Source organism: Collinsella aerofaciens (assembly GCF_040910265.1).
Classification (GTDB): domain Bacteria; phylum Actinomycetota; class Coriobacteriia; order Coriobacteriales; family Coriobacteriaceae; genus Collinsella; species Collinsella aerofaciens_BK.
Genome location: NZ_JBDGAW010000001.1, coordinates 115344 through 346029 on the forward strand (window position 1 = coordinate 115344; position 230686 = coordinate 346029).

Genomic DNA, 230686 nt, shown 5'->3' on the forward strand with positions numbered 1-230686 from the left:
TGGTCCCGGCGCTCGAGCGCCCGTGGAAGACGGCGCTTTCCCGTACCTGCACGGGGCGCGTGCTCACGGTGGGGCCGGGGCTTAAGACCGGCATGCCCGTGCATTACGACGACCCGGCCGAGATCGGCCCCGACCGCATCGCCGATGCCGTGGCAGCCCGTGCCGTCTACGGCTCGCCGTGCATCGTCATCGACCTGGGCACCACGACCAATATCGAGGTCATCGATGCGCGCGGTACCTTTGTGGGCGGCGTCATCGCACCGGGCCTGGCGCTCGGCGCTCGCTCGCTTTCGGCGGCAGCAGCGCGCCTACCCCAGGTTGAGCCCTCGGCGCCGACACACGTCATCGGCCGCAACACGCGCGAGGCCATGCGCTCGGGCGTGGTTTTGGGCGAGGTGGCCCGCATCGACGGCATGCTCGACATGGTGCTTGCCGAGATGCGCACGACCAAGGCCGCGGGAGAGAGCGATGTGCCCATCGTCATTACCGGCGACGACGCCGAGGCGCTTGCGGCCCTTGTCGGCCATAGCCTGACGGTCGACGATGCGCTGACGTTGCGGGGTCTCGCCGAGCTCTACCACATCAACCAAAAGCCCCGCCGCGCGTAGCGATGGGGGCGATGGGACAAAACGTCTCCACCTTCCACCTGCTACAATGGGTCAAACTATTGCGATTTCGGAGGTGTCTGCCATGTCGGACGATCTTCATCAAACCGCGTCGGGCAAGCGCCGCGACGTTATTAGCTGGGATGAGTTCTTTATGAGCGTGGCCATCGCCGCGCAGCGCCGCAGTAAGGACCCCAACACGCAGGTGGGCGCGTGCATCGCCAGCACCAACCACCGCATCCTTTCGGTGGGCTACAACGGCACGCCCTCGGCACTCAACGATGACTTTTTCCCGTGGGGAACGAGCGACGACCCGTTGCAGGATAAGCACAACTACGTGGTGCATGCCGAGGCCAACGCCGTGCTCAACTACCGCGGCTCGCTCAAAGACCTTGAGGGTTCCACGGTCTACGTTACGCTGTTTCCGTGCCACGACTGCGCCAAGATCCTGGCACAGGTGGGTGTGGGCGAGGTCGTCTACCTGGACAATAAGTATGCCGACACCGATGACGGCCGTATCAGCCGCCGCATTCTCGACTCCTGCGGCATCAGCTACCGCCAGGTCATCGTCGATGTTCAGATTGGTACCGGGGGACAAGCTCAGCAGTAATACGCGTTGTCGCCATCTGACGACGAACGCAGCTCAAAGAGCCCCGTCCCAAATTGACTGCTCGTGAAAGTCGTGTCCGCGCGCATGGCTGGCGCCTAAGCGGGTACATGGCTGTAGTAACATAGCCCCTGTCCGCGGGCGTGCCCGCGTTATTGTGAGAAAGGAGCCCCTGTGGCTGTTAACGAAGAGCTGCTTAAGAAGGTTCTTGAGGAGATCCGCCCCAACCTGCAGGCCGATGGCGGCGATATGGAGTATGTGGGCGTCGACGACGAGGGCGTCGTCAAGCTGGAGCTGCAGGGCGCCTGCGCCGGCTGCCCCATGAGCTCGCTGACCCTGTCCATGGGTATCGAGCGCATCCTGAAGGAGCATGTGCCCGGTGTTACCCGCGTTGAGCAGGTCAATGTCTCCGGCGAGGCCGAGGACCTGTATGACGAGTATGCGCCGTTCTAAGATGCGAAAGTTGCGGACGGTGCGCTCCGCATAGACGTTACGCCCAAATATGCGGCTGCGAGCGTAAGGCCCGCGGCCGCATTTGTATGTAGGGAGCAGGGGGATCGACATGCTCAACGACCTCTACCATATGCTTGATCCTGTCGCGATTTCGGCGGGCCCCATCACCATCTACTGGTACGGTCTGGCCTATGTGGTCGGCGCTCTGCTCACGGCGGTCGTTATGTACCGCACGCAGCGCCGTTGGGGCTTCGATATTACAATCGACGATCTGACGAGTGTCGTGGTCGGCGTGGTCTTTGGCCTCATTATCGGTGCACGTCTGTTCTACGTCGTCTTTTACGGCGACGGCTACTACTGGGCCCATCCGCTCGAGATCTTTGCCACCAACGAGGGCGGTATGAGTTTCCACGGTGGTCTGGTGGGTGGCATTATCGGCGGCATCATCGTGTGCCGCATGTACAAGCTCGATGCATGGACCTTGGCCGACCTTGCCGTGATCGGTGCTCCGCTGGCGCTGTGCCTGGGCCGCTGCGCCAACTTTGTCAACGGTGAGCTGTGGGGCAAGCCGACCGACCTACCCTGGGGCGTGGTCTTTGGCGGCACCGCGGGCGACATGCCGCGCCATCCCTCCCAGCTCTACGAGGCATTTCTCGAGGGTATCGTGCTCTTTTGCATCCTGCAGGTACTCAGCCGCAAAAAACCGCTGCTGCCCCAGGGCACGTTTATGGGCGTGTTTGTGATGGGCTACGGCATCGTTCGCTTCCTCGTCGAGTTCGTGCGCGTGCCCGATGCCCAGCTGGGCTATCTGCTGGGCGGCGTCATCACCATGGGTCAGCTGCTGAGTCTGCCGCTTGTGATCGCCGGCCTAGCGCTCATCATCTTCGCCCGACACCGCAATCAGCCCCAGCGCGTCTACCTGGACGCCTAACCAAGACCACCACAAAGGGGACAGGCACCTTTGTGGTGGTCTTGCCGAGTTTGATAGGTTTCTAGAAAGGCTTTCGGACTGTGAAGGATTCCGACCTCTCCACAACGGCTGCGCGCGACGCTGCCCGCATCGTCTGGTTTAAGCGCTACCCCGCCAAGCAGACACTCATCGCATTTTTGCTCGCGCTGTTGGCGACCACGGCGTTTTCCATCGATCCCGCCCCGGTGTCGAGCAACGCAGTCTTGGCGATTGACCCCAAGGCTTCGGGCATGCTGTACGTGTGCTACGAGGTGCTCCTCTCGTTTGCCGGCCATACCGACGCGGTCATGCTGCTTGCGCTTGCCTGCCTGCTCACGCTGCCGTTTCGCTACGTATTCTTTGGCCGCGGCGACGCCTGGCGTCCCTCGGTGATCCTTCCGTCGCTGTTCTTTGCCGTCTGCATGGTGTTTGGCCGCAGCTACGACCTCACCGATTCGGCCGAGATCGTGCTCGGCGACAAGGCGCGCATCATCTGCGCCTGGATAGGCGGTGCGGGCTGGATGCTCTTGGCGGTCGTTGCCTTCTACCTTGCCTTTGAGTGTCTAGATTGGCTGAGCTCTCGGCGTATTCCGTTTTCCGAAGCGCACTTTGGCCGCGTATGGCGTATGGCTCACGCCGTGCTCTCGGTCCATCCCTTTGCCGGGCCCTTCCTGGTGCTTATGGTCGCCTGGGCGCCCACGCTCATCGCTTCGCTGCCCGGCCTTTTTATGGGAGATACGGGTGCGCAGATTCGCCAGTGGTTCAACTACCCCAACGGTACGAGTGACTACCTGCGCCTGCTCAATCCCAACGTGTTGCTCAACGGGCATCATCCGGTCGTGCACACGGCTATCATCGGTTCGTGCGTCCAACTGGGGCTTTCACTGTTCAACAGCGCCAACGCAGGTCTTGTCATCTACACCTGCGCTCAGTTCGTCATTACGGCCGCCTGCATGGCCTATTCCATCTCGTCGTTGCGCAAGCTGGGCGTGAGCCTGCCGGTCCGCGGCGTGATCTTGCTGTTCTTTGTGTTTATGCCCATGTTCTCCAACTACGCGGCCCTGCTTACCAAAGATGTGCTGTTTGCCGATGCGTTTTTGGTTTTGCTGGTGCAGACCGTCAAGCTTGTGGCCTGTGGCCTGCCTCGTCGCGATGCGAATGTCGAGCGTGTGGGCGAGCCCGAGCCCGCGCTTTTTGCGCGTCACGACTGGCTGTTGCTTGCCCTGGGCGCCATGGGGTCGACGTTTTTGCGTAACGGCGGCCTGGTGTTTGTGCTGGCGGCATGCGTGATCGCGGCGGCGTTTTGCGCTTGGGACGTGCATGCGGCTCGCCGTGCGGCCAAGCAGACGGGTGCTGAGTCCTCGTTTCGCGTGCCACGCTTTTGCTGGGTTGGCATCCTGGCGGTGCTTGCGCTCTGTCTTGTCTCCAACATGTACTTCACCAAGGTCTTTATGCCGGCGCACGACATTACGCCCAGCTCCAAGCGCGAGGTGCTCTCGATTCCGTTCCAGCAGACGGCGCGCTTCGTCCAAAAGCACGACGGCCTTAACTCAGGTGTCAATCCTACGGTTAAAGAGGACGGCACCATCGTGGAAGCTCCCTGCGACGGTTTGGTGACCGAAGAGGAGCGTGCCGTGATCGATCGCGTACTCAAGTACGAAAACCTGGGCCGCCGGTACAACCCCGACAAGTCCGATGCCGTCAAGAACTGCTTTAACGAATATGCCTCGCAGGAGGATATCGACGCCTATTTTGAGGTTTGGGCCCAGATGTTCAAAAAGGATCCCGAGTGCTATATCTCGGCGCTTATCAATAACTACTATGGCTACTTTTATCCGAGCGCCCGCGACGCATGGGTCTACAGCACGGCGCGCAGTGCCGAGATCATGGCTCGTCCCGACAATCTCAAGTACTTCGATTTCCATCCGGTCGATAGCAAGGTCGTGCGGTGGTGTGGCCATCTGATTAACCTGTATCGCGTGGCGGTACAGCGCATCCCGTTTATCTCACTTACCATGAGCAGTGCAACCTACGTGTGGATCATGATTGCCGTGGTGGTCTACCTGTTGCGGCGTCATTCGTGGAGGGCGCTTGCCATTTGGGTGCCGCTTTTGGGCGTACTCGCCGTGTGTCTGATCGGTCCTTGCAACGGCTCCACCTACATGCGCTACCTGTACCCGGTCATCGTCTGCATGCCCTTTGCCATCGGCGCCACCATAGCCCGCAGTGACCTTCTGTGGAACTAGCCAAACTGGTGCAAAGGGGACAGGTTGCTTTGCGTAGAAGGGTTGCGTCATCACGACGCCTTCATTTTGGGGTTTATCTCGCAGGCCAGTAGGTATATCATAACGACGTTTGTTTATATTGCCCGAGCATCTGCGCTGGGCTTTAGGTCGAAACCGATAGGAGACACGTATGTCCGGACACTCTAAGTGGGCCACAACCAAGCATCGTAAGGGCGCGCAGGACGCCAAGCGTTCCGCCCTCTTCTCCAAGCTGAGCCGCAACATCACCGTTGCTGCCCGTCTCGGCGGTGACCCGCTGCCCGAGAACAACGCCAGCCTCGCCGCTGCCGTTGCTAAGGCCAAGGCTCAGTCCATGCCCAAGGACAAGATCAAGTCCGCTATCGACAAGGCCTTCGGTTCGGGTGCCGACGCCGCCGTCTACGAGAACATCGTGTACGAGGGCTACGGTCCCGCCGGTGTCGCCGTCTACGTTGACTGCCTGACCGATAACCGCAACCGCACCGCCGCTGATGTCCGTTCCGCCTTCTCCCACGCTGGTGGTAACCTGGGCACCTCGGGCTCCGTTGCCTTCCAGTTTGAGCGCAAGGGCCAGATCGTCGTCGCCAAGGAGATCCTGGACGAGAACGCCAAGAAGGAGACCATGATCGCCAACGGTGCTGCCGGTGACGAGGATGAGTTCATGATGGCTATCGCCGAGGCCGGTGGCGAGGACTACGAGGACGCCGGCGAGGAGTGGATTGTCTGGACTGCTGCTAACGACGTCATGGCTGTCTCCAAGGCACTCGAGGAGCAGGGCATCCAGGTCAAGGGCTCCGAGACCACCATGGTCCCGACCACCCCGACCGAGGTCTCTGGTACCGACGCCAAGAAGGTCCAGCGCCTCATCGACCGTCTCGAGGAGCTCGACGACGTCCAGGATGTTTACAGCACCATGGATATGACTGACGAGGTCATCGCTGCCCTCGAGGAGGAGTAGCGCCTGCACGGGTTAAGCCGTGCATATCTGGGCATAATGAAGCGAGCATGCAAGCCTCGTGGAATAAAAGAGCCGGATCCGCGTGCGTATGGCACCGGACCCGGCTCTTTTATAATGATGCGAATCGTTTTGCATTCTGTGGACCGAAACCTGAAGGGAGCGCGCGTGCGCGTACTCAAACGAGCCCTAGCGATCGTGTATCTTGCCGCCGCCATCGTGGCGCTGGGTACGCTTGTCTGCCAGTTCTGGGGACCGTATACGTATCGCATTATGTTGCTGTTGCGTGACACCATGCCTCGCGTCGTCGTTACGGTGTGTACTGCTATCGTGGCACTTGGCGTGCTCATCGGTTTTTTCCGCCTGATGTTCGCGCGTCGCGAGCCGTCCTGCGTGCATCCGGCGGGGGAGCGCAATATCGAGGTCACGCTCGCAGCGCTTTCCTCGTGCGCCCGTGCCGCGGCGGAGTGCGATGATCGCGTGATGGTTGAGCATATCGAGGCACGCGTTCAAGGCTCCGACGAGTCGCGCGTTCGTTTTAAGGTCGAGGCCATCGCGCTCGATGACAAGGACGTTGCCGCTCTTGCCACCTCGATGCAGCAGCGCATCGAGAAGGCCTGCGACACCATGCTCGGCACGCCGGGCACGACCGCGCGCGTCCGTTTTTTGCCGTCCAAGACTACCGTCCAGACCGTGGAGGTTTCCGGTGAGTGATACCAACCAAGACAAGACCGCCCGCACGCCGCGCCTGACGATCGACCAGAACGCTACGCCGGCAGGCGAGACCACCGACACCAAGCCCGAGGCCGGCGAGCAGCGCGACAGCGCCGCCAACGACTTTGACGAGGCCATGGGTCTCATCAAAGGTACGGGCGCTGCTATCTGGAGTTACGCCGTGCGCCACCCCAATACTACGCTCGGCGCCTTGGCAGGCTTTATCCTCGCCGTGCTGGTACTTACGTTGGGCCTGTGGGACACGCTCGTCATCGCATTCTTTGTGCTGATCGGTGCCGTGATCGGCCAGATTCGCGATGGCGAGAACGGTATCGTCAACTTCTTCGGCCGTCTGTTTAGCGGCCGCTAATATGTATTCGACTGTCGCATCTGCGGCAGGCATAAGGAGGAACCATGGCTTTTAACACGAAGGTCGATGTGGCCGATACCGAGCTCGAGGCGAATGAGGCCGTCGCCGCCGAGGCGGAGGACGTAACGCTCGAGGACGAGGCGCTCGTCGAGGCCGAGTCCGATGCGGATGAGGACAACGAGGAGATGGACGAGGAGGCGGACGAGTCCGAGGACTCGCTGACCTATTCCAACGGTGTGATCGAGAAAATCGTTGCCATGGCCACCCGCGAGGTGCCGCATGTTCTGGGCATGAAGGGTAACCTTATGCACTTTGTGCAGGAACAGTTTGGTGCCGAGAACCTGACCAAGGGCGTGACGGTCGAGGTCACCGACGACAACCGCGTGGTCGTCAACATCTCGGTCATCATCGAGTACGGCGCCTATGCGCCTGCGATCTTTGACGACGTTAAGGCGCGCGTCACCGAGCGTCTGGCCGCGATGACCGGCCTTGAGGTGGCAGGCGTCAACCTGCGCATCGAGGATGTCATCACCCCCGAGGAGTACGAGCACCGCACCAGCCAGCACGAGTAACCTACTAAAAAGGGACAGGTTTGTTTTGGTAGGTTTTACCTGCGAAAACGCCAAACGGTCGACCGCGCAAGCAAAAGTGCGGTCGGCCGTTTTCCATATAGCCTCGATCTAGGCATACCGCTCGTCTAACTAAGGGTTGCAATCTTCGCGTTCCGCGTTACCCTAATGGACGCATTGTTTCCAAATTGTTAACGAGGGGTTGCCGTAATGGCCGACGAACACGAGACCGAAAGCAAGGCATGGGCGATTGAAGCCGCTGCGGCAGAGGCGGCGTCGCGTGCCGCCGAGGAGGTGCATCGTCCTCCGGTGGTGCCGATGGAGCGCGTTGTCGGTCGCGAGGATATCGAACGTGGCGAGCGTGCCGGTCGTAAGCGCAGCCAAGAGCCAGGCTTTCCGCGCTTTTTTGCCGAGCTCAATTTGGGCCTGATCCTCACGGCGTTCGCCATCGTGGCCTTTAAAACCCCCAATCACTTTGCCTTCGGCGGCACCTCGGGTGTGTCGGTCATTCTTTCCACGCTGTTCCCGACTCTGCCCGTCGGCGTCTTTATGTGGATTATCAACGCGGTCCTGGTCATCCTGGGCTTTATCTTTTTGGAGCGCAAGGCAATCCTTTGGAGCGTCTTTGCCTCGTTTGCGCTTTCGGCCTACGTCTCGCTGTTTGAGCTCTTCATCCCGACGGATGTTTCGATGACGGGCGATATGTGGCTCGACCTGTGTTTTGCCGTCATCTTGCCGGCGCTGGGCAGTGCCATTGTCTTTGACATTGGCGCCTCGACGGGCGGCACCGACATTCTTGCCATGATCCTCAAGCGTCGTACGACGCTCGAGATCGGCCGCGCCCTGTTGCTGGTCGATATCGGCATCGTAACCATCGCGGCTTTTCTGTATGGCCCGCGTGTCGGTCTGTACTGTGTTCTCGGTCTGTTTGCCAAGACGCTCGTGGTCGATAAGGCCATCGAGAGCATTCACCTTCGTAAGGTCTGTACGATTATTTGCGCCGAACCGCGCAAAGTCGAGGAGTTTATCGTCAAGCATCTCAACCGCACGGCAACGATCAGCCGTGGCTACGGCGCCTTCTCGGGCAAGTGCGTCACGGTGATTATGAGCGTGCTGAGCCGTCGCGAGGCAGTGCAACTGCGTCGCTATACCCGCGATATCGATCCGGATGCCTTTATCACGATCGTTGACAGCTCCGAGATCGTGGGCAAGGGCTTCCGCGGCACGAACTAGCGCGGATATACCCTTCGAATCATTGAATAAAGCCGCCTACGTTGCAAATCGGTCATCTTGGGGTATTTGTCCCCACATTGGGCGATAATGTTGCCAAAGACATCGTTTGCGATCCAGGTGATTCGCTCTAGATACGAAGGGATGATTTCGATGTTCTGTTCGCAGTGTGGCGCCCCCATGGGCGATAACGACAAGTTCTGCGGCGTGTGCGGTGCCCCTAATACCGAGGCCCCCCATGCCTCTGCCGGTTCTGTCCCGCAGGGCCAGCCCCAGCCGCAACCCCAACCGCAGCCGTTCGTTGCGCCCCAGCCGGCTATGAACGTGCCCAAGGGCTGCATGGCGCAGGCCTTCAATGACATGATTAAGGTTCCTGGCGCCCTGGTTCGCGTATGTCAGATTGCCTTTTTGCCGGCGCTGATCTGCGTCGTGTCGGTGCTGGTGCTGTTTATCCCCGTTATCGGTGGCATCGCGGCGGCCATTGGCTTTTTGCTCGCTTACGTGGCAAGCGTGTGCGGCGCTGGCTTTGCTATCGAGTGGGGTCGCGACCTGTCGCTCAAGGACGATAACGGCATGGAACGTCCGCTGCTGCGCTCGACCTCCTTTGGACTGGGCATCTTCTCGTCTGTCATTACGAACGTGCTCGGGTTCGTGGCCATTATTCCAGTGATTGGCGTGGTGTTCTCGGTGCTTGAGAGCGCTGTGATCGGTGCCGTTGGTTCGTACTATTACTTCGGTTCGAGCGGCCTCGAGGGCGCACTCATCGGGTCGATGGGTCTGCTTGTCTTTGCCATGATCGTATCGGCGGTGTTGGGCATTTTCTTTAAGATGTTTGGTGATGCCGCCGTGATGCACTTTGCCGTCGTGGGGCGCGTGGAAAGCGCGTTTTCGCTCGAGAAGGTCTGGAAGTCCTATAAGGCCAACCTGGGCAAGCTGTTCTGTGCCTCGATTCTTCCCGAGTTCTTGACGGGCATTGTTTCCAATATCATCACCTGGATTTTCACCGCCATCTTTGGTTTTGTTGCCGCGCTGGGCATTAGCAGCTATGGCTACTACGGCTACTATTCTCGTCCTTCGGGTCTTGAGGCAATCATCGAGGGTGGCGGCATTACGCTCATCCTGTTCCTGATGATCATCGCCTTTGTCACCGTGTTCCTGAATGTGTTTGGCACGATGCTCAAATATCGTGCCGTTGGCTACTGGGCCGCGCGCCATGCCAGCGAGTGGGCCGATGAGGATACTGACGATGTCCTGACGTTTGTGCTCCCGGGTGAGAAGAAGCCTACTCCTGCGGGGTTCAATCCCACGGCCGCCACTGGGGCTGCACCTGCCCCGGCACCCGCGCCTACCCCTGCTCCTGCACCTGCTCCGGCACCTGCCCCTGCACCCGCACCTGCCCCTGCGCCCGAGGCGACGCCTGCGGAACCCGATTGGAATGCCGTTGCCACGCCGGCGGATGAGCCGGGCGATAATCCTGCTGCCGAAAACAATCAAACCGAATAGTCGGTCGAGGCGCCCTGGGCAACTGAGCCCGGGGCGCCTTTTTCTACTGCGGAAGCAAGAAAATGCCTGGGAAAACGGTTGCAGCAAAAATTCTCGGAAATTGGTCAATGTTGCGCAACAACGTCGCGGCTATTGTTGAGAACATAGTCGTGTAAGGTTTGAAGGCGTGCAACGCCTTAGGAAAAGGAGAAGCTTATGTTCTGTCCCACTTGTGGTTCTCCCATTTCGGATGATGCCAAATTCTGCCCCGTCTGCGGTTCTGCCGTCGGTGCCGCTTCCGCTGCTCCTGCTCCGCAGCCTGCACCTCAGTCCCAGTCTGCTCCGCAGCCCACGCAGATTCAGCCCGCTCCGGTTCAGGCAGTTCAGCCCCAGCCTCAGCAGCAGTACACCGGGCAGCAGCAGTACGCCGGCCAGCAGCAGTATGCTCAGCAGCCCGCACCTGCCCCGATGGGCTATGCTCCGATTAAGACCGACCGTGGCGTGATCGGCTGGCTCCTGCTTTCCATCGTGACCTGCGGCATCTATTCGTATTACTTCCTCTATTGCCTCGCCCGCGACATCAATGTCATGTGCCAGGACGACGGCGATTCCACGCCGGGTCTGGCGGCATTCATCCTGCTGTCGTTTGTGACCTGCGGCTTCTACGCACTCTACTGGTACTACAAGATCGGTAACCGCCTGCAGGCTAATGCTCCTCGCTATGGCCTGATGTTCCAGGAGAACGGTACCACCGTTCTTATGTGGCAGATTGTCGGCGCGCTGCTGTGCGGTCTTGGCCCCATCTTTGCCATGAACATTATCTTCAAGAACACCAATGCCATGGCAACGGCTTACAACACCCGTCTTGGCGCGCGTGCCTAACGATAAGAGCGGCGTGAACGGCTCCCAGGGACATAAGGGCGCGGCGGAGCTCATTCGCCGCGCCCTTTCTTGCATCGGCGCACTCTTTGTCGCCTGGCTCGCACTCTACCTGCTCGATATCGGCTGCGTGTTTCGTCTGATGACGGGTATTCCCTGTCCGGGATGTGGCGTGACGAGGGCCTGGCTGGCGGCGCTGCGCCTCGATTTTGCGGCGGCCTTCGCTTATCATCCGCTGTTTTGGGTGGTGCCGATTGCGTTCGTGCTCGCGTTCGTGCGCGAGGAGGTGGCATCGAGCAAGCTAAAGCGCGGCATCGGCATCGCGGTTATTGTTCTGTGCGTGCTGGTCGTCGCCGTATGGATCGTGCGCCTCATCAATCCGGCAGATGCCGGTCTACTCTTTGGCGGCCATGCGCCCGCCGGAGTCCCCGACGATATCATCCACCTCGAAACCCCACGCTGGCTCACCATCCTCCGCTCTTACCTGTCGTAACGGAGGACGCGCTAGAAAAGCAGTCGACACATAAGCGGGGGCGAACGTTGAGATAACGTTCGCCCCCGCTTTGCTCTAGCCAGGTTATTTCGGGTGGGCGTGACGGCTACTCGTCGCGCTTCTCCTCATGGCGAGCAGCGGCGCGGGCATCGTGAATGCCCTTGATGGCGGCATGGCGGGCGGTGCGGGCGTCGTGCATGGCGTCGCGGGCCTCGGCGGCCGTTGCCTTGGCAGAGCGCAGCTTGGCTGCCAGGTCGGGATTGGTCTCGGCAACCGCGGCGATCGTGGGGCCGTCGAGCTCTTCTTGCGTGGGCTCGGCCAAAAAGTCGATGGCATACTGAGCGGCTACCATGGAGCCCTTGGCGAGCACGCTCTCGTCGATCTTGTAGAAGCAGGAGTGCTGGGCATAGGTGGCACCGATCTGGGGATTGCGCGCGCCGACAAAGGCGAGCACACCTGGTACGCGACGCAGGTACTCCGAGAAGTCCTCGCCCGAAAGCGTGCCGCGGTAATGGCCTTCGCCCGCGGGGCCCAAGCACTTGAGCACAGCTTGGCGGCAGCGCTCGCTCGAGGCGGCATCGTTTTCGACCTTGTAGTTGGCGATGGTGTAGTCGGTGAGCTTGGCCTCGGCGCCCAGAGCAGCCGCGGTGTGCTCCACGATGCGGCGCATAAGCTCGGGCATCTCCTCATGCGTCTTGTCGCCATAGGTGCGTACCGTGCCGGCGAGGTACGCCGTGCCGGCGATAACGTTGCGCGCGGTGCCGCCATGCAGCTCGCCGACGGTGATGACGGCGGGTTCGTAGGGGCTAATCTCGCGCGAGACGATGGTCTGCAGTGCGTTGACGATTTCGGCGGCAACCATAACGGCGTCGTGGCCGCGCTGGGGCATGGCGCCATGGCACGAGGTGCCGCGGACGTCGATGCGGAACCAGTCGGTGTTTGCCATGCGCGGACCGGGCTCGCAGCTCACGGTGCCGGCATCGACCTCGCTCCAGATGTGCGCGGCATAGGCGCCGTCGACGCCATCGAGCACACCCGTGCCGATCATGAGCTTGGCGCCCTGGCCGTTTTCCTCGCTGGGCTGGAATACGATGCGAATCTCGCCGTGGATGTCATCGGTCATGTGGCGCAGAATCTGCAGCGTGCCGAGCATCATGGCGATATGGCAGTCGTGACCGCAGGCGTGCATGCAGCCCTCGTTGACGCTGGCGAACTCCTCGCCGGTCTGCTCGGTGACAGGCAGGGCGTCGATATCGGCGCGCAGCAGGATACGGCGGCGCGGCGTGCCGTCCTCGCGGTAGGCATCCGGCGCGGTACCGCGAAGCGTCGCCACCAGGCCCGTCTTGAGCGGACGCTCGTAGGGGATATTCATGGCGTCGAGCTGGTTGGCGATGTCGGAAGTCGTGCGCTCCTCGGCAAGGCTCAGCTCCGGGTGCTTATGGAAGTGCCGGCGCTGCTTGATGATGTAGGGTTCAAACTCGGCGGCGATATCCTGGATGGCCGCGGTGACGTCGTCTGCCGCGCGAACCTCGGTTGCCGCCATAATCTGCTGTGCCTTGGTCTTCGTCATGGTCGATTTGCTCCTTGTTGGCTCGATCGCAAAATCGTACAGGCTCTCTCCAGTATGCCACCTGCCGCTAGGGCTGGTAAAGTTGCCGTTTGCCGCTTGGGGTTTTGTAACAAGAGTGGGGGAGTACACTCGGGGGTGTTGAATTTCCTGCCAGAGATGGGGATGCCCATGCAACATATCGATCGGATTATCCGCTCCAAGAACGTTTTTACCGCCCAAGACGGCATCGATGCCGCCCGCGAGTTGGCGATCGCCATCGCGGGTGATCGCATCGTCGCAGTCGGCGCGCCCGATGACGTGATTGCCGCCGCCCCTGCCGCCACGCCGGTGGTCGATTACGGCGAGCAGTTTGTCTGCCCCGGTTTCCATGATGCGCACCTGCACTTCTTCCATACCTCGGTCGGTTCCTCGCCGTACATGCTCATGGATATGGGCACGTCAGAGGCGGCGCTGGTGCAGCATGCGCTCGAGTTTTCCCAAGGCTTGCCCGATGACGCCTGGGTCGTGACCCAGGGTTGGCGCGATTACCGTTGGGATCCGCCCGAGCACCCTACCAAGGCCTCCCTCGACGCCGCCTTCCCCGGTCGCCCCTGTGTTATGTATTCGGGCGATGGGCATACGCTGTGGCTCAACAGCCGCGCACTCGAAGCCCTCGGCGTGACGCGTGACAGCGAGCCTCCGGCGGGTGGCAGTTACGACAAAGATGCAAATGGCGAGCTTACGGGTATCGCCCACGAGGCAGCTGCTATGCAGCTGCTGCCGCGCTGCCTGGAGTGGCTGGGCGAGGACCGCATCGCGAGCGCTTACGCCGACCAGATGAAGCGTATGGCCGAACAAGGCATCACCTCAATCTGCGATATGTCGCTCATGCCCATGCCGGGCTGCGACTTTATTCGCGACGATGTTTACGACAAGCTGCAGGCCGCCGGCAAGCTGGGCATCCGCGCCCATCTGTTTCCCACGCTGCTGGATGACCAATCGCGCTTGGAGGAACTCCAGGCCCGCTACGCGAACAACGCGCTGCTCTCGGCGCCAGGCTTTAAACAGTTCTTCGACGGTGTGTCGAGCGAGCATACCGCATACCTCACTGAGCCCTATACTAACCCGCGCTTCCCGGGTGACCAGGGTCGCCTGACGGTTCCTGTCGAGCGCATGCGCAAGTTGGTTCTGGCGGCAGCCGAGCGTGACCATACCGTGCGCATCCACGTTATCGGCGACGGTGCCATCCATGCTGCGCTCGATATCTTTGAGGAGGCGGCAGAGCTCTACGGCTTGCCCCAGCACGGCCACAATACGCTCGAGCATCTGGAGAATCTGCTGCCTCAGGACATCGATCGTCTGCGCAAGCTCAACGTCATTGCCTCGAGCCAGCCTTGCCACATCACGCTCGACCCGGGTGGCCCGGAGCGTGACCTGGGCTTGGAGCGCAGCCGCATCATGTGGCCGTTTGCGACCTATAAGCAGCGCGGCATCCGCCAAGCATTCGGTACCGATAGTCCCATCACAGCCGTCACCAGCATGAACGTGCTCTATACGGCTATTACGCGCCAAGACCCCCGCAGCCACTGGCCCGAGGGCGGCTGGCTCCCCAGCGAGCGCATCGATGCGGCAACGGCCCTGCGCAACTACACCCTGGGCAGCGCCTACGCGGCAGGCGACGAGCGAAACCTCGGCAGCCTGGAACCCGGCAAATACGCCGACCTGGTAGTCCTGGATCAAAACCCGCTCACCATCGACCCCCAAGAGCTCCAGGCCACCCAAGTTCAAGCAACCTACCTAGCCGGCAACCTGATCTACGAGCGTTAACCCCATATCCCACCCCTCAGTTGCGGTGAAATAGTCCCTAAAAGGGGCCTTCAAGCCCAAAAACAGGAACTATTCCACCGCAACTTAAAGGGGCACGTTTCAGCAACGTGCCCCTTTCTTATTCGCACCATCTGCATCGCCATTTTGCTGCACAGACTTTTCTGAATGCCGGGCCCGAATTGGTCAACCTGGCTCCCGGGGCGGACCGGAGGGCATGAAGTTTGTCGCGAGTTCCGCACGCAAAGGAAAGCACTTAATGTGCTTTCCGTCTTGCGCAGGACTGTAGAGCAGCAAACTTCATGCCCTCCGGTCCGCCCCGGGAGCCACTGTTAAGTTATCCCCCGGCATTCAGAAAATCTAAGTGCCAAAAAATAAGATTTTTTGACTCTGTGTTGTATAACCCGCCATTCGTGGGTACCATTCAACGCGTACGCAAACGAAGTAGGGAAACCCGCACGGCTCAACCGTGCGGCCCAAAAAGGAGGAAACAAGCATGTCGTCTTTGAAGCCGCTTGCAGATCGCGTCCTGGTCAAGCCCGACGAGGCCGAGCAGAAGACCGCTTCTGGTCTGTACATCGCCAGCAACGCTCAGGAGAAGCCGCAGCGCGGCACCATCGTTGCCGTTGGCGCCGGTAAGGTCAACGACAAGGGCGAGCGCATCCCCATGGACGTTCAGGTCGGCGACGTTGTCATCTACGGTAAGTTTGGTGGCAACGAGGTCAAGGTCGACGGCGAGAAGTATCTGCTGATGCGCGCCGACGACATCTACGCCGTCGTCGAGGCCTAGTCTCGTCGGAATCTCTGATTCGTCTTTGAACGCGTCCGCCGTATAAGACTCGGAATCGGCGACGCGAGTCACATTTCTTTTGGAGGATTACCTACCATGGCAAAGAACATTACGTTCAACACCGATGCCCGCGCCAAGCTCGCCAAGGGCGTCAACACTCTGGCCGACGCCGTTACCGTCACCATGGGCCCCAAGGGCCGTTACGTCGCTCTGCAGCGCACGTTCGGTGCCCCGACCATCACCAACGACGGCGTTTCCGTCGCTAAGGAGATCGAGCTCGAGGACAACATCGAGAACATGGGCGCTCAGCTGGTGAAGGAGGTCGCCACCAAGACCAACGACACCGTGGGTGACGGCACCACCACCGCAACCCTGCTCGCCCAGGCTATCGTCAACGACGGTCTGCGTAACGTCGCCGCCGGCGCCAACCCGCTGGCCATCCGTCGCGGCATCGACAAGGCTGTAAACGCCGCCGTCGCCGAGATGAAGAAGCAGGCCAAGCCGGTCGAGACCAAGGAGCAGATCGCTTCCGTCGGTACCATCTCCGCCGGTGACCCCGAGGTCGGCGAGAAGATCGCCGAGGCCATGGAGGTCGTGGGTAAGGACGGCGTCATCACCGTCGAGGATTCCCAGACGTTCGACATTACCATCGACACCGTCGAGGGCATGCAGTTCGACAAGGGCTATGTCTCCGCTTACTTCGTCACGGACAACGACCGCATGGAGGCCGTGATGAAGGATCCGTACATCCTCATCACCGACCAGAAGATCTCCAGCGTTCAGGACATCATGCCTGTTCTCGAGGCTGTCCAGCGCGCCGGCCGTGGCCTGCTCATCATCGCTGAGGACATCGACGGCGAGGCTCTGCCGACCCTGGTCCTCAACAAGATCCGTGGCGCTCTCAACGTCTGCGCCGTCAAGGCCCCGGGCTATGGCGATCGCCGCAAGCGCATCCTCGAGGACATCGCCGTCCTCACCGGTGGCCAGGCCGCTCTGGACGAGCTGGGCGTGAAGGTCGCTGACATCACCGCCGATATGCTCGGTACCGCTAAGTCCGTCACCATCTCCAAGGACAACACCGTCGTCGTCGGCGGCGCTGGCTCCAAGGAGGCCATCGACGCCCGCATCGCTCAGATCAAGGGCGAGATGGAGAACACCACCTCTGACTTCGACCGCGAGAAGCTCCAGGAGCGCCTGGCCAAGCTCTCCGGTGGCGTTGCCGTCATCAAGGTCGGCGCTGCTACCGAGTCCGAGCTCAAGGAGATCAAGCACCGCGTCGAGGACGCCCTGCAGGCTACCCGCGCTGCTGTCGAGGAGGGCATTGTCGCTGGCGGCGGCGTCGCCTTCATGGACGCTGCTCCTGCGCTCGACGCTGTTGAGATCGACGACCCCGAGGAGAAGATTGGCGTCGATATCGTCAAGAAGGCTCTGACCGCTCCGGTCGCTACCATCGCCAAGAACGCTGGCTTTGAGGGCGCTGTCGTGGTCGACAAGGTTGCCGAGCTGCCCGCCGGCCAGGGTCTCAACTCTGCCAACGGCGAGTGGGGCGACATGATTGAGATGGGCGTCCTCGACCCCGTCAAGGTCAGCCGCGTCACCCTGCAGAACGCTGCTTCTGTCGCCAGCCTGATTCTCATCACCGAGGCCACCGTCTCCGATGTGCCCAAGAACACTCAGCTTGAGGACGCTATCGCTGCTGCCACCGCTGGTCAGCAGGGCGGCGGTATGTACTAAGGCCGACAAGGTCTAGAACTCCCACCGGGGATCCGGGGGCGTGACGGGGGTTTCTCTCCGGAACGTCCTCGGACATGCAAAGAGGCTCCGCATCGCGCTTCGCGCTGCGGAGCCTCTTTGCGTCCTGAATGTTCCGGAGAGAAACCCCCGTCACGCCCCCGGATCCCCTACGTTTACGGCCTTGAGGTCGGCGTGGGCGGAGATCGTGGCTGATGGGGATACGTGTCCCGGTCGCTGTTTCGCGGCTTTGCCGCGAAAGGCGCGTTACTTTGGGATGGGTGGGGAATGTGGCTGTTGCGGCAACTGGTCCCCACCATAAATTACCCTTGGCATACTTGCGCGAAAACCTGCCCGTGCTACACTTGCAATTGCTGTTTCAGGGCGGGGTGAAATTCCCCACTGGCGGTAATTCGGGCGGTGTCAAAGGGACGCCGTGGCGCAGGTGAGGTGCCTGCGGCCGAGCCGATGAGTCCGCGACCCGTGTGTGCGTTGGTTCGCATGCCGGCTGAACTGGTGAGATCCCAGTACCAACGGTTAGAGTCCGGATGAAAGAGGCAGGTGATCTTATGTCTGAACAGTCGCAGCATATCCATTTTGAGAACACGAATAGGTGGAGCACCAAACAGCTCGTTACTATGGCGTTGATGTGCGCCTTGGGTGCCCTGTTTATGTACGTGCAGCTGCCCATTCTTCCCTCGGCGCCGTTTTTGACGTATGACCCGTCGCTGGTGCCGGCGATGGTGTGTGGATTTGCGTACGGCCCTGGTGCCGGCACCGCTGTTGCCGCTATGGCAATCGTTATCCATGCGCTTACCACGGGCGATTGGGTCGGTGCGCTTATGAACCTGGTGGCTACGCTGGGCTATATTCTGCCTGCGGCTATCGTCTACCAGAAGATGCATACCTATAAGGGTGCCGTGATTGGCCTGGTGCTCGGCGTCATTGCTGCTACGGCGCTTTCTATGGTTGCGAACCTGACCATCGGCGTTTGGTTCTGGTATGGCTCGGTCGATGTGATCGCCCCGCTCATGCTTCCCGCCGTCTTGCCGTTTAACCTCATCAAGACCGTGCTTAACTCGGTGTTGACGCTGGCGGTGTATAAGGCGGTCTCCAACCTCATCACGCCTAAAAAGGACCAGGTCAAAGGCCGCTCATGATTGAGTGTCGGGGCGTTTCCTTTAGCTATGACGGTGCCGTACCGGCACTCGACGGCGTCGATCTGAACATCGAGGACGGGGAGTTTTTCTGCATCCTCGGTGGCAATGGGTCGGGCAAGTCGACGTTTGCCAAGCATTTGAACGCGCTGCTGCAGCCCGATACGGGAACGGTGTGCGTCAACGGCATGGACGCGTCCGATCCCGAGCTGGTCTACGACATCCGTTTGACTGCGGGCATGGTGTTCCAGAATCCCGACGACCAGCTTGTGGCGACGCTTGTCGAGGACGATGTTGCGTTTGGTCCCGAGAACTTAGGGGTCGAATCGGCCCAGATTGCGCAGCGCGTGCGCGAGGCGCTGAAGGCCGTGGGTCTGGTGGGCTTTGAGCGCCACGAGACCCACGCTCTCTCGGGCGGACAAAAGCAGCGCGTTGCGCTTGCCGGCGTGCTCGCCATGGAGCCGCGCGTGCTCATCTTGGATGAGGCCTCCTCGATGCTCGATCCGCGCGGGCGCAAGGGCCTTATGAAGGCCTGTCACGCGCTGCACGAACGCGGCATGACCATCGTGATGATTACGCACTATATGGAGGAGGCCGCTGAGGCCGATCGCGTTGCTGTCTTCCAAGCGGGCCGCGTTGCCATGCTCGGTACGCCCGAGGAGATCTTGACGCGGGCGGACGAACTCGCGCGGCTGAACCTGGATATGCCGGCATCGTGCTGTCTTGGCAGGGCGCTTCGCGCGAAGGGCTTGCCCATTTGCACACGGGTGCGCGAGGCGGATATGGTCGCCGATATAGCGCAGGCTTATACCAAGCGGAGTAGGACAGGCATCGCCGGGCGGCCTTTCGCATCCGATTCTCGTATTCCCGACAACGTCTTCTCTGCAATCGATGGCGCAGACGCGTCGGAGCCCGTTATCGAGATTTCGCATCTCTCGCATAGCTATTCGCTGAGCGCCCGCGAGCGTCGCCGTTGGCACAAGCGCTCAGCCGTCGAGGGCGCATCGAACAAACAGGCTCTCTGGGGCAACGACCCCAGCAGTCCGTGGGCACTGCGTGATGTATCGCTGACGGTGCGTCGTGGCGAGTTCTTGGGTCTTGCGGGCCATACCGGTTCGGGTAAGTCGACGCTGGTTCAGCATCTCAACGGATTAATCCGCCCGCAGGAGGGTTCCGTTTACGCGTTGGGGCTCGACCTGGCAAACAAGAAAGATGCCGCCGCGGTTAAGGCAAAGGTCGGCGTGGTGTTTCAGTATCCAGAGCGTCAGCTGTTTGCCGAGACCGTGGCACAGGACGTGGCATTTGGTCCGCATAACCTTGGCTTGTCGCAGGCCGAGGTTGCCCGCCGCGTTGAGTCATCGCTCGCGCGCGTGGGCCTCGACCTGGCCACGGTGGGCGATAAGAGCCCCTTTGAGCTCTCGGGCGGGCAGCAGCGGCGCGTGGCGTTTGCCGGCGTGCTTGCCATGGAGCCCGAGGTCCTGGTACTCGATGAGCCCATGGCGGGGCTCGATCCGGCGGCGCGCAGTGATTTCCTGGAGCTCATCGATCGACTTCACCATGGGGGCCTGACCGTCGTCATGGTCTCACACAGTATGGATGACCTTGCCAATTGCTGCGACCGTATTGTCGTGATGAACGAGGGCACGGTGTTTGCCGAGGGCACGCCCGCTCAGGTATTTGCGCATGCCGATGAGCTCAAGTCGATCGGCTTGGGTGTTCCCGCTGCCCAGCGCATGGCGCTGGCGCTTGCGAAGGCAGGCGTGCCGCTGCGCTTTGACGGCCTCTATACGGTTGAGTCGCTGGCAGACGAGTTGGTGGACCTGCTGATCGTTCGCTCGGACGGTCCTTCTAACGTCGCGGACATTGCTAAATCCAAGACGATCGCGCGAGAGGAGGGCTGCTAATGGAGGCGTTTTCGTTTGGCAGCTACTATCCCGGCGATAGTGCAATTCACCGCCTGGACCCGCGAACTAAGTTGCTCTTGGGCTTTGTGTTTCTGATCACGACGCTCACGGTCAGTAGCTTCCGCGGACTGGTCCCGGTCGCAATCTTCGTTGTCCTGATCTATACCGTGTCTCGGGTGCCGGCTCGTCGCGTCCTGTCATCGATGGCGCCGCTGCTGGCGATCGTCGCGGTGGTCGCGGTGCTCAACCTGTTTTCCGACCAGAGCGGGCGCATTCTGTGGCAGCTCGGCTTTTTGCAGATAAGCGAGGGCTCGATGCATTCCGCCGCCTTTATGGCGTGCCGCCTGACCTTGATGATGGCCGGTATGAGCGCTATCACGCTCACCACACCGACGCTCGACCTCACCGCGGGCTTTGAGCGCCTGCTCGCGCCGTTTGCGCGTGTGGGACTTCCTGCGCACGAGCTCAGCATGATCATGGGTATCGCGCTGCGCTTTATGCCGCAGTTTGCCACCGAGATGAAGCAGACGGCCGATGCGCAGGCGAGCCGCGGTGCGCGCGTGACGGGAGGCCCGCTCGGCGGCGTGCGTATGCTCGGCAGTGTGGCGATTCCGCTGTTCACGGGCGTGTTCCGTCATGCCGAAACGCTGTCTGCCGCCATGGATGCCCGTTGCTATCATGGCGAGCAGGGCCGCACGCGTCTGCATGCGCTTGCATTTGGCCGCGGCGATGCGTTGGCGGCGGTGGTGATGGCGTTACTGCTCATCTGCGTCATCGTCATCAATCTTCAACTTGTTTAGGCGCGATTCGAGCGCAGGAAAGGGGTCCCTATGACCGACAACGATCGCACGGCGCAGCTCGAGCGCGCCTGTTCGTATCTTAGGCGTATTCCGGCGTGGTATCTCGCCACGATCGACGTGACGGACGGACATCAGCCGCGCGTGAGGCCGTTCTCGTTTGCCATGGTCGATGATGGCAAGCTGTGGTTTTGTACCTCGCGCGATAAGGACGTGTGGGCCGAGCTTAGCGTGAACCCCAAGTTTGAGGTTTCGGGTTGGAAACCGGGGGAGTGTTGGATTGTACTGACCGGCGAGGCCGCGCTCGAGGACGACGCGGTCGTGAGCGACCGGGTGCGCCAGGCCGGCTTTAAGCACATGGTGGGCATCGGCGAGCAACACGATAGCGCCAACGACGGCCGCCTTGCGTTTTTCTCGGTGCGCAACATCGCTGCCCGCTTCTGTGATATCGACGGCAGCGAGGAACAGCTCGAGCTCTAACTCGCACAAATGGACCGGTGACAGGAGGAAACGTGGACGGATTGGATACGGTACTGGAGTATCTGACGTCGGTGCCGGCGTGGTATTTGGCGACGAGTGTGGACGGGCAGCCGCATGTGCGTCCGTTTTCGTTTGCGCAGATTCAGGACGGTAAGCTGTGGTTTGTGACGGCGCGCACCAAAGACGTGTGGCAGGAGCTGCTGCAAAATCAGCGCTTTGAGGCAACGAGCTGGTGGCCGGGCCATGGCTGGCTCATCTTACGCGGGCGTGCCGGCTTGGATGACCAGGCGGCGGGCAATATGCGTGAGGCCGGATGGAAGCATCTGGAGCGCCTGGGCGAGCATTACGAGGGACCGAACGACCCCACGCTTGTCTTCTTTAGTGTGGAGGACCCCGAGGCCTTTATCTGCAATCACGACGAATGGGTACCTGTCGAGCTCTAGACGTGTATCCCGGCAAATCTCGACAATTCAAACTCTCGCATGTAGCGGGCCCCACATTGCAGCGTCACCGCAGGGTGCGCCAGGCAATGTGGGGCCCGCATTTATTTGTCAATTCCTTCGAGCGAATGTGTCGGGAATGTTTCAATGCATGAATATGCAAAAGATTTGCGTATATATGCATCTTTTGGTGCTAAAGTTTCAACCCACTTCATAACGACGGCTGCGGGATGCGCATCGGTGCATAACTGCAGACAAGGAGTCTGATATGTCTTTAAAGGTTGGAATTGTCGGTGCGGCTGGATATGCCGGCGCCGAGCTCATTCGCCTCGTCCTCGGTCATCCCGAGTTTGAACTTGTTGCCATTACGTCCAACGCCGATGCTGGCCAGCCGCTGTCTGCGGTCTACCCGAGCTTCGCCGGCGTAAGCGACCTTGTCTTCACGACGCACGACGCTTCCGAGCTCAAATCTTGCGATGCCGTCTTTTTGGCCGTGCCGCACACGGCTGCCATGGCGCAAGTGCCCGCCCTGCTTGCCGTGGGCGTGTCCTGCTTTGATCTTTCGGCCGATTACCGTCTGAGCGACCCGGCCGTATTCGAGGCTTGGTATGCCGCCGAGCACACGAGCCCCGAGCTGCTTAAGACCCGCGCCTTTGGTCTGCCCGAGCTGTTCTGCCAGGATTTGGAGACCGCTGCATCCGACCACGCCGACGGTAAGGCCGTACTGGTCGCCTGCGCCGGCTGCTATCCCACCGCAACGAGCCTTGCCGCCGCGCCCGCCGTGCGCGCCGGCTGGATTGCCCAGAGCGGCCCTGTGATCGTTGACGCCATCAGCGGTGTGACGGGCGCCGGTAAGTCCTGCAACGCCCGTACGCATTTTTGCAGCGCCGACGAGAACTTGGAGGCTTACGGCGTGGGCAAGCATCGCCATACGCCCGAGATCGAGCAGATTCTGGGCCTAGGCGGCCGCATCGTCTTTACTCCGCACCTGGCGCCGCTCAAGCGCGGCCTGCTTTCCACGGTGACGATGCCGCTTGCACCGCAGGTTATCGACACCTTGACCCTCGAGGACGTCGTTAAGTACTACCAGCAGTTCTACGCCGGTCGCACCTTCGTGCGCGTGCTCGATGCCGGCCAGCAGCCCAAGACGGCTTCGGTCGTTGGTACCAACGCCGCCCAGATCGGCCTCGCGCTCAACAAGCGCGCAGGCGTGCTGGTGGCGACGGGTGCCATCGACAATCTGTGCAAGGGTGCAGCAGGCCAGGCGGTCCAGTGCGCCAACATCGTCTTTGGTTTTGACGAGCGACGAGGCTTGCCCACAGTGGCGTGCCCGGTGTAGCACATTCGATTGTTAACGATTTGGTAGTCGGGCATCGAGTGGGGCGCCACTCTTAAGCTGGTCTAGTGATTGCGGCTAGTGTGGCGTGCCATCCGATGCCCGTTTTTTGTTTGACATAAGGAGTCATAAAGACGATGAATACCGAGCTGTTTGACATTAAGATTCGCGCCGTAGAGGGCGGCGTTACGGCGGCTGCCGGCTTTAAGGCAGCAGGCATCCATGCCGGATTCCGCAAGAATCCCGAGCGCCTGGATTATGCTCTCGTCGTGCCCGATAAACCCTGCCCCGGTGCCGGCGTGTTTACCACCAACCGCTTTTGCGCGGCGCCCGTGCAGGTGAGCCGCGCCAACCTGGGCGGCGCCGACAAGGGCTACGGCATCATTGCCGGAGTTTCGGTCAACTCTGGCAATGCCAACGCCGCCACGGGTGAGACCGGCCTTGCCTGCGCGCGCGAGACGTGCAACATTGCCTCGCAAGTCATCGGCTGCGAGCCCCAGCAGATTTTGGTTGCCTCCACGGGCGTCATTGGCCAGATTCTGCCGATTGATACGTTCGAGGCTGCCGTTCCTGCCGCCTACGAGGCACTCTCTGCCCACGGTGGCGCCGATGCGGCCCGCGCCATCATGACGACCGACACGCACTCCAAGGAATATGCCGTGTCCTACGTCAGTGATGCCGAGGGCCATGCGGGCAATGTCTATACGGTGGGCGGCATGTGCAAGGGCTCGGGCATGATCATGCCTAACATGGCCACCATGATCGCGGTCATTACGACCGATGCCCCCGTCGAGCCTGCGGCGCTCCACGCCCTGCTGCTTTCGACTGTCAAACAGACCTTCAACAAGGTGACGGTCGACTCCGACACTTCGACGAACGACACCTGCATCATGCTTGCCTCTGGCGCCGCAGCGGATGCCGAGCCCATTGTCGAGGGCACCGATGCCTTCGACGAGCTGGCCTTTGCCGTGCATGAGGTATGCGAGAGCCTGGCGCGCAACATCGCCGCCGATGGCGAGGGCGCTTCCAAGCTTGTTACGGTCAACGTTACCGGCGCCGCGAACGACGAGGAGGCCGATATTGCCGCCCGCGCCGTCGCCAACTCGCCGCTCGTCAAGACCTGCATTGCCGGCCACGATTGCAACTGGGGTCGCGTTGCCATGGCGCTCGGCAAGTGCGGCGTGGAGTTTAACCAGGAAGACGTTTCCATCGACATGATGGGCATGCCCGTCTGCCGCGACGGTCTGACTGTTCCTTTCGATGAGGACGAGGCCCTGCGACGCTTTGAGGCGCCCGAGATCGTGATTTCGGCCGACCTGGGCGCGGGTGACGCGGCCACCACCGTCTGGACCTGCGACCTTACGCACGAGTACATTTCCATTAACGGCGACTACCGTTCCTAGACTCTGGACGTGCCGCACATCCCGCTGTGATTGCGGTCAACGAGGTGCGGCGCGATAGCTACAAGAAAGACGAGGCAGACTATGAAATTCGCACGCGATTGTCGCTCGAGCGAATCCAACGAAGCTACCGCGCAGCTGCTGTTCGAGGCGCTGCCGTGGATTAAGAACCTGACCGGTAAGACGGTCGTTATCAAGTACGGCGGCGCCGCCATGGTCGATGAGCAGCTACGTCGCGACGTGATGAGCGATATCGTCCTGCTCAAGATTATCGGCATGCGTCCTGTTATCGTGCACGGTGGCGGCAAGGCCATCAACGAGGCACTCAGTCACTACGACATCCCCGTCGAGTTTAAGAACGGGCAGCGCGTGACCACGCCGGCGACCATGGATATCGTGCGCGAAGTGCTGGGCGGTAAGGTCAACCAGGAGCTGGTTGCGGCGCTCAACCACCACGGCAACTTGGCCGTGGGCGTGTCCGGCAGCGATGCCGGTACGCTTATCGCCGAGCCGCTCGACCCCGAGCTCGGTCGCGTGGGTAAAGTCACGCACGTCAACACCGACTACATCGAGCGCTTGCTCGACAGCGAGTACATTCCCGTTATCGCCACGGTTGCGGCGGGGGAGGACGGCGGCTTCTTCAACATCAACGCCGATACCGCCGCCGGCGCCGTCGCCGCAGCGCTCCATGCGCACAAGGCGATCTTCTTGACCGACGTCGACGGCCTGTACAAGGACTTTAGCGATAAGGATTCGCTTATCTCCAACCTGACGCTCGACGAGGTCAACGAGATGCTCTACGGCGGCGAGGTCGATAAGGGCATGATTCCCAAGCTGCGCGCTGCCGTCGATGCCCTTACCGCTGGCGTCTTCCGCGCCCACATCATCAACGGCACCACGCCGCACTCGCTGTTGCTGGAGCTGCTGACCGATGCCGGCGTCGGTACCGTGATCCATTCCACCGAGACGGCCTACGAGTTCGATACGCACCCGCACCCGCTTTCGACTTTTGCGGCGCGCCTGGCCGAGAACCTCGACGAGGTCGAAAAGCTCCAGACCGTTTAGCCGGTCCGCGGTCATTGCAGTTCTTCACCCATAGCTCGCGCCGTTTGGCGCTCAACGAAAGGCATCCCATGTCACTTGCAGCTCAGCAATCGCTCGAATCCCATTACGTCATGCATACCTTTGGCCGCTCTCCGGTCGAGTTTGTCGAGGGTCACGGCATGAAGCTCATCGGTGACGATGGCCGTGAGTATCTCGATTTTCTTGCAGGTATTGGCGTATGCAGCCTAGGCCACGGCAATGCGGCAGTGCTGTCGGCGCTCGAGACGCAGACCAAAAAGCTCTTGCATGTCTCCAACTATTTCTACATCGAGCAGCGTGGCCAGGTCGCGGCGCTACTGTCCAAGCTCGCTAACGACGATGTGGATGGCGCGTGCGTGCTTGCCGACGCGATTGCCGCCGGCGACGAGACTACGGCGGCGGCGCTTGGCGTTCCGGCTGCGGGCGAGCAGGTGTGGGAGACGTTCTTTGCCAACTCCGGTGCCGAGGCCAACGAGGGCTCGATGAAGCTCGCGCGCCTGTACGCCAAGCGTGCCGGCAACGGTGGCAACACCATCGTGTGCATGCGCGGCGGTTTCCACGGTCGTACGCTCGAGACCATTGCGGCGACCATGCAGGATTGGCTGCAGGACAGTTTTCGTCCGCTGCCGGGCGGCTTTGTGGCCTGCACGCCCAACGATGTCGATGAACTGCGCGCAATCTTTAAGCAGCTCGGAAGCGAGATTTGCGCCGTGATGCTCGAGCCGATCCAGGGCGAGAGCGGCGTGCATCCCATGACCGAGGAGTTTATGGCGGCTGCGCGCGACTTGGCGCACGAGGTGGGCGCCGTTCTTATCGCCGACGAGGTCCAGTGTGGCATCTTCCGCTCCGGCAAGCCGTTTGCATTCCAGACCTATGGCGTGGAGCCTGACATCATGAGTCTTGCCAAGGGCATCGCCGACGGCGTCCCCATGGGCGCCGTGGTGGCAAAGAAGGAGATCGCCGACGTGTTTAAGCCCGGCGATCATGGTTCGACCTTCGGCGGTAGCTGCTTGGCCATCGCGGCATGTGCCGCGACACTCTCCGCGCTTGTGCGCGGCGATTATGCCGAGCATGCCGCCAAGGTTGGCGCCTATATGGAGGCAGAGCTCGCCAAGCTGCCGCACGTTACCGAGGTGCGTGGACGTGGCCTGATGCTCGGCTGCGATCTGGATGACGCTGCGGGCGATGCGCATGACATTGTTGCCCGGGCGCTGGAGGCCGGTGCCGTGATTAACGCGACCGGAGCTCATACACTGCGTTTCCTGCCGCCGCTTGTCTGCGAGGAAGCCGACGTGGACAGCCTGATCGAGATTTTGTCGGACGTTTTGGCCTAACACAACGCAATAGCTCAATTTGGACCGGGTTCCGGACTGCGGACGTGCCTTATGCGGCACGATTCAGCGGTCTGGACCCCGTTTTGTCTTAGATTTGCTAAGGCGGGGGAGACCTGCTGGTCAAAAAACATCAAATATGAGTACTGTTACCGATTTGGTAGCAGCAATTTTGGACTAATAAGGCTAGATAGCAAGACGAAATGGCGATGAATACACGATTTTAATCCAACTGTTAGTCCTTATAATGGACACATGTTGCGTAACTTAGGCAAATACTATCTTATTATATGTTGCAAACAAAGTAGCAGTACTCATTTTTGCCATTTTTTGGCCACGGCCTTTGTGGCAGACGTGCTGGCGGGTTCGAATCCCTCTGCACGGGGCCCAAAAAGGAAAGGCCCCCATCGCTGGGAGCCTTTTCAATCAAGTGGTGGGCGATGAGGGATTCGAACCCCCAGCCTTGTGCGTGTAAAGCACCTGCGCTAACCGTTGCGCCAATCGCCCGCAGGGATTGAGTATAGCGGAAACCCCGTGCTGTTCACCGCTAATCCATAACGAAACTTACGCGGCGACTTCGGCGCCCTTGTCCTCGTCGATAAAGAAGCGCTTGTACCAGATGAGGAACGTCAGCGTGGTATAGATCTTGCGCTGGTTGAGCGCGCGACCCTCAAAGTGATCGTCAAGCAGTTTCATGAGCGCATCGGTTTCAAAGAAATCAGCAGCCCACGGTGCGGTGAAGTATTCCTTTACGTAGTCGTAGTACTTTTGCTCGCGAAGCCAGAACTTGACCGGTACGGGGAAGCCCACCTTCTTGCGCGTTGCCCACTCGTCGGGCAGCGTGCGGTTGGCGGCGTGACGCAGGACGAGCTTGCAGCCTTCTTCGTTAACACGGTAGTTGGCGGGAATGTGCTCGGCAAACTCCATGACCTTCTTGTCCAGGAACGGGACGCGAAGCTCCAGAGAATGCGCCATGCACATCTTGTCTGCCTTGAGCAGGATGTCGCCCGGCAGCCACATGTTCATATCCAGATACTGTTTCTTGGAAAGCTCGCAGCAGTTGGGAACCTGCTTGTAGTACTCGGCGCACATCTCGGCGGCGTTCTTGCCGGTGTCATAAGCGGGCTTGAGCACCTCGTCGACCTCGGAGGGATCGAACACCTTTGCCTGACCCACATACCAACGCTCGGGAACCTCGGCGCATTTCGTCAGGAAGTTGTGGCCCTTAAAGTAGGGGAGATGCTGAACGAGCGAGCCCAGGGCGCGACGTACGCCGAGCGGCACGCGCTTCTTAAAGGAGCGCATCTCGGGGGTGTCCTCGTACCACTCATAGCCGGCAAACAGCTCGTCGGCACCCTCGCCCGAAAGGACGACGGTGACCTCCTCGGAAGCCATCTGCGCCAGATAGTACAACGGCACGCTGGACAGGTTCGATTGCGGTTCGTCCATGTGATACTGGATATCGGGCAGCGCATCGAAGAACTCGTCGGCGGTAATCATCTTGCGCACATTCTTGATGCCCAGCTTGTCGGAAAGCTCGGCAGCGTAGTTGGTCTCGTTGAAGTTCTTGTAATCGAAGCCGACAGAATACGTGGTGTCGGGCATAAGGCAGGCGGCAATGTAGCTGGAGTCCACGCCGCCAGAAAGAAACGAGCCCACCTTAACATCGGCGATTCGGTGCGCAGCGACGCTTTCGTGCACGACCTTGTCGCACTCGTCCACGTACTCCTCGAAGGTCTTGGAGTTGTCGTCGGTGAAGTCACAGCTCCAGTAACGCTTGATGTCCATGGTGTTGGTCGTCAGGTCATACGTAAAGCAATGCGCCGGGGCAAGCTTGAACACGCCCTTAAAGAAGGTCTCCTCCGTGGCGGGGAATTGCAGCGTCAAGTAGGGGCGTAGCGCGTCGTGGTTGACAGCCTTCTCAAACTTGGGATGGTCCAGGAAGCTCTTGATCTCGGAGCCAAACAGCAGTGAGCCATCGGATGCCTGGTAGTAATAAAACGGCTTGATACCAAAGATGTCGCGAGCGCCGAAGAGTTTGTTCTTGTTCTGGTCGTGAATCACGAACGCGTACATGCCGCGTAGGCGGTTGACCAGGTCCTCGCCCCACTCCTCGTAACCGTGTACCAGGACCTCGGTATCGGCGTTGCAGTGGAAGGCGTAGCCGGCTGCCTCCAGCTCGGCGCGAAGCTCCTGGAAGTTGTAGATCTCTCCGTTGAAGACAATCGTGACCTTGCCGTCGTCGCTCGACATGGGCTGAGCTCCAGCTTCGGAAAGATCGAGAATCGAAAGACGACGGAAGCCAAGGGCAACGTTGTCGACGATATGCTGGCCGCCCATATCGGGACCACGGTGGATGATGCGATTCATCATGGCCGTGAGAACCAGCTCACTCTGTTCATCTGTACCGGTAAAACCGACAAAACCGCACATGCAAGATCCTTTCTGCTGACGGCTCAGGTGTACTGCCGCAAGGATCGCGGCAGCTGATGTCAAATAATCTTTACTATCATGCCAATCTTTTGTTTCGTGATAGGGCATAAGCGCCGAGCGAACCGAAAAAACCACGGCGTGACTCGTCCGGGCTTCCGGTAGCGGTTCCAAGATTTAGCAATCTGTGCCCGATACAAGATTGGGCGGCATATTACGATGGCTGCTAGTATTGAAAGGGTTTTGTTGAATCGGTTTGGTCTCGAGGCAATTGAGGCTGGGCTTAGCGAGAGAGGTCTTTGTATGTCGAGTCCGACACAAGAGAAGCTAACTCTGATGCGCTATATAGAGTTGCTCGAGGAAGATGACCTTGTTGTTTCCAGACCGAGCGCTTCGTGCGACCAGCGCATTGAGTTTGCAACTGATGACTCGCGCCAGGTGCGTCCGGGCACGTTGTTTGTCTGCAAGGGCCGTACGTTTAAGCGCGAGTACCTGCTTTCGGCAATCTCCGATGGCGCCGTGGCCTACGTTTCCGAGGTTGATTACGATGTTGATCTTCCCGCGGTGATTGTGAGTGATATTCGTCGCACGCTCGCCGTGGTGGCAGATGCCTTTTATGGGCACCCGTCGGGTAAGGTGAAGGTCTGCGCCTTTACAGGCACCAAGGGCAAGTCGACCTGTAGCTTTTATCTGCGCGGCATTCTCGCCAACGAGGCCAAGATTACGGGCTGTCATCGACCCGCTCTTAATACGGGCATTGAGTTCGACGACGGCATCGAGACGGGCCCTTCCAAACTGACGACCCCCGAATCCTTCATGCTGCAGTCTCGCATCGCGCATGCTGCGGAGGCGGGTGCCCCGTGGCTGGTTATGGAGGCATCGAGCCAGGGCCTCAAATACGAGCGCACGGGCAAGATCGCCTTTGAAGTCGGCGCCTTTACCAATATCGGCGAGGATCACATTTCGCCGATTGAGCATCCGACGCTCGAGGATTACTTTGCCAGCAAGCTCAAAATTTTCTCGCAGAGCCGTTTTGCCGTGGTCAATCTCGATATGGATAAAGTCGATCGTGTGCTCGAGGCGGCATCTCGTTGCGAACGTACGGTGACGTTCTCCCTGACCGACGAGCGTGCCGACGTGCTTGCGCTGGCGATTCGCAATGGTGACTGCGGCGTGGTGGCAACGGTGCGCACGCCCCGCTTTACGCGCGACATGGTGATTCCCACGCCGGTTAAATTCAATGTGTCCAACGCGCTTGCCGCTATTGCCTGCGCCGAGGCCCTGGGCATTTCCGAAGAGGGTATCGTCCATGGCTTTGAGGGCGTCTTCGTTCCCGGCCGTATGGAGCTCTATCCGTCCGTATCGGGCAAAATCTTGGGCGTCGTCGATTTTGCACATAACGGCATGAGCCTCGAGACACTTCTGCGCGACTTGCGCGAGAACTATCCCGAGCGCGAGCTGGCGGTTGTATTTGGCGCTACGGGCGGTAAGGGTGTCGATCGACGCACCACGATGGGCATCGCCGCTGGCAAGTATGCCGACCGAATCGTGATTACCGAGGATGACCCCGGCCCCGAGGATGTCGAGGATATTTGCGCCGAGATCGCGCGCAACGTTCAAGCGCAGGGAAATGATAACTGGCAAATCGTGACTGATCGCGTTGCCGCTATCGAGACTGCCGTGCGCGAGACCGTCCGTCCTGCCGTGGTCATCGTGACCGGTAAGGGCGAGGAAGAGTGTATGCTGCGCAAGAACGGACCCGAGCCTTGTGAGCGCGACGGTTCGATTCTCAAGCGCACCCTTGCGGCGTACGATGCCTAAGACCAGAAGCCCCTTCTACGTAAATGGAGTGACCATGTCCCACAATACCCTGCCGACCGTCGCTGAGCTTTCGGGCGAGATGCGCGAGCGTCTTGCCAAGGTTAAGTACGTCTTTACCGACCTGGACGCCACGATGCTCGCACCCGGCTCGTGCGTGCTGCGCGATAACGACGGCAATCCCTCGACCAAGCTCGTCGAGGCGGTTGTCGCGCTCGCTCGTGCCGGCATCCAGGTGGTCCCCACCTCGGGTCGCAATCGCACCATGATCCACGAAGACGCCCGCGTGCTCGGCCTCAACTCCTACATCGGCGAGATGGGCGGCCTGGTCATGTACGACCTCAAAGCTAACGATTGGGAGTATCTGACCGGCGACATGCCTTACGACCCCGCCTGCGGCCTCACACCGCATCAGGTGATCGAGCAGACCGGCGTGTGCGAGAAGATCCTTGCCCGCTGGCCGCATAAGATCGAGTACCACAACGACATGTCGACTGGCTACAAGTACCGCGAGGTCACCGTCGGCATGCGCGGCGATGTGCCCGACGACGAGGTCCAGGCCATTCTTGACGAGGCTGGCTGCGGTCTGGTCTGGGCCTGCAACGGCCATCTGACGCATCTGTCCAAGCCGACGACGCTCGAGCTCGAACGCGTCGAGGATGGCCGCGCGTTTAACATCAATCCCGCCGGTCTCAACAAGGGCGTTGCCATCGCACGTTTCTGCGAGCACCTGGGTATCGAGCGCGAGGAGACGCTGGCGCTCGGCGATTCCGAGTCCGACTTCTACATGGCTGACCACGTGGGCACGTTCTGCCTGGTCGAGAACGGTTTGACCAGCGCCGGCGCGCCCGAGTTCCTGGATACCTGCGATAACGCCTACGTCACGCGCGGCAAGATTGTCGACGGCTGGGCGGCAACGGCAGAGCTGCTCGTCGCGGCTCGTTCGTAGCGCGGCCCTATAGTTCTGAGCCATATCTTTTCGAGAGAGAATCTGGTGAGGTAATGTCCGATATCGAGAATCTGGCTGGCGACACACGTCCCATTGGCGTGTTCGATTCTGGTCTGGGCGGTCTGACGGTTGCACGCGCCATCGCAACGGCGTTGCCGCACGAGTCCGTCTACTACTTTGGCGACACCAAGCGCTGCCCCTACGGCACCCGCACCGAGGACGAGGTGCGCTCGTTTGCACTGCAGGCGGGCCGTTGGCTGTCGAAGCACGACGTCAAGATCATGGTCATCGCCTGCAATACAGCGACCGCTGCGGCCTTGCGTTTGGCCCAGCAGGTGCTCGACGTCCCCGTCATCGGCGTGATCGCACCGGGCGCACGCGCGGCAATCAACAGCACCCGCACGCGCCGGGTGGGCGTGCTCGCCACCAACCTCACCATTCGCTCAGGCGCTTACACGCGTGCCATCCAGGACCTGGATGCCGGCGTCGACGTATACGGCTGCCCTGCCTCGAGCTTTGTCGAGGTCGTTGAGCACGAGCTCGCCTCGGGCGCACATCTGCAAGAGCAGTGGCTCGAGAACGAGGACATCTTTGATACGCCTGCCGTACGCGCGCTGGTCGGCGCCACGGTTGAACCGCTGCGCGACCACGGCATCGATACCGTGGTACTCGGCTGCACGCATTTTCCGCTGCTCGTGGGGCCTATTCGCCATGCGCTGGGTCCCGGAGTGCGCGTGGTGAGCTCCGCCGAGGAGACCACGCGCGAGCTGACCGATATTCTCACGCGCCGCGAGCAGCTGGCGGGCGACGCGGCCGAGCCGCAGCATCGTTTTGCAACGACGGCCGATAACATTGCTGAGTTTGCGGTGGCGGGCAGTTTTATCTTTGGCCAGCCGCTCAAAAGCATTGAGCATATCGATATCGACGAACTGAAATAGATATAAGGTCACCGACCAAAGGCTCACGTTCACCTTTTGCCGAAAGGATATTTCTATGGAGTACATGCAGGTCAATCGCGCCAACGACCGCGCCGCCGATGAGCTGCGCCCCATCAAGCTTACTCGCGGTGTCATGAAGCACGCCCACGGTTCGTGCCTGGCCGAGTTTGGCGATACGCGCGTGCTGTGCGCTGCCACCATCGAGGAGGGCGTGCCGGGCTGGCGCAAGGGCGCCAAGGCCGGTTGGGTAACGGCGGAGTATGCCATGCTGCCGGCATCGACCGGCAAGCGCTGCAAGCGCGAGCACGCCAACCGCAAGGGTCGCTCCATGGAGATTGAGCGTCTGATCGGCCGCAGCCTACGCACCGTCGTCAACATGAAGGCGCTCGGCGAGTACACCGTCACCGTCGACTGCGACGTGATTCAGGCAGACGGCGGCACGCGAACGGCGAGCATTACCGGCGCCTGGGTGGCACTGCACGACGCCCTTGCCATGTGGGTCGAGGCGGGTAAGCTCGAGCGCATCCCGCTCACGGGCCAGGTCGCCGCGATTTCCATGGGCGTTGTCGATGGCAACACCCTGCTCGACCTGGATTATTCCGAGGACAGTCACGCCGAGGTCGACATGAATCTCGTCGCTACCGACACCGGCGAGATGATCGAGCTCCAGGGCACTGGCGAGCAGGCGCCCTTCGACCGCAAGCGCCTCAATTCCCTGCTCGATTTGGGCGACAAGGGCATTGCCGAGCTCATCGAGCTCCAGCGCCAAGCTCTCGCCTAGCCTGCCAAAAAGGGATGTTTATTTTGGCAGGTTTTATCTGCGGAAACGCCGATAGATAAGGTTGATGCCACATGAAAGGGGAGACGTCGACGGACCGGTCCCTTTTACGTGACTTTGCTATACGGACAAGGAGACCACTCATGGCACTTGAGAAGATCGACATCGACACCCTCGACCCGGCGGCGACCATCGTCGTGGCAACGGGCAACGCCCATAAGCTCACCGAGATCGAGGCCATTTTGGGCAAGGTTATGCCCGAGGTTCGCTTTGTGGCGCTCGGTCAGCTGGGCGATTTTGAGGACCCCGAGGAAAACGGTACGACATTTTTGGAGAACGCCATCATCAAGGCGCAGGCTGCCGTCGAAGAGACGGGGCTCATGGCCATTGCCGACGATTCGGGCCTGGTCGTTGACGCGCTGGATGGTGAGCCCGGTGTGTATAGCGCGCGCTACGCGGGCGTTCACGGCGACGATGCCGCCAACAATGCCAAACTGCTCGTTAACCTGGAAGGCGTGGCCGACGAGGACCGCACTGCGCGCTTTATGAGCGTCGTCGCGCTCATCGACACGGACGGTTTGGTCACCTATGGTGAGGGCGCCTGCGAGGGTGTTATCGCACACGAGGGTCGCGGCGATCACGGCTTTGGCTACGACCCGCTGTTCCTGCCGGTCGACACGCCGGGCAAGACCATGGCCGAGCTGACGGCGGACGAGAAGAACGCCATCAGCCATCGATTCCATGCGCTCGAGCACCTATCCGCCAAACTGACGGGCGAGGAGTAGGCCGTGCGTGCAGTAGTGCAGCGCGTGCTCAACGCCGGCGTGACGGTCGACGACGAGTGCGTGGGCAAAATTGGGCGCGGCTATCTGGTACTGCTGGGCGTGGGTCACGGCGACACGCGCGCCGAGGCCGATAAGCTGTGGGGCAAGCTCCGGGGCTTGCGCATTAACGAGGACGAGAACGGCAAGACCAACCTGGCACTTGCCGATGTCGACGGCGAGGTTCTCGTGGTGTCGCAGTTCACGCTGTTCGCCGATTGCCGTCACGGCCGCCGCCCATCGTTTACGGATGCTGGCGCCCCCGATGTCGCCAACGAGCTCTACGAGTACTTCCTGACGCTTGTGCGCGAGGACGTCGAGCACGTAGCGCATGGCATCTTCGGCGCCGACATGAAGGTCGACCTCGTCAACGACGGTCCATTCACCATCGTCCTGGACACCGATGCTCTGTAAGTAGCTAATTAGCTACTTGCGTATGGCCACAACAGGGTGCTATAGTATTAGAGTTTTGTCTATCTTAGGGGTATTATCCCCTTTTTGAATTGCACCTTCTGGAGGCCCTGTTCATGGAAGAGATGGAAGTCAATCACGTCGACGACATCCACGAGAAGCTGACCGATATGGTGGGCGATCGCGTTAAGGTGAAGGCCAACATGGGCCGCACCCGCGTCGTCGAGCGCATGGGCACCATCAAGAGCGTCCATCCGGCAGTCTTTATCGTCGAGGTCGACGAGCGCCGTGGCCGCAAGTCGCGTCAGTCCTACCAGTATATTGATGTTCTCACCGGCCAGGTCGAGCTGTTCGACCCCGAGAGCGGCGAGCACATTTTTACCCCGCTCGGCAATCAGCTCGAGGAGCACTAGCGGTGACCGATTGGTCCCTGACCCTTTCCGCGCCGGCAAAGATCAACCTCTATCTGGGGGTTCATACCGAGCGTGACGACCGCGGCTACCATAAGGTCGATTCCCTGATGGCAGCCGTCGGTCTTGTCGATACCGTGACGGTTACGCCGGCACAGGCGCTGACCGTCCAGACGATTCCGACATCCGACTTTCCCATGCAAAAGAATACGGCGTATCGTGCTGCGCTCGCTATGGCCGAGCATTATGGTCGTGAAGCCAACGTCTGCATCACGATCGAGAAGCGCATCCCGTTGTGTGCCGGCCTGGGCGGTCCTTCGACGGATGCCGCGGCGGTCATTGTCGCCTTGGCAGAGCTGTGGGGTATCGACCGTGCCGATCCCGCGCTGGACAACATCGCGCGCGGCATTGGCGCCGACGTTCCCTTCTTTTTGCATGCCAGCCCTGCATTTTGCGTGGGTGGGGGAGACGTGCTGGCAACCGAGTACCCCGCACTTCCCGCGACACCCGTCGTGCTGGTCAAGCCGCGCGAGGCAAGCGTTTCAACAATTGAAGCCTATCGACGTTTTGACGAGACCCCAGCGCCTGCGGACAAGCCCGGAGCGATCGCGTCTGCCCTTCGCTCGGGAGACGCAGAGGCGGCCTACGCGCTCGTCCACAACAACCTGGGAGTCATTTCCGCGCAGATGGAGCCGCGGATTCAAACGGTGCTCGACTGGCTTCGTTCACAGGACGGTATCATTGCCGCAAACGTGTGCGGTTCGGGTGCCTGCTCGTTTGCCATTTGCGATACTGCCGCCACGGCAGTTAATCTTGCGGCAGTCGCTCAACAAAACGGCTGGTGGGCTTATGCAACGGAGCTCATTTCCGACACGGTTCGCATTGAAGCGCCAAAGAAGTAAAAATTTCTCTGGCACACGACGGAAATCTTTGTTACTATAGTCGAGCTAACGGGTTGTGGCTCAGTTTGGTAGAGCACTGCGTTCGGGACGCAGGGGTCGCTGGTTCAAATCCAGTCAACCCGACCAGAGCATGAGGAGGGACCGCTTCTTGCGGTCCCTTTTTTTAGCTATTGTTGTGATACCGCGATACCCGCGGTATACTCATTCGAGCTTGTCTCGCTGTATTGTGGAGGTCTACATGTTTGGACTGAGGGCTCCTGAGCTCATCATTATTCTCGTTGTTGTCCTGATTATCTTTGGGCCTAAGAACCTGCCGAAGCTCGGTAAGTCCCTCGGCTCTACCGTCAAGAATATCCGCGAGGGTATGGAGGGCGACGATAAGGGCGAAACCAAGCAGGCCGAGGACGTTGTGGTCGAGGAGTCCAAGGAGGACAAGGAGATCGCAGAGCTCGAGGCCAAGCTCGCTGCTGCCAAGCAAAAGAAGGCAGAGGACAGCGACGCGGACGCAGAGTAGTCCCATCCCTTTGGGGTGAGCACCTGACCGGCTTGCCCGCAGGCTAGCCGGTCTTTTTCGTTTTTGTTGACAGTTGATCGTTACATCATAGTTGGGGAGATATCCGTATGGACGCAAGCCAGATCGTACTGACCGCTGAGGGCCGCCAGAAGCTCGTCGAGGAGCTCGCTTGGCGTGAGGGCGATTACGCCAAGGAGATCGTCGAGGACATCAAGGAAGCTCGCGCGTTCGGCGACCTTTCGGAGAACTCCGAGTACGATGCCGCCAAGGACAAGCAGGCCCAGAACGCCGCTCGTATCGCCGAGATCCAGGCCATCCTTGCCAACGCTCAGATCGCTGCCAGCACGGGCGACCTGACCGTCTCCATCGGCTCGACTGTTACCCTGGTCGACCCCAACGGTGAGCTCATCGAGGTCACGCTTGTCGGTACCACCGAGACCAACTCGCTCGAGCACAAGATCTCCAACGAGTCTCCGGTCGGCCACGCCATCATTGGTCATGGCGAGGGCGACTCCGTCGAGGTTGTTACGCCTTCCGGCAAGACTCGCGTCTACACCATCGCCAAGATTGCACGCTAGACCACGGTCCCGCGTAAAGGTATGTTTTCGCTCCCTGGGACCGAATCCTGGGGAGCGTTTTAGTTTGAGGAGCTAACTATGGCAGAAAACCAGAACGCCGCCGATCAGGCATCGACGCTCAACGACGAGCGCGCCACCCGCCTGGCCAAGCGTGCCTCCCTGTTCGAGGCGGGCCAGAACCCGTATCCCGAGCACTCCGAGATTGAGGACTACGTCGCCGATATCGAGGCTAAGTACGCCGAGCTTGCCGATGGCGAGGACACCGAGGACGTCGTGAAGATCGGCGGCCGTGTGGTTGCCAAGCGCGGTCAGGGCAAGATCATGTTCATCGTCGTGCGCGACGCGACCGGCGAGATCCAGCTGTTCTGCCGCATCAACGATATGGACGAGGCCGCCTGGAACACGCTCAAGGCGCTCGACCTGGGCGATATCCTGGGCGTGACCGGCGTAGTCGTGCGCACCAAGCGTGGCCAGCTTTCCGTTGCCCCCAAGAGCGCGACGCTGCTGTCCAAGGCCGTTCGCCCGCTGCCCGAGAAGTTCCACGGTCTCTCCGACAAGGAGACCCGCTATCGCCAGCGCTATGTCGACCTGATCGCCAACGACGACGTTCGCGAGACCTTCCGTAAGCGTTCGCAGATTCTCTCCACGTTCCGCCGCTTTATGGAGTCCGATGGCTACATGGAGGTCGAGACCCCCATTCTGCAGACTATCCAGGGCGGCGCTACGGCTAAGCCGTTCATCACGCACTTCAACGCGCTCGACCAGGAGTGTTACCTGCGCATTGCTACCGAGCTGCACCTCAAGCGCTGCATCGTCGGTGGCTTTGAGCGCGTGTTCGAGATCGGCCGTATCTTCCGTAACGAGGGCATGGACCTTACTCACAACCCCGAGTTCACCACGATGGAGGCCTACCGCGCCTTCTCCGATCTCGAGGGCATGAAGGCGCTCGCTCAGGGCGTCATTAAGGCCGCTAACAAGGCTATCGGCAACCCCGAGGTTATTGAGTATCAGGGCCAGACCATCGACCTTTCTGGTGAGTGGGCCAGCCGTCCCATGACCGACATCGTCTCCGACGTGCTCGGCAAGCAGGTCACCATCGACACGCCGGTTGAGGAGCTCGCTGCCGCCGCACGCGAGAAGGGCCTGGAGATCAAGCCCGAGTGGACCGCCGGCAAGATCATCGCCGAGATCTACGATGAGCTGGGCGAGGACACCATCGTCAACCCCACCTTCGTGTGCGATTACCCCATCGAGGTTAGCCCGCTTGCCAAGCGCTTTGAGGATGACCCGCGCCTGACCCATCGCTTTGAGCTGGTCATCGCCGGCCACGAGTACGCGAACGCGTTCTCCGAGCTCAACGACCCGGTCGACCAGGCCGAGCGCTTCGCTGCCCAGATGGCCGAGAAGGCCGGCGGCGACGACGAGGCCATGGAGTACGACGAGGATTACGTGCGCGCCCTCGAGTACGGTATGCCTCCCGCGGGCGGCATTGGCATCGGTATCGACCGCGTGGTCATGCTGCTCACCAACCAGGCTTCCATCCGCGACGTGCTGCTGTTCCCGCACATGAAGCCCGAGAAGGGTTTCCAGTCCGGTGCCGCTGCTGCCAAGGCTGCCGAGGCCGGCAACACCGCGAGCCCCTTCGTCAAGCCCCTCAAGCCCACGGTCGATTATTCCAAGATTGCCGTCGAGCCGCTGTTTGAGGAGTTCGTCGACTTCGATACCTTCTCTAAGAGCGACTTCCGCGCCGTGAAGGTCAAGGCATGCGAGGCCGTCAAGAAGTCCAAGAAGCTGCTGAACTTTACGCTCGATGACGGTACCGGCACTGACCGTACCATTCTCTCCGGCATCCATGAATACTATGAGCCCGAGGACCTGGTCGGCAAGACCCTGCTCGCCATCACCAACCTGCCTCCGCGCAAGATGATGGGTATCCCCAGCTGCGGCATGCTCATCAGCGCCATCCATGAGGAGGAGGGCGAGGAGCGCCTCAACCTGATTCAGCTCGACGCTTCCATCCCTGCCGGCGCAAAGATGTACTAACTAGTTACGCGGTTCTACGAACCGCGTAACGGCTCGACGCTGCGCGGGCCGCATTTGGACAATCTGACGTTCAACTTCAAGGGCGCGACCAGAAGGTCAGCGCCCTTTCGTTTCACGTCACCTTGTCACAAATGCGACCCGCTCGCTGGCGTTGCCAATACATCGACGTTGTCGGAGTAGTCATTGGGGACGTTCTTAAACGACTAGTCGTTGGGGACGCTCTTAAACGTCTGCTCAACGGCTATTGCGCACATGGTTCGCATGACAGCCGTCTCTTTTATGTTTCCTTTAGCCGTTGCTGCCTAGGATGGGGTTAGTCGGTAGGAAGGGAGCACCGGGATGGACGATGCGAGCGAGCGTGCTATCGAAGAGGACATGCTCGATCAGTTCAATTACTTTGATGATGAGGACGAGGAGCTGATCGACCGTCGCGAGCCAGCGCCGCTTGATTCCTTTGATCTGGTCGATGAAGAGCCCGACGAGGACGAGGGCGAATCGGCGGAGCCCTCACAGCCTTCGCGCCTTGACTCGCTGCTTTCGAGAGCCCCCATGCACCACGGTGTCCGTGCCGGCGCGCTCCATATGAAAACTGACTGGCACCAGATCGTGACGGCAGGCGATGAACTTGCCGTCGATGCGCCGCTCACCGATAAATCATCCATCATCTGCCGCACCGGTATGCTTATGCTCGCGAGCGGAACGGGTGCCTGGCGCGTGCGCGATACCATGAATCGTGTTGCTGACGTGCTCGGCGTCACCATCCATGTCGACCTGAGTCTCCTATCGTTTGAGTGCACCTGCATCGAAGATGGCCACTGCTTTAATGAGGTCGTCAGCTTGCCCACAACGGGCGTCAATACCCATCGCATTTGGATGATGGAGAGTTTCCTCAAGGAAATCGAGACCTATGGTCGTCGCTTCACGGTGCACGAGTATCACGAGATGCTCAAGACCGTTGAGAGTTCAAAACCTGATTACGCGCCTTGGCAACAGGGCCTTGCGGCGGCCTGCGCCTGTGGCGCCTTTGTCTTTTTACTTGGTGGCGGTCCTATTGAGATGGCATGCGCGTTCGTAGGCGCGGGTGTCGGCAACTTTGCCCGCTCCCATATTCTTAAGCAGGGCCTTGGTCAGTTCAGCGCGCTGACGACCGGCGTTGCGCTCGCTTGCGTTTCGTATCTGCTGGCATTGCTCGGCCTTGGCCAGGTCATACCGGGGGCAATGTCGCACCAAGAAGGCTATATCGGCGCCATGCTCTTTGTGATTCCCGGCTTTCCGCTCATTACGGCAGGCCTCGACATCGCTAAGCTCGACATGCGAAGCGGTATCGAGCGCCTTTCGTATGCCGTATCGATTATTGTGATGGCGACCCTCGTGGGTTGGATGGTTGCCGAGTGCGTGGGACTGGCGCCGGATGACTTCGCCCCGCTCGGCCTCTCACCGTTGGCTCTTACGCTCTTGCGCATACTGATGAGCTTTATCGGCGTATTTGGCTTCTCGGTTATGTTCAACAGCCCAGTAAAGATGGCAGCGGCGGCAGGGCTCATCGGCGCCGTGTCCAATACCTTGCGTCTTGCGCTCGTCGATGCGCCGACGATGCTTCCCTTCCTGGGGCTGAGTGCGGGCATGCCTCCCGAGGCGGCTGCGTTTATCGGTGCGCTGGTATCGGGGCTGCTCGCGAGCTTAGCTGAAATCAAACTCACCTATCCACGTATCGCCCTCACGGTGCCATCGATTGTCATTATGGTGCCGGGTTTGTATCTGTATCGCTCGATGTATTACATGTGCACCTTCGACACGGTCAATATGCTCGGCTGGTTTGTGCGTGCAGTGCTCATCGTGGCGTTTTTGCCCGTTGGCCTGGGTGTGGCACGTACGCTCACCGACCCTCGCTGGCGCCATACCAGCTAATTGGTGCAAGGGGGACATGTTACTTTGCACCAAATGAGTTGCGGTGAAATAGGGACTGAATTGCTGCTTAAAGGGTCAAAACAGTCCGTATTCCACCGCAACTTAGGGGGTCGGGGGATTATTGGTGCCCTGCATCTTCATAAACTCAACGCTTACGAAGCGCGGGGTTTTCGTGCTAGGCTGGTTCCACCACATAAGTAGTCGCAGACGCACGTATCACGGGCGGGCGAGATGAAGTCCCAACAGCTCCATCTTGCCCGCCCGTTTTTGTTGCGTGATGCCGCGGCGTAACACGGAAAGGACCATGCCCTTTATGCCTATCAACAAACGAGAGAGCCTGCTGTTCACCTTTATCATGTGCTTTTGCATGGTGCTCTGGATGAGCATCTACAACGTTGCCCTGCAGCACGGGGCCATCAACGGCGAGGTCGTTGCCGCTGCGTGGCTCGGCTTCCCCGTTGCCTACATTTTTGCCATGTGCTGCGACTGGTTCGTCGCCAGCCCGCTCGCCAAGGGTTTCGCCTTTAAGTACTTGGTCGCGCCGGGCAAGAGCTCGCCGCTCGCCATGACGCTCGCCGTTAGCTCCTGCATGGTCGTTCCCATGGTCATCATCATGTCGCTGTACGGTGCCTGCGAGGGTCTGACGCACATGCCCGGCGGCATCCTTGCGAACCTGTATTCCGTGCCCGCGATCTGGATGATCAACATCCCGCATAATTTTGTGATGGCGCTGCCGTGGAACCTTTTGGTAGCCGGTCCGATTTCCCACTTCGTCTTCCGTCGCGCCTTCCCTGTGGGGACGGTTTTCGAGGAGGAGCATGCCGAGCTCTTGGAGCAGGCTATGGCTCCTGAGTGCGAGTAGCTCGCTTAGGGATCTGCTGAGCGCGGGCGACTTGCTTGGTTGGAGCCCTAAGCGTGGATAGCTCTCTCGGCGACATCGCGGGCGTGAGCGGTGCGCATGACCGGAGGCCCCGTGCTGCTCCGTTGCCCGACGTGTTAGCGCGCAGAACAATCTGTTGGTGCATTCGGCGGCTGCTGAAGCGTTTCGGCAGCCGCTTTTTATACGGAGTTTAAATACAACAGTCTGTTGTATTACGTAGAGTGGTATATCTCTAGCAGAAAAAATGCGAGAGACGGAGCATTATGGCGTTGCTAGTAGGACTGGACGTAGGGTCGACGACGACCAAAGTTTACGCGATGCACGAGGATATGACCGAGGCGTGGTGGGGATATCGCCGCCACGGGGCGTGTCAGACAGCGAGCGTGCGCGCCATGCTCGGCGAGCTCGCCGAGCGCTTTCCCCATGAGTCGCTGCGCGTTGCGGTGACCGGCTCGGGTGCGCGCGATATCGCGACCGCGCTGGGCGCCTCGTACGTTCAGGAGGTGGTCGCCAACGCGCTCGCGATCAGCAGGTTCTATCCGCAGACGCGCTGCGCCATCGAGCTGGGCGGCCAAGACGCCAAGATGATCTTCTTCCGCACCAACGATAAGGGAGACATCGAGGTTGCCGACATGCGCATGAACGGCTCGTGCGCAGGCGGTACCGGTGCATTTATCGACGAGATGGCAAAGCTCATGGGGGTCGGCACCGAATCGGGCGAGTTCGAGCAGCTCGCAAGCCGGGGAACGACCGTCCACGAGGTCTCGGGCCGCTGCGGCGTGTACGCAAAGACCGATATCCAGCCGCTGCTCAACGAGGGCATTCCTACCACCGACCTGGCGCTTTCGGCGCTTCACGCGGTCGCCCGCCAAACGATCGGCGGTCTGGCCCAGGGTATCGACATCGAGCCGCCGGTAATCTTCGAGGGCGGTACGCTCGCCTACAACCCCACGCTGGTCCGCGTGTTCCGGGAGCAACTGAATCTATCGGACGATCAGGTTATCGTCCCGCGCGATCCGCAGATCATGGTCGCGCGCGGTGCCGCCCTGTCGCTGACCGACATGTTCGCATCGTCCCAACCGATCGACCTTCCCGACGCTTTTGTCCGGCTGGATAAGCTCGAGACGGTCGCGCCCGCAAGCGGGGAGGGACGTCTTGCCCAGCCCTTTTTTGCCACACCTGCCGAGCAGGCGGATTTTACGGCACGCCATGGCAAAGAGACGCCGGCAAAGGGTCCGGATGCGTATGCGCCCGGAGAGACGGTGCGTGTGGCGCTCGGTATCGATTCGGGGAGCACGACGACCAAGTTCGCCCTGGTCGATGAGGCGGGTGAGCTTGTCGATTCGTTCTACGCGTCTAATAACGGCAGACCGCTCGACGTCGCCCAACAGGGTCTTGTCAGCTTGAAGAACCGCTGGGAGACAGCGGGAGTCACGCTTGCGATCGATGCCGTGGGCACCACGGGATACGGCGAGGAGCTTTTCGCGCGCGCGTTCCACGCCGACTACCATACGGTCGAGACGGTCGCGCACGCCCGCGCCGCGTGCGCATGCGTTCCCGATGCGACCTTCGTGCTCGACATCGGCGGACAGGATATGAAGGCCATCTGGCTCAACCACGGCGTGCTGACCGATATCGTCGTCAACGAGGCGTGCTCTGCGGGCTGCGGCTCGTTCCTCGAGGGTTTTGCCAAAAACCTCGGAATAGCCGTTGAGGATATCGCGACCGAGGCATTTTCGTCCAAAGCCCCCGCCGTTCTCGGCAGCCGCTGCACGGTGTTCATGAACAGCAGCGTCGTTTCCGAGCAGCGGCGCGGTAAGGGTCCGGGCGACATCATGGCTGGTCTCTGCCGTTCGATTATCGAGAACGTGTTCACCAAGGTCATTCGCGTTTCAAATCTCAACCGTCTGGGCGACAAAGTCGTCGTCCAGGGCGGCACGTTCCGAAACGACGCGGTGCTGCGCGCATTCGAGCAGTATCTGAGCAAACCCGTCACGCGTGCGCCCCACCCGGGGCTGATGGGCGCTATCGGTATCGCCCTGCTCGCGCGCGAGGAATGCCGCAAGGGCGACGCCGGCACGTCGTTTATCGGGCTCGATGCCGTGGAGCGCTTCGAGCATCGCGAGTTCGGCGGCGTTACCTGCCGTCGGTGCAACAACCGCTGCCAGCGCGCGGTCGTGGCATTTGGCGACGGCTCGCTTTACGTCACGGGCAATCGCTGCCCGCGCGGCGGCGCCATCTCATGGGATGAGCTCGTGCGCGAGGTTCCCGCGGCGGAGGAGCTGCGTCCGCAGGGTGCTTGCGAGGCACAGGCACCCGGCACGGGGCGCGACCGAACCGCGGCTGCCCCCAATCTCTTTGTCGACCGCGAGAAGCTGCTGTTCGAGTCATGCCCCACGGTTCCCGTCTGCGGGGGGCGCGATGTCACGATCGGCATTCCCCGTGTGCTCGAGTTCTGGGACACCATGCCGTTCTGGTCGACGTTCTTCAGCACGCTCGGCTTTAAGGTGCGCGTCTCGGGACGCAGCACCAAGGCGATGTACGAGCGCGGTCTGGCGCACGTCACATCCGACACCGTGTGCTTCCCGGCCAAGCTCGTCCACGGGCACATCTGCAATCTCGTCGACGCCGGCGTCGACCGCATCTTCATGCCCATCATCACGACGGTGCCCACCGAAAACACCGCCTCTACCAGCGAGTGGATGTGCGCCGTCGTAAAGGGATACCCCTACGTGATGCGCAATTCCGATAACCCGGAGGAGCGTTTCGGCGTTCCGTTCGATACGCCGCTGTTCCACTGGTACGACGAGGGCGACCGAAACCGCCAGCTCAAGGCGTGGTGCAAGGAGACCTTCGATATCGATGCCGACCTGGTTGCCAAGGCGACCGAGCAGGCGGACCGCGCGCAGCAGACGTTTGAGAACCAGCTGCAGCTGCGCGGCAGGCAGGTGCTCGAGAACGTGCGCGAGGACGGCGGCTACGCGGTGGTGATCGCTTCGCGCCCGTACCACAACGACCCGCTGGTCAACCACGGGCTGCCCAAGCTCTTCTCTGAGCGCGGCATCCCCGTGCTGACGCCCGATGCGGTGCCGGGGGTCTGCAACGTCGATCTTTCCAACAGCCGCATCGACATCGTGAACAACTACCATGCGCGCATGCTGTCGTGCGCGGTCATCGTCGCATCGACGCCCGAGCTCGAGCTCGTGCAGATGGGCAGCTTCGGCTGCGGCCACGATGCGTATCTCACCGACGAGATCGCGCGCATGATGGGCGAGATGGGCTCCAAGGTTCCGATGATGATCAAGCTCGATGAGAGCGACGTCGCCGGTCCCATGGGCATTCGCGTGCGTTCGTTTATCGAGTCGGTCAACCGTCGTCGCGCGGAGGAGCGTGCCGAGGGCGCCCGGGTGCACGCGGTCCATCCGCTCGACGACCCGTATAAGGTCAAGTACACCAAGCGCGACCGGCACGACAAGATCGCGCTGGTCCCCAACACCTCCCATGCGTTCTGCAGGCTCATGACCGCGGCGATGCGCAATCAGGGCGTGCGCGCCGAGGCCCTTGATATCGGGCGCGAGGATGCCATCCGCCTGGGCAAACGCTATGTGCACAACGACATCTGCTTCCCCGCGCAAATCGTGATCGGCGAGGCGCTCGCGGCACTCGAGAGCGGTAAGTACGACCCGCACGACGTCGCCGTGGTGACTGGCAAGTATATCGGCGACTGCCGCCTGACGCACTACATGCCCCTGCTGCGCCGCGCGCTCGACGACGCGGGATACGACTATGTCCCGGTGCTCACCAACGACGACGTCGATGCCCACAATGCGCATCCGGGCTTCAAGCTCGGCCTTGGCCCGAGCATCCAGATCGCCTACGGTCTTCCCATGATCGATACCCTCGAGGCCATGCTTAGGCGCATCCGTCCCTACGAGCTCGAGAAGGGCGCGGCGGACGCTGCGTTCGACCGCGCGCTCGATGAGGTTATCGAGGGCATGGAGCGCTCCGGGCTGAGAGGCCAGGCGACGGGCTTCAAACGCGCGCTTGCGATCATGGACGCCGTTCCGTACGACCGCTCGAACCCGCATCCGACCGTTCTCATCGTGGGCGAGTACCTGCTCAATTTCCATCTCGGCGCCAACCACGAGATCGAGCGCTACCTCGAGGACAACGGGCTCGAGGTCATCGAGGCGCGCATGACCGACGTGATCCGCAAGACCTATTTCTACAAGCATGCGCAGTCGCGCGAGTTCCACGTCGACCTGTCGCTGCCCGAAAAGGCCTGGTACGCCACGGCGGACAACCTGTTCGAGCTCGCGCACGACCGTTGCGACCGCCTGGGCGCGGCGAGCCCGCTCTACGAGCCGCCGACGCGCATGCCCGAGCTCGTGCGCGCGAGCGATAAGATCCTGCACCATACGTTCGATGCGGGCGAGGGCGTGCTGATTCCGGCGGAGATCCTCGAGCACGCCAAGCGCGGCTGCCGCAACTTCGTGATCCTGCAGCCGTTCGGGTGTCTGCCCAACCATGTCGTGGGGCGCGGGCTCATCCATGCGCTCAAGGAGCAGTATCCCACGGCGCAGTTCCTGCCGCTCGACTACGATCCCGACGTGAGCTTCGCCAACGTGGAGAACCGTCTTCAGATGCTCATCATGAACGCCAAGGCGCAGGGGTGCGGTGAGGCGCATGGCGAGACCGCGTAAGGACGCCGATGCGCCCGATGCACGCACCCGTATCATCGAGGCGTTTTGGGAGCTCATCGAGAACAACAGCATCTTCGAGCTGTCGGTTGGCGAGGTGACCCGCGCCGCCCGGTGCAATCGCGGAACGTTTTACTACTATTTTCACGATTTCGATGAACTCGTCGCCATCGCCATAGCCCAGCTGCTGCAGGATAACGAGCTCATCACCGATGCCCTCTGGCATTTTTCGAGCGAGGGCGACCTTTCGGCGTTCGACCGGCGCGACGTCCGCTGCCTGCTGCGGCGCATCGTCATCACCATGAGAGCGGGTGCCGCCGAGCAGGTCGTGCAGGGCATCCATACGATCATCATCGACCGCGTGAGAGAGATCGTCCACCCCGACGGAGAAGAGCTCAAGGCGGATTCGAGCTTTGCGGTGGGCTTTCTGGTCTCGGGCATCATGGACTTTGTGATGGCGGTCGGCTTTGCCCGGGAGGGCGGCGAGGAGATAGACCTCGAGCAGCTGGGGGACAGCGCGTGCGCGTACCTGAGGGCGGTCGCCATGCAGACGGTGGAAACGGTCGCGCAAGTCGAGGGTGTCGATACATCCGAGCTGCTCGAACGCGTCTCCAAGGAGGCCGATGCCTATCGCACATCGCGTGCGACGAGTCCCGACGTGGTGAAAGACGCCTAGGGTTTCTCTTGCGGGGCGCCTGTCGCGCATCGCGCGGTGAGTCCCGCGATGCGGTCATAACCTGCATTCATGTGAGCCGGGTTTATAGATATTCCTCCAGCTGTTAACATAGACAACCTGTGGGTAAAGAGACAAAAGCGCCGCCGACGGGCGGGCGTTTTGATTTCGATGAACTCATGTAAGGAAACGAGCATGTTAGATAGATTTACCGATCGAGCGCGCAAGGTCATGTCGATGGCCAAACAGGAGGCGCTCGATCTTCATTCAAATAAGGTGGGCACCGAGCACCTGCTGCTCGCGCTTGCCAAGGAGGACGAGGGCATTGCCGCCGAGGCACTGCGTTCGCTCGACATCTCCTACGATGACATCATGGATACTCTCAAAGAGGTCCAGACCACGGTTCCCGAGCCCAGTGAGGAGACCGAGGCGGCCAAGCTCGCCTTTACGCCGCTCGTCATTAGCGTGATGGAGCGTTCATTCCGCGTGGCGCGTGAGAACAACCAGACCTACGTGTCGACCGAGCACTTGCTGATCGGCATCGTCGAAGAGGGCAACGGCATGGCCATGGACATCCTCATGCGCCTAGGTGTGTCGTCCGCCTCCATCAAAAAGGCTATCGAGAAACTCACCGCCAAGGACCAGGACAAGAAGCGTCCGCTCGCCGGCGCCGGTGCTGGTCGTCCCGGTGCGGGCCTGCCGTTCTTTAGCGGCTCGGATGCCTCTCAGCAAAAGGGGAGTGGCACCGATACGCTTAAGCAGTTCGCGACCAACCTCACACAGAAGGCGCGCGACGGCGAGCTCGACCCTGTAATCGGTCGCGAAAAGGAAGTCCAGCGTATGATGGAAATTCTTTCGCGCCGCACCAAGAACAACCCGCTCATTCTGGGCGACCCCGGCGTGGGCAAGACGGCCATTGTCGAGGGCCTAGCTCAGCAGATTGCAGCCGGCAACGTGCCCGAGAACCTCATGAACCAGAATATCTGGACGCTCGACCTGCCGGGCCTCGTGGCGGGTGCCAAGTATCGCGGCGAGTTTGAGGAGCGCCTCAAGAACGTGATCCAGGAGGCCACCGAAGCCGATGACGTCATCCTGTTTATCGACGAGATGCACACCATCATCGGTGCCGGTTCTGCCGAGGGTTCCATCGACGCGAGCTCTATGCTCAAGCCCGTGCTTGCGCGCGGTGCCTTCCAGATTATCGGCGCCACCACGGCCGAGGAATTCCGCAAGTACCTCACCAAGGATCCGGCCTTTGAGCGTCGTTTCCAGACCATCGATGTCGAGGAGCCGAGCGTTGAGGACACGGTCAAGATCCTGACCGCACTCAAGCCGCGCTACGAGGAGCACCACCATGTGCGCTATACGCAGGGTGCTATCGAGGCCGCCGCGAACCTTTCCAACCGCTACATCCAGGATCGCTTCCTGCCCGATAAGGCTATCGACCTCATTGACGAGGCCGGTGCCCGCGCTCGCATCGCCGCGAATCGCGCGCCCGAGCCGGTGCGTGAGGCCGAGCATCGCGTGGAGGAGCTCAAGGCCGCCGCGCAGGAGGCCACCGAGAGCGACGATATGAACAAGGCCGCCGAGATCACCGAGCAGCAGAAAGCTGCCGAGATTGAGCTCGCCGAGGCCAAGGCCGCCTGGACGGCCGAGCTCGACGCCAGCCCGCTCACCATCGACGTGAGCCAGATCGCCGATATCGTGTCCGTGACTTCGGGCGTGCCGGTGTCCTCGCTTACCGAGAGCGAGAGCCGTCGCCTGCTGCAAGCCGAAAGCGTGCTCAAGACGCGCATTATCGGTCAGGATGAGGCTGTCGAGGCCGTTGCCAAGGCCGTGCGCCGCAGCCGCTCGCCGCTCAAGGATCCGCGTCGCCCCGGCGGCAGCTTTATCTTCCTTGGTCCCACCGGCACGGGCAAGACCGAGCTCGCCAAGACGCTCGCCGAGTACCTCTTTGGCAGCAAGGATGCACTCATCAGCTTCGACATGTCCGAGTTCGGTAGCGAGTTCGAGGTCTCCAAGCTCATCGGTAGCCCTCCGGGTTACGTCGGTCACGACGAGGGCGGCCAGCTCACCAAGGCCGTTCGTCGCCACCCGTACTCGGTCGTGCTGTTCGACGAGATCGAGAAGGCGCACCCCGATATCTTCAACATCTTGCTGCAGGTGCTGGAGGAGGGCCGCCTGACCGATAGCCAGGGCAAGACGGTCGACTTCCGCAACACCGTGATCATCATGACGTCCAACGTGGGCGCTCGCGAGATTGCGCAGGATGCGAGCGTTGGCTTTGGCACCACCGGCGAGCAAGGTCTCACGTCGAGTGAGATCCGTGGTCGCGCGATGGGCGAGCTCAAGCGCCTGTTCCGCCCCGAGCTGCTCAACCGTATCGACGACATCGTGGTGTTCCAGAAGCTCTCGGGCGAGAATCTCACCAAGATCGCGCACCTGCTGGTGGGCGACCTGCGTCAGCGTTTGATTGCCAACGGCATGAACATCAAGCTCACCGATGCGGCCTATGACAAGATCGTGGCCGAGGGCACCGACCTCACCAACGGTGCGCGTCCGCTGCGCCGTGCTATTCAAAAGCTTATCGAGGACCCGCTGTCCGAGGAGCTTCTGGCCGGCGAGTGGGGCGAGGGCGATACCGTCCTGTGCGACGTGGCCGATGGCAAGTTTGTCTTTAGCCACGGCACGGGCGAGATCCCGGCCCCGCGTCCGGCGGGCACGCTCGGCGGCGATACCGCCCCGGCGGCACCGCACACCGGCAACGCCGTGCCCGTGAGCGGCGGCGTGACCTCGGGCCCCGGCGGCATGATGCAAGCCGGTTCCGGCGCGCTGTAGGGCGTGGCGACAATTTGATACGCGCAATCGAGGCGCTCTGGCAAGGGCGCCTCGATTTGTAGAGCTGCGAAGTTGTGACCGTTACGCTATGCGGTCAACCGTTAGCCGATGATGCGAGGGCGCTCGGCGTTTTCGACTGGTTTATGCACGTAAAGTCTGGGAATATACAAGGCGCATGTCTTATTGTCTAACCAGTTGCGCCAAGGAGGCACCATGGACTACAAGATTACTGGCTACGAGCCCGCCCAGCTGTTCCATTTCTTTGAGGAGATCAGCGCGATCCCCCGTGGGTCTGGCAACGAGAAGGGCATCAGCGATTTCCTGGTTGCGTTTGCCAAGGAGCGCGGCCTCGACGTGTATCAGGACGAGGTCTACAACGTCATCATTCGCAAGCCCGCATCTGCCGGCGCCGAGAATGCCCCGACCGTGATGCTGCAGGGCCACATCGACATGGTGTGCGACAAGCTGGGCTCCGTTGAGCATGACTTTACGACCGATGGTATCGACCTGGTCGTCAAGGATGGCGTCCTCACCGCTAACGGTACCACGCTGGGCGCCGACAACGGTATCGCCGTCGCTCTGATGCTCACCGTGCTCAACGACGATTCGATTGCTCATCCGGCCCTCGAGTGCGTATTCACCACCGACGAGGAGACTGGCCTGGTCGGCGCCGAGACGCTCGACAAATCCCAGATCAGCGCCCGCACCATGATCAACCTCGATTCCGAGGAGGAGGGCGTGGCCACCGTCAGCTGCGCCGGCGGCGTCGTTGTTACCTACACCTGCCCCATCGTGCGCGAGCACAAGACCGGCAGCACCCTTACGCTCGAGATCTCTGGCCTGCTGGGTGGCCACTCCGGCGCCGACATCAACCTGGAGCGCGGCAACGGCAACCTCATCATGGCCCGCATCATCGACCGCCTGATGGTTGCCGGCGAGCCCGCCATCGTTAGCTTTAACGGCGGCACCAAGGACAACGCCATCAACCGTGAGTGCAAGGCCGAGCTGGTTTACGCCGACCACGCTGCCGCCGAGGCCGCGGCCGAGATCGCAAAGGGCATCATCGCCGACGTCACTGCCGAGCTCGAGGTCTTCGACCCCGGCTTTACCTGCACCGTCGAGATTGCCGACGACGCCGAGGTCGAGGCCATGGACCAGAAGTCCGCACTTGCCCTCATTCGCGCTCTGCGTCTTGCCCCCAATGGTGTAATCCGCCGCAACGTCGCCACCGACGGCTCCGTCGAGGTTTCCTCCAACATCGGCGTGGTTGCCACCTCTGACGACCAGGTCAAGATCATGCTGTCCCCGCGCTCCTCGATCACCTCGCTGCAGAACGAGTTCAAGGACCGCCTGCAGACGCTGGCCGATGTCCTGGGCTTCGACGCCAAGTTTGAGTTCGAGTATCCCGGCTGGAGCTATGCCGAGCATTCGCCGGTCCGCGACATCTTTGTCGAGAGCTATCGTGAGCTCTTTGGCTCCGAGCTGCGCATCGAGTCCATCCATGCCGGCCTTGAGTGCGGCCTGTTTGCCGAGGCCCTGCACGGCCTGGACGCCATCGCCGTGGGCCCGACGCTCTCCGATGTCCACACCCCGGACGAGAGCATGGAGCTCGCTTCTGCCGAGCGCTTCTACGAGCTGCTCATCGACGTCCTCAAGCGCCTTGCTGCATAAAGGCTGCGCTAGCAGCAGTCCGGGCTACGTGCCGGTGGATTGCAAATGACATTATGAGAGGGGGCATCCGAGCTTTTGCGACGGGTGCCCCTCTCTTCTTTTAAGAAATGGGAAATTGTGGCCACCTAGCCCATATCCGCCCTGATGAGGTCGAGGGTTCGCTGGCAGTTTTCGCGGACGGGGCCGAGCATATGCTCTCGCAGGTCCGCCATGCCGGGCAGGTCGGCGTATTCATCCATGACCTCTTCCATGCAAATGGGCACCTCGTAGGCGAGGTCCATCATGGTCGTAAAGCAAAACTTCTCGGATAGCCCGGCATCGGTGAGTGCCGCCTCCAGCGCGGGGTCGCCCATACCGTGGTATCGGCGGATAGCGCCTGGACCGATGCGCCCCACACGATTTTCGCCGCCAACGCTCATGGCGAGGCGCGCTCGGCGGCGCATACGCTCATATGCCAAACCCGACGCGACATCGTACATTCGAGCCATCATGACTGCGCCGTCGTTTCCAAGGAGCAGGGAATAGTTTTTCGCATGCGCATCCGGTGCGCCGATAATGGCGTTGAAGAACAGTATCTGCGTAAACAGATATAGGTTAAGTTGATGGTGGCTCGTATTTGCGAGGAGCTCTTGAATGTCGCGGGTGGTCGGGCCGCCGTCTGCCGTGTACTTTTGAGCGGGCATCACTCCAAGAGCCTGACAGAGGTCTTCTTGGTGTAGACGCATGATTGTTCCGTCTTTGACTTTCACACGGTCATAGCGCTCAACAATGAGGGCGGGTTCGTCCTCAAATAAGCGATACTCAACGTTCGCCGTTGCGATACCCGCGCGCTGGGCGCTTTTCATGCAGACAAACTCATTAAGAGCCTCAAGTTTAAATCCGATGACGCCATTTTTGAAAATATGCGTCGTGGGCAAGGAGCCCACGCATTCGCACCAGCGACCGTCTATGAGTGCGAGAGCGAACTTGCCCTGATTGCCTCCAAGTGACCAACTTTCATCTAGGCCCATCCACGATGCCTCGCGGTCATCTCTGATCGACTTGAGGCGCAAGGCAATCTCGTGGTCGTCTATAGGGCGGTATTCGCCAGTGCGATGCAAGACGGCGTCGATATCTTCTTCGGCGCAAAACTGCACTCCGCCCGGACAGTCGAGTCCGATATGGCTGAGCAGCGCAACGGGATTATTGGGCCTGGCGTCGAATTCGGCGGCAATCGCTTTTCGTTGGTCCTCGCTGTCGGGCAGAAGGCCAAACAAGTACGGATTCATGACCTGTTGGCCGTATGTGCGATTTGATACGGGAATGTTGGTCGATAGGGCTGGCCCGTCATAATCTTGATCGTAGGCAAAACTGACCAGGCCGCTCTCATCTTGCATGAGCGTTCCTGCGGGTACACCGCAAATAATAGTCCGAAGCGTTTTTCTGGCCATTGGCTATCTTCCTTCGGGCTTGGTTTGGGCAGATGCGCTTGCGGCAATCGAGACTCCGAGATTGGACATGGCGAAATCGGCGAAGGCCTTGTCGTAGAACTCGGACGTAAAGAGGGTATCTGGAAGAGCTGGAATGGCTGCGCCGCGTCGGTTGCGATGGTGAAGACGTTGAGCGTGATGGCACCTGGGGGTGCTACAAGGTTGCAAATCGGCATGCGGGGCGTCGGTTGGCTGCTCATGTTTCGTGTCGTCGATATTCCCTTGAGCAACTAGAGCAAGTCCGAGAGCACCGAAAACCGCCAGCAGCTTGTCGAGTCGAATGCCGGTGGCGTCGCCCAGCTCGAGCGATGCGAGCAGGCGCTCCGAAACACCGGCCTTTTTAGCGAGGGTCGCACGGGTGAGACCCTGCGCCTCGCGTGCCTGGCGCACGTAGATGCCAGCTTGGCGCGGTGTGGTGATGGGAAGGGTGTCCACGGCGATCTCCAAACATGCAGACTTTTGCATATCAGTATGACATGCAAAAGTCTGCATGAAAAGGCCTCATGCAAAACTCTGCATGAGACCTTGCCCGGACGTTTAGTTTTGAAGGGTGTTTTACAGCGCCAAAAACCCCAAGTGTTCCAGCAGAATCTTGAGGCCGATAAGGATGAGCACGACGCCACCCACGATGGTGGCGGGTTTTTCGTAGCGCGCGCCAAAGGTGTGGCCGATCGCTACGCCGGCGACGGAGAAGATAAACGTTGTGACGCCGATAAGCGATACAGCGGGCACGATGTCAACCGAGAGCGCGGCAAATGAGATGCCCACGGCTAGGGCGTCGATTGAGGTGGCAATGGCGAGGATCAGGTACTCGCCCAGGTCAATCTTTTCGGCATCCTTGCCGTCGCCTTCATCCTCGTCCTCGGTAAAGGCCTCCCACAGCATTTTGCCGCCGATAAAGGCCAAAAGGATAAAGGCGATCCAGTGGTCGATGGGGCCGATGATGCCCATAAACTGGCTGCCAAGCGCCCATCCGATTACGGGCATGCCGGCCTGAAAGCCGCCAAAGAACAGGCCGAGCACTACGGCGACCTTAAGGTTGATCTTTTTCATGCCGAGACCCTTGCAGATGGAAACGGCAAAGGCGTCCATCGAAAGGCCAACGGCGAGCAGCACGAGCTCGGCGAGTCCCATAGTCTGGCTCCCTCTCTGCGGGCGAACCCGCGTGTACTTCTGGCGGGGGAGCAACAAAAAAGACCCGTGGCGTACGCGTTGCGCGCACAGCCACGAGTCTCGTTCATTAAGGCAAGCCAGGCCGCATCGGCCAGTGTGTTGACTTACCGCGCCGCCGGAGGCGAATCCGGTCACGCGACTACTCCCTCATTCATGTGAATCCCGATGCTACCACATAAGCAGCCCATTTGGGTTGGGCCCTCAGCGGTGTTCGCTCATTCTGTAAGCATCGTATTTCGCAAGCGCCGTGGGGACAAACCGTGAGAAACTATTTAGCGTTTATGGAGCGTATACGATGGGAGCGATGCCTTGGATAAGAACGAGCTGCAAAAGCGTATGGAACAGGCCATCCGCCTGACGGCACCTGGTCAGCCGATCCGCACCGCCCTCGACATGATCATCGCCGGTCACCTGGGCGCCCTTATCTGCGTCGGCGACACCGAAAACGTGCTCGCTGCCGGTAACGACGGCTTCCCGCTCAACATTTCGTTCACCTCGAACCGTCTGTTCGAGCTCTCCAAGATGGACGGTGCCATCGTCATCGACGGCGACCTCACCCAGATCCTGCGCGCCAATTTCCACCTCAATCCCGATCCCTCGCTTGCCACGAGCGAGACGGGCATGCGTCACCGCACCGCCGCTCGCATGTCGGTGCTCACCGATGCCATCGTGATCTCGGTCTCGGCCCGTCGTGCCGTCGTTAACGTGTACGTTCACGGCAAGAGCTACGAGATCCAGCCCGTCACCACCATCATGAGCTCGGTCAACCAGCTCGTCGCCACGCTCCAGACCACCCGTCAGTCGCTCGACCGCTCCCTGCTGCGCCTGACGGCCCTCGAGCTCGACGACTACGTTACGCTCGCCGACATTACCGGTATTTTCTCGAGCTTCGAGATCATGCAGCAGGCAAAGACCGAGCTTAAGGATTGCATCGTCAAGCTGGGCAACCAGGGCAAGCTCGTGCAGATGCAGCTCGAGCAGCTCGCCGGTTCCAGCATGGATACCGAATACGACCTGATGATCCGCGACTACGCGAGCGATTCCTCCGAGGCTAATGCCGAGAAGATTCGTGCAGAGCTCGCTCGCATGACGCCTAAGGACCTGTCCGACCCGCAGCACGTGGCGGCAGTTCTGGGTTACGACGACCTGGACGAGGACTCCGTCATGACGCCGCTGGGCCTGCGCACGCTTTCGCGCGTGTCCGTCGTGCGCGACGGCGTGGCCGAGAAGATCGTCGACGAGTACGGCTCGCTGCAGGAGCTCATGGACGACATTAACGAGGATCCGGAGCGCCTGGGCGACTTTGGCGTCAACAACCCTGCCATTCTTGCGGACTCGCTGTACCGCATGAAGGGCACCAAACAGGGGAACGCATAATGGCGCCCGTATGCGCCGTGGTCGTTGCCGGTGGCAGCGGCCAGCGCTTTGGAAATCCCGGCGGCAAGCAGCTCGTTAACGTGGCGGGCCGTCCGCTCATGAGCTGGTCCATCCGCGCGTTCGATCGTAGCGATAAGGTCGGCCACATCGTCGTGGTTTGTCCTGCCGAGCGCCGTGCCGAGATGCGCCGCCTGGCCATCGACCCGTTTGACTATGACACGCCCATCAGCTTTGCCGATGCCGGCGATACCCGTCAGGATTCCACTCGTGCCGGCGTGCATGCGGTTCCGGCGGGCTTTGAATACGTTGCCATCCACGATGGCGCTCGTCCGCTCATTACGACCGAGGCCATCGGCCACGCTATCGACGTGCTCATGGGCGACCGCTCGCTCGACGGTGTCGTGTGCGGTCAGCCCGCGATCGACACGCTCAAGATCGTCGACGGCGATAATATCGTCGAGACGCCGCCGCGCGAGCTCTATTGGGCCGCGCAGACGCCGCAGATCTTTAGCGTCGACGCCATGAAGCGTGCTCACGCCGCTGCTATCGCCGAGGGTTTTATCGGTACCGACGATTCATCGCTGGTCGAGCGCATGGGCGGGCGCGTCCGCTGTGTCCAGAGCCCGCGCGATAACCTTAAGGTGACGGTGCCCGAGGACCTGCGTCCCGTAACCGCGATTCTGCTCGGTCGCATGGCCGAGGGAGAGGACCTTCCCCATGTTCAGTAACCTGCGCATTGGCCACGGCTACGACGTCCACCGTTTGGTGGAGGGGCGTCGATGTATCATCGGCGGGGTCGACATTCCCTACGAGCGCGGCCTGCTGGGCCACTCGGATGCCGATGTGCTCGTGCACGCCTTGGCCGACGCCATTCTGGGCGCCTGCCGCGGGGGAGACATCGGCAAGCTATTCCCCGACACCGATCCTGCCTACGAGGGTGCTGATTCGATGGTGCTGCTCGCTCGCGTGATGGACTATGCGCGCGAGCTGGGCTTTGAGTTTGTCGATGCCGATTGCACCATTGCCTGTCAGCAACCCAAGATCACCCCGCACCGCGATGCCATGCGCGCCAACCTTGCCCATGCCCTGGGCGTTGACGTCGAAAATGTAGGCGTCGCCGCCACTACGACCGAAAAGCTCGGTTGGGAAGGCCAGGGCGAGGGAATCGGCGCCTGGGCCGTCTGCCTGCTACAGAAAACCGTTAAGGAGTAACGAATGCGTATCTACAACAGCGCTACCCATAAAAAGGAAGAGTTCCAGCCCATCGAGTCCGGCAAGGTCCGCATGTACGTGTGCGGCCCCACGGTCTACGACAACATCCACATCGGCAATGCCCGCACGTTCATCAGCTTTGACGTGATTCGTCGCTGGCTCATCGCGAGCGGCTACGAGGTCACGTTCGCCCAGAACCTCACCGATGTCGATGACAAGATCATCAAGCGCGCCAACGAGCAGGGCCGTACGGCTGCCGAGGTCGCGACGGAGTTCTCCGACAAGTTCATCGGCGTCATGCGCGCCGCCAACGTGCTCGATCCCGATGTGCGCCCCCGCGCCACCAAGGAGATCGGCCCCATGATCGCCATGATCAAGACGCTTATCGAGCAGGGCCACGCTTACGCAGCCGATAACGGCGATGTGTACTTTGCCGTGCGCAGCGATCCCAACTATGGTCAGGTCTCGGGCCGCAACATCGACGACCTTATGGTTGGTGCGCGCATCGAGGAGAACGAGGACAAGAACGACCCGCTCGACTTTGCCCTGTGGAAGGCCGCCAAGCCCGGCGAGCCCAGCTGGCCGAGCCCCTGGGGCGAGGGCCGTCCCGGTTGGCACACCGAGTGCGCCGCCATGGTGCATCGCTACCTGGGCACTCCGATCGACATCCACGGCGGCGGCTCCGACCTTGCCTTCCCGCATCACGAGAACGAGTGCGCCCAGGCCACCTGCGCCTGGCACCAGGGCTTCTCCAACACCTGGATGCACACGGGCATGCTGCTGGTAGACGGCGAGAAGATGTCCAAGTCGCTCGGCAACTTCTTTACGCTGGCCGAGGTCCTCGAGCAGCACTCCGCTGCCGCCCTGCGCCTGCTGATGCTGCAGACGAGCTATCGCTCGCCGCTCGACTTTTCTTGGGAGCGCCTGGAGGGTGCCGAGAACTCGCTCACGCGTATCGCCGGTACGGTCGAGAACCTGCGCTGGGCCGCGAACCATGCGACGGCCGATGCCGATGTGGCTGCCGCCGAGGCATTTGCCGCCAAGGCCGCTGAGACTCGTGCTGCCTTTAAGGAGTGCATGGACGACGACTTTAACACCGCTGGTGCCATGGGTGCCGTCTTTGGCTTTGTGACCGAGTGCAACCAGTACTTGGAGCAGGCGGGCGATGCTGCCGACAAGGCCGCCGCGCTTGCTGCCGCCGATACGCTGGTCGAGCTGCTCGACACGTTTGGCGTTGAGCTCCCCGTGCCCAAGGTCGAGCTGCCGCTGGGTCTGCTAGGCGTTGCCGCCGGCCTGGTCGCCTACACGGGCGACGACGTGGACGAGGCTGCTGCCAAGATTCTCGAGGCCCGCGCCGAAGCCCGCGCCGCCAAGAACTGGGATCTGGCCGACGCCATCCGCGACCAGCTCAAGGACCTGGGGCTGACGATCGAGGATACTGCCGCGGGCACTCGTATCAAATCTCTCTAATCCCCGCGGGTTTCCCAAGCACCCGACCTTGCCGTTCAAACCGTCGCTCGCGTACTCAAGTACGCGTCGCTCCTCTTTCACGGTAATCTCGGGCACTTGGAAAACCCGTACCGACCGCCCGAGCCACGGCACCTTGCCTTTCAATCGTCGGGCATGACCTCAAGGTCTATGCCCTCCTCTTTCAAGGCAATCTGCCGCACCTCGGGCGGTCGGTCTATTTGTTTCGTTTGATAGTTGTATTTAGGAGGTCGCTTTATGGCCGACAATCGCAAGCGTGCGCCTCGTGGCGGCAAGCAGGCTGCTTCTGGCTCGCGTTCGATTCGCCGCAATGACCGCGCTGCCGCTCCCAAGGGCCAGCACGATCGCACCCAGGCCGCGCGTCCGCAGCGCGATCGCAACCGCGATGCTGTCCAGGCTCCCAAGGGCGAGTTTATCGAAGGCCGCCGTGCTGCCGCCGAGGCGCTGCGTACCGGCTTTCCCGTCAAGTGCGCGCTCATCGCTGAGGGCGGGGAGCGCGATGCCGCCTTGTCGCACCTGGTCGACGACCTCAACGCCGCAGGTGTCCGCATTAAGTATGTGCAGCGCGCGCAGCTCGACGCGCTGTCGAGCCATGGCGCTCACCAGGGCATTGCGCTCGAGGTTGGTAACTTCCCCTATGCTGATATCGCCGATATTCTCGACCGCGCGGGTGACGGACCGGCACTCGTCGTCGTGCTCGACCATGTGACCGACGATGGCAACTTTGGTGCGATCGTGCGCTCCGCCGAAGTCGTGGGCGCGGCGGGTGTCATCATTGCCAACAAGCGCGCCGCCGGTGTGACTGTCGGCAGCTACAAGACTTCTGCCGGCGCCGTCATGCATCTGCCCATCGCGCAGGTTCCCAATATCGCCCGTGCGCTCGATGACCTCAAGGCCGCTGGCTTTTGGGTGGGCGGTGCCTCCGAGCACGCCGAGGGCAGTTGCTGGGATGCTCCCTTCGAGGGCCGCGTGGCGCTTGTCATGGGTTCCGAGGGCGACGGCATCTCGCGCCTGGTGCTCGAGAAATGCGACTTTTTGACCAAGCTTCCCCAGCGCGGCATGACCGAGAGCCTCAATGTTGCCCAGGCGACCACGGCGCTGTGCTTTGAGTGGCTGCGTCGCAACGCCGGCGAGCTCATGGGGGAGGAGTAGCACATGTCCAAGAAGAACCGCGCCAAGTCCAAGGCCAAGCGCTTTGGCGAAGGCTCGGCCAAGCCGATTGTTTCGGCCGCGACCTATGGCGTGGGCGGCAATGCGTTTGCGCAGGCCATCGCCGATCCGGTCTCGACGGTGCACTCCAATAAGCCCGAGCTGCTGGTGGTCGACGGTTACAACGTGATTCACTGCACGCCGCGCTACGAAAAGCTCATCTACGACCATTCCGACGATCCATATTCCAGCGACGTCCACGATATGGCGCGCACCGCGCTCATCAACGACGTCGCCGCCTTTGCCCAGGGCCGCTACGAGGCCGTGATCGTGTTCGACGGCGCGGGAAACATCTCCAGCGAGCGCCCTAATCTGCCTGCCCGCGGCGTGCGCATCGAGTTCTCGCCGACGGGCGTATCGGCCGATACCGTGGTGCAGAAGCTCTGCATCGAGGCGCGCGAGGAAGGCCGCGCGTGCTCCGTGGTGTCGAGCGACGGCACGATCCAGGCCGTCGTCATGGGCAAGGGTGTTACGCGCATCTCGAGCCGCATGTTGGTGGACGAGATCAAACAGATCGATAACGACGTGCACGAGGCAGAGGAAGCTCCGCAGATCAAGATGACTCTGGGCAGTCGCCTGAGCCCCGATGCCCTGGCCAAGCTCAAGGCCCTGCGCGGGAGGTAGGTAGACCTTCAATGGGGGCTACTTTCTCGATTGACCAACCAACTGGTTTGTAATCAGTGGGTTGCAGGTCGGCCTCGTCAAAACGAATAGTTTTTGGTTCTGGCGAACAGATAAAACTATTCGTTCTGACGAAGGGTTTTGAGATGTGATCGGTCAAAGGGCCTGTTGCGCCCCGTCCGCAATTCCATTATTCTTAACAGGCTTCGCGCGAAAGCGCCGAGTGTGCCAGTGTGGCGCAACGGTAGCGCAACTGATTTGTAATCAGTGGGTTGCAGGTTCGATTCCTGTCACTGGCTCCATGAGAGTTTCGGGCTCTGTTCCTTGTGGGACAGGGCCCGTTTCTATTTATGTTGATAAGTCAGTAGGTTTGGTGCTAACCAAGCTTCAGGTTTGTCTCAATCTGTAACACGAAGAGGCTGAAAACCCTCCTTATAGTTACAGATTGAGACAATGCCAAGGGATGGCCGATAGCATCTCGATCTGTAACACGAAGAAGCTGAAAACCGTTCATACTGTTACAGAATGAGACGTAAGCTGGGGTCTCTGCGTAATATCTCGATTTGTAACAGATAGGGGAGAAAATATTCTCTAGATGTTACAGATTGAGATAAAGGCCGGACCGGTCCCAGTCATCCTGGCTGAGCGAGGATTTCCGGACAAACGAGGGTGGAAAATCTCCCGCCTAGTTAATGAGCGTGGATAATCTGCCACTTTGGACTCGATGGCACGCCAAAAGTGGGAGATTATCCACGCTCGATTTTGCCTGGGAAGAGCAATCTTCTGTCTGGGAAGCCCGATCTCAACCTATATATAGGTGCAAATGAGTCGTTATCGAAGTAATATTCTGCAGGCTCACTCCACTACGCAAAAGTGTTCCCTCGGGAAATGTCACCGCTATATGCAAATTCACCTTCCTTCATATCCAAACTCAGCAAAACCGCAGGTCAAAGGTATATAGATACGCCCGGCACCGTGTATCTAGAGGTTTTCGTTGACAGCCCCCAAGGTGGCATCGTATTATCTTCTTCGTTCGCGGGGGCGGCGGTCCAAAAGACCAAAGGACCTGCGGATACTTGAACGATTGGGAGTTTGCCCGAGTGGTTAATGGGGACGGGCTGTAAACCCGTTGGCTCTGCCTACATAGGTTCGAATCCTATAGCTCCCACCCGTCAAGTGCCTGTATAGCTCAGTCGGTAGAGCACTTCGTTGGTAACGAAGAGGTCACCAGTTCAAGTCTGGTTGCAGGCTCCATCCGGCGGTGTAGCTCAGTTGGTTAGAGCACACGGTTCATACCCGTGGCGTCACTGGTTCGAATCCAGTCACCGCTACCATAGGTAACACGGTGGCTTCTCAATAGTATGTTGAGAGGCCACTATGGTATAAAGGCAAAGTCCCGTCCGGGGACGACCTGTTAAGAGGAGGGCTTTATGGCCAAAGAGAAGTTTGAGCGCACTAAGCCGCATGTTAACATCGGCACCATTGGTCACGTCGACCACGGCAAGACCACGCTGACCGCTGCCATCACCAAGGTTCTCTCCGAGACCGAGGGCTGCAAGGCTGACTTCACTGCGTTCGAGAACATCGACAAGGCTCCCGAGGAGCGCGAGCGCGGCATTACGATCTCCGTCTCCCACGTCGAGTACGAGACTGCTGCCCGTCACTACGCTCACGTTGACTGCCCGGGCCACGCTGACTACGTCAAGAACATGATCTCCGGTGCTGCTCAGATGGACGGCGCTATCCTGGTCATCGCCGCTACCGACGGCCCCATGGCTCAGACCCGCGAGCACATCCTGCTCGCCCGTCAGGTCGGCGTTCCCTACATCGTCGTCTTCCTGAACAAGTGCGACATGGTCGACGATGACGAGCTCATCGACCTCGTCGAGATGGAGACCCGTGAGCTCCTCTCCGAGTACGATTTCCCCGGCGACGACATCCCCGTCATCCGTGGTTCCGCTCTGGGCGCTCTCGAGGGCGACGCCAAGTGGATGGACGCCATCCGCGAGCTCATGAAGGCTGTCGACGAGTACATCCCGACGCCTGCTCGTAACAACGACCTCCCCTTCCTGATGGCCGTTGAGGACGTTATGACCATCTCCGGCCGTGGTACCGTTGCTACCGGCCGTGTCGAGCGCGGTGAGCTCAAACTCAACGAGCCCGTCGAGATCGTCGGCATCAAGGATACCCAGAACACCGTCGTTACCGGTATCGAGATGTTCCGTAAGTCCATGGACTTCTGCGAGGCTGGCGACAACGTCGGTCTGCTGCTCCGCGGCATCAAGCGCGAGGACATCGAGCGCGGCCAGGTTCTCTGCAAGCCCGGTTCGGTTACCCCGCACACCAAGTTCACCGGCGAGATCTACGTTCTGACCAAGGAGGAGGGCGGCCGTCACACCCCGTTCTTCGATGGTTATCGTCCTCAGTTCTACTTCCGTACCACCGACGTTACCGGTACGGTCAAGCTCCCCGAGGGCACCGAGATGGCTATGCCTGGTGACCACATCACCATCGAGGGCGACCTCATCCACCCGATTGCCATGGAGGAGGGGCTGCGCTTCGCTATCCGCGAGGGCGGCCACACCGTCGGTTCGGGCATCGTCTCCACGATCATTGAGTAAATTAGCTCTTTGATATAGCTGACTTAGAGAACCCGGCACTTATATTGGTGCCGGGTTCTTTTCTGCAATGGATATTGAGCCGTTGCTGGTGTCGAGAGGATCGATAATGGTCCTGGGTGCACCGTCGATTAGATCTCGTTGGCTCCATTGATGTGTTCCAAATATGAATGGGTTCACCGAGAACCAATTGATTCGAGGTTTTCGTTGACAGCACTTACGTAGAGCTGATAAAGTATCAACTCGTGCCCGTACGGGGCGGAAATGAAAGGTTCAGGATACATGCGTACTCTAGTTACTCTTGCGTGCACTGAGTGCAAGCGCCGCAACTATACGACCACCAAGAACAAGTCGACCATGCCTGATCGTATGGAGATCAAGAAGTATTGCCCCTGGTGCCGTCACCACACGCTGCACAAAGAGACTCGCTAGTCTCTAGTCACATACGCCAGTAGTTCAATTGGTAGAGCATCGGTCTCCAAAACCGAGTGTTGAGGGTTCGAGTCCTTCCTGGCGTGCCAGTCATTATTCCGTAAGCTCCCAATTGGGGGCTTACGGTTTACTCATGTATAAGCGCATTGCGCGGAGGTAACCCAAATGGCCAACAAGAAGAACAAGAAGAAGGCTCAGCAGCAGGCGCCTGCCAACAACGCTGCCGCCAACTCCAAGGTTGAGGCCAAGAAGGCCGTTGCCAAGAAGAACGAGAAGGCTGCGAAGTCCAAGAAGAACGAGAAGCCTGGTTTCTTCGCCCGCACCAAGAAGTATTTCGCTTCGGTCAAGTCCGAGATGAAGCGTGTCACGTGGCCCGATAAGAAGGAGCTCGTGAACTACTCGGTCGTCGTTTGCGCTTCTCTGATCGTCGTCGGCGTCGTCATCGCTCTGCTCGATGCTGGCTTTGGCGAGGCTCTTGCTCTGTTCTCTGGATTGAGGGGCTAAACCATGTCTAAGCGTTGGTACGTCGTTCACACTTACTCTGGATACGAGAACCGCGTTAAGTCCGATCTCGAGCATCGCATCGAGACTATGGGCATGCAGGACCGTATCTTTGATATCGAGATTCCTATGGAGCGTGTCACCGAGATTAAAGAGGGTGGCAAGCGTGAGACCAAGGATTCCAAGATCTTCCCGGGTTATGTCCTGGTCCGCATGGAGATGGATGACGATGCTTGGACGTGTGTTCGTAACACGCCTGGCGTCACCGGTTTCCTGGGCGGCAACGGCAAGCCCGCTCCGCTTTCCCGCGACGAGTACAACAAGATGACTCGTCGTCCCGGTAAGGGCGATTCGCCCAAGCGCACCTCGGTTGATATTCAGGTCGGCACGTCCGTCCGTGTCACCGATGGTCCGCTTACCGACTTTGATGGCAAGGTCTCCGAGGTTAACACCGAGGCTGGCAAGCTTAAGGTCACGCTGATGATCTTTGGCCGCGAGACGCCGGTCGAGCTCGACTTTAACCAGGTCGCTGTCATCGCTTAAGTTTTCGTCCGTTCGCGCGAGCGTGCTTCTTCTGTGACTGCTCATCTCAGGAGTGCTTCTAACACGTGCGTGCTTACGATATAGCAAGTACTTCACACTCGTGATTCGAAAGGAATGACCATGGCTGAGAAGAAGGTTGCCAACGTCATTAAGCTCCAGATTCCTGCTGGTGCCGCTAACCCCGCTCCTCCCGTCGGCCCCGCCCTGGGCGCTGCTGGCGTGAACATCATGCAGTTCTGCCAGGCCTTTAACGCCGAGACGCAGGACAAGAAGGGCGACATCATCCCCGTTGAGATCTCTGTCTACGAGGATAAGTCCTTCTCCTTCATCACCAAGACCCCGCCGGCGGCTCACCTCATCAAGAAGGAGCTGAACCTCAAGTCTGGTTCCGCTAAGCCCCAGGCCGACAAGGTTGGTCAGCTCTCCCAGGAGCAGCTCACCAAGATCGCCGAGATCAAGATGCCGGACCTCAATGCCAACGACATTGACGCCGCCAAGAAGATCATCGCCGGTACCGCCCGTTCCATGGGCGTCACCATCGCTGAGTAACGATTTCTTTAGGTAATGACGGGTGCTCCGACCGGAGCGCCCGTTATATGTGTGCAATAGGGCACACGATACGATGTGGGAGGGCATAAGCCCGTTTAACCACAGGAGGTAATGCACATGGCTAAGCATGGTAAGAGCTATAACGCCGCTGCCGAGAAGATCGACCGCGCCACGCTCTACACCCCCCTTCAGGCTGCCAAGCTCATCAAGGAGCTCGACACCGCCAAGTTCGACGAGACCGTCGAGGCCCACTTCCGTCTGGGCATCGATACTCGTAAGGCTGACCAGAACATCCGAGGTTCCATCTCTCTGCCCCACGGCACCGGCAAGACCGTTCGTGTTGCCGTCTTCGCCGAGGGCGAGAAGGCTCGCGAGGCCGAGGCTGCCGGCGCCGACATCATCGGTTCCGACGAGCTCGTCGCCCAGATCCAGAAGGGCGAGATCAACTTCGACGCCGCTATCGCTACGCCGAACATGATGGCCAAGGTTGGCCGCATCGGTAAGATCCTTGGTCCCCGTGGCCTCATGCCGAACCCCAAGCTCGGCACCGTGACCATGGACGTCGCCAAGATGGTCTCCGAGCTCAAGGCCGGCCGCGTTGAGTATCGCGCCGATCGCTACGGCATCTGCCACGTGCCCCTGGGCAAGAAGTCCTTCTCTGAGCAGCAGCTCGTCGAGAACTACGCTGCCCTGTACACCGAGATTCTGCGCGTCAAGCCCTCTTCCGCTAAGGGCAAGTACGTCAAGTCCATCTCCGTGTCTTCCACCATGGGCCCTGGCGTCAAGGTCGATCCCGCTGTCCAGCGCGACTTCCTGGCTGAGTAACTTTTAGTTACTGCCTGAGCAAAGCAAGCATTGCTAAAGAAACCCGGTTCTGCCTCGTGCAGGACCGGGTTTCTTGCTATCTCGGGCCAAAACCACCACAAAGGGAACAGGCACCTTTGTGGTGGTTTTGGCACTTTGGCGTCAATGTTATGGCATCGCAGCGAGCCGGTTCCAAGTGCCCCAGGTCGCCCCGAAAGAGGAGCGACGCGTACTTTGGTACGCGAGCGACGGCTTGAGGGGCGAGATGGGGCGCTTGGGGCCGGCGCAGCGTCAAGCCTTAAAAGTGGTTACCAGGGTGTTCTGGCGGTTGAGGATTCGATTGCCTCGTGGCGCTTGAGCTCGCGGCGCATGGTTTGCGAATTGAGCCAGGCTGCCTGCCATCCACGGATGGGGTAGCGCGCCTCGTCCAGCTCAAACTGCGTATAGCCGCAGGCGTTGATGATCGTTGTCCCGCACGTGTGTTGCCGCTCGCGCTGAAAATCTGGACCATAGCTTTGATGCACATGTCCGTGCACCATGTAGTCGGGGCTCCAGGACTCAAGCGCTGTGTTAAAGCAGTCGAATCCCCGATGCGGCAGATCATCCAAGTCGCCCATGCCGGCGGCGGGCGCGTGAGTGAGCAGGATGTCGCAGCCGCCGACCATCCTCACTTTGCGGGAGAGCTTGCGCATGCGCTTGGTCATCTCGCGCTCGGTGTACATGTTGGCACCATCTCGATAGCGCATGGAGCCGCCAAGCCCCGCAATGCGGACGCCGCGATACACGTACACGGTGTCTTCGACGCAGATGCATCCACCCGGTGCATGACGTGCATAGCGGTCATCGTGGTTGCCGCGCACGTAGATGAGCGGCTTGTTGATGACGGTGACCAAAAACTCAAGATAGTCCGGGTCCAGATCGCCGGCGGACAAAATCAGGTCAACACCCTCAAAGCGTTCCTTGTGAAAACATTCCCAAAGGCATCGTTCTTCTGTATCGGCTACGGCAAGGATTTTCATAGGGCACGGACCTTCGGCTCATCGCTGGGCTGCGGAATGGTGCCCACCACGTTGTCGGCCAGCCAGTTCATCTCGACGATTTGCGTGCTCGGCAATGGGGGAAAACCCTCGATCTGCACCACGCCGTCTTGGCTATGGAGTTCGCCGCCAAATGGATTGATGGAGCCCTCGACGATGCCATTGCGGAGCAGCTGAACAAGCTTGCGCGTCTGATAAGGCAGGCCCGGAGCGTAGCGAATGTCGATAACGCCCGAGCTCATACCATACCAGTAGTTGACGGCGCGAACCTGGCTATCGTCACTGGTCTCATCCCAGGTGCCATGCAGCAGGCTTCGCACGATAAGCTCGTAGTATCGACCCCAGTTCCATACCGGCATGGCGATGCCGACGACCTTGCCATCGACCAGGCGGTGGAGTCCGTAGGCCGTGGGGTCTTCGAGCGACTTTGACATGTCGGCGCCGGTCATGACGCTCACGCCTTCGCGGCACATGGCCTCGGCAAGGCCGCCGGCGGGCACATCGCCCCAGGTAAGGATTACCTGCGCGCGAGGGTCGAGCAACGAGGCGCCGATGGCAAAGGCGTTGATCTCGCTAAGCGCGCCCGACGCAAAGACCGACGCGTGGTAACCGATGCGGTGGTTGTCCGCCATGCTGGCAGCAAGGGCGCCCAGGAGGAACTTGGCCTCGTACATCTTTCCAAAGTACGAGCGGACGCTTTGATGGGGCAGGCCGATGGAGCAATTGAGGAACCGCACCTGGGGATACTCGACGGCAGCCCTGAGCGTGTATTCCATGAGGCGGTGCGAGGTCGAGAAGATTACCTTGTCTCCGTGCTTGACGGCCGTCTCTACCGCAGCGTAGAACGCGTCCGGATCGTGGCGGTCCTCAAACGCCTCGGTGCGCACGATGCCTCCAAAGTGCTCATCGAGATATTGACGCCCTTGGTCGTGCAGGCTGTCCCAGCTCGACGTGGCGCAGGGGAATTCGTGGATAAAGGCGATACGCAGGGGGTTGGCCACCGAGTAGACGGTCTTGCCCATAAAGAAGTTGAGCACGCCGGAGGTGGACTTGGCGGGCGCCTCTTCTTCGTTGGGCTGCGGCGCCTCGACAAGATCGACCTTCTCCTCATCGCTTTTGCCGGCAATGACCAGCTCGCGCCAAATCTTGCACAGGCGGTTTACGACGATGTCCGTCGGCGTGTCCAGCAGGCGGTCCTGGTTGTACACGTTGAGATAGACGAGCATGGCGTCGGCGGGCGTAATGTCCAGGTGGTCGCCGCCGGCGCGAAGGTAGGCGCGTTTAAAGAGCAAGAAGGTGTGGCGCAGGTAGTCGACCTTTTTCTGAGGCCACTTTTCGGTCAGGTTTTGACCGAGCATCTTGGCGAGCGTCTCGTAGCTGCCTTCGCGCGAGAACTCAACCTCATACAGGGGGCAGACGTACCAAAACGCACAGAACTCGCCGTAGAGGCGGCTCTCGACCGAATCCCACTTGCCGGGGTAGAGGCGGGTGACCTTGGCGGAAACCGTCGGAGCGTCCAGGAATTTAAGGACGCTGACGCGCTTATTGCCCTCTTGGACGTAAAACCGATGCATGAACTCGGTGACGATGATGGGGTCGCGATAGCCCTCGGTCACCTGGATGTCGTAGAGGTTGGACCACTTGCGGGCGAACTCGGTATTAAACGGCAGCAGCGGCATAAAGTTGCACGAAAAGGCGGACTGACGGCCTTTGGTGACCGTGCCGACGACCATCTCGAGCGGAATGTCCCTTAGGCCGATGTTCTCGCGTTGCCCACAGGGTAGCTGGGCAACCAAGCTGTCGAGGTCTGTGAGGTACGGATGCTCGCTTTGGCTGATGGCGCGACGGCGTCCCTGCTCGCCGCGCTTGCGTGCTTGACGATAGGCCTCTTCCATGGTGTCTGCTCCCTTAGTCGTTTAAACAACGATATGAACCATGGTACCACGAAGCAAAACCACCACAAAGGTGCCTGTCCCCATTGTGGTGGTTTTAGGCAATGATGGGGGCGATGGCTCGGATGCAGGCGTCGGCTGCCGTGAAGGTGGTGCTGTCGTCGCTGACGATAAAGATGATCTTGCCCTTGATGCCAAAGTCGCCGATCTCGCTAAAGAGCACATAGGGCTCCTTGTCAAAGCCCGAGATGGGCGAGACAGCCGTTTTGGTGGCGCTCGTGAGTTCGTCTGCTAGCGCGTCCAGCGAGGCCCACTTGGACGTGTCCTTGACCGCGACGGGTACGGCGACGCGCCCAAAGGGCATCAGATGCACGAGCGTGTTCTTGGAGATGTTGGAGTTGGGCACAATGATGGTCTGCCCGCAGGCGTCCTCGATGGTCGTGTGGCGCCAGGTGATGTCTTGGACCACGCCCGACACGCTGCCGACCTCGATATTGTCGCCGGGCTTGATGATGCCCATGAAGGTCACCTGCATACCGCCGATAAGGTTCGACAGCGTGTCCTGAAAGCCGAGCGAGATGGCGATGCCGCCGACGCCAAGAGCGGCGACGAGGGCGTTTGCATTAATGCCAAAACAGTTGTCGAGGATAAAGCTGCCGCCGATCATCCAGATGACGGCGCGTGTGATGTTGATGAAGATGCTCGATGCTGGGAGCGGGTTATCATCGCGGTTAAGCAGGTGGTGCAGGGTCTTGGACGCGATTTTGGCGGCAACGGCGGTGCCGATGGCCAAGATACCGGCCCAGATGATGTTGTGGACCCATCGTTGTGCAAAGAAATGAAGAATTGGCTCAAACAATTCCATGTAGGGAAACCTCCTCATGATCATCCAACCATGATACCCACCAAGAAGCCCGTCCGATCAAATTCGGACGGGCTTCTGTGCTCGATATAAGGCTTACGCGGCGGGGCTGCAAGGCCCGGCGGTGTAGCTTAGCGTCGATGCTTCCAGATAATGCCGAGAATGATGACGATGATGCCGCCGATAAGGCACGTGCCAACTACTGCCAGCGTGCGGTCTCCCGTTGCGGCGAGCTTGCCGGTCGTCTTCTTGGTGATGACCTTCGTGGTCGTCGTGTCCGTCTTAGGCGAGGGCTTAGGCGTCGGGGCCGGTGTGGGCGTGGGGTCCACGGTGGCGGAGACAAAGCTCATGGTGCCCGCGAGCGAGGCCATCTTACTCTCCCAACCACTTTGACCGATCAGCGCCCTCAGCGCCGCTTCGCACGTACCCCATTCGGTGTGCTTGGTGGCGTTTGCGAAGGTGGGGAAGTCGGTCGTATTGGTGATGATGTAGTTGTTGGTGGCGACGGTATAGGTCTTGGCGGGGTCGAGCGCGGTGCCGTCCTTGGTGAGCGTGGCGCTCACGATGCGTTTACCTTCGGACTGCGTCCAGTCGATCGTCACGTTGATGCCGCCGAAGGAAAGGACGCTGCCGGAATCGTCGCGCCACTTGTACATATCCTGGGCTTCTTGCTCGGTGTGGCCGGCTGCCACATAGGCTTGCTGCAGCTCGTAGCTGTCGTTGCAGTCGTCGCTGATCTGCAGCGAGTGCTCGAGCGCTGCGAGGAAGTCCGCGCCGGTCATGGTCCAGGTCTCCACGGTGTTGCCGTAGGGCGAGATGGCGATGACGTTGCCGGCGGTCACGTTTCCCGCCGTGATGCCGCCGCGGATGCCGCCTGCGTTTTCGATGGCAAGGTCCGCGCCCGTCAGGTCAAGATAAGAGCCGCAGATTACGTGGCCGATGGTCTGTGCCTTGGTGGTGTCACCTGTCTTGTTGGGGCGGAAATCGGTGGTGCGTACCATCTCCCAGCCGTGCGTGCCAGATGCGTCCTCGCCGTAGAAATAGTCGGCGGTGGATGTGCCGAGCACCTTGCCCGATTCGTTTTCAAAGGCCTCGTCGAGTGGCTCGATCTTCTTGTCGCGAACCTCATCGAGAGTGCTCTGGTAGAGGGAACCCTTGTCGGGGTCGGCCAACAGGTCGTTGACGTCCTTGGCAGTATAGAGTTTCTCGTCGCTTTCGCCTGCGTATGCCGCCACCGTGTCGTCGTCGGTGCTTTCGGTACCCTTGGTGTCGTACTCGTAGGGGATGGAAAGCAGTCCCACCTCGGCAAAGGCGCTACCGGCCTCGACGACGCGGACCGGCTTGCCGTCGGCACCCGTCACGTTTTCGTCCAGGTTGATGTGCTCGTGTCCTGCGATAAGGGCGTCGACGCCGTCGAGCTGCGCGGCAAAGGTCTTGGCATTGAGCGTGTGCGCGATGCAGACGACCACGTTGCAGCCTTCGTTCTCGCGCAGTCGCTTCGCCTCGGCATTGATGGCGCCGGCGGCATTCGAAAAGCTAGTGCCCGCGACCAGGTCTGCACGCAGCGAGGAGCCCAGCGAGTCGTCCATGGCTCCTACGATGCCGACCTTAATCTGGTAATCAAACGTGGAGTGGTCCTCATCGTCCTTCCAGGTGCGGTCGAGCGGCTTGGTGAAGCTCGAGCTCCATACGCCGTTGGCGGACGTTGCATTCGCGCAGAGCATGGCGAAGGGCGAGCTGGTCGTGCTATAGCCGGTCATGGTGCGAAGCTTGTCCGCGCCATAGCTCCAGTCGTGGTTGCCAGGCGTGGTTGCGTCATAGCCGTCTGCATAGAAGGTGTCCATAAGCTCGGCGATGCTCTTGCCCTCGCTCATCGTGGCGAAGGACTGCCCGTGGAAGGTGTCGCCCGCATCGAGCAGAAAATCAGGGGCGTTGCTCTGGGCGCTATAGAGAACCGCCAGTCCGTCAAAGCCGACGGTGCCGGTGCCCTTGCTTGCGTTGTAGCTGTACTTGTAGCTGCCGTGGATATCGTTGGTGTGCATGACGGTTACATCGCCGTTGATGACCCCGGGCAGACTGCCCGCGAAAGCGAAGCTGGGAGCGCCAGCGAGTGCGCCGGCAAGCAGCGCGGTGGTCAGTGCAAGGCGGGGGAGGAATCTTTTCATAGCGGCTTCCTTAGTTCTTAACCAGAATGCCTGGTTGAATATCGCCAATATCGACATGATATGTGAAAACCGCCGCAAAGGTGCTTGCCCCTTTGCGGCGGTCTTGACGTTTGCGCAGATAAAACCTGCCAAAATAAACCTGTCCCTTTTTGGTAGGTTTAGCTCAGCAGCATGCGGTCGTTGGCGAGCTCGCCGCCCGAGACCTCCTCGAACTTCTGCAGCAGGTTGGCCACGGTGAGCGACTTCTTCTCGTCGCCGGCCACGTCGTAGATCACGTGACCCTCGTGCATCATGATCAGGCGGTTGCCCAGACGGATAGCATCGTTCATGTTATGCGTGACCATGAGCGTGGTCAGATGATTCTCGTCGACGATCTCCTCGGTGAGGTTGAGTACCTTCGAGGCCGTCTTGGGGTCGAGTGCGGCGGTGTGCTCGTCGAGCAGCAGCAGGCGCGGCTTGGTGAGCGTGGCCATGAGCAGGGTGAGCGCCTGGCGCTGGCCGCCCGAAAGCAGACCGACCTTGGCGTTGAGGCGCGTGTCCAGACCAAGGTCCAGGCGCTTGAGCAGCTCGACGTACTCGTCCTTCTCGGCCTTGGTGACGCCCCACGAAAGGCCGCGACGCTGACCGCGGCGCTTGGCGAGTGCCAGGTTCTCGGCAATCTGCATGTCGGCAGCGGTGCCGCGCATGGGGTCCTGGAACACGCGGCCCAGGTACTTGGCGCGCTGCGACTCGCTCAGACGCGAGATGTCGTTGCCGTCGAGCTCAATAACGCCCGAATCGAGCGGGTACACGCCGGCAATCATGTTGAGCAGCGTGGACTTGCCGGCTCCGTTGCCGCCGATCACGGTCACAAAGTCACCGTCGTTGAGGGTAAGGTCGACGCCGGTGAGGGCGCGCTTCTCGGTGACAGTGCCCTTGTTAAAGGTCTTCTTGACGTGCGAGAGCTTAAGCATCTGCCTCATCCCCCTTCGTGTAGGAGCTGCGGAGCTTATAGCGCTCCCAAACCACGGGCACGCACAGGGCCACGGCGACGATCACGGCGGAGAGCAGCTTCATGTCGTTGGCATCCATGCCCAGCTGCAGCACGATGGCGCGGATGAGGAAGTAGACCACGGAGCCAAAGACGGCGGAGGCCAGGCGGACGCCAAACTGCGTGAGGCCACCGGGCAGCAGACGTCCGAGCACCTCGCCGATGACGATGGCGGCAAGGCCGATGACGATGGCGCCGGTGCCCATGCCAATATCGGCATACTTCTGGCTCTGGCAGATGAGCGCGCCGGCAAGGCCGATGAGGGCGTTGGAGAGCACGAGGGCGATCATCTTGGTGGTGTTGGTGTTAACGCCCAGGGCGCGGATCATGTACTCGTTGTTGCCGGTGGCACGCAGCGCGGAGCCAATCTCGGTGCCAAAGAACCAGTACAGGATGGCGACGATAGCCACGGCGAGCAGGATGCCCAAGATGATGGCAACGGTGGACTGCGGCAGACCGGTCATGTTGCTGACGGACGAGAAGATGGTGCCCTTGGCAAGGATGGGCGTGTTGGACTTGCCCATGATGCGCAGGTTGATGGACCACAGGCTGATCTGCGTAAGAATTCCGGCGAGGATCGCGGGAATCTCGAAGACGGTGGTCAGAATACCCGTGACGGCGCCTGCGATGGCACCGGCGCACATGCCGGCCAAAACGGCGAGCAGCGGGTCGACGTTGTTGTTGACAATGAGCACGGCGCAGACGCAGCCGCCGAGGGCAAAGCTGCCGTCACAGGTCATATCGGGGATGTCGAGCAGGCGGAACGTGATAAACACGCCAAGCACCATAATGCCCCAGAGGACGCCCTGCGAAACGGCGCCCTGCAATGCAATGAGCATGCTTCATACCTCCTAGGATAGGGTGGACACGTGATTTTCCATAATAGCGGTAACGATGCATAAAAGAGCTGCGGACAGACGTTTTGTTTTACCTGAAACAAGCAGGGCGGACGCCGATCTTTGACGTCCGCCCCTGTGGCTCATATATTGAATAACACGGCTGTAGCGCGAGCACGGGCTCCAGACGCATCGCCGTGCATGCCGCTACTCGTCCAGAGCGGAGAGGTCGATGCCCAGAGCCTCGGCCATCTCGTCGTTCTTGACGACGACCAGGTCCTTGCTCGAGAGGTGCTTGATCGCCATGTCCTCGGGCTTAGCCTCGCCCTTCAGGATCTTGACGGCCATCTCGCCCGCGGCATAGCCCAGGTCCTCGTAGTTGATGGAGAGGGTGAACAGGCCGCCGGCCATGCACATGCCCTCCTCGCCGGTCACGAAGGGAAGCTTGTTCTCCTTGCAGATCTGACCGACCTGCGAGGCGCCCGCGGCGATGGTGTTGTCGGTGGGGGAGTAGAGCGCGTCGACCTTGCCCACGGCAGACTCGACGACGGACTGGATCTCGTTGGAGCTCGAGACGGTGAAGTCGGTGTACTCCAGGCCCAGCTTGTCGAGCTCCTTCTTGGCGGCCTTGATCTGGACGTCGGAGTTGGACTCGGCGGTGCAGTAGAGCAGGCCGACCTTCTTAACGTCGGGCAGGACCTTCTGCATCATCTCGAGCTGCTCGGCGACCGGGGTGAGGTCGGAAGCGCCGGTGACGTTGGTGCCGGGCTTGTCGTTGTCCTGGACCAGGCCGGAAGCGGCGTAGTCGGTGATGGCGCAGCCCACGATGGGGATATCGGCCGTAGCGCCGGCGGCGGCCTGTGCGGCGGGCGTGGCGATGGCATAGATCAGGTCGACGCCGTCGCCTACGAACTTGTCGGCAATGGACTTACACGTGGACTGGTCGTTCTGGGCGTTCTTCTGGTCGATCTTGACCTTGAGGCCGCTCTTCTTGATGGCCTTGACAAAGCCGTCGTTGGCGGCATCGAGTGCGGAGTGCTCGGTGAGCTGCAAAACGCCGATGGTGTAGTCGGAACCGGCGGCAGCGGAGCCGGAGCCAGAATTGCCGCCGCATCCGGCGAGCGGAGCGAGCGCGAGCAGGCCAGCGGAGACCAGAAGGCTCCTGCGGCTGATGGTGATGTCCTTCATATCATTACCCCCAGTATAAAAATGGCTGGAAACACTGCACTGAGAAAAAGTGCAAGTGGGTCTATAGTAGCGCCGATGTCCATTTTTACAACAGCCTGGTGAGTTTTTTAATACTGAACCGGACGGACGGAGAGGGATTCGGCGGGCAGCGGCAAGACTTACGCCGCAGGAGCGGGGCTGTCTTCTTCGTCCAGGGCGGCGAAGAGTTTCTTGCCGTCGAGCAGGCGCGTGCTGACGTTTCTCATGCGGGCTATCTCGACGGTGCGCAGGGTGTCGTCGGTGCCTCGGGCGTCATAGACCGTTCCCAGTAGATACGAGATCCCATCGCGCTGCCTGATGGCGAAGGGTCGGACCGTCATCCGTACCGCTTCGGTTTCGCCACGAGTCGTGACGTTCGAGATGTCAAAGCTGACGGTCGTTCCATGATCGATGGCCTGCTCGACGAGCTCGCAGGTGTCGATACGTTTGACGGGCGTGTGTTTGGCCTTGGTTGATTTACTGTCTGCGCTTGGTGCGGGTTCGGGCATATCGAGGTAGCCGCGAACGTCGGCGCTCGCCATGGCGACCAGGTGCTGCGCCATGCTCTTTCGAATGGCGATGGGCGTGGAGCGGTTGCGCATGACCATGCCATGGAGCCGTATGATCTCCTCGTCGGTGAGCGGGCGGGTCAGGAGTCGATAGCCCACGCCGCGTTTGTAGTCAATTTCGTATCCGGCATGACGAAGCGCAGATATCGAGGTGTAGATACTGCGCCGAGCTGCCGAAATAGGCATGCGGGCGGGGTCGTCGGGATGGGCGAGGCGCTCGACCAACTCGTCGGATAGCAAGGCTTTGTCTTCGCCGGTGTTCTCGCTTAAGAGCTGCAGGATGCGTACGGCGCGATAGGCTGCCATCGAGGCGGCGCCCCTCGTCGTGGTCTCGTAAGTTTCAACAGCGGTTTCGGTCATGGCGCCCACGTCCTTTCCGTTTTGGGTGGCGACGGTATGGAGCCTAGGACGCGGGGCTTTCCCAGGGGCGCAGGACGCCCTGGGCGGTCGGTAGCCGTCGGCAAGCGGCGGGTCGAGTTTTCAACAGACCTGTTCAACTGGCCAAAACCTTGCCAAAAGCTTGACGGGTGCTGTTGAAAAAGCGCCTCTCGGCTTGCCGAGAGGCGCTGGCGTGATGCGCTGGAACGCGTTTGGTGGCGCTGTGGCGATTAGAAGTCGGCGTTGCCCACGGTGCGCGGGTGCGGCAGGACGTCGCGGATGTTGCCCACGCCCGTCAGATACATGACCAGACGCTCGAAGCCCAGGCCGTAGCCGGCATGCTTGCAGGAGCCGTAGCGGCGCAGGTCCAGATAGTACTTGTACTGCTCGGGGGCCATGCCCAGGTCCTTAATGCGGGCCTCGAGCAGGTCCAGGCGCTCCTCGCGCTGGGAGCCGCCGATGATCTCGCCAATGCCCGGCACCAGGCAGTCGGCGGCGGCGACGGTCTTGCCGTCGTCGTTCATGCGCATGTAGAAGGCCTTGATCTCGGCCGGGTAGTCGGTCACGAAGGTCGGGCGCTTAAAGTGCTCCTCGGTCAGGAAGCGCTCGTGCTCGGTCTGCAGGTCGATACCCCAGCTGACGGGATAGTCAAACTTGTGGCCGGCGGCGACAGCCTGCTCCAAGATCTCAACGGCCTCGGTATAGGTGATGCGGGCAAAGTCGGAGTTTGCCACGTGGTTCAGGCGCTCGATGAGACCCTTGTCCACAAACTTGTTGAGCATGTTGAGCTCGTCGGGGCAGGTTGCCATAACGTCCTTGAGGACGTACTTGAGCATGGCCTCGGCGTTATCCATGTAGTCGTTGAGGTCGGCGAAGGCCATCTCGGGCTCGATCATCCAAAACTCGGCGGCATGGCGCGTGGTGTTGGAGTTCTCGGCGCGGAAGGTGGGGCCAAAGGTGTACACGTCGCCAAAGGCCATGGCGAAGTTCTCGGCGTTGAGCTGGCCGGATACGGTAAGGCTCGCGTGCTTGCCAAAGAAGTCCTGGCTCCAATCGACCTCGCCGGCCTCGGTGAGGGGCGGGTTTTGGGGGTCGAGCGTGGTTACGCGGAACATCTCGCCGGCACCCTCGCAGTCACTCGTGGTGATGATGGGGGTGTTGACGTAGACAAAGCCCTGCTCCTGGAAGAAGCGGTGGATGGCGGCAGCCGCGACAGAACGGATGCGGAACACGGCACGGAACAGGTTGGTGCGCGGGCGCAGGTGCTGCTGAGTGCGCAGGAACTCGACGGTGGCGCGCTTTTTCTGCAGCGGGTAGTCCGGGGCGCTGACGCCCTCGACCACGATTTCGGTCGCGGTGAGTTCGAAGGGCTGGGGAGCATCGGGGGTCAGTTTGACGGTGCCGGTGCAGATGAGGGCGGCCGAGACGTTTTGGTGGGCGATCTCGTCGTAGTTGTCGAGCGCCTCGCGGTTCATGACGACCTGCAGGTCGCGGAAGCAGCTGCCGTCGTTGAGCGTAACGAAGCCAAAGTTCTTCATGTCGCGGACGGACTTGACCCAGCCGGCAACGGTGACGGTTTGGCCACCGAGCGACTCGGCATCGGCATAGAGCTGCGCGATTTTGGTGCGGTTCACGTATCCTCCCATAACGGTTGAATGATAGTTATCCATACAGTTCGATATTCTAGCAGCTCGGCTCATTTGGGCTATACAGATAAGGCATTGGCGGGATGGTTTTTCAAACGAAAAGCGCCCGCGGCCAAATGGTCGCGGGCGCTTGACGAGGTGCCTTTTGGCTGTATGGCGCGGGGCCTGGCTACTTGGTCTTGGCTACCAGCAGCGGGTCGCCCAGCTTGACGAGCGGGTTGCCGCCGATAAGCGTTCCAGATTCGCCGACATGGTCGATGCTCTTAAGACGATCGAGCTCGGAGACGATGACGGTCACGATGTCCTCGTGACCAGCGGCCTTGATGGCCTCGCGGTCGAAGCTGATGAGCGGCTGGCCTGCCTTGACCACATCGCCCATCTCGACAAAGCGGGCAAAACCCTTGCCGTTCATTTCCACGGTGCCCAGGCCAACATGGATGAACACGCGAAGACCGTCCTCGGTGATCATGCCGATGGAGTGGTTGGTGACAGTGGTGGCGCCGATACGGCCGTTGGCGGGGGCGTAAATGGTGCCGGTAATGGGCTCGATGCCGTAGCCCTGGCCGAGCATGCCCGAGGCGATGGTCTCGTCGGGAACCTCACTCAGATTGACAAGCACGCCGTTGACGGGAGCGTAGATGACGCCTTCGCGGGTGGCGAAGCTTGCTGCGGGCGGAACGGACGCCTCGCCCGACGAAGTGAACGTGGACTTGAGCGAATCGAGCAGACCCATAGATGCCTCCAACGTATCAGGCGCGCATGTTGCACGCGTGTGGTTTGCCGGAAACGTTTCGTACGTGTTTCCCAGCACGGTCAGCGCCCCTATTTTACGCTGCCTAACGATACCTCTGAACAGCGATTTTGTGATATATCAGTTGAAGGCCAACTTATTGCGGGGGTGTTTCTGCGCCGCGGGCTCAAGTGGGGTACGCTAAGGTGCGAAAAACGAGTGCGCACGAATCGCACGGAGGGAGCACCTATGATTATTGAGAACCATGCGCTGTGGGGCGAGGAGCCGACCGAGGATTATCCGGCGACGTTTACGTATCTGGGTGCCGAGCCGCTGCCCGACAAGCCCAATGGCCGCCGCCCCGCGGTGATCATCTGCGGCGGAGGTGGGTTTACGCATATCGCTCCGCACGAGCAGGACCCGGTGGCGTTTGCATTTTTGGACCGCGGCTACCAGGCCTTTGTGCTCAACTATGTGACGAGCGCCACGGGCGACGTGAGCTTTCCACACCCGCAGGCGGACCTCGCCAAGATGGTCGCTACCGTGCGCGCCAACGCCGACGAGTGGCATGTCGATCCCAAGCGCGTGTGCATCGTGGGCTTCTCGGCGGGCGGCATGATTTGCGCCTCGTTGGCAACGCAGTGGAAGACCGGTCCCTTCGCGGGCCTTGCCGGGGCTCGTCCGGAGGATATTCGTCCCGACGCCGTGGTGCTGGGCTATCCGTTGCTCGACCTTGCCTATGTGCGCGATATGCAGACGCGCGACCCGCGCATTGACCTGCGCGTGCCCAAGACGGGTGGCAAGACGGGGCGCGATTTGCTCAACGACTATCTGTCGATGGTGACGGGCGGCGAGGCGACCGATGAGCACCTGACCGACATTTGCCCTACCACGCACGTTTCGCGCCAGATGCCCCCGACCTTTGTGTGGGGCGTTTCGGACGACAAGACGGCGCCGATCGCGCAGGTCTACCCGTTTGCACAGCGCATGGCCGAGGAGGGTGTCGCATGCGAGATGCACGTCTTTGACCAGGGTGGCCACGGCCTTTCGCTCGGCAACGCCAATACCGCGGTCGACAACGAGGACAAGCAGGTTTCCGTCCGTCCCTGGATCCGCCTGGCCTTCCGCTTCCTGGAACGCCATATGTAAAAGTAGACTACTTGCCCGTTTCAAAAAGTCTGCTTAGAGGAGGAGCCATGCTTGAGGGTACGTATGTGGTTTTGGCCCAGACGCCGGTGGGGAGCAAGCGCGGCGAGGTGACGTTTTCACATGGGGTGAACGGCGCGCTCAGGGCAGTACTAAACGTCAGGGGTCTCAATATCGCTCTCTCGGGTGCCCGCGCTGAGTGCGATTTCTTTGAGCTCTCGGGTACTATCTCCCACGTCTTGATGGGCAAGGCGCCCTTTACATGCACGGGGTCGGTTGAGGGTGATCGACTCACTGCTACCGCGCGGTCGGGTTCCATTTCGATCTCGCTGAGCGGTATGCGCAAAGAGCTTTCGGGGCGCACCGCATAAAGTTTGCGCAGGTAAACATCGGTATTTGACTTTATATAATAGTTCAGAGCGCTATCATTTGTCGTTACGAGTTGGTTAGCCCCGGTAAACGGTTAACCGCGTCTAACGAAAGGATGAGCGCGTGAAGCTCGATACACTCGAGATTGGAAAGGACGCCGTTGTCGCATCGGTGGCATCGGACGATCAGGCACTCCGACAGCATATTTTGGACATGGGCCTAACGCCGGGCACCGAAGTCACCATGATGAAGTACGCTCCTATGGGCGACCCGCTCGAGATTCGCCTGCGTGGCTACGAGTTGACGCTGCGCAAGGACGATGCTGCTCGCATCGAGCTCGTGGGTGTTCACGACACAGACACGGGTCCGCGCACTAACGCCGCAATCGGCACGACGGAGCACCCGGCACTTGGCGAGGGGACGTATTCGCCCCGTGCGGCAAAAACGGCCGTGCCCGAGGGTGCGCCGCTGCATTTCGCCCTCGCCGGCAACCAAAACTGCGGTAAGACCACGCTGTTCAACCAGCTTACGGGCTCCAACCAACATGTCGGTAACTTTCCCGGCGTGACGGTCGACCGCAAGGACGGCACCATCCGTAACCATCCCGAGGCGGGCGTTACCGACCTGCCCGGCATCTATTCGCTGTCTCCGTACACGGGCGAAGAGATCGTCAGTCGCCAATTTATCCTGGACGAAAACCCCGACGCCATCATCGACATCATCGACGCTACTAATATCGAACGCAACCTGTACCTGACGCTGCAGCTTATGGAGCTCGACCGCCCCATGGTCATCGCGCTCAACATGATGGACGAGGTGACGGCCAACGGCGGCGCCGTGGACGTCAACCTGCTCGAGAGCCTGTTGGGCGTGCCTGTTGTCCCCATTAGCGCTGCCCGCAACGAGGGTATCGGCGAGCTCGTGGATCATGCCTTGCACGTGGCACGGTTCCGCGAGCGCCCCGGTCGCCTGGACTTCTGTGCGCCCGATGGTTCGGACGGCGGTGCACTGCATCGCTGCATCCACGGCATTGCCAACCTGATCGAGGACCATGCCGTGACGGCGCACATTCCGGTGCGTTTTGCGGCGACCAAGCTGGTTGAAGGCGACGAGCTGGTGACCGAGGCGCTTCACTTGGATCGCAATGAGCTCGACGCTATCGAGCACATCATTACCCAGATGGAGGGCGAAGCCGGCACCGACCGCCTGTCCGCGCTGGCCGATATGCGCTTTAGCTTTATCGGCGACGTGTGCGGGCGCTGCGTCGTCAAGCCGCATGAGAGCCGCGAGCACGTGCGCTCCGTCAAGATCGACCGCATCCTGACGGGTCGCTACACAGCCATTCCGGCGTTTCTGGTGATCATGGGCCTCGTCTTTTGGCTGACGTTTGGCGTGATCGGCGCGGCGTTGCAGGGACTCATGGAGGACGGCATCGCTGCCATCATCGCCTCGGCCGATGCGGGCCTCAAGGCGTTCGGCACCAACGACGTAGTGCGCTCGCTGGCTGTCGACGGCGTGCTTACGGGCGTGGGCAGCGTGCTGACCTTCCTGCCGATTATCGTCGTGCTCTTTTTGTTCCTTTCCATTCTGGAAGACTCCGGATACATGGCACGCGTGGCCTTTGTCATGGATAAGGTACTGCGTCGCTTTGGCCTTTCGGGCCGCAGCTTCGTCCCCATGCTCGTCGGTTTTGGCTGCACCGTGCCGGCTATCATGTCGACCCGTACGCTCCCATCCGAGCACGACCGCAAGATGACGGTCATGCTCACGCCGTTTATGAGTTGCTCGGCCAAGCTGCCGGTTTACGGCTTGCTGTGCGGAGCATTTTTCCCGCAGGCGACGGTCCCCGCCATGGTCTCGCTCTATCTGATCGGTATCGTGGTCGGCTGCATCGCGGCTTTGGTGCTCAACCGCACGGCATTTAAGGGCGACCCGGTTCCGTTTATCATGGAGCTTCCCAATTACCGCCTGCCGAGCGTCAAGACGACGGTGATGCTGGCATGGGATAAGGCCAAGGACTTCATCACCAAGGCCTTTACCATTATCTTTGCCGCTACGGTGGTCATCTGGTTCCTGCAGACGTTCGATATCCGCTTTAACGTGGTCGCCGACCAGTCGCAAAGCCTGCTTGCCGGTCTGGGTAGCATCATCGCGCCGGTTTTGGCCCCGCTCGGTTTTGGCGACTGGCGCGCCTCGACGGCACTCGTCACAGGACTTATTGCCAAGGAGAGCGTCATCTCGACGCTCACGGTGCTTTTGGGCGCGACCTCGCCCGCGGCACTGTCGACCATGTTTTCGCCGTTCACTGCCTATGTGTTCCTGGTCTTTACGCTGCTGTACCCGCCCTGTGTGGCAGCCATCGGCGCCGTCAAGAGCGAGCTGGGCGCGCGCTACGCCGTTGCCGTGTTCGCGTTTCAAGTGACGGTCGCCTGGATCGTGGCGTTTGTCGTGCATTCGGCGGGCATATTGCTGGGGTTGGCTTAGTTTTTTATTGACGGCGCAGCCTCTGTGTATCGAATTGTTTTCGGCCCCGCATCTGTTGCTGACGGATGCGGGGCCGTTGCTATATAATCGCCTCCGCTCAAAATGATTGGAGACGTTATATATGAGTCAGGCAAGGCAAGACGGCATCACGCTCAGGCAGTGGCTCCCGCTCGTCGGGCTCACCTGCTGTGCATTCGTGTTCAACACGTCGGAGTTTATGCCCATCGGCCTGCTGACCGATATCGCCGCGTCGTTTTCGCTCACCGAGGCCCAGGCCGGCATCATGATTTCGGTCTACGCCTGGGGCGTCATGCTGCTGTCGTTGCCGCTCATGGTGTTCGCCTCGCGCTTTGAGTTCAAGCGAATGCTGCTGGGCGTGCTGGCAGTGTTCTCGCTGGGCCAGTTTCTGTCCGCCTTGGCTCCGACCTATCCCATTTTGGTCTGCGCACGCCTGGTGGTCGCCTGCGCGCACGCCGTGTTCTGGTCGGTCGCTTCGATTATGGCCTCGCGTCTGGTCGACACACGCCATGGGGCGCTCGCCATCAGCATGATCGCTACGGGCTCGTCCATCGCGCAAATCTTCGGTCTGCCGCTCGGCCGCGCCATCGGCCTGGCCGTGGGCTGGCGTATGACGTTCGCCGTGGTTGGCGCTTTCTCCGCCGCCGCGGTGGTGTACCAGGCCACGGTGTTCCCCACCATGCCAGCGGGCGAGCGCTTTACGCTCAAGCAGCTGCCCGAGCTGCTCAAGAACCCGTTCCTCATCGCGCTCTATGCGGTCACGGTGTTCATGGCGACCGGCTATTATGCGGGCTATAGCTACATTGAGCCTTTCCTGGCTCAGGTCGCCCATGTCGACGCAAGCGCTATCACCATGACGCTGACGGCGTTCGGCTGTTCTGGCCTGCTTGGCAGCTGGCTGTTTGGCCGCCTGTTCGACGGGCACCGTTTCCCGTTCCTCGCGATTACGCTCTCCGGCGTGCCGGTTGCCTTGCTGCTTATGGGTCCTGCCGCGTCGTCGCTTGCCGCGGTTCTTGGCGTCTGCGCACTGTGGGGCTGCTGCGCCACAGCCTTTAACGTGGCGTTCCAGGCCGAGCTCATCAAGTACACGCCGGCGGATTCGTCGGCTGTCGCTATGTCGATCTTCTCGGGCTTGTTCAACCTCGGCATCGGCACCGGCACCGCGATCGGCGGTGCCGTGGTCTCGGGTCCCGGTATTGCTTGGATCGGTTACGCAGGCGGCGCGATCGCCGTCGTGGGCGTCATCCTCGCCATCACGGTGATGTTCCCGGCCATCCGCCGCGCCAAGGCCGTCGCCTAGCCACATCCCTCCATCAGTTGCGGTGGAATAGTTCCTGTTTAAGGCCTCTGAAGGCTCAAATAGGAACTATTCCACCGCAACTTATTTTGGGGGAGGGGGTGCGCGGCGGGCATACAATGGATGTCGTTGTGTGAGGGTCGACCGGGAGGTTGCTATGTGGGCATACGAGACGACGTTCTATCAGATCTATCCGCTGGGCTTTTGCGGTGCCCCGCGCGAAAACGCCGCGCCCGTTGCCGAGGATGAGCTCGCCCAAGCCGCCGCAGCAGCCAATCCCGATGCCCCCATCATGAAGATCGCCCAATGGGCCGACTACCTGCAGGAACTTGGCGTTGGCGCTGTGCTTATTAACCCGCCGCTCGAGTCCGACAGCCATGGCTACGACACGCGTAGCCTGCGTCATATCGACCGTCGCCTGGGTGGGGACGCCGACTTTGCCGCCGTGTGCGAGACGCTGCACGCTCATGGCATCCGCGTGGTGCTCGATGCCGTCTTCAACCATGTCGGTCGCGGTTTTTGGGCCTTCCGCGATGTTCAGGAGCGCAAGTGGGACTCGCCCTACAAGGACTGGTTTCACATTAGCTTTGACGGCGACTCCTGCTATGGCGACGGCTTTTGGTACGAGGGCTGGGAAGGCCATTTTGAGCTTGTGAAGCTCAACTTGCAAAACCCCGCCGTGGTCGATTACCTGCTTGAGTCCGTGCGTCGCTGGGCCGAGGGCTTTGGCATCGACGGCCTGCGCTTGGACGTCGCCTATATGCTCGATCGCGATTTTATGCGCCGCCTGCATACTTTTACCCGTGAGCTCAAGCCCGACTTTGTGCTGATTGGTGAGACGCTCCACGGCGACTACAACCAGATCGTCAATGACGAGATGCTTGACTCCTGCACCAACTACGAGTGCTACAAGGGCCTGTACTCCAGCTTTAACTCGGTCAACATGTTCGAGATCGCCCACTCGCTACATCGCCAGTTTGGCGGTGACCCGTGGTGCATTTATCGCGGCAAGCATCTGCTGTCGTTTGTCGACAACCACGATGTGCCGCGCCTGGCGAGCATCCTTACCGACAAGTCCTGTCTGCGCCCCGCTTATGGCATGCTCTTTGGCATGCCGGGCATTCCGTGCGTCTACTATGGCAGCGAGTGGGGGATTCCTGGCGAAAAGGGCGGCCCCGATGGTGACTGGGCGCTGCGACCTGCGCTCGATGAGCCTGCGCCCAACGAGCTGACGGCCTTCATCAAGCAGCTCGCGCACCTGCGCTCGGCAGACGACGCGGCGGCCCGTGCCCTCAACTATGGTGCCTATCGCAACGTGGTGATCCAGAACAAGCAGCTGCTGTTCGAGCGCGCCTACGACGATGCGACGGTGCTCGTGGCGGTCAATGCCGTGAACGAGCCCTATACCTTTGGAGCCGGCGAACTCAACGGCTCCTTCGTCGACCTGCTTGCCGACGATGCACCCACGGTCGAGCTGCCGGGCTCCCTTGAACTTGCGCCCTATGAGGTGCGTTATCTGCTGAGAGCCTAGCCCATGCCTGTGTCTGACGAGGGCTATCAACATATTGAGCATGGGTTTGAGCCCGTGTTCGACCGGCGCTCGCGCGTTTTGGTGCTGGGGTCGTTTCCCTCGGTGCTCTCGCGCGCCAACACCTTCTATTACGGTAATCCCCAGAACCGCTTTTGGCGCGTGATGGCCGCGTGCCTCGGTGTGCCCGTGCCGCCCAACGAGGGAGACGCTTTGGCGAGCGGCGAGCCCGCGACGCTCGACGCCTCGGTTGCTGCCAAGCGGGCTATGCTGCTCAACGGCGGTGTGGCCCTGTGGGACGTGATCGAGAGCTGTGACATCAAGGGCTCAAGCGACGCGAGCATTCGCAACGTTGTGCCGGCGCGCATCGAGCTCATCACGAGCAACGCGTCCATTGAGCAAGTGATATGCAACGGCGGTACGGCGGGGCGCCTCTACAAGCGCTATCTGCAGGAGCGGACGGGCCTGCCCGCTGTCGTATTGCCGTCAACAAGTCCCGCCAACGCGGCATGGCGCCTGGAGCGCCTTGTTGAGCGCTGGGGTAGCGCCACGACCTGGGCCCTCTGACTTCCTCCCATGGGGATGGGCTCGTTTCGCGAGATTTTTCCTTTCCCGGGGCAGGTCCGAGGTTCGGTTTTATTGCGGTGAGAACGGGGGGGGTGCGAGGCGCGCCCCCGGCCTTTTTGTGCGTAATGGTTTCCGGCTGATAGTTGCGTACGCTGCCAACGTCAAATTGCCCTATCGGACGGTTGAAGATGCCATTTTCTACGAACCAAGGCTACACAGAGTTTTGCAATTGTATATCGAGATTAAGCAATGGCGGAATTAGTTAAATTGCAATTCACCTTCGGGACTCGATTTGCTCTATGTTGCAAGCTGTCTTGTCAGATTTGTCTCTCGGGATATGCCGAGAGCCGTCCGATAGTCAGCTGGCGTCAGCCCCGTGTCTTCTTTGAACTTGCGATAGAAGAATGACATGTTGTCGTATCCGACCTGCTTTCCTATTGCCGTCACGGCAAGGTCGGTATTTGCGAGCAGCGCCTTGGCAATGGAGATTCTTTGCCTCTGTAGTAACTTGTTGAAGCTGTCTCCCGTTTCGCGCTTGAGCATGCGTGAGAGGCTGTCGGGCGCCATGCCAAAATGTTCTGCGGCTCCTTTAAGGGTGCAGCATGAATATTCTTTTTCTATATATGTGAGTACTTCGAGTGCGGGATTTTGCCCGTGTGACGCGTTGGTGATGTCGCTTTCGTAGACGTTGGCAAGCTCGGCCACGATGGTTCCAAAAAGAGCTTGAAGCATGTTCTTGCTGTACCGGCTCGGCTCCATCCACTCACAGAGAAATTCCTTCATAAAAAGCGATAGCCGCCGGCTTTGATCGGAATGGAATAGAACGTAGCCGTCATGTGCGCGGCCCTTTGAAATGGAATTGGCAAAAAACGATCCCACGATACTTCCGCATTCGAGCTGAGAGAAGAAGCTCGGAGTTATGCCGCCCTTAGTGAGCTTGATAACGATCAAGATGTCGTTTTCGCCCAAGGGAAGCGTCGTGTGCACGGTGTCCGAGTCCACAATGAGCATTTGCCCCCGTTTGAGTTTGAAAGTTGAACCGTTAACGATTTCGGTCGCAGAGCCGTCATACATATAGGCAAGTTCAATTTCATTTTGGCGATGCAGGGGATATTCCCTAAAACGCGAGTGACGCTTGATGTAGAAGCCTGCAACTACTTGCTGGGGCGCAACTGCAGCGGAACGGGGGATGCCATCGGCCTCCGCAACCGATGGGTACGGCGTTACTTGGTTGGGGTCTATGCCCCGCTTATAGAGCTCCTCGTGTGCGCTGAGTTGCCTCAGCTGGGCATCCATCTGCTCGGGCGTCATCGCCGACCTTTCTCCAAACGGCATTCGATGATATTTATCATAGTGTCGGAAATGGATATATCAATCAGTTGATGTGGTTATACCGTTTATCCGAATGTAGCTACCGTTTGCCGATGAACTGGCAAAACTGAAGGTGGTTACTAAGCTCATTTTAATCAAACATAGCGGATTAACTGCGAAAACTATTAACAGTCTGATTTGGTCAATCTTCAACATATTTTGGTTATGTTGCATCAGTTTCTGAGCTGTTAGTTTTAAGCCAATGTCCAAGGGGGACATGAGGCCTCATAACAGCGTGGAGTTCTTGCGCCCGGACCGGTCATAGGGCGCCGTGCAAACCACCTGCGATATTCCGAAGGGAGCATTCATGGCTAAAAAAGACTATCCGGCGATTGCGTCGTCAGTTGTCGAGCTTGTAGGCGGCAAAGACAACATTTCTTCTGTCAAGCACTGCATTACCCGCCTGCGCTTTGTGCTTAAGGACCAGGACAAGGCCAAGACTGACGATATCAAGGCCGTTTCGGGCGTCGTGGACGTTGTTATTGGCAACGGTCAGTATCAGGTTGTTATCGGCCCCGATGTTGAGGATGCCTTTGACGAGGTCATCAAGCTGCTCGGCGCCGGCTTTGATGGCGGCGCAGTTGCCGCCGAGTCCGAGGACGAGGGCAAAAAAGGCAGCATCGTTGAACGCGCTGCCGACCTGGTTTCGAGCATCTTCATGCCTTGCCTGGGCGGCATGGCGGGTGTCGGTTTGCTGCGCGCTCTGCTGGTCGTCTTTACCAACACTGGTCTCATGAGCGCGGACTCCGGTGCGTATCAGATCCTGTACGCGGCTTCCGATGCCTTTATGTATTTCCTGCCGCTCGCGCTTGCCATCACGGCGGCCGATCGCTTCAAGACCAATAAGTTTACGGCGTTTGCCGTAGTCGGTGCGCTCTTGTATCCCGCGATTACCAAGGCCTATTCGGACGGCGCGGCGCTCGACTTCTTCGGTCTGCCGGTCAACCTTATGAACTATGGTCAGTCCGTGCTGCCGGCGCTCCTCACCGTCTGGGTGCTCTCCAAGCTTGAGCATGTGGTGAGTAAGTTCATGCCTAAGTCACTGCGTTTTATGCTTGTGCCCACCATCTGCGTCGCCGTCATGGTCCCTGTCGAGCTTATCGCGATCGGCCCGGTCTCCATGGTCATCGGTAACGTCTTTGCCGATGCCTTCATGGTTGTCTACAACCTGGCGCCGCAGGTCGCTGCCTTTATCTACGGCTGCCTGTATCCCTGTCTGATCATCTTTGGTGCCCACTGGGCGCTCGTTCCCATCGCCATGAACAACTATGCCGTGCTCGGCTATGACTGGCTCATGCCGCTCGGTTTTGGCTGCACGTACGCTATTGCTGGCGCCACCCTGGGCGTCATGCTCAAGACCAAATTCAAGCCCCTCAAGGAGCTCGCTGGCACCAATGCCGTCGTTGCCGTCTTTGCCGGCATTACCGAGCCCGCCATCTACGGTGTTCTTCTCAAGTACAAGCGTCCGTTTGTGTGCGCCTGTCTCTCTGCCGGCGTTGGCGGCGTGATCATCTCCATCGCTGGATTCCAACGTCTGGCCCAGGTTGGTCTCAACCTCTTTACCATCCCGGCCCTGGCTATGTTCCCTGGCGGCTGGAGTGTCCCGGTCTGCGTCGTGTTGAGCTTTGTCCTCTCCGTTGCGCTCACGTACTTCTTTGGCTTTAACGACAAGATGCTGTCCGAAGCCGATAAGAAGGCCCAGCAGGCCGAACTTGATGCGGCGTAGCCGACGCGCCCCAAACGATCGGTAGGTAGGCGGCGCGGGCCGCGGTGCAGGGGCGCCGCGGCCGGTCGCCTCTTTCTGTTTTCCAATCAACCGAAAGGATGATCCATGCCATTCGATTCGCTCTACCCGCGCACCACGGTAACCCGCCGTATCCAGGTACTCGACGGTACGTGGGATTTTGCCTTTGATCGCGAAAAGGTGGGCGAGGAACTGGACTGGCCTGCTAAGGGCCTTGTTGATGCTGTCGACATGCCGGTTCCGGCGAGCTTTGCCGATATCTTCACCGATAAGGAGAGCCGCGAGTTCTGCGGTGACGTGTGGTATGCACGTCGCATTTTTGTTCCGGGCGAGTGGCGCGACGGCAATGTCGATATACGCTTTGACGCCGCCACGCATCGAGCGACGGTCTACCTCAATGGCACGGAGCTGGCGGAGCACGAGGGCGGGTTTACGCCGTTTTGCGCCCATGCCAACGATGCCGTGCACTGGAACGACTGGAACCTGCTCGTTGTCAAGGTTAACAACGAGTTGAGTCATGAATCGCTGCCCCTCGGCCGCGTCAAAGAGCTGCGTGACGGCACGCGCATCAACCAGCCTTACTTTGATTTCTTCAACTATTCCGGTCTTCAGCGCAGCGTGCGCATGGTCTATACCCCGGCTGAGCGCATCGAGGACATGACCGTGGTGACCGAGTCGGTTATCGATGGTACGGCATACGTGCACTACGAGGTCACTACCAATGGGTCGCACGAGGTTGAGCTGACGGTCGCCGATGAAGACGGGAACGTGGTCGCACAAAAGCGCGGCACTTCCGGCGGCATCGAGATTGAAGATGCGCATCTTTGGAATCTGCGCGCTGCCTACCTCTACACCTTTACGGTGCGAATTGTGGACGGCGACAAAGTTGTCGACGAATACTATGAGCAGATTGGCTTGCGTACGGTTTCGATCGATGGCCGCGATTTTCTGCTTAATGGACATCCCGTCTATCTCAAGGGCTTTGGTCGCCACGAGGATAGCCCGATTCACGGCAGAGGGTTTGACCCCGTGGTTGCCCGCCGCGACTTTGAGCTCATGAAGTGGATGGGCTGCAATTCCTTCCGCACGAGCCATTACCCGTATGCGGAGGAAGAGCTTCAAGAGGCGGATCGCGAGGGCTTCCTGGTGATCGATGAGGTCGCGGCCGTAGGCTTTTTGGTTTCGACGCAGAATTTCGACGACGCCACCAAGACTTCGGTTTCTAAGACGCTCTTTGATCTTCCTGGCATCGAGAAGACGCTTGAGGTCCATAAACAGGCAGTGCGCGAGCTTATCGAGCGCGATAAAAACCATGCGTGCGTTTGCGCTTGGAGTCTTTTCAACGAGCCAGATTTCTCGACCGAGGGGAGCCTTCCGTACGCGACGGAGATTTTCGACCTTGCTCGCAAGCTTGACCCGCAGAAGCGTCCTCGTTCCTACACCAATGTCACGCGTTGTCGTGCCGGTATCGACAAGTGCACGCATTTGGCCGACTTTATGATGCTCAACCGTTATGACGGCTGGTACGTGTCTCCCGGCCCCGAGATCGAGGATGCACGCGAGATTCTGATCGAGGAGATGCATAAGTGGGAGAAGCTTGAGCCCAACAAGCCGTTCTTCTTTACCGAGTACGGATGCGACACCATGGCCGGCGTTCACAAGCTGCCGAGCGTGATGTGGAGCGAGGAGTATCAAGTCGAGTATTTCAAGATGCAGCACGAGATCTTTGACATGTTTGACTGGGTAGTGGGCGAACAACCCTGGAATCTGTGCGACTTCCAGACGGTCGAGGGCAAGATGCGTGTCGACGGCAACAAAAAGGGTGCGTTCACCCGTGACCGTCAGCCCAAGGCCGTGGCGTTTTTGCTGCGTGAGCGTTGGTGCAACAAGGCAGATTACGTGGACGGCTTTGATCCGCGCGCGATGCGATAGGAGAGAGCATGGCAAAGCTATCCGATTGGAAAAACCAGACAGAAGAGCTCCGGCGCATGGGCGTGAAGCTACCCCAATGCGATACTGACACAATCAAGGCTACGGGTTGGGAGCAGCCCAGGTGGATCCATTTTGGCGCCGGCAACCTCTACCGAGCCTTTCATGCCGCAATAGCCCAGGAGCTTGCCGACCAAGGCAAGCTCGACCGCGGCGTCGTGGTGGCAGAGACCTTTAGCCCCTCTACGCTCGTTGAAGTCTTTGCGCCTTACGGGTATGACGGCCTGCAGGTAATCATGAATGCCGACGGGACTCTTGACGAGCGCGTGATCGCTGTCAATGCGGGCGGCGTATTTGCAAACCCTCAGTGTCCTGAGGACTTGGCTCGCGCCGAGCGCTACTTTGAGAGCCCCGAGCTTGAGATGGCAACGTTTACCATCACCGAGAAGGGTTATGGGCTGCGCGATGCGCGCGGCGAATTGTTGCCCTATGTTGCCGCCGAGCTCGAGGCCGGTCCGGAGGGCGCTGCGAGCACGATGGGTATTGTCTGCCGTCTGCTTTGGGCGCGCTACCGCGCCGGTGCAGCGCCGATTGCTATGGTTTCGACCGACAATTTCTCGCAAAACGGGCGGCGGTTTAAGGAGGCAGTGCTCACGGTTGCGCGTGGTTGGTTCGATTGCGGCCATGTCGACCAAGGCTTTATCGATTACCTCGACGATGAGGCGCGTGTGAGTTTTCCCTGGTCCATGATCGACCGCATCACGCCCAACCCGTCACCCGAGACGGCTGCGGCGCTTGCCGAGCAGGGTTGGGAGGACTTGTCGCTCATGCCCACGGACGGTCCTGCGTTTGCGGGCTTTGCCAACACCGAGGCGGCGCACTACCTGGTTATCGAGGACTCCTTCCCCAACGGGTGCCCTGAACTCGAGGCGGCGGGCGTCATCATATGCGATCGCGAGACAGCTGAGCGGGCCGATACCATGAAGGTTACGGCCTGTCTCAACCCGTTACATACATGCCTCGCGGTCTTCGGATGCCTCATGGGCTATGACCGCATCTGGAAGGAGATGGAGGACTCGCGTCTGGTCGCGCTTGTAAAACATCTAGGCTACGACGAGGACTTGCCCGTAGTGGTCGATCCGGGCGTGATTGACCCACGTGCCTTTATCGATGAGCTCGTGGGACAACGTCTTCCTAATCGCAGCCTTCCTGATGCGCCGCAGCGCATTGCAACGGATACATCCCAGAAGGTCGGCATTCGCTTTGGACACACCATCTGCTCCTATCGAGACCGGGGTTTCGATGTCGCAAACCTTACCTATATTCCATTGGCAATCGCCGGATGGTTGCGCTATCTCCTGGGCGTCGACGATGCGGGTAACGATTTTGAGCTGAGCCCCGATCCTTTGCTGCCCGAGCTTACCGAATGCGTCAGCTCACTCACTCTGGGCGTGTGCGATGCGTCGGCCATTCATGATGCCATATCGCCCATCCTTTCCAACGCCGAGATTTTTGGGCTTGATCTTTACGAGGTGGGCTTGGGCCGCAAAGTTGAGCATTTTTTGGCAGAGATGCTCGCTGGCCCGGGCGCTGTTGCCGCAACCATAGATATATATTGCAAGTAAGGAGGCAGAACTATGGAACTCACGTTTCGCTGGTACGGTCCCAAAGAAGAGAAAATCACATTGGAGCAAGTGCGCCAGATTCCGGGTGTGCGCGGCATCGTCGGTACGCTGTTCGACATCCCCGCGGGTGAGGTTTGGCCTCGTGGGCGCATTCACGCGCTTCGCAAGATGATTGAACACAACGGCCTGACGCTTAAAGTGATCGAATCCGTCAACATTCATGACGACATCAAGATCGGCTTGCCCACGCGCGATCGATACATCGAGAACTACAAGGAAACGATTCGCAACCTCGCTGCCGAGGGCGTCAAGGTCATCTGCTATAACTTCATGCCGGTGTTTGACTGGGTCAAGAGTGACTTGGACTACCGCTTGCCCGACGGGTCGTCAACGCTGGCCTTTATCAAGAAGAATATCCCCGATGACCCGCAGGAGATTATCGACACGGTTGCTCACGGTTCCGGCGATTTTACGCTGCCCGGCTGGGAGCCCGAGCGCTTGGCACAGGTAAAGGGTCTGTTTGAGGCCTATCGAGATATCGATGAGGATAAGCTACGCGAGAACCTCGTCTACTTCCTCGAGGCTATTATGCCCACCTGCGAGGAATGCGACGTCAAGATGGCTATTCATCCTGATGACCCGCCCTACTCCATGTTTGGCCTTCCGCGAATCATCAAGAACCGTGAGGACCTCGACTGGCTCTGTCGCACTGTCGATACGCCCCATAACGGCATCACGCTCTGCTGCGGTTCGATTGCCGAGGAGCCTGGAAACGATGTCTATTCCATTCTTTCCGAGTTTACGCAGCGCGGGCGTATTCACTTTGTGCATATGCGCAATATCAAGTACATCGCGCCCGAGAACTCCGCTAACAAGGATTTCTACGAGGCGCCTCACCCGAGTGAATGCGGCTCGCTCGACATGTATCGCATGATGAAAGCTCTCCATGACAACGGTTTTGAGGGCTACATTCGCCCCGACCACGGTCGCATGATCTGGGGTGAAACGGGACGTCCAGGCTACGGTCTCTATGATCGCGCCTTAGGCATTGCCTACATTAACGGCATGTGGGAAGCGCTTGAGAAGGCTGGTTTTGTCGACAAAGGACAGATATAGTCCACCGCATTTGATTGCTTATGGGTACGGAGCTTTGCTCTGTACCCGTTTTTGAAAAGGTATAGATCATGCTTTTAAATGATGACTTTTTACTCGCTACGCCATTGGCCCGCAAGCTCTATCACGACCATGCCGAGCACATGCCCATTATCGATTACCATTGCCATTTGGATCCCCAGCAGATTTGCGAGGACAAGCGTTTCGATGACCTCACTCGGCTTTGGATTTGCGATGAGGGGGCGGGTGACCACTACAAGTGGCGTCTCATGCGTGCAAATGGCGTGCCGGAGCGTCTGATCACGGGGGATGGAGAGCCGTATGACAAGTTTCTTGCCTACGTTCATACTATGGAACGCGCATACGGTAATCCACTCTACGAGTGGAGCCATTTGGAACTGAGACGAGCATTTGGGATCGATCTCACAATTTGCGGAAAGAATGCCGCCGAGATTTGGGAGCGCGCAAACGCGAGAATCGCAGAACCCGATTTTTCAGCTCGGGGCCTGATGCGCTTATTTGACGTGCACTGTGTTTGCACTACGGATGATCCCGTGAGTGACCTTTCCTGGCATCGGAAGATGCGCCAGTCTGCAGGTGCTGCTATGGTGCTTCCGACGTTTAGGCCCGACGGCCTGATGGGAATCGATAAGCCAACGTTTTCCGAGTATCTTGAGCAACTATCCAGTGCCGCGGGACTGGAGGTTGCAACTTGGGATGCGATCAAGGAGGCCGCTTCGGGGCGTGTCGGATACTTCCATGCCCAGGGTTGTCGTCTGGCCGATCACGGCATGAACTCCTTTAGGTTTGCTTGGGCGGACGATAGCGGGCTCCAGAGAATCGTTGACAACGCATTGTGCGGAAAGACGTTGTCGCATGAAGACGTTGATGCGTACCAGACGGCGTTGACGCTTCATCTGATGGGGGAGTATGAACGTCGTGGATGGGCGCTCCAATTGCATATGAATTGCCTGCGTAACGCAAACTCTGCCGGATATATGTCCGTAGGCGCGGATGCGGGATTTGACTCATGCGGTGATCAGGCGGGGTTTGTTTCCGAGCTTGCAAGCTTGCTCGATGCGGCTAATGGGGAAGGAGCACTTCCAAAAACCATTCTCTATTCGCTGGACGAGAGCCAATGGATGGGCCTGGCGACGCTGATGCAGTCCTTCCAGGGAGGGTGTCGCCAAAAGTTGCAGTTGGGGTGCGCATGGTGGTTCCACGATGCGTTCGATGGCATCAGGAAGCAACTGAGCGTGTTTGCGCAGGAGAGCCTGCTTGGCAATTTCACTGGCATGTTGACTGACTCGCGTAGCTTTTTGAGCTATCCACGACACGAGTATTTTCGTCGCGTGCTCTGTGGCCTGCTTGCCGAGTGGGCGGAGCAGGGTCGCGTTCCGGATGACGAGGAGTGCCTGGGCAAGTTGGTGGAGGATATCTCTTACAACAATGCGCGCAGCTATTTTGGCTTTGACCTGAATCGCTAGGGGCCATATTGTTGCCTGGCGTGATTTGCTCGGCCTGGCTAAAGTCGCCATCGGCAAAGAGGGCGGACTTAACCATCCGGGTACCGCCGCAGGCAGTATTGTTCTTGTCGCAGAGGTGCTCCTCGATGTTTCCCGAGGAGGATTAACGACTCGCTAACCGCAGTGCCTTGTGGCTAAGCGCCAAAGCCAGGCGGGGATTGCCTGTTTGGCGGTGATGATGCCGTCCGGGTCAAAATTCGAGACGCCGCCACCGCCAAGCAGTTGTGCGTGCTCAACCGAGCAGCCCATGCGCACGGCGCCCACCAGCTTATCCATCGCTTCGGAAAATGGTCGGCGCAAGATGCCCATGCGTGGTGAATGGCGAAGCTTTGCGATGCCGCTGCCGGTGCAGGCGATAACGCCGCCGCACCACGTTAGCCTGCGGAGTTCGCAAGCTTGGCGTAGACGCTCGATGAGCATGCGTGCTCCTTCGCTGCGCTCACAGGCGGCCCGGACGACAACATAGACGCGCGTCCCCGTATCGCCAAAGCGATCGAGCGCTTTGGCGATGTCTGCCATTGCCTCGTCATCGGTCATATCCTCAACGGCGAGCACGATGCCATCGGCAGCATCGGCGCTATTTGCCTTCAAGTCGACTGGATGGGGGAGTACAGTGCCGGAAAGCTGTGCATAGGCCGCGATGGCATCCTGCAGGTCCCAGAGCAAAAACTCAAGATCGGCACTCTCGGGAATACTGACAAACGCGATGTTATGCAGTGTTTTTGGTACATTGCCGCGTGCGGTCGTCTCCATGCCGCCTCCTTTCCGGTTCATTTCCGTTTAGGTTACACCGTCCGGCGGCGCCTCGCCGCGCTATCCTAGTGCAACCCTTACGAAAGGAACGCCATGCGCCTGCCCATGAATACCTCGCTTGCCACGCTCAAGCCCTCCGGCATCCGCCGAATCAACGCGCTCGCCACCCAGCACCCAGGGTGCATCGCGCTTGCGCTTGGCGAGCCTGATTTTCCCACGCCCGACGTGATTAGCGCCGAGGTGATCGCCTCGCTGAGCCGCGGCGACACGCACTACCCGCCCAACAACGGTCGTCCCGCCCTGCGCGAGGCGTTATCTGTCTATATGGGGGACGCGAGCCTTACGTTTTCGGCCGACGAGGTCATCCTGACCGACGGTGCGACCGAGGCTCTGTCGGCAACATTCATGGCTATGCTCAACCCCGGCGACGAGGTCATTATCCCCACGCCGGCCTTTGGCCTGTACGAGAGCATCGTCGTGGCCAACCACGCCAAAGCGGTCTTTTTGGACACGGAGCCTGCGCAATTTCAGATTGACGAGGATGCGCTTCGCGCCTGTGTGACCCCGGCGACCAAAGCCATCGTTATCTGCTCGCCCAACAATCCCACGGGCTGCATTCTCAACGCGGCATCGCTCGACGCCGTGGCGCGCGTAGCGGAGCAGTCGGGCATCTACGTAGTCTGCGACGACGTATACAACCGCCTCGTCTACGTGGATGGCTACGAGCGCTTTGCCCAGCGCCACCCGGAGCTGCGTGAGCAGACGGTAGTCATCGAGAGCTTCTCCAAGCCATGGGCTATGACCGGTTGGCGCCTGGGTTGGCTCGCAGCAGCGGCACCCGTCATCGCCGAGATCGCCAAGGCTCACCAATACCTAGTATCGAGCGCCGTCTCCTTCGAAATGGACGCCGCAGCCCGAGCCCTCACCGTCGACCCCACCCCCATGCTCAAAGTCTACCGAGCCCGCCGCGAACGCGTACTCGCAGCCTTAAACGCCATGGGCCTCGACGTAGTAGAGCCCGCAGGAGCCTTCTACGCTTTCCCGAGCATCAAACGGTTCGGCCTAACAAGCGAAGACTTCTGCATCAAAGCCATCAAAGAAGCCAACATAGCCCTAGTCCCAGGCAACTGCTTCGGAATCGAAGGTCACATCCGCCTAAGCTACTGCGTCTCCGACCAAGATCTAGACGAAGGCCTAAATCGCCTGTCCAACTTCGTCGCAACGTTGTAGTCCAAAGGGACGCAACCCATCAGCCCACCGACATAAGGGTTATGTGTGGGGCGCGCCGCTCAACGGACGCGAGGATTCGCAGCAAAGTTACCGTAGCTCCGGCCCCTCGGACCGGAGCGTATGCAGGGTTTGTGTACGAATCCTCGCGCCCGTTGACCGACGCCGGGGTCCCCGCCATAATACTTTAGGTTCACGCACGAATCCGCTGCCAGAGACAGCCGGTGCAAACGGGCATCGCCCGCGAGCTTAATGGGATATCCCGCCAGCCGAGGTGGTCGAGTAGATATGTCTTCTCGCCCCCGTCGCTCATGCAGCGCGGGGGCTTTCTTTTTGGACATGCCCCCGTCACGTCCTTGTGGCGGACCGTGCCCGGAAAGAATTCGAGGAGGTGTAATTCATGCCCCAGCAGTACAAAATCGACAAGGTTGCAGAGATCGAGTCCCGTATCGCCGAGAACGCCGGTCTGTTCGTCGTCAACTACAACGGTCTGACGGTTAAGCAGGCTCAGGAGCTGCGTCATCAGCTTCGCGAGTGCGGCGCCGAGATGAAGGTCTACAAGAACAACCTGGTCAAGATCGCTCTCAAGAACCAGGAGCAGCCCGAGATCGACGAGATCCTCGCCGGCCCCGTCGCTTATGTGTTCTACGAGACCGAGCCGGTCGAGGCCGCTAAGGCCCTTAAGGACTTCTCCGCTAAGTCCAAGGGCGTCCTTGAGATCAAGGGCGGTATCTCCGACGGCAAGGCCGTTTCCGCTGATGACGTTAAGGCTATCGCCGAGCTGCCCACCAAGGATCAGCTTCTCGGCCAGATCGCCGGTCTCATCTCCGGTTTCGCTCGCGACATCGCTGTCTGCGTCAACGGCGTTTCCTCTGGTCTCGCTCGTTCGATCCAGCAGGTCTCCGAGCAGAAGGCAGCCTAGTTGCTGTTTTCACCCGCGGCGGCAACGCCGCACCCCTGGCGCATTCGCGCCGTGTTTTAACTGATCTCCGTGCATCCGCACGGAAACCGAAAGGACTTAGAAATGGCTAAGCTTACCACCGATGAGATCATCGATGCTCTTAAGGAAATGACCCTTCTCGAGGCTTCCGAGCTCGTTAAGGCTATCGAGGACACCTTCGGCGTTTCCGCCGCTGCTCCTGCCGCTGTTGTCGCCGCTCCCGCTGCTGGCGCTGCTGAGGCCGAGGAGAAGACCGAGTTTGACGTCGTGCTCGAGGGCTTCGGCGACAACAAGATCCAGGTCATCAAGGCCGTCCGTGAGCTCACCAACCTTGGCCTGAAGGAGGCCAAGGAGGTCGTCGAGGGCGCTCCCAAGGCTGTTCTCGAGGGTGCCAAGAAGGAGGACGCCGAGGCTGCCAAGGAGAAGCTCGAGGCTGCTGGCGCTGCTGTCACCCTCAAGTAATCAGGCTTTCTCGCCAGATTTCTTTGCAGACGGGGTTCGCATTGCGAGCCCCGTCTTTTTTGTTTTTCGGTTCCTCGACATCGGTTGCTCAAACTGCCATGTTCTGTGATTTGCGTCGTATCGGGTGCCCTGCCGTTGGGCAATAAAATTGCACCATTCGAGCAATAATTTGCGTTGACCTGCTGAAGAATTGTCCCTGCCTTGTAGCGACATATAGTTCCAGCGGTAAGATGCTTGAGTATCGCAATTTGGTCTGCGGCTGTGTGCCGCACGCATGGGGCGCTTTTGCGCCTGCGAAAGGATCTTTGAATAACATGAAGGCAATCATCCCCGCCGCCGGTCTTGGCACACGTTTTCTGCCTGGCACCAAGTGCACGCCCAAAGAGATGCTGCCGGTGCTCGACAAGCCGGTCATCCAGTATGTCGTCGAGGAGGCACTCGACCCCGAGGAGGTCGACGATGCCATCATCGTTACTTCTCCCGGCAAGCCCGAGCTGCTGAACTACTTCCAGCCCGATCGCTCGCTCGAGAACCTGCTGCGCGAGCGCGGCAAGAACGCCTATGCCGATGCCGTCGCCCACGCTGGCGGTATGCCGGTCGACTTCCGTTATCAGTACGAGCCCAAGGGCCTCGGCCATGCTATTCGCTCTGCTGCCGACGCCGTGGCAGGGGAGAACTTCCTGGTTCTTCTGGGCGACTACGTTGTGCCTAACCGCGACATCTGCGACAAGATGCTCGCCGTTTCCAAGGAGCACGGTGGCGCTTCGGTTATCGCCGTCGCTGCTTGCTCGCCCGAGGAAGTCAGCCGCTACGGTGTTATCGCCGGCGAGCGCGTCGGTTCGCTCGAGGGCGCCGAGGACGTTGCCGATGCCGAGCCGGGCGCTGTCTGGCGTATCGGCGGTCTGGTTGAGAAGCCCGCTCCCGAGGCTGCTCCGTCCAACCTGTACATCGTCGGTCGCTACCTGCTGAGCCCGCTGGTCATGGACTTGCTGGCAGATCAGCAGGCCGGCAAGGGCGGCGAGATCCAGCTCACCGACGCCATGGCCCGTTCGCTCGACCGCGAGGCCATGTACGCCGTCGTCATCGACCCGCTGTCGGGCTACGACACCGGCACTCCCTCTGGCTGGATGGCCACCAACGCCCTCATGGCTGCAAGCGACCCCCGCTTTGCCGATGCCTTCTGGGACGCCATCGACGAGCGCGGTGGATTGATGCGCAAGTAAGCCTTCGGGCATCGATATTTACGGGCGCGGACCTCGGTTCGCGCCCGTTTTTTATAAGAGCTGCGATTGCCGGCCCCTGTTCACAGAAAATATATGAACAGATGTTCGATACACATACATCTACCTGCGTGTTTTCTGTCGAAAAACTTTGCTACTCCAAAAACTCAATCGCGTCAAGGCTTTTCTTGCTCAACGGTCGGTACCTGATAAACTATTAGGTTGCGATAACTGGCGAAGCTATGCCTCGCCAACCCACCGAGCATTTCCGTGAAGGAGGAAAAACCTGGTGACCTACGCATACACTGCCACTGAGCGCAAGCGCGTCAGCTTCGGGAAAATCCCGGAGGCCATGGAGCTTCCCAACCTTATCTCTGTTCAAAGGGAATCCTTTGAGCGTTTTAAGGACGAGGGTCTTCGTGAGGCGTTCAAGGAATCCAGCCCCATCCAGAGCCAGAACCATGTTCTCGAGGTTACCTTCGGCGAGCATCAGTTCGGCGACCCCGCGCACACCGTCGAGGAGTGCCGCGAGAAGGACATGACCTATCAGGCCCCGCTTCTGACCGACGTCCGTCTCACCAACAAGGAGACCGGCGAGATCAAGGAGCAGCTCGTCTTCATGGGCGACTTCCCCATGATGACCGATCAGGGCACCTTCATCATCAACGGTACCGAGCGTATCGTCGTCTCGCAGCTCGTCCGTTCCCCGGGCGTGTACTACAGCTCCGAGATGGATTCGGGCAAGCAGATCTACAAGGCCCAGATCATCCCGTCCCGCGGTGCCTGGCTTGAGTTTGAGGTCGACAAGCGCGACCAGCTCATGGTCTCCATCGACCGTAAGCGCAAGCAGAGCGCCACGATGTTCCTGCGCGCCCTTGGCATCGCCGTCACCAACGACGACATCATCGAGCTGCTCGGCAACTCCGATGTGATCAAGCGCACCCTGGAGCGCGACACCGCCCTCACTCGCGAGGACGCCCTCATCGAGATCTACCGTCGTCTGCGCCCGGGCGAGCCTCCCACCGTGGACGCTTCCCGCAGCCTGCTCGAGGGCCTGCTCTTTAACCCGCAGCGCTACGACCTGGCCCGCGTTGGTCGTTACAAGGTCAACAAGAAGCTCAACCTCACCACCGAGGAAGAGGTCACGGTGCTCACCGACGAGGATATCGTCGCGACGCTGCGCTACCTGCTGTCCCTCGCTGCCGGCGAGCAGGGCTTCAAGGTCGACGACATCGACCACTTCGGCAACCGCCGCATCCGTACCGTCGGCGAGCTCGTCGCCAACCAGTTCCGTATCGGCATGAGCCGTATGGAGCGCGTCGTCCGTGAGCGCATGAGCTCCCAGGACATCGACGAGATCACCCCGCAGTCGCTCATCAACATCCGCCCGATCGTGGCCTCCATCAAGGAGTTCTTCGGTTCCTCGCAGCTCTCGCAGTTCATGGACCAGGCGAACCCCCTGACCGGTCTGACCCACAAGCGCCGTCTGTCCGCACTCGGCCCTGGTGGTCTTGCCGGCCACAAGTCCGGCTCCAGCCGCCGCACCAACGTGCCGACGGCCGTCCGCGACGTTCACAACTCGCACTACAGCCGCATGTGCCCGATCGAGACCCCCGAAGGCCCCAACATCGGCCTGATCGGCTCGCTCGCCCTCTACGCCCGCGTCAACGAGTATGGCTTCATCGAGGCCCCGTTCCGTCGCGTCGAGAACGGCGTTGCCACCGACCAGATCGACTGGATGACCGCTGACGAGGAAGAGAAGCACGTCATCGCGCCGGCCAACACGCCGCTCGATCCCAAGACCAACGAGTTCATCACGACCGATGCCGAGGGCAAGATCGTCCGCCCGCACACCGTGATCGCCCGTACCCGCGACTTCGACGGCTCCTTCGGCGCTCCCGCCGACGTGCCCGTCGAGGACGTCGACTACATGGACGTCTCGCCGCGTCAGATGCTCTCCGTCGCAGCCACGCTGATCCCGTTCCTTGAGCACGACGACGCCAAGCGTACGCTGATGGGTGCTAACATGCAGCGTCAGGCCGTGCCGCTGGTTCACCCCGCCGCTCCCTATGTCGGTACCGGCATGGAGCGTCGCGCCGCCCTGGACTCCGGCGAGGTCACCCTGGCCAAGAACGCCGGCGAGGTCATCTTTGCCGACGCCGCCAAGATCATCGTCAAGCATGCCGGCGGCATGGACGAGTATCACCTGGCCAAGTACCAGCGCTCCAACCAGTCCACCTGCATCAACCACCGTCCGCTCGTGCGCGTCGGTGACACCGTTGAGCAGGGCGAGCCCCTGGCTGACGGTCCTTCGACCGATCATGGCGAGCTCGCACTGGGTCAGAACCTCACCGTGGCCTACATGCCGTGGGAAGGCTTTAACTACGAGGACGGTATCGTCGTGTCCGAGCGCCTGGTGGCCGAGGACCTGCTGACGACCATCAACATCACCCGTCACGAGATCGACGCCCGCGACACCAAGCTCGGCCCCGAGGAGATCACCCGCGAGATCCCGAACCTCTCCGAGGACATGCTTGCCAACCTCGACGAGGACGGCATCATCCGTATCGGCGCCGAGGTCGGCCCTGGCGACATCCTGGTCGGTAAGGTCACGCCTAAGGGCGAGAGCGCTCTGACCGCCGAGGAGCGCCTACTGCGCGCCATCTTCGGTGCCAAGGCCCACGACGTCCGCGACACCTCCCTTAAGATGCCTCACGGCGCTTACGGCCGCGTTATCGACGTCGTCCGCTTTAGCCGCGAGAACGGCGACGACCTGGCCCCCGGCGTCAACGAGCAGGTGCGCGTCTACGTCGCCCAGCGTCGTAAGATCCAGCAGGGCGATAAGATCGCCGGCCGCCACGGCAACAAGGGTGTTATCTGTAACGTTCTGCCGGTCGAGGACATGCCCTACATGGCTGACGGTACCCCGATCGACGTTATCCTCAACCCGCTGGGCGTTCCTTCGCGTATGAACGTCGGCCAGCTGCTCGAGTGCCACCTTGGTTGGGCTGCTGCCTGCGGTTGGGATACCGAGCAGGCCGACTCCGACAAGTACGTCCCCGGTCCGTTCTTCACCGCCACGCCCGTCTTCGACGGCGCCAAGGAGGACGAGATCGCCGAGGTCATTCGTCGTGCCAACAAGAACATGCTCAACAAGGCCACCGCTGCCTTTGGCGATCACATGCGCCCCGAATTCGTCACCCAGCTTGACGAGCGCGGCAAGACCCGTCTGTTCGACGGCCGTACCGGCGAGGAGTTCCGCGAGCCCATTACCGTGGGTACGTCCTACATCCTCAAGCTCGGCCACATGGTCGACGACAAGATCCACGCCCGTTCGACTGGCCCTTACAGCCTGGTTACCCAGCAGCCTCTGGGCGGCAAGGCCCAGTTCGGCGGCCAGCGCTTCGGCGAGATGGAAGTTTGGGCACTGTACGCTTACGGTGCTTCCAACGTCCTGCAGGAGATCCTGACCGTCAAGTCCGACGATACCGTGGGCCGCGTCAAGACCTACGAGTCCATCGTCAAGGGCGAGAACGTTCCTGTCCCGGGTATCCCCGAGTCCTTCAAGGTTCTCGTCAAGGAGATCCGCTCCCTCGCGCTGGACATCGAGCCCATGCACGATGCCGACGAGGACGCCTCCGCCCCTGTGACCGCCGAGGAGACCTCTGCTCTCGACGACCTGGCTGCGCTCGCCGGCGTTGACACCGACGTCGAGGCCGAGGATGCCGAGACCGCCGAGGCACCCGAGGCTGTCGCCGCCACGACCACTGATAAGGAGTAGTTGACTGTGGCAGATTTCGAAGCTACTGATTTTGACTCGGTAAAGATCTCCCTTGCCTCCGCCGACCAGATCCGTTCCTGGTCGCACGGTGAGGTCAAGAAGCCGGAGACCATCAATTACCGTACCCTCAAGCCCGAGAAGGACGGCCTGTTCTGCGAGAAGATCTTCGGTCCCGCCAAGGACTGGGAGTGCTCCTGCGGCAAGTACAAGGGCATCCGCTTTAAGGGCATCGTCTGCGAGCGCTGCGGCGTCGAGGTCACCTCGGCCAAGGTGCGTCGCGACCGCATGGGCCACATCGAGCTCGCCGCTCCCGTGTCCCACATCTGGTACTTCAAGAGCCCCACGAGCTTCCCGATGAGCCGTATGCTCGACATCAAGTCCAAGGACCTCGAGAAGGTTCTGTACTTTGCCAGCTACATCATCACCGAGGTTGACTACGAGGCTCGCGAGGCCGACGCTGACGACCTGCGCGAGGAGCTCGCCGCCGATCTGGAAGAGATCGATGCCGAGTGCGCCCGCCAGATCGAGTCCCTCAAGGAGCAGGGCGACCCCGAGAACTTTGACGAGTTCTCCGACGAGGAGCCGCTGACCCCCGAGGAGATCGCCTCTGGCATCGTCGACATCGAGGAAGAGTGCAAGGACGAGAAGCAGCTCCGCACGGACGCCTTCAACGCCTTCATGAAGCTCACCGAGCGCGACCTCATCTCCGATGAGCCGCTGTTCCGCGAGATGACCCGTTACTACTCCATGTACTTCAAGGGTGGTATGGGTGCCGAGGCCGTCCGCGACCTGCTCGCTGCCATCGACCTTCCTTCCGAGGCCGAGAAGCTCAAGGCCATCATTGCCGACGAGGATTCCCAGAAGCAGAAGCGCGAGAAGGCCGTCAAGCGTCTCGAGGTCGTTGACGCCTTCCTGAAGGGTGGCAACAGCCCCGCGAACATGATCCTGGACGTCATCCCGGTCATTCCGCCCGATCTGCGCCCGATGGTCCAGCTCGACGGCGGTCGCTTTGCCGCGTCCGACCTCAACGACCTGTATCGTCGCGTGATCAACCGTAACAACCGACTCAAGCGCCTGCTCGACCTGGACGCCCCTGCGATCATCGTGAACAACGAGAAGCGCATGCTCCAGGAGTCCGTGGACGCCCTGTTCGACAACGGCCGTCGTGGTCGCCCGGTCTCTGGCCGTGGCGGTCGCCCGCTCAAGTCGCTCGCCGAGGCCCTCAAGGGCAAGCAGGGTCGTTTCCGTCAGAACCTGCTGGGTAAGCGTGTCGACTACTCCGGCCGTTCGGTAATCGTTACCGACCCCAAGCTGCTGCTGCACCAGTGCGGTCTGCCCAAGACCATGGCGCTGGAGCTCTTCAAGCCCTTCGTCATGAAGCGCCTGGTCGAGCTCGGCAAGGTCGAGAACATCAAGGGCGCCAAGCGCGCTATCGACCGCGGTGCCACCTTTGTGTGGGACATCCTCGAAGAGGTCATCGACGGCCGCGTCGTGCTGCTCAACCGCGCACCGACCCTGCACCGTCTGTCCATCCAGGCCTTTGAGCCGGTGCTGGTCGAGGGCAAGGCTATCCACCTGCACCCGCTGGTCTGCTCGCCTTTCAACGCCGACTTCGACGGCGACCAGATGTCTGTCCACGTGCCGCTGTCCAGCCAGGCTCAGGCCGAGGCTCGCGTGCTCATGCTCTCTGCGAACAACCTGCGCTCGCCGGCATCCGGCAAGCCGGTCAACATCCCTTCGCAGGACATGATCATCGGTGTGTACTACCTGACCCAGGTCCGCGACGGTCTGCCGGGCGAGAACCACGTGTTCGCAAGCTTCGACGATGCGCTGCACGCCTATGACTGCCGCTCCGAGGTCGACATGCAGGCCAAGATTCAGGTCCGTGTGTCCGCTGCCGACGCCAATGTCATCAACGAGGACGGCACCCGTATCTTCCGCGTCAAGAACGGCAAGAACGAGTTTGTCGACTACGACGTCACCGGCAACAAGACCGCGCGCTTCGAGACCTCCATTGGCCGCATCATCTTCAACCGCCAGTGCCTGCCCGAAGACTACGAGTTCATGAACTACAAGATGGTCAAGGGCGACGTGGCCAAGCTGGTTGCGGACTGCTGCGATCGCTATCCCGAGGCCAAGGTCGGCCCGATCCTCGACGCCATCAAGTACTCCGGCTTCCACTACGCTACCCGCGCCGGCCTCACCATCTCGGTGTGGGACGCTCTCATCCCTGCCGAGAAGCAGGAGCTGCTCGATCGCGCCCAGGCCAACGTCGACCAGATCAACGAGTACTTCGAGGAGGGCTTCATCAACGAGACGGAGCGCCACATCGAAGTCGTTAACGAGTGGACCGCTTGTACCGACAAGGTCGCAGCGCTCATGCTCGACTTGTTCGACGAGGAGAACCCGCTCTACATGATGGCCGACTCCGGCGCCCGTGGTTCTAAGACCCAGCTGCGTCAGCTCGGCGGCATGCGTGGCCTGATGGCAGACATGTCCGGCGAGACGATCGACCTTCCCATTAAGGCGAACTTCCGCGAGGGCCTGCTGCCGCTCGAGTACTTCATTTCGACCTACGGCGCCCGTAAGGGCCTGGTCGATACCGCATCCCACACCTCGGACTCTGGTTACCTGACCCGTCGTCTGGTCGACGTGGCCCAGGACGTCATCGTCCGCGAGGAGGACTGCGGTACGCACGAGGGCGTCACCTACAACCTCATCATCCCCGGCACCACCGACCTCAACACCGACCTCGTCGGCCGTTGCTTCATCGAGGACGTCGTGGCTCCCGATGGCACCGTGCTCTTTGAGCAGGACGGCTACATCGAGAAGGTCGCTGACATCCAGAAGATGGTCGATGCCGGCCTTAAGAAGGTCAAGCTTCGCGCACTGCTCACCTGCCGCTCCAAGTACGGCGTGTGCCAGAAGTGCTACGGCTGGGATCTTTCCACCCGTCGTCCGGTCGCCATCGGTACTGCCGTCGGCATTATTGCCGCCCAGTCCATCGGCGAGCCCGGTACGCAGCTTACGATGCGTACCATTCACTCCGGCGGCGTCGCTGGCGTCGACGATATTACGCAGGGTCTGCCTACGGTCAGCCGTATGTTCGATATCGTCGGCAACGTCAACGAGAAGATTCTGGGTCGCGAGGCCGAGCTGGCTCCGTACTCCGGCCACCTCTCGATTAAGCCCGAGAAGTCCGAGTACGTGCTGACGCTCACCGACTCCGAGGATCACACCCGTGTCCTCGACGAGCGTCGCGTCCCCGCTTCGGTGCGCTTCATGCCCGAGATCGAGGACGGCTGCGAAGTTCGCGCCGGCGACCAGATCACCAAGGGCTTCGTCAACTTCCGCAACCTGCGCAAGCTGACCGACATCGAGTCGACGATGCACACCTTCGTCGAGAGCGTCAAGGACGTCTACACCAGCCAGGGCGTCGACCTGAACGACAAGCACATCGAGGTGCTCGCACGTCAGATGCTGCGTCGCGTTCAGATCTCCAACCCCGGCGACTCCAAGTACCTGCTTGGTCAGTACGTCGACCGCTACGAGTTCGCTGACGAGGTCGAGCGCGTTGCCCGTCTGGGCGGTCAGGCTCCCGTGGCCGAGCCCGTCATCCTGGGTACGCTCAAGGTCGCGTCCAACATCGACTCCTGGCTGTCGAGCGCTTCGTTCATCCGCACTGCCGGCGTCCTTACCGAGGCTGCCATCGAGGGCAAGGTCGACCACCTGCTCGACCTTAAGTCCAACGTCATCGTCGGTAAGAAGATCCCGGCTGGTACCGGCCTTAAGCCGTATGCCAACGCCAAGCTGACGTATCGCACGGCCGACGGCTACGTGGACATCGACGGCCCGGCTTCGCCCAACGCCAAGTCGCTGCCTGAGTGGGCCCCTGTGGAGCTCAAGGACCTGGACGAGCAGCTCCCGCAGCAGCTCGACTGGGCCGGCTACGACGAGTTCGGTGGTGCTGACGGTTCGTTCACCCGCAACGGCCATACCATCTCCGCCGAGAAGGCTCGCCTGTACCTGTTCGACGACCTGGGCGTGTCGCAGCGTTGGACCAACAAGTTCAGCGAGGTCGGCATCGAGACGGTCGGCGACCTGGTCGGCAAGTCCGAGGAGGATCTGCTGCGCATCGATGGTATCGGTGCCAAGGCGATCGAGGAGCTCCGTGACGGCCTGGAGGCCCACGACCTGCTCTACATCCTCGAGAACAACGACGACGTTGCCGACGAGGAAGACCTCTCGCAACTGCTGCAGATGGTCTTTAGCCCCGACGGTCCGGACGATATCCTGCTGGGTACCTCCGCTCCGACGCATCACGCCGACGCCGACGAGGAGCTCCTGGGCGCCCCGATCGACGACAAGAAGGCTCCCGCCAACGGTGCCATCAACGAGGACATGGCTTCCCTCGACGAGCTGCTCAACCAGCTCGTAGACACCGACGACGCCGAAGAGGCCAAGGACAACGACGAGGAGTAATTCCTAGTACGTTAACCGCCCTTTTAAAGACCCGTTTCCCAACAGGGAAACGGGTCTTTTTTAGTGAGGAACGTTGCCCCGACGAGCACGTTGGATTTCCGGCCCGGGCGGCACGGGGGTTAAGTTTGTCGCGAGTTCCGCACGAGCCGGAGGCCACTTAATGTGGCCTCCGTGCGAGCCAGGACTGTAGAGCAGCAAACTTAACCCCCGTGCCGCCCGGGCCGGAAATCCGCCCTCGCGCACAGGAGGGGATTCCTTATTGCCAATAAGGGACAGGTTTATTTTGGTCGGTTTTTTCATGCTTGAATTTGAAACATTTCGTTTGGCCAAAGCGTATCTATGGTGAGGACCTCATCAAGAACCATCAACGTCACCGGGAGGTGATTATGGAAGAACAAGCTTTTAGACAGGCGGTCGAAGATCACCGAGATGTCGTGTTTCGGATCGCATTGACGTATCTGCGCGATCGCGCCGACGCCGACGACGTTGCTCAGGACGTCTTTCTTAAGTTGCTCAAAAGCGATGGGAATTTTGAAAGTCGGGAGCATCTTCGCCGATGGCTTATCCGGGTCACGATCAACGAGTGCAAATCGCTCTTTCGAAAGCCATGGAGGCGCGTGGAGGATCTCGAGTGCCTGACCGATTCGCTCTCGACGGCGCAGGATGAGACCAAGGATGTCCTGCTCGATGTCATGCGACTTCCGGAACGATTCCGTATCCCCATCGTGCTCTATTACTATCTGGGCTTTTCGACCTCAGAGATTGCCGAGTTATTGCATGTGCCGGCCGCGACCGTCCGAACGCGTTTAGCTCGCGGTAGATCGAAGCTCAAGTTCATCCTAGAGGAGGGCGACCGTGAAATCCAACCAAATCAAGCAGGCCTTCGAGTCCATCCAAGCCGATAGCGATCTTGCCGACCGTGTTATTGATGCTGCTGCGGGTGAGCCGCTTCATCGAAAGGGCCACGCGAAGCCTCTCTATGTTGCCGTAATCGGATGCCTTGCCGGAGTGCTGGCGACCGGAGGGGTCGCCTATGCCGTCGTCAATTCCAGTTATTTTGCCTCTGCCTGGGGAAACCATGGCAACGGAGAGTCCATTACCTGGACTCAAGGTGGCTCGTCGGGGACTAAATATACCTACACCAGAGAGTTTGGTGATGGTATCGCGCCCCAAAGCTTGGAGGGTTCAGTACAGAAGGTCAATCTGTCCGTCGAGGGCAACGGCTATACACTCGACATTCATGATATGGCTATCGATAAAAACGGTTGCGGTGCCGTAACGTTTACGTTGTCCAATCCAAATGGTGTTAACTACTACAAGCCGGCAGCAGAGACTGGCGAACTTGTTCTCTATGGTGAAGAAGAACAAGGCATCGGCACGCCCAGCATGAACTTCGGCGAGGAATGGGCTGACACACGCTGCACAATTGACAAGGACACATCAAGCGACACGGTCATTAACGGCACAATGTACTTTGCATCTTGGAATCGCGATCGAGATTTGCGACACGCGGTCACCTGGAATATCCAGTGGACTGAGGGCGAAGGCGAGGATGCGAAGCCGTTCGAGGCATCAACGCCCGAATTTAGCGTCGGAGCGTACGTCGATACAAAGGAGCTCCGCTCCGACGACTCGCCTCTCGAGATCAGTCCGTTTTCCATCCAGACGCATATCGATGATCTGGGCTATGAAGCGGTTGATCATAAACTGACCGTAACCTACAAGGATGGATCGGAGCAGATTATCGAAGATGACGACGCAGGGGCGTACAACTTCTATGTTTCGATGGCACGCAATAGCGGAGAGAACATTTGGGTGCCAACGAAGTTGATTGATGTCGATCAAGTGGTCTCGGTAACCCTCGAGGGCGCGAGGTACACATCAACGGGGGAGACCGAAACGAAAGTACCCTTTACCATCGTCTATTCGTAAGGTCTAGGCCGCTTCCCAAGAGGGGAAGCGGCCTTTTTAGCGTTAAATGGGCGGTTATTTTGAGCGATATTCGTCTAAATTTCGGAAGTATGCGGCAAAATCTTGATGGGTCGACCACACCGCATATGCTCAAGCGTTCTACCTGCGGGTTTGTTATCGCAAAACTCCGGTGTGCTCGGTAAGTTCAAAATTTGCCGCATACTTCCGAAAACGTCGCCGATTTTCCTATGACAGGTGAGAGCAGATCACCGCTGGAACGCGACGTTTTCCCAGATAAACTGACCAAAAAAGCCTGTCCCCTTTTTGGCAGGTAACGTTGCCCCGACGAGCACGTCGGATCCCCGGCCCGGGCGGCCCAGGTTTTAAGTTTGTCGCGAGTTCCGCACGCAAAGGAAAGCACTTAATGTGCTTTCCGTCTTGCGCAGGACTGTAGAGCAGCAAACTTAAAACCTGGGCCGCCCGGGCCGGGAATCCGCCCTTGCGCACAGGAGGGGATTCCTTTTGTGTAGGGTTTGCGGAAATGTTGCTATTTTAGGATACGCCCGGCGGCGTGGTCTGTTGACGGCACAGCTAACGCCACGTATCCTATCGAACTGCGTGTTTCGTAGGGGGATGCTGACCCCTCGATTCAAGCCGTTGCACTTTACAGAAAGCTGGAATCATTCGAGAAGGAGTACGCTTTGCCTACTATTAACCAGCTGGTTCGCCAGGGCCGTCGTTCCGTGCCCAAGAAGTCCAAGAACGCTGCTCTGCAGCACAACTCCCAGAAGCGCGGCGTGTGCACCCGCGTCTTCACCACGAGCCCCAAGAAGCCGAACTCGGCTCTTCGTAAGGTTGCCCGTGTTCGCCTTGTCAACGGCATCGAAGTTACTGCTTACATCCCGGGTGAGGGCCACAACCTGCAGGAGCACTCCATCGTGCTCGTCCGCGGCGGTCGTGTCCGTGACCTCCCTGGTGTCCGTTATCACGTCATCCGTGGCGCCTACGACGCTGCTCCGGTCCAGAACCGTATGCAGGCCCGTTCCAAGTACGGTGCTAAGCGCCCCAAGGCCAAATAAGCCAGATAACGTTTTGATACTTTCGCCGTGTGCCGCCTAAGCGCCGCACGGTAGACACTTAAGGAGATTTCACATGCCGCGTCGTGCAGCAGCTAATCGTCGTGAGGTTCAGCCTGACGCCGTTTACAACAACCGCCTGGTGACTCAGCTCATCAACAAGGTCCTTCTTGACGGCAAGAAGGCCACCGCTGAGCGCATCGTTTACACCGCTTTCGAGATCGTTGCCGAGAAGTCCGAGGGTGGCGACGCTCTCGCTACCTTCAAGAAGGCTATGGACAACGTCAAGCCCACGCTCGAGGTTAAGCCCAAGCGTGTCGGTGGCGCTACCTATCAGGTCCCGATGGAGGTCAACTCCCGTCGTTCCACCGCTCTGGGTATCCGCTGGATCGTCAACTTCTCCCGCGCTCGCAAGGAGAAGACCATGGCCGAGCGTCTCGCCAACGAGATCCTCGACGCTTCCAACGGCCTGGGCGCTTCCGTCAAGAAGCGTGAGGACGTCTTCAAGATGGCCGAGGCCAACCGCGCGTTCTCTCACTATCGTTGGTAAGTTAAGGTAAGGAACTAACATGGCTAAGCCTAAGTACAAGCTTTCCGATACCCGTAACATCGGCATCATGGCCCACATCGATGCCGGTAAGACCACCACGACCGAGCGTATTCTTTACTACACCGGTAAGACCCACAAGATCGGTGAGGTCCATGAGGGCGCTGCCACCATGGACTGGATGGTTCAGGAGCAGGAGCGCGGCGTAACCATTACCTCCGCTGCTACCACCTGCTTCTGGAACAAGGACGGTAAGGACTACCGCATCCAGATCATCGACACCCCGGGCCACGTTGACTTCACCGCCGAGGTCGAGCGCTGCCTGCGCGTCCTCGATGGCGCTGTCGCCGTCTTCGACGCCGTTGCCGGTGTTCAGCCCCAGTCTGAGACCGTTTGGCGTCAGGCTTCCACCTTCAACGTCCCCCGCATCGCTTTCATCAACAAGTATGACCGCGTGGGCGCTGACTTCTTCAACGCTATCGAGACCATGAAGGATCGTCTCGACGCTAACGCCGTGGCCGCTCAGGTCCCGATGGGCGCCGAGGACAACTTCTGGGGCGTCATCGACCTGGTCACCATGACTGCATGGGACTTCAAGGCCGACGAGAAGGGCATGACCTACCCCGAGCCGATGGACGAGATCCCGGCTGAGTTTGCCGACATCGCTGCCACCAAGCGCGAGGAGCTCCTTGACGCTGCTGCCAGCTTTGACGACGAGCTCATGGAGAAGATCCTCATGGAGGAGGACTTCACCGTCGAGGAGCTCAAGGCTGCTCTGCGCAAGGGCGTTCTGGCCAACGAGCTCAACCTCGTCTTCGTGGGTTCCGCCTACAAGAACAAGGGCGTCCAGGAGCTGCTCGACGCTGTCGTCGACTACCTGCCCAGCCCGCTCGACGTTGAGGCCGTTACCGGTACCGATCCGGACACCGGCGAGGAGATCCAGCGTCATCCTTCCTTCGACGAGCCCTTCTCCGGCCTGGTCTTCAAGATCATGACCGACCCGTTCGTCGGTAAGCTCACCTACGTCCGCGTTTACTCCGGCCGTGCCGAGTCCGGCTCCTACGTTGTTAACGCTTCCAACGGTCAGCGCGAGCGTCTCGGCCGCATCCTCGAGATGAACGCCGCCGAGCGTATCGACCGTGACGACGCTGCCGCTGGCGACATCGTCGCTTGCGTCGGCTTCAAGAACTCCACCACCGGTGACACCCTGTGCGCCGAGGGCAAGGAGATCGTCCTCGAGAAGATCGAGTTCGCTAAGCCCGTTATCGACGTTGCCATCGAGCCCAAGACCAAGGCCGAGCAGGACAAGATGTCCCTGGCTCTGACCAAGCTCGCCGAGGAGGACCCGACCTTCCAGGTGTCCACCAACCACGAGACCGGCCAGACCATCATCGCCGGCATGGGCGAGCTGCACCTCGAGATCATCGTCGACCGTCTGCTCCGTGAGTTCAAGGTTGACGCTAACGTTGGTAAGCCCCAGGTTGCCTACCGCGAGACCGCTGGTCACGACGTCGAGAAGGCTGAGGGCAAGTTCGTCCGTCAGTCCGGCGGTCGCGGTCAGTACGGCCACGCCGTCATCAAGCTCGAGAAGATGGAGGAGGGCTTCGGCTACGAGTTCGTCAACGCTATCGTCGGCGGCGTCGTGCCCAAGGAGTATATCCCGTCCATCGACAAGGGCATCCAGGAGGCCCTGAACACCGGTGTTATCGCCGGCTTCCCGGTCCTCGACGTTAAGGTCACCCTGTTCGACGGTTCTTACCACGAGGTCGACTCCTCCGAGGCCGCCTTCAAGATCGCCGGTTCCATGGCTATCAAGGACGCCCTCAAGAAGTCCGATCCGCAGCTGCTCGAGCCGATCATGGCTGTCGAGGTCGAGACCCCCGAGCAGTACATGGGCGACGTTATGGGCAACCTCTCCGGTCGCCGCGGCAAGATCGAGGGCATGGAGGATCGCAAGAACAGCAAGCTCATCCGTGCCAAGGTGCCGCTGGGCGAGATGTTCGGTTACGCTACCGACCTTCGCTCCCAGACCCAGGGCCGTGCATCCTACACGATGCAGTTCGACTCTTATGAGCCCGCGCCCAAGTCCATCGTGGACGAGGTCATGAGCAAGAACGCCTAAGTTCGAGCTCCCTGTTACGTAATCCGCGAGAACATCTCTCGCACTCTTTGGAGGTTTAAGTTGGCTACCCAGAAGATCCGCATTCGCCTCAAGGGCTATGATCACGAGGTCGTCGATCAGTCCGCGAAGCTCATCGTCGAGACCGCTCAGAAGACCGGCGCTCGCGTTTCCGGTCCTGTCCCCCTGCCCACCGAGCGCAACCTGTACACGGTTATCCGCTCGCCGCACGTGAACAAGGACTCCCGTGAGCAGTTCGAGATGCGCACCCACAAGCGCCTCATCGACATCCTCGACCCCACCTCGGGCACCGTTGATTCGCTCATGCGTCTCGACCTCCCCGCTGGCGTCGACATCGACATCAAGCTCTAAGCGATATCGCTCATAGCTTAAAGAGCCCCGCTGCCATTACGGTAGCGGGGCTCTTTTGTTTTGAATGATGGGTCTTGGACCGCTGGGCAAGGCTGTCGAGCGTGTGGCTGTGGCGCTTATTCGCTTACGGGACGCAGCGATGCCTCCTCAAAATGGAAGGATTGCAAGCCGTCTTTCGTTTCGATGCACGCGCGACCAAAGGTATCGACGGTTTTAAAGATGCCTTGCGCCAGCTCGACTCCGGCGGGGGAGCGGGCGATAACGTGCTCTCCAATCCAGTTGAGGTGGGCGATGTATTCCTCGCGTACGGGTGTAAGCGGGCCGGCATCATCTGCCAGAGTACTGAGCTGCTCGGCCCAGGCGTCTACAGCGTCCATGACCGTGTGATGGCCCTCGTCGAGAAGCGTATCGACCGAGGGAACGCTCTCGTTGAGGTCCGAGAGGCCAATCGCCGCCAGGCCACCATCGGGAACCTCTTGGGGCGTGTAGTTCACGTTGACGCCAATGCCGCAGACGGCGAAAGGCTTGCCCTCGTTGTCGCGTGCTGCCTCGACTAGAATGCCGCCGAGCTTGCGCCCACGCGCGACGAGATCGTTGGGCCATTTGAGGCCAATTTCGTTAGCGAGACCTTGCTTTTCGAGCGCTTCGAGCACCGCTAGGCCGCTGACGGCAGCAAGACCAGAGTACTTTGCAGGATCAACGCATGGACGCAGGACAATCGAAAGCAATAGGTTGCCGGCGGTTGAATCCCACTTGTGGCCTCGCCGGCCGCGTCCTGCCGTTTGGGCTCGGGCGGCAAGTCCTGTGCCGTGCGGCGCACCCTGTTTTCCTGCTTCGAGCAGGTCATCGTTGGTCGATCCGGTTACATCGACCACCGTCAAATGAGCATCCATAACGGCTGCTACCTCCTTCACAGATAAGACAATCACGCCATGGTGTCGAGCGATAGACACAATGTGAAGCCTTTGTCGCATTTGGACAATTTAATGTTAACACGTCAACAAAGCAAAGAATGCGCTATCCTCTCTTGGTCGATGTAAACACGTCAACAACTCAAAGGAGGTTAGTGATGGGTTTCACGATACTGGGAACGGGCTCGGCGCTTCCTGAGCGTAGCGTTTCCAATGACGAGCTGTCCGAGTTCCTGGACACCTCGGATGAGTGGATTTTTACCCGCACGGGTATTAAGAGCCGCCATGTCTGCACAAACGAGTCACTCGATGACCTTGCCGTTGCAGCAAGCGAGCGAGCGCTCCAGGCATCCGGAATCGATGCGGGCCAGCTGGATCTTATCGTCTGCTCGACGACGACGGGCGACCATCTCGTTCCCGCCGAAGCGTGCGCCGTTGCCGAGCGCCTGGGCGTAACGTGTCCTGCCTTCGACGTCTCTGCGGCCTGTGCGGGCTTTGTATTTGCGCTCGATGTCTCCGAGGGCTATATCGCCCGCGGTCGCGCCAGGCACGTACTTGTCGTTGCCGCCGAGCAGATGACGCGTGCGCTCGACTGGACCGACCGCGACCGTGCGACGTGCGTGCTCTTTGGTGATGGCGCGGGCGCTGCGGTCATAGAGGTCGGGGGAGAGAATCCCCTTGCCGTTGAGCTTTCGACCGCGCCCGATGTCGAGACGTTGCGTGTACCGGGGTTAGCCGGCACCTCGCCGTTCAAGGCTTCCGCGGACCGCGAGAGCGTGCTTTCCATGAACGGCCGTCGCGTGTTCAAGTTTGGCGTCAATGCGATCTGCGACACGGTCAACAAGCTCGCAAGCGACGCTCGCATTGCGGTTGAGGACATCGACCATTTTGTATTCCATCAGGCCAACGAGCGAATCTTGAGCCAAGCGGTCAAGCGTTTGGGTGTGCCAGACGACCGCGTAGTTCGCACGTTGCGTGAGACCGGCAACATTTCGAGCGCCTGCATTCCCCTTGCGCTTGACCGGTTGGCACGCGCCGGCGCACTGAACACGGGCGACACCATCGCCTTGGTTGGATTTGGCGCCGGTCTAGATATAGGTGGCTACCTGCTTCGCTGGAAGTAGTTGCACATAGGACATAAAACGCCCCCAGGGCACAACCAAAGGAGAAACACCATGGCAGATCAGAAGACCTTCGAGCGCGTTTGCGACGTTATCCGCGAGACCGCCGGCCTTGACGATGTCGAGATGAAGCCCGAGTCCACGCTCGAGGAGATTGGCCTCGACAGCTTGGGTACCGTCGAGATCCTCGTCGCTGTCGAGGACGAGTTTGGCATTCAGCTGGATACCGAGGAGAACCCCAAGACGGTCGGCGAGTTTGTCGATACGGTCGAGGCGGCATTGGAGAAGTAGTAATGCTCAAGACTCCTCTCTGCGACCTGCTCGGCATCGAAAAGCCCGTGTTCCAGGGCGGCATGGCCTGGATTGCCGATGCCTCGCTGGCATCGGCCGTGTCCGAGGCGGGCGGCTTAGGCATTATCGCGGCCATGAATGCCGACGCAAACTGGCTGCGTGATCAGATTCACGAGCTGCGCGCCAAGACGGACAAGCCCTTTGGCGTCAACGTTATGCTCATGAGCCCGTTTGTCGACGAGGTCGCACAAGTGGTGATTGATGAGCAGGTGCCCGTTGTGGTGACCGGCGCCGGCAATCCCACCAAGTACATGAAGGCCTGGAACGATGCAGGCATCAAGGTCATACCCGTCGTGGCTTCGGTGACGCTGGCGCGTCTCGTGGCGCGTCGCGGAGCAACTGCCGTGGTTGCCGAGGGCACCGAATCGGGCGGCCATATTGGAGAGACCTCGACGATGGCGCTGGTGCCGCAGGTTGTCGATGCGGTCGATATTCCCGTGGTTGCGGCTGGCGGCATCGCCGATGGTCGCGGTGTGGCGGCCGCCTTTATGCTCGGCGCTGCCGGCGTCCAGGTGGGAACACGCTTTCTGGTCGCAAACGAGTGCACCGTATCCGAACAGTACAAAGAGCTGGTGCTCAAGGCGGGCGACACGTCGACGCGTGCGACCGGTCGCTCGACGGGACATCCGGTTCGCGCCCTCAAGAGCCCCTTTACCAACGCGTATGCCAAGAATGAGGCGGCGGGCGCAAGCCCCGAGGAGCTCGGGGCCATGGGCACGGGCGCGCTTCGTAAAGCCGCAAAGGACGGTAATTACGAAGAGGGTTCGTATTTGTGCGGACAGATTGCCGGCATGGTCAACGAACGCCAGAGCGCACGCGAAATCGTCGACGATCTGGTCGATGGCGCCGAGCATGTCCTGAAGGGTGCGTCCGCATGGGTAGCGTAGCGTTTCTGTTTGCCGGTCAGGGTGCCCAGCATCCCGCGATGGGCGTCGACCTCATCGAAGCATCACCGGCGGCTGCCGAGGTGTTCGCCATTGCCGATGAGGTACGCCCGGGGACCAGCGAGCAGTGCCGGAGCGCCTCGAAAGAGGAGCTCTCGCAGACCGAGAACACGCAGCCTTGCGTGTTCGTGCACGACTTGGCTGCCGCCGTCGCCCTGCGCGAGCGCGGCGTGGTGCCTGCCGCCTGTGCGGGATTCTCGCTGGGCGAGGTCGCCGCGCTCACCTTTGCGGGGGCATTCGATACGCGAGCGGGCTTTGAGCTCGTGTGTGAGCGCGCGGCGCTTATGGCCACGGCGGCCGAGCGTCACCCTGGCGGCATGCGCGCCGTCATCAAGCTCGATGCAGCGCAAGTTGAGGGCCTGGCAAAACAGGCCGGCGAGGACTGCTGGCCGGTCAACTACAACAGTTCCCAGCAGACGGTTGTGGCCGGAGCGCCCGATGCGTTGCAGACCCTCGACGTCCTGGTAAAAGAGGCTGGCGGTCGTGCCATGAAGGTCGCGGTGTCGGGTGCATTCCATAGCCCCTATATGGCCGAGGCGACCTGTGGCCTTGCTGCATATATCGAGGCCGGTCACGCGCCGTCCCCGTTGCTCATTCCTGTTATGGCAAATATGACGGCGGCACCTTATCCGGCCGACCCGCAGGCGGCATCGGAGGTGCTGGCCAACCAGGTGAGTCATGCCGTGCGCTGGGTCGACACGCTGCATGCTCTGCAGGATCAAGGCATCGATACGTTTATTGAGGTCGGCCCCGGCAAAACGCTGTCGGGCCTGGTCAAGCGTACGCTGAGCGACGTTCGCGTGTATTCGTGCGAAACGGCCGAGCAGGTCGCAGCTATTGCCGACGAGCTCGCATAGTCCACAGGGCTGTAACCCGAAAGGAATGACATGGGCAACTTGAACAACGGCGCGCTCGAGCGCAACGACTCACGTCGCGTGGCACTGGTCACGGGCGGCTCGCGGGGTATCGGCCGCGCCTGCGCTGTCGGTCTGGCGGAGGACGGCTTTAATATCGCCGTCGTCTATGCCGGTGGCGGCGATGCGGCGCGCGAGACGTGCGAAGCCTGCGAGGCCGCTGGTGCCACAGCTCGCGCGTATCAATGCGATGTGGCCGACCCCGCTGCCGTCAACGCATGCATGGAGACGGTCCTCAACGACTTTGGCTCCATTTGGGCGCTCGTCAACAACGCCGGCATCACGCGCGACGGCCTGCTCATGCGTATGGGTGACGATGCCTTCGACCGCGTGCTCGATGTCAATCTCAAGGGCACGTTCAATACGACGCGCGCGCTCACCAAGACCTTTATGCGCCAGCGCGGCGGTTGCGTCATCAACATGAGCTCGGTTGTGGGCCTGATGGGCAATGCCGGGCAGGTCAACTACGCTGCCTCCAAGGCGGGCGTGATCGGCCTGACCAAGGCGGTGGCGCGCGAGCTTGCGCCCCGCGGCGTTCGAGTGAACGCGGTTGCCCCCGGGTTTGTCGAGACGGATATGACGGCAAAGCTCTCGGAAAAGGTTCGCGCGGCAACCGAGGAGCAGATTCCCCTGAGGCGCATGGCGCGCCCCGAGGAAGTAGCCGGCGTGGTGCGCTTTTTGGCGAGTGATGCGGCTGCCTACATTACGGGCGAGGTCGTGCGCGTCGACGGCGGAATGGCGATGTAGAAACCAGGGCCGAACAACGGCTTGGATGAGGAGACCATGATGGAACAGAGAGCTGCAATCACCGGTATCGGCGCCGTATCGCCGCTCGGCAACACGGCGCTTGCCACCTGGGCGGCCATGTGCGCCGGCGCGTGCGGTATCGGACCGATCACGCACTTCGATACCGATGCGTTTGCCGTTAAGGTGGCGGCCGAGGTCAAGGGTTTTGACGGCAACGAGTACTTTGGCAAGCGTGACGCCAAGCACCTGGACCCCTGCGTCCAGTTTGCCTTGGCAGCGTCGGACGAGGCCATGCACGATGCGGGCTTTGATGTCGAGGGCGCCATCGATCGCGAGCGCCTGGGCGTCTACGTGGGTTCGGGCGTGGGCGGCATGCAGACACTCGTCGACAACGTCCACACGATTGCCGACCGTGGGCCCCGCCGCGCATCGCCCTATATGATCGCGATGATGATCCCCAATATGGCTTCGGGCAATATCGCAATCCGCCACAAGGCAAAGGGCCCGACCCTGCCCGTGGTGACCGCCTGCGCGACCTCGGCCCATGCCGTGGGCGAGGCGTTCCGCGCCATCAAGCATGGCTATGCCGATGCGATTCTCGCCGGCGGCGCCGAGGCCGCAATCATCCCCGATGCCGTTGCGGGCTTTACATCCTGCCGTGCTCTCACCACTAATCCTGACCCGTCGACGGCTTGCCGTCCGTTCGATGCAGACCGCGACGGCTTTGTGATGGGCGAGGGCGCCTGCGTGCTGGTTCTCGAGAGCATGGAGCATGCGCAGGCGCGCGGTGCGCACATTTATGCCGAGGTCGTGGGCTACGGCAACACCGATGATGCCTATCACATCACGAGCCCCGATCCCGAGGCTGCCGGCATTGCCCGTGCGATATCGCTGGCGGTGGCTGAGGGCGACGTTAAGCCTTCCGAGGGCCTCTACATCAACGCTCACGGCACCTCGACCAAGCTCAACGATTCGTCCGAGACGGCGGGCATAAAGCGTGCGCTCGGCGAGGACGCGGCACGCGCCGCGCACGTCTCGTCGACCAAGTCGATGACCGGCCACATGATCGGCGCCACGGGCGCCATCGAGGTCATGGCCTGCGCCATGGCGCTCGAGCAGGGCGTGGTGCCCCCGACCATTAACTACCACACGCCCGATCCCGCCTGCGATCTTGATTACACGCCCAATCGAGCGGTTCGCGCCGACCTTACCTGGGCGCTTTCGACCAATCTGGGCTTTGGCGGACACAACGCTGCCATCGCGCTGCGTAGATATACGAGGAGCTAGAGCATGGATTCCAAAAGACTTGCCGAGATAGCCGATGTTATGGAGGACCGCGGCCTCACGCGCGTACGCGTTGAGGAGCCCGATGGCACCGCGGTCGAACTCGAGCGCGCGAGCGCCGCGCAGCCGGTTGCCGTGCCCATGCCTATGCCGAGTGCCATGGCCGCTCAAGTTGCAGCTCCCACAGTCGCGCCTGCCGCACCGGAACCCGCCGCGCAGACTCCTGCCGCCGCGCCGGAGCCCAAGGGCACCGAGGTGACCGCTCCCATGGTCGGCGTTTTCTATGCTGCCCCGGCGCCGGGCGACGAACCGTTTGTGCACGTGGGTTCCAAGGTCAAGGCCGGCGAGACCCTCTGCATCATCGAGGCCATGAAGGTTCTCAACGAGGTGACGGCCGAGGCAGACGGCGAGGTGCTCGAGGTCTGCGTGGCCGACGGCGACCTCGTGGAGTTTGGCAGCTGCCTCATGAGGATCGGATAGGTGATATCCATGAACAAAGAAGAGCTTAAAGAACTGTTACCGCATCGCGAGCCGATGCTTTTGCTCGACGAAGCCGAGCTAGTGGGCGACGAGGCCCACGGCAAGATCACGATTACGGGCGACGAGTACTTTTTGCAGGGGCATTTTCCGGGAAACCCGGTCGTCCCCGGCGTGATCCAGTGCGAGATGCTCGCCCAGAACTGCTGCGTGCTGCTGATGGGCGATGAGGAGGCGCGCGGCGCGACGCCGTTCTACACGAGTCTGGACAAGGTGCGCTTTATGCGTCCGGTGCGCCCGGGCGACACGGTGGATTTGGTGTGCTCCATCACGCGTGCGCGCGGGCCGTTCCGCTTTGCGACGGGTACTGCGAGCGTCAACGGTGAGGTTTGCTGCCGCGCCGATATGTCTTTTGCACTCATGCACGAAAGTTAAGGAAGGCTTCATGTTCGACAAAGTGCTCATCGCCAACCGCGGCGAGGTTGCGGTCCGTGTTATCCGCGCGTGCCGCGATATGGGCATCAAGACCGTCGCCGTTTATTCCACGGCCGATGCGGACGCGCTGCACGTGCAGCTCGCCGACGAGGCGTATTGCATCGGCGGCCCGCGTCTTGCCGAGAGCTACCTCAACGACGATGCCGTGCTCACCTGTGCCGTGAAGTCGGGGGCAAAGGCGATCCATCCCGGCTACGGTTTCTTTTCCGAGAAGGCGAGCTTCGTGCGCGACTGCGACAAGTATGGCCTGGCGTTTGTTGGTCCTTCGGCCGAGGTGATCGACAGCATGGGCGACAAGGACGCCGCGCGTCGAACGGCTGCCGCGGCGGGCGTGCCCATCGTGCCGGGCTGTGATTTGCTCAAAAGCCCCGAGGAGGCAACGGCCGAGGCCGAGCGCATTGGCTGCCCCGTGCTTATTAAGGCGCGTGCAGGTGGTGGCGGTCGCGGCATTCGCAAGGTCGAGCGCGTGGAAGATGCGGCAAAGGCGTTCATCGAGGCGCGTGCCGAGGGGGAAGCCGTTTTTGGCGACGGCGAGTGCTACATGGAGAAGTTCGTCGCGCCGGCGCACCACGTCGAGGTGCAGATTATGGCCGATAAGCAGGGCCATGTGTTTTCGCTCGGCGAGCGTGAGTGCTCGGTGCAGCGCCGCAACCAAAAGCTAATCGAGGAGAGCCCCGCGCCGTGCCTCGACGGACACGACGACATTCGTGCTCGCATGCACAAGGCAGCGCGTGACCTGGCTCGTGCCGTCGGCTACGAAGGAGCCGGTACCATCGAGTTCCTGTATTCGGACGACGGCAATTTCTACTTTATGGAAATGAACACGCGCTTGCAGGTGGAGCATCCGGTTACGGAGTTTGTGACCGATACTGACTTGGTCAAGTGGCAGCTGCGCGTGGCGGCCGGCCAGCCCCTGCCCTTTGAGCAGGAGGACGTACCGGTCCGCAACCACGCCATGGAGTGCCGCATCAATGCCGAAACGCCGGACTTTCTGCCGTCATGCGGAACGGTCACCGCGTTGCGTGTGCCGGGTGGTCCGCGCGTGCGCTGGGATTCCGCCATGTTTACCGGTGCGAAAGTCCCGCCGTACTACGATTCCATGCTCGGCAAGCTCATCGTGTGTGCGCCCACGCGTGACGGCGCCATTCGCAAGATGCGCTCGGCCTTGGGCGAGCTCGTGATTGAGGGCGTGAGCGAAAACAGCGAGCTGCAGCTCGACGTGCTGGCAAACGACGAGTTCTTGTCGGGCATGTACCACACCGATCTGATGGGGCATCTCTATGCTGATGAATAGAAAAGCGAAGACGGTCAATGTCCTTGAGGGGCCGATGACCGAGTCGTGCGCCGAGTTTCCCGCGCGCCACGTGTTTATCAAGTGCCCGGAGTGCCGCCGTGTGATCGATGAGACACGCCTGCACGACAACCTCGAGGTCTGCCCTCGTTGCGGCAAACACTTTCGCGTGAGCGGTCGCGCGCGCATGCGCATGACGGTCGACGAGGGCACGTTTGAGGAATGGGATGCCAATCTGGCGTCGGAGGACTTCCTCTCGTTTCCCGGCTATGCCGACAAGCTCAAGAGCGTGAGCGAGCGTTCGGGCGAGCGCGATGCCGTTGTGTGCGGCAGGGGCAAAATCTGCGGTTGCGATACGGCGCTCTTCTTTATGGACGCCAACTTTATGATGGGCTCGATGGGCTCAGTGGTGGGCGAGAAGATCTGTCGCGCATTTGAGCGTGCGACCGAGCTGGGATTGCCAGTTGTCGGCTTTACCGTTTCGGGCGGTGCGCGCATGCAAGAGGGCGTGACCTCGCTTATGCAGATGGCCAAGATTTCTGCGGCGGTTAGGCGCCACAGCGAGGCGGGCGGCCTGTATATCACGGTGCTCACCGACCCCACGACCGGAGGCGTAACCGCGAGCTTTGCCATGGAGGGCGACATTATCCTGGCCGAGCCCGATGCCCTGACGGCATTTGCCGGCCCGCGCGTGATCGAGCAGAACATGCACAAGCGCCTGCCTAAGGGATTCCAGCGCTCCGAGTTTTTGCTGGAGCACGGCTTTTGCGATGCCGTTGTTCCGCGTGGCGAGATTGCGCTCACGGTAGGCGAGCTGCTGGCGCTGCACGAAGGGCACGCGCCCGGCCTGGGGGCACCGCATGAGATCGTGCATACGGGTCGTCGCGGCAAAAAGCTGGGACACTTGTTTAAGCGCTCGGCGGCGCCAAAAACCGCGCTCGAGATTGTCAAGCAGACCCGCTTGGCAGATCGCGCCACGGCGGGTGAGATGATCTCACTGGGCCTGGATGGATTTGTGGAGCTGCACGGCGACCGTTACTTTGGCGACGACGCCGCTGTGGTGGCTGGTATTGGCTGGAAAAACGGACGCCCCGTAACGGTCATCGCCATCGAGCGCGGCACCACGACCAAAGAGCGTATGCGCCGCAACTTTGGCATGGCGCATCCCGAGGGCTATCGCAAAGCGCGTCGCCTGATGCGCCAGGCCGAAAAGTTTGGTCGACCGGTTCTGTGCCTGGTCGATACTTCGGGTGCGTTTTGCGGCATCGGTGCCGAGGAGCGCGGCCAGGGCGAGGCGATTGCCCAGAATCTCATGGAGATGAGCGGCCTTAAGACGCCGATTGTCTCGGTGGTGACAGGCGAGGGCGGCTCTGGTGGCGCGCTGGCGCTGTCCGTGGCCGACCGCATCCTGATGCTCTCGAGCTCGGCCTATTCGGTCGTGAGCCCCGAGGCCTGTGCGTCGATCCTGTGGAAAGATACCGAGCGTGCGAATGAGGCCGCCGAGGCGCTTAAGCTCACGGCCCCCGATCTGTTGGCGCTCGGCATCATCGACGGCATTGTCGACGATAAGGGCCTGTCGCATGGGGAGATCGCCGGTGCCGTCATGTCCTCGGCATTTGCAGCTTTTGACAAATTGGGTGCGCTCGATGTCGATGAGCTCACCAATCTTCGCTATGAAAAATATCGAGCAATCGGTAAGTACCGCATGATGTGACAAAGGGACAGTCCGCATGTCACATGGAGAAAGGCGTTCCATGCCACAAGTCTCTAAGGCTACGTTGCCAACGACGTTGAAGTCGACCGCCATGGCCGTGGTGGACTATCTGTCCAAAAGCATGATGTCGGCGCTGCCGTTTATTGTCTGCGCGGCGTTGTTTCGCACCGTCGCCGTCATTATGGGCGAAGGCATGCTGGGTCTGTGGTCTGCAGATTCCGATATCTATCGCCTGTTCTACAGTTGGCTCTATAACGCCGGCTACTACTTTTTGCCCATTTATCTTGGTTGGGCGGCCGCCCGCCAGCTCGGTTGCTCGGAGCAGCTGGGCATGATGCTGGGCGGCGTATTGATTGCGCCCGATCTGCTTAAGCTCGTCGATGTCGCATCGACGACGGCGGCATCGATGACTTCCGTGTATGGTCTGTTTCCCGCGCCGGTCAACGATTACACGACGACTGTTATTCCGGTTCTCATCTCGGTGCCCGTGCTATGGCGAGTGGAGTGTTTCTTTCAGCGCGTTATCCCTCAGGCCGTGGCGTTTTCGTTCGTTCCGTTTGCGACCATGCTCGTTATGGTTCCGGTTTCGCTGTGTATTACGGCGCCGGCGGGCAGCTATCTGGGCATGCTGTTGGGCCAACTTATGTTTATGCTTGGCAATTCCGGTGGCATCGTGTCGCTGCTCACGCTCATGGGGCTTGCCGCGGGTTGGGAGTTTCTTAAGATTGCGGGCGTCAGCAACGTTGTCCTATCGCTTGCGTACGCGCAGTTTATGAGCGTGGGAACGGATTCGTGCATTCTCATTGCCGCGACAATGGCGACGTTCGCCGTTTGGGGCATGCCCTTTGGTGCGTCGCTCCGCGTTGCGGATAAGGATGAGAAGGCGCTCATGCTGGGCTATTCAATCTCGGGCGTGCTTGGCGGCGTAAGCGAGCCGGCGCTGTACGGCTGCGGTTTTAAATATGGCAGGTGCCTGACGTGCATGGCCATTGGCGGCGCCGTCGGAGGCCTTGTTGCAGCCGTGGGCCACGTTACGGCTTATACCATCGGCATGACGAATGTCCTCATGGTCATTGGCTTTGCCACGGGCGGTATTTCGAACCTGCTGTGGTGCTGCGTTGCCGGCGGCACGGCATTTGCGGCGTCTGCGGCGCTGAGCTACTGCTTTGGCGTGGTGCCGACGAAGGGGCGAGCGACGGGGGACGGAGCCGATTCACCCGAAACCTCGAAGAGCGTGGCCGAAGTAAGCGCGTAAACCTGTGCGACACAAGGACGATTCCTTTGCCATATTCCAAGGCCGTGGCCCGTGTGGGTTGCGGCCTTTTTTGTATCTGGGGGACAAAGTGGCTACACTACAATCCGTTTGAGCAATAGATATATAGGTAGTACCGTGGGGGCGGATGTAGATGGTCGAGTGGATTGTTAAGCGTGCGCAGGGCGACCGTGCGCGCGTGGGCACGTTGACGGGCGTTGTGTGTATTCTCGCCAATGTGGCACTATGTGCTGCGAAGGGCGCAATTGGCGTGGTTTCGGGATCGGTTTCGATCGTGGCGGATGCCATGAACAACCTGTCCGATGCCAGCTCGAATATCGTGAGCGTGCTGGGCTTTAAGCTGGCGAGCAAGCCGGCCGACCCCGAGCATCCTTACGGTCACGGTCGCTACGAGTATCTCTCGGGTCTGGTCGTGGCGGCGCTCGTACTGCTGATCGGCCTTGAGCTTATCAAGTCCTCGGTTGAGCGCGTCATCCACCCCGAACCTGTCGAGTTCTCGCTTGCCCTGGTGACGGTTCTAGTGCTTTCGATGGTCGTAAAGCTCTGGATGGCGGCCCTCAACCAAAAGCTCGGTGACCGTATTGAGTCCGATACGCTGCATGCGACGGCTCAGGACTCAAAGAACGATGTCCTGGCCACGGGCGCTGTGCTGGCGTGCGCGATTGTTTCCCAGATGACGCATGTCAATCTTGATGCTTGGGTCGGCCTTGCCGTTGGCGTCTATATTGGCTGGAGCGGCTTTGAGCTTATCCAAGATACGGTGAGCCCCCTTTTGGGCCAGGCACCCGATCCCAAGCTGGTCAAGCACATCCGAGACAAGATCATGAGCTACCCCGGCGTTTTGGGCGTTCACGATTTGATGGTTCACGACTACGGCCCGGGCAGGAAGTTTGCAAGTGCGCATGCCGAGATGGCGGCCGAGGCCAGCCCGCTGGAAAGTCACGACACGCTCGATAATATCGAGCAGTCGTTTAGGGACGAGGACGGCATGATCGTCACGCTCCATTACGATCCCATCGTGACCGACGATTCAAATGTGGCGAGCATGCGCCTGTGCATCAACGCTATGGCCCAGGAGATCGATAGACGCCTTTCGATTCACGATTTGCGTTGCGTGCCGGGCCCCACGCACACCAATGTGATCTTTGACTGCGTGCGACCCTCGGACCTGCAGATGAGTGCCGAAGACTTAAAGCACACGCTGGCACAACGGGTCGAATCGGAATATCCCAAGTCGATTGCCAAGATTACGATCGACGAAGACTACGTAGGGCATACCCACGAGTAGGGCTGTGCCGGCAAAGCAAGTTATACAGAAGGGGAGACTATGAAGAAGCTGTATCTGCTCCGCCACGGCCAGACGGAATTCAACGTCAAAAAGCTCGTCCAGGGTCGCTGCGATTCACCGCTCACCAATTTGGGTCGTCAACAGGCACAGACAGCCGCCGCATGGCTCAAGGTCCATGGCGTCGTCCCCGACAAAGTAGTCTCATCACCCTTAGGCCGAGCCATGGACACGGCAAGTCTCGTCGCATGCGAACTCCTCGGTCCGGATGCAGCAGTCGAGCCCTGCGAAGGCATCATCGAGCGCTGCTACGGAACCTTTGAGGAAGGTCCCCACGACGCATTGCCTACCGACGTATGGGATCCGGGCGAGGACTTGGTTCCCTTCGGAGGAGAAGGAAGCCAGGCGCTGCAAGAGCGCATGGTAGACACCCTCACCAATATCATGGGCGCCGAGGGCATCGAAACCCTCCTAGCAGTAAGCCACGGCAGCGCCAGCCGCCAATTCATCAAGGCTGCAGCCCCAGAAGGCTTCGAGCTCCCAGCAAAACTCCCCAACTGCGCCATCATGATCTTCGATTTTGACGAGGAAAAGCCGCAAGCAGAAGGCGAGCCAATGCAGTGTAAGTTCACCCTTCAGCAAATAGTGGACCCCCAACAAAGTAATTAGCTGAGCGAGCAGAGTTAAGCAGACATCAACGTGTCGTCTCCCGAGCTTGGCAGAGGGGCGGCGAAATATATTAAGTTTGTCGCGAGTTCCGCACGCAAAGGAAAGCACTTAATGTGCTTTCCGTCTTGCGCAGGACTGTAGAGCAGCAAACTTAATATATTTCGCCGCCCCTCTGCCAAGCCCAGGCGACTCCACGCACTTTACCTGCGTAAACAATGTGAGTGAAATATGAATCTCGATGGATACGCCCGCAGCCGTGTATACTAAACAGCTGTGTGAAACCAGGGGAGTATTCTGGCTGGACAAAATGCCTGCTTAATAGGGTTGTCAGGTAGTCTGGGCGCAATACAAGACTGGGGAGCACGTCGTGTAAGTAGTGGTCCTCTAGGGGCGTACGCTCGGTGGTGTACGCATTGTCCCAAGACCACGCGAGAGTTGGGATCATATCTTGATCAGCATGATTCTCGGCCGCAAGATTGGCATGACCCAGGTTTGGGACGAGGACGACAACGTCGTTCCCGTCACGGTCATCCAGGCTGGCCCCTGCGCTGTCTCGCAGGTTAAAACTCAGGCAACCGACGGCTATGACGCCGTCCAGATCGGTTTCGGCGACATCAAGGCCAAGAACGTGAACAAGCCCATGGCTGGTCACTTCGCCAAGGCCGGCGTCGAGCCTGTCCGCTTCCTTCGTGAGGTCCGCGTCGAGAACGGCGAGGAGCACAAGGTCGGCGAGGTCGTCACCGTCGCTGATTTCGCTGATGTCGAGAAGGTCGACGTCATCGGTACCTCCAAGGGTAAGGGCTTCCAGGGTCGCATCAAGCGCTGGGGTCAGCGCCGCGGTCCTATGACGCATGGTTCTCACTTCCAGCGTCACCCCGGTTCTATCGGTCAGTGCGCCTATCCTGCGCGCGTCCTCAAGGGCGTCAAGATGGCCGGTCACATGGGTAACGAGCGCGTTACCGTCAAGAACCTTTCCGTTGTCCGCATCGATGCCGAGCAGAACCTCATCTTGGTCAAGGGCGCTGTCCCGGGTGCCAAGAATGGTCTCGTCGCCATCCGTATGGCCTAAGGGCCCAGCCCATTTAGCCCAGCGTCATACCAAGGAGAACACTTAAATGGCAAAGTTTGAAGTAAAGAACAGCGAGGGCAAGAAGGTCGCCGAGGCCGAGCTCGCCGCTGAGGTGTACGGCATCGAGCCGAACATCCACGTTATGCACCACATCGTCAAGTGCCAGATGGCCTCTTGGCGTCAGGGCACCCAGTCCGCTAAGGGCCGCTCTGAGGTTTCCGGTGGCGGCAAGAAACCTTGGCGTCAGAAGGGCACCGGCCGTGCCCGCCAGGGTTCCATCCGTGCTGCCCAGTGGCGTCACGGTGGCGTTGTCTTCGCCCCCAAGCCCCGTTCCTACGCTAAGCGTATGAACAACAAGGAGGTCAAGCTGGCTATGCGCTCCGCGCTGTCCGCCAAGCTGGCCGATGGCGAGCTCGTGCTCGTCGACGACTACGGCTTCGAGAAGCCTTCCACCAAGGCTGCCGTTGCCATGCTCAAGGCTCTCGGCCTTGAGGGCAAGCGTCTGACCATCATCGTTCGCGATGAGGACGTCAACGCCTACCTGTCGTTCCGCAACATTCCCAAGACGTTCATCATCACTGCCGACGAGGCCAACACCTACGATCTCGTCAACAACAACGCCGTGCTGATGCCCGCCGACATCGCCGCTCACTTCGGGGAGGTGCTTGCTTAAATGACCGCCCACGAGATCATCATCCGTCCGATCGTGTCCGAGCGTTCCTTCTCCGGCATGGAGCAGAACAAGTACACGTTCGAGGTCGCCAAGGATGCTAACAAGTATCAGATCAAGGACGCTGTCGAGGAGATCTTCGGCGTCAAGGTCGTTCGCGTGAACACCCTGACGGTCAAGCCCAAGACCAAGCGCGTGCGCTATGTCGCCGGCAAGACCCGTTCTTGGAAGAAGGCCATCGTCACGCTGGCCGAGGGCGACACCATCGAGGTCTTTGGCAACCAGGCCTAAGACTCGCTGCTGTTGAGTGAGCTCATGCCTCCCAAATAGGGGAGGCGAGAGCTCAAGGTTTTGGGCGTATAAAATGGACACGCCCGGAGCCGTGTATACGTCCGGTGTCATCGCACCCGAGGCAGAACCTCGAATCCCTGTCTGCGATGGCTAACGGATTCCTATTGAAAGGGATTGTAATGGCTGTAAAGCACCTTAAGCCGACCTCCGCTGGTAGGCGTTGGCAGACGATCTCCGACTTCTCCGAGATCACCTGCACCAAGCCCGAGAAGTCTCTTCTCGAGCCCCTGCCCAAGAAGGCCGGTCGTAACAACAACGGCCGCATCACCACCCGCCACCAGGGCGGCGGCGTGAAGCGTCGTTACCGCGTGATCGACTTCAAGCGCAACAAGGACGGCGTGCCCGCCAAGGTTGCCACGATCGAGTACGATCCGAACCGTTCCGCTCGCATCGCTCTGCTGCACTACGCTGACGGTGAGAAGCGCTACATCCTGGCCCCCAAGGGCCTCGAGGTCGGTCAGACCGTCATGTCCGGTTCTGACGCCGACATCAAGCCGGGCAACGCTCTGCCCCTCGCCGACATCCCCGTCGGTACGCTCATCCACGCCGTCGAGTTCCAGCCGGGCAAGGGCGCTGCTATCGCCCGTTCCGCCGGTAACTCCTGCCAGCTGATGGGTAAGGAGGGCAAGTACGCTATCGTCCGCATGCCTTCCTCCGAGATGCGCCGCATCCTCGTTACCTGCCGCGCCACCGTCGGTGAGGTCGGCAACGCCGATCACTCCAACATCGTCATCGGCAAGGCCGGCCGTAAGCGTCACATGAACGTGCGCCCGACCGTCCGCGGTACCGTCATGAACCCTGTCGACCACCCGCACGGCGGTGGCGAGGGCAAGAACCACACCTCTGGTCGTCCCTCTGTTACCCCCTGGGGTAAGCCGACGAAGGGCCTTCGTACGCGCAAGAAGAAGAAGGTCTCGAACCAGCACATCATTCGTCGCCGTAAGAAGTAATTTCGGATACCGAGTTTTAGGAGAAAGCACTTATGAGCAGAAGTCTCAAAAAGGGCCCGTTCGTGGAGACTCGCCTTCTCTCGCGTATCACCGCGATGAACGAGGCTGGCAAGAAGGACGTCGTGAAGACCTGGTCCCGCGCGTCCACCATCTTCCCCGAGATGGTTGGTCACACCATCGCCGTCCACGACGGCCGCAAGCATGTGCCCGTGTATGTTACCGAGTCCATGGTTGGTCACAAGCTCGGCGAGTTCGCGCCGACTCGTACGTTCCGTGGCCACAAGGCCAAATAGGGGGTTAACCGTAAATGGCAACTAAGTCTATTGAAACTGAGGCCACCGAGGTTCGCGCCGTCGCTAAGTACGTGCGTGTTTCCCCCAGCAAGGCCCGCCTGGTGGTCGATCTGATCCGCCGCAAGCCTGTCGCTCAGGCCTTCGACATCCTCCACTTCTGCGACCGCGCCGTCGCCGTGGATGTCGAGAAGGTTCTCCGTTCCGCCGTTGCGAACGCCGAGAACAACAATGGTCTGCGTGCCGACAACCTGGTTGTCGCCGCTGCCTATGTTGACGAGGGTCCGACGCTTAAGCGCATCCGTCCCCGCGCCAAGGGTTCCGCTTCTCGCATTCTGAAGCGTACTTCCCACATCACCGTCGTCGTTGCTCCTCGAAAGGAGGCGTAAAGCTGTATGGGTCAGAAAGTCTACCCCACCGGCTTCCGTCTTGGCATCACCGAGAACTGGCGCTCCCGCTGGTTCGCAGAGAAGGATTACGCTAAGACCCTCGGTAACGATCTCGAGATCCGCAAGTACCTCGAGAAGCGTCTTTCCCGCGCAGCTGTCTCCCGCGTCGAGATCGAGCGCGCTGGCGACAAGGTGAAGGTCATCATCCTCACCGCTCGCCCCGGCGTTGTCATCGGTAAGAAGGGTGCCGAGATCGATACCCTCCGCACCGAGCTCGAGAAGGTCGCTGGCGTCTCCAAGGGCCAGCTCTCCGTCGACGTTGTCGAGATCAAGCGCCCCGAGCTCGACGCCAACCTCGTTGCTCAGTCCATCGCTGAGCAGCTCGAGGGCCGCGTTGCCTTCCGTCGCGCTATGCGCAAGGCTGTCCAGTCCGCCCGCAAGGCCGGCGCCAAGGGCATCCGTATCCAGTGCTCCGGTCGTCTCGGCGGTGCCGAGATGGGCCGTCGTGAGTGGTACCGTGAGGGTCGCGTGCCTCTGCACACCCTCCGCGCCAAGATCGACTACGGCACGGCTGTCGCCAGCACCACCATGGGTGCCTGCGGCGTGAAGGTCTGGATCTACCTGGGCGAGAAGCTCCCGGGCCAGCCTGTTCCCAACCCTGCACTCGAGGGCTCTTCCCGTCCTCGTCGTCGTAACTCCGAGAGGAGGGGTCAGTAGTGCTTGCCCCTAAGCGTATTCTTCACCGCAAGGTGCAGCGTGGCTCCATGAAGGGCCAGGCCAAGGGTAATACCGAGCTGCATTTCGGCGAGTTTGGTATCCAGGCTCTCGAGGCTCATTGGATCACCAACCGTCAGATCGAGGCCGCTCGTATTGCCATGACCCGCTACATGAAGCGTGGCGGTCGTGTCTACATCACGATCTTCCCCGATAAGCCCATCACCAAGAAGCCTGCCGAGACTCGCATGGGTTCTGGTAAGGGTAACCCCGAGGAGTGGGTGGCCGTCGTCAAGCCCGGCCGCATCATGTTCGAGGTCAAGGGCGTGCCCGAGGAGGTCGCTCGCGAGGCTCTGCGTCTTGCACAGCACAAGCTTCCCATTAAGACCAAGATTGTTGCTGCCAAGAACGCTGAGCAGCGCATCCAGAAGGAGATGGCTGAGGAGGCCGCTCTCGAGGCCAAGTGGGCTGCTGAGGACGCCGCCGCCGCCAAGGAGGAGAACTAATGAAGCCCGCAGAGATTCGTGAGCTCTCGGACGCTCAGCTCGTTGAGAAGCTGAAGGAAATGCGCGCCGAGCTCTTTAACCTTCGTTTCCAGATGGCCACCAGCCAGCTGGACAACACCGCTCGCGTCAACACCGTGAAGAAGGACATCGCTCGCGTCCTCACGGAGCAGCGCGCCCGCGAGATCGCAGCGGAGAAGTCCGCTGTCGCCGAGTAGGACCTAAGGAGAGAACATGACTGATTCGCGTAACTCGCGTAAGGTCCGTACGGGTGTCGTTACCTCCGTCTCCGGTGCCAAGACCATCGTTGTCACCATCACCGAGCGCAAGCGTCACCCCAAGTACGGCAAGATGATGACCAGCTCCAAGAAGCTGCACGCTCACGACGAGGAGTGCACGGCTGGCGTGGGCGATACCGTCCGCGTTATGGAGACCCGTCCTATGTCCAAGATGAAGCGCTGGCGCCTCATCGAGGTCGTCGAGCGCGCTAAATAAGCAGTCGCTCTTACGACTTGTACGTTTCCGAAGATGTGCGTATGCCTGGCTTGCATACCACGGGCCGTATAAAGGCTGCGCACCTCTCTTCGGTTCTTAGTTCGGAGGAACATCTACCATGATTCAGATGCAAACCATGCTGAACGTCGCCGACAACTCCGGCGCTCGCAAGATTCGCTGCATCAAGGTGCTTGGCGGTTCCAAGCGTCGTTATGCAGGCATCGGCGATGTGTTCATCGGTGCTGTCCAGGAGGCTACCCCTGGCGCCAACGTCAAGAAGAAGGACGTTGTCCGTTGCGTCGTCGTTCGCACCGTTAAGGAGATCCGCCGCAAGGATGGCTCCTACATTCGCTTTGATGAGAACGCCTGCGTTGTCATCAACAACGATGGTTCGCCCGTCGGCACCCGTATCTTCGGGCCCGTCGCTCGCGAGCTTCGTGACAAGAAGTACATGAAGATCGTCTCGCTCGCTCCCGAGACCCTGTAGTTAGGGGAGATATATGTATATCAAGAAGGGCGATAAGGTCCAGGTTCTCTCTGGTAAGGATCGCGGCAAGCAGGGCGTTGTCCTGCGTGCTCTCCCCGCCGAGAACAAGGTCGTTGTCGAGGGCGTTTCGGTCGTCAAGAAGGCCGTCAAGCCCAACGCTGCCAACCAGCAGGGCGGCATCGTTTCGCAGGAGGCTCCCATCGATGCCTCCAACGTCAATCTCGTTTGCCCCGAGTGCGGTAAGGTTACCCGCGTCGGTCACGAGAAGGACGGCAAGAACAAGCTGCGCGTCTGCAAGAAGTGCGGCCACAAGTTCTAAGCTGCCCGCAACAGTTAAGTTGCTAGCAAAGGCCCGGATGCCACGGCACCCGGGCCTTTTTTGATCCCTTGGGGACGGAGGAAAACGGATCATTACCGTCCGCAAGGGTGCCGGTGATCCGTTTTCCTCCGTCCCCAGGGGATCAGGTGATGCGCATCTGTGCGTAGCTGCGTGCGTATGATTGCGTGAGTATACGTGTATATGCGCCGTTAACTCCTGAATTTTGACCATTTAGCGGTAATACACGCAGAAGCACGCACATACACGCGTATTTGTGCGAATATAGAGCTGTCAGAAATGAAAGACTTTTCACGATGTAGGAGGCACATATGGCAGATTCCAAGCAGGCTCCACTCGACTCCGCGGCAGCCGCAAAGGCAGCGTTCGCTTCGGTCCAGGGCAAGCCGTTCCCCGATGATATCTTTACGGCTCCCGAGCTTCGTTGGGCTGTGATTGGGTGCGGCGTTATCGCCAACCAGATGGCCCAGTCTCTCGCTCTTGCCGGTCGCAAGCTTGCGGGCGTCGCTAATCGCACGCTGTCAAAGGCTCAAGCTTTTGCCGAGCAGTATGGCATCGAGAAGGTCTATGAAACGGCCGAGGACCTCTATGCCGACCCTAACATCGACGCGATCTATATCACCACTCCGCATAACACGCATATCACCTACCTGCGCGCCGCCCTGTCAGCTGGCAAGCACGTGCTCTGCGAAAAGGCCATTACCCTCAACTCCGCCGAGCTCGACGAGGCACGTGCCATTGCCGACGAGCATAACGTGGTCCTTATGGACGCTACAACGGTGCTCCACATGCCCTTATATCAAGAGCTGCGCCGCCGCATGGATGCCGCTGAGTTTGGCCGCATGAACCTCGCTCAGCTCAACTTTGGCAGCTACAAGGAGTACGGCGATCTGACCAACCGTTTCTACAATCGCAACCTTGCTGGCGGTGCCATGCTCGACATTGGCGTCTATGCTCTGTCCGTTATGCGCCTCTTTATGGCAAGCCAGCCCGATGAGGTCGTTTCGCTGGGCAACACCTGTGAGACCGGCGTTGACGTTGCGGGTGGCATCGTCTGCCGTAATGCCGAGCAGCAGATGGGTGTTGTGAGTCTTACGCTTCACTCCAAGCAGCCCAAGCGCTCGGTCATCAGCTTTGACAAGTGCTATATCGAGGTCAACGAGTATCCGCGTGCCGATCACGCGACCATTGTGTGGACTGCGGACGGCCACCGCGACGAGGTCCACGCCGGCACCGAGGCTTATGCCCTGTGCTACGAGATGGCCGACCTCGAGAAGGCGGTTGCCGGCGACGACTCCAAGCGTGAGCTGCTGGATTATGCTTATGATGTTATGGAGCTTATGACCAAGCTCCGCGCCGACTGGGGAGTCGTGTACCCCGAGGAGGAGTAAGCGATGCTTGCGGAAGATAGGCTCAACGCGATTGTGTCGATGGTGCAGCAGGCTGGCTCGGTTACTGTGCCAGAGCTTGCCGATACCCTGGGCGTGACGGCGTCTACCATTCGGCGCGACCTGCAGACGCTCGATCGAGCGCACCGCATCGCCAAGGTCCACGGCGGAGCGACGAGTCTTGAACGCGCGCACGTGGCGCGCGACCTAACGCTCAATGAGCGCAGCGACCTCCATAACGACGACAAGGAGCGTATCTGCGCCCGTGCGGCGGCGCTTGTGGAGCCCGAGAGCTTTGTATACATCGACTCGGGCTCGACGACGCTCAAGCTCATCGAGCATCTTCCACACCTTGAAGGTGTCACCTACGTGACCGACTCCGTGCTCCATGCTCAGCATCTCGCCCTGCGCGGCATGCGCACTGTGGTGTTGGGTGGCGAGCTCAAGCCCGAGACCGAGGCGCTCGTTGGCCCCGATGCCTTGGCAACCCTAGACCACTACAACTTCAACTGTGGCTTTTGGGGTTCTAACGGCATTGCTGCCGAGCAGGGCTTCACGGCGCCAGATATCGAGGAGGCGCAAGTAAAGCGCATCTCGATGCGCCATACGGCCAAGCGCTTCGTAATCTCGGACGCCAGCAAATTTGGCATGGTGGCGCCCGTCAAGTTTGCGGACTTCCGCGACGCAACGATTATTACCGCAGGCGAGGTCCCCGCCAAGTACCGGGCAATGGACAACGTCATCACGGTCTAGCAAGCAGAGGCAGGTTAAGGCCAAAACCACCGCAAAGGTGCCTGTCCCCATTGTGGCGGTTAGTAACGAAAACCGAGTAGTTTTCCCATTAGAAAAGCGACAACGTCCATCACGGGCGTTGCCGCTTTCGTTGTCTGCCGGCTTGTCTAAGTCTGTAACAACTGGACCGTTAAAAGTAGGCTAGGTGTTACAGATTGAGATACTTCCGAACCGCGCCGTCCCTTTGTCTCAATCTGTAACATCTGGGACGGATTTTGCCGAGTTACTGTTACAGATTGAGATTTTCCCTTGAGGGGGATTTGAGTGTCTCGATCTGTAACAGATAGACCGGAAAATGGGTTCTAACTGTTACAGATCGAGACGTTTTGGGACCGCGGCTAAGCCATTGCGTCAAAACCACCACAAAGGTGCCTGTCCCCATTGTGGTGGTTTAAGGCTCCCAGGGGCAGGGGGCTTCGATGTGGATGTGCTCGCCGGTAACGGGATGCGTAAAGGACACGCTGTGGGCGTGGAGCATCAATCCACAGGGGCGAGCAGTGCCGTACAGGTCGTCGCCGACCAGGGGGTGATGCTCACTGGCCAGGTGGACGCGAATCTGATGCTTGCGGCCGGTGAGCAGCTCGACATCGATATACGAACGCGTGGGCAGACCTCGGCGGCTCTTAAGGCGCTTGAGCACCTTCACGCGCGTCTGCGACGGCTTGCCGTTGGCGCCGACGCGCATCTTGCGGCTGTCGTGGCGGTCGCGGGCGATGGGCTTGTCGATGAGCTTCTCGTTCCAGTCGATCTTGCCCTCGGCCAGCGCCAGATAGTGCTTTTCGAAGGCGTGGTCGTTCACCATCTGGTCAAAGGCGGGCTGCGTCTGCTTGTCGAGCGAGAACAGCACCACGCCGGTGGTGTTGCGGTCCAGGCGGTTGAGCGGCTGCATGTCGGTCGCGGCAAAGCCGTCGCCCATCGCCAGCAAAAGGTCGCTGGCGTAGTCGGTAAGTGTGCGCTCACCGGTGCCGTCGCCGTGGACGATCATGCCGGCGGGCTTATCGATGGCCATGAGCCAGGCGTCGCAGTAGAGGACTTGAGGTTCTTCGTTCACGTGTAAGCCTTTCGGTTAGCTAATTCCCACAAACATGCAGCCCGAGGTGGCGCCGCGCAGGCGGGCAGCGGGCTTGCGACCTGCCTGAGCTGCCTCAATGGCGCGGCGGACACGAGCAACGGCACGGCCAATCTCATCGGCTTCGAGCAGGGTTCCGTCAACCATAAGACGGCGCACGCCGGCATCGAGCAACTGTGGAACCTGCGGCGTGAGGTCGATAGGGTAGGCATCGTACAGGCGTGAGCGGCCGTGGATGTCGGTACGCACGGGCATGACCTTGCCGTCGATATTCTTGAGCGACAGCTTGCGGACGCGCAGGCGGCAGCTGGCACAATCGTGGATACAACCGTTGGCCACCTGCAGGATGCAGTGCTCGCTCGTCATAACGCGCGGGCGGCCGAACACGGTGATGCCCAGGGCTGCGGGCGCGGAGGTGCCAAGCGAGATAATCTCGTCGAGCGTGATCTCGGGCGAAAGCCAAAACGCGCCGGCCCCGCGCTCGGCAAGTGCCTCCATGCAAGGCGTGTTGTGCACGGGCAGGCAGGATCGGATCTCGGCCGTGGCGCCGGTCTGCGCGGCAGTAGCAAGCTCGGAGATATTGCCGACGGCGACAGTCGCTCCAGCCTGTATCCACGGGTCGACACGTACGTGGTCAACGGCGCGGCAGACCTCATCGAGCACGGGTACGATGCCCTGCTCAAACGCATCGGCGGGGGAGAGTTCGGCCGCATCGAGCGCGTCGGTGGTCATGTAGATGCACGTTGCGCCCTCGGCGCGAGCGGCCTCGGCAGCCTCGAGCGAGGTGACGGCGGCGCAGATCTGCGGCTCGTCGCGGTAATGCTCGGGCATGGCGCGCGTACATTTGTCGAGCACCGGCAGCTCGAGCGTGCGGGCACGCTCGTCATACGGCGCCAGAATGGCCTCTTCCAGCGCCTTGCAAGCGGCGGCGCGCACCTTATGTACGGCGGAAAAGCCCATGCCACAGCCCTCATCGAGCGCCACATCAAAGCTCGCAGCCTCAAAGGGCGAGGAGCCCATGCGTCCGACGTGCTCCACCAGATCGGCCGCCTCGACGGCGCGAGTCTTGGCGGCCTCGACGGTAAAGCCGGTGGCGGTGGCGGTGAGCGCGGGGTCGTCGCAGCAGGTGAGCGTAACGGTAAATGGCTCGTCCAGACGTGCCACAACGGACACATCTACGGCGCGGCGGCGCAGCACGTCGCGCTTGAGCGCGGAACCGGCGGCGTCAATAGCGCGCTGGCTTCGAATCACGCGCACGCGGCAGCCCTCGGGCATGCTGCGGGGCACGCGGCACTCGATGATGTCGCCGGCAGCCGCATCCTCGGCGGCGATGGTGGTCAGGAACTGGTCGAACTCATCGTCGTGACGAAGCTCCAGCAGGTCGCCCTTGCCCACGGGCTCAAACAGCTCAATGCGGGCGATGGCGGCGCGGCGACGACGGTCGTCGGGCTTGAGCCCGCGCACATCGCGGTTGGCCAGGCGGCTGCCGAGTACCGTGCCTACGATCTGGCCGCGGTTGTTGGAGCGCTCGTAGCTCATCATCTCGTCGCCCGAGGTGCCGTCCTGATAGGCGTGCGTAAAGTCGCGGTTAAAGCAGCGCTTGAGTTGGCGCTGGCGGGCGGCATCCTCATCCTTAGAGGTCGAAACATCGGCCAGCATGTCATCAATCTGATGACGATACACGTCGACGATGGAATACACGTAATCGGGGGCCTTCATGCGGCCCTCGAGCTTGAGCGATGCGGCGCCGGCGTCATACAGACGGCGAACAAGCTGCGACGTGTTGGTGTCACGCGGGCATAGCGCACGCTCGCGGCCGGCGGGGGAGAGCGTGCGGCCGTTCTCGTCGATCAGCTCGTAAGGCAAGCGACAGGGCTGAGCGCACATGCCGCGGTTGGCCGAGCGGCCCGCCATGGCGAAGCTCGACAGCAGGCACAGGCCCGAGTAGCAAAAGCAGATGGCACCGTGGCTAAAGACCTCGAGGTCAACGTCGGGCGCGGCGTCGTGGATGGCGGCGATCTCGTCAATGGAGAGCTCGCGCGACAAGGTCACGCGGTCGGCGCCCTGCTCGCGGCACCAAAGCGTTCCGCGGTCATCATGGATGTTCGCCTGGGTCGAGATGTGTGTCTCGATACCGGGCATGGTGCGCTTGACCTCAAAGAACAGGCCCCAGTCCTGGATGATAAAGGCGTCGGCGCCCAGCGTGGAGCAGCGATGGATGAGCTGCAGCGCATCGCTCATCTCGGACTGCTTGATGACGATGTTTACCGTGACATAAACGCGCGAGCCGGCCAGGTGTGCAGCACGGCAGGCCTGCTCAAAGGCCTCGTCGGTAAAGTTCGTTGCCTTGCGGCGGGCGTTGAAGCTGCCCATGCCGCAGTAGATGGCGTCTGCCCCGGCGGCTAGTGCGGCGGCAAAGGGCTCCGGGCCTCCGGCGGGGGCCAAGAGCTCGGGCCTGCGGTTGGTGGTTCGACTGGCGGTTGCGGTCATATCCTGCCTTTCAAAATGCTCAGATACTCAAAAGTATAGTGGTGCAGTCGCGGCAGGCGATGCCCGCAGCCTAAGCAGGACAAAGTCTTCAGCAGCCCCTCAGGTAAAAATGATCCCTTTTCCTCCGTCCCTAAGGGATCACGTGATCCGAAGGGGACGGAGGAAAAGGGATCAGTATTCGGGCACGTCGCCGGTCACGCCGTTCATCGGCCCGTACGCGCCGTTGGGCGATAAAATATTATCGCAATCTGATAATTATCTTGCATCGGGCAAAATCATCCCCTACCATCCCAATCAAGCGCGGTGTTCAGACCGAACTGTGCCTCCCGGTGCGAACGCCGCGCTCACGCTCTCTATTTGATTGTAAGGAGAAAAACATGAGCAAGACCGTCGTGTCTTCCGATAACGCACCGGCCGCCATCGGCCCGTATTCCCCCGGCATCCAGACCGGCAACATGGTGTTTCTGTCCGGCCAGCTGGGCATTGACCCTGCAACCGGCAAGATGCCCGAGGGCGTCGAGGCTCAGGCCAAGCAGTCCCTCGCTAACGTCGAGGCCCTGCTGACCGCTGCCGGCGCCACGTTTGCCGATGTCGTCAAGACCACGGTCTACCTGGCCGACATCGCCGACTTCGCCGCCGTGAACGAGATCTACGCCTCCAAGTTCGAGGCTCCGTTCCCCGCGCGCAGCGCCTTCCAGGTTGCCGCCCTTCCGGCTGGCGGTCTGGTCGAGATCGAGGTCATCGCCGCCCTCTAGGGCGTTGGCAACAACTAAACATGACATGCAAAAAGACCCTGCAGCGCGTGTGAGCTGCAGGGTCTTTTGTCAAGCGATGCGACAAAAATGATCCGTTTTCCTCCGTCCCCAAGGGATCAGTGGGTTAGCCCTCCTTGCGGACCTTTTGCAGATAGCGGTAGACGCTGGGCTCAGAGATTCCAAGCGCGGCGGCAGCGCAGGCAACGGCGCCCTTGAGCATAAACACGCCGTTGCCGTTGAGATGGCGGATAACATCGACGCGGTCGGCCTGGCCGAGCGAGGCGACATCCTGCCCGCGGCTTTCGAGCAGCTCGGAAATACTGCGGTCGATGAGCTCCTGCGTGGACTCCGAAAGGCTTTCGACCTCGATGGGGGAGGGCTCGGTGCGTGCGGGAGCGGCGTCAAAGCAGGCCATAAGCTGCTGGGCCATGGCACTGATGTTGCGCACGGCCGAAAGATCGGTGTTGACGCAGAGCATGCCGACGATCTCGCCGTCCTCGCGAATGAAGTACGTCGCCGACTCCAGCGTCTTGCCACCGGCACCGCGGCCTTCGTAGCCCGTAATGAACGGCAGATCGCGATATTTACCATCGTGCATGATCTTGAGTGCCAGATCGGTGGCGGGACCGCCGACCTTACGGCCGCTCACGATGCCGTTGCGAATATCGACGATGGCGTGGTCGGGATCCGAGAAATCGTGCAGCACGATTTCGCTGTTTTTGCCGAGTATCTGCTCCAGGAAATCGACCATCGGCAAAAAGCGACGTACGGTCTCGTTCACGGGCAACTCCTTTGGGTGAAATCGGAAATGTTCATAACAATTTTTTCTCATGGTAACACGGTGTCTATTGACTCGCATATTCGCAGGTACATTGCGTAATACGGACGAGCGGTAGGAATTTGGCGGTAAACGGTCGACCAAAAGAAAAGTTAGATGTTATTTTGACCAGACACTTTCCTGACCTGCGGAAATGCATTGCCTCAGCTCAAGAATAGTCTGATAACAAAAAATTATTATTGAGAATGAGAATCATCTTTAATACGATATGCAACGAAGGCACAACCTCACCCCCGCACTGCGTCACAATAGAGCGTTAGATGCGAAAACAACTACTTCGAGGATTGGTGGTCAAATGGCCCAGGAGACGGTTACGAACGGCACTGAAGCCCTGTTCACTCGCGAAGGCATGCCGCCCGTTAAGGAAATGATCCCGTGTGCCCTTCAGCACGTACTGGCATCGTTTGCCGGCATTATTACCCCGGCGGTCATCATGGCCGGCGTCTACGGCTTTAATAGCCAGCAGAGCACCGACATCATTCAGGTTGCGCTTATTCTTTCGGCAATCGACACGGCCCTTCAGGCCTTCGCTCCCTTCCGTCGCATCGGCGGCGGCCTGCCCATCGTCATGGGCGTTTCGTTCGCGTTCCTGCCGGCCCTGCAGGCCATGGGCGCCTCGGGCTTTAGCTTTGGTGCGCTGCTGGGCGGCGAGATTGTCGGCGGCGCCGTCGCGGTCCTCTTTGGTTTGGCTTACAGCAAGATCAAGTGGCTGTTCCCGCCCGTCGTGACCGGTACGGTCATCTTCTCCATTGGCGTTTCGCTGTATCCCACGGCCGTTAAGTACATGGCCGGTGGCATGGGCACGCCGCTGTGGGGCACCCCGCAGGCGTGGTGTGTCGCTCTCATCACCTTCGCCGTGGTCTTTGCGCTCGCCAACTTTGGCAAGGGCACGCTCAAGCTGGGATCCGTGTTCTTTGGCATGATCGTCGGCATGATCGTTTCGATTCCCTTTGGCATGATCGACTTCTCCAGCGTCGCCACCGCTCAGGTCTTCGCCCTTCCCAAGCTCATGCCCTACGCGCTCGAGTTTGATCCCGAGGTCTGCATTACCCTCGCCGTCGTGTTCCCCATGGTTGCCATCCAGGTTATCGGTGACGTCTCCGCCGCCTGCCTGGGCTCCATCGACCGTATGCCCACCGAGCGCGAGCTCTCCGGCGCTATCGTGTCCCAGGGCCTCACCTCTATGGTCGGCGGCCTGCTGGGCGGTCTTCCCACCAGCGCCCTTGGCCAGAACGTGGGCATCATCTGCTCCAACAAGGTCGTCAACAAGTGGGTCTTTGTGATCATCGCGGCCGTCTTTGCCATCGCCGGTCTGTTCCCGCAGCTCTCTGCCGTCCTTTCCGCTATCCCGCAGCCCGTCATCGGCGGCGCGACCGTCGGCGTCTTTGGCACCATCACCATGAACGGCGTGCGCATGTTCACCCGCGAGGGCCTCACGCAGCGCACCACCACCATCGTCGGCACCTCCGTCGTCTTTGGCCTGGGTATCTGGATGGCCAGCGGTTGCCTTGCCGGCGAGGGCATGCCCGCCTGGGTGTCCACCGTCATCGGCTCCAATGCCGTAACCCCCACCGCCATCATGGCCATTGTCCTTAACCTGATTCTTCCGCAGACGCCGGTCGTGGCTCAGCACATCGATGCTGCCAAGGACGCTGCCGTGGATCTGGTCTTGCCCGAGAGCAAGAAGTAACCAATTCGGTGCTATTTGTCGGCGGACGTATCGCCTCGTCCGCCGACGTCATGCGGCGCCAAGCCGCACTTCAAAGGGTTTGTCCCTTTGGTGAAGCGTTGACGGGAGAGGGCCCGTTTCCGGTGTAGGCCGGCGCTTCGCACTCCGCCATGTCAGAGGTGTCAAACCCCGCCTCTGATGTTGAAGGGAGCATCCATGCTTCTGGTCGCTAACGGTTCCGTCTTTACCCGCAACGCTCAGACCCCGTTCATTCCAAACGGTGCGGTCGCCATTGACGGAGATACGATCGTCGAAGTGGGCCCCGAGTGCGAGCTCAAGGCCAAGTACCCGGATGCCGAGTACGTCGACGCCCAGGGCAACCTCATCATGCCCGGACTCATCAACTGCCACACCCACATCTACTCGGGTCTGGCCCGCGGCCTTGCCATCAAGGGCTGCAACCCCACCAACTTCCTGGAGAATCTTGAGCAGCAGTGGTGGAAGATCGACGACAACCTGACGCTCGACGGCACCAAGGCCAGCGCCTATGCCACGATTCTGGACTCCATCCGCGATGGCGTCACCACGATCTTCGATCACCATGCGAGCTTCTGCGAGATCCCGGGAAGCCTCTTTACCATTAAGGATGCAGCTCAGGAGCTGGGCATGCGTTCATGCCTGTGCTACGAGGTCTCCGATCGTCGCGGCCAGGAAAAATGCGACCAGGCCATTGCCGAGAACGCCGAGTTTGCCCAGTGGGCCGCCAAGGAGCGTCGCGATAACGACAATCACATGATCGCCGCCATGTTTGGCGGTCATGCCACCTTTACGCTGTCGGACGAGACCATGGACAAGATGGCCGAGGCCAACAACGGCCTGACCGGCTTCCACATCCACGTGTGCGAGGGCATGAACGATGTGTGGGACTCCCGCCTCAACCGCGGCGGCATCAGCCCCGTCGAGCGCCTGCTGCAGCACAACCTGCTCGGTCCCGACACCATGCTCGGCCACTGCATCCATGTGACGCCCGCCGAGATGGATATCGTCAAGGAGTCCGGCACCTGGCTGGTCAACAACCCCGAATCCAATATGGGAAACGCCGTGGGCTGCGCCCCCGTGCTCGAGTTCTTCCGCCGCGGTATCCCCGTGTGCATGGGCACCGACGCCTACACCCACGATATGCTCGAGAGCCTTAAGGTTTTCCTGATCATTCAGCGCCACAACGCCGCTATGCCCAACGTGGGCTGGTGCGAGGCCATGACGATGCTGTTCGAGAACAACGCCAAGATGGCGAGCAAGTACTTCGATCGCAAGCTCGGTGTGCTTGAGCCCGGCGCTGCCGCCGACGTCGTCGTCATGGACTACAAGCCCTTTACGCCGCTGAGCGAGGAGAACATCGACGGCCACATGCTCTTTGGCATGATGGGCAAAAACTGCCGCACCACCATCATCAACGGCCGCGTCCTGTACAAGGATCGCGAGTTTGTCGGTATCGATGAGGACAAGATCAACGCGTGGACCATGGCTGAGTCCAAGAAGCTCTGGAGCACGCTCAACGATCGCGTCTACTAATTACAAGTAGATTCACGCGCGCCGGATGTTTCGCCGCATCCGGCGCGCGCATAGGCGGCCTCCGCGGGGTCGCCGGCGCTGTGCTAGCGCTACACCGTATTTGCGCCCGCCGCGCGGTCTCGCCGGGCGTTACAGAGAGGAGCTCATTATGAGCGACATCATGAGGCCGATCCCGTTTTCGCAGCTGATGAACTGGATCATCGAGGAGCACAAGACCCAGGGCGCCATCTTTGGCGTGCGCAAGATGGTCACGACCAACCAGGAGGGCGCGCTTCCCATTTTTGACGAGCGCATCGAGACTCCGTTTGGCCCGGCCGCCGGCCCCAACACGCAGCTGGCCCAGAACATCGTGGCCTCTTATGTGGCCGGTTCCCGCTTCTTTGAGCTCAAGACCGTTCAGGTTATGGACGGCGAGGAGCTCTCCAAGTGTGTGAACAAACCCTGCATCGTGGCACAGGACGAGTGCTACAACTGCGAGTGGTCGACCGAGCTCGAGGTTCCGCAGGCCTTTGCCGAGTACGTGAAGGCATGGTTTGCCTGCCACCTGATCGCTCGCGAGTACGGTCTGGGCAGCCCGGACGGCTTTGTCTTTAACATGTCCGTGGGCTATGACCTCGAGGGTATTAAGAGCCCCAAGGTCGACGCCTACATCGAGGGCATGAAGGACGCCAGCGGCTCCGACGTCTGGAACGAGTGCCGCGCATGGGCGCTCGCCAACCTGGACAAGTTTGAGCATGTCGACGCCGCGTTTGTCGAGTCCATTCCGGCGCGCGTGTCCAACTCCATCACCGAGTCCACGCTGCATGGCTGCCCGCCGGCCGAGATCGAGCGCATCGCGACCTATCTGATCACCGAGAAGGGCCTCAACACCTACATCAAGTGCAACCCCACGCTGCTGGGCTATGAGTTTGCCCGCCAGCGTCTGAATGAGCTGGGCTTTGACTACATCGTCTTCGATGACACGCACTTCCGCGAGGACTTACAGTGGGTCGACGCCGTGCCCATGTTCGAGCGCCTGATTGCCCTGTGCGCCGAGCGCGGCCTGGAGTTTGGCGTCAAGCTGACCAACACGTTCCCCGTTGACGTGACGAGGAACGAGCTGCCTTCCACCGAGATGTACATGTCCGGCCGTTCGCTGTTCTCGCTGACCATCGAGGCTGCCCGTCGTATTACCGAGCAGTTCGATGGCAAGCTGCGCATCAGCTACTCCGGCGGTGCCACGGTCTACAACATTCGCGCCCTGTACGATGCCGGCATTTGGCCCGTTACCCTGGCGACCGACGTGCTCAAGCCCGGTGGCTACGAGCGTTTTAGCCAGATGGCCGGCGAGTTTGGCGATCTGGACGGCAAGCCGTTTGAGGGCATTTCGCTCGAGGCAGTGACCGCGATCCAGACCGATTCGCTCACCAACCCGCTCTACAAGAAGCCGCTGCGCCCGCTGCCCGACCGCAAGGTCGCCGGCAAGAGCCCGCTTTCCGACTGCTTTACCACGCCGTGCCGCACGAGCTGCCCCATTCAGCAGGATATTCCCGCCTATCTGGCGGCTGTTGACGAGGGCCGCTACGAGGACGCGCTCAACATTATCATCGAGCGCAACGCCCTGCCGTTCATTACCGGCACCATCTGCCCGCATCCCTGCGGCCGTGCCTGCGAGCGTGCGTTCTACGAGCCCGAGGGCGCCCAGATTCGCGCCAGCAAGCTCAAGGCCGCCCGCGAGGCCATGACCGCCGTGCTGCCCAAGCTGCGTGCTCAGGCCATCGCCAACGACGGCGAGCGCAACGTTGCCGTTATCGGTGGCGGCCCGGCCGGCCTGGCGACGGCATTCTTCCTGACGCGTGCCGGCGTGCCCGTCACCATCTTCGAGGCCCGCGACTCTCTCGGCGGCGTGGTCCGTCACGTAATCCCCGAGTTCCGCATTGCGAGCGACGATATCTCCCACGACGCCGAGCTCTGCCTGGCCTTTGGCGCCAAGGTGCAGCTCAACGCTCGCGTGGAGTCCATTGACGAGCTCAAGGCCCAGGGCTTTACCGACGTGGTCGTGGCCACCGGTGCCTGGATGCCCGGCTCTGCGGGCCTGGGCGAGGGTGCCGAGCTCGATGTGCTGGAGTTCCTCGAGGCCGCCAAGAAGGGCGAGAAACTCGAGCTGGGTGAGGATGTCGTGGTCATTGGCGCCGGCAACACCGCCATGGACGCGGCCCGCGTGGCCAAGCGCCTGGCCGGTGTGAAGAACGTGCGCCTGGTGTATCGCCGCACCAAGAAGCAGATGCCCGCCGACGAGGAAGAGCTCGATCTTGCTCTTGCCGACGGCGTTGAGTTCTGCGAGCTGCTGGCGCCTAAGGCGCTCAACGGCTCTGTGCTGATCTGCGACGTTATGGAGCTTGGCGAGCCGGATGCAAGCGGCCGTCGCAGCCCCGTCGTCACGGGCGAGACCGTCGAGCTTCCCGCCACCACGGTGATCTGCGCCGTGGGCGAGGGCATCGACGCCAGCCTGTACGATGCCGCGGGCGTCGAGCACGATCGTCGCGGCCGCCTTGCCGCCACCTCCACCGGCGTCGAGGGTGTCTGGGCTGCGGGCGACTGCCGCCGCGGTCCGGCTACCGTGGTCGAGGCTATTGCCGACGCTGCCGAGGTCGCCCGTGCCATCGCCGGCGTGGACTTTAACAAGTACGCCGACTGCAACGAGCAGGTCGGCCGCGAGGACACCTGCTACGAGCGCAAGGGGTCGCTGTGCCGCGACAAGCGCAACTGCACCAAGACCCGCTGCCTGGGCTGCGGCTCGGTGTGCGAGGTCTGCTGCGACGTGTGCCCCAACCGCGCCAACGTGGCAATTAAGGTGCCGGGCCTGGCCAAGCATCAGGTCGTCCATGTCGACGGCATGTGCAACGAGTGCGGCAACTGCGCCGTGTTCTGCCCTTACCAGGAGGGTCGTCCCTACAAGGACAAGCTCACCCTGTTCTGGAGCGAGCAGGACATGGAGAACTCCGAGAACGAGGGCTTCCTGGCCGTGGACGAGGACCACTTTAAGGTTCGCGTCGCCGGCACGGTCCGCACCGTCTCGGTCGATGCTGTCAACACCGGCCTTCCCGAGGCCGTCCGCCTGACCATCAGGGCCGTGCGCGACAACTATTCGTACCTTCTTAAGAAATAGGCGAGTCTCTTATGGCCAAATCCATTCAACATAACGTGGCCTACGTTGCCTGCGGAAGCGGTTGCGCCTCCGCAGGCGGCGACGCCCGCTGCAGCGAAGGCTGCATTGGCTGTGGCGCCTGCGTCACGGCCTGCCCCCACGGCGCCATTGCGCTGGTCGATGGCATCGCCCGCGTGGACCGCTCAAAGTGCACGGGCTGTGGCCTGTGCGGCATGGCATGCCCGCAGCGCGTGATTGCCTTCGTTCCCGGCTACCAGAACATCCTGGTGCGCTGCAACAACACCGATAAGGGCGCCATCGCCCGCAAGATCTGCGACACGAGCTGCATCGGTTGCGGCATGTGCGCCAAAAAGTGCCCTGCCGGCGCAATCCGCATCGAGGACAACTGCGCCCATATCGACGGCGCCGACTGCCTGTCGTGTGGTATGTGCGCCGTCGTGTGCCCGCATGGCGCCATCCACGACCGCACCGGCATCGCCGCCGGCGTGTAGAAGGGAATCGCCATGGCACAGGAATTCACTTTTACCGTTAACGGCGTCGAGCGCACGACGACTCAGAACAAGCCGCTGCTCCGCTACCTGCGCGACGACCTGCACATTCACTCCGCCAAGGATGGCTGCTCCGAGGGCGCCTGCGGTACCTGCACCATCCATGTGGACGGTGCGGCCGTCAAGGCCTGCGTGCTGACCACCGCGCTTGCCGCCGGCCGCAACATCGTGACCGTCGAGGGCCTGCCCGAGGACGTGCGCGAGGCCTTTGTGTACGCCTTTGGCGCCGTGGGCGCCGTGCAGTGCGGCTTTTGCATCCCCGGCATGGTCATGGCGGGTGCAGCGCTGATCGCAGAAGATCCCGAGCCCACCGAGGAGCAGATCAAGTACGCCATCCGCGGCAACGTCTGCCGTTGCACCGGCTACAAAAAGATTATCGAGGGCATCTCGCTGGCCGCAGCGGTGCTCCGCGGCGAAAAGCAGATCGACGAGGACCTGGAGCGCGGCGACGACTACGGCGTGGGCAAGCGCGCCTTCCGTATCGACGTGCGCAAGAAGGTGCTCGGCGAGGGCAAGTACCCCGACGACATCGACGAGATCGACCAGCCGGGCCTGACCTATGCCAGCGCCGTGCGCTCCAAGTATCCGCGCGCCCGTGTGCTCTCCATCGATACCTCCAAGGCCGAGGCCCTGCCCGGCGTGGTGGGCATCCTGCGCGCCGAGGACGTGCCGGTCAACCAGGTCGGCCACCTTATCCAGGACTGGGACGTCATGATTGCCCAGGGCGACATCACCCGCTGCGTGGGTGACGCCATCGTGCTGGTGGTTGCCGAGGACGAGGCGACGCTCGAGAAGGCCAAGAAGCTCGTAAAGATTGATTACGAGCCGCTGGAGCCCGTGCGCAACATCGCCGAGGCCAAGGCCGTCGACGCCCCGCGTCTGCATGACAGTTTCTTTGCCTTTGGCAACACGGTGGAGCTCAAGGACAACGTGTGCCAGAGCCGTCACGTGACTCGCGGTGACGCCGCCAAGGCGCTGGTGGAGAGCGCGTTTACCGTGACACAGCGCTTTACCACGCCCTTTACCGAGCATGCCTTCTTGGAGCCCGAGTGCGCCGTGGCCTTCCCGTACAAGAACGGCGTCAAGGTGCAGTCGACCGACCAGGGCGCCTACGACACGCGAAAAGAGTGCGCCCACATGTTTGGCTGGGATAGCGAGCCCGAGCGCGTGGTTGTAGAGACTATGCTCGTGGGTGGCGGCTTTGGCGGCAAGGAGGACGTGTCCATCCAGCACCTGGCTGCGCTCGCTGCATATAAGTTCCAACGTCCTGTGAAGTGCAAGCTCACGCGTGCCGAGTCGCTTGCGTTCCATCCCAAGCGCCATGCCATGGACGGCACCTTTACGCTGGGTTGCGACGCCGAGGGCAACTTTACCGGCCTGGATTGCGAGATCAACTTTGATACCGGCGCCTACGCTTCGCTGTGCGGCCCGGTGCTCGAGCGCGCCTGCACGCATGCCGTCGGCCCCTACAAGTACCAGAACACCGACATTCGCGGCTTTGGCTACTACACCAATAACCCGCCCGCCGGTGCGTACCGCGGCTTTGGCGTGTGCCAGTCCGAGTTTGCGCTCGAGAGCCTGATCGACCTGCTGGCCGAGAAGGTCGGCCTGGATCCGTGGGAGATCCGCTACCGTAACGCTATCGAGCCGGGCGAGGTTTTGCCCAACGGCCAGATTGCCGATTGCTCCACGGCGCTTAAGGAGACGCTGCTCGAGGTCAAGGATGCCTACTACGCGCATCCCGGACACGCCGGTATCGCCTGCGCCATGAAGAACGCCGGCGTGGGCGTGGGTCTGCCCGATGCCGGCCGCTGCAAGATTCGCGTCGAGAACGGCGTGGCTACGGTCTATGCCGCCACGTCCGACATCGGCCAGGGTTGCAATACCGTCTTTTTGCAGGACGTTGCCGAGGCATGTGGCTTGCCGCTTCGCTGCATCGCCAACGGCGAGTGCTCTACCGAGAACGCCCCCGACTCCGGCACCACGTCTGGCTCGCGTCAGACGGTCGTGACCGGCGAGGCCGTGCGCGGTGCCGCCTTCCTACTGCGCGATGCTATGGTTGGCATCGAGGCTGGCAAGCCTGCGCCCGATGCTCCCGTGAGCGCGCATGGCGACGGCGTCAAGATCGAGTACGACGACGGTCGTGCCTATCAGCTGCACACACAGGAACTCGTCGCCGGCCAGGGTATGCATCCTCAAGATCCCGCTGCCGCCATCAAGGCGCTCGAGGGCTGCGAGTTTGGCTACGTGTACCTGGAGCCGACCGACAAGCTGGGCGCCGACGTTCCCAACCCCAAGAGCCACATCTGCTACGGTTTTGCCACGCATGTGGTCATTCTGGATGATGACGGCCGCGTGAGCGAGGTCTATGCCGCGCACGATTCCGGCAAGGTGGTCAACCCCATCTCCATCCAGGGTCAGATCGAAGGCGGCGTGCTCATGGGTATGGGCTATGCGCTTACCGAGGATTGGCCGCTCAAGGACTGCGTACCCCAGGCCAGGTACGGCACGCTCGGGCTGTTCCGAGCGCCCGAGATTCCGGATATCCACGCCATCTACGTGGAGAAGGACGAGCTGTTGCCCGTGGCATACGGCGGCAAGGGCATTGGCGAGATCGCAACGATCCCCACGGCGCCCGCCGTGCAGAACGCCTACCGCGCGTTTGACGGTAAGCTGCGTCCAAATCTGCCCATGGTGGATACCCCGTACAGCCGCGCTCGTCACCGCGGGTAGGGTAGAGCGCAGACGGCATTGCTGATGGGCTGTTCGCGCACAACACCAACTGCATATGCTGCACCTTTGGCCCCGGCTCCATCGCGAGCCGGGGCTTTTTCTTTGGAGCGGAAACTGCGCTTCGGAATTGGTGCTCGGTATGGGACAAGCTTTCCGGTAGAGCCTCAGGCGGAAAGCGTGTCCCGGAATTCGGCTCCAGAATGGGATGCCGTTTCCGGTTGGGGCCTTTGGCGGAAAGCTCATCCCGGAATTCGCGTTCAGACTGGGACACAGTTTCCCGATGGGGCGGGTTTCGGAAAGCGCGTCCCACTCCGCAGGCTCATTCTGGGACGCAGCTTCCGCTAGCCGCTTGTTTGGAAAGTGCGTCCCAGTTTGAGCGTCTATTCCGGGATGCAGTTTCCGCTGAGCGCTTCAACTGGAAGGTCTGTCCCGTTCTGGCCCTTGATTCTGGGACGCGCTTTCCGTTGAACATGCCATTCGGAAAGTGTGTCCCAGTTTGGCAGGCAGGCGGACATAAGCTCAGCAGCCTCTACAGGTCCACATCGTTGAGCCATGTCGGCAGGATGGTTTGGCGGATACCTGCCGTCTGCAGCTTTTTCGCGAGCATGCCTGCCGAGCGGACCTCGTTCATGGTAAAGCGGATGAGCGGATGGCCGTAGAGCGATAGGTGTGCCTCGCGCTGGCGTTCGGCAACGAGCGTCTCTGCCGTAGTGCGACCCGCAAGCATGGTCTGGTCGGTATATTTTACGAGCCCGTCGAGCTCACCCAGCGTGAGCTCCCGCGCCTGACGCCCCCACGCAAAATCCGTTCGCATGCTCTCGGTCGAATCGAAGGGGTCCGTCAGCTCGTATTGGAGCCGGTCGGGCGCAAAGCCCGTCTCGATCATGACGGCTCGAGCGACTGATTCTCCGCCGCTCTCGGCGCGCGCGTCGGCATGTTGCAGCGTGGTGAGCGCAGTACGCACCGCGCGCCCATTGCGAGCGCCCGCTCGTTTTTCGACTGCTTCCATCAGCCGCTCGCGCGTGAGGCCGAGCTTTGACATCGCCGAATCGGCAATGGGCATGCCGTCGGCAAAACCGGTCTGCAGCAGACAATCCGTTACCGTTTGGATGGGCGGCGTTGTCGATATGCCGGCCTGATTCACCGTGCTGGTCGGCTCAATCTGGTGGCGCTGAATTCGCGTGCCTGGTCGAGCCGATGGCTTTGTCGCGCTGCAGACATGCGCGACGTTCAGGTGTCGCCACGAGACCTCGAGACCCAGCAGACAGGCTGCCGAAAACGAGCAGAACGTCCAATCGGGATGGGCGAGCGCAAGAGTTCGGACAATTTCGACATGACGTTGCGCCCGGTTGAGCTCCTTCCAGCGCATCTTGCGTGCGAACAACCCCGGCATGGGCGAGACAATCGTGCTGCCGATGCGTCGCAGCAGTGCTTTCCGAATCGCCGTGCTCGGGGGAATCAGACATCGTCCCTCCTGCTCGGCTTGGGTTAGTAGCTGCTCGATGAGTTGGTCGTTGCAATGCGCCATGGGCTACCGCCTCCTATTTTTGGGGTAGCAAAAACGTATCAGCCGGAACTTGCCGCTCAGCTGACCAAAAGCTGACCAAAATCTAACCATGCAGGTAGATGGCCTGTTTTGACGTCATTTTCTTTGTCTGAATCGGTAGACGGTAATCGGCACCCGTGAACGGCAGCAAGTTATGAAGCTCTGGTAAGTTTATGGACGTGTACTTTTTCGAAAAAGAGCAGTTTTCCTGCTGTTTTGCGGCTCTTGGTCGCATGTTATAGGACATGTGATACGGACAACGAATTGGCAGTCGTTGTTGTCCGGCTGAACCGTAATGCGCTTTCCGGGTGCAGCCTCTCGACGTTATAGCTAGCTATAATATACGTAGCTATAACGTACATATGTTCGTAACAGAATAGAGCTGCAACGCGGCTTTACGCAGGGGCGTCAGGAGGCTGCAGCGAGCAGGGGGGACACCAGGCTGATTTCGTTTGCTGAGATGTGTAAGCTGAGGTTACGAAGCGCGTCCTGATTTGATGCTCGGAATGGGATGCGCTTTCCCATCAGGGCCTCAAGCGGAAACTGTGTCCCGGATTTCCGCCTCAGAACGGGACGCGCTTTCCCGATGGCTCACAGACGGAAACTGCATCCCGGAATCGAGCCTCAGAATGGGATGCCGTTTCCGGTTGAAGTCTCGAGCGGAAAGCGCGTCCCAGAATCCGGGCAATTCGGTGATCCAGTGGTTGAGTAAGCGCCGCGCCAAGGATGCCGAGCGTAAAACCTACAATGAAAACGGCGTAAAAACTGCATTGAGAATGGCGTAATTTCGTGGGAAGACGTCGCCCGCTGGTGTTGCGGAGGCGGTTGGCCTGCAAATCTTGGGCTTTCAGACGAGCTTGCGCGAGAGACAGCAAACCAGTATGTGCGCTCGAAGGCCCGCGTTCGCGTGCGCCCCAAGCGCTACTTCTGTGACCCGTCGCTTGGGGCGTAGTGGTTTTGCAGGGCGCCGTGCCTCCATTACCGAAAATCCATTTGTTAAACCCAACGTCCGTGGGTAGAATAATGTCGACGGCAGCCCAAGTAGGGAAAGCTGGGCAGCGCCGTTGCTTGGATTAAGGGGTCAACGCTTTAACGGCGGCGACCCCTTAATATGAGAAAGCCATTGTCAATAGGCGTGTTTGTTCGAGCCCGGTTTTAAACCGGGCTTTTTCGTTTCCCGTCGGGAGGGCCCGCGCACGCTGCACGTTTAGTCGACGCTTGCCTGGCAAGCTAATATCCGCGGGCTCTTGCGGGCGCGCTGCCGGCGGTCAGCCCGGTATGTCCGCGCACCCCACCGCATTTCGATTCTCCGTCCGGCGCGCTCGTCCGAAACCAGTCTTGTTCACGGGCGCGGCCCTTGGGCTGCCCAAAAAGGGCTCGTGAACGCGCACCGGCGATGCGTCGAGGCGCGGGCCCTCCCGGCGGGAGGCTTGTTGTCCGACGGGGTCAGCCGAGGGTCCCCTCCGCCCGGCGCCCGATCTCCCAGACCCAGCAGGCGAGCTCGCGCGCGACGGCGGCATTTGCCTTGCACGAGCTCTTGCCCGCCGCCGCCAGCGCCTCGCGGCGGCGGCAGAGCCTGGCGGTGCAGTCGTCGGCGCGCGCCCGGATCGCCGCGGGGACGTCCGCGCCGGGCGCCGGGGCCTTCGGGCGGGGCGTGCACGTCAGGTAGTGCCACGCCGACTCCACCAGTGCCGTCCTGGCGAGCCGGTTGCCCGTCTTGGTTATCCCGCCGCGCCGCTCGGTCTCGCCGCTCGAGCGCTCCGACGGGACCAGCCCGCACCAGCTCGCGAAAGCCGGGGCCGTCCGGAACCTCGTGAAGGAGCCCGCCTCGGCTGCGAGCCTGAAGGCCGTCAGGGTGTCGATTCCCTTGATGCAGGAGAGCGCCTCGACGGCCGGGCGCCACCGGTCGGTCCGGGCGAGGGCGAGCACCTTCTTCTCGAGCTGCCGGCGGTCCGACTCCGCGCACCTCGCGGCCGTGACGTAGTACTCGAGCACGTCGCGCTGGGGCCCCTCGAGCCTGATCCCGGATATCCACCTCCAGTGGGCGCGCGTCCAGGACCCCCTCCTCGTCCCGTCGGCGTTGCGCTCGTCCCAGACGTGGCCCAGCCTGATCAGGAACATGTTGAGGCGCTGCCTGGCGCGGCGGTACTCCACCGTGGCGTCGTCGAGGGCGCGGTCGAGGTCCCGGGCGGCCTCGACGGCCGCATCGGGCAGCGGGACCTCCACGATGTTGTGGGTGGCGAGCATGCGGGCGATGAACTCGGCGTCGCGCCGGTCGTTCTTGCGGCGCGCGTCCGCCGCCGGCCTCTGCATCTTGGAGACGGCGGCCACGGCGCAGTCGAGGCCGAGCGCGCGCAGCTCGCGCGCCATGTGGAAGCCGGTGGGGCCGCTCTCGTAGCAGGCCCTGGGCTCCTCGAACCCGAGGGCCCACTCCGCGATCTCGGCGGCGTCCGTCCCGAAGTCACGGTGCACCACCTCGCCGGTGAAGGGGTTGAACGCCGCGGCGGCGACCGATCGCGCGTGGACGTCCAGGCCAATGGAGGTAACATGGGGCATGGGAAGCCTCCTCCCCGCAGGTGCGGTAAGGGCTACCGCACGGGCCGATACTCAAAGCCCATTGTGGCATCCCGAGCCCGCGGAAAGAAGCTGCGCTGCGGGGGAGGCGACCCAAATGGCTTTCTCATATCGTCTTACGTTGCTTCGAGCACTGCTTAAGCGCCTCGGAAAGTCCGATGAGCGCCGTGAGGAGCGAGACCAAAGCGGTCAGGAGCTTCACGAAATCAATCAAATCGGTCATGGGCATCACCTCCCGTCGCATGGAGGGCGCTGCCCGGCACATTGAACTGCCGCCAACAGTAATCATTCTATCAAAGTACAGCTAAAAATACGAATATATGTTCGATAATAACAGCGATGAGACCAGCTCAAAGCGCAGCCTTATACAAGAGTGTTGGATGGCCGCGCTGGGCGATTTCATGTCCGCACGGGCGCCTATCCTTACGGCAATGTAGCCGCCTATGTAACGAGCGGCAGTCGACGGAGAAAGGCCTGACCGTGTCAGCTGAAAAGACGCCGGGTGTCTCGGCTATCGATACGACGAACTTTGCGCGCCAGATTGTGCTCGACTTTGAGTTTGCGCCGGTGCCAAAGCAGCGCCAGCGCCGCAGGCTGCGCAACGAGATTATCGAGGTCGGCGCGGTCAAGCTCGATAACCGCGGCAACGTGATGGGCGAGTTCTCGCAGTTTGTGCAGACGGAATATGCCGAAGGCGTTGCGTATCCCGTCCGCGAGCTCACGGGGATATCGGCCGTGGACACCGCGATGGCCGATCCTCTCTACGCGGTGATCAAAAGGCTCAACGATTGGATCGGTCGCTACTCCGCCCAGGTGGTCTGCTGGAGCGGGGCGGACCGGCGACAGCTTTTGACCGAGTGCCAGGCGAAGCGTATCGACCTCGCCGCTATTCCCACGGACTGGGCCGACCTGCAGGCGTTTTACACCTCGATCATGGACGTGGGCAGCCACGGGTGTGTCTCGTTGAGTGACGCGGCAACGTGGTTTGGCATCGATTTTGATGAGTCGACGGGCCACGCCCACAGCGCCCTCGCCGATGCGCGCGTGACCGCCAGGTTGCTTAAACAGGTTATCGATGGGGACTACCGTGTGAGCCCGCGCGCCCAAGAGGTCCGCCAGCGGTGGGGGATGGGCGAGCGAGCCCAGACGCGCCTTTCCAAGAAGTGCCCAGAGCTGAGCGAACTGCTGCTGAAGCTGAAGGCGGAGGGGAGGTAGGCAGGGCTCCAGAATGACCCTGGCTCAAGTCATCGGGGCTCATTTTGCTTTCTTCGGAGCTTTCTCACGGGGCTGACTTTACTTCGTCTCATTTCGTATAAAGCGGCTGCTAGATTGCATGGTGATGATAAAATTAATCAGTTCAACACCAACAGTTGCCGTCTTGCGCAATGAGGAGTTCCGAGACGTATGAACGAGTCTGATACACGGCTTAAACTCATCGATCCTGCGATTATGAAGTCGTGGGATCGCAATACCCAAGTCTTCACTGAGTATTTCTTTACTAGTGGCGAGATCGTCATGCGTGGAAGCGTGGTTGTCCGTAAAGACAAGAAGAAGGCTGACTACCTTCTGATGTATGCCCCGGGCATTCCTATCGCAATCGTCGAAGCCAAGGATACGGAGCACACCGTTGATGCCGGTCTCCAACAGGGGATGGGATATGCCCAACTGCTCGATATTCCGTTTGCGTACAGCTCAAACGGAAAGGGTTTTGTTGAGCACGATTTTCTTACCGGCAAAGAGCACGCTTTTGCCATGGACGAGTTCCCCACTCCGGCGGAACTCTGGACACGATACTCAAAAGCTAAGGGGCTTGAGCATCCGTATAGCCAGGAGATTGTGACCGCTCCGTATTACCAGGAGCACGGTGGCAATCATCCTCGCTACTATCAGTGCATCGCCATCAACCGCACGCTTGAAGCTATTGCGCGAGGCAAGAATCGCATCTTGCTCGTTATGGCAACGGGAACGGGAAAGACTTTTACGGCTTTTCAAATCGTTCATCGCTTGCGGCAGACTACCGAGGTTCGTAAGGTTCTCTATCTGGCGGACCGGAATATTCTCGTCGATCAGACCATAGACGGCGATTTTAAACCTCTCAAGAGGGTTACAACTAAGGTCGTAGGTCGAAAGCTCGATTCTGCTTACGAGGTCTATTTCTCGCTCTACCAGCAGCTTGTTGGAGAAGACGGTGAGGAAATATTCCGCGAGTTCGATTCGGAATTCTTCGATTTGATTATCGTCGACGAATGTCATCGCGGAAGCGCCGCGGCGGACTCCGCATGGCGTAAGGTACTCGAGTATTTCAATTGTGCAATTCAAATCGGAATGACGGCCACACCAAAGGAGACTGAAGAAGTTTCAAACATTACCTACTTTGGCGAACCTGTCTACACCTACTCCCTTAAACAGGGAATCGAGGATGGCTTTCTTGCCCCGTATAAAGTTATTCGCCCTAAGCTGAACGTCGACATTTACGGATACCGTACTGAGGAGGGCACCGTAGATGATCGCGGCGAAGCTCTGCCCAAGCGTGTTTTCGAAAAGCAAGACTTCGACAGCGAGATTGTCATCAAGGAGCGCTACGAGGAAGTTGCCAAGCGAATAACTCAATTTCTCAAGGAGACGGACCGATACTCCAAGACTATTGTCTTTTGCGTTGACATTGAGCACGCCGAAAACATGCGGCGCGCCCTCGTGAACGAGAACGCCGATATCGTAGGAGACCACCCCACCTACATCATGAAGATTACGGGTGACGATAGAGAAGGTAAAGCCCAGTTAGATAACTTCATCGACCCCGACGAGAAATATCCGACTATCGTTACGACTTCGAAGCTTCTCACCACTGGCGTAAATTGCAAGACGTGTAAGGTAGTCGTGCTCGACAACAAGTTCGGTGAGCACGGAATGACGGAGTTCAAACAGATTATCGGCCGCGGAACCCGTATTTGTGAGGACTACGACAAACTCTACTTCACCATCCTCGATTTTCGTGACGCATCGCGCCTGTTCGCGGATCCCGAGTTCGATGGCGAACCTGTTGTTGTGTTTGAACCAAATCCTGACGACCCCATCGCTGAACCAGATCCCGATGACAATGACGATAAAACCGGTCCTGTTCTGCCTCCGTCTCCGATCGTAGACCCACCCGTATTACCGCCGGACGATTCGTCCTCTCATGTGAAATATCACGTTCATAGGGCCGACGTCTATGTGATGTCGGAGATGGTGCAGTACTACTCCTCCGATGGCCTTCTTGTAACTGAGAGCCTTAAGGACTATACGCGGAAGAATATTCTCGGCGAATACGACACTCTTGATCACTTCCTAGCGGCGTGGAACTCTGAGCATAAGAAGCAAGCGATTATTGATGAGTTGCGCGCACGTGGCGTATTTCTGGATGAGTTGCGGCGTGAGACTGGCCAGGAGCAAATGAGCGACTTTGACCTCATCTGCCATATTGCTTACGACCAACGGCCTCTTACGCGCAGTGAGAGGGCCAATAGCGTCAAGAAGAAAGGCGTACTCTATGAGTATGCCGGCGTCGCGCGTGAGGTCCTTGAGGCGCTTCTCGAAAAATATGCGACGTCGAACCTCGTAGATTTGGACGACACTCACGTCCTTGACCTTGAGGAATTCCGTCGGTTTGGCAGTCCAATGAAAATCGTCGCCGCATTTGGCGGCAAGCAACAGTACATTCAGGCAGTGCAGATGCTCGAAGACGAGCTCTACATCGCATAGGGAAAGGTAACGATAACAAATGGCACTGGGATCTCTTGTAAAGACCCTGCAGAATATCATGCGTAAAGACGCTGGTATCAATGGCGATGCACAACGCATCGAGCAGATGACCTGGCTTTTCTTCCTCAAGATCTACGATGCCAAGGAACAGGAGTGGGAGTTTCACGATGACTCCTATCGGTCTATCATCCCCGAGCGTCTACGCTGGCATAGCTGGGCACATGATGCGAAGGACGGCAAGGCACTTACCGGTGACGAGCTCCTCGACTTTGTGAATAACGATCTCTTTAAGACCCTTGAGAGCTTAGAGCTTGCTCCCGAAGCGCCTTTGCGTCACGTTGTCGTTAAGGCGGCTTTTACTGACGCTAACAACTATATGAAAGATGGCATTTTGCTTCGCCAGGTCATCAACGAGATTGACGCGGCGGTTGACTTTACCGAGTACAAAGAGCGCCATGCTTTCGGCGAAATATACGAGACCATTCTGAAAGACTTGCAATCAGCAGGCAACGCCGGCGAGTTTTACACGCCCCGAGCGGTGACCGACTTTATGGCCCAGGCACTTGCGCCCAAGTTGGGCGAGACCGTGGCTGACTTCGCGTGCGGCACAGGCGGCTTTTTGACGAGCGCTCTTAAGATCCTGGATGCCCAAGTCCAAACTCCAGCCGACCGCGAGCTCTATGCAAGATCGGTCTACGGTATCGAGAAGAAGCAGCTCCCTTATCTGCTGTGCGTGACCAACATGCTGTTGCACGATATTGATAACCCTGAAGTCTTTCACGATAACTCTCTTGAGAAGGATGTTCGCGAGTGGAAACACAAGTCTGACGGCCAGTTTGATGTTGTGCTCATGAATCCCCCGTATGGCGGATCTGAGAGCGCATCGGTGCAAAACAACTTCCCCGTTGCGCTCCGCAGCTCCGAAACCGCGGATTTGTTCCTTGGACTCATTCTCTATCGCCTCAAGCGAGGCGGCCGTGCTGCTGTCATCATTCCGGACGGTTTTCTCTTTGGCCAGGACAGTGCAAAGACGGAAATTAAGCGTCGCCTGCTTGAGGACATGAACCTGCATACCGTTTTGCGCCTTCCGCAGAGTGTTTTCGCTCCGTACACGAGCATCACTACCAATGTTCTGTTCTTCGATAATACGGGGGCCTCTGAGGGCGTCTGGTTCTATCGCATGGACATGCCCGAGGGGTATAAACACTTTTCCAAGACTAAGCCCATTAGGATTGAACATTTTGCACCTGTAAAGGAATGGTGGGAGAACCGTCGGGATATCGAGGAAGACGGCAATCCCAAGGCCAAGTTCTATACGGTTGACGAGCTGCGAGACGGTGGCTTCAATCTTGATTTGTGCGGCTATCCACACGAGGAAGAAGAGATTTTGCCGCCTGACGAGCTGATTAGGAACTACAAAGAAGAGCGCGCTAGGCTCGACGCCGAGATTGACCAGAAGCTGGCTCGAATTTGCGAGATTCTTGGGATTGAGGCGTAGATGAAGGCAAAAGACCTGAAGAACTCAATCCTGCAAATGGCGGTTGAGGGAAAGCTCGTTCCACAAGACCCGAGTGATGAGCCTGCCAGCGTCCTGCTTGAGCGTATTCGTGAAGAGAAACACAAGCTTATTGCTGAGGGTAAGGCCAAATTCCCGAAGGGCGGGGAGAGCATTATCTACATCGGTTCCGATGGCTCCCCCTATGAGAAGAGGGTAGATGCCAAGGGCCGTGTGTTGAGCGATAAGTGCATTGCGGATGAGGCGCCGTTTGAGATTCCGGAAAGCTGGACATGGGTGAGGTTATCTGCCGTTGCGTCTTTTGGAGGCGGAAAGACACCTTCCACGAACGACAAATCAAACTACGCCCACGATGGTGTGCTTTGGGTTACCTCAAAAGACGTGAAGCGTGACCATATCGACAGCACGCTAATCACGCTTTCAGAAAAGGGCGCCTCGGAACTTACTCTTTATGAAAAAGGTTGCATCGTTATGGTCACAAGGAGCGGTATTTTGAGGAGACTGCTGCCTGTCGCCGTTCTTGATAAGCCCGCAACAGTAAACCAAGACCAGAAAGTAATCATCCCAGCTGACCATTCATTGAGCGAATGGCTGCTTTGTTATTTTCAGGGTAGTGACTATCGCATTCGCACCGAATTTGGTAAAGACGGCACCACGGTTGAAAGTGTTGTCTTCGACAAGGTTAAAGAAATGCTCGTCCCCCTCCCGCCCCTCGCCGAGCAGCGCCGTATCGTCGGGCGGGTGAACGACCTCATGCCCCTGGTCGAGGAGTACGGCGGGCTCGAGGACGCCCGCGAGGCGCTCGACGCCGCGCTGCCCGGCCGCTTGCGGAAGTCGGTGCTGCAGCTGGCGGTGCGGGGCGGGCTGGTGCCGCAGGACCCCGCAGACGAGCCCGCCGCCGTCCTTCTCGAGCGCATCCGCGGGCAGCGCCGCCAGCTCGTTGCCGAGAAGAAGATGAAGGCCCCGAAGGGCGGCGAGTCGATCATCTTCGCCGGTTCTGATGGCCGCCGCTATGAGAAGCGGGTGGACGTCAAGGGCCGCGAGTCCGAGCCCGTCTGCATCGAGGACGAGATTCCGTTCGAGATACCCGAGGGCTGGGAGTGGGCGAGGCTCGAGAGCGTCATCGTTTTATTGTCAGGAACAGACCTCAATTCATCTCAGTACAACGACCGACATGAAGGAATCCCATATCTAACCGGAGCCTCCAATTTTGCCGACGGCAAGCTAATCGAAAATCGCTGGACCGTTGAACCGTCACGCGTTTCAAGAAAGGGGGAATTGTTGTTTACATGTAAAGGAACAGTTGGCGAAATGGCTATCAATCGATTTGATGCCGCGCACATTGCGCGTCAAATTATGTCAATTACGCCAAATGAATACGGCATGCTTCCCTATATAACGCTGTTTCTGAATGCCATGGTCGAAGATATCAAATCACACGCTAAAGGAGTTATTCCTGGAATTGAGCGCAACACACTTCTAGCGCGATTGATCCCCGTTCCGCCCTTGGCAGAAGAAAGTCGAATAGCTGAAAAGTTTGCAGAACTGCTTAATATAGCTGTTTAACTGGTTTCATGACATTGTCGAAAGGATGATGTCATGAGGGCGTTTGATCAATACTTACGGGAAAATGGTTATGCTGAGAATACGATTGACTCGTATTCCTTTGCAATTTGTCAGCTTATCGATAGAACTCAGTCTCTAACTAACCAGTCACTTCTCGCGCATAAAGAGTGGCTGGTTTCTTCATTCGCTCCGAAAACAGCTAACAACCGCATCGGCGCAATTAACACCTATCTTGATTTCATCGCTTTTGATGGAATCCGACTCAAAGGGGTGCGAATTCAGCAGAAGCCGTTTCTCGACAATGTCATCAGTAACGAGCAGTACGTTCAGTTAATCGACGGTCTGAAGCAAGACGGTGACTGGTTTTGGTATTTCATTGTCCGCTTTCTTGGTTGTACTGGTGCGCGAGTAAGTGAGTTAAGGCAGTTTAAAGTGGAACACGTAATCGCTGGATATATGGATATCGTTTCAAAAGGCCAAAAGCTTAGGAGAATCTGGATTCCTGACTCTTTGCGCCAGGAAAGCATTTCATGGAAAGCCGGCTCAATGAACGGTCTTCTATTTCCGGGCAAATACGACAACGCGATCACTTCACGTGGTATATCCATGGGGTTGAAACGAGCAGCCCTACGCTATGGCGTCGACCAAGACGTCGTTTATCCGCATTCGTTTAGACACCTGTTCGCAAAGAACTTTATCGACCGCAACCCAGACATTTCATTGCTTGCCGACCTCATGGGGCACGAGAGTATTGAAACAACACGAATTTATCTGCGGCGCACCGCCAATGAACAACGCGCCGCAGTAAATAAGGCTATTGATTGGTGAGTTTCGACAATGCTGCGCAGAACTGGCCTACGATACGGTGTTGTTCGGCGAGGGGTGGGATGGGGATCAAGTAGTTTCTGACCGTCTCCTGCGCAAGCTCTTTCTGCTTCGTGCTGCCACTCGCTTGGTCTTCAATTACAGACTGGACTGACGGCCCCGCAAAATAGACGAAAGCAAACCGGTGATCGAGACAATCCTCCTGCGTCCTGATTACAGTCACGTGGCTGTCGGCGACAGCCCAGCCGTATCTGTTTTTCGCCGAGTCGTAGACTGCCATCCTGCCCAGCGTGCCGAGGCCGGTTGAGTTCCAGAGCAGGTCGCCGTCCTTCAGAACCCGCTCATCCGCATACTTGGATACGGTGGCCGGGTCGATGAATCTCGCCTTCTCCACGGAGAATCCGCTCCACTGGTTGCATTTCTGGGCGATCACGGGGTATTTCTCGACCGTCGAGTATTTCGGCGATTTGCCCCTCTGAATGTACGTGGTGACGCTCTCGAGCCTCGCCCACTCCCAGCCCTCGGGTATCTCGAACGGAATCTCGCCCTCGATGCAGACGGGCTCGGACTCGCGGCCCCTGGCGTCAACCCTCTTCTCATAGCGGCGGCCATCGGAACCGGCGAAGATGATCGACTCGCCGCCCTTCGGGGCCCTCATCTTCCCCTCGGCCACGAGCTGCCGGCGCTGCCCGCGGATACGCTCGAGCAGGACGCCGGCGGGCTCGTCTGCGGGGTCCTGCGGCACCAGCCCTCCCTGCACCGCCAGCTGCAGCACCGACTTCCGCAGGCGGCCGGGCAGCGCGGCGTCGAGCGCCTCGCGGGCGTCCTCGAGCTCGCCGTACTCCTCGACCAGGGGCATGAGCTCGCCGACGCGCTCGACGATGCGGCGCTGCTCGGCGAGGGGCGGGAGGGGGATCAAGTAGTTTCTGACCGTCTCCTGCGCAAGCTCCTTCTGCTTCGTGCTGCCACTCGCCTGCTCTTCAATTACGGACTGGACTGACGGCCCAGCGAAATAGGCGAAGGCATAACGGTAGTCGAGCCAATCCTCGCGTGTCCTGATCACTGTCACGTGGCTGTCGGCGACGGCCCAGCCGTATCTGTTTTTCGCCGAGTCGTAGACTGCCATCCTGCCCAGGGTGCCGAGGCCGGTCGAGTTCCAGAGCAGGTCGCCGTCCTTCAGAACCCGCTCATCCGCATACTTGGATACGGTGGCCGGGTCGATGAATCTCGCCTTCTCCACGGAGAATCCGCTCCACTGGTTGCATTTCTGGGCGATCACGGGGTATTTCTCAACCGTCGAGTATTTCGGCGATTTGCCCCTCTGAATGTACGTGGTGACGCTCTCGAGCCTCGCCCACTCCCAGCCCTCGGGTATCTCGAACGGAATCTCGCCCTCGATGCAGACGGGCTCGGACTCGCGGCCCCTGGCGTCAACCCTCTTCTCATAGGGGGAGCCATCGGAACCGAATTGGCTTTCAACTGTATTCGCGACGAGCGTTGTAAAATCTAACGATATGAGCATCCCGATTGCTTCTGTGCTTTGATGCTCTCGTCTTTAGCGCCCTCCACTTAGCGGAGGACTGACCGTAAGCGGCGTAAACAAGAAAAGGGGGCAACCGCAAATGAAAGCAACCGAGGCGAATCTGCTCGACCTTATGGGCGTGGCGAAGATGCAGTTCGTCATTCCCGTGTACCAGCGAGTTTACTCGTGGAGCGAAAAAGAGTGCGAGGTGCTTTGGGACGACGTCATGCGCGCTGGCCATGATGGCGTATCGCACTTCGTGGGGTCGATGCTCTATATCCCCGAGTCCGAGAGCTCTGCTACGAGTATCTCGCGCGTGCTTCTGATTGACGGACAGCAGCGCCTGACGACGTTTTCGCTGATGATTGCTGCCTTGGCTGACTATCTGGAGAGTAATCCCGACAAGGCTGGCTTCCTTGGCGATCTCAAGATTTCAGCGTTGCGGAAGAACTACCTCTTTAACGATGATGACTACAACGGTCTGGCGCGCTACAAGCTAGTGCTTTCGCAGGACGATAAAGAGACGCTGTTCTCCATCGTGTCTGGGTCTCCCGTGCCAGATGAAAAATCGGATCGTATTGTCGAGAACCATGCGTTCTTCCGTGAAAAGATGCACGGGAAATCATTCGACCCCGCAAGGCTTTGGGCGGGGCTAAACCGCGTGCAGGTCATCGACACTAAGCTTACCGCTGGCGTTGATAATGCCCAGCTCATATTTGAGTCCATGAACTCCAAGGGCAAGCCGCTCACGCCTATTGACCTCATTCGTAACTACGTTCTTATGTCGCTCCCCAACGACGAGCAGACCAAGCTCTATGAGGGTTACTGGCATCCGCTCGAGCGCTTGTTCGGAAAAGGCGGCGAGGAAGAGTTCAATGCATTTATCTGGTACTGGCTGTGGCTCAAGGTTCCCAATAGGATGCCAAAGGAAAACGAGGCCTACTACGAGTTCAAACGCTATTTCGCTGATGACTACGATGGTGACACCGAAGGCCTGCTTAAGGAGCTGCGCGGGTATGCACATAGATACGCCAGTCTGTTCCTTGGTAAGGAGAAGGACGACGGACTGCGCCGAGTGTTCGGCAGAATCGTAAGCCTCGACGTGAAGCAGATAAGGCCCCTCTTAATGTTGCTTTATTCGGTTTACGAGGGGAATGGACTAGACCGCAATGCGTTTTTACGTATCTGCGAGACTATCGAGTCATTCCTGTTCAGGCGGGCGGTTTGCGGCAGGCTTACCACGGGCCTAAATAATTTCTTTGCCGGCATGTATCGCAATCTCGAGCAACAGGACGATATCGAGGAGTACGTTACGGCGATGCTCCTTATCCACAGTAGCGGTATGACCGCGTACTTCCCGACAGACGAGCATTTTGTCGAGGAGTTTAAGACGCGTGACTGCTACAATCGCTTCTCCAAAAAGCGCTATTACCTGGAACGCATGGAGAACTGGCACCACCCGAAGGAGCCCATCTCAGCCGACGATTACCAGATCGAGCACATCATGCCCCAGACGATCGATGATGAGCACGGCTGGAAGGAATCGCTTGGTGAGAACTGGGAAGACGTCCACGACAGGCTGTGCAACAACTTGGGGAATCTTACGCTGACGGGCTACAACCAGGAGTACTCAAACCGGTCGTTCTCGGACAAGCTCAATCTGCCTGACGTCGGATTTAAGTGCAGCCCGCTCTACCTAAACAAATCGATTGTCTCGCATGAAAAATGGGGTGAGGAAGAGATTGGGCAGCGCGCGGACGAGCTGGCGAAAGAAGCGTGCGAGATATGGAAGTATCCCGACCTTCCGGCAGACGTCGTCGACAAGTACCGTCCTTCTCGTGGGGAGTCTGACGAGGCTCCTGTCTGGACTCTGCAGGAGAACCACCCCACCTTTGCCGAAGGTGGACTCAACCAGAAGCTTTTCGATGAGGTGTGCGAGTCCGTTCTGAGTGGTAACCCTTCGTGGGAGTCCTACATAGCCAAGTACTATGTAGGCTTTAGGTCGGGCAAGCGAAAACTGCATGCCGTGCTGGAAGGCAGGACTAGCAACGGTGGCTGGATTGCCGTTGGCTTGGCAAAGAGTGTGGATGATCTAACGGATCCAGAGGACATGTGCCAGGACAAACGTACGCAGGGAGGATTTGGTCCAGGCCTTCCGACCTATGTTGCTCTTCGGAATGCCGATGACATTCCCGCAGTACTCGATCTTATAAAGCAGTGCTAGGGCTCATCTGAGACCTACTGTGGACCATGGATTAGAGAGTTTACCGGCATTTCAGCTGAATATAGCTTGTGGGTCTTTTGCTCATGGGGCTGACGGCGGTAAACGCAATCGCCCGCAACTGAAGGAGGGTACAGACTCGTGCTCACAAAAGGGGGCTTCCAGAAACCCGGAAGCCCCCTGCTGGCTCGATGCGATACCCGCATGCCTCGTAGCCTCTTTTGACGCGGACAGTTAACTTAATCGCTAATTCAGCTTGACCCAGATGGCCGGGCGCACGCCGAGTTCTTCGTACTGTGCGTAGTCGTCATCGCCGTTGACAACGCCGGACCAATCGACATAGCTGCTAAGGAATTCGCTATCGTCGCTATCGGAATAGTCCCAGTCATCTTCGTCGTCCCAAAGCCAATCCCAGTCATCGTCTTCGTATTCTTCTATGGTCGAAGTCCACCACTTTGATTCGGATACCGTATCGATTGATGTTGCGTCCAAGATATCGTCGTCGGAAACATAGGTATCTAGCTCCACAGCGCTCGGAAGGCTAACGCCGTTCTTCAACAGGGCTCGTTCGGCACTCGAAAATGCATGATTCTTAAAGTCGGCGTTCAGATACTTATACAGCGAGCTATACGCAAAATCCGATACGTCGCCGCTCTCGTCGACCGCTTTCGAATCGATAATCTGTTCGGTCATGAGAAGAGCCCTGTCGCCATCCTTGTGAACGACGATCCACTTAATCGGTTTACCCTCGACAGAGGTGCCTTTATAGGCGGGCAACTCACCCGAATACGTGCCAAGCTCGACGATTCCGCCAATCCGAGCATCTCTAATTTCGGCTTGCTTCGCCTTTGTCTGCGTGAAGCCAAAGAGAGAGAATGCAATCAGGCCGACAGCTGCGATCGCGCCCACGATTGCGGCGCGTTTGAGTAGCTGCTTCTTTTTCTTATGGGATGTTGCGATACGCTGCTCTGCCTCGATGACTCGTTCCGCGGAATCTTTGTATCCCAGCTTGGCAAGTTCCTCAAAGTTGTCTTTGGCTTGCTGTAGCAGCGAGACATTATAGGATTCGAGCATCTCTACGCTGGTCCTATAAAGCCTATCTTTTCGCGACTCTTCCAGGTAGGATGCGCTTTCGAGGTCGACCAGCTTTCCGTGCTGCGCCCCACAGTCCCAGCAGTCTCTGCGCACAATATTGACGGCTCCGCAGCCACATTGCCACCATCCGTCATGGTCGGCGTGAGCGTTCGTGCATTTGTCCGGCTGCGCCTCCATTTCTAGGAGTTGCACAATGCGCTCAGATTCTTCGTCTTCATTGAGCGCGAGCGGCTTGAGGCTGTCAATTTCGATTGCCGCGCCAAAGTCGCACTGGTTGTCGACTCTTGTCACGGTGGCCTTTGCACCGGCAATTACCGATAGCTCGATCTTTTTTGCTTGTGGTCTAAGGATTTCGCCACCTGGGAGGTCGGCATCCAGAAGCGTAAAGTCGACCGACTCAGTCTTTCCATCTTCGCCCGCCAGATCGATGGTGAACTCAATGCGACTGATTGTTTGGCTTGTCACATTGACGAGCTTAGTTTGAAGAAAGCAGGTGCCCGTCTCGGTGTCGCGTGCGACTTGGATAGCAAGCATCCGTACGGGGCATAGCTCCTGCCAGCTTAGGTTGTCGTCGCGATAGATAACCTTGTACTTGGACATGACTGCACCTCGGGGAGAGCATCGTCATTGCGCGTATAAGACGTTTGGGTCGCAGGGACGGCTCGATCGGGCAGGGCACATACGATCAGGCCGAGCACGAGCGCTGTGCCGCAAAGTCCAATAAACCAGAGGAGTCCAGCGCCGTCAGTATAGTAGCCCTTGATCTTAGCGATTTTGACAAGCTCCGAGACGCCAAGGATGTTGGCTACAAACGGCAGCAAAAAGATAAGAATGATGATCAGCTCGGGTAAACGAAACAACACGACAGTCCCTTTCTTTTGGGTTCGCTGCAACGACAGCGAACCTTTGTTAAACCTTCCACCAACCAATTCTACTGACGCTACCTGCGAATTTGTTGAGCAACAAATTCGAATATGCGAACAGTTGATTGCATGGGACGGGCGTTAATTTAGTCATCATGCCGCATGGGTCTCGATGGGGCCGACGCGGCATGATGCCCAATGCCGCCTACACCCCCGCAATCCCGCACTGTCGGCAAAGAGCTTCCAGCTAGACGGCGCGCACAGACAGAAATCAAGCGCCGCCTGCGAAATGATGTGCAGACGGCGCTTGATTACGCGGCAATTATTCGGCCTTCATCCGGAAAAGTGTCGAAATCAGCCGTATAAAAGTACGAAAAAGTGTCAAATTCGGCACGCCTAAACTACGGAAAAGTGTCAAATTAGTCATCCGACAATCGCGGAAAAGTGTATCCTAATGCTAAAAACAGCACGTAATAAGGGGTGCGCTCATGCTACAAAGAAAAGCGAAAGCACAGTTTGAATCTTGGCTTGCCTCGTCGCCCAACAAAGCTCTTTTGGTCAAGGGTGCCCGGCAGGTGGGAAAGTCATATCTGGTCAACGCGTTTGCTAGCGAATCGTTTGAGCATGTCGTGACGTTCGACCTCATTGCCGACACTTCTGTGCGCGATTCATTTTTGGCGGCGAAAAGCGCGGATGACCTGCTTATGCGCATGTCCATCGCTGCGGCGCAGCCGATGGTTGCGAACAAGACCGTTGTAGTTATCGACGAGGTGCAACGATGCCCCAACGTGGTGACCTTTATCAAATACCTCGTGCAGCGCGGCGACTTTCGCTACATCCTTACCGGATCGCTCCTTGGCGTTGAGCTCGAGGGTATCGACTCGCTGCCGGTGGGGTATGTCGAACAGGTCCAGATGTACCCGCTCGACTTTGAGGAGTTCTGTTGGGCAAACGGCGTCGGTGCCAGCGCATTTGACATGCTCAGGGGTTGCCTAAAGAACGAGGATGAACTCCCTGACTATCTGTATGATCGTTTGCTCGACCTGTTCCATCAGTACGTGGTGGTGGGCGGCATGCCCGATGCGGTTAACTCCTTTTTGGCGACGCGCAACGTCGACGAGGTGCGAAAGATTCATCGCGATCTTCATGCTCTGTATCACGACGACATTGCAAAGTATGCACCGCCGGAGCTGCGCTTGGTTATTCGCGATATCTATGATCTGATTCCCAGCGAGGCCGGCTCCAAAAACAAGCGATTCAAACTGTCATCGATTAACGGTGTCAAACGTTTTTCGCAGGTGACAGATCATTTTCTCTGGCTATCGGAGGCGGGTGTCGCGCTTCCCGTGTATAACGTAACGGCGCCCGTGGCACCCCTTTTATTGGGGGAGCAACGAAATCTGTTCAAGCTGTTTTACTTGGACACCGGAATGCTCATGTCGTCCTACTCCAAAAAGGTTGCCCAGGGTGTTTTTGATGGGGAGGCAGGAGACGCTTTTGGCATGAACATGGGAGCGGCGTTTGAGGGCTTCGTTGCCCAAGAGCTCAAAGCCCATGGATTCAGATTGCGCTATTTTACGTCCAAAAAGGTCGGTGAGCTCGATTTTGTCGAGGAGACGCTCGATGGGGAGGTGCTCGCCATCGAGGTTAAGTCAGGCAAGAGCTTTAAGTCCCACGCGGCACTCGATAATGCGCTCGCAACGAAGGGCTACGGAATCGATCGCGCCCTGGTGCTTGCGGAATGTAATCTTCACCGCGATGGTGACGTGCTGTATCTGCCCATCTTTATGGCAGGGCTTTTGGAGCCGTAACGTGCCGCCGGCTCTTCCGGCCCTCCTTTAGCCTTCGCTACTCGTCCCCGTCGTTGGGGTCGCCCTTGAGGGTGTTGATGTCCAGGTATTGGTTGTCGTCCTCTTTTTGCTGCGTGGCCGATTCGGACGCGGTGGGGCCGCGGAATAGCTGGAATCCCTCAAACGCGATCACGCCGAGCAGAGCGATGATGATGGCGATAAAGACAACCTTTGCCGCTTGCGAAAACTCCGAAAAGCGCGGCGGTTCTTTTTCGGTGTAGTAATCGGTAGCGCGCTTATCGTCGGTGCCGTGGGTATACGACGATGCCGAGGCTGCCTTTGCGCTCGCTTGGTTGTAATCGGGAGCGGGCGTGGCAGCAAACGGGTCACGAGAATAGCCGCGCGACGCTTGGCCGTAATCCTCGGTTTCGATGCGGCTGGCGCGAGGCTGTTCGCTCGGGCGGTTGGCGTATGCTGCGGTGTTGTCGTATGCGGAGTCGCGTTCCTCGGCAGCCGCAAACAGGGGGTTTACCGGAATGTCGAGCGCCGGCATGCCGCCCGAGGTCTCGTCCAGATCTGCCGCCGCCCAGGAATCAAAGGCAAACTGGCGGTTGGAAAGATCATCCAGATCCATGACGGGCGGCTCGAGCTCGGGCTCGGGAGCCGTGTATGCCGACTGCTGCGGGGCAGCATGGCGAATCGTGCTGTTTGCCGTGGGGCGCTGTGCCGCTGCAGCGAGAAACGCCGCCGTCTCGGACGGATCGCTAGTGGGGTGGGGCGCAGGGGCGGCCTGGCGCGGTGCCTGCATAATGGGGCGGGTGGCAAAGTCGTCCGCGGGCACGGATGCCGGCGCGGGCGTGGCGGAACGTGCGGGCTTTGCACTTGTCGGGCGAGCTCCGCCGCCCATGAGTTCCTCGGCGGTCCAGGGGCGGTCGCTCATCACGTCGTCGAGGCTCAGCGCAAAAAGGCCCTCTTCACCCTCGTCAAACGCGTGTTTCGCATGCCTGGCGCCAGAAGCGGTGCCTCCGCGGCCGTTGCGTGATGCGTTGCTCGACCCCATCTTGTTCCATCCTTTCGAAATGCTCGCATTCATCGATTATATGGAACTTGCCTTGCGGCCGTCTCTCGGATTCGTGCATTCCAGAACTCGCGCCCAAAAGGGGAGGGGTGCAGACGCGCTGACTATTTGTCGCCGGCGGCAGCCTTTGCCTCGTTGAGGTAGCTATAGAAGCTGTACTTAGAGATGCCAAAGAACTCGCAGGCGCGTTCGCTCGACTTGGAGATGAGGAAGGCGCCGCGACGGTCGAGGTAGCCAATGGCGCGGATGCGCTCGTCTTTGGTCATGAGCGCCGCGGGCTTGCCCACAAACTGTTCGCACTCGCGCAGCAGGTCTTCGAGCAGGTCGCCGATGTTTTTGGTAATGGGCTCGGGCTCGGTGTAGCCCGTGCCGCCGATGCCGGTAAAGGCGTCGAGCGAGCGCTCAAATGCCTTCATGAGCGTAATGTCAAAGTTGATGCTCAAAATGCCGACGGGTTTGCCCTCATCGTTGCGGATAAAGATGGTCGAGGACTTGAGCAGCTTGCCATCGGTGGTTTTGGTGAGGTATGGCTCGCGGTCGTGCACGTCGGTGGTGCCCTCGTGCATGGACTCAAACACAATATGGCTGGGGCCGTCACCTAGTTTGCGCCCGCTGACGTGGCCGTTTTCGATCACTACGATGGAGTGGTCCACGTCCTCGGTCTCCAGATCGTGGACGACGATTTCGCAGTTGGGGCCAAACTGGAGCGCCAGACTGTGTGCAAGGCGCTTGTAGAACTCAATCTGTGCGGGGGTCATGGGTGCCTTCCTAAAAATTAGTTTGGGCTCACTTTGCCATAAACCCCACTTGTTCGCAAATAACGAAAGCGTCGCTGCGTTATGTAACCGTTCGGCGGCGAAAAGGTACCGATTACGGCAACAAACAATTTGTTAGGTTTACCAATCAAAAAGTGTGATAGAACAGTACTAACAAACTTTTTGTTTGGCATCCACATAAAAGTTCAGTCGCATGAATGGGAATGGGCTGAAACGCGTATGCGGGGGCCGGCAAGAGAGAACTTAAGGAGTTCACCGTATGGCCGATAAGATCCAGTGGGCGGGCAACACGATGCCCAAGAGCGATGACAAGCACTTGGGAATCATGAGCCTCGACCACGTGAAGAAGGCCCGCGCCTTCCACCAGTCGTTCCCCCAGTACACCGTCACTCCGCTTGCCCGCCTGGACGGCCAGGCCGCGCGCCTGGGCCTGTCCAACCTGTGCGTTAAGGACGAGAGCTATCGCTTTGGCCTCAACGCCTTTAAGGTTCTGGGCGGTTCGTTTGCCATGGCCAATTACATTGCCGACGAGACCGGCAAGGACGTTGCCGAGTGCACCTTCGATTACCTGACCTCCGATCAGCTTGCCAAGGACTTTGGCCAGGCTACCTTCTTTACCGCCACCGACGGCAACCATGGCCGCGGCGTGGCATGGGCTGCCAACAAGCTGGGCCAGAAGGCCGTCGTGCACATGCCCAAGGGTTCCACCAAGCCCCGCTTCGATAACATCGCCGCCGAGGGCGCCACGGTGACCATCGAAGAGGTCAACTACGACGAGTGCGTGCGCATGGCCGCCGCCGAGGCCGATGCCTGCGAGCGCGGCGTCATCGTTCAGGACACTGCCTGGGAGGGCTACGAGAAGATCCCGTCTTGGATCATGGAGGGCTACGGCACCATGGCTTCCGAGGCTGCCGAGCAGCTGCGCGAGATGGCCATCAACCGCCCGACGCACGTCTTTGTCCAGGCTGGCGTGGGCTCGCTCGCCGGCGCCGTGGTGGGCTACTTCACCAACCTGTATCCCGATAACCCGCCCACCTTCGTCGTGGTCGAGTGCGCGCCTGCCGCCTGCCTGTACAAGGGCGCTGCCGCCGGCGACGGCGATCCGCGCATCGTGGACGGCGACATGCCCTCCATCATGGCCGGCCTGTGCTGCGGCGAGCCCAACATCCTGGGTTGGGATATCCTGCGCAACCACACCACCGCCTTCGTGTCCTGCCCCGACTGGGTCACCGCTCGCGGCATGCGCACCCTGGGCGCTCCCGAGAAGGGCGACCCGCGCGTTATCTCCGGCGAGTCCGGCGCCGTGACCACCGGTCTGGTCGAGACCCTTATGCTCGATCCCGAGTACGCCGAGCTCAAGGAGCTCATCGGCCTGGACAAGACGAGCTCCGTGCTCTGCTTCTCCACGGAAGGCGACACGGACCCGGATCAGTACCGTCGCATCGTCTGGGAGGGCGAATACCCCACTTGCTAATACTGGGCGGAGTAAATAGGTATCGCTCCGCCACCTCACAGGTAGATTCCTTCGTTTGAAAGGTTATGAACAATGGCTAAAGAACTCGATTTCGACGCTATCAAGGCTGCTGCTGAGTCCCACCGTGCTGATATGACTCGCTTCCTGCGCGCCATGATCTCCCATCCCTCTGAGTCCTGCGAGGAGGGCGAGGTTGTCGCTTGCATCAAGGCCGAGATGGAGAGCCTTGGCTATGACGAGGTCAAGGTCGACGGCCTGGGCAACGTTATGGGCTTTATGGGCGAGGGCGACAAGATCATCGCCATCGACTCCCATATCGACACCGTCGGCATCGGCAACATCGAGAACTGGGATGCCGATCCCTATGAGGGCTACGAGACCGACGAGATCATCTACGGCCGCGGCGGCTCTGACCAGGAGGGCGGCATGGCTTCTGCTACCTATGCTGCCAAGATGATGAAGGACATGGGCCTCATCCCCGAGGGCTACAAGATCATGGTCGTCGGCACCGTCCAGGAAGAGGACTGCGACGGCATGTGCTGGCAGTACATCTACAACAAGGACGGCATTAAGCCCGAGTTCGTCATTTCCACCGAGCCCACCGACGGCGGCATCTATCGCGGTCACCGCGGCCGCATGGAGATCCGCGTCGACGTTCACGGCACCTCCTGCCACGGCTCCGCTCCCGACCGCGGCGACAACGCCATCTACAAGATGGCCGACATCATCGCCGACGTCCGCGCCCTCAACAACAACGGCTGTGACGAGTCGACCGACATCAAGGGCCTCGTCAAGATGCTCGACCCCAAGTACAACCCCGAGCACTTCGAGGACGCCCGCTTCCTGGGCCGCGGCACCTGCACCGTCAGCCAGATCTTCTACACCAGCCCCAGCCGCTGCGCTGTCGCTGACTCCTGCGCCATCTCCATCGACCGTCGCATGACCGCCGGTGAGACCTGGGAGTCCTGCCTGGACGAGATCCGTAACCTGCCGGCCGCCAAGAAGTACGGCGACGACGTGAAGGTCTCCATGTACATGTACGACCGTCCGTCCTGGACCGGCGAGGTCTACGAGACCGAGGCTTACTTCCCCACGTGGATCAACAAGGAGACCGCTCCGCACGTCAAGGCCCTCGTCGACGCCCACAAGGCCATGTTCGGTGACGAGCGCATCGGCTGCGAGCCCAGCATGGACAAGCGCACCGGTCGCCCGCTGTGCGACAAGTGGACCTTCTCCACGAACTGCGTTTCCATCCAGGGCCGCTATGGCATCCCCTGCGTCGGCTTCGGCCCGGGTGCCGAGTCTCAGGCTCACGCTCCCAACGAGGTCACCTACAAGGACGACCTGGTCACCGCTGCCGCCATGTATGTGGCTGCCCTGAACCTCTACGATCCGAGCCAGGCCGATGGCGACGCCACCGTGTTCCGCGCCGGTCTGACCAACAACAAGATCGATTAGTCCCATTCCTCGATCTTGTTGAGCCGGGGACAGCTCGTGTCCCCGGCACCCCCTGTTGACTTGGGGCCCGCGGTCGTTATCTCCCATGCTTCCTCAACGGTAGCGGGTCCTCGTCATAGTGCTCTGCATGTTCTAGCCACACGCGCATGCCGGAGCACATCTACTCATTGCAATCGTTTCATCTTTGGAAAGGATATTTACATGGACGCCAAGTTTACCGAGCTCGTCGAGCAGCTGAACGGCCTCGATTTTAAGGGCATGTACGGCAGCGACTTCCTGCACACCTGGGATAAGACCACCGATGAGCTCAAGGCGCTCTACATCGTCGCCGACGCCCTGCGCGAGCTGCGCGAGAACAACGTTTCGTCCAAGATCTTCGATTCGGGTCTGGCCGTCTCCCTGTTCCGTGACAACTCCACCCGTACGCGCTTCTCCTTCTCTAAGGCAGCCAACCTGCTCGGTCTTGAGCTGCAGGACCTGGACGAGAAGAAGTCCCAGATCGCTCACGGCGAGACCGTCCGCGAGACCGCTACCATGATCTCCTTCATGGCCGACGTCATCGGCATCCGCGACGACATGTACATCGGCAAGGGCGACGCCTACATGGCCGAGGTCTCCGAGTCTGTCCAGCAGGCCTACGAGGACGGCGTTCTGGATCACCGTCCCACGCTCATCTCCCTGCAGTCCGACTCCGATCACCCCACGCAGTCCTCTGCCGACATGCTCTACCTCATCAACGAGTTTGGCGGTCTTGAGAACCTCAAGGGCAAGAAGGTTGCTGTCACCTGGGCCTATTCGCCCTCTTACGGCAAGCCGCTGTCCTGCCCGCAGTCGCTGATCAGCCTGCTGCCCCGCTTTGGCATGGACGTCACCCTGGCTCACCCCGAGGGCTACGACCTCATGCCCGAGGTCGTCGAGCGCGCCAAGGGCTATGCCGCCGAGTCCGGCACCACCTTTAAGCAGGTCAACACCATGGCCGAGGCCTTCGAGGGCGCCGACATCGTGATCCCCAAGAGCTGGGCTCCGTTTGCCGCCATGGAGAAGCGCACCAACCTGTACGCCGAGGGCGACGATGCCGGCATCGCCGCGCTCGAGAAGGAGCTGCTCGCCCAGAACGCTACGCATCAGGACTGGTGCTCCACGACCGAGCTCATGGAGAAGACTGCCAACGGCCAGGACACCATCTTTATGCATCCGCTGCCCGCCGACATCTCCGGTGTCTCTTGCGAGCACGGCGAGGTCAACGCCGACGTCTTCGACATGCACCGCGTGGGCATGTACAAGGAGGCCAGCTACAAGCCGTACGCCATCGCAGCCATGATGTTCCTGCAGAAGGTTGCCGATCCCGCCGCTACCCTCAAGGCCCTCGACGAGCGCAACACCGCCCGTTGGTTCCAGGCCTAAAGCTGGGTTGAGGTAAGCCATGTAAAGGGGGCGCTCTGCCAACCGGCGGGGTGCCCCTTTTTGCATCGTGGGCGTGCGGGATAAGCGCTTTCGATGTAGATGCCCCGCGACGCGAGTTATGGGTACGATGGTTTCAGGGGAGGTATCGCCATGAAACTTGGTTGCGTCATTATGGCCTCGGGCGAGGGTAAGCGGTTTGGCTCTAACAAGATGCTTGCCGATATCTATGGCAAGCCGCTGATTGCCCGGACTATCGATTCGGTTCCCCGGGGCTTTGACGTTGTGGTTTCGACGCGTTGGCCCGAGGTCGCCCAGATTTGCGAGGACAAGCATTGCCCGTGCGTGCTGCACGATGGCGAGCTGCGCAGCGAAAGCGTCCGTGCGGGCCTTTCGTGGGGGGTGAGCCGCGGCTGGAAGGGTTGCCTCTTTTTGCCCGGCGACCAGCCGCTCGTGAGTTCGGATTCTTTTGAGGCTATGGTTCGTGCATTTGACGAGCGTGGCCGCAAGCATCCGGTGCGTCTTGCGTGCAACGGTGAGCCTTCGAGCCCGGTGCTCTTTCCGGCGGAACTGTTCGATGCACTTATGTGTCTTGAGGGTAAGGACGGCGGCGGTTCGATCCTCAAGGACCGTACCGACGTGGTGCTGGTCGAGGCGCGTGCCTACGAGCTGTGGGACGTCGATACCGTCAAGGGACAGCGACGCATAACGGAACATATCGCCGCCTGCTCGTATTTTGATCGCGTGGCCAACTGCATCAATCAATAAGGAGCAATTATGATCATCATCAAAAACGGCGCACTCGTGACGCCCCAGGGGCTTCGCCGCGCCGATCTTGCCATGGATGGCGATAAGATCGTGCGGATCGCCGCGGCGATTGAGCCGGCCGAGGGCGATACCGTCGAGGATGCCGCGGGCTGCTGGGTGTTTCCCGGCTTTATCGACGGCCACACGCACATGCAGTGCTGGACCGGCATGGATTGGACAGCCGATAGCTTTGAGACCGGTACGCGTGCGGCTGCCTGCGGCGGCACGACGACTATTGTGGACTACGCGACAGCCGATCGCGGCGTGACCATGCCCGATGCCCTTGCCGAGTGGCACCGGCGTGCCGATGGAACCTGCACGGCTAACTACGCTTTTCATATGGCACTCGCCGAGTGGAACGAGCGCAATCGCGCCGATCTTTCGGCCATTCGCGAGGCGGGCGTGTCGTCGTTTAAGACCTACTTTGCCTACGATCATCTGCGCCTGGACGATGCCGAGACGCTCGAGGTGCTCGAGGAGCTCAAGCGCCTGGGCGGTATCCTGTGCGTGCATTGCGAGAACGGTACGCTGGTGAATGAACTGCAGAAGCGCGTGTTTGAGCAGGGTATCCACGGGCCCGAGGGCCATGCGCTCAGCCGTCCGGACGTGTGCGAGGCCGAGGCAGTGAGCCGGCTGCTGTATCTGGCGCACTTGGCCGGGGATGCTCCGGTCAACGTGGTGCACCTTTCGACCAAGCTGGGGCTCGAGGCCATTCGCGCTGCCAAGGCGCGCGGGCAGAAGAATATTTATGTCGAGACCTGCCCTCAATATCTGATGCTCGACGACACCTGCTATCTGGAGCAGGGAGAGGACGGCTTCGCGGGTGCCAAGTATGTGATGAGTCCGCCGCTGCGCCATGCCGGCGACCGTGCGGCCCTGCGCGAGGCGCTTGTGGCCGGCGAGATCGATACCATCGCCACCGACCACTGCAGCTTTAATCTGCACGGGCAAAAGGACCGCGGGCGCGACGACTTCCGCGCGATTCCCAACGGCGGGCCCGGCGTGGAGCATCGTCCCGTCGCGATTGCCACGAGCTTTGAGGGACAGCTGGGCCCCGAGGACCTCTGCCGCCTGATGAGCGAGAACCCGGCGCGCGTGTTTGGCATGTACCCGCGCAAGGGCTGTCTTGCCGAGGGCTCCGATGCCGACGTGTGCGTGTGGGATCCCAAGGCGCGCTGGACGATCAGTGCCGCGACGCAGCATCAGGCTGTGGACTACACGCCGCTCGAGGGTTTTGAGGCACATGGCCGCGCCAAGGCCGTGTTTGTGAACGGCGTGCTGGCCGCGCGCGACGGCGAGCCCACCGGGGCCCAGCCCGGTCGCTACGTGCCCCGCTAGCAGGAAGATCACCGGATTTCCCTCCGCAGTTGCGGTGGAATAGTTCCTGTTTAGCCGCCAAATAGGCCGTTTCAGGAACTATTCCACCGCAACTTATAGGCCTGCTGGGGCAGCGCCAGCTACTTGAGGTTGGTGGCGACGACGGGGCGGCCGAGGGCTGCCTGGAAGCGGTCGGCTATCGTTGAGTCGGCAAGTGCGTCGACTTGGTTGAGCATGACGCGTGCGGTGCTGAGCTTCAGCGCCTGCATCTCGGCATTGAGCACCTGGACGACGCGCTCGGGCGTGGCGATGTCGGTGGGCTCGCAGCCGCAACGTTCGCAAAAGAGCTCGGGGCGGTGGACGGCTTCGTTGATGGGCTTGCCGAGCCCCGAGGCGCCGACGACCCAGACAACGTTTGCCGTGGCGGCGGGAATTACCGGCTCCCAGGCGGCGTGCGCCTTGAGCGGGAGCCGCTTGCTGCCGTCCGCCTCGGCCAGGACGTAGTCAAAGCGCTGCGCCAGCTGGTCGAGCGGCGCGGCGGGGGAGGAGAGCTTGCCCGTCTGGGGGTCCAAGACACCTGCTTGGCAGATCCTTCCCCGCACAAGCCCCGCGCAGGCCTCGCAGGTGCAGCCTGGGGCGTGTAAGGCACCTGGCTTCCAGGGCGCGGCGTCCAGACGACGGCTCGATCCGTCCCACGGCACGCCGGCGACGGGAAACATATGCGTGGTGGTGCAGAGGAGCACGCGGCCGCCAGAGCGCATGAGCTCAAGGCTCAGCGTCTTGAGCAAGGTCGACTTGCCGCCGCTGCCGATAATCGCGGTAATGCCCGGCTCGATCCTGAGCGCCGAGGCAAGATTACCGTTAACCGTTTCCATATGTTCACCGCCGTATAATACTGTGATAATAAATAATCATCAGAGCAGCGGTCGAACCGCTTTTGCTCTGCTCAAACCGTAGCACAGGGAGGTGTCCCGGGAATGCTCGTTTATGTTCGCGGCGCCGGCGATATCGCCACGGGCGTCGCTGCCCGTTTGGTGCGCTCCGGCGTGTCGGTCGTTATGGCCGATATCGCGGTTCCCACGTGCATCCGCCGCACAATTAGTTTTTGCGAGGCCATTCGCCTGGGCGAGGTCGAGGTCGAAGGCATTCGCGCTCGCTTGGCGCAGACGCCGGCTGAGGCGCTTGAGATTACCGAGGCCGGAGACGTCGCCGTTGTGGTGGACCCTCAGGCCAAGATGCTCGGCGAGCTGAAACCCGCGGCTGTGGTCGACGCGATTTTGGCCAAGCGCAACTTGGGCACCACGCGCGACATGGCGCCTGCCGTCATTGCCGTGGGGCCGGGCTTTACCGCGCCGGTCGATTGCGACGCCGTGGTCGAGACCATGCGCGGGCATTTTCTCGGCCGTGTCATTACCCAAGGTTCGCCCCAGCCCAACACGGGCGTGCCGGGTGTCATCGCCGGCTATGGCAAGGAACGTGTTATCCACAGCCCCGCTGCCGGTGTGTTTAGGTCCGACCATGCGATCGGCGATATCGTGAGCGCCGGAGACGTGATTGGCTACGCGGGCGATACGCCCATGTGCACGCAGATCGATGGCTGCTTGCGCGGCCTTTTGGCCGACGGCGTTCAGGTGACCGAGGGCTTTAAATGTGCCGACGTCGACCCGCGCGGCGATGCCAGCTATATCAACTATATTTCGGACAAGGCGACGTCGGTCGGCGGCGGCGTGCTCGAGGCGCTCGCCATGCTCACCGGTGTATTCCAGGGATAGGAAATTGCAATGGAAAAGCTCGATGTGGTGAATGCTGCGCTTGGCGCTCTGAAGGCTGGTAAGACGTGCGAGCTGGTGGTAGTTGCCGGCACGGCAGGGTCATCGCCGCGCGGCGTGGGCACCTGGATGGCCGTCTTTGCCGATGGCAGCCAAGCAGGTACCATCGGCGGCGGCAAGATCGAGCTCTTTGCGCTGAACGAGGCGCGCGAGCTGCTGGCCGCAGGGCAATCGCGTCTGGTCCGCTACACCATGGGCGGCGAGAACTCCGATACCGGCATGATCTGCGGCGGAGCCATCTGCCTGTGCTATCTGCACCTGGATGTATCGCAGGTGCCGTTGTTCCAGTCGGTTGCCGACGTCTTGGCGTATCGACGCATCGGCGACTTCGTCATCGACTTTGAACCGTTTATCGCAAACGCGCTCGAGGGCGATGTGGCCGAGTACCATGGCGGGGCATCGCGCCATACCATTGCGGGCTGCCCCGAGCTTTCGCTGGTGGAGGAGGGGAGTAAGGTCACCTACACCAACGCCGCCTCCGAGATTCCCCCGGCGCACATCGAGACGCTCTGCCCCGAGGGCCTGACCTACATCTTTGGCTGCGGACACGTGGGCGCCGCGACGGCGCGCGTGCTCACGGCGGCGGGCTTTGCCGTCGTGGCGTGCGATGACCGCCCCGGCACGCTGACGCCCGAATGGGTGCCCGGCGTCTACGATCGTCGCCTGGTCGATTACAAGAACCTGAGCGAGCTGTGTCCCATCGGTCCGCGCGACCTGGTGGTCGTCGCCACAGCAGGTCACAAGTCCGATATCGACGTGGTGATTCAGGCCATGCGCGCCAAACCCGCCTATCTGGGCTGCTTGGGCTCGCGCCGTAAGACGGCCTTTGTGCGCGCCCGCCTGGAGCAGGAGGGCTTTACGCAGGACCAGATCGACGGGCTGCACCTGCCGATCGGCGTTGCCATCGAGGCCGAGGATCCCGAGGAGATTGCCATCTCCATCGCTGCCGAGATGATCCACCTGCGCCGCACCAAGCTCGTCCCCCGCAAGCGCTAATCGCATCCCCATATATGAGTTGCGGTGAAATACGGACTGTTAAAGCCTGTTAAGCCGTCAAACGGTCCCTATTTCACCGCAACTGCTTTTTGGGACCCATTTGTGCGGGGGAGTTGTGGAGTTGTGCAGGCAGACGAGGTTTTTCTGGAAATACGCTCCCGATGCGCGTATAGTACCGATTGTTTTGTCGGCTCCTGCTGCGTCGAGTCCAAACCGCGAAATGCCATGAGCGGCGCGGATGCAGCCAGGAGGCACGAGGACAACCCATCGTGGCCACGCCCCGTGCTTAAAACCCCAAGAAGGAGTGAACAATGGCAGAAGAGAAGTATGTGCCGCGTCTGAAGACCAAGTACAACAACGAGGTCAAGCAGCAGCTTCAGGATAAGTTCCAGTACGAGAACGTCATGATGATCCCTAAGTTTGAGAAGATCGTCGTGAACATGGGTGTCGGCGAGGCCGCTACCGATTCCAAGGCCATCGACGGTGCCGTGCGCGACCTGCGCGCCATCACCGGCCAGCAGCCGATGATCACCCGTGCCCGCAAGTCCATCGCTACCTTCCGCCTGCGCGCTGGTATGCCGATCGGCTGCAAGGTTACCCTGCGTGGCGACCGTATGTGGGAGTTCTTCGATCGTTTGACCTCCGTCGCGATCCCCCGTATCCGCGACTTCCGCGGCATCTCCGCCAAGAGCTTCGACGGCCGTGGTAACTTCTCCATGGGCGTCACCGAGCAGCTCATCTTCCCCGAGATCGACTTCGACTCCGTCGATCACCAGCGTGGTATGGACATCACTTTCGTGACCACCGCCAACACCGATGAGGAGGCCAAGGCCCTTCTGGACGCCTTCGGTTTCCCGTTCAAGAAATAGGTTCACCTGCCCTATAAGCGCCGTTCCCACAAGGGGGCGGCGCTTGGGGCGAACAATACTCTATGTGAGGAGGATATAAGTGGCTAAGACATCGATGATCGTCAAGTGCAATCGCAAGCAGAAGTTCTCTACTCGTGAGTACACGCGCTGCCAGCGCTGCGGCCGTCCGCACTCTGTGTACCGCAAGTTCGGCCTGTGCCGTGTCTGCTTCCGCGAGCTTGCACTCAAGGGCGAGCTTCCCGGCGTTAAGAAGGCCAGCTGGTAAGTCACTACCAGCGTTTCAAGCATCAGTTTGGAACAGGGAAAACGCGCTAAAAAGGCTTTGCCGTTAAGGGCGGCGAAGAACCAAGAGCACGTGTTCATCAAGAACGAAGGAGAATCTGTATGAACCTTACAGACCCGATCGCAGATATGCTTACGCGCATCCGTAACGCTAACTCTGTGAACAAGGCCACGGTCTCCATGCCGAGCAGCAAGAAGCTCGTCGAGATCGCTCGTGTTCTGCACGAGGAGGGCTACATCGAGGGCTACGATGTCGAGGACACCGTTCCCCAGAAGACTCTGCACATCACGCTTAAGTATGGTCCCAAGAAGGCTAAGGTCATCAACGGCATTCGCCGCATTTCCAAGCCGGGCCTGCGTAAGTACACCGGCGTTGCCGACATGCCCCGCGTCCGCGGTGGCCTTGGTACCGCCATTATTTCCACCAGCCATGGCGTCATGACCGACCGCGATGCTCGCAAGCACAACGTCGGCGGCGAGATCATCGCTTACGTCTGGTAATTCGCTCGGTAGGTAGAAGGAAAGGAGATCACCGTGTCTCGTATCGGTAATAAGCCTGTCCAGATTCCCGCCGGAGTCGAAGTGGCAGTCAACGGCAACAACGTTGTCGTCAAGGGCCCCAAGGGCCAGCTCGAGCTCGATGTCTTTGAGAAGCTCGCTATCAACGTCGAGGACAACGTCCTCACCGTTTCCCGTCCCGACGACGAGCGTGAGACCCGTGCCCGCCACGGCCTCACCCGCGCCCTCATCCACAACATGGTTGTTGGCGTTTCCGAGGGCTTCGAGAAGAAGCTCGAGCTCGCCGGCGTCGGTTACCGCGTGCAGCAGAAGGGCAAGAACCTCGAGTTCTCCCTGGGCTTCTCGCACCCCGTGATCGTCGAGGCTCCCGAGGGTATCACCTTCGAGGTTCCCGACAACACCCACGTGAACGTCAAGGGTATCAACAAGCAGCAGGTCGGTCAGATCGCCGCTGAGATCCGCGGCCATCGTCCTCCCGAGCCTTACAAGGGCAAGGGTATCCACTACGTTGGCGAGCACATCCGCCGCAAGCTGGGTAAGGCCGCCAAGTAGTCGTAACCGACTCACTCGCATAAGACCAGCACCCCGTCAGGTGCTGGCAAGATCAACCTTTTTAGGAGTTTACGTATGAACAAGCATAAGGCGAAGCTGGAAGGCCTCAAGCGTCGTCAGCGTCGTGTTCGCGGCAAGGTCTCGGGTACCTCCGAGCGTCCGCGTCTTCGCGTGACCCGTACTAACGCCAACATCTATGCCCAGATCATCGACGACAGCAAGGGCTCCAGCCTGACGCTCGTCTCTGCCTCGACCCTCGAGGCCGAGTTCAAGGGCACCCACACCTCGAACAAGGAGGCTGCGGAGAAGGTCGGTCAGCTCGTTGGCAAGCGCGCCATCGAGGCCGGCATCACCAAGGTCGCCTTCGATCGCGGTGGCCGTATCTACCATGGCCGCGTCAAGGCCCTCGCCGACGGTGCTCGTGCCGCCGGTCTCGAGTTCTAGGAGGTATGTAGCACATGGCTCGTAATCAGAAGCAGCAGCGCGAGGCCTCCGAGTTCGAGGAGCGCGTCGTTTACATCAACCGCGTGTCGAAGACCGTCAAGGGTGGTCGTCGCATGAGCCTCGTCGCTCTCGTCGTCGTTGGCGACGGCAAGGGCAACGTCGGCGTTGGCATGGGCAAGTCCGCTGAGGTGCCCATGGCCATCTCCAAGGCGTCTCTCGATGCCAAGAAGAACATGTTCCACGTGCCGGTGACCGATCAGGGCACCATTCCGCACGAGGTTCTCGGTCACTTTGGTGCCGGCCGCATCATCATCAAGCCCGCTGTCGAGGGTACCGGCGTTATCGCCGGCGGCGCTGTGCGTCCCCTCTTCGAGCTTGCTGGCATCAAGAACGTCCTGTCCAAGTCCCTCGGTACCGACAACGGCCTCAACATCATCAAGGCTGCCGTCGAGGGCCTCAAGGAGCTCTCCAGCCCTGAGGACGTCGCGGCTCGCCGTGGCCTGACGGTCTCCGAGATGTTCGTCGGTAAGGAGAACTAAGCATGGCTGACACCATCAAGATCAAGCAGGTCCGCAGCACCAACGGTTGCAAGCAGGACCAGGTCCGTACTGTCCGTGCCCTCGGTCTCCACAGGATCCGCGAGGTTCGCGAGATTGCTGACAACGAGTCCGTCCGCGGCATGATCTTCAAGGTCAAGCACCTTGTCGAGATTGTAGAGGAGTAGCAAATGCAGCTTCACGATCTTACTCCCGCGCCCGGTTCCACCAAGAACCGCAAGCGCGTCGGCCGTGGCAATTCTTCGGGTCACGGCACCACTTCTGGCCGCGGTCAGAAGGGCCAGGGTTCCCGCTCTGGCGGCACCAAGGGTGCCGGCTTCGAGGGTGGCCAGACTCCGCTGGCTATGCGCCTGCCCAAGCTTCCGGGCTTCCGCAACCCCCGTCGTATCGAGTACACCGCTGTTAACGTTGAGCGTCTCGAGCGTAAGTTCGAGGATGGTGCTGTGATCGACGGTGCCGCTCTTAAGGCCGCTCGCATCACCAAGAGCGAGTTCGAGCCCGTCAAGGTGCTCGGCAATGGTGAGCTCACCAAGAAGTTCACGGTCAAGGTCGACAAGGTCAGCGCTTCTGCGCAGGCCAAGATCGAGGCCGCCGGCGGAAAGGTCGAGCTGCCGTGCTAAATGGTCTTAAGAATGCTTTCCGCATCAAAGAATTGCGCGAAAAGATTCTTTTTACCATAGCTATGCTCGTCGTGTACCGCATTGGTGCGCACGTTCCTGTGCCCGGCATTCCCTTCCAGGGGATGCTGGGCCTTTTCTCGACCGATAACAATTCGGTCGCCGCAGGTGCTATGGCCCTCCTGAATCTTTTCTCTGGCGGCGCGTTGAGCTATGTGTCGGTGTTTTCGCTGGGCATCATGCCTTACATCACCAGCTCGATCATCCTCCAGATGCTCCAGGCCGTCGTGCCTTCCCTGCATGAGCTTGCCCGCGAGGGCGAGGTCGGTCAGACCAAGATTACGCAGTATTCGCGTTACCTCACCCTGGCTCTGTCAATCCTCAACTCCGTGGGTTACCTCTTCCTCTTTAAGAGCTTCGGCATCAGCTTCAATGGCGCCGGCGCTCCCGAGATCATCTTCGATCTCATGATTGTCGGCACGCTCACCGCGGGCGCCATGCTGATCATGTGGATTGGTGAGCTCATCACCCAGCGCGGTATCGGCAATGGCATGTCGCTGATCATCTTTGCGAACATCATGGCCGGCCTGCCGCAGGCTATCTTCTCCAGCACCGAGGGCAATGCCGGTGGCATCATCACCATGGCGATCATCTGCGCCATCATCCTGCTGGTTATTCCGCTGATTGTTTTCCTTGAGCGCGGCCAGCGCCGCATCCCGGTCTCCTACGCCAAACGCGTCGTTGGCCGTCGCATGATGGGTGGCCAGACCACCTACCTGCCCATCAAGGTCAACACCGCGGGTGTCGTGCCGATCATCTTCGCTTCGGCGCTGCTGTACTTCCCGGCTCAGATTGCCGTGTTCTTCCCCGGCATCGGCTGGATTCAGGCAGTTGCCTCCGCGCTTTCGACCGGTTGGCTCAACTGGGTGCTTAACGTTGTCCTCATCGTGTTCTTCGCGTACTTCTACACCTCCATGGTGTTCAACCCCGATGACACGGCCGATAACCTTAAGAAGCAGGGCGGCTTTATTCCGGGCGTGCGTCCGGGTAGGGCTACCGCGGCCTACATCAAGAACGCGCTCAACAAGATTACGCTTCCCAGCGCTGTCTTTTTGGCGCTCATCGCCATCGTGCCTTCGATCATCTTCTCCTTCACGGGTAACCATCTGATCCAGGCATTTGGCGGCACGTCCATCCTCATCATGGTCGGCGTCGTGCTCGACACGGTCGATAAGCTCGAAGGCCAGATCAAGATGTATGATTACGATGGATTCTTTAAATAGGCTAGAGGAGGATTGCTCATGAACCTCGTATTGCTCGGAGCTCCCGGTGCCGGTAAGGGCACCGTCGCACAGGAGCTCGTCGCCGAGTTTGGCGTCGCTCACATTTCCACGGGCGACCTGCTGCGTGCTGCCGTCAAGGGTGGCACCGAGCTTGGTATTCAGGCTAAGAAGTACATGGACGCTGGCGAGCTCGTCCCCGACCAGCTCGTGATCGACCTTGTCAAGGAGCGCCTTGCCGCCGATGACGCCCAGCAGGGCTTCATCCTCGACGGCTTCCCGCGCAACACCGCCCAGGCTGTGACGCTCGATTCCGAGCTCTCCGCCATGGGTCGCGAGATCGACTGCGCCCTTCTGGTCGACGTGGCCCCCGAGGTCATCATCGATCGTCTGTCTTCGCGTCGCACCTGCCGCGCCTGCGGTTACACCGGCACGGCTGCCGATGCTACCTGCCCCAAGTGCGCAGGCGAGATGTATCAGCGCGACGACGACAAGCCCGAGACCATCAAGAACCGTCTCGACGTCTACGAGAAGTCCACGAGCCCGCTCGTCGACTACTATCGTGGCCAGGGTCTGCTCAAGTCGGTCAACGGTGACCAGGCTCGCGAGACCGTGTACGGGGATGTCAAAGAGGCTCTCGGTCTATGATCAAGATTAAGTCTGCAACGCAAATCGAGCAGATGAAGAAGGCAGGAGCGCTATCTAAGATGGCGCTCCGCCACGTTGGAGCCATGGTGCGCCCCGGCGTTTCGACCTTTGAGCTCGATCAGCTCGCGGAGCAGATTATCCGCATGCATGGCGGCACCCCTGCCTTTAAGGGTTACGGCGGGTTCCCGGGGACCATTTGCGCATCGATCAACGATGCCGTGGTCCACGGTATTCCCAACCCCGACATGATCCTGCGCGATGGCGATATCATCTCCATCGATACGGGAGCCGTTGTCGACGGTTGGGTCGGCGATAACGCATGGACGTTTTTCGTCGGCACCCCCACGCCCGAAGCCAAGGCCCTGTGCGAGGTCACGCGCGATTGCCTTAAGGCTGCCATCGAGCAGGCTGTTCCCGGTAACCATATCGGGGACGTCGGTTATGCCGTTCAGTCCCTCGCCGAGTCTCACGGTTACGGCGTGCTTCGTGATTATGTGGGTCATGGCATTGGCCGCGTGATGCACGAGGACCCCAACGTTCCTAACTATGGAAAGAAGGGGAGGGGCGTTCGCCTCCAGGCCGGCATGGTCATTGCCATCGAGCCGATGGTTACGATGGGTTCCAACCATGTGAGCACGGGCTCCGACGGTTGGATTGTTACGACCAACGACCACCTGCCCGCCGCGCACTACGAGAACACCGTCGCCATTACCAATGACGGTCCGGTGATCCTCACCACCGACGCGCAAGGTGCTTGGTGTTCGCTCCAAGGCGGAGAAATGTAACAAGTTCCGCTTAGTTGTGGAGCCATTACGAAGTTATTACGATGCGTGCATACGTGTTGTAGAATACTCAATCGCTGTCGTTTTCTAGAGAAAGATGATTGCTTGTGAAGAAGGAAGACGCAATTGAGCTCGAGGGTACGGTAAAGGAACCGTTGCCCAATGCCATGTTTAAGGTTGAGCTCGAGAACGGTCATTCGGTTCTGTGCAACATTTCTGGCAAGATCCGAATGAATTACATCCGTATTCTCCCCGGTGACAGGGTTGTCGTGGAGCTTTCCCCGTACGACCTGACCCGCGGCCGCATCACCTATCGCTACAAATAGCGGCACGCATACACGCACTCCATTTCCGGCTGCAGGCTTAGCTCAACCTACGGTCGGATTGTGTGTGAAGACCAGCCATAGTTTTAAACGCCTGCGGCTGGGCGAGTAGATAGTAGGGAAGTAGTTTGAGCGCTACCGAAAGGAAGAACGATGAAGGTACGTCCTTCGGTCAAGAAGATGTGCGATAAGTGCAAAATCATTAGGCGCCATGGCAAGGTCCTCGTCATTTGCGAGAACCCCCGTCATAAGCAGCGTCAGGGTTAAGAGAGGAGACTACGTTGGCCCGTATTAATGGTGTCGACCTCCCGCGTGAGAAGCGCGTTGAGATCGGTCTGACCTACATTTACGGCATCGGCCGCACCACTGCGACGAAGATCTGCGTCGAGTGCAACGTTAACGTGGATACGCGCGTTAAGGACCTCACCGAGGATGAGGTTAACGCCATCCGCGATTATATCGATAAGAACCAGATCATGGTTGAGGGCGACCTCCGCCGTGAGCGCAACCAGAACGTCAAGCGCCTTATGGACATCGGCTGCAACCGCGGCCTTCGTCACCGCAAGGGCCTCCCGGTCCGCGGCCAGCGCACCCACACTAACGCTCGTACCCGCAAGGGCCCGAAGCGTCAGATCGGTGCTAAGAAGAAGAAATAAGGAGCGCTAGATAGATGGCTACTGCTAAGAAGAACGTACGCGCTGCCCGTCTGAAGCGCGCGGACCGTAAGAACATTTCCGTGGGCCAGGCTCACATTCGTTCTACGTTCAACAACACGATCGTTTCGATCACCGATCCCCAGGGCAACGTCATTTCCTGGAAGTCGGCTGGACAGGTGGGCTTCAAGGGCTCCCGTAAGTCCACGCCGTTCGCTGCCCAGATGGCTGCCGAGGCTGCTGCCAAGCAGGCCATGGAGCACGGTATGAAGAAGGTTTCTGTCTTCGTCAAGGGCCCCGGCTCCGGTCGTGAGACCGCCATCCGCTCCCTCCAGGCTGCTGGCCTCGAGGTCTCGAGCATCCAGGACAAGACCCCCATTCCGCACAACGGCTGCCGCCCCAAGAAGCGTCGCCGCGTGTAACTGAAAGGATCGTATCAATATGGCAATCGACAGGACTCCTGTTCTTAAGCGCTGCCGTCAGCTCGGGATCGATCCCGCTGAGCTCGGTTACAGCAGCAAGAAGGAATCTATCCGTCAACCCAAGCGCCGTCGCAAGGAATCTGAGTACGGCATGCAGCTGCGCGAGAAGCAGAAGGTCAAGTTCATCTATGGCGTTCTGGAGAAGCAGTTCCACGGCTACTTCAACAAGGCACGCAAGATGAACGGCGTCACCGGTGAGAACCTCATGATCATCCTTGAGTCTCGCCTTGACAACGTCGTCTTCCGTCTTGGCTTTGCCCGCACCCGCAAAGAGGCTCGTCAGTCCGTCCGTCACGGTCACTTCACCGTGAACGGCAAGCGCGTGGACATCCCGTCCTACCGCGTCAAGGCCGGCGACGTCGTCGCTGTCGGCGAGAAGTTCCGTGACCTCCTCCCCATCAAGGAGGCCCTGATTTCCTCCGAGCGCTTTGAGGTCCCTGGCTGGCTCGAGGTCGATATCGAGAAGCTGTCTGGTAACGTGCTCGCTCTGCCGACGCGTGAGCAGATCAGCGGTGATATCAACGAGCAGCTCATCGTCGAGCTCTACTCTAAGTAGTCCATCCGGGCTGCTGAGGCTGGAGGTAATACATGTCAGAATTCATTAGGCCTCAGGTTCAGGTCGAAGAGATCAACGAGACGTCTGCTCGTGTCTCCGTCGAGCCGCTCGAGCGTGGCTACGGCGATACGCTGGGTAACTCCCTTCGTCGCGTTCTTCTGTCCTCGCTCGAGGGTGCCGCCGTCGAGGCTATTCAGATCGATGGTGCGCAGCACGAGTTCATGACCATCCCTAACATGGTCGAGGATGTCACCGACATCGTCCTGAATGTCAAGGGTCTTGTCTTCAGGGCTCTCGGCACGACCGACGAGGCGACCGCCACCATCTCGGTTGACGGCCCCTGCGAGGTCACCGGTGCGGACTTCTTTATTCCGTCCGAGTTTGAGCTGGTCAACCCCGAGCAGCACATCGCTACGCTCACCGAGGGTGGCCATCTCACCATGAGCATGCGCATCGGCTATGGCCGCGGCTATGTCTCTGGCGAGGCTAACAAGCGCGACAACGATCCCATCGGTGTGATCCACGTCGACTCGCTGTACTCGCCGGTTTCCCGTTGCGCCAAGCTCGTTGAGGCTTGCCGTGTCGGTCAGCACACCGACTACGACCGCCTTGTCCTCGAGATCGAGACCAACGGCTCCATCGCTCCGCGCGACGCCGTGGTCCAGGCTGCCAATATCATCAACCAGCATATGGCTGCCTTTATGAACCTTGCCGAGACCCCCGAGGTCGAGGAGGAGGCTTCGATCTTCGCTCCCGAGGTCACCAACGACAACGCCGAGCTGGACAAGCAGATCGAGGATCTGGACCTTTCCGTCCGTTCCTACAACTGCCTTAAGCGCGCCAGCATTCACTCGGTCCGTCAGCTCGTTGAGTTCTCGGAGAACGATCTGCTTAACATCCGTAACTTCGGTGTTAAGTCGATCGAGGAAGTGAAGGACAAGCTTGAGTCCATGGGCCTGAGCCTGAAGGCTTAATGCTTCGCATATTTGAGGAGAAACTAGACCATGCGTCACAACGTTAAGAAGGGCCTGAAGCTCGGCACCGATGCGAGCCACACCAAGGCCATGAAGAAGAGCCTGGCCAAGGCCCTCTTCGAGAACGACCGCATCAAGACCACCGAGACCCGCGCTAAGGCGCTGCGTTCGGTCGTCGATCCGATCATCACCTGGGCCAAGAAGGGCGACCTGCACTCTCGTCGTCTGGCCATCGCCAAGCTCGGCGATAAGCAGCTCGTTGCCGAGATCTTCGACAAGGCTGCCCAGGGCATGTGGCAGGACCGCAACGGCGGTTACACCCGCATCATGAAGCTCGGCAACCGTAAGGGCGACAACGCTCCTATCGTTATCATGGAGCTCGTCACCGAGCCTTGCACGCCTAAGGCCAAGAAGGCTGCTCCGGCCCCCAAGAAGGCCGCTGCTCCCAAGAAGGTCGAGGCCGTCGAGGAGGCTCCTGCTGAGGAGACCGCTGAGTAGACAATCCGTCTGCATAGGCTATATTCGAGGGGTACGTTCGCGTACCCCTCTTTTTTTGTCGCGATACCGTTGATTGTTTGTTGGGAGCGCCCATGACCGCGCCGTCTGATTTCAATTCGATTCCTGAGCTCGATGCCACGCTTGTATTCTGTGTTGCCTATGATGGCTCGTCCTATAGCGGATTTGCCGAGCAGCCGGGCCAGACGACCGTTGCGGGCGAGTTGCGCCGCGCTATCGAGACGCTGCTGCGCCGCCCGATCGATCTGACGTGTGCGGGTCGTACCGATGCCGGCGTGCATGCGGTGGCCCAGTACATTAGCGTGCCCGTAACGGACGCTGAGCTTGCTCTGACGCGCCGTAGGTGGCTGAGGGCTATGGATGCCCTCCTGCCCAAAGATATCGCCATAAACGAGGTCTACAAGGCCCGTAGGGGCTTTTCTGCCCGCTTTGACGCGCGGTCCCGTACGTATACGTACCGTATTGCCGATCGCGATGCGCGCCCCGTGCTCTCGCGCGGTGCGGTGTGGTGGCATCGCTATCCCCTCGACGTCGATGCGATGGCGGCCGCCTGCCCTGCGCTTTTGGGCGAGCAGGACTTTAAGAGCTTTTGCAAGGTTGCCTCTGCTGTGGGCAAGCCCACGCACCGCTGCGTGATGCGTGCGGAGTTTGGCCACGAGGTCGCTTTTGGCGAGGATATCCTGACCTTCACTATCGAGGGCAATGCGTTTTTGCACTCGATGGTGCGTACCATTGTAGGAACGCTCGTGGAGATTGGCATGCATCGTCGCGATCCCCAGTGGATGCGCGAGGTTATTGACGCCCGTGACCGAACCGCTGCGGGTCCCACGGCGCCTGCCTGCGGCCTTACGTTTATGGGTGTGGATTACGGCCCCGACGAGCTTGTCGTTCTCGACTAGGGGAGTGCTCGGCGCGTCTGTGCCTTGCACATACTATGTGTGAGCTGCGCGTGTGCAACATCTGTTCTTGGCGTGCAACATGTTAGGCGGCTCGTTGCTTTTATAGCTCGGGTGTACCATGAACGACAGTTTGATTTGGTGCTATCGAGAGGATGGAAAACTTGGTTCGACGTGGCTCGCATCCGCGACTTTCGGTGATCCTTGTGGTAGAAGGTTCGCCCAGCTATGCGATGCGTGCGCTCGAGAGTATCCAGAACCAAGACCTCTACGATTTGCAGATTGTCGTTGTCTGTCGCGATACTGCGCCCGGTGTGCGCCATTCGCTTCAAGTTGCTGCCGACAGGGACATCCATATTGATTTGATTGACGTCGAGGACGCGAAGCACAGCGCTTGTCTTCGTGCCGGTTTTGCTGCCTCGCGCGGCTCTCAAATCATCGCTATGAACGCCGATGAGTGGTTTGCTCCGCAGTCCCTTTCCAAGATGGTCGATATCGCGTGCGATACTGCGGCAGACATAGTGTTCCCCACGGTGTCGCTCGACCGCTATGATGCACATCGAGAGCGCCATTCGCGTGTCTTGGATGCTGCCTCTATTGCCATAGAAGACGAGTCTTCTATGGTGACTGGGCTGCCCCAGTTGATTTTGGGCGGCCTAGTCGCTCAGACCTCTGGCGTGATGTATAGCCGTCCGCTGTTTGAGGCATGCCTGTCGCGCGGCAAGGCGTACCGTACGGTTGAGTTTATGGCTTATGCGCTCTCGCAGGCACGATTCGTGTCCTGCTGCGGCGACGCTTGTTTCCACGCGGCGGCACCTAAGCTTACAGATGCCTTTGATCCCACCATGTATGCCAGGATATCCGATGACACTCGAGCGCTCGACGAGCTTGCGGACTCACTCTCGGAAGCAGATAGCGGTGGTCGGCTCAAGCTGGCAAGCCAAAAGTTCTACTTTGCCGGACTGGTCGCCTGCATCGAGAATTTGTGTCTGAGCCCGCATGGGGTGTCGTCAATCGAGCGTTCCGCCCGCATGCGTGATATGCTCGAGGCGCCTCGAACCCGTCAGATGGTCGCCGCGCTCAAGGATAACCATCGGGGACTCGGTCTGTTGTTTGGGCCGATCGCCAGCGCCAAGCCCGCGCGCTGCGTGATGTGTACGCATCTGGCAGCTTTTCTTAACCGGACGGGCGCAAAAACCGCCTAAACGGCTCATTACGAAACAAACTTGCATAGAATTGTTTCGAAATGCGTTCTTATACACAAAAGCCTTCAAATAGCGTTAAACTATTCAATCACTGATTGATTGTCTCCGCCATCTTTTGGAGAGAGGGTTTGTATGGCTAAAAAACGCAATGGGCGCCAGGATGCCATTAGAGATATTGTGCGCAATAAGGATGTCCGCACGCAGCGCGTGCTGGTCGATGAGCTCCGTGCTATGGGCTTTGATTGCACGCAGGCGACTGTCTCTCGCGATATTGCCGATATGGGGCTGCGTAAGCTCCCTGAGGGCATCTATGTTCTGGCAGAGGACCTGCACCTGCAGCGTATGGTTTCCGAGCTCGTAACGGGCGTTCTGCGTACTGATAATCTGGTTATGATCAAGGCTCAGCCTGGCACGGCTTCCGGCATCGCCGCCGCCGTTGATGCGGCAGAGTTACCCGATGTGCTTGGCTCGCTTGCCGGCAACGATACGATTTTGGTTATTGCCCAGACGGCCGAGGACGGCGAGCGTCTCGAGGCGCTGATCAATAAGTTGAGCAATTCTCGCAAGTAGGTGTGCGGGTCGTGCGCTCGGCATTGTGTGCGCTGACATAGTGGCTTGTAAGGGGCATCGACGTTGGTCGGTACCCCTTTTTGTTTGCCGGTATAAAGACCGCCCACCAGGTCGCTTCAAACTAAAAGGCCCCGAGCAGTTCAATAAGCTGCTCGGGGCCTTGTTGGCTTTAGTCGCGTACTTCTTAGCCGACCGTATCGTCAGGCGTGGGCGAGGGGTCGGGAGTGGGCGTAGGCGTAGGCGTAGGCGTGCCGCCATCGCCGCCGGTCGAGCCACCAGTGGAGCTGCCCGTCGAGCCACCGGTCGTACCGGTGCCGCCGGTGGTGTCGCCGCCCGTGGTCTCGGTGGTCGTGGTCGTCGTGGTAGTTGTTGTGGTGGTTTCCTCTTCCTCTTCGTCCTCGTTCTTGTCGTCGTTCTCCGACTTCTTGGTGTTGTTGGTGCCGTAGAACTTCCAGACGCTGTTGTTCTTGTAGGTGGGCGCCGTTCCGGTCGCAAACTCCTCGCGCTCGGTACCGGTCAGAACGGTGTTCATAAACCGCTTAAAGACAGGCAGGTTGGTGCTGTCGCCCAGCAGGTCCGTGCCGTACTTTTGGATGGGGATCTCGCCCGCGGAATAGCCGGTCCACAGGGCGCACGCCAGCTGCGGGGTATAGCCGCAGAACCAAAGGTTGGTGGTGTTGTCGGTGGTGCCCGTCTTGCCGGCATAGGGCTGGTTGACACTCAGGGCGCCGGCAGCACCCGTACCGCTGCCCTTCATGACGCCGGACAGAACATCGGTGACCGCGGCGGTCTCGCCCTCGGTAAGCACCTGTGAGGGATTGTCGGTGTGCTGGTACAGCACCGAACCGGTACGAGAATCAATCTCGGTGATGGCGATCGGCTGGCGATAGTAGCCGCCGTTGGCAAACGTCGCGTAGGCGGCGGCCATCTCGAGTGGCGAGATCGAGCCGGTGCCGAGCGTCATGACGGGAACGTCCTCGATGTTGTCCTTGGCGGGGTCGATGCCGAGCTTTTTGACGAGCGAGATGATCTTGCTGTTGCCGACGGCTTCCGCCACCTGGATGTAGCCGGTGTTGGAGGAGTATGCCGTCGCCTGCTTAAGCGTGATGTTGCCGTAGCTCTGGTTGGCGTAATTTTGGACCTCGGTCGTGGTGCCCTTGGCCTTGAGCGGCGAGTTGCAGTTGAGGGTGACGTTGGGGTTCATGCCGTTTTGGATGGCAGTTGCCAGCGTAAAGGCCTTAAAGGTGGAGCCGACGGGACGCTTGGCCGTGGCATGGTTTACGTGGTTCTCGTCGGCGTTGTAGTCGTAGCCGCCCACCATGCACTTGATGTAGCCGGTCTTGGGGTCGACGACGACCATGCCCATGTCCAGGCCGTCAAGCGAGAGCGTGTCGAGCTGCTCGCGGACGGCATTCTCTGCCACCTGCTGCATCGTGGGGTCGATGGTGGTCTTGACGGTCAGGCCGCCCTTAAAGAGCACGTCGGTCGAGAACTCCTGCTCCAGCAGCTGCTTGACGTAGGAGACAAAGTAGGGCTGCGAGTATACGTCGACGCCGCTGCCCGAGATTTCGGTCACGTTGAGGGTGATGGGCTCGGCCTGTGCGGCATCGTGCTCCTCCTGGGTGATGTGGCCCAGGCGCAGCATGTTGTCGAGAACCTTGTTGCGGCGGGACAGTGCCAGATCGGGATTGACCGTGGGGTCGTACTGCGAAGGCGAGTTGGGAAGGCCGATGAGTAGCGCGGCCTCGCTCAGGGTGAGGTCGGCGGCGCTCTTGGACAGATAGGTCTCGGCTGCGGCCTCGATGCCGTAGGCGCCGTGGCCGTAATAGATGGTGTTGAGGTACATCATGAGGATCTCGTCTTTGGAGTACATGTCCTCCATCTTGATGGCGATGTAGGCCTCGCGCACCTTACGCTCAATGGTCGAGTCGAACTGCTCCTCCTGCAGGATGGTGTTGCGCACAAGCTGCTGGGTGATAGTCGAGGCGCCTTCGTGCCCGCCGCCGAGGGTTGCCACCGCAGCACGCGCGATACCCCACAGGTCGATACCGCCGTGCTCGTAGAAGCGCTCGTCCTCGACGTCAACGGTGCCCTGCAGCACGTAGGGGGAGACCTCGTCCTTGGTGATGGACTTGCGGTTTTGCGTGTAGAAGCTCGCGATCTTGTTGCCGTTGCAGTCGACGATCTCGGTGGGCTCGCTCACCAGATACGCGTTGGCGTCGGTGTAGTCGGGCAGATCGGACAGCCAGCGGTTGACGTTGCCGACCATGCCGATGCCAAACGCCACGCCCGCAATCAGCAGAAAGCCCAAAAACGAGAGCAGGATTATGGGCAGGGCGTGCGTCTTTGAACGGCTGTGTCCCTGTCGTTGGCGAGGACCCATATATTGACCTCCAGGTATGTCGTGCCGGACGGTGGATGTGCCGTCGGGGCAGGATGGACATAAGTTATTACACGATAAACCAAACGGGGCGCGCGAGGCCTCGTGTATGCTGGAAGACGGCATTTTTCAGAGTGAATGCATACCTTGGTAAGGAGTTTGTCGATGGCGATTCGGGCGATGGGGCCGAGCGGACAATGCGAGACTGGATTGGATGTCGTCAGTGCGGCGCTGCCCGAGCTGCTGGCGCCGGCGGGCGGACTCGACCAGATGCTTGCGGCTATCGCCGCGGGTACCGATGCCATCTATGCGGGGTTGGGCGGCTTTAACGCCCGTGTGAGCGCCCACGGCTTTACGGATGACGAGTTTGCGCGCGGCTGCGCCGTGGCGCATGCCCATGGCGTGCGTGTGTACGTGACGCTCAACGTGTTCGTGTTTGACGATGAGTTGTCCGACGCGGTGGCGTTGGGAGCTCATGCACTGGAGCTGGGCGCCGATGCTCTGATTGTGGCCGATGCCGGGTTGGCCTGCGCGCTGAGCGCGGCGATTCCCGGGGTCGAGATTCACCTGTCTACGCAGGCGGGCGTTCATAGCGAAGGCGCCGTGCGGCTTGCCGCCGATGAGTTGGGGGTCGAGCGCGTGACGACGGCGCGCGAGCTGACGGTCGACGAGATCGCGGCGCTCTGTGCCACGGGCGTGCCCATCGAGGTATTCTGCCACGGTGCGATTTGCATCGGCTATTCGGGGGCGTGCGAGTTCTCGGCCCTGCGGCGTGGACGATCGGCGATGCGCGGCGACTGCACACAGCCGTGCCGTCTGGCGTACGACCTAGTGGACGAGGCGGGGCAGAGCGTTGTCGCCGTTGAGGGGGATCGTCTGCTGTGTCCGCATGACTATCTGGGTATTGCGCATCTGCCCGAGCTTGTAGATGCTGGCGTTGCGTCGCTCAAGATCGAGGGACGCATGAAGAACCCCGATTACGTATTCAACGTGGTGCGGGTTTGGCGCCGGGCGTTCGATATGCTGCGCGACGGCGCGTGGGACCCCGGTGCCGTGGAAGAGCTTGAGCGCGAGCTGGGAAGGTCGTTTAACCGTGGGTTTACCGATGCGTACCTGCGAGGGCGTTCGGGTGCCGAGCTGATGAGCTTTGAGCGTGCAATTAACCAGGGCGTGCGCGTGGGACGCTTGGTCGCTGTGGGCCACGAAGAGGTGACCGTTGAGCTCGATGCCGCCGTGGCGGCGGGTGACACGCTCGAGATTCGGTTCTATCCGGGTGTCGACGCGCGTCCCGATGTGCCCAAGCGCTGGCCGCAGGTGCCCTGCCCGGTGGATGCCGCAGCGGGGAAGCGCGTCGTCGTGCATTGCAAGCGTAAGGTGGACGCGGGCTGCGAGGTGTACCTGATTCGCAGCGCCGGCGTGTTGGATCAGACGGCGGCGGTGTTGGAGCGCATGCGGGCCGAGGCGGATGCGATTGCGCCCGCTGCGCACGCCGTTGAGGTGCTGCCCTTTGAGGACGTTGCGGTGGATGGCGGTGCGTCGACGGAGTCGGTGGAGTGCGCGGTTCCCACTCGCATGGTTTTTGCTTGGCAGCTGATGGATGCCGACCCGCGCGGAGAACTCGATTTGTCCGACGCCGTTGTGGTGCTTGACGAGGTGTGCCGCACGGGTGACGCTGACCGGACTCGCTCACTGATGCAGCGTGCCGGGCGCGTCGTCTGCCGCAACCTGGGACAGGTGGTGATCGCTCGCGAGCTGGGCGTGACGTTTGACGTGGCGGCGCCGGTGTTCTGCGCGAATCGGGCCACGCTTGCCTGGCTGCGCGGACTCGGTGTGGGGCGGGTGTACTTGCCGGCCGAGTTGCTCGGCAATGATGCGGAGCGTATTGCCGAACTGGCTGCTGAGCCCGGCGTCTTGGGTCCGGTCGACGCCGACCGTCCCGAGCTTATGGTGTGCGAGCACTGCCTGCTGACCGCCGAGGGCGTCTGCGCCACCGATGCGACGGGACAGGTCCGTTGCCGCGACTGCTTGCGTCGTCGGCAGGTACGCTATCTGGTCGAGCGTGACGGTACACGTCTGCCGGTCGCCGTTGACGCGTGCGGCAGGACGAGGATTTTCCTGTCGTAGGTGCCGCGTCGCGTCAGTTTGTTATCATATGAGAGTTTATGGACTTCCAGCACCGCCGTATCCGGTGAGGGTGCTATAGCAAAAGGAGGATACCCAATGCTGTCTGTTGACGAGCAAATGCGTATCATCACCTCGGGCGCCGCGCAGATCGTTCCCGAGGCCGACCTTCGCAAGAAGCTTGAGAAGGGCGAGCCCCTCAACATCAAGCTCGGCGTCGACCCCACCAGCCCCGACCTGCACTTGGGCCACGCCGTGCCGCTGCGCAAGATGCGTCAGTTCCAGGACCTGGGCCACAACGTCACCCTCATCATCGGCAACGGTACCGCGCTGATTGGTGATCCCTCGGGCAAGAACTCCACCCGTCCGCAGCTTTCGCAGGAGCAGATCGAGGCCAATGCCGAGACCTACGTGAGCCAGGCCATGAAGATCTTGGATCCCGAGAAGACCACCATCGTGCACAACGGCGATTGGATCCTTTCGATGGACCTTGCCGGCCTGCTGCAGGTGTGCTCCAAGTTCACCGTCGCCCGTATTCTCGAGCGCGACGACTTTACCAAGCGCTACCAGTCTCAGACGCCGATCGCCCTGCATGAGTTCCTGTATCCCGTGATGCAGGCTTTCGACTCCGTGCAGATCAAGGCTGACGTGGAGATGGGCGGCACCGATCAGCTCTTCAACCTGCTCGCCGGCCGTGAGCTCATGGAGAAGATGGGCATGGAGCCGCAGATTGCGCTCACCATGCCGCTGCTCGAGGGCACCGATGGCGTCCGTAAGATGTCCAAGTCCTACGGTAACTACATCGGCCTGACCGACGCGCCCAAGGATATGTTCGGCAAGACCATGTCCATCCCCGACGAGATGATTGGCAAGTACTACCGCCTGGCGAGCTCGCTCACCCCGGCCGAGGTCGACAAGATCGACGCTGCTCTGGCCGACGGCTCTGCCGATCCCTATGAGCTCAAGCGCGCTCTGGGTCGCGACCTGTGCGACACCTACCACGGCGCCGGTGCCGGCGACGAGGCTCAGGCCGAGTTCGACCGCGTGTTCAAGGAGGGCCAGCTTGCCGACTTCCCCGAGAAGCACGTTGAGCTGACCGTCAACGACGAAGGCCAGATCTACCTCGCAGGCCTGCTCAAGGACCTGGGTCTTTCGGCGAGCGCCGGCCAGGCTCGTCGCGATATCGACGGCGGCGGCGTCAAGATCAACGGCAAGGCCGTGGCTCCCAAGAGCTATAACATCGATCCCAGCGCCCTTAAGCTGGGCGACACCCTTTCTGTGGGCAAGCGCAAGGGCTTCAAGTTGATTTAGTTCCGCCGTTCTACCGAACGGCGGACCGGCCGACGCTGCGCGGGCCGCATTTGGACAATCTGACGTTCAACTTCAAGGGCGCGACCAGAAGGTCAGCGCCCTTTCGTTTCACGTCACCTTGTCTCAAATGCGGCCCGCTCGCTGTCGTTGCCAAAACATCGGCGCTTCCGTTGTTGGCACTTTGGGACATTCCTTGTCATTGGTGCAAAGCAACCTGTCTCCATTGCGCTGAGCGGCGTGTGCCGTTAAGCGGAAGGGGTGTTAGCAGGGCTTCCTTTTGGGCATACAATGGCTATTGGTTTGCTGCGGTGAAGGTCTGTCCGCTCCGCAGCTTTTTTCTACGGTTAAAGGAGTATGTATGTCCGTTGAGGTCATGAGGACTGTGATCGAGGCCGCCGAGGGTTGCGTGCCCGTCGACACGCTGTTTACCAATGCGCAGATCGTCGACGTGTATGGCCAGCGTGTGGCGCCCGGTAGCGTTGCCGTCAAGGACGGTGTGATCGTCGGCGTGCTCTACGATGGTCGCGACGATGCTGCTGGCACCTACGAGGCAACTGAGGTCATCGACTGCCAGGGTCGCTATCTCGCTCCCGGTTTTATTGACGGGCATCTGCATATCGAGTCTTCGAACATCCGTCCCGCCGAGTATGCTCGCATGGCCGCGACGCGCGGTACTACCACCGCCATTGCCGACAGCCACGAGATTGCCAATGTTGCCGGTCTCGACGGCTTGCGCTTTATGATCGAGGACGGCCGCCGCGCACCCATCTCCATCAAGTACATGATGCCTTCGTGCGTGCCCGCGCTGCCCGACGAGCAGGCCGGTGCCGTTATTTCGGCTGCCGATATGCAGACGTTTTTTGTCGAGCATCCGGGTGATGTCTTTGGTCTGGGCGAAATGATGAACCTGCCGGGCGTCTTTATGGCCGACCCCGAGACCTGTGCTCGCATCGATGCTGCCAACCAGACGCCGTCCAAACAGGTTGACGGCCACGCGCCGCTCGTTGCCGGTAAGGACCTCAACGCCTATGCCGCAGCGGGCATTATCGCCGACCACGAGTCGACGATTCCCGAGGAGGCACTCGACAAGCTGTCCCGCGGCATGTATGTGATGCTGCGTGAGGGCACGTGCAGCCACGACCTGGCCAATTTGTCCCCGATGCTGCTGGAGAATCCTGCCCGCGCCCGCCGCTGCTGCTTTGCGACCGACGACCGCGCTCCCTCCGATGCGCTTTCGGCCGGCATGATCGACAATGCCTGCCGCGTGGCCATCGAGGCCGGTATTGACCCCGTGGTTGCCATCTCTATGGCGTCCCTTTCTACGGCCGAGGCGTTTGGCCTGGACCACGGTTGCCGCGACCCGCACGAACTGCGTGGCGCCATCGCCCCGGGCAAGCGTGCCGACCTGCTGGTACTCAACGACCTGACGTTTGCCACGGCTCCGCATCGCGTATATGCCGCCGGTGCTCTGGTGGCGCAGGATGGCACCTTTGTGGGCGAGATTGCACCCGAGATGGCCGAGGTTGCGGCCCTTGCCGATGAGCTGCGCGCCTCCGTTAAGCTGCCGAAGCTTTCGCTCGACGTGTTTGACTATGCCTTTAAGCCGGGCGAGGCCGTTATCGATGTCATCCCGGGTATGGCTATCACGGGTATGGCCCGCCCCGAGAGCGCCGAGGACTTGCGCCGCATTATGCTGATCGAGCGCCATGGCCGCGGCGTGTCGCTGCAGGCCGAGGGCGCCGATGGCGACGGTCCCGCCGGCATGGGCCTGGTCGGCAAGCATATTGGCCGCGGCTGGGTGCGTGGCTTTACCATCACCGGTGGCGCCATCGCCTCGACGATTGGCCACGACTCGCACAACGTGTGCGTGGTGGGCGACAACGCGGGCGATATGATGGCTGCCGTCGAGGCTGTTGGCCAGGGCGGCCACGTGCTGGTGCGCAACGGCGAGGTCGTGGCGCGCATTCCGCTGGCGCTTGGTGGTCTGATGAGCGAGGGTACGGCCGAGGATGTCGCCGCGCAGCACGACGACTTTATGGTCAAGGCGCGCGCCATGGGTATCGAGCCGCCGCTCGACCCCATCATGGGCATCATCTTCCTGCCCCTGCCGGTGATCCCGACGCTCCGCATCCGTCCCGAGGGCATGTTCGACGTCACCACCTTCACCTACGCCGACTAGTCATTGGGGACGTTCTTAAACGACTAGTCATTGGGGACACTCTTCGGCATGTTTCTTGGTGCCGTGCCTGTGCGTGGTGTCGAGGGGGGGGCATGTGAAGCGTCCGCCAAGCCCTTGTAATGGTTTTGTCTGAGCGGTCTGCACGAGCTCCTTTTGGGTACGGTTGAGTTGGATTTATGTCTGATTCCGTCAAGCCCGAAAGGAGCTTTTCTATGATCAAATTAATCGCATCCGATATGGATGGCACGCTGCTCGATGAGAATAGCCAAGTGCCGCCCGAGACCTACGAGCTTATCGTGGCCCTGCGTGAGCGTGGCGTGCATTTTGCCGCGTCGTCGGGGCGTCGCTATGACCGTCTGTGCGAGTTCTTTGCGCCCGTTCGTGACAAGATGGACTTTGTCGCCGCTAACGGCGCCCAGGTCTACGCCGACGGTAAGATGGTAGACCGTGAGGTGTATTCCCACCTGGCGATTCGAAGGCTCGCCCAAGCCGTCAGGACGTTTCCCAATCTGCATCTTGCGCTCTTTGACCGAACCAAGTCCTTCCTGCTCGATGACGAGTGCAAGTTCGTGCGTGAGGTCGATAAGGACCTTCCCAATGCCGAGCGCATTTGGGAGCTGCCCGATCCCAGCGTAAATATCATCAAAGCGAGTATCTTTTGCGACGACAGTGCGGTTATGGACAGTGCGTACGTGCTACAGCGCGAACTTGGTCAGCTCTTTACTTTTGCGCCTTCGGGCAACGCGTGGATCGATGCCATGCAGCCCGGTGTGTCGAAGGCCTCGGGTATCGCGCAGCTCGCGGAGCATTACGGCATTGGACGCGACGAGGTCATGGCGTTTGGCGACTCGATGAACGACTACGAGATCATTCGCTTTGTCGGCACAGGCTGCGCGATGGAAAACGCGCGCCCTGCGCTCAAGGCCGTTGCCGATCGCGTGGTGGGTCGTAACCGCGACCACGCTGTCCAACAGGAGCTCCGTCGCGTGCTGGAGAGCCTCGCCTAATCCGGCAGTTGGGGACGTCTCTGCCGGCAGCCGGGGACAGTCCTTGCGGTTTTCCGTGGGTAGCTAAAATGGCCCCGTCCCAAATTAGCTACCCTGCCGGGTTGCTGCTGCTAGGCGAGGGCAGCCATGATGGCGTGGGCGACGCCGTCGTGGTCGTTGTCGAACTCGGTGATGGCGTCAGCGGCCTCGCGGTCCTCGGGCTCGGCGTTGATCATGGCCATGCCGTGGCCCGCCGCCTGCAGCATGGGGATGTCGTTGATGTTGTCGCCAAAGGCCCAGGCGTCGGCGAGACGCTCGCCCAGGTGCTCGCATAGCCAAGTGAGGGCCGTTCCCTTGGTAGCGCCCTCGCCCATGACCTCGATATTCATGGCGTACGAACGCGTGACCTCGATCCCGCCGAGCGAATCAAGCGCAGCCGCGATGGCGTCGCGATCGGCCGGGTCGTGCCAGTACATGGCGATGCGTTCGAGTGTCTCGACCTCGTCGATCTTGCTGTCGATATCCATGTCGATCGGTGTACGTGTGCGCTTGAGCGAAGCCGCGATGTGCGGGTCGCCGCCACAGAACTCGTCTAGGCGCGTGTAGAGCGAGCGGGGGAGGAAGCACTGCCCGTCCGCGAAGATATCGAAGGTGACGTCATGGCCGGCGGCAATGCTATGGACGCGGTGGGCGATGGCGCGGTCGAGCGGTCGGCTCAAAATGCGCGTAGCACGTGAGGTATCGGTGGGCATACCGTCGTCGAGCTGCCAGACGCTGGCGCCGTTGGCGCAGACCGCGTAGTGTACGGCGGGGTGGGCGAGGATGGGCTCAAAGACGCCCGACAGCGGGCGCCCCGTGCAGGGCACAAACTCAATACCGCGTCGCGCAAGCTCGTCGAGCATCGCCCAGGCGGCGTCGCTCATCTGCTTATCACTCGTCAGCAGCGTCCCATCCATATCGGAAAACACAATCATTCGATGCAGCCCTTTCTGCTGGCATAAAAAGCGTGGCCGAGGGCGGTGATGCCCTGGCCACGCTCGGGTTCTATAGCGGTCCGCGTCCTAGCGGTCGGCGAGTGGCTTGTACGCCAGCGGCTCGATCACCGGACGATAGGCCGGGCGAATAATACGGTGCGCGCAGAAGAGCTCTTCCATGCGGTGTGCCGACCAGCCGGCCATGCGGGCGACGGCGAATAGCGGCGTAAAAAGCGTCTCGGGCACGCCGAGCATCTTGTAGATAAAGCCCGTGTACAGGTCGATGTTGGCGCAGATAGGCTTGGTCATGCCGTGGTCGCGCATCACCTGCGGTGCCAGGCGCTCGATGCGCTCGATGAGCGCGAATTCATCGCCCAGGTCCTTCTTGGCGGCAAGTGTGCGCGCGTAACGGCGGCACACCTCGGCGCGCGGGTCGCTCAGCGTGTAGACGGCGTGGCCCATACCGTAGATGAGACCCGTGCCGTCGAAGGCCTGCTTGTCGAGGATCTTGCCCAGGTAGGCTGCGACCTCGTCCTCGTCCTCCCAGTTGGAGACATGCGCGCGGATGTCCTCGTGCATAGACACGACCTTGGCATTGGCACCGCCGTGGCGCGGGCCCTTGAGCGAGCCGATGGCCGCGGCATAAGCGGAATACGGGTCGGTGGCCGAGGAGGACAGCACGCGGCAGGCAAACGTGGAGTTGTTGCCGCCGCCGTGCTCGGCATGCAGCATGAGCATCACGTCGAGCAGCATGGCTTCGTCGCGGGTGAACGCCATGCCACCGCGCAAGACCTGTAGGATGGTCTCGGCGGTGGAGAGACCGGGCGTGGGGTGCGGCACGTGAACCTCGGAGCCGCGAAGCTTGGCGACCGAGGCCATGTGTGCGAAGGCGGCGATGCGCGGGAGACGTGCGAGCATGGAAATGGCGACGTCGATTTCATGCTCGGGCGTGATCACGTCGGGCTCGGCGTCGAAGGCGTAGAGCAGCAGTACGGCGCGCTGGAGCACGTTCATGATGCTCGACGACACCGTGGTCATAGGGAACTCTTTAACGTACTCGTCGCTCAGATGTCTAAAGGCGCCCAGGCGCTCACAAAAGCCGTCGAGCTCTTCCTTGTTGGGCAGCGAACCCGTGATAAGCAGATAGGCGACTTCTTCGTAGCCGTAGCGATTCTCGGCCTGGGCATTGTTGACCAGATCCTCGATGCTGTAGCCGCGAAGCGTGAGCTTGCCCTGATCGGGCACGACCTTTCCGTCGACCTTGTTGTAGCCGTGCACATCCGAGATACGAGTGAGACCCGCGACCACGCCCGAGCCGTCAGCATTGCGCAGGCCGCGCTTGACATTGTGCTCGACAAACAGACCCTCTTCATAAGGGTCGGTCGGCAGGCCGTGGTAGAGGCTTTCGCTCTCAGACGAAATCTGGCGGCTTGCTTCGTAATCCAGGACTAGTCGGCTCAAGTGGTCATCGAAGCGGTAATAGATTTTCTTGGCGTCGTAGGCCATGTGCGCTCCTCTCCGGGCCGTGTGGGGGCGGCGTGCTTGAGTGCAGATGCGCCGGCCTGTTCCTGCACGGCCTGTTCGCTACAGGCGGTACATAAAGTTAAAGACGTCCTCGCGCTGGATGGACACGTTGACGCCCGAAAGCTCGCCGGCCTCGGCCAGGGCCTTCTGCAGCTCAGCGAAGTCGAGCTTGGACTCGGCGGTATCGGCCAGCATGGTCATGGTGAAGATGTCCTCGATAATGGACTGCGTGATGTCGCGGATGTCGACGTTGGCCTCGCCCAGGACACGGGTGACGCCGGCGACGATGCCGGGGCGGTTCTTGCCAAGGACGGTGATGACGATACGGGAGGACGAGATCTCGGCCATGGGAAACCCTTTCGCGTGGTTGCGGCGCGCGGGGCGCTCCGCTACGGTACAGTGTTCATCATTGTACCTGTCTGGCGCCAAAAGGGGTGTGCTTACTGCGGCGTTACACGTCTGCAACATGAGCGTAAGGGGGAAGGCCGTACGGGGAAGAGCCGTCTGGCGCGTGTCCGGCTCGTGTTGGGTTGATTTCCGATCTCAGCCGAACACATTGAGCGGACAGGCCGTTCCCGCAGTCAGCCGAACGCCTCCGACGGCTGATTCCGAACTGGAAGCGGAGGGCATCCCCGCCCTTCGGTAGGGGATACCGCTCCGCGGCGCATGCCGCGGGCGGCGCCCCTATCGGACCACCGTGACCTCAGTTGGGATGGGCCCAGCACTGCCGCGTACTCGGTGAGCTAGAGCCAACTGTTCGTCTTCACGTCGCGTATGGCGATATTTCGGTCGTCCGGCTCGGTGATGCCGTAGCCGAACGCCTGGAGCGTCTCGATGGACTCCTGGATCCTCTGTTGGAACATGGGACCCGGATCGACCCTCGGCCCGAGGTGCCCGCGCCAAAGGCACGGCGTGGCGCGCAGCATGTTATGGATTTTGGAGATGGGCTCGATGTCGGCGTAGACGTTGAGCGTCGCCATGGCGTCCTTGTGGCCGAGGATCGATTGGAGCGCCTTGATATCGCCGCCTTGGCGGATCCACTGCGTTGCGAACGTGTGGCGAAGGCCGTGGAACGTGATCAGCTCGTCGTTGGTGCCCATGAGGCCGTTGGTCTCCGAGAACGTCTTGAACGCCCTGCGGATATAGCTTGTCGTCGCGAAGGTCGCGCCCGGCTCCGACAGGATGTAGCAGTCCCCGATCTCGACCGCCCCGGTAAGGCCGCGCAAGCGCAGCTTTCCGCAGTCGATCTCGTGGGTCTCCTTCAGGAAGGGGAGTAGGCCGACCGGGTCGATGGGGATACCCCTGGCGTCATGGGTCTTGGTGTCCTTGATGAACGAACCCATTCCCTTCGCGTACGCCACCGAGTGTCTGATCGAGATCAGGCCCGTCTCGAAATCCACATCGCACCACCGAAGGCCGCAGACCTCGCCGATTCGCATCCCCGTGTGCAGGGCGAGTACGACCGCCCTCTAATCCTCGGCGGACCAATCGAGTCCGAACTCCTTTCGGGCATCCTCTTCGCTCATGACTTCGAGAAGGTCTCCGGGTTGGCAACGAAGGGCGAGGCATAGCTGCTCGAGTGTGTTGAAGCGAATGCCGCGAATATGCCCTTTTTTAATACGGGACAGGTTCACGGGCGTGGTTCCAATCCTTTCGGCAAGTTCGTTCGAGGAAATCTTTCGCTCGGCCATGATCTTGTCGAGGCGAACAATTACGGGCATGGCGTTTCCTTACGCAATCTCGTCGGAGTCGAGGTACAGCTCTCGGGCGTACAAGAAGAGCTGGGAAAGCATGAACAGGACGATGCCGAGAACCAGAGAGGTCCAATCGAATGATGAAGCGATCTCTTGGGCGCCGACGGCCCCCTCGCCGCCAAACATCGAAACGGAGGTTTTGAGTGAGCCGGCGTAGAGGCTGGTGGCAGCTTGAACAACGAAGAGAATGCCGAGCACCTTCAAGCATGTCGCAGACCCTTTCTTGAAGGGGTCTGCGCTCTTGATCGTCCACACGAGAACGGCGCTGAGGATGGTCGTAGCGATACCGATGACGGCAGGGACCAATGTCGAGATCGCAAGGGCTGGATACGCGGGGGAGTCTGCAATTACAGGGTTGTCGAGCACTTCGATTGCTGGCTTTAAGGAGAACGCCACTTGTGCGATGGCGGTGGCGCAAAGGGTCGCAGAGGCTATCGCACATGCGATGCGGAAGGAATGAAGCCGGGGAGTGCGATTGTCGGAACTCATAATAACCTCCGAAGAATTTAAAAAACTCAGGTTACTTTTTAACAGTTTATGTTAAATTGACTTTGCCGGCAAGTAATAAGGGCCGAGCATTTTGTTCGGCCCCTCTGTTCCGACTGGATGAGGTTAAGGTTGGCGATGAATATGCTCAAAATCTCGAAGGCGATCTTTAGGTCGCTTCTCTCCTCCAGGTCGCTCTGTGTTGTCGTTGTTGCGTTGATGGTTCTTTGTGCTCTGCCCGTCTTCAGGAGCGCGGCTGGCATCGACGGACGGGTCGAATACCTCGAGTCGGGAATAACCCGTGTTGAGCAGGAATTGTCAGCATCCTATGCGGATGCGCTTGTGAATGCGGGGGAGGACGGTGTCTATACCTCTTCATCAAGCATGCCCGCGCTTCTGTACCCTCTTGCCGCGGGACGTCTTATCTTGGCACCGCTCTCTCCCCTACTTCCGTTTCTGCAGATATCGGATGGAGAGTACACCTATTATGACGGATCGAAGGAGTACTTGCTATGGGTCGCAACGGCCGTTGCCGTCTCGTTCCTTGCCGCGCGTCTTAACAAACGTGAAAAGCTCATCATCCAGGCACCGATGGGCGAGCTGGGTAGACTTGTTGCATCGAGCGTATGGGCGAGTGTTTTTGCAATGCTTGCCGTCCTCGCCATCAATCTTCCAGGGATAATCGCCGCGCTTGTGAAGAATGGCCCGGGCTCGCCGTTCTATCCGATAGGCTACATTCAATATGCGACTCCGGTTATCAAACCGGCTTGGCTGGTGTTCGCGCAGACGGCCATCTTGCAATTCTTGGTGGCAGCGTTCATCTCGCTTGTCGTTCACCTTGCCGTGAAGATTGCCAATAACCCTACGCTTGGAATCGTGTTCGTATGTGCCCTGATGGGGGTGACGATGGTTCCCGGGTATTACGGAAGATCCATCGCTTTACGTGAGTTCGCCCTGTTGAATCCCCTTACGTATGCGAACACTGAGTTGACCGTCGGCGCCTATAGCCCGTACCCGACAACGCAGATAGTGAATCTGCCTGGACTTTGCTTCGAGCGTGGCGCGATTGCCCTCGTATGCGCAATCGGGATCGAGGTGCTGGCAATTAGCCTGCTTTGCGTTGCTGGAAAGAGCGGCTGCGCGTGCCCGATATCCCCGATTTGTCTTGAGAGAGGTTCCTTCACTGCATCGAGAACGGCAACTCGTTCGAGCGCTTGTGCCTCCGCCGTTGCATACGTAAGAACGATGGGGAAACTGCTCCTGCGTTCTCCTACCCTCGCCGTATGCGCGATTGCAATGTCGACGACGATGCTGGCCCCGGCTCTGGTCGAGATGTTTCCTGACGCTGATAACGTTTCCGCTGTTCGGTATAGGGATGGGGAGCTCCGTTCAATAGATCGGTATCTAGAGCAGAACGCTGCGAATATGGACGTCGAGGGCAAAGCGGCCCTGGAAGACATGCGGGATGCTCTTTCGGGTTTCGTGTACGCGCCTATGCCTGCGGAGGGGTTTCGAAGCCTTGCGACGTACGAGCGCGCTCGAGGTGAGCTGGGCGCGGCAGATGCGACTCTCCTGCAATCGATCGGAATCGAGCCGGAGACTCCTTCTCGTGCGGAGGCGCGCGCCCTTCTGCTTGAGTCGATCGCGAGCTTGCCGGACCCCAAGGTTTACGAGTTAAGTACGAAGATGCCCCCATTAATCCTCCTTTCGTATCTCCAGGCAGCGCTTCCCTCCTTATTTTTGCTGTTGCCCGTGGTTGTCACATCGCTCGCGTGTACCCACCTGCAGTGTCGTTCCCTTCTGGTTCTCCAGATCCCCGCAACAGCGCATGTGCGTTTTCTGACGGCTGTTGCGCTGGCTCTCCTGCTTGGCTTGGTGCTGCTTTTGGTGTCGATGGTTCCCGCTGTCGTTGTGTCCGTGATTAAGAACGGTGCGGGTGGATCGGAGTATCCCGTCGCTCTCATTCGGGCGGGAGCTTCGACAACGTCCACGGTGGGGGAGGCGGTGTTGTGCAGTATTCCGTTGCTGGTCATGGCATACGGCGTGATTTCCGTCGTCGCTGCGTTGACAGCAGCGATTAGCCGCAACCCCGTTGTCACCGGAATGGTTTGCGCGGTTCTCTTGGTGTTGGGTTCGTTGAGCGCTCATGTTGAAAGCGTGGGCATGGGCGTCGCGCTGCTGGCTCCATTCGCCTCGTTTGATCCCGCTTCCCAGGTGGGGACGATTGGGCTCCTTGGGCGAGGGACGAACGCGATGCCTTTTGGAGAGGTCGTCGGCGCATCGGGCGCTCTGCTGGTGGTCTTGGGCGCCGTATCTCCGTTGATGGTGCGCCTGAGTGTTCCAAAGATCGAAAGGGGATGATCTCGATGATTGACCTTCAAACGCTGACGATCTCTTATGGAAAGAAGGTGCTCGTAGATTCGGTGAACGCTGAGTTTGCCCCGGGTACGGTCTACGGTCTCGTCGCTCCGAACGGGCATGGAAAGACGACGTTGCTGCGTGCGATGGCAGGTTTGCCGGGTCCTCGCGTGGACGGGAGCATCGTTCTGGATGAGGTGCAGGGTACGGGTGCGAGAGAGGTCCGTTCTATGATCTTCTATGCACCTGGTGAGGGGACGCTGCTGTATCCCGGATTGCGTGCGGAAGATCACCTCAAGATGGTTTGCGATATGTGGCCGCATGCTCGCGATATCGAAGAGATAGTGGAACAAACGCAGATAGGCGAGTTCGCGAAGATGAGGATCCGCACTCTGAGCCAGGGCATGAAGCAGCAGCTTACCCTGGCGATTGCGTATGCGACGGGCGCGCGGTACCTTCTATTAGATGAGCCCATGAACGCGCTCGACCCCAGCAGGGTGGACTTGCATTCCGAGATTCTCAGGAAGCTGGCCGATTCTGGTACGTGCATCATCATGTCATCCCACATCTTGGATTCGGTCGATAGGCTGTGCGATGAGATTCTGTTTTTGAAGGATGGGAAGCTCATTAGAAGCATTCCGCAAGATGATGCTGCGCCGAAGTCTCCTGGATCCCATTTCGCAAAGCCTGCCGGACGCGCCGAGGGTGCGCTAAGCACGTATCGGCGACTCTACGAAAAGGGCGGGTAGAAATGCAAGTTAAAAATCTATGTGGCCAATGTGATACCGTTGAACCCGCATATCGATACCGCTCAGCCATTCGCCTCGCCCCCATCGCACGCATCTTCATTCGGTCTGTCATTATTAATCTAACGATGCTTTGAGAAATGTAGGTGCTTCTAAATGTACTGTCGACTTCTTCTCAAACTAATCCTAAGAGACAGGGCCGTATGGATTTGTACGCTCGTTCTCGCTGCAGCCTTCTCCATCCCCATTGCGTTCAATTCACCCATCTACGGGCCCTTCTTTATGAAGCAGGGCATGCAGGGCTTTGTCGACGCATTCAATACGCGCGCACCCCAGGCCAACGGCATAGACCTATCGCCAGAGCAGCAAGTCGACGCGGAGCTTGCAAGATGCGCGAACGCCGCCCTCGCCGCTCAAACCGACGCCGCCTTTCTCGATTCTGCCGAGAGCTACTACGCGCTCATGGGCGAAGGCTTCCAATCCGGGTCCATCGTGGGAGACCGAGAGACCAATGACGCAGACCTCGCGTATTGCCGTGCCCTGAGCAGCTCCGGCATCACGGATATCCCGGCCTCCGCAAACGACCTGCCATTCCTTTCCTTCCTGCCTTACGCCATTGCCACGGCACCGTCTTTCCTTCCCTTCATCCCCTTCCTTCTCTCGTCGATACTCGTGCTCGGCGCCACAAGGCCCGGGACCCTGGCGGCAAAGGCGCCCGCACCCAAATTCCGGCGCCTTATCCAGATCGTGTTTTCGATAATCGTCGCGGGGACCGCGATGCTCCTCGCCGGCCTCGCACCCGGGGGCATTTACGCCTTGGCCCTAAACGGCTTCGGGCAAATTGGGTACCCGATCGCCTTCTTCCATGACGGCGCGCTTACCACCACGACCGCGGGAAACGTCTTCACAGCCCTGCTTATCGCGCTTCTTGCGGGCGGAACCTTGATATCCGTTTGCTCCGCCGTCCTATCGACCGCAACGAGGCGCGTCCTCGCGGGCCCCCTTGCCTCCGCGCTGCTTGTCGCGGCCCCGGCATTCCCGTTACTGTCCGATTCGGCACTGGAGCATAACGCCGCGCTCAATCTCCTGCCGCTGGCCGTGTTCTCGCCTATCGAGGCAACGGGTTACGTAGGATGCTTCCCAACAGAATTCATTGGCTCCGGTTCAGGCAGCGCATCGATGCTTGCCGTGGCCCTGGCATACGTCGCGGTCCTTTTTGCGGTCGGCGCCGTTGCGACACGTTCCCCCAAACAGCCTGGACCCGCGAAAAAGCACCATGGGCTCGAGCTTCTGGACGCGAGCGTGGGATACGGAAGCACGACGATACTTTCAATCGGGTCGCTTTTCCTGAGCCCGGGAACGGCGGCGGGCCTCATTGCCCCCAACGGCTCGGGGAAAACCACCCTTCTTGAAGCGCTGTCGGGCCAATTTCCCACCCGCATCCGCTCGGGAAGCCTGGCGGCAGACGGAATCTGCCAACGTCGATCAGCCGAATTTGCAGAACTCGTCTACCTGAGCTCTTCGGGCGGCGCGGATCTCTATCCCACGCTATCGGCCATCGAGCACCTTGCTTTCGTTAGGGAGGCGTGGAAATCGGCCGCCGACATCGACCCGCTCTGCGACTCCCTCGGAATCTCCCCATATCTCGACAAGCCGACCCGTAAACTCTCGACAGGAATGAAGCAGCAGGTAAAGCTTGCCATGGCGATATCGACCGGTTGCCCGTACCTTATCCTCGATGAACCGCTGAACGGCCTCGATCCGGGAAAGCGGAAAACCTCCTGCGACGCGATGCGCAGCGAGGTGGCGCGGGGACGAAGCGTGCTCATTTCAAGCCATCTGCTCGACGACCTGGCAGACCTCACCGACTCGTTCTATTTCATCGAGGCCGGCACGCTCGTGGAAAAGATCAAGTCGTCCTCGCAGACGCTCAAGCAGGAATACCTCGATACATACGAGAGATGAATGTGGGGGAGTGTTCGGATGAAGTTGATATTTAAGGTCCAGCTCATGTCGTGCCGAAAAGACCGTGAACCTTTTGTGGGACGCGCGGCGCCGTGGTACCATAGCCGAGTTTGTTGTCTTGGTCGGAAACCAAGACGCCTTATGCGCTGATCGGTAACCAGCGCCTGACCAATAAGGAGTCCTACCATGAAGCAGGGTATCCATCCCCAGTATGTCGAGTGCACGGTGACGTGCTCCTGCGGCAACACCTTCAAGACGCACGCTACCGTGTCCGAGATGAAGGTCGAGCTTTGCAACGAGTGCCACCCGTTCTACACCGGCCAGCAGAAGTTCGTCGACACCGGTGGACGCGTCCAGCGCTTCGCCGACAAGTTCGGTGGCGCCGCTGCCGCCCAGCTCAAGAAGGCTGAGGAGGCCAAGGCTGCTAAGGCCGCCAAGGCTGCTGAGGCTGAGGCTGCTCGCAAGGCCGCCGCTGAGGCTAAGGCTGCCGAGAAGGCTAAGCGTGCTGCTAAGTTTGCCGAGGAGGCTGCCAAGCGGGCCGCAGAGGCTCCCGCAGAGGCTCCCGTCGAGGAGGCCGCTGCCGAGGCCGAGACCACCGAGGCTGCTGAGTAAATAGCTCGCCGCGGAATCACTCGCATTCATGGCATAAGGGCCGTGCATCCGTTTGGGTGCGCGGCCCTTTTCTTTTTATTGGTGCAAACCAACCTGACCCCGCGGCACCAAGTTGGTGCATGGGGGTCAGGTTTCTTTGCACCAAATGGCAGGGGATACGTCGTTTGCCCAGATAAAACCTGCCAAAATAAACCTGTCCCTTTTTGGCAGGTTGGTCGTAGTTATTACGTGGCGGTCGAGGTCGACCGCATAGGCTGCGCCCCGTTTGGCTAAAGTACAATTATCTGTGTTTAACTCGCCTCAAGCTGCACGGCGTGGGGCGATGGCCAAAAAGGAAAACCACATGGGATTCATGTCAAAGCTGCTGTCCTTTGGATCCGATAAGGACCTTAAGCGCTACTACAAGATCGTCGACCAGATCAACGGTCTTGAGCCCCAGTTTGAGAAGATGGCCGAGGAGGAGCTCCGCGGCCAGACCGATAAGTTCCGCGAGCGCTACGCCAATGGTGAGTCGCTCGACGATATGCTGCCCGAGGCCTTCGCCACCGTGCGTGAGGCCTCCAAGCGCACCATGGGCATGCGTCACTTTGACGTGCAGCTCATCGGCGCCATGGCGCTGCACGAGGGCCACATCGCCGAGATGAAGACCGGCGAAGGCAAGACCCTCGTCTCCACCTTGGCCGGCTACCTCAACGCCATCGCCGGCAAGGGCGTGCACGTTGTTACCGTCAACGATTACCTGGCCAAGCGCGACTCCGAGTGGATGGGCCGCATCTACAAGTACCTGGGCATGACCGTCGGTCTGCTCCAGAACAACATGCCGCTCGAGCTCAAGCGCCCGGCCTACCAGGCCGATGTCACCTACGGCACCAACTCCGAGTTCGGCTTCGACTACCTGCGCGACAACATGGTCACCCGTCCCGAGCAGCGTGTTCAGCGCGGACACAACTACGCTATCGTCGACGAGGTCGACTCCATCCTGATCGATGAGGCGCGCACCCCGCTCATCATCTCGGGCGCCGGCACCAAGTCGGCCAGCACCTACAAGGACTTTGCGCGTGCCGTGCGCGGCCTGGAGCGCGGCGAGGACGTGTCGCACGACATGCTCACCGCCACTGAGGACGTTGAGCCCACGGGCGACTACGTCATGGACGAGGCCAAGCACACCATCGCCGCCACCGAGCGCGGTCTTAAGAAGATCGAGCGCCGCCTGGGTATCGAGGACATCTACGCCGACCTCTCGGGCCAGCTCGTCAACCACCTGCAGCAGGCGCTGAAGGCCCAGTACATGTTCCATCGCGACAAGCAGTACGTGGTCACCAACGGCGAGGTCAAGATCGTTGACGAGTTCACCGGCCGCATCATGGAAGGTCGCCGTTACTCCGAGGGCCTGCACCAGGCCATCGAGGCAAAAGAGGGCGTGCTCGTGCGCGAGGAGAACCAGACCCTTGCCACCATCACCCTGCAGAACTACTTCCGCCTGTATGACAAGCTCTCCGGCATGACCGGTACGGCGCTTACCGAGGACGCCGAGTTCCGCGAGATCTACAAACTGCCCGTCGAGGTCATCCCCTCCAACAAGCCCGTGCAGCGCGTTGACCACGAGGATCTGGTGTACCGCACCATCCAGGCCAAGTACAACGCCGTTGCCGACGATGTCGAGCAGCGTCACGCCAAGGGCCAGCCGGTCCTGGTGGGTACCGTCTCCATCGAGAGCTCCGAGAAGCTGTCGGCCGCTCTTACCAAGCGCGGCATCGCGCACGAGGTCCTCAACGCCAAGCACCACGAGCGCGAGGCCCACATCGTGGCCCAGGCCGGACGTTACGGTGCCGTGACCATCGCCACCAACATGGCCGGTCGTGGTACCGACATCCTGCTGGGCGGCAACCCCGACGAGCTGGTGCGCGAGCGCCTGGAGTACGAGGGCCTGACCATGGAGGACGTGACGCCCGAGCAACTCGAGCAGTTTAACGCCGAGGCCAAGGAGACCTGCAAGGCCGAGCGCGAGCGCGTGCTTGCCGCCGGCGGCCTGACCGTCATCGGCACCGAGCGCCACGAGTCCCGCCGTATCGACAACCAGCTGCGCGGCCGTTCCGGCCGTCAGGGCGATCCGGGCGAGACCCAGTTCTATCTGTCGCTCGAGGACGATCTGATGCGCCTGTTCGGTGGCGACAAGATGGACCGCGTCTCCAAGATGATGGTCACCGCCGACATGGGCGACGACATGCCCATCCAGCACAAGATCATCTCCAAGGCCGTCGAGAGCGCCCAGCACAAGGTCGAGAGCATCAACTTCTCCATGCGTAAGAGCGTCCTTGAGTACGACGACGTTATGAACAAACAGCGCCAGGTGATTTACGCCGAGCGCAACAAGATTCTGGACGGCAAGGACCTGACCGACCACATTACCGAGGTCATGCACGACACCGTGTACCGCTGCGTGCAGGAGTTCTGCACCAAGGACAGCCACGAGGGCGAGCGCGATCTGGAGGGCCTGCGCAAGTGGGTTGTGGAGCTCACCGGCCACATCGATACGCCGAAGTTCCCCGACGAGGATTATGAGGCCCTGGCTGCCGATGTCCTGGCTTACGTAGAGAAGTGCTACAACATGAAGGCCGAGCGCTTGGGCGAGGACCTGATGCGCGAACTCAACACCCAGGTCATGCTGCGCGTCATCGATACCCGCTGGATGAACTACCTGCAGGAGATGGACTACCTCAAGACCGGTATCGGCCTGCGCGGCTTTGGCCAGCGCGACCCGTTGGTCGAGTACAAGACCGAGGCCTACGGCGCGTTCCAGATGCTCGTCGACACCATGTACGAGGACTACCTGCGCACCGTCCTGCGCATCGAGATCAAGGCTGCCCCGCGTGCCGTGGAGCACAAGGAGGAGCCCGCGCTCGAGGGTGCCCAATTCTCGGGTCCTGCCGAGGTCGATGGCGACAACGGCGATTCCGTGCTTCGTAAGCAGGCACAGGTGCAGGCCCGCACGGCTGTCCAGGGTGGACCGGCTGCCGTCAACAACGGTGGCAAGGTAACCACCTATCGCAAGTCCGAGAGCGACGATCCGTACGTCAACGTCGGCCGCAACGATCCGTGCCCCTGCGGTAGCGGTAAGAAGTTTAAGCACTGCCACGGCAGGAATCGTTAATGGCAGAGGCTTTAGAGGTAACGCCCGCCGAGCTTGACGCGTTTGCGGACCGGCTCGGCGAGGTCGAGTCGTATCTCCATCTGGACGAGAAGCGCACCCGCGTGACCGAGCTCGAGGCCAAAAGCGTGGCTCCCGGCTTTTGGGATGACGCCGACGCCGCTCGCGCCACCATGGAGGAGATCGCGCGCGCCAAGGAAGACATCGCCGCCGTGGATACAGCGCGCGGCGAGCTTTCCGATGCCCGCGCGGCGCTGGAGCTTGCCGAGGAGATGGGGGATGACCCCGACGCCGCTGCCCTTCGTGAGGAGGCTGCGGCTACGGCAGAGCGCCTGGCCCGCGCCATCGACGAGCTTGAGCTTTCGAGCTGGTTTACCGGTGAGTTCGATCACGGCGATGCCATTGTGACCATCAAGCCCGGACAGGGTGGCCTGGAGGCCCAGGACTGGACCTTCATGCTCTTTAAGATGTACATGAAGTACTGCCAGCGTCGCGGCTGGAAGGTCACCATCAACGACTGTCCCGCGGCCGAGGTCATCGGCATCGACCGCGCGACCTTTACCGTCGAGGGCAAGGACGCATTTGGCATGCTGCGCGCCGAGGCCGGCGTCCACCGCTTGGTTCGCATTAGCCCCACCGACGACAAGAAGCGCCGCCAGACCACGTTTGCCGGCGTCGAGGTCATCCCCGTGCTACCCGATGATATCGACATCGAGATCAGTCCCGACGACATCCGCGTGGACGTGTACCACGCGAGCGGCCCGGGCGGTCAGGGCGTCAACACCACTGACTCCGCCGTGCGCGTGACGCATTTTCCCAGCGGCATTGTGGTCACCTGCCAAAACGAGCGCAGCCAGATCCAGAACAAGGCCGCGTGCATGCAGATCCTCAAGGCTCGCCTGTACGAGATTGAGCTCGAGAAGCGTGCCGAGGCCCTGGATGAGATCCGCGGACCCAAGACCACGATTGGTTTTGGCAACCAGATTCGCAGCTACGTGCTCTACCCGTACCAGATGGTCAAGGACCTACGCACGGGCGTGGAGACCAGCAATGTCGAGGCCGTTCTTGACGATGGCGACCTGGACCCGTTTGTTATTGGCTACCATCGTTGGGCCACCGGCAACGCCGATGCAGAAGGCTCGGAGGTCTAAAACATCGGGCAGCTTCAAGCCGATGCTAAGCCCAACGGTTGGACGGGTTTGTATCCAGAATAAACCCTGCGCAGGGGTGGTTTTTGTCCGGCGAATCGGTAGAATCGAATACAGCAAGAAGTTCGAAGCGCATCCGTTTGGGTGCGCTTTTTTGAGGGAGGCAGCATGGCATATCGTCTGGACATCAAGCGCATTCTTTCGATGAACTTCTTTCACGACCTGCCCCAGATTATGTTGGGGTGCGCTCTGGCCGCTATTGCGACCGACCTGTTTTTGATTCCCAACGGCCTTGCTGCCGGTGGCGTTACGGGCCTTGCCACCATTATCCAGGCGGTCGGTGCATCGCGCGGCCTATCGCTTCCCGTTGGTATTCAGACGATCGTGATGAACGCCTTGCTGTTGTTGGTCGTTATGCGCGAGGGCGGCATGTTCTACGTGGTGCAGACCGCGACGGGCTTTGTGCTGCTGGGCTTCTTTACCGATCTGTTCGCCCCGTTTGTAGCACCTCTGGCGGATGCGGACCTGATGCTCCCTGCCATGTGGGGCGGCATTATTACGGGCATCGGTTACGGCATGGTGTTGCGCGCCGGCGCCAACACCGGCGGCTCGGACACGATTGGCCAAATCATCTCGCGTAACACCTCACTGCCGGTGGGCTCGACCGTCATGGCGATCGATGTTGCCGTATGCGCGCTGTCGGCTCCGGTCTTTTCAATCGAAAACGCACTATATGCAGGCCTTTCGATGGTCATTAGCGGCTACGTGATCGATGCCGTGGTCGATGGTGGCAACAAACGCCGTATGGTACTCATCATCTCGGACAAGTTCCCTGATATCGCTGCCGATATCATGTATGGCCTGGGTCGTGGTTGTACCAAGTTTAAGGCGACTGGCATGTATTCGGGTGCCGAGAAGCCGGTGATTATGGTCATCGTGAGCCGTCGAGAGCTCAATACCCTCAAGACGATCGTGCGCGAGCGCGATCCTCACGCCATTGTGACGGTCGCTGACGTTACGGAAGCCTTCGGCGAGGGATTCAAGGACATTAGCGCGTAGGGGCGACCGCGTTCCATCCAAAAGACGTTCACATTGATAAACCGTTTCATCAGCGGTTCTGCCTGCTAAATTGTTCAAATAATGATAAAAACTCTGGTAAAGCCATCAGTTTCCAGCATAATGAATGACGTACGTGCATTGCGGCTGTGTTGGGATTACCTTCGGTGCCGTGCGCATTTTGTCTAATGAGGATGAAAGGAAGGCACAATGAGCGACGAAGAGCTCAAAAAGGTTGCCAACGAGGTAAGGAAGGGCATCGTCACCGGCGTGCACGCTGCCAAGTCCGGCCATCCGGGCGGTTCGCTCGGCGCTGCCGACATCATGACCTATCTGTACTTTGAGGAAATGAACGTCGACCCGGCCGACCCCCGCAAGGCCGACCGCGATCGCTTCGTGCTTTCCAAGGGTCACTGCGCGCCTGGTCTGTACGCCGTGCTCGCCGAGCGCGGATTCTTCCCCAAGGAGGATCTCGAGACGCTGCGCCATATCGGCAGCCACCTGCAGGGTCATCCCAACATGAACGACACCCCGGGCGTCGACATGTCCACCGGCTCGCTCGGCCAGGGCATTTCCGCCGCCGTGGGCATGGCCGTTGCCGCCAAGCACTGGGGCGACGACTATCGCACCTACGCCCTGCTGGGCGACGGCGAGAGCGAGGAGGGCCAGGTCTGGGAGGCCGCCATGTTTGCCGGCAACCAGCAGCTCGACAACCTCTGCGTGATCGTCGACCATAACGGCCTGCAGATCGACGGCCCCGTCGAGGAGGTCAACGACCCCATGCCGCTCGCCGACAAGTTCCGCGCGTTCAAGTTTCACGTGGTGGAGCTCGCCGACGGCAACGACTTCGACCAGATCCGCGCCGCCTTTGCCGAGGCTCGCGCTACCAAGGGCCAGCCGACCGCCATCATCGCCGAGACCATGAAGGGCAAGGGCGTTTCCTTTATGGAGAACCAGGTTGGTTGGCACGGCAAGGCCCCCAACGATGAACAGTTTGAGCAGGCCATGGCAGAGCTCACGGCCGCCGGAGAGGAGCTCTAGGATGGCAGACGTCAAAAAAATCGCCACGCGCGTAAGCTACGGCGAGGCCCTCGTCGAGCTCGCCAACGAGCACGATGACTTTGTGGTCCTCGACGCCGACCTGGCCGCCGCCACGCAGACCGGCAAGTTCAAGGCCGCCTGCCCCGATCGTTTCTTCGATGTGGGCATTGCCGAGAGCAACCTGATGGGTGTTGCCGCCGGTATCGCAACCACCGGTCGCGTTGCCTTTGCGAGCAGCTTTGCCATGTTTGCCGCCGGCCGCGCTTTTGAGCAGGTCCGTAACTCCATCGGCTACCCGCACCTCAACGTTAAGATCGGTGCCACGCACGCCGGTATCTCGGTGGGCGAGGATGGCGCCACGCACCAGTGCTGCGAGGATATCGCCCTCATGCGCGTCATCCCCGGCATGACTGTGATCGTTCCTGCCGACGACGTCGAGGCCCGCGCCGTGACGCGCGCCGCCTACGAGTGCGACGGCCCCGTGTACATGCGCTTCGCCCGTTTGGCCTCGCCGGTTATCAACGACCCCGAGACCTACAAGTTCGAGTTGGGTAAGGGCATTGTCATGCGCGAGGGCGCCGATGTGACCATCATCGCCTGCGGCCTGATGGTCGGCGAGGCTCTCGAGGCCGCCGAGCAGCTCGCTGCTGAGGGTATCGACGCTGAGGTCATCAACATGCACACCATCAAGCCCATCGATGCCGACCTGATCGTCAAGAGCGCCACCAAGACCGGCCACGTCGTGACCGTCGAGGAGCACTCCGTGATCGGTGGCCTGGGCAGCGCCGTTGCCGACGTCCTGTGCGAGCAGTGCCCGACGCCGCTCAAGAAGATCGGCGTCAACGACACCTTCGGCGAGTCCGGCCCGGGTGCCGAACTCCTGCACAAGTACGGCCTGGACGCCGCCAACATCGTGGCGACCACCAAGGAGTTCTTGGCCTAGGACAAGACGAGGCAAAGTATCGCCTCAGCAACCGTATGCAATCCAAAACAGGGGCGTCCTCAAAGAGGACGCCCCTGTTTTTGTCGGCAACAAACAAATTAGGCCCGCACCAAGCAAGGGCTTTCTCCGGGAAACGGGCCCAGACCAGCAAAGTGCAATTCAGACCCTCCCAACTTTGTGTTCACGGCATCTCAAGCTGGTGCGTCGGCCCCCTAGTAGTCGCAGGCCGGACACAGGGCTACTTTCCAAATCTTTCCGCAGGACGGAGGAGCCCCCGCCGCACGCAGTGCGCAGCGGAGGCTCCGACATGTCCGAGGACGATTTGGAGAGTAACCCTGTGTCCGGCCGGAGGGACCCAAACACGGCCATGCTTCTTATGTGCAGCAAAGCTAATGCTGCTAAAATACTAAGCGCTCATGTAGTTTAAACGCACGACGATAAGGAGCACCAGTGGGTAACCACTTCCGTACCTCCGGTGCGGGCGATGATGCCCCCAAGACGCAGGTAGGCGTCCAGGGCAGTCGTTTCGCCACTCCGGATTCAGAGGGCCAGCCTGTTGCTCAGGCCCCCGCTCAGCCGGCAGATCAGGCACAGCCGGCATCCGATCCCTTTGCCTACAATCCAACCAGCGATGTCGCGCTTTCCGGCACGGCGGGTTTTGAGCCCGTTCAGGCCGTGACCGCTCGCGTGGAGCAGCCTCAGGCTGGTGCCGCCACGCCGCAGCCTACCATGGCCGGCATTCCCGACCCCATGGCCCCTGCGACGCCGGCTCCTCAGCCTGCGCAGTCCGGTCTCTTTGCCGCTATTCCCGACCCCACGCAGCCTGCTGCCCCGGTGGTCGAGAGCGATCAGGCCGCCGAGGTCGCAAGCCTCGATAACGCGCTCAACAACCCCGATTTTACGTCGGTGTTTGCGCCCATCGATCCGCAGGCCAGCCGCAAGAAGATGGCCAAGCAGGCCGGTGTCGAGCCCGTTATCCTTATGGAGCATGTCACCAAGATCTATCCGGCACAGCCCAACAAGCCTGCACTCGACGACATCAACATCGAGATCTATCCGGGCGAGTTCGTCTTCCTGGTCGGTCACTCCGGTTCGGGTAAGACCACGCTGCTGTCGACGCTCAACCGCGACGTCAAGCCGACGAGCGGCCGCATCCTGGTTGCCGGTCAGGATCTCATGAAGATCAAGAACCGCAAGGTTCCGTTCCTGCGCCGCCAGATTGGCGCCGTGTTCCAGGACTTTAAGCTTCTGCCGCAAAAGACCGCCTACGAAAACGTGGCGTTTGCCCTTCAGTGCATCGGCAAGCCCAAGGGCGTCATTCGCAGCCAGGTGCCCGAGGTGCTGCGTCTGGTCGGTCTGGCCGATCAGATGGACTCGCTGCCCGACCAGCTTTCCGGTGGCGAGCAGCAGCGCGTTGCCGTCGCCCGCGCTATGGTCAACCGTCCGCCGCTGCTGATCTGCGACGAGCCCACGGGTAACCTCGACCCGGCGATCTCGCTGGGCATCATGAAGCTGCTCGAGCGTATTAACCGCACCGGCACCACCGTGATCGTCGCCACGCACGACCGCGAGATGGTCGATAGCATGCACCGTCGCGTGATCGCCCTTGAGGGCGGCCACGTTATCCGCGACCAGGAGAGGGGAGGTTACGGCAACTATGGCACCAACTAACGTGGGCTACTCCTTCAAAGAGGCAATCAGCCACTTCTTCCGTAACTGGACTACCTCGCTCGGCGCCGTCATCACGATCTTCCTTTCGCTGTTTATCATCGGCCTGTTCATCATGGGCTCCGCGATGCTGAACTCCGTGATCGGCACCGTCGAGGATCAGGTTGTCATCAACGCGTTCATTAGCGATGACGCCGATCAGGCCGATGTTCAGGCTTTTGAGGCCGAGCTTAAGACGTGGAGCAACGTCAAGTCCGTGACCTATAAGGACAAGGACGACGCGCTGGCCGAGTATACGAGCAAGATGTCGGGCAACGCCGACGCCACCATGAGCGCGCTCGATGGCCAGAACCCGCTGCCGGCTTCGTTTGCAATTGAGATGGACGATCCGTCCAAGGTCGAGAGCACGGCCAAAAAGCTCAAGAAGGATGCCGATTTCCAGAAGATCGCGGATGACGGCGACGTCAACGCGAGCGTGCTGTACGGCCAGGAGGAAGTGAGCCGCCTGTTCCAGGTGACCAACTATATCCGCATCGCCGCCGTGGTGCTCGTTGGCCTTCTGACCTTTATCGCTTTCATCTTCATCAACAACACGATTCGCCTATCCATCACGGCGCGTCGTCGTGAGATTGCGATTATGCGTCTGGTCGGCGCCAGCAACGGCTTCATTCGCGGCCCGTTTATCACCGAGGGCGTACTGCAGGCCATTTTGGGCTCGCTGCTTTCCATCGGCGTTCTGGAGCTGCTGCGCAATTTGATGATTCCGCGTCTGCAGGAGAGCATCGGCTGGATGTCGTTTGCCCTGCCGATGCAGTACTACCTGGTGACCTATGCTGCGCTGATTCTGGTCGGCGTGATTATCGGTCTCTTTGGTTCTGCCATCGCCATGCGCCGCTACCTGCGCGTGTAGGCATGCCTGGAATTCATCCCTTCCAACGGGTCGTCTCTTATGGGGCGGCCCGTTTTTTGTCCCCTAGGGATGATTTGGGTAGACTCTTGGGATGTAAACGGCAATCGATAGTTAGGAGGCGCCATGGGGCGCAATAACAAGCATAAGCGTGGAGCTCGCAATAAACGCGGGCCGGTGCGCAGCGAACGCCGTCCGAGCCTGACCGGGCGCGTGCAGCTCCATGAGCACAGTGCCTATGTCATAACCGAGAATGGCGACTACAAGGTCATGGGCCGTGGCAAGCGCGAGATTATGGATGGCGATACCGTTGCCGTGAGCATTAAGAACAGCCCGCACGGTGAGCGGCGCGCCGTGATCGAAGGCGTGGTTGAGCGCGCAGCCATAAGCGTAGTGGGTACGTACCAGACCGCCGGTCCGCTCGGTGTGATCGAGCCGCTCGATTCGCGTCTGAAGGCCGACTTCTTCATTCTGCCCGAGGATACCTCGGCGGATCGCCTGGGTGTCCACCCGGGTGATGCTGTTGTCGCGCGCATTTTGACCTACCCGACGCGCCTGGAATCGGGCACCGTGACGATCGAGCGCCGCATTGGCGGAGATGACGCGCCCGATTTGGGCGTTCAATATGTGATGGCGCGTTACGGCTATACCGATAGCTATCCCGAGGCCGCGCTGGACGAGGCCGAGGGGCTTTCGCTCGATGTGTCCGCGGCGCTTAAGGACCCGCTCCGTCGCGATCTGCGCGACCGCTTTGTCATCACGATCGACCCGGTCGACGCGCGCGACTTTGACGATGCCATTTCGTTGGAGCGCACGCCCGAGGGTGGCTACAAGCTGGGTGTGCATATCGCCGACGTTTCACACTATGTGGCTTGGGACGGGCATATCGATCTTGAGGCTCGCCATCGTACGACATCGGTGTATCTGGCCGATCGCGTGCTTCCCATGCTGCCCGAACGCCTGTCCTGTGACCTGTGCTCGCTTCTCCCTGACGAGGACCGTCTTGCGTTTACCGTCGATATCGAGCTCGATGAGCAGGGTCGCGTGCGGCATTACGATCCGTACCCCAGCGTGATTCGCTCGCGTGTGCGTATGGACTATGACGGCGCCGAGGCGCTGCTGGTGCGTGCCGGTGCGGTTGAGTATTCGGTGCTGGAGGGTGCGGCCGAGGATGTTGCGGCTGCCGAGGCCTCGCGCGAGGAAGCGCTTGAGCGCGGTCTTGCGTGCGAGGAGACTGCCCGCGGCTACAACATCGACCTCGGCGATTTCCTTGTCGCCGCTAACGAACTCGCCGAACTTCGCCGTCGTATTCGTCGCGCCCGCGGCTCAGTCGATTTTGACACGGCCGAGATTCGCGCTCTATTGGATGAGGACGGAGTGCCCGTGCAGATTGTGGCGCGTGAGCGTTCGTGTGCCACGTCGCTTATCGAGGAAGCCATGCTGCTCGCCAACGAGTGCGTTGCAGAGTGGCTGGCAGACCGTGATATCGAGGCCTGCTATCGCGTGCATGAGGATCCGAGCCCCGATAGCCTGCACGGTGCTGCCGTTGCGTTGGCGCAGCTAGGCATCATCGACGATCGCCGTGCTGCCGGTATTGCCCTGGGGAGCCCCGATGAGCTGCAGGCTGCAGTTGATGCTGCCGCCGGTTCGGCCAACGCACCGCTCGTTAACACGCTGCTTCTGCGCAGCATGCAGCGCGCGCTGTACAAGCCGCGCAACGAGGGCCACTTTGCACTCGCCGCGCCGTGCTACTGTCACTTTACGAGTCCCATCCGTCGCTATCCCGATCTGGTGGTGCACCGCGTGCTCAAACTGCAGTTGGCCTATGAGCAGCTCGGCGGCAAGGACGCCTTGGTCCGTACGCCGTGGCTGATCGGCAAGGGGCGCGAGTCGCTGCCGCGCATTCTGCCGCAGATCTGCCGCGCATGTAGCGATGCCGAGCGCGCGGCAGATGCCGCCAGCCATGCGACGCAAAAGATCAAGATTGCCCAGTACTATGAGGATCGCCTGGGCGAGCGCTATGCCGGAACCGTCTCGTGGGTTAGCAGCATGGGCCTCTTTGTGCGCTTGGACCTGACGCAGGTCGAAGGCTTGGTTTCGATTAAGAGCTTGGGCAACGAGTGGTTCGAGTTCGACGAGGACGCGCTTACTCTGACGGGCGCCGACACAGGCACCCGTTACGAGCTGGGGCAGCGCGTGATTATCGAGGTCTCACGTGTCAATACCACGCGTGGGCACTTGGACTTCAAGCTTATCCATTAGCCAAATCCCGACTGATGATGGAGGAGCGGAGGGCGGCCTTTCGGGACCGCCCTCCGCATTTGAATTGTGGCCACCTTACCGTCTGCCTGGCTGTCCGCTTGCCTGCTATTTGAGAGGTAAAACCTACCAAAATAAACATGTCCCTTTTGGCAGGTTTACAAGAAAGCGGGGATGAGATGGCGACGGTGTACGGTTATGCGCGGGTGAGTTCGCGCGATCAGAACCTTAATCGGCAGCTGGATGCGCTGGGCGCCTATGGCGTGGGCTCGGCGAATATTTATGCCGACCATGCGAGCGGCAAGGACTTCGATCGGCCGCATTATCGCGAGCTGCTACACGTCCTGGGAGACGGGGACGTGCTGGTGGTGCTTTCTATCGACCGACTTGGCCGTAATTACTCCGAGATTCTTGAGGAATGGCGACGCATTACCAAGGAGCTCGGGGTTGCCATTGTGGTGTTGGACATGCCATTGCTTGACACGCGCGCCAGGGCCAGCGGCGCGCCGGATGTGACCAACGCCCTGATTGCCGATATTGTGCTGCAACTGCTGAGCTACGTGGCGCAGGTGGAGCGCGAGAATATCCATCGGCGCCAGGCGGAGGGAATTGCAGCGGCGCGGGCGCGAGGGGTCCGTTTCGGTCGACCTCGCAAGCCGTGCCCTCCTCAGTTTGAGCTGGTGCGCGATAGCTATGAGGCGGGCGATATTACCCGCAGCCAGGCAGCAAAGTGCCTGGGCGTGTGCGTGGGGACGTTCGATCGCTGGATGCGCGAGGCGGGGTAGGGGTTTGCGTCGCTTTGTCGCTTCCTGTTGCGATTCAAATTTTGATACGGTGACGATGTCATTTGGGGCTACACTCGCTCATATTTAAAAAGACGGAGGTTGGCCTTTGGCGCACATGAAGATAATAATCGGGTGGACCGCGATCGCTCTGTTCGTCGCAACGCTGGCGGGCATCTGGGTGCTGACGGAGCAAAACGCAGTGCAGACGTCGTTGCTGAGCGAGTCCACCGCGCGCGTGGTGGAGGGTCAGGCTGCGAGCGTTCAGGCTGTCGATGCCACGGGTGAAGCTCAGGCGGAGAACGGAATGACTGGGGGCACCGATTCGGCTGCCTCGAATGTCCGGTCTGGCCGACTTGCTTCCATTCGCATGTGGGTGGGCACAAACGTCCGTCGCGTCGCCCATACCGTAGAGTTTTTCTTCGTCGGATTGTTCGCCTCGGTGGTCGTGGTTTGCTTTTCCAGGCGTCCGTGGAGCGTATGCTCCCGTTGCGTGCCCGTATTGCTCTTTTGCGCCGCCTGCTCCGTTGGCGACCAGGTGCATAAGATCTTTGTTCCCGGCAGGCATTTCGACGTTATCGATTTAGGATTCGATGCTGCGGGCTATGTCACCGCCATGCTGTTGGTATTGCTGGCAGCGGCGTTGGTGCGCCATGCGACTCGGCCGATCGGCGCCCATGCGAGGCGCTAGCCTTAAGACGAGACATCGCGACTGCCTATGCTTCGACATTGACTACAATAACGGCTGCAATCGCGAGTGGTCGTCGATGTGCAGTTTTCCAGACACCTGTTTTCTCTAAGAAAGGAAATCCCATGGCGGTATTGTTTGTTGAATATCCCAAGTGCTCGACCTGCAAGAAGGCCAAGGCATGGCTGGACGAACATGGGGTAGAGTATATCGATCGCGATATCGTTTTGGACAATCCCACGGCTGATGAGCTTGCGACCTGGATTGCTCGTTCGGGGCTGCCGGTGCGGCGCTTCTTTAATTCGTCGGGCATGAAATATCGAGAGCTGGGCCTGAAGGCGCGTCTGGATGCGGGCATGACGGATCGGGAGTGCTACGAGCTGCTGGCGACCGACGGCATGCTGGTCAAGCGTCCGCTGCTGGTGGGCGACGACTTTGCGATTCCTGGGTTTAAGGAAGCGGCCTGGACCGAGGTGCTGCTGTAGTGGCTGCGGAAAGTGCGTCCCGTTTTGAGCTCGGATTCCGGGACGCAGTTTCCGGTTGAAGGGGCTAGCGGAAACCGTATCCCAGTTTGAGCGCGAAATCTGGGATACGGTTTCCGTTTGGGGCCTCTAGGGGAAAGCGCGTCCCGTTCTGGACGTAAATTCCGGGATGAGCTTTCCGGTTGGCGGGCATGCGCACTATCCCGGCTGGCGGGCATATGCGCTAATCCTCAAGCTGTGCCCATTCGTGCGGATCGTAGACCTTTACGTGCTTGTTGGGCTTGCCGCTCCAGTACTCCTCGTCCATAAAGGGCAGATATGCCTGAACGCCGGGGCAGATAAAGGGAATCCGCTGCTGTTGCAGTCGCTCGCGCTGGCGCTGCTCCAGGTGCGCCTCGGATATGACGGTCGGCATACCGGACAGCTCGACGAGGCTTGCCTGGATTCGCTTAAGGTCGGGGAGTCCCGCGTGCCATGACACCCGCATGATCAAAAAGGATGCACGGCGGTATTTTGCCTGCACCACAGTAATGGCGGGGCGTAACGTGGGGTGAATTTTGTCCCGTTCGGGCCAAAGGTCGGCAGTGATCTCGAGGCCCAGGGTCTCCCATAGGTAATCAAGCTCTTCGTCCATGTCGCCTCGATATCTACGCGATCATTGATACTTCGATTGTGTTGCCTGGTGCTATCGTTTTCACGGTAGAATCTGCCAACGGTTGACGGCTACCGCTCGCGGTGTTTTGCCCTTCGTGTACAGCGGTTGGCTTCACAGGTCCTTCACGGGTTGGACTAAATTAGGCCAATTTGACTGAATTTCAAAAAAGTCAAAATTGGGGCTTGCGTCACGGCGAGACTTCCCGTATATTTCTTTCTTGCGCAAAGGCACAGCCGAGCGCAGCGATGCAGTCATTGGGATGTCGTCTAATGGCAGGACAGCGGATTCTGGTTCCGTCAATGGGGGTTCGACTCCCTCCATCCCAGCCATTGCATTTGCTACATATGGCCCGTTCGTCTAGCGGTTTAGGACGCCGCCCTCTCAAGGCGGAGATCACCAGTTCGAATCTGGTACGGGCTACCAAAATTGAACGCCCGGGCCTCGTAAGAGACCCGGGTTTTGTGTATTGACCGTATATACGGCGCCTGCCGTGTTTCGCTCAGATCGAGGAGTAGCCATGGATCTGCCCATCAGCTTGCAAGACATCACGTATGCCGAGAACTATCTGGCGCAGGGCGACCTGGCTACGGCGACGCCGCTGCTGGAGCGTCTGGTGGAGCTCGCCGAGGAGTATATCGACGCTGAGTGCAAGACGGAGGAGAAGCGCCAATACTTTAGCTTCGATAGCAAGTTTGAGCGCTTGGCCTATCGCCGCGTGGAGAAGGATCCGCGCGAGCTCGTGCAGGTCGAGGTGCCGTTTGACCGCCTGTACTCTGACATGGCGTTTGCCTACATTCGCCAGCAGGATTATGTGAGCGCTCGTAATGCCCTGATGCAGGCTGTGCGTTGGGACCCCATGAACTGCAACTATCGCTTGGATTTGGCCGAGCTGTTCCGCGCTCTCGAGGACAAGCAGGAGTGGGCTTCGCTTTCGTTTTCGGTGCTAGAGCGCGCGAGCGATGGCAAGTGCGCCGCCCGCGCTTACGCCAATCTAGGTCAGTACTTCTTGGAGCCCGAGACCGAGAACGTTTCGGCTGCCGTGGGCTGCGCGCGTCTGGCGCTGCGCCTGGCGCCCAACGATGCGCATACGACGCGCCTGCTCAACAAGATCCATACCACCTATCCGGATGCCGCCGATGAGAGCGACGAGCACGTGATGGGTGAACTGGCCCTGCAAGGCGTTCCGACCTCGCCTTCGGCCGAGATTGCCATCTGCCTGATTATGTGCGCGACCGATGCTGCAAGCGACGGCGACAAGCAGGAGGCGACGCGCCTGACGGTGCGTGCTCGCGACTTGGTGGGCGAGGAGGCCTGCGCGGCGATTATTAAACTGGTGCGCGAGAGCGATGCCGAGCTCAATGCCGAGCGCAAGGCAAAGCGCGAAGCTACGGGCAAGGGTTCCGATGGCGCCAAGGAGGCCGGCGATGCCCAGTAAGCGCGAGCGCAAACTCATTTCCAAGAATCGCTCGGCACATCACGAGTACTTTATCGATGAGACGTTTGAGTGCGGTATTGAGCTGAGCGGCACCGAGGTCAAGTCGATTCGCGAGCGCGCCTGTCAGATCACTGACACTTTTGCGCTGATTCGTGGCGGCGAGTGCTGGCTCGTCGGACTGCATATCCACCCTTATAGCCATGGTGGCGTGTGGAATCGCGATCCCGACCGTCGGCGTCGTCTGCTGCTGCACCGCAAGGAGATCGACTTTCTTGACGGCAAACTTCGCAACCGTGGTTATGCGCTGGTTCCGTTGGAGCTCTACTTTAATACCGACGGCCGCGTAAAGCTGCTGCTGGGTCTGGGTCGCGGCAAGAAGCTCTACGACAAGCGCGAGGACATGGCCAAGCGTGATGTCCAACGCGAGATCGACCGCGCCCTCAAGGAACGCAACCGGTAGGCGCTCTATATAAGTTGCGGTGAGATACGGACTGTTTTGCCTGTTTGAGGGGCTATTCAGTCCCTATTTCACCGCAACTGCGGGCGTCTTATCTTTCTTACTGTTCTGACACATATGTCTCAAAGGCGGCGTCCGTTATGGGTGCCGCCTTTTTTGT

202 protein-coding genes, 9 tRNA genes, 1 pseudogene and 1 riboswitch (1 of these 213 running past the window's edge) are annotated in these 230686 nt (G+C 60.1%); of the genes and pseudogenes, 174 read left to right on the plus strand and 38 right to left on the minus strand.

Annotated elements, in window-relative coordinates; translation table 11 throughout:
• The 13 genes from AB5Z14_RS00470 to AB5Z14_RS00530 form a co-directional block, all read left to right on the plus strand.
• Window positions 1–608, plus strand: the 3' portion of a protein-coding gene (locus tag AB5Z14_RS00470) for a type III pantothenate kinase (RefSeq protein ID WP_368129873.1). Its footprint begins 244 nt before the window's first position; only the last 608 of its 852 coding nucleotides appear in the window; the start codon falls outside the window, past its left edge; the stop codon is at window positions 606–608.
• A gap of 82 nt (window positions 609–690) precedes the next feature.
• Window positions 691–1215, plus strand: a complete 525-nt coding sequence (locus tag AB5Z14_RS00475) for a deoxycytidylate deaminase (RefSeq protein WP_089572276.1) — start codon at window positions 691–693, stop codon at window positions 1213–1215.
• A 171-nt stretch (window positions 1216–1386) separates the two neighbouring features.
• The gene (locus AB5Z14_RS00480; RefSeq protein WP_217750973.1) at window positions 1387–1665 is read left to right on the plus strand and encodes a NifU family protein; all 279 of its coding nucleotides are present in this window, start codon (window positions 1387–1389) and stop codon (window positions 1663–1665) included.
• 109 nt (window positions 1666–1774) lie between these two features.
• Window positions 1775–2596 carry a prolipoprotein diacylglyceryl transferase gene (gene lgt / locus AB5Z14_RS00485; protein ID WP_368129874.1) on the plus strand — a complete coding sequence of 274 codons (822 nt, stop codon included), beginning with the start codon at window positions 1775–1777 and terminating at the stop codon, window positions 2594–2596.
• A gap of 80 nt (window positions 2597–2676) precedes the next feature.
• Window positions 2677–4860, plus strand: coding sequence for a DUF6020 family protein (locus AB5Z14_RS00490; RefSeq protein ID WP_368129875.1), 2184 nt, complete (start codon window positions 2677–2679; stop codon window positions 4858–4860).
• 169 nt (window positions 4861–5029) lie between these two features.
• Entirely contained in the window at window positions 5030–5836 is an 807-nt protein-coding gene (locus AB5Z14_RS00495) for a YebC/PmpR family DNA-binding transcriptional regulator (RefSeq protein ID WP_055309449.1), read from the plus strand.
• 165 nt (window positions 5837–6001) lie between these two features.
• Window positions 6002–6547: an Asp23/Gls24 family envelope stress response protein gene (locus AB5Z14_RS00500; protein WP_368129876.1), complete on the plus strand. Its 546-nt coding sequence runs from the start codon at window positions 6002–6004 to the stop codon at window positions 6545–6547.
• The gene (locus AB5Z14_RS00505; RefSeq protein WP_368129877.1) at window positions 6540–6917 is read left to right on the plus strand and encodes a DUF2273 domain-containing protein; all 378 of its coding nucleotides are present in this window, start codon (window positions 6540–6542) and stop codon (window positions 6915–6917) included. Before AB5Z14_RS00500 ends, AB5Z14_RS00505 begins: the two co-directional genes overlap by 8 nt.
• A 44-nt stretch (window positions 6918–6961) precedes the next feature.
• Entirely contained in the window at window positions 6962–7489 is a 528-nt protein-coding gene (locus AB5Z14_RS00510) for an Asp23/Gls24 family envelope stress response protein (RefSeq protein WP_035137581.1), read from the plus strand.
• Between the two features lie 207 nt (window positions 7490–7696).
• Window positions 7697–8719 carry a YitT family protein gene (locus AB5Z14_RS00515; protein ID WP_196025746.1) on the plus strand — a complete coding sequence of 341 codons (1023 nt, stop codon included), beginning with the start codon at window positions 7697–7699 and terminating at the stop codon, window positions 8717–8719.
• 150 nt (window positions 8720–8869) lie between these two features.
• A complete protein-coding gene (locus tag AB5Z14_RS00520) occupies window positions 8870–10219 on the plus strand; it encodes a zinc-ribbon domain-containing protein (RefSeq protein ID WP_368129878.1) in 1350 nt (449 codons plus the stop codon).
• 195 nt (window positions 10220–10414) lie between these two features.
• On the plus strand, window positions 10415–11080 hold the full coding sequence (locus tag AB5Z14_RS00525; protein WP_368129879.1) for a DUF4234 domain-containing protein: 666 nt from the start codon (window positions 10415–10417) through the stop codon (window positions 11078–11080).
• Window positions 11073–11570 (plus strand): DUF2752 domain-containing protein, encoded by a 498-nt coding sequence (locus AB5Z14_RS00530; protein WP_368129880.1) that lies wholly within the window; start codon window positions 11073–11075, stop codon window positions 11568–11570. The genes AB5Z14_RS00525 and AB5Z14_RS00530 overlap by 8 nt, the downstream gene beginning before the upstream one ends.
• A gap of 106 nt (window positions 11571–11676) precedes the next feature.
• On the opposite strand, the gene AB5Z14_RS00535 is transcribed toward AB5Z14_RS00530, so the two are convergent.
• Window positions 11677–13140: a M20 family metallopeptidase gene (locus AB5Z14_RS00535; protein ID WP_368129881.1), complete on the minus strand. Its 1464-nt coding sequence runs from the start codon at window positions 13138–13140 to the stop codon at window positions 11677–11679.
• 168 nt (window positions 13141–13308) lie between these two features.
• Here AB5Z14_RS00535 and AB5Z14_RS00540 point away from each other — a divergent pair, with 168 nt between their 5' ends.
• From AB5Z14_RS00540 to AB5Z14_RS00595, 12 genes are all read left to right on the plus strand, one after another.
• The gene (locus tag AB5Z14_RS00540) at window positions 13309–14946 is read left to right on the plus strand and encodes an amidohydrolase (protein WP_368129882.1); all 1638 of its coding nucleotides are present in this window, start codon (window positions 13309–13311) and stop codon (window positions 14944–14946) included.
• Window positions 14947–15439: 493 nt separating this feature from the next.
• On the plus strand, window positions 15440–15733 hold the full coding sequence (groES, locus tag AB5Z14_RS00545; RefSeq protein ID WP_040358989.1) for a co-chaperone GroES: 294 nt from the start codon (window positions 15440–15442) through the stop codon (window positions 15731–15733).
• Window positions 15734–15829: 96 nt separating this feature from the next.
• Complete coding sequence (gene groL, locus AB5Z14_RS00550) at window positions 15830–17467, plus strand: chaperonin GroEL (RefSeq protein ID WP_006234938.1); 1638 nt, start codon at window positions 15830–15832, stop codon at window positions 17465–17467.
• Between the two features lie 368 nt (window positions 17468–17835).
• Window positions 17836–18028, plus strand: a riboswitch (FMN riboswitch).
• Between the two features lie 5 nt (window positions 18029–18033).
• Window positions 18034–18624, plus strand: a complete 591-nt coding sequence (locus AB5Z14_RS00555) for an ECF transporter S component (RefSeq protein WP_368129883.1) — start codon at window positions 18034–18036, stop codon at window positions 18622–18624.
• On the plus strand, window positions 18621–20525 hold the full coding sequence (locus AB5Z14_RS00560) for an energy-coupling factor transporter ATPase (RefSeq protein ID WP_368129884.1): 1905 nt from the start codon (window positions 18621–18623) through the stop codon (window positions 20523–20525). The genes AB5Z14_RS00555 and AB5Z14_RS00560 overlap by 4 nt, the downstream gene beginning before the upstream one ends.
• Window positions 20525–21325 (plus strand): energy-coupling factor transporter transmembrane component T family protein, encoded by an 801-nt coding sequence (locus AB5Z14_RS00565; protein WP_368129885.1) that lies wholly within the window; start codon window positions 20525–20527, stop codon window positions 21323–21325. Before AB5Z14_RS00560 ends, AB5Z14_RS00565 begins: the two co-directional genes overlap by 1 nt.
• 30 nt (window positions 21326–21355) lie before the next feature.
• On the plus strand, window positions 21356–21802 hold the full coding sequence (locus tag AB5Z14_RS00570; protein ID WP_368129886.1) for a pyridoxamine 5'-phosphate oxidase family protein: 447 nt from the start codon (window positions 21356–21358) through the stop codon (window positions 21800–21802).
• Between the two features lie 32 nt (window positions 21803–21834).
• Window positions 21835–22245 carry a pyridoxamine 5'-phosphate oxidase family protein gene (locus AB5Z14_RS00575; RefSeq protein ID WP_368129887.1) on the plus strand — a complete coding sequence of 137 codons (411 nt, stop codon included), beginning with the start codon at window positions 21835–21837 and terminating at the stop codon, window positions 22243–22245.
• A gap of 265 nt (window positions 22246–22510) precedes the next feature.
• Window positions 22511–23581, plus strand: coding sequence for an N-acetyl-gamma-glutamyl-phosphate reductase (gene argC / locus AB5Z14_RS00580; protein ID WP_368129888.1), 1071 nt, complete (start codon window positions 22511–22513; stop codon window positions 23579–23581).
• A gap of 134 nt (window positions 23582–23715) precedes the next feature.
• The gene (argJ, locus tag AB5Z14_RS00585; RefSeq protein ID WP_368129889.1) at window positions 23716–24981 is read left to right on the plus strand and encodes a bifunctional glutamate N-acetyltransferase/amino-acid acetyltransferase ArgJ; all 1266 of its coding nucleotides are present in this window, start codon (window positions 23716–23718) and stop codon (window positions 24979–24981) included.
• 81 nt (window positions 24982–25062) lie between these two features.
• Window positions 25063–26043, plus strand: a complete 981-nt coding sequence (argB, locus tag AB5Z14_RS00590) for an acetylglutamate kinase (RefSeq protein WP_368129890.1) — start codon at window positions 25063–25065, stop codon at window positions 26041–26043.
• Window positions 26044–26111: 68 nt separating this feature from the next.
• Window positions 26112–27395 carry an aminotransferase class III-fold pyridoxal phosphate-dependent enzyme gene (locus AB5Z14_RS00595; protein ID WP_270225801.1) on the plus strand — a complete coding sequence of 428 codons (1284 nt, stop codon included), beginning with the start codon at window positions 26112–26114 and terminating at the stop codon, window positions 27393–27395.
• Window positions 27396–27823: 428 nt separating this feature from the next.
• Here the strand turns inward: AB5Z14_RS00595 and AB5Z14_RS00600 are convergent.
• Together AB5Z14_RS00600 and asnB are read right to left on the minus strand one after the other, a co-directional pair.
• A tRNA-Val gene (locus tag AB5Z14_RS00600) sits at window positions 27824–27899 on the minus strand.
• A gap of 57 nt (window positions 27900–27956) precedes the next feature.
• Window positions 27957–29825: an asparagine synthase (glutamine-hydrolyzing) gene (asnB, locus tag AB5Z14_RS00605; RefSeq protein WP_368129891.1), complete on the minus strand. Its 1869-nt coding sequence runs from the start codon at window positions 29823–29825 to the stop codon at window positions 27957–27959.
• A 333-nt stretch (window positions 29826–30158) separates the two neighbouring features.
• On the opposite strand from asnB, the gene AB5Z14_RS00610 reads away from it, so the two are divergent.
• The 18 genes from AB5Z14_RS00610 to AB5Z14_RS00695 all read left to right on the plus strand — a co-directional run bounded on the left by AB5Z14_RS00610 (window position 30159) and on the right by AB5Z14_RS00695 (window position 52654).
• Window positions 30159–31643: a Mur ligase family protein gene (locus AB5Z14_RS00610; RefSeq protein WP_270225803.1), complete on the plus strand. Its 1485-nt coding sequence runs from the start codon at window positions 30159–30161 to the stop codon at window positions 31641–31643.
• Between the two features lie 34 nt (window positions 31644–31677).
• A complete protein-coding gene (locus AB5Z14_RS00615; RefSeq protein ID WP_270225804.1) occupies window positions 31678–32589 on the plus strand; it encodes an HAD family hydrolase in 912 nt (303 codons plus the stop codon).
• A 53-nt stretch (window positions 32590–32642) separates the two neighbouring features.
• On the plus strand, window positions 32643–33527 hold the full coding sequence (gene murI, locus AB5Z14_RS00620) for a glutamate racemase (RefSeq protein ID WP_117778584.1): 885 nt from the start codon (window positions 32643–32645) through the stop codon (window positions 33525–33527).
• Between the two features lie 55 nt (window positions 33528–33582).
• Window positions 33583–34308 (plus strand): ribonuclease PH, encoded by a 726-nt coding sequence (gene rph / locus AB5Z14_RS00625; RefSeq protein WP_270225806.1) that lies wholly within the window; start codon window positions 33583–33585, stop codon window positions 34306–34308.
• A gap of 140 nt (window positions 34309–34448) precedes the next feature.
• Window positions 34449–35090, plus strand: coding sequence for an RdgB/HAM1 family non-canonical purine NTP pyrophosphatase (gene rdgB / locus AB5Z14_RS00630; protein WP_022094898.1), 642 nt, complete (start codon window positions 34449–34451; stop codon window positions 35088–35090).
• Between the two features lie 3 nt (window positions 35091–35093).
• Window positions 35094–35540: a D-aminoacyl-tRNA deacylase gene (dtd, locus tag AB5Z14_RS00635; protein WP_270225808.1), complete on the plus strand. Its 447-nt coding sequence runs from the start codon at window positions 35094–35096 to the stop codon at window positions 35538–35540.
• 113 nt (window positions 35541–35653) lie between these two features.
• Window positions 35654–35950, plus strand: a complete 297-nt coding sequence (locus tag AB5Z14_RS00640; protein WP_006234957.1) for a Veg family protein — start codon at window positions 35654–35656, stop codon at window positions 35948–35950.
• A 2-nt stretch (window positions 35951–35952) separates the two neighbouring features.
• Window positions 35953–36849 (plus strand): 4-(cytidine 5'-diphospho)-2-C-methyl-D-erythritol kinase, encoded by an 897-nt coding sequence (ispE, locus tag AB5Z14_RS00645; protein WP_270225810.1) that lies wholly within the window; start codon window positions 35953–35955, stop codon window positions 36847–36849.
• Between the two features lie 49 nt (window positions 36850–36898).
• Window positions 36899–36975: transfer RNA gene (locus AB5Z14_RS00650), tRNA-Pro, on the plus strand.
• A 112-nt stretch (window positions 36976–37087) separates the two neighbouring features.
• Window positions 37088–37363: a twin-arginine translocase TatA/TatE family subunit gene (gene tatA / locus AB5Z14_RS00655; RefSeq protein WP_152073393.1), complete on the plus strand. Its 276-nt coding sequence runs from the start codon at window positions 37088–37090 to the stop codon at window positions 37361–37363.
• Window positions 37364–37470: 107 nt separating this feature from the next.
• Entirely contained in the window at window positions 37471–37941 is a 471-nt protein-coding gene (gene greA / locus AB5Z14_RS00660) for a transcription elongation factor GreA (protein WP_117820769.1), read from the plus strand.
• A gap of 78 nt (window positions 37942–38019) precedes the next feature.
• Window positions 38020–39984 carry a lysine--tRNA ligase gene (gene lysS, locus AB5Z14_RS00665; RefSeq protein ID WP_368129892.1) on the plus strand — a complete coding sequence of 655 codons (1965 nt, stop codon included), beginning with the start codon at window positions 38020–38022 and terminating at the stop codon, window positions 39982–39984.
• 339 nt (window positions 39985–40323) lie between these two features.
• Entirely contained in the window at window positions 40324–41892 is a 1569-nt protein-coding gene (locus AB5Z14_RS00670) for a threonine/serine exporter family protein (protein WP_329738358.1), read from the plus strand.
• A gap of 313 nt (window positions 41893–42205) precedes the next feature.
• Window positions 42206–42754 (plus strand): DUF2798 domain-containing protein, encoded by a 549-nt coding sequence (locus tag AB5Z14_RS00675; RefSeq protein WP_270225813.1) that lies wholly within the window; start codon window positions 42206–42208, stop codon window positions 42752–42754.
• A 281-nt stretch (window positions 42755–43035) separates the two neighbouring features.
• Complete coding sequence (locus tag AB5Z14_RS00680; RefSeq protein WP_368129893.1) at window positions 43036–47475, plus strand: acyl-CoA dehydratase activase; 4440 nt, start codon at window positions 43036–43038, stop codon at window positions 47473–47475.
• On the plus strand, window positions 47459–48148 hold the full coding sequence (locus AB5Z14_RS00685; RefSeq protein WP_368129894.1) for a TetR/AcrR family transcriptional regulator: 690 nt from the start codon (window positions 47459–47461) through the stop codon (window positions 48146–48148). The genes AB5Z14_RS00680 and AB5Z14_RS00685 overlap by 17 nt, the downstream gene beginning before the upstream one ends.
• Before the next feature lie 192 nt (window positions 48149–48340).
• Window positions 48341–50983 carry an ATP-dependent Clp protease ATP-binding subunit gene (locus tag AB5Z14_RS00690; RefSeq protein ID WP_368129895.1) on the plus strand — a complete coding sequence of 881 codons (2643 nt, stop codon included), beginning with the start codon at window positions 48341–48343 and terminating at the stop codon, window positions 50981–50983.
• 213 nt (window positions 50984–51196) lie between these two features.
• Window positions 51197–52654, plus strand: coding sequence for an aminoacyl-histidine dipeptidase (locus tag AB5Z14_RS00695; protein ID WP_368129896.1), 1458 nt, complete (start codon window positions 51197–51199; stop codon window positions 52652–52654).
• A gap of 125 nt (window positions 52655–52779) precedes the next feature.
• Here the strand turns inward: AB5Z14_RS00695 and AB5Z14_RS00700 are convergent, their stop codons facing one another.
• From AB5Z14_RS00700 to AB5Z14_RS00710, 3 genes are all read right to left on the minus strand, one after another.
• Entirely contained in the window at window positions 52780–54084 is a 1305-nt protein-coding gene (locus AB5Z14_RS00700; protein ID WP_368129897.1) for a type II toxin-antitoxin system HipA family toxin, read from the minus strand.
• Window positions 54085–54087: 3 nt separating this feature from the next.
• Entirely contained in the window at window positions 54088–54615 is a 528-nt protein-coding gene (locus tag AB5Z14_RS00705; RefSeq protein ID WP_368129898.1) for a helix-turn-helix domain-containing protein, read from the minus strand.
• Between the two features lie 63 nt (window positions 54616–54678).
• A complete protein-coding gene (locus tag AB5Z14_RS00710; protein ID WP_368129899.1) occupies window positions 54679–55257 on the minus strand; it encodes a manganese efflux pump MntP in 579 nt (192 codons plus the stop codon).
• A gap of 375 nt (window positions 55258–55632) precedes the next feature.
• On the opposite strand from AB5Z14_RS00710, the gene disA reads away from it, so the two are divergent.
• From disA to rplA, 17 genes are all read left to right on the plus strand, one after another.
• Window positions 55633–56673 carry a DNA integrity scanning diadenylate cyclase DisA gene (disA, locus tag AB5Z14_RS00715; protein WP_438265642.1) on the plus strand — a complete coding sequence of 347 codons (1041 nt, stop codon included), beginning with the start codon at window positions 55633–55635 and terminating at the stop codon, window positions 56671–56673.
• Window positions 56673–57401, plus strand: a complete 729-nt coding sequence (ispD, locus tag AB5Z14_RS00720; protein WP_368129901.1) for a 2-C-methyl-D-erythritol 4-phosphate cytidylyltransferase — start codon at window positions 56673–56675, stop codon at window positions 57399–57401. Before disA ends, ispD begins: the two co-directional genes overlap by 1 nt.
• Window positions 57391–57885 (plus strand): 2-C-methyl-D-erythritol 2,4-cyclodiphosphate synthase, encoded by a 495-nt coding sequence (gene ispF, locus AB5Z14_RS00725; RefSeq protein WP_368129902.1) that lies wholly within the window; start codon window positions 57391–57393, stop codon window positions 57883–57885. The genes ispD and ispF overlap by 11 nt, the downstream gene beginning before the upstream one ends.
• Window positions 57886–57888: 3 nt before the next feature.
• Window positions 57889–59355 (plus strand): cysteine--tRNA ligase, encoded by a 1467-nt coding sequence (gene cysS, locus AB5Z14_RS00730; RefSeq protein WP_368129903.1) that lies wholly within the window; start codon window positions 57889–57891, stop codon window positions 59353–59355.
• Window positions 59356–59610: 255 nt separating this feature from the next.
• On the plus strand, window positions 59611–60525 hold the full coding sequence (gene rlmB, locus AB5Z14_RS00735) for a 23S rRNA (guanosine(2251)-2'-O)-methyltransferase RlmB (RefSeq protein ID WP_368129904.1): 915 nt from the start codon (window positions 59611–59613) through the stop codon (window positions 60523–60525).
• 3 nt (window positions 60526–60528) lie between these two features.
• Window positions 60529–61206, plus strand: coding sequence for an NYN domain-containing protein (locus AB5Z14_RS00740; protein WP_368129905.1), 678 nt, complete (start codon window positions 60529–60531; stop codon window positions 61204–61206).
• A gap of 224 nt (window positions 61207–61430) precedes the next feature.
• Window positions 61431–61505: transfer RNA gene (locus AB5Z14_RS00745), tRNA-Thr, on the plus strand.
• 784 nt (window positions 61506–62289) lie between these two features.
• A tRNA-Tyr gene (locus AB5Z14_RS00750) sits at window positions 62290–62371 on the plus strand.
• A 10-nt stretch (window positions 62372–62381) separates the two neighbouring features.
• Window positions 62382–62457: transfer RNA gene (locus tag AB5Z14_RS00755), tRNA-Thr, on the plus strand.
• Window positions 62458–62460: 3 nt separating this feature from the next.
• A tRNA-Met gene (locus tag AB5Z14_RS00760) sits at window positions 62461–62537 on the plus strand.
• A 96-nt stretch (window positions 62538–62633) separates the two neighbouring features.
• Window positions 62634–63824 (plus strand): elongation factor Tu, encoded by a 1191-nt coding sequence (gene tuf, locus AB5Z14_RS00765; RefSeq protein WP_035137538.1) that lies wholly within the window; start codon window positions 62634–62636, stop codon window positions 63822–63824.
• Between the two features lie 279 nt (window positions 63825–64103).
• Window positions 64104–64253 (plus strand): 50S ribosomal protein L33, encoded by a 150-nt coding sequence (gene rpmG / locus AB5Z14_RS00770; RefSeq protein ID WP_022093895.1) that lies wholly within the window; start codon window positions 64104–64106, stop codon window positions 64251–64253.
• A gap of 13 nt (window positions 64254–64266) precedes the next feature.
• Window positions 64267–64342, plus strand: a tRNA-Trp gene (locus AB5Z14_RS00775).
• Between the two features lie 76 nt (window positions 64343–64418).
• The gene (secE, locus tag AB5Z14_RS00780) at window positions 64419–64757 is read left to right on the plus strand and encodes a preprotein translocase subunit SecE (protein ID WP_006234983.1); all 339 of its coding nucleotides are present in this window, start codon (window positions 64419–64421) and stop codon (window positions 64755–64757) included.
• A 3-nt stretch (window positions 64758–64760) separates the two neighbouring features.
• On the plus strand, window positions 64761–65297 hold the full coding sequence (gene nusG, locus AB5Z14_RS00785) for a transcription termination/antitermination protein NusG (RefSeq protein ID WP_006234984.1): 537 nt from the start codon (window positions 64761–64763) through the stop codon (window positions 65295–65297).
• Between the two features lie 120 nt (window positions 65298–65417).
• Window positions 65418–65846: a 50S ribosomal protein L11 gene (rplK, locus tag AB5Z14_RS00790; RefSeq protein ID WP_022093893.1), complete on the plus strand. Its 429-nt coding sequence runs from the start codon at window positions 65418–65420 to the stop codon at window positions 65844–65846.
• Window positions 65847–65963: 117 nt separating this feature from the next.
• A complete protein-coding gene (gene rplA / locus AB5Z14_RS00795) occupies window positions 65964–66671 on the plus strand; it encodes a 50S ribosomal protein L1 (RefSeq protein WP_022093892.1) in 708 nt (235 codons plus the stop codon).
• Window positions 66672–66958: 287 nt separating this feature from the next.
• Here the strand turns inward: rplA and AB5Z14_RS00800 are convergent, their stop codons facing one another.
• The 10 genes from AB5Z14_RS00800 to AB5Z14_RS00845 all read right to left on the minus strand — a co-directional run bounded on the left by AB5Z14_RS00800 (window position 66959) and on the right by AB5Z14_RS00845 (window position 79004).
• Window positions 66959–67669: a metallophosphoesterase family protein gene (locus tag AB5Z14_RS00800; RefSeq protein WP_368129906.1), complete on the minus strand. Its 711-nt coding sequence runs from the start codon at window positions 67667–67669 to the stop codon at window positions 66959–66961.
• Window positions 67666–69582: a BMP family ABC transporter substrate-binding protein gene (locus AB5Z14_RS00805; protein ID WP_368129907.1), complete on the minus strand. Its 1917-nt coding sequence runs from the start codon at window positions 69580–69582 to the stop codon at window positions 67666–67668. The genes AB5Z14_RS00800 and AB5Z14_RS00805 overlap by 4 nt, the downstream gene beginning before the upstream one ends.
• Before the next feature lie 94 nt (window positions 69583–69676).
• A complete protein-coding gene (locus tag AB5Z14_RS00810; RefSeq protein WP_368129908.1) occupies window positions 69677–70444 on the minus strand; it encodes a mechanosensitive ion channel family protein in 768 nt (255 codons plus the stop codon).
• 128 nt (window positions 70445–70572) lie between these two features.
• Entirely contained in the window at window positions 70573–72606 is a 2034-nt protein-coding gene (locus tag AB5Z14_RS00815) for a bifunctional metallophosphatase/5'-nucleotidase (RefSeq protein WP_368129909.1), read from the minus strand.
• 158 nt (window positions 72607–72764) lie between these two features.
• A complete protein-coding gene (locus AB5Z14_RS00820) occupies window positions 72765–73559 on the minus strand; it encodes an ABC transporter ATP-binding protein (protein WP_368129910.1) in 795 nt (264 codons plus the stop codon).
• Window positions 73552–74475 carry an ABC transporter permease gene (locus AB5Z14_RS00825; RefSeq protein WP_368129911.1) on the minus strand — a complete coding sequence of 308 codons (924 nt, stop codon included), beginning with the start codon at window positions 74473–74475 and terminating at the stop codon, window positions 73552–73554. The genes AB5Z14_RS00820 and AB5Z14_RS00825 overlap by 8 nt, the downstream gene beginning before the upstream one ends.
• Before the next feature lie 204 nt (window positions 74476–74679).
• Window positions 74680–75660, minus strand: coding sequence for an ABC transporter substrate-binding protein (locus tag AB5Z14_RS00830; protein WP_368129912.1), 981 nt, complete (start codon window positions 75658–75660; stop codon window positions 74680–74682).
• A gap of 158 nt (window positions 75661–75818) precedes the next feature.
• Entirely contained in the window at window positions 75819–76607 is a 789-nt protein-coding gene (locus AB5Z14_RS00835; RefSeq protein WP_368129913.1) for a hypothetical protein, read from the minus strand.
• Between the two features lie 248 nt (window positions 76608–76855).
• On the minus strand, window positions 76856–78259 hold the full coding sequence (asnS, locus tag AB5Z14_RS00840; protein WP_368129914.1) for an asparagine--tRNA ligase: 1404 nt from the start codon (window positions 78257–78259) through the stop codon (window positions 76856–76858).
• 181 nt (window positions 78260–78440) lie between these two features.
• Window positions 78441–79004 carry a PTS sugar transporter subunit IIA gene (locus AB5Z14_RS00845; protein ID WP_368129915.1) on the minus strand — a complete coding sequence of 188 codons (564 nt, stop codon included), beginning with the start codon at window positions 79002–79004 and terminating at the stop codon, window positions 78441–78443.
• A gap of 246 nt (window positions 79005–79250) precedes the next feature.
• Between AB5Z14_RS00845 and AB5Z14_RS00850 the strand changes: the two genes are divergently transcribed.
• From AB5Z14_RS00850 to AB5Z14_RS00875, 6 genes are all read left to right on the plus strand, one after another.
• Entirely contained in the window at window positions 79251–80150 is a 900-nt protein-coding gene (locus AB5Z14_RS00850) for an alpha/beta hydrolase (protein WP_368129916.1), read from the plus strand.
• A 47-nt stretch (window positions 80151–80197) separates the two neighbouring features.
• Entirely contained in the window at window positions 80198–80518 is a 321-nt protein-coding gene (locus AB5Z14_RS00855; protein ID WP_117786142.1) for a hypothetical protein, read from the plus strand.
• 121 nt (window positions 80519–80639) lie between these two features.
• Window positions 80640–83000 (plus strand): ferrous iron transport protein B, encoded by a 2361-nt coding sequence (gene feoB, locus AB5Z14_RS00860; protein ID WP_368129917.1) that lies wholly within the window; start codon window positions 80640–80642, stop codon window positions 82998–83000.
• Between the two features lie 121 nt (window positions 83001–83121).
• Window positions 83122–84318, plus strand: a complete 1197-nt coding sequence (locus AB5Z14_RS00865; RefSeq protein ID WP_368129918.1) for an MFS transporter — start codon at window positions 83122–83124, stop codon at window positions 84316–84318.
• Window positions 84319–84472: 154 nt separating this feature from the next.
• Window positions 84473–85846, plus strand: a complete 1374-nt coding sequence (locus AB5Z14_RS00870) for an alpha-amylase family glycosyl hydrolase (RefSeq protein ID WP_368129919.1) — start codon at window positions 84473–84475, stop codon at window positions 85844–85846.
• A 3-nt stretch (window positions 85847–85849) separates the two neighbouring features.
• Entirely contained in the window at window positions 85850–86410 is a 561-nt protein-coding gene (locus AB5Z14_RS00875) for a uracil-DNA glycosylase family protein (protein ID WP_368129920.1), read from the plus strand.
• A gap of 297 nt (window positions 86411–86707) precedes the next feature.
• On the opposite strand, the gene AB5Z14_RS00880 is transcribed toward AB5Z14_RS00875, so the two are convergent.
• A complete protein-coding gene (locus tag AB5Z14_RS00880; protein WP_368129921.1) occupies window positions 86708–87721 on the minus strand; it encodes an AraC family transcriptional regulator in 1014 nt (337 codons plus the stop codon).
• Window positions 87722–88088: 367 nt separating this feature from the next.
• On the opposite strand from AB5Z14_RS00880, the gene AB5Z14_RS00885 reads away from it, so the two are divergent.
• From AB5Z14_RS00885 to uxaC, 5 genes are all read left to right on the plus strand, one after another.
• Entirely contained in the window at window positions 88089–89507 is a 1419-nt protein-coding gene (locus AB5Z14_RS00885; protein ID WP_368129922.1) for a PTS transporter subunit EIIC, read from the plus strand.
• 105 nt (window positions 89508–89612) lie between these two features.
• The gene (gene uidA / locus AB5Z14_RS00890; protein ID WP_368129923.1) at window positions 89613–91457 is read left to right on the plus strand and encodes a beta-glucuronidase; all 1845 of its coding nucleotides are present in this window, start codon (window positions 89613–89615) and stop codon (window positions 91455–91457) included.
• A gap of 8 nt (window positions 91458–91465) precedes the next feature.
• Complete coding sequence (locus AB5Z14_RS00895; RefSeq protein WP_368129924.1) at window positions 91466–93079, plus strand: mannitol dehydrogenase family protein; 1614 nt, start codon at window positions 91466–91468, stop codon at window positions 93077–93079.
• 12 nt (window positions 93080–93091) lie between these two features.
• Window positions 93092–94195 (plus strand): mannonate dehydratase, encoded by a 1104-nt coding sequence (uxuA, locus tag AB5Z14_RS00900; RefSeq protein ID WP_368129925.1) that lies wholly within the window; start codon window positions 93092–93094, stop codon window positions 94193–94195.
• Between the two features lie 68 nt (window positions 94196–94263).
• Window positions 94264–95679, plus strand: a complete 1416-nt coding sequence (uxaC, locus tag AB5Z14_RS00905; protein WP_368129926.1) for a glucuronate isomerase — start codon at window positions 94264–94266, stop codon at window positions 95677–95679.
• Window positions 95680–95832: 153 nt separating this feature from the next.
• Here uxaC and AB5Z14_RS00910 read toward each other — a convergent pair whose 3' ends face one another.
• Window positions 95833–96471 (minus strand): hypothetical protein, encoded by a 639-nt coding sequence (locus tag AB5Z14_RS00910; RefSeq protein ID WP_368129927.1) that lies wholly within the window; start codon window positions 96469–96471, stop codon window positions 95833–95835.
• Window positions 96472–96564: 93 nt separating this feature from the next.
• Here AB5Z14_RS00910 and AB5Z14_RS00915 point away from each other — a divergent pair, with 93 nt between their 5' ends.
• From AB5Z14_RS00915 to rpsJ, 12 genes are all read left to right on the plus strand, one after another.
• The gene (locus AB5Z14_RS00915; RefSeq protein ID WP_368129928.1) at window positions 96565–97701 is read left to right on the plus strand and encodes a pyridoxal phosphate-dependent aminotransferase; all 1137 of its coding nucleotides are present in this window, start codon (window positions 96565–96567) and stop codon (window positions 97699–97701) included.
• Window positions 97702–98098: 397 nt separating this feature from the next.
• Window positions 98099–98620, plus strand: coding sequence for a 50S ribosomal protein L10 (gene rplJ, locus AB5Z14_RS00920; RefSeq protein WP_055250258.1), 522 nt, complete (start codon window positions 98099–98101; stop codon window positions 98618–98620).
• Between the two features lie 102 nt (window positions 98621–98722).
• On the plus strand, window positions 98723–99100 hold the full coding sequence (gene rplL / locus AB5Z14_RS00925) for a 50S ribosomal protein L7/L12 (RefSeq protein WP_006235005.1): 378 nt from the start codon (window positions 98723–98725) through the stop codon (window positions 99098–99100).
• Between the two features lie 314 nt (window positions 99101–99414).
• Entirely contained in the window at window positions 99415–100323 is a 909-nt protein-coding gene (locus AB5Z14_RS00930; protein WP_055250255.1) for a UTP--glucose-1-phosphate uridylyltransferase, read from the plus strand.
• Between the two features lie 286 nt (window positions 100324–100609).
• A complete protein-coding gene (gene rpoB / locus AB5Z14_RS00935; RefSeq protein WP_255412935.1) occupies window positions 100610–104101 on the plus strand; it encodes a DNA-directed RNA polymerase subunit beta in 3492 nt (1163 codons plus the stop codon).
• A gap of 6 nt (window positions 104102–104107) precedes the next feature.
• Window positions 104108–108583 carry a DNA-directed RNA polymerase subunit beta' gene (locus tag AB5Z14_RS00940; protein WP_368129929.1) on the plus strand — a complete coding sequence of 1492 codons (4476 nt, stop codon included), beginning with the start codon at window positions 104108–104110 and terminating at the stop codon, window positions 108581–108583.
• Between the two features lie 386 nt (window positions 108584–108969).
• Window positions 108970–109488 carry an RNA polymerase sigma factor gene (locus AB5Z14_RS00945; protein ID WP_368129930.1) on the plus strand — a complete coding sequence of 173 codons (519 nt, stop codon included), beginning with the start codon at window positions 108970–108972 and terminating at the stop codon, window positions 109486–109488.
• Window positions 109439–110515, plus strand: a complete 1077-nt coding sequence (locus AB5Z14_RS00950) for a DUF4179 domain-containing protein (RefSeq protein ID WP_368129931.1) — start codon at window positions 109439–109441, stop codon at window positions 110513–110515. The genes AB5Z14_RS00945 and AB5Z14_RS00950 overlap by 50 nt, the downstream gene beginning before the upstream one ends.
• Window positions 110516–111195: 680 nt before the next feature.
• Window positions 111196–111573 carry a 30S ribosomal protein S12 gene (rpsL, locus tag AB5Z14_RS00955; RefSeq protein WP_006235012.1) on the plus strand — a complete coding sequence of 126 codons (378 nt, stop codon included), beginning with the start codon at window positions 111196–111198 and terminating at the stop codon, window positions 111571–111573.
• A 73-nt stretch (window positions 111574–111646) separates the two neighbouring features.
• The gene (gene rpsG / locus AB5Z14_RS00960; RefSeq protein ID WP_006235013.1) at window positions 111647–112120 is read left to right on the plus strand and encodes a 30S ribosomal protein S7; all 474 of its coding nucleotides are present in this window, start codon (window positions 111647–111649) and stop codon (window positions 112118–112120) included.
• Between the two features lie 19 nt (window positions 112121–112139).
• Window positions 112140–114239: an elongation factor G gene (fusA, locus tag AB5Z14_RS00965; protein ID WP_022094183.1), complete on the plus strand. Its 2100-nt coding sequence runs from the start codon at window positions 112140–112142 to the stop codon at window positions 114237–114239.
• A 60-nt stretch (window positions 114240–114299) separates the two neighbouring features.
• Window positions 114300–114608, plus strand: coding sequence for a 30S ribosomal protein S10 (gene rpsJ / locus AB5Z14_RS00970; RefSeq protein ID WP_022094184.1), 309 nt, complete (start codon window positions 114300–114302; stop codon window positions 114606–114608).
• Window positions 114609–114724: 116 nt separating this feature from the next.
• On the opposite strand, the gene AB5Z14_RS00975 is transcribed toward rpsJ, so the two are convergent.
• Complete coding sequence (locus tag AB5Z14_RS00975; RefSeq protein ID WP_368129932.1) at window positions 114725–115501, minus strand: biotin--[acetyl-CoA-carboxylase] ligase; 777 nt, start codon at window positions 115499–115501, stop codon at window positions 114725–114727.
• Between the two features lie 176 nt (window positions 115502–115677).
• Here AB5Z14_RS00975 and AB5Z14_RS00980 point away from each other — a divergent pair, with 176 nt between their 5' ends.
• From AB5Z14_RS00980 to AB5Z14_RS01110, 27 genes and pseudogenes are all read left to right on the plus strand, one after another.
• The gene (locus AB5Z14_RS00980; protein ID WP_368129933.1) at window positions 115678–116643 is read left to right on the plus strand and encodes a 3-oxoacyl-ACP synthase III family protein; all 966 of its coding nucleotides are present in this window, start codon (window positions 115678–115680) and stop codon (window positions 116641–116643) included.
• A gap of 51 nt (window positions 116644–116694) precedes the next feature.
• Window positions 116695–116931, plus strand: coding sequence for an acyl carrier protein (locus AB5Z14_RS00985; protein WP_117583074.1), 237 nt, complete (start codon window positions 116695–116697; stop codon window positions 116929–116931).
• A gap of 2 nt (window positions 116932–116933) precedes the next feature.
• Window positions 116934–117878 (plus strand): enoyl-[acyl-carrier-protein] reductase FabK, encoded by a 945-nt coding sequence (gene fabK / locus AB5Z14_RS00990; RefSeq protein ID WP_368129934.1) that lies wholly within the window; start codon window positions 116934–116936, stop codon window positions 117876–117878.
• Window positions 117866–118792, plus strand: coding sequence for an ACP S-malonyltransferase (locus AB5Z14_RS00995; RefSeq protein WP_368129935.1), 927 nt, complete (start codon window positions 117866–117868; stop codon window positions 118790–118792). Before fabK ends, AB5Z14_RS00995 begins: the two co-directional genes overlap by 13 nt.
• A gap of 30 nt (window positions 118793–118822) precedes the next feature.
• Complete coding sequence (gene fabG / locus AB5Z14_RS01000; RefSeq protein WP_368129936.1) at window positions 118823–119596, plus strand: 3-oxoacyl-[acyl-carrier-protein] reductase; 774 nt, start codon at window positions 118823–118825, stop codon at window positions 119594–119596.
• 39 nt (window positions 119597–119635) lie between these two features.
• Window positions 119636–120883, plus strand: a complete 1248-nt coding sequence (gene fabF / locus AB5Z14_RS01005; RefSeq protein ID WP_368129937.1) for a beta-ketoacyl-ACP synthase II — start codon at window positions 119636–119638, stop codon at window positions 120881–120883.
• Window positions 120884–120886: 3 nt separating this feature from the next.
• Complete coding sequence (accB, locus tag AB5Z14_RS01010) at window positions 120887–121360, plus strand: acetyl-CoA carboxylase biotin carboxyl carrier protein (protein WP_368129938.1); 474 nt, start codon at window positions 120887–120889, stop codon at window positions 121358–121360.
• A gap of 9 nt (window positions 121361–121369) precedes the next feature.
• Window positions 121370–121792: a 3-hydroxyacyl-ACP dehydratase FabZ gene (gene fabZ / locus AB5Z14_RS01015; protein WP_368129939.1), complete on the plus strand. Its 423-nt coding sequence runs from the start codon at window positions 121370–121372 to the stop codon at window positions 121790–121792.
• 10 nt (window positions 121793–121802) lie between these two features.
• Complete coding sequence (locus AB5Z14_RS01020; protein WP_368129940.1) at window positions 121803–123146, plus strand: acetyl-CoA carboxylase biotin carboxylase subunit; 1344 nt, start codon at window positions 121803–121805, stop codon at window positions 123144–123146.
• The gene (accD, locus tag AB5Z14_RS01025) at window positions 123133–124857 is read left to right on the plus strand and encodes an acetyl-CoA carboxylase, carboxyltransferase subunit beta (RefSeq protein WP_368129941.1); all 1725 of its coding nucleotides are present in this window, start codon (window positions 123133–123135) and stop codon (window positions 124855–124857) included. The genes AB5Z14_RS01020 and accD overlap by 14 nt, the downstream gene beginning before the upstream one ends.
• A gap of 40 nt (window positions 124858–124897) precedes the next feature.
• Window positions 124898–126112: a PTS sugar transporter subunit IIC gene (locus AB5Z14_RS01030; RefSeq protein ID WP_368129942.1), complete on the plus strand. Its 1215-nt coding sequence runs from the start codon at window positions 124898–124900 to the stop codon at window positions 126110–126112.
• Between the two features lie 151 nt (window positions 126113–126263).
• The gene (locus AB5Z14_RS01035) at window positions 126264–127418 is read left to right on the plus strand and encodes a cation diffusion facilitator family transporter (protein ID WP_368129943.1); all 1155 of its coding nucleotides are present in this window, start codon (window positions 126264–126266) and stop codon (window positions 127416–127418) included.
• Between the two features lie 39 nt (window positions 127419–127457).
• Window positions 127458–128084, plus strand: coding sequence for a histidine phosphatase family protein (locus tag AB5Z14_RS01040; protein WP_368129944.1), 627 nt, complete (start codon window positions 127458–127460; stop codon window positions 128082–128084).
• Window positions 128085–128532: 448 nt separating this feature from the next.
• The gene (rplC, locus tag AB5Z14_RS01045; RefSeq protein ID WP_035137484.1) at window positions 128533–129153 is read left to right on the plus strand and encodes a 50S ribosomal protein L3; all 621 of its coding nucleotides are present in this window, start codon (window positions 128533–128535) and stop codon (window positions 129151–129153) included.
• Window positions 129154–129199: 46 nt separating this feature from the next.
• Entirely contained in the window at window positions 129200–129826 is a 627-nt protein-coding gene (rplD, locus tag AB5Z14_RS01050) for a 50S ribosomal protein L4 (protein ID WP_006235032.1), read from the plus strand.
• Window positions 129827–130114 (plus strand): 50S ribosomal protein L23, encoded by a 288-nt coding sequence (gene rplW / locus AB5Z14_RS01055; RefSeq protein ID WP_006235033.1) that lies wholly within the window; start codon window positions 129827–129829, stop codon window positions 130112–130114. It abuts the gene before it with no gap.
• A 179-nt stretch (window positions 130115–130293) separates the two neighbouring features.
• Window positions 130294–131124 (plus strand): 50S ribosomal protein L2, encoded by an 831-nt coding sequence (gene rplB / locus AB5Z14_RS01060; protein ID WP_138113074.1) that lies wholly within the window; start codon window positions 130294–130296, stop codon window positions 131122–131124.
• Between the two features lie 32 nt (window positions 131125–131156).
• Entirely contained in the window at window positions 131157–131417 is a 261-nt protein-coding gene (gene rpsS, locus AB5Z14_RS01065) for a 30S ribosomal protein S19 (protein ID WP_006235035.1), read from the plus strand.
• Between the two features lie 14 nt (window positions 131418–131431).
• Window positions 131432–131803, plus strand: coding sequence for a 50S ribosomal protein L22 (gene rplV, locus AB5Z14_RS01070; RefSeq protein ID WP_006235036.1), 372 nt, complete (start codon window positions 131432–131434; stop codon window positions 131801–131803).
• Between the two features lie 6 nt (window positions 131804–131809).
• Window positions 131810–132520 carry a 30S ribosomal protein S3 gene (rpsC, locus tag AB5Z14_RS01075; RefSeq protein ID WP_006235037.1) on the plus strand — a complete coding sequence of 237 codons (711 nt, stop codon included), beginning with the start codon at window positions 131810–131812 and terminating at the stop codon, window positions 132518–132520.
• Window positions 132520–132933 (plus strand): annotated as a pseudogene (gene rplP / locus AB5Z14_RS01080) (50S ribosomal protein L16); the annotation flags it as partial. The gene rpsC and the pseudogene rplP, both read left to right, overlap by 1 nt.
• An 89-nt stretch (window positions 132934–133022) precedes the next feature.
• Entirely contained in the window at window positions 133023–133238 is a 216-nt protein-coding gene (gene rpmC / locus AB5Z14_RS01085; protein ID WP_006235039.1) for a 50S ribosomal protein L29, read from the plus strand.
• A 16-nt stretch (window positions 133239–133254) separates the two neighbouring features.
• Entirely contained in the window at window positions 133255–133515 is a 261-nt protein-coding gene (gene rpsQ, locus AB5Z14_RS01090; RefSeq protein WP_006235040.1) for a 30S ribosomal protein S17, read from the plus strand.
• Window positions 133516–133633: 118 nt separating this feature from the next.
• Window positions 133634–134002, plus strand: coding sequence for a 50S ribosomal protein L14 (gene rplN / locus AB5Z14_RS01095; protein ID WP_006235041.1), 369 nt, complete (start codon window positions 133634–133636; stop codon window positions 134000–134002).
• Between the two features lie 13 nt (window positions 134003–134015).
• Window positions 134016–134321, plus strand: a complete 306-nt coding sequence (rplX, locus tag AB5Z14_RS01100; RefSeq protein ID WP_006235043.1) for a 50S ribosomal protein L24 — start codon at window positions 134016–134018, stop codon at window positions 134319–134321.
• Between the two features lie 329 nt (window positions 134322–134650).
• Complete coding sequence (locus AB5Z14_RS01105) at window positions 134651–135730, plus strand: Gfo/Idh/MocA family protein (RefSeq protein ID WP_368129945.1); 1080 nt, start codon at window positions 134651–134653, stop codon at window positions 135728–135730.
• 3 nt (window positions 135731–135733) lie between these two features.
• Complete coding sequence (locus AB5Z14_RS01110) at window positions 135734–136480, plus strand: DeoR/GlpR family DNA-binding transcription regulator (RefSeq protein WP_368129946.1); 747 nt, start codon at window positions 135734–135736, stop codon at window positions 136478–136480.
• 430 nt (window positions 136481–136910) lie between these two features.
• Here the strand turns inward: AB5Z14_RS01110 and AB5Z14_RS01115 are convergent, their stop codons facing one another.
• Both AB5Z14_RS01115 and AB5Z14_RS01120 read right to left on the minus strand, forming a co-directional pair.
• Window positions 136911–137570 carry an RluA family pseudouridine synthase gene (locus tag AB5Z14_RS01115; RefSeq protein WP_368129947.1) on the minus strand — a complete coding sequence of 220 codons (660 nt, stop codon included), beginning with the start codon at window positions 137568–137570 and terminating at the stop codon, window positions 136911–136913.
• Window positions 137571–137585: 15 nt separating this feature from the next.
• Window positions 137586–140078 carry a U32 family peptidase gene (locus tag AB5Z14_RS01120; RefSeq protein ID WP_368129948.1) on the minus strand — a complete coding sequence of 831 codons (2493 nt, stop codon included), beginning with the start codon at window positions 140076–140078 and terminating at the stop codon, window positions 137586–137588.
• Window positions 140079–140455: 377 nt separating this feature from the next.
• Here AB5Z14_RS01120 and AB5Z14_RS01125 point away from each other — a divergent pair, with 377 nt between their 5' ends.
• Window positions 140456–140833, plus strand: coding sequence for a RidA family protein (locus AB5Z14_RS01125; RefSeq protein ID WP_118345133.1), 378 nt, complete (start codon window positions 140456–140458; stop codon window positions 140831–140833).
• A gap of 124 nt (window positions 140834–140957) precedes the next feature.
• Here the strand turns inward: AB5Z14_RS01125 and AB5Z14_RS01130 are convergent, their stop codons facing one another.
• Window positions 140958–141614, minus strand: coding sequence for a helix-turn-helix transcriptional regulator (locus tag AB5Z14_RS01130; protein WP_368129949.1), 657 nt, complete (start codon window positions 141612–141614; stop codon window positions 140958–140960).
• Between the two features lie 352 nt (window positions 141615–141966).
• Between AB5Z14_RS01130 and AB5Z14_RS01135 the strand changes: the two genes are divergently transcribed.
• From AB5Z14_RS01135 to xdh, 5 genes are all read left to right on the plus strand, one after another.
• Window positions 141967–143361: a uracil-xanthine permease family protein gene (locus tag AB5Z14_RS01135; RefSeq protein ID WP_055252519.1), complete on the plus strand. Its 1395-nt coding sequence runs from the start codon at window positions 141967–141969 to the stop codon at window positions 143359–143361.
• 195 nt (window positions 143362–143556) lie between these two features.
• Window positions 143557–144912, plus strand: coding sequence for a putative aminohydrolase SsnA (gene ssnA, locus AB5Z14_RS01140; protein WP_368129950.1), 1356 nt, complete (start codon window positions 143557–143559; stop codon window positions 144910–144912).
• A 148-nt stretch (window positions 144913–145060) separates the two neighbouring features.
• Entirely contained in the window at window positions 145061–148060 is a 3000-nt protein-coding gene (gene ygfK, locus AB5Z14_RS01145) for a putative selenate reductase subunit YgfK (RefSeq protein ID WP_368129951.1), read from the plus strand.
• 11 nt (window positions 148061–148071) lie between these two features.
• Entirely contained in the window at window positions 148072–148551 is a 480-nt protein-coding gene (locus AB5Z14_RS01150) for a 4Fe-4S binding protein (RefSeq protein WP_055252516.1), read from the plus strand.
• A gap of 12 nt (window positions 148552–148563) precedes the next feature.
• The gene (gene xdh, locus AB5Z14_RS01155) at window positions 148564–151341 is read left to right on the plus strand and encodes a selenium-dependent xanthine dehydrogenase (RefSeq protein WP_368129952.1); all 2778 of its coding nucleotides are present in this window, start codon (window positions 148564–148566) and stop codon (window positions 151339–151341) included.
• Window positions 151342–151870: 529 nt separating this feature from the next.
• Here xdh and AB5Z14_RS01160 read toward each other — a convergent pair.
• Together AB5Z14_RS01160 and AB5Z14_RS01165 are read right to left on the minus strand one after the other, a co-directional pair.
• Complete coding sequence (locus AB5Z14_RS01160) at window positions 151871–152869, minus strand: hypothetical protein (protein ID WP_368129953.1); 999 nt, start codon at window positions 152867–152869, stop codon at window positions 151871–151873.
• A 1464-nt stretch (window positions 152870–154333) separates the two neighbouring features.
• Window positions 154334–155443 (minus strand): IS110 family RNA-guided transposase, encoded by a 1110-nt coding sequence (locus AB5Z14_RS01165; protein ID WP_368129954.1) that lies wholly within the window; start codon window positions 155441–155443, stop codon window positions 154334–154336.
• A 498-nt stretch (window positions 155444–155941) separates the two neighbouring features.
• Between AB5Z14_RS01165 and AB5Z14_RS01170 the strand changes: the two genes are divergently transcribed.
• The 5 genes from AB5Z14_RS01170 to AB5Z14_RS01190 all read left to right on the plus strand — a co-directional run bounded on the left by AB5Z14_RS01170 (window position 155942) and on the right by AB5Z14_RS01190 (window position 163112).
• Window positions 155942–156676, plus strand: a complete 735-nt coding sequence (locus tag AB5Z14_RS01170) for a 3'-5' exonuclease (RefSeq protein WP_368129955.1) — start codon at window positions 155942–155944, stop codon at window positions 156674–156676.
• 189 nt (window positions 156677–156865) lie between these two features.
• Window positions 156866–159202: an EcoAI/FtnUII family type I restriction enzme subunit R gene (gene hsdR, locus AB5Z14_RS01175; protein WP_368129956.1), complete on the plus strand. Its 2337-nt coding sequence runs from the start codon at window positions 156866–156868 to the stop codon at window positions 159200–159202.
• Window positions 159203–159221: 19 nt separating this feature from the next.
• Window positions 159222–160700: a class I SAM-dependent DNA methyltransferase gene (locus AB5Z14_RS01180; RefSeq protein ID WP_368129957.1), complete on the plus strand. Its 1479-nt coding sequence runs from the start codon at window positions 159222–159224 to the stop codon at window positions 160698–160700.
• Window positions 160701–162284: a restriction endonuclease subunit S gene (locus AB5Z14_RS01185; RefSeq protein ID WP_368129958.1), complete on the plus strand. Its 1584-nt coding sequence runs from the start codon at window positions 160701–160703 to the stop codon at window positions 162282–162284.
• A 33-nt stretch (window positions 162285–162317) separates the two neighbouring features.
• Window positions 162318–163112, plus strand: coding sequence for a tyrosine-type recombinase/integrase (locus AB5Z14_RS01190; RefSeq protein ID WP_368129959.1), 795 nt, complete (start codon window positions 162318–162320; stop codon window positions 163110–163112).
• Here the strand turns inward: AB5Z14_RS01190 and AB5Z14_RS01195 are convergent.
• Complete coding sequence (locus AB5Z14_RS01195) at window positions 163099–164631, minus strand: restriction endonuclease subunit S (RefSeq protein ID WP_368129960.1); 1533 nt, start codon at window positions 164629–164631, stop codon at window positions 163099–163101. The genes AB5Z14_RS01190 and AB5Z14_RS01195 overlap by 14 nt on opposite strands.
• A 100-nt stretch (window positions 164632–164731) precedes the next feature.
• Here AB5Z14_RS01195 and AB5Z14_RS01200 point away from each other — a divergent pair, with 100 nt between their 5' ends.
• Window positions 164732–166855 carry a DUF262 domain-containing protein gene (locus AB5Z14_RS01200; RefSeq protein WP_368129961.1) on the plus strand — a complete coding sequence of 708 codons (2124 nt, stop codon included), beginning with the start codon at window positions 164732–164734 and terminating at the stop codon, window positions 166853–166855.
• Between the two features lie 243 nt (window positions 166856–167098).
• On the opposite strand, the gene AB5Z14_RS01205 is transcribed toward AB5Z14_RS01200, so the two are convergent.
• Window positions 167099–168547, minus strand: a complete 1449-nt coding sequence (locus AB5Z14_RS01205) for a DUF6273 domain-containing protein (RefSeq protein WP_368129962.1) — start codon at window positions 168545–168547, stop codon at window positions 167099–167101.
• On the minus strand, window positions 168508–168810 hold the full coding sequence (locus AB5Z14_RS01210) for a hypothetical protein (RefSeq protein WP_368129963.1): 303 nt from the start codon (window positions 168808–168810) through the stop codon (window positions 168508–168510). The genes AB5Z14_RS01205 and AB5Z14_RS01210 overlap by 40 nt, the downstream gene beginning before the upstream one ends.
• Before the next feature lie 488 nt (window positions 168811–169298).
• On the opposite strand from AB5Z14_RS01210, the gene AB5Z14_RS01215 reads away from it, so the two are divergent.
• Window positions 169299–170621 (plus strand): ATP-binding protein, encoded by a 1323-nt coding sequence (locus AB5Z14_RS01215; RefSeq protein WP_368129964.1) that lies wholly within the window; start codon window positions 169299–169301, stop codon window positions 170619–170621.
• A 37-nt stretch (window positions 170622–170658) separates the two neighbouring features.
• Here AB5Z14_RS01215 and AB5Z14_RS01220 read toward each other — a convergent pair whose 3' ends face one another.
• Together AB5Z14_RS01220 and AB5Z14_RS01225 are read right to left on the minus strand one after the other, a co-directional pair.
• Window positions 170659–171660, minus strand: coding sequence for a hypothetical protein (locus tag AB5Z14_RS01220; protein WP_368129965.1), 1002 nt, complete (start codon window positions 171658–171660; stop codon window positions 170659–170661).
• 122 nt (window positions 171661–171782) lie between these two features.
• Window positions 171783–172436 carry a helix-turn-helix transcriptional regulator gene (locus AB5Z14_RS01225; protein WP_368129966.1) on the minus strand — a complete coding sequence of 218 codons (654 nt, stop codon included), beginning with the start codon at window positions 172434–172436 and terminating at the stop codon, window positions 171783–171785.
• A 277-nt stretch (window positions 172437–172713) separates the two neighbouring features.
• Between AB5Z14_RS01225 and dpaL the strand changes: the two genes are divergently transcribed.
• The 5 genes from dpaL (at window position 172714) to hydA (ending at window position 178932) form a co-directional block, all read left to right on the plus strand.
• Window positions 172714–173928 carry a diaminopropionate ammonia-lyase gene (dpaL, locus tag AB5Z14_RS01230; RefSeq protein ID WP_055252227.1) on the plus strand — a complete coding sequence of 405 codons (1215 nt, stop codon included), beginning with the start codon at window positions 172714–172716 and terminating at the stop codon, window positions 173926–173928.
• A gap of 72 nt (window positions 173929–174000) precedes the next feature.
• On the plus strand, window positions 174001–175386 hold the full coding sequence (locus AB5Z14_RS01235; protein ID WP_055252228.1) for a YgeY family selenium metabolism-linked hydrolase: 1386 nt from the start codon (window positions 174001–174003) through the stop codon (window positions 175384–175386).
• A gap of 201 nt (window positions 175387–175587) precedes the next feature.
• The gene (ygeW, locus tag AB5Z14_RS01240) at window positions 175588–176790 is read left to right on the plus strand and encodes a knotted carbamoyltransferase YgeW (RefSeq protein ID WP_055252229.1); all 1203 of its coding nucleotides are present in this window, start codon (window positions 175588–175590) and stop codon (window positions 176788–176790) included.
• Between the two features lie 150 nt (window positions 176791–176940).
• On the plus strand, window positions 176941–177555 hold the full coding sequence (locus tag AB5Z14_RS01245) for a nucleotidyltransferase family protein (protein WP_368129967.1): 615 nt from the start codon (window positions 176941–176943) through the stop codon (window positions 177553–177555).
• Between the two features lie 9 nt (window positions 177556–177564).
• The gene (gene hydA / locus AB5Z14_RS01250; protein ID WP_368129968.1) at window positions 177565–178932 is read left to right on the plus strand and encodes a dihydropyrimidinase; all 1368 of its coding nucleotides are present in this window, start codon (window positions 177565–177567) and stop codon (window positions 178930–178932) included.
• Window positions 178933–179051: 119 nt separating this feature from the next.
• On the opposite strand, the gene yqeC is transcribed toward hydA, so the two are convergent.
• Complete coding sequence (gene yqeC, locus AB5Z14_RS01255; RefSeq protein ID WP_368129969.1) at window positions 179052–179786, minus strand: selenium cofactor biosynthesis protein YqeC; 735 nt, start codon at window positions 179784–179786, stop codon at window positions 179052–179054.
• Between the two features lie 102 nt (window positions 179787–179888).
• Here yqeC and yqeB point away from each other — a divergent pair, with 102 nt between their 5' ends.
• From yqeB to AB5Z14_RS01370, 23 genes are all read left to right on the plus strand, one after another.
• Window positions 179889–180683 (plus strand): selenium-dependent molybdenum cofactor biosynthesis protein YqeB, encoded by a 795-nt coding sequence (yqeB, locus tag AB5Z14_RS01260; protein ID WP_117583042.1) that lies wholly within the window; start codon window positions 179889–179891, stop codon window positions 180681–180683.
• 9 nt (window positions 180684–180692) lie between these two features.
• A complete protein-coding gene (locus tag AB5Z14_RS01265; protein WP_368129970.1) occupies window positions 180693–181736 on the plus strand; it encodes an XdhC family protein in 1044 nt (347 codons plus the stop codon).
• A gap of 311 nt (window positions 181737–182047) precedes the next feature.
• The gene (gene rplE, locus AB5Z14_RS01270) at window positions 182048–182605 is read left to right on the plus strand and encodes a 50S ribosomal protein L5 (RefSeq protein WP_006235260.1); all 558 of its coding nucleotides are present in this window, start codon (window positions 182048–182050) and stop codon (window positions 182603–182605) included.
• A gap of 79 nt (window positions 182606–182684) precedes the next feature.
• A complete protein-coding gene (locus AB5Z14_RS01275; RefSeq protein WP_022094280.1) occupies window positions 182685–182870 on the plus strand; it encodes a type Z 30S ribosomal protein S14 in 186 nt (61 codons plus the stop codon).
• 119 nt (window positions 182871–182989) lie between these two features.
• Window positions 182990–183388 carry a 30S ribosomal protein S8 gene (gene rpsH, locus AB5Z14_RS01280; RefSeq protein WP_006235262.1) on the plus strand — a complete coding sequence of 133 codons (399 nt, stop codon included), beginning with the start codon at window positions 182990–182992 and terminating at the stop codon, window positions 183386–183388.
• A 33-nt stretch (window positions 183389–183421) separates the two neighbouring features.
• Window positions 183422–183958: a 50S ribosomal protein L6 gene (gene rplF / locus AB5Z14_RS01285; protein WP_006235263.1), complete on the plus strand. Its 537-nt coding sequence runs from the start codon at window positions 183422–183424 to the stop codon at window positions 183956–183958.
• Between the two features lie 75 nt (window positions 183959–184033).
• A complete protein-coding gene (gene rplR, locus AB5Z14_RS01290; protein ID WP_006235264.1) occupies window positions 184034–184402 on the plus strand; it encodes a 50S ribosomal protein L18 in 369 nt (122 codons plus the stop codon).
• Window positions 184403–184416: 14 nt separating this feature from the next.
• Entirely contained in the window at window positions 184417–184941 is a 525-nt protein-coding gene (rpsE, locus tag AB5Z14_RS01295; RefSeq protein ID WP_022094279.1) for a 30S ribosomal protein S5, read from the plus strand.
• A 2-nt stretch (window positions 184942–184943) separates the two neighbouring features.
• Window positions 184944–185126 carry a 50S ribosomal protein L30 gene (gene rpmD / locus AB5Z14_RS01300; RefSeq protein WP_006235266.1) on the plus strand — a complete coding sequence of 61 codons (183 nt, stop codon included), beginning with the start codon at window positions 184944–184946 and terminating at the stop codon, window positions 185124–185126.
• A 3-nt stretch (window positions 185127–185129) separates the two neighbouring features.
• A complete protein-coding gene (gene rplO / locus AB5Z14_RS01305) occupies window positions 185130–185579 on the plus strand; it encodes a 50S ribosomal protein L15 (RefSeq protein WP_006235267.1) in 450 nt (149 codons plus the stop codon).
• The gene (gene secY, locus AB5Z14_RS01310) at window positions 185573–186859 is read left to right on the plus strand and encodes a preprotein translocase subunit SecY (RefSeq protein ID WP_368129971.1); all 1287 of its coding nucleotides are present in this window, start codon (window positions 185573–185575) and stop codon (window positions 186857–186859) included. The genes rplO and secY overlap by 7 nt, the downstream gene beginning before the upstream one ends.
• Before the next feature lie 18 nt (window positions 186860–186877).
• Window positions 186878–187504 carry an adenylate kinase gene (locus tag AB5Z14_RS01315; RefSeq protein WP_055252238.1) on the plus strand — a complete coding sequence of 209 codons (627 nt, stop codon included), beginning with the start codon at window positions 186878–186880 and terminating at the stop codon, window positions 187502–187504.
• Entirely contained in the window at window positions 187501–188289 is a 789-nt protein-coding gene (gene map, locus AB5Z14_RS01320) for a type I methionyl aminopeptidase (protein ID WP_006235270.1), read from the plus strand. Before AB5Z14_RS01315 ends, map begins: the two co-directional genes overlap by 4 nt.
• Before the next feature lie 104 nt (window positions 188290–188393).
• Entirely contained in the window at window positions 188394–188612 is a 219-nt protein-coding gene (gene infA, locus AB5Z14_RS01325; protein ID WP_035137443.1) for a translation initiation factor IF-1, read from the plus strand.
• A gap of 150 nt (window positions 188613–188762) precedes the next feature.
• Entirely contained in the window at window positions 188763–188876 is a 114-nt protein-coding gene (gene rpmJ / locus AB5Z14_RS01330) for a 50S ribosomal protein L36 (protein WP_006363204.1), read from the plus strand.
• 14 nt (window positions 188877–188890) lie between these two features.
• Window positions 188891–189265 (plus strand): 30S ribosomal protein S13, encoded by a 375-nt coding sequence (rpsM, locus tag AB5Z14_RS01335; protein WP_022094275.1) that lies wholly within the window; start codon window positions 188891–188893, stop codon window positions 189263–189265.
• Window positions 189266–189279: 14 nt separating this feature from the next.
• Window positions 189280–189684, plus strand: coding sequence for a 30S ribosomal protein S11 (gene rpsK / locus AB5Z14_RS01340; RefSeq protein WP_006235274.1), 405 nt, complete (start codon window positions 189280–189282; stop codon window positions 189682–189684).
• A 19-nt stretch (window positions 189685–189703) separates the two neighbouring features.
• Window positions 189704–190300, plus strand: a complete 597-nt coding sequence (gene rpsD / locus AB5Z14_RS01345; RefSeq protein WP_006235275.1) for a 30S ribosomal protein S4 — start codon at window positions 189704–189706, stop codon at window positions 190298–190300.
• Window positions 190301–190332: 32 nt separating this feature from the next.
• Window positions 190333–191274, plus strand: coding sequence for a DNA-directed RNA polymerase subunit alpha (locus tag AB5Z14_RS01350; protein WP_006235276.1), 942 nt, complete (start codon window positions 190333–190335; stop codon window positions 191272–191274).
• Window positions 191275–191304: 30 nt separating this feature from the next.
• Window positions 191305–191772: a 50S ribosomal protein L17 gene (rplQ, locus tag AB5Z14_RS01355; protein WP_006235277.1), complete on the plus strand. Its 468-nt coding sequence runs from the start codon at window positions 191305–191307 to the stop codon at window positions 191770–191772.
• A gap of 92 nt (window positions 191773–191864) precedes the next feature.
• Window positions 191865–192689 (plus strand): tRNA pseudouridine(38-40) synthase TruA, encoded by an 825-nt coding sequence (gene truA / locus AB5Z14_RS01360; RefSeq protein WP_117629206.1) that lies wholly within the window; start codon window positions 191865–191867, stop codon window positions 192687–192689.
• 203 nt (window positions 192690–192892) lie between these two features.
• Complete coding sequence (locus tag AB5Z14_RS01365) at window positions 192893–193891, plus strand: glycosyltransferase family 2 protein (protein ID WP_368129972.1); 999 nt, start codon at window positions 192893–192895, stop codon at window positions 193889–193891.
• A 132-nt stretch (window positions 193892–194023) separates the two neighbouring features.
• Window positions 194024–194461 (plus strand): arginine repressor, encoded by a 438-nt coding sequence (locus AB5Z14_RS01370; RefSeq protein WP_006235280.1) that lies wholly within the window; start codon window positions 194024–194026, stop codon window positions 194459–194461.
• 184 nt (window positions 194462–194645) lie between these two features.
• On the opposite strand, the gene AB5Z14_RS01375 is transcribed toward AB5Z14_RS01370, so the two are convergent.
• Window positions 194646–196844 carry a transglycosylase domain-containing protein gene (locus tag AB5Z14_RS01375; RefSeq protein WP_368129973.1) on the minus strand — a complete coding sequence of 733 codons (2199 nt, stop codon included), beginning with the start codon at window positions 196842–196844 and terminating at the stop codon, window positions 194646–194648.
• Between the two features lie 162 nt (window positions 196845–197006).
• On the opposite strand from AB5Z14_RS01375, the gene AB5Z14_RS01380 reads away from it, so the two are divergent.
• The 4 genes from AB5Z14_RS01380 to AB5Z14_RS01395 all read left to right on the plus strand — a co-directional run bounded on the left by AB5Z14_RS01380 (window position 197007) and on the right by AB5Z14_RS01395 (window position 203459).
• A complete protein-coding gene (locus tag AB5Z14_RS01380) occupies window positions 197007–198965 on the plus strand; it encodes a U32 family peptidase (protein WP_368129974.1) in 1959 nt (652 codons plus the stop codon).
• Window positions 198966–199061: 96 nt separating this feature from the next.
• Window positions 199062–200273: a tyrosine--tRNA ligase gene (gene tyrS, locus AB5Z14_RS01385; RefSeq protein WP_006235283.1), complete on the plus strand. Its 1212-nt coding sequence runs from the start codon at window positions 199062–199064 to the stop codon at window positions 200271–200273.
• A 358-nt stretch (window positions 200274–200631) separates the two neighbouring features.
• Window positions 200632–202452 carry an adenine deaminase gene (locus tag AB5Z14_RS01390; RefSeq protein WP_368129975.1) on the plus strand — a complete coding sequence of 607 codons (1821 nt, stop codon included), beginning with the start codon at window positions 200632–200634 and terminating at the stop codon, window positions 202450–202452.
• A gap of 212 nt (window positions 202453–202664) precedes the next feature.
• Complete coding sequence (locus AB5Z14_RS01395) at window positions 202665–203459, plus strand: Cof-type HAD-IIB family hydrolase (protein ID WP_368129976.1); 795 nt, start codon at window positions 202665–202667, stop codon at window positions 203457–203459.
• A gap of 110 nt (window positions 203460–203569) precedes the next feature.
• Here AB5Z14_RS01395 and AB5Z14_RS01400 read toward each other — a convergent pair whose 3' ends face one another.
• From AB5Z14_RS01400 to AB5Z14_RS01425, 6 genes are all read right to left on the minus strand, one after another.
• A complete protein-coding gene (locus AB5Z14_RS01400; protein WP_196025261.1) occupies window positions 203570–204412 on the minus strand; it encodes a Cof-type HAD-IIB family hydrolase in 843 nt (280 codons plus the stop codon).
• A gap of 87 nt (window positions 204413–204499) precedes the next feature.
• A complete protein-coding gene (locus AB5Z14_RS01405) occupies window positions 204500–205918 on the minus strand; it encodes a citrate synthase (RefSeq protein WP_368129977.1) in 1419 nt (472 codons plus the stop codon).
• 78 nt (window positions 205919–205996) lie between these two features.
• Window positions 205997–206284 (minus strand): ACT domain-containing protein, encoded by a 288-nt coding sequence (locus AB5Z14_RS01410; protein WP_006235289.1) that lies wholly within the window; start codon window positions 206282–206284, stop codon window positions 205997–205999.
• Window positions 206285–206679: 395 nt separating this feature from the next.
• On the minus strand, window positions 206680–207387 hold the full coding sequence (locus AB5Z14_RS01415; protein WP_255360342.1) for a site-specific integrase: 708 nt from the start codon (window positions 207385–207387) through the stop codon (window positions 206680–206682).
• A gap of 18 nt (window positions 207388–207405) precedes the next feature.
• Complete coding sequence (locus AB5Z14_RS01420) at window positions 207406–207657, minus strand: helix-turn-helix domain-containing protein (protein ID WP_006235292.1); 252 nt, start codon at window positions 207655–207657, stop codon at window positions 207406–207408.
• Between the two features lie 9 nt (window positions 207658–207666).
• Window positions 207667–208179 carry a hypothetical protein gene (locus AB5Z14_RS01425; RefSeq protein WP_147336061.1) on the minus strand — a complete coding sequence of 171 codons (513 nt, stop codon included), beginning with the start codon at window positions 208177–208179 and terminating at the stop codon, window positions 207667–207669.
• Between the two features lie 135 nt (window positions 208180–208314).
• Here AB5Z14_RS01425 and AB5Z14_RS01430 point away from each other — a divergent pair, with 135 nt between their 5' ends.
• The 15 genes from AB5Z14_RS01430 (at window position 208315) to AB5Z14_RS01500 (ending at window position 227982) form a co-directional block, all read left to right on the plus strand.
• The gene (locus AB5Z14_RS01430) at window positions 208315–210537 is read left to right on the plus strand and encodes a hypothetical protein (protein ID WP_368129978.1); all 2223 of its coding nucleotides are present in this window, start codon (window positions 208315–208317) and stop codon (window positions 210535–210537) included.
• A 5-nt stretch (window positions 210538–210542) separates the two neighbouring features.
• The gene (locus AB5Z14_RS01435) at window positions 210543–211283 is read left to right on the plus strand and encodes an ABC transporter ATP-binding protein (protein ID WP_368129979.1); all 741 of its coding nucleotides are present in this window, start codon (window positions 210543–210545) and stop codon (window positions 211281–211283) included.
• Window positions 211284–211562: 279 nt separating this feature from the next.
• On the plus strand, window positions 211563–213245 hold the full coding sequence (locus AB5Z14_RS01440) for an ATP-binding cassette domain-containing protein (RefSeq protein WP_368129980.1): 1683 nt from the start codon (window positions 211563–211565) through the stop codon (window positions 213243–213245).
• Between the two features lie 186 nt (window positions 213246–213431).
• Complete coding sequence (gene rpmE / locus AB5Z14_RS01445) at window positions 213432–213857, plus strand: 50S ribosomal protein L31 (protein WP_368129981.1); 426 nt, start codon at window positions 213432–213434, stop codon at window positions 213855–213857.
• Between the two features lie 343 nt (window positions 213858–214200).
• Window positions 214201–217008 (plus strand): preprotein translocase subunit SecA, encoded by a 2808-nt coding sequence (gene secA, locus AB5Z14_RS01450; protein ID WP_368129982.1) that lies wholly within the window; start codon window positions 214201–214203, stop codon window positions 217006–217008.
• The gene (gene prfB / locus AB5Z14_RS01455) at window positions 217008–218156 is read left to right on the plus strand and encodes a peptide chain release factor 2 (RefSeq protein WP_368129983.1); all 1149 of its coding nucleotides are present in this window, start codon (window positions 217008–217010) and stop codon (window positions 218154–218156) included. Before secA ends, prfB begins: the two co-directional genes overlap by 1 nt.
• A 165-nt stretch (window positions 218157–218321) precedes the next feature.
• A complete protein-coding gene (locus AB5Z14_RS01460) occupies window positions 218322–219212 on the plus strand; it encodes a YitT family protein (protein ID WP_035137417.1) in 891 nt (296 codons plus the stop codon).
• 207 nt (window positions 219213–219419) lie between these two features.
• Window positions 219420–220250, plus strand: a complete 831-nt coding sequence (locus AB5Z14_RS01465; protein ID WP_055285663.1) for a transketolase — start codon at window positions 219420–219422, stop codon at window positions 220248–220250.
• A 1-nt stretch (window position 220251) separates the two neighbouring features.
• On the plus strand, window positions 220252–221193 hold the full coding sequence (locus tag AB5Z14_RS01470) for a transketolase family protein (RefSeq protein ID WP_055251857.1): 942 nt from the start codon (window positions 220252–220254) through the stop codon (window positions 221191–221193).
• Window positions 221194–221643: 450 nt separating this feature from the next.
• On the plus strand, window positions 221644–222864 hold the full coding sequence (gene ftsE / locus AB5Z14_RS01475) for a cell division ATP-binding protein FtsE (RefSeq protein ID WP_368129984.1): 1221 nt from the start codon (window positions 221644–221646) through the stop codon (window positions 222862–222864).
• Window positions 222851–223771: a permease-like cell division protein FtsX gene (gene ftsX, locus AB5Z14_RS01480; protein ID WP_368129985.1), complete on the plus strand. Its 921-nt coding sequence runs from the start codon at window positions 222851–222853 to the stop codon at window positions 223769–223771. Before ftsE ends, ftsX begins: the two co-directional genes overlap by 14 nt.
• Before the next feature lie 123 nt (window positions 223772–223894).
• Entirely contained in the window at window positions 223895–226030 is a 2136-nt protein-coding gene (locus AB5Z14_RS01485; protein ID WP_368129986.1) for a ribonuclease R family protein, read from the plus strand.
• A gap of 176 nt (window positions 226031–226206) precedes the next feature.
• Window positions 226207–226812 (plus strand): recombinase family protein, encoded by a 606-nt coding sequence (locus AB5Z14_RS01490; RefSeq protein ID WP_368129987.1) that lies wholly within the window; start codon window positions 226207–226209, stop codon window positions 226810–226812.
• 115 nt (window positions 226813–226927) lie between these two features.
• A complete protein-coding gene (locus AB5Z14_RS01495) occupies window positions 226928–227500 on the plus strand; it encodes a VanZ family protein (protein WP_368129988.1) in 573 nt (190 codons plus the stop codon).
• A 122-nt stretch (window positions 227501–227622) separates the two neighbouring features.
• Complete coding sequence (locus AB5Z14_RS01500) at window positions 227623–227982, plus strand: arsenate reductase family protein (RefSeq protein ID WP_227789782.1); 360 nt, start codon at window positions 227623–227625, stop codon at window positions 227980–227982.
• A 220-nt stretch (window positions 227983–228202) separates the two neighbouring features.
• Here the strand turns inward: AB5Z14_RS01500 and AB5Z14_RS01505 are convergent, their stop codons facing one another.
• A complete protein-coding gene (locus tag AB5Z14_RS01505; protein WP_368129989.1) occupies window positions 228203–228613 on the minus strand; it encodes a hypothetical protein in 411 nt (136 codons plus the stop codon).
• A 276-nt stretch (window positions 228614–228889) separates the two neighbouring features.
• Between AB5Z14_RS01505 and AB5Z14_RS01510 the strand changes: the two genes are divergently transcribed.
• The 4 genes from AB5Z14_RS01510 (at window position 228890) to smpB (ending at window position 230529) form a co-directional block, all read left to right on the plus strand.
• Window positions 228890–228963 (plus strand) — tRNA-Gln (locus AB5Z14_RS01510).
• Between the two features lie 17 nt (window positions 228964–228980).
• A tRNA-Glu gene (locus AB5Z14_RS01515) sits at window positions 228981–229057 on the plus strand.
• A 94-nt stretch (window positions 229058–229151) separates the two neighbouring features.
• Window positions 229152–230069 (plus strand): tetratricopeptide repeat protein, encoded by a 918-nt coding sequence (locus AB5Z14_RS01520; RefSeq protein ID WP_148332039.1) that lies wholly within the window; start codon window positions 229152–229154, stop codon window positions 230067–230069.
• Window positions 230059–230529, plus strand: coding sequence for an SsrA-binding protein SmpB (smpB, locus tag AB5Z14_RS01525; protein WP_006235325.1), 471 nt, complete (start codon window positions 230059–230061; stop codon window positions 230527–230529). Before AB5Z14_RS01520 ends, smpB begins: the two co-directional genes overlap by 11 nt.
• Window positions 230530–230686 lie beyond the last annotated feature (157 nt).

What these genes read in the sequence shown, in the direction of transcription:
- AB5Z14_RS00475 (WP_089572276.1), top strand. Translation starts at nt 691, where the DNA reads ATGTCGGACGATCTTCATCAAACCGCGTCGGGCAAGCGCCGCGACGTT.
- lgt (WP_368129874.1), top strand. Translation starts at nt 1,775, where the DNA reads ATGCTCAACGACCTCTACCATATGCTTGATCCTGTCGCGATTTCGGCG.
- AB5Z14_RS00495 (WP_055309449.1), top strand. Translation starts at nt 5,030, where the DNA reads ATGTCCGGACACTCTAAGTGGGCCACAACCAAGCATCGTAAGGGCGCG.
- AB5Z14_RS00510 (WP_035137581.1), top strand. Translation starts at nt 6,962, where the DNA reads ATGGCTTTTAACACGAAGGTCGATGTGGCCGATACCGAGCTCGAGGCG.
- AB5Z14_RS00515 (WP_196025746.1), top strand. Translation starts at nt 7,697, where the DNA reads ATGGCCGACGAACACGAGACCGAAAGCAAGGCATGGGCGATTGAAGCC.
- AB5Z14_RS00520 (WP_368129878.1), top strand. Translation starts at nt 8,870, where the DNA reads ATGTTCTGTTCGCAGTGTGGCGCCCCCATGGGCGATAACGACAAGTTC.
- AB5Z14_RS00525 (WP_368129879.1), top strand. Translation starts at nt 10,415, where the DNA reads ATGTTCTGTCCCACTTGTGGTTCTCCCATTTCGGATGATGCCAAATTC.
- AB5Z14_RS00535 (WP_368129881.1), bottom strand. Translation starts at nt 13,140, where the DNA reads ATGACGAAGACCAAGGCACAGCAGATTATGGCGGCAACCGAGGTTCGC.
- AB5Z14_RS00540 (WP_368129882.1), top strand. Translation starts at nt 13,309, where the DNA reads ATGCAACATATCGATCGGATTATCCGCTCCAAGAACGTTTTTACCGCC.
- groES (WP_040358989.1), top strand. Translation starts at nt 15,440, where the DNA reads ATGTCGTCTTTGAAGCCGCTTGCAGATCGCGTCCTGGTCAAGCCCGAC.
- groL (WP_006234938.1), top strand. Translation starts at nt 15,830, where the DNA reads ATGGCAAAGAACATTACGTTCAACACCGATGCCCGCGCCAAGCTCGCC.
- AB5Z14_RS00555 (WP_368129883.1), top strand. Translation starts at nt 18,034, where the DNA reads ATGTCTGAACAGTCGCAGCATATCCATTTTGAGAACACGAATAGGTGG.
- AB5Z14_RS00560 (WP_368129884.1), top strand. Translation starts at nt 18,621, where the DNA reads ATGATTGAGTGTCGGGGCGTTTCCTTTAGCTATGACGGTGCCGTACCG.
- AB5Z14_RS00565 (WP_368129885.1), top strand. Translation starts at nt 20,525, where the DNA reads ATGGAGGCGTTTTCGTTTGGCAGCTACTATCCCGGCGATAGTGCAATT.
- AB5Z14_RS00570 (WP_368129886.1), top strand. Translation starts at nt 21,356, where the DNA reads ATGACCGACAACGATCGCACGGCGCAGCTCGAGCGCGCCTGTTCGTAT.
- argC (WP_368129888.1), top strand. Translation starts at nt 22,511, where the DNA reads ATGTCTTTAAAGGTTGGAATTGTCGGTGCGGCTGGATATGCCGGCGCC.
- argJ (WP_368129889.1), top strand. Translation starts at nt 23,716, where the DNA reads ATGAATACCGAGCTGTTTGACATTAAGATTCGCGCCGTAGAGGGCGGC.
- argB (WP_368129890.1), top strand. Translation starts at nt 25,063, where the DNA reads ATGAAATTCGCACGCGATTGTCGCTCGAGCGAATCCAACGAAGCTACC.
- AB5Z14_RS00595 (WP_270225801.1), top strand. Translation starts at nt 26,112, where the DNA reads ATGTCACTTGCAGCTCAGCAATCGCTCGAATCCCATTACGTCATGCAT.
- asnB (WP_368129891.1), bottom strand. Translation starts at nt 29,825, where the DNA reads ATGTGCGGTTTTGTCGGTTTTACCGGTACAGATGAACAGAGTGAGCTG.
- AB5Z14_RS00610 (WP_270225803.1), top strand. Translation starts at nt 30,159, where the DNA reads ATGCGCTATATAGAGTTGCTCGAGGAAGATGACCTTGTTGTTTCCAGA.
- AB5Z14_RS00615 (WP_270225804.1), top strand. Translation starts at nt 31,678, where the DNA reads ATGTCCCACAATACCCTGCCGACCGTCGCTGAGCTTTCGGGCGAGATG.
- murI (WP_117778584.1), top strand. Translation starts at nt 32,643, where the DNA reads ATGTCCGATATCGAGAATCTGGCTGGCGACACACGTCCCATTGGCGTG.
- rph (WP_270225806.1), top strand. Translation starts at nt 33,583, where the DNA reads ATGGAGTACATGCAGGTCAATCGCGCCAACGACCGCGCCGCCGATGAG.
- rdgB (WP_022094898.1), top strand. Translation starts at nt 34,449, where the DNA reads ATGGCACTTGAGAAGATCGACATCGACACCCTCGACCCGGCGGCGACC.
- AB5Z14_RS00640 (WP_006234957.1), top strand. Translation starts at nt 35,654, where the DNA reads ATGGAAGAGATGGAAGTCAATCACGTCGACGACATCCACGAGAAGCTG.
- tatA (WP_152073393.1), top strand. Translation starts at nt 37,088, where the DNA reads ATGTTTGGACTGAGGGCTCCTGAGCTCATCATTATTCTCGTTGTTGTC.
- greA (WP_117820769.1), top strand. Translation starts at nt 37,471, where the DNA reads ATGGACGCAAGCCAGATCGTACTGACCGCTGAGGGCCGCCAGAAGCTC.
- lysS (WP_368129892.1), top strand. Translation starts at nt 38,020, where the DNA reads ATGGCAGAAAACCAGAACGCCGCCGATCAGGCATCGACGCTCAACGAC.
- AB5Z14_RS00670 (WP_329738358.1), top strand. Translation starts at nt 40,324, where the DNA reads ATGGACGATGCGAGCGAGCGTGCTATCGAAGAGGACATGCTCGATCAG.
- AB5Z14_RS00675 (WP_270225813.1), top strand. Translation starts at nt 42,206, where the DNA reads ATGCCTATCAACAAACGAGAGAGCCTGCTGTTCACCTTTATCATGTGC.
- AB5Z14_RS00680 (WP_368129893.1), top strand. Translation starts at nt 43,036, where the DNA reads ATGGCGTTGCTAGTAGGACTGGACGTAGGGTCGACGACGACCAAAGTT.
- AB5Z14_RS00685 (WP_368129894.1), top strand. Translation starts at nt 47,459, where the DNA reads ATGGCGAGACCGCGTAAGGACGCCGATGCGCCCGATGCACGCACCCGT.
- AB5Z14_RS00690 (WP_368129895.1), top strand. Translation starts at nt 48,341, where the DNA reads ATGTTAGATAGATTTACCGATCGAGCGCGCAAGGTCATGTCGATGGCC.
- AB5Z14_RS00695 (WP_368129896.1), top strand. Translation starts at nt 51,197, where the DNA reads ATGGACTACAAGATTACTGGCTACGAGCCCGCCCAGCTGTTCCATTTC.
- AB5Z14_RS00700 (WP_368129897.1), bottom strand. Translation starts at nt 54,084, where the DNA reads ATGGCCAGAAAAACGCTTCGGACTATTATTTGCGGTGTACCCGCAGGA.
- AB5Z14_RS00705 (WP_368129898.1), bottom strand. Translation starts at nt 54,615, where the DNA reads ATGCAGACTTTTGCATGTCATACTGATATGCAAAAGTCTGCATGTTTG.
- AB5Z14_RS00710 (WP_368129899.1), bottom strand. Translation starts at nt 55,257, where the DNA reads ATGGGACTCGCCGAGCTCGTGCTGCTCGCCGTTGGCCTTTCGATGGAC.
- disA (WP_438265642.1), top strand. Translation starts at nt 55,633, where the DNA reads ATGGAACAGGCCATCCGCCTGACGGCACCTGGTCAGCCGATCCGCACC.
- ispD (WP_368129901.1), top strand. Translation starts at nt 56,673, where the DNA reads ATGGCGCCCGTATGCGCCGTGGTCGTTGCCGGTGGCAGCGGCCAGCGC.
- ispF (WP_368129902.1), top strand. Translation starts at nt 57,391, where the DNA reads ATGTTCAGTAACCTGCGCATTGGCCACGGCTACGACGTCCACCGTTTG.
- cysS (WP_368129903.1), top strand. Translation starts at nt 57,889, where the DNA reads ATGCGTATCTACAACAGCGCTACCCATAAAAAGGAAGAGTTCCAGCCC.
- rlmB (WP_368129904.1), top strand. Translation starts at nt 59,611, where the DNA reads ATGGCCGACAATCGCAAGCGTGCGCCTCGTGGCGGCAAGCAGGCTGCT.
- AB5Z14_RS00740 (WP_368129905.1), top strand. Translation starts at nt 60,529, where the DNA reads ATGTCCAAGAAGAACCGCGCCAAGTCCAAGGCCAAGCGCTTTGGCGAA.
- tuf (WP_035137538.1), top strand. Translation starts at nt 62,634, where the DNA reads ATGGCCAAAGAGAAGTTTGAGCGCACTAAGCCGCATGTTAACATCGGC.
- rpmG (WP_022093895.1), top strand. Translation starts at nt 64,104, where the DNA reads ATGCGTACTCTAGTTACTCTTGCGTGCACTGAGTGCAAGCGCCGCAAC.
- secE (WP_006234983.1), top strand. Translation starts at nt 64,419, where the DNA reads ATGGCCAACAAGAAGAACAAGAAGAAGGCTCAGCAGCAGGCGCCTGCC.
- nusG (WP_006234984.1), top strand. Translation starts at nt 64,761, where the DNA reads ATGTCTAAGCGTTGGTACGTCGTTCACACTTACTCTGGATACGAGAAC.
- rplK (WP_022093893.1), top strand. Translation starts at nt 65,418, where the DNA reads ATGGCTGAGAAGAAGGTTGCCAACGTCATTAAGCTCCAGATTCCTGCT.
- rplA (WP_022093892.1), top strand. Translation starts at nt 65,964, where the DNA reads ATGGCTAAGCATGGTAAGAGCTATAACGCCGCTGCCGAGAAGATCGAC.
- AB5Z14_RS00800 (WP_368129906.1), bottom strand. Translation starts at nt 67,669, where the DNA reads ATGAAAATCCTTGCCGTAGCCGATACAGAAGAACGATGCCTTTGGGAA.
- AB5Z14_RS00805 (WP_368129907.1), bottom strand. Translation starts at nt 69,582, where the DNA reads ATGGAAGAGGCCTATCGTCAAGCACGCAAGCGCGGCGAGCAGGGACGC.
- AB5Z14_RS00810 (WP_368129908.1), bottom strand. Translation starts at nt 70,444, where the DNA reads ATGGAATTGTTTGAGCCAATTCTTCATTTCTTTGCACAACGATGGGTC.
- AB5Z14_RS00815 (WP_368129909.1), bottom strand. Translation starts at nt 72,606, where the DNA reads ATGAAAAGATTCCTCCCCCGCCTTGCACTGACCACCGCGCTGCTTGCC.
- AB5Z14_RS00820 (WP_368129910.1), bottom strand. Translation starts at nt 73,559, where the DNA reads ATGCTTAAGCTCTCGCACGTCAAGAAGACCTTTAACAAGGGCACTGTC.
- AB5Z14_RS00825 (WP_368129911.1), bottom strand. Translation starts at nt 74,475, where the DNA reads ATGCTCATTGCATTGCAGGGCGCCGTTTCGCAGGGCGTCCTCTGGGGC.
- AB5Z14_RS00830 (WP_368129912.1), bottom strand. Translation starts at nt 75,660, where the DNA reads ATGAAGGACATCACCATCAGCCGCAGGAGCCTTCTGGTCTCCGCTGGC.
- AB5Z14_RS00835 (WP_368129913.1), bottom strand. Translation starts at nt 76,607, where the DNA reads ATGACCGAAACCGCTGTTGAAACTTACGAGACCACGACGAGGGGCGCC.
- AB5Z14_RS00845 (WP_368129915.1), bottom strand. Translation starts at nt 79,004, where the DNA reads ATGGGTCTGCTCGATTCGCTCAAGTCCACGTTCACTTCGTCGGGCGAG.
- AB5Z14_RS00850 (WP_368129916.1), top strand. Translation starts at nt 79,251, where the DNA reads ATGATTATTGAGAACCATGCGCTGTGGGGCGAGGAGCCGACCGAGGAT.
- AB5Z14_RS00855 (WP_117786142.1), top strand. Translation starts at nt 80,198, where the DNA reads ATGCTTGAGGGTACGTATGTGGTTTTGGCCCAGACGCCGGTGGGGAGC.
- AB5Z14_RS00865 (WP_368129918.1), top strand. Translation starts at nt 83,122, where the DNA reads ATGAGTCAGGCAAGGCAAGACGGCATCACGCTCAGGCAGTGGCTCCCG.
- AB5Z14_RS00870 (WP_368129919.1), top strand. Translation starts at nt 84,473, where the DNA reads ATGTGGGCATACGAGACGACGTTCTATCAGATCTATCCGCTGGGCTTT.
- AB5Z14_RS00875 (WP_368129920.1), top strand. Translation starts at nt 85,850, where the DNA reads ATGCCTGTGTCTGACGAGGGCTATCAACATATTGAGCATGGGTTTGAG.
- AB5Z14_RS00880 (WP_368129921.1), bottom strand. Translation starts at nt 87,721, where the DNA reads ATGACGCCCGAGCAGATGGATGCCCAGCTGAGGCAACTCAGCGCACAC.
- AB5Z14_RS00885 (WP_368129922.1), top strand. Translation starts at nt 88,089, where the DNA reads ATGGCTAAAAAAGACTATCCGGCGATTGCGTCGTCAGTTGTCGAGCTT.
- uidA (WP_368129923.1), top strand. Translation starts at nt 89,613, where the DNA reads ATGCCATTCGATTCGCTCTACCCGCGCACCACGGTAACCCGCCGTATC.
- AB5Z14_RS00895 (WP_368129924.1), top strand. Translation starts at nt 91,466, where the DNA reads ATGGCAAAGCTATCCGATTGGAAAAACCAGACAGAAGAGCTCCGGCGC.
- uxuA (WP_368129925.1), top strand. Translation starts at nt 93,092, where the DNA reads ATGGAACTCACGTTTCGCTGGTACGGTCCCAAAGAAGAGAAAATCACA.
- uxaC (WP_368129926.1), top strand. Translation starts at nt 94,264, where the DNA reads ATGCTTTTAAATGATGACTTTTTACTCGCTACGCCATTGGCCCGCAAG.
- AB5Z14_RS00910 (WP_368129927.1), bottom strand. Translation starts at nt 96,471, where the DNA reads ATGGAGACGACCGCACGCGGCAATGTACCAAAAACACTGCATAACATC.
- AB5Z14_RS00915 (WP_368129928.1), top strand. Translation starts at nt 96,565, where the DNA reads ATGCGCCTGCCCATGAATACCTCGCTTGCCACGCTCAAGCCCTCCGGC.
- rplJ (WP_055250258.1), top strand. Translation starts at nt 98,099, where the DNA reads ATGCCCCAGCAGTACAAAATCGACAAGGTTGCAGAGATCGAGTCCCGT.
- rplL (WP_006235005.1), top strand. Translation starts at nt 98,723, where the DNA reads ATGGCTAAGCTTACCACCGATGAGATCATCGATGCTCTTAAGGAAATG.
- AB5Z14_RS00930 (WP_055250255.1), top strand. Translation starts at nt 99,415, where the DNA reads ATGAAGGCAATCATCCCCGCCGCCGGTCTTGGCACACGTTTTCTGCCT.
- AB5Z14_RS00945 (WP_368129930.1), top strand. Translation starts at nt 108,970, where the DNA reads ATGGAAGAACAAGCTTTTAGACAGGCGGTCGAAGATCACCGAGATGTC.
- rpsG (WP_006235013.1), top strand. Translation starts at nt 111,647, where the DNA reads ATGCCGCGTCGTGCAGCAGCTAATCGTCGTGAGGTTCAGCCTGACGCC.
- fusA (WP_022094183.1), top strand. Translation starts at nt 112,140, where the DNA reads ATGGCTAAGCCTAAGTACAAGCTTTCCGATACCCGTAACATCGGCATC.
- AB5Z14_RS00975 (WP_368129932.1), bottom strand. Translation starts at nt 115,501, where the DNA reads ATGGATGCTCATTTGACGGTGGTCGATGTAACCGGATCGACCAACGAT.
- AB5Z14_RS00980 (WP_368129933.1), top strand. Translation starts at nt 115,678, where the DNA reads ATGGGTTTCACGATACTGGGAACGGGCTCGGCGCTTCCTGAGCGTAGC.
- AB5Z14_RS00985 (WP_117583074.1), top strand. Translation starts at nt 116,695, where the DNA reads ATGGCAGATCAGAAGACCTTCGAGCGCGTTTGCGACGTTATCCGCGAG.
- fabK (WP_368129934.1), top strand. Translation starts at nt 116,934, where the DNA reads ATGCTCAAGACTCCTCTCTGCGACCTGCTCGGCATCGAAAAGCCCGTG.
- AB5Z14_RS00995 (WP_368129935.1), top strand. Translation starts at nt 117,866, where the DNA reads ATGGGTAGCGTAGCGTTTCTGTTTGCCGGTCAGGGTGCCCAGCATCCC.
- fabG (WP_368129936.1), top strand. Translation starts at nt 118,823, where the DNA reads ATGGGCAACTTGAACAACGGCGCGCTCGAGCGCAACGACTCACGTCGC.
- fabF (WP_368129937.1), top strand. Translation starts at nt 119,636, where the DNA reads ATGGAACAGAGAGCTGCAATCACCGGTATCGGCGCCGTATCGCCGCTC.
- accB (WP_368129938.1), top strand. Translation starts at nt 120,887, where the DNA reads ATGGATTCCAAAAGACTTGCCGAGATAGCCGATGTTATGGAGGACCGC.
- fabZ (WP_368129939.1), top strand. Translation starts at nt 121,370, where the DNA reads ATGAACAAAGAAGAGCTTAAAGAACTGTTACCGCATCGCGAGCCGATG.
- AB5Z14_RS01020 (WP_368129940.1), top strand. Translation starts at nt 121,803, where the DNA reads ATGTTCGACAAAGTGCTCATCGCCAACCGCGGCGAGGTTGCGGTCCGT.
- accD (WP_368129941.1), top strand. Translation starts at nt 123,133, where the DNA reads ATGCTGATGAATAGAAAAGCGAAGACGGTCAATGTCCTTGAGGGGCCG.
- AB5Z14_RS01030 (WP_368129942.1), top strand. Translation starts at nt 124,898, where the DNA reads ATGCCACAAGTCTCTAAGGCTACGTTGCCAACGACGTTGAAGTCGACC.
- AB5Z14_RS01035 (WP_368129943.1), top strand. Translation starts at nt 126,264, where the DNA reads ATGGTCGAGTGGATTGTTAAGCGTGCGCAGGGCGACCGTGCGCGCGTG.
- AB5Z14_RS01040 (WP_368129944.1), top strand. Translation starts at nt 127,458, where the DNA reads ATGAAGAAGCTGTATCTGCTCCGCCACGGCCAGACGGAATTCAACGTC.
- rplD (WP_006235032.1), top strand. Translation starts at nt 129,200, where the DNA reads ATGGCAAAGTTTGAAGTAAAGAACAGCGAGGGCAAGAAGGTCGCCGAG.
- rplW (WP_006235033.1), top strand. Translation starts at nt 129,827, where the DNA reads ATGACCGCCCACGAGATCATCATCCGTCCGATCGTGTCCGAGCGTTCC.
- rplB (WP_138113074.1), top strand. Translation starts at nt 130,294, where the DNA reads ATGGCTGTAAAGCACCTTAAGCCGACCTCCGCTGGTAGGCGTTGGCAG.
- rpsS (WP_006235035.1), top strand. Translation starts at nt 131,157, where the DNA reads ATGAGCAGAAGTCTCAAAAAGGGCCCGTTCGTGGAGACTCGCCTTCTC.
- rplV (WP_006235036.1), top strand. Translation starts at nt 131,432, where the DNA reads ATGGCAACTAAGTCTATTGAAACTGAGGCCACCGAGGTTCGCGCCGTC.
- rpsC (WP_006235037.1), top strand. Translation starts at nt 131,810, where the DNA reads ATGGGTCAGAAAGTCTACCCCACCGGCTTCCGTCTTGGCATCACCGAG.
- rpmC (WP_006235039.1), top strand. Translation starts at nt 133,023, where the DNA reads ATGAAGCCCGCAGAGATTCGTGAGCTCTCGGACGCTCAGCTCGTTGAG.
- rpsQ (WP_006235040.1), top strand. Translation starts at nt 133,255, where the DNA reads ATGACTGATTCGCGTAACTCGCGTAAGGTCCGTACGGGTGTCGTTACC.
- rplN (WP_006235041.1), top strand. Translation starts at nt 133,634, where the DNA reads ATGATTCAGATGCAAACCATGCTGAACGTCGCCGACAACTCCGGCGCT.
- rplX (WP_006235043.1), top strand. Translation starts at nt 134,016, where the DNA reads ATGTATATCAAGAAGGGCGATAAGGTCCAGGTTCTCTCTGGTAAGGAT.
- AB5Z14_RS01105 (WP_368129945.1), top strand. Translation starts at nt 134,651, where the DNA reads ATGGCAGATTCCAAGCAGGCTCCACTCGACTCCGCGGCAGCCGCAAAG.
- AB5Z14_RS01110 (WP_368129946.1), top strand. Translation starts at nt 135,734, where the DNA reads ATGCTTGCGGAAGATAGGCTCAACGCGATTGTGTCGATGGTGCAGCAG.
- AB5Z14_RS01120 (WP_368129948.1), bottom strand. Translation starts at nt 140,078, where the DNA reads ATGACCGCAACCGCCAGTCGAACCACCAACCGCAGGCCCGAGCTCTTG.
- AB5Z14_RS01125 (WP_118345133.1), top strand. Translation starts at nt 140,456, where the DNA reads ATGAGCAAGACCGTCGTGTCTTCCGATAACGCACCGGCCGCCATCGGC.
- AB5Z14_RS01135 (WP_055252519.1), top strand. Translation starts at nt 141,967, where the DNA reads ATGGCCCAGGAGACGGTTACGAACGGCACTGAAGCCCTGTTCACTCGC.
- ssnA (WP_368129950.1), top strand. Translation starts at nt 143,557, where the DNA reads ATGCTTCTGGTCGCTAACGGTTCCGTCTTTACCCGCAACGCTCAGACC.
- ygfK (WP_368129951.1), top strand. Translation starts at nt 145,061, where the DNA reads ATGAGCGACATCATGAGGCCGATCCCGTTTTCGCAGCTGATGAACTGG.
- AB5Z14_RS01150 (WP_055252516.1), top strand. Translation starts at nt 148,072, where the DNA reads ATGGCCAAATCCATTCAACATAACGTGGCCTACGTTGCCTGCGGAAGC.
- xdh (WP_368129952.1), top strand. Translation starts at nt 148,564, where the DNA reads ATGGCACAGGAATTCACTTTTACCGTTAACGGCGTCGAGCGCACGACG.
- AB5Z14_RS01160 (WP_368129953.1), bottom strand. Translation starts at nt 152,869, where the DNA reads ATGGCGCATTGCAACGACCAACTCATCGAGCAGCTACTAACCCAAGCC.
- AB5Z14_RS01165 (WP_368129954.1), bottom strand. Translation starts at nt 155,443, where the DNA reads ATGCCCCATGTTACCTCCATTGGCCTGGACGTCCACGCGCGATCGGTC.
- hsdR (WP_368129956.1), top strand. Translation starts at nt 156,866, where the DNA reads ATGAACGAGTCTGATACACGGCTTAAACTCATCGATCCTGCGATTATG.
- AB5Z14_RS01180 (WP_368129957.1), top strand. Translation starts at nt 159,222, where the DNA reads ATGGCACTGGGATCTCTTGTAAAGACCCTGCAGAATATCATGCGTAAA.
- AB5Z14_RS01185 (WP_368129958.1), top strand. Translation starts at nt 160,701, where the DNA reads ATGAAGGCAAAAGACCTGAAGAACTCAATCCTGCAAATGGCGGTTGAG.
- AB5Z14_RS01190 (WP_368129959.1), top strand. Translation starts at nt 162,318, where the DNA reads ATGAGGGCGTTTGATCAATACTTACGGGAAAATGGTTATGCTGAGAAT.
- AB5Z14_RS01195 (WP_368129960.1), bottom strand. Translation starts at nt 164,631, where the DNA reads ATGCTCATATCGTTAGATTTTACAACGCTCGTCGCGAATACAGTTGAA.
- AB5Z14_RS01200 (WP_368129961.1), top strand. Translation starts at nt 164,732, where the DNA reads ATGAAAGCAACCGAGGCGAATCTGCTCGACCTTATGGGCGTGGCGAAG.
- AB5Z14_RS01205 (WP_368129962.1), bottom strand. Translation starts at nt 168,547, where the DNA reads ATGTCCAAGTACAAGGTTATCTATCGCGACGACAACCTAAGCTGGCAG.
- AB5Z14_RS01215 (WP_368129964.1), top strand. Translation starts at nt 169,299, where the DNA reads ATGCTACAAAGAAAAGCGAAAGCACAGTTTGAATCTTGGCTTGCCTCG.
- AB5Z14_RS01220 (WP_368129965.1), bottom strand. Translation starts at nt 171,660, where the DNA reads ATGGGGTCGAGCAACGCATCACGCAACGGCCGCGGAGGCACCGCTTCT.
- AB5Z14_RS01225 (WP_368129966.1), bottom strand. Translation starts at nt 172,436, where the DNA reads ATGACCCCCGCACAGATTGAGTTCTACAAGCGCCTTGCACACAGTCTG.
- dpaL (WP_055252227.1), top strand. Translation starts at nt 172,714, where the DNA reads ATGGCCGATAAGATCCAGTGGGCGGGCAACACGATGCCCAAGAGCGAT.
- AB5Z14_RS01235 (WP_055252228.1), top strand. Translation starts at nt 174,001, where the DNA reads ATGGCTAAAGAACTCGATTTCGACGCTATCAAGGCTGCTGCTGAGTCC.
- ygeW (WP_055252229.1), top strand. Translation starts at nt 175,588, where the DNA reads ATGGACGCCAAGTTTACCGAGCTCGTCGAGCAGCTGAACGGCCTCGAT.
- AB5Z14_RS01245 (WP_368129967.1), top strand. Translation starts at nt 176,941, where the DNA reads ATGAAACTTGGTTGCGTCATTATGGCCTCGGGCGAGGGTAAGCGGTTT.
- hydA (WP_368129968.1), top strand. Translation starts at nt 177,565, where the DNA reads ATGATCATCATCAAAAACGGCGCACTCGTGACGCCCCAGGGGCTTCGC.
- yqeC (WP_368129969.1), bottom strand. Translation starts at nt 179,786, where the DNA reads ATGGAAACGGTTAACGGTAATCTTGCCTCGGCGCTCAGGATCGAGCCG.
- yqeB (WP_117583042.1), top strand. Translation starts at nt 179,889, where the DNA reads ATGCTCGTTTATGTTCGCGGCGCCGGCGATATCGCCACGGGCGTCGCT.
- AB5Z14_RS01265 (WP_368129970.1), top strand. Translation starts at nt 180,693, where the DNA reads ATGGAAAAGCTCGATGTGGTGAATGCTGCGCTTGGCGCTCTGAAGGCT.
- rplE (WP_006235260.1), top strand. Translation starts at nt 182,048, where the DNA reads ATGGCAGAAGAGAAGTATGTGCCGCGTCTGAAGACCAAGTACAACAAC.
- rpsH (WP_006235262.1), top strand. Translation starts at nt 182,990, where the DNA reads ATGAACCTTACAGACCCGATCGCAGATATGCTTACGCGCATCCGTAAC.
- rplR (WP_006235264.1), top strand. Translation starts at nt 184,034, where the DNA reads ATGAACAAGCATAAGGCGAAGCTGGAAGGCCTCAAGCGTCGTCAGCGT.
- rpsE (WP_022094279.1), top strand. Translation starts at nt 184,417, where the DNA reads ATGGCTCGTAATCAGAAGCAGCAGCGCGAGGCCTCCGAGTTCGAGGAG.
- rpmD (WP_006235266.1), top strand. Translation starts at nt 184,944, where the DNA reads ATGGCTGACACCATCAAGATCAAGCAGGTCCGCAGCACCAACGGTTGC.
- rplO (WP_006235267.1), top strand. Translation starts at nt 185,130, where the DNA reads ATGCAGCTTCACGATCTTACTCCCGCGCCCGGTTCCACCAAGAACCGC.
- AB5Z14_RS01315 (WP_055252238.1), top strand. Translation starts at nt 186,878, where the DNA reads ATGAACCTCGTATTGCTCGGAGCTCCCGGTGCCGGTAAGGGCACCGTC.
- map (WP_006235270.1), top strand. Translation starts at nt 187,501, where the DNA reads ATGATCAAGATTAAGTCTGCAACGCAAATCGAGCAGATGAAGAAGGCA.
- rpmJ (WP_006363204.1), top strand. Translation starts at nt 188,763, where the DNA reads ATGAAGGTACGTCCTTCGGTCAAGAAGATGTGCGATAAGTGCAAAATC.
- rpsK (WP_006235274.1), top strand. Translation starts at nt 189,280, where the DNA reads ATGGCTACTGCTAAGAAGAACGTACGCGCTGCCCGTCTGAAGCGCGCG.
- rpsD (WP_006235275.1), top strand. Translation starts at nt 189,704, where the DNA reads ATGGCAATCGACAGGACTCCTGTTCTTAAGCGCTGCCGTCAGCTCGGG.
- AB5Z14_RS01350 (WP_006235276.1), top strand. Translation starts at nt 190,333, where the DNA reads ATGTCAGAATTCATTAGGCCTCAGGTTCAGGTCGAAGAGATCAACGAG.
- rplQ (WP_006235277.1), top strand. Translation starts at nt 191,305, where the DNA reads ATGCGTCACAACGTTAAGAAGGGCCTGAAGCTCGGCACCGATGCGAGC.
- truA (WP_117629206.1), top strand. Translation starts at nt 191,865, where the DNA reads ATGACCGCGCCGTCTGATTTCAATTCGATTCCTGAGCTCGATGCCACG.
- AB5Z14_RS01370 (WP_006235280.1), top strand. Translation starts at nt 194,024, where the DNA reads ATGGCTAAAAAACGCAATGGGCGCCAGGATGCCATTAGAGATATTGTG.
- AB5Z14_RS01375 (WP_368129973.1), bottom strand. Translation starts at nt 196,844, where the DNA reads ATGGGTCCTCGCCAACGACAGGGACACAGCCGTTCAAAGACGCACGCC.
- AB5Z14_RS01380 (WP_368129974.1), top strand. Translation starts at nt 197,007, where the DNA reads ATGGCGATTCGGGCGATGGGGCCGAGCGGACAATGCGAGACTGGATTG.
- tyrS (WP_006235283.1), top strand. Translation starts at nt 199,062, where the DNA reads ATGCTGTCTGTTGACGAGCAAATGCGTATCATCACCTCGGGCGCCGCG.
- AB5Z14_RS01390 (WP_368129975.1), top strand. Translation starts at nt 200,632, where the DNA reads ATGTCCGTTGAGGTCATGAGGACTGTGATCGAGGCCGCCGAGGGTTGC.
- AB5Z14_RS01395 (WP_368129976.1), top strand. Translation starts at nt 202,665, where the DNA reads ATGATCAAATTAATCGCATCCGATATGGATGGCACGCTGCTCGATGAG.
- AB5Z14_RS01400 (WP_196025261.1), bottom strand. Translation starts at nt 204,412, where the DNA reads ATGATTGTGTTTTCCGATATGGATGGGACGCTGCTGACGAGTGATAAG.
- AB5Z14_RS01405 (WP_368129977.1), bottom strand. Translation starts at nt 205,918, where the DNA reads ATGGCCTACGACGCCAAGAAAATCTATTACCGCTTCGATGACCACTTG.
- AB5Z14_RS01410 (WP_006235289.1), bottom strand. Translation starts at nt 206,284, where the DNA reads ATGGCCGAGATCTCGTCCTCCCGTATCGTCATCACCGTCCTTGGCAAG.
- AB5Z14_RS01420 (WP_006235292.1), bottom strand. Translation starts at nt 207,657, where the DNA reads ATGCCCGTAATTGTTCGCCTCGACAAGATCATGGCCGAGCGAAAGATT.
- AB5Z14_RS01425 (WP_147336061.1), bottom strand. Translation starts at nt 208,179, where the DNA reads ATGAGTTCCGACAATCGCACTCCCCGGCTTCATTCCTTCCGCATCGCA.
- AB5Z14_RS01430 (WP_368129978.1), top strand. Translation starts at nt 208,315, where the DNA reads ATGAATATGCTCAAAATCTCGAAGGCGATCTTTAGGTCGCTTCTCTCC.
- AB5Z14_RS01435 (WP_368129979.1), top strand. Translation starts at nt 210,543, where the DNA reads ATGATTGACCTTCAAACGCTGACGATCTCTTATGGAAAGAAGGTGCTC.
- AB5Z14_RS01440 (WP_368129980.1), top strand. Translation starts at nt 211,563, where the DNA reads ATGAAGCAGGGCATGCAGGGCTTTGTCGACGCATTCAATACGCGCGCA.
- rpmE (WP_368129981.1), top strand. Translation starts at nt 213,432, where the DNA reads ATGAAGCAGGGTATCCATCCCCAGTATGTCGAGTGCACGGTGACGTGC.
- secA (WP_368129982.1), top strand. Translation starts at nt 214,201, where the DNA reads ATGGGATTCATGTCAAAGCTGCTGTCCTTTGGATCCGATAAGGACCTT.
- prfB (WP_368129983.1), top strand. Translation starts at nt 217,008, where the DNA reads ATGGCAGAGGCTTTAGAGGTAACGCCCGCCGAGCTTGACGCGTTTGCG.
- AB5Z14_RS01460 (WP_035137417.1), top strand. Translation starts at nt 218,322, where the DNA reads ATGGCATATCGTCTGGACATCAAGCGCATTCTTTCGATGAACTTCTTT.
- AB5Z14_RS01465 (WP_055285663.1), top strand. Translation starts at nt 219,420, where the DNA reads ATGAGCGACGAAGAGCTCAAAAAGGTTGCCAACGAGGTAAGGAAGGGC.
- AB5Z14_RS01470 (WP_055251857.1), top strand. Translation starts at nt 220,252, where the DNA reads ATGGCAGACGTCAAAAAAATCGCCACGCGCGTAAGCTACGGCGAGGCC.
- ftsX (WP_368129985.1), top strand. Translation starts at nt 222,851, where the DNA reads ATGGCACCAACTAACGTGGGCTACTCCTTCAAAGAGGCAATCAGCCAC.
- AB5Z14_RS01485 (WP_368129986.1), top strand. Translation starts at nt 223,895, where the DNA reads ATGGGGCGCAATAACAAGCATAAGCGTGGAGCTCGCAATAAACGCGGG.
- AB5Z14_RS01490 (WP_368129987.1), top strand. Translation starts at nt 226,207, where the DNA reads ATGGCGACGGTGTACGGTTATGCGCGGGTGAGTTCGCGCGATCAGAAC.
- AB5Z14_RS01495 (WP_368129988.1), top strand. Translation starts at nt 226,928, where the DNA reads ATGAAGATAATAATCGGGTGGACCGCGATCGCTCTGTTCGTCGCAACG.
- AB5Z14_RS01500 (WP_227789782.1), top strand. Translation starts at nt 227,623, where the DNA reads ATGGCGGTATTGTTTGTTGAATATCCCAAGTGCTCGACCTGCAAGAAG.
- AB5Z14_RS01505 (WP_368129989.1), bottom strand. Translation starts at nt 228,613, where the DNA reads ATGGACGAAGAGCTTGATTACCTATGGGAGACCCTGGGCCTCGAGATC.
- AB5Z14_RS01520 (WP_148332039.1), top strand. Translation starts at nt 229,152, where the DNA reads ATGGATCTGCCCATCAGCTTGCAAGACATCACGTATGCCGAGAACTAT.
- smpB (WP_006235325.1), top strand. Translation starts at nt 230,059, where the DNA reads ATGCCCAGTAAGCGCGAGCGCAAACTCATTTCCAAGAATCGCTCGGCA.